Source organism: Thalassolituus pacificus, from assembly GCF_025318105.1.
In the GTDB taxonomy this organism is placed as follows: domain Bacteria; phylum Pseudomonadota; class Gammaproteobacteria; order Pseudomonadales; family Oceanobacteraceae; genus Venatoribacter; species Venatoribacter pacificus.
Genome location: NZ_JAOANI010000012.1, coordinates 1 through 230686 on the forward strand (window position 1 = coordinate 1; position 230686 = coordinate 230686).

The 230686-nt window shown below is 52.7% G+C and carries 199 protein-coding genes, 1 tRNA gene, 1 other RNA gene, 1 pseudogene and 1 riboswitch (1 of these 203 cut by a window edge); of the genes and pseudogenes, 92 read left to right on the forward strand and 110 right to left on the reverse strand.

The genetic code is table 11. The features are described from left to right. Positions 1-136: 136 nt before the first annotated feature. Both NYR02_RS03045 and NYR02_RS03050 read left to right on the forward strand, forming a co-directional pair. A complete protein-coding gene (locus tag NYR02_RS03045) occupies positions 137-925 on the forward strand; it encodes a HEPN domain-containing protein (RefSeq protein ID WP_260974924.1) in 789 nt (262 codons plus the stop codon). A 72-nt stretch (positions 926-997) separates the two neighbouring features. Then, positions 998-1504 (forward strand): hypothetical protein, encoded by a 507-nt coding sequence (locus NYR02_RS03050; protein ID WP_260974925.1) that lies wholly within the window; start codon positions 998-1000, stop codon positions 1502-1504. Between the two features lie 161 nt (positions 1505-1665). On the opposite strand, the gene NYR02_RS03055 is transcribed toward NYR02_RS03050, so the two are convergent. The 5 genes from NYR02_RS03055 to NYR02_RS03075 all read right to left on the reverse strand — a co-directional run bounded on the left by NYR02_RS03055 (position 1666) and on the right by NYR02_RS03075 (position 8420). Continuing rightward, positions 1666-3807: a 3-hydroxyacyl-CoA dehydrogenase NAD-binding domain-containing protein gene (locus NYR02_RS03055; protein ID WP_260974926.1), complete on the reverse strand. Its 2142-nt coding sequence runs from the start codon at positions 3805-3807 to the stop codon at positions 1666-1668. A gap of 165 nt (positions 3808-3972) precedes the next feature. Then, positions 3973-5178 (reverse strand): acetyl-CoA C-acetyltransferase, encoded by a 1206-nt coding sequence (locus NYR02_RS03060; protein ID WP_260974927.1) that lies wholly within the window; start codon positions 5176-5178, stop codon positions 3973-3975. A gap of 80 nt (positions 5179-5258) precedes the next feature. After that, positions 5259-6395, reverse strand: coding sequence for an acyl-CoA dehydrogenase family protein (locus NYR02_RS03065; protein WP_260974928.1), 1137 nt, complete (start codon positions 6393-6395; stop codon positions 5259-5261). Continuing rightward, complete coding sequence (locus NYR02_RS03070; protein WP_260974929.1) at positions 6392-7672, reverse strand: CaiB/BaiF CoA transferase family protein; 1281 nt, start codon at positions 7670-7672, stop codon at positions 6392-6394. Before NYR02_RS03070 ends, NYR02_RS03065 begins: the two co-directional genes overlap by 4 nt. Positions 7673-7919: 247 nt before the next feature. After that, positions 7920-8420, reverse strand: coding sequence for a MerR family transcriptional regulator (locus tag NYR02_RS03075; protein WP_260974930.1), 501 nt, complete (start codon positions 8418-8420; stop codon positions 7920-7922). Positions 8421-8722: 302 nt separating this feature from the next. Here NYR02_RS03075 and NYR02_RS03080 point away from each other — a divergent pair, with 302 nt between their 5' ends. Next, complete coding sequence (locus tag NYR02_RS03080) at positions 8723-9481, forward strand: SDR family oxidoreductase (RefSeq protein ID WP_260974931.1); 759 nt, start codon at positions 8723-8725, stop codon at positions 9479-9481. A gap of 208 nt (positions 9482-9689) precedes the next feature. Beyond that, positions 9690-10526 (forward strand): hypothetical protein, encoded by an 837-nt coding sequence (locus tag NYR02_RS03085; RefSeq protein WP_260974932.1) that lies wholly within the window; start codon positions 9690-9692, stop codon positions 10524-10526. A 38-nt stretch (positions 10527-10564) separates the two neighbouring features. Here NYR02_RS03085 and NYR02_RS03090 read toward each other — a convergent pair whose 3' ends face one another. Further along, complete coding sequence (locus NYR02_RS03090; RefSeq protein WP_260974933.1) at positions 10565-11203, reverse strand: hypothetical protein; 639 nt, start codon at positions 11201-11203, stop codon at positions 10565-10567. Between the two features lie 135 nt (positions 11204-11338). On the opposite strand from NYR02_RS03090, the gene NYR02_RS03095 reads away from it, so the two are divergent. The 3 genes from NYR02_RS03095 to NYR02_RS03105 all read left to right on the forward strand — a co-directional run bounded on the left by NYR02_RS03095 (position 11339) and on the right by NYR02_RS03105 (position 14180). After that, positions 11339-11647: an MGMT family protein gene (locus NYR02_RS03095; protein WP_260974934.1), complete on the forward strand. Its 309-nt coding sequence runs from the start codon at positions 11339-11341 to the stop codon at positions 11645-11647. 355 nt (positions 11648-12002) lie between these two features. Continuing rightward, positions 12003-13490, forward strand: a complete 1488-nt coding sequence (locus NYR02_RS03100) for a flavin-containing monooxygenase (RefSeq protein WP_260974935.1) — start codon at positions 12003-12005, stop codon at positions 13488-13490. Between the two features lie 210 nt (positions 13491-13700). Next, positions 13701-14180, forward strand: a complete 480-nt coding sequence (locus NYR02_RS03105) for a hypothetical protein (protein WP_260974936.1) — start codon at positions 13701-13703, stop codon at positions 14178-14180. A gap of 102 nt (positions 14181-14282) precedes the next feature. Here NYR02_RS03105 and NYR02_RS03110 read toward each other — a convergent pair whose 3' ends face one another. Genes NYR02_RS03110 through NYR02_RS03120 form a run of 3 tightly spaced genes read right to left on the reverse strand, consistent with a single transcriptional unit; the run spans position 14283 to position 19202 of the window. Beyond that, positions 14283-16709, reverse strand: coding sequence for a phosphoketolase family protein (locus NYR02_RS03110; RefSeq protein ID WP_260974937.1), 2427 nt, complete (start codon positions 16707-16709; stop codon positions 14283-14285). Next, entirely contained in the window at positions 16706-17656 is a 951-nt protein-coding gene (locus NYR02_RS03115; RefSeq protein WP_260974938.1) for a ribose-phosphate pyrophosphokinase, read from the reverse strand. The genes NYR02_RS03110 and NYR02_RS03115 overlap by 4 nt, the downstream gene beginning before the upstream one ends. A gap of 28 nt (positions 17657-17684) precedes the next feature. Next, complete coding sequence (locus tag NYR02_RS03120; protein WP_260974939.1) at positions 17685-19202, reverse strand: thymidine phosphorylase family protein; 1518 nt, start codon at positions 19200-19202, stop codon at positions 17685-17687. 226 nt (positions 19203-19428) lie between these two features. Between NYR02_RS03120 and NYR02_RS03125 the strand changes: the two genes are divergently transcribed. Then, positions 19429-20799: an MBL fold metallo-hydrolase gene (locus tag NYR02_RS03125; protein WP_260974940.1), complete on the forward strand. Its 1371-nt coding sequence runs from the start codon at positions 19429-19431 to the stop codon at positions 20797-20799. A gap of 115 nt (positions 20800-20914) precedes the next feature. After that, the gene (locus NYR02_RS03130; protein ID WP_260974941.1) at positions 20915-21757 is read left to right on the forward strand and encodes a PhzF family phenazine biosynthesis protein; all 843 of its coding nucleotides are present in this window, start codon (positions 20915-20917) and stop codon (positions 21755-21757) included. A gap of 516 nt (positions 21758-22273) precedes the next feature. On the opposite strand, the gene NYR02_RS03135 is transcribed toward NYR02_RS03130, so the two are convergent. The 3 genes from NYR02_RS03135 to NYR02_RS03145 form a co-directional block, all read right to left on the reverse strand. Beyond that, positions 22274-23065: a hypothetical protein gene (locus NYR02_RS03135; RefSeq protein WP_260974942.1), complete on the reverse strand. Its 792-nt coding sequence runs from the start codon at positions 23063-23065 to the stop codon at positions 22274-22276. Between the two features lie 20 nt (positions 23066-23085). Beyond that, positions 23086-24960, reverse strand: a complete 1875-nt coding sequence (locus NYR02_RS03140; protein ID WP_260974943.1) for an acetate--CoA ligase family protein — start codon at positions 24958-24960, stop codon at positions 23086-23088. A gap of 214 nt (positions 24961-25174) precedes the next feature. Continuing rightward, positions 25175-26380, reverse strand: coding sequence for a hypothetical protein (locus tag NYR02_RS03145; protein ID WP_260974944.1), 1206 nt, complete (start codon positions 26378-26380; stop codon positions 25175-25177). 1754 nt (positions 26381-28134) lie between these two features. Between NYR02_RS03145 and NYR02_RS03150 the strand changes: the two genes are divergently transcribed. Then, positions 28135-28875 carry a substrate-binding periplasmic protein gene (locus tag NYR02_RS03150; protein ID WP_260974945.1) on the forward strand — a complete coding sequence of 247 codons (741 nt, stop codon included), beginning with the start codon at positions 28135-28137 and terminating at the stop codon, positions 28873-28875. Between the two features lie 375 nt (positions 28876-29250). Here the strand turns inward: NYR02_RS03150 and pnp are convergent, their stop codons facing one another. From pnp to rlmE, 14 genes are all read right to left on the reverse strand, one after another. Beyond that, a complete protein-coding gene (gene pnp, locus NYR02_RS03155; RefSeq protein WP_260974946.1) occupies positions 29251-31359 on the reverse strand; it encodes a polyribonucleotide nucleotidyltransferase in 2109 nt (702 codons plus the stop codon). 265 nt (positions 31360-31624) lie between these two features. Beyond that, positions 31625-31894 carry a 30S ribosomal protein S15 gene (rpsO, locus tag NYR02_RS03160; protein ID WP_260974947.1) on the reverse strand — a complete coding sequence of 90 codons (270 nt, stop codon included), beginning with the start codon at positions 31892-31894 and terminating at the stop codon, positions 31625-31627. A gap of 128 nt (positions 31895-32022) precedes the next feature. Continuing rightward, on the reverse strand, positions 32023-32967 hold the full coding sequence (gene truB / locus NYR02_RS03165) for a tRNA pseudouridine(55) synthase TruB (RefSeq protein WP_260974948.1): 945 nt from the start codon (positions 32965-32967) through the stop codon (positions 32023-32025). A 3-nt stretch (positions 32968-32970) separates the two neighbouring features. Beyond that, positions 32971-33384 carry a 30S ribosome-binding factor RbfA gene (rbfA, locus tag NYR02_RS03170; RefSeq protein ID WP_260974949.1) on the reverse strand — a complete coding sequence of 138 codons (414 nt, stop codon included), beginning with the start codon at positions 33382-33384 and terminating at the stop codon, positions 32971-32973. Between the two features lie 133 nt (positions 33385-33517). Then, positions 33518-36028 carry a translation initiation factor IF-2 gene (gene infB, locus NYR02_RS03175; protein ID WP_260974950.1) on the reverse strand — a complete coding sequence of 837 codons (2511 nt, stop codon included), beginning with the start codon at positions 36026-36028 and terminating at the stop codon, positions 33518-33520. 25 nt (positions 36029-36053) lie between these two features. Then, complete coding sequence (gene nusA, locus NYR02_RS03180; RefSeq protein WP_260974951.1) at positions 36054-37550, reverse strand: transcription termination factor NusA; 1497 nt, start codon at positions 37548-37550, stop codon at positions 36054-36056. Positions 37551-37572: 22 nt separating this feature from the next. Then, positions 37573-38031: a ribosome maturation factor RimP gene (gene rimP / locus NYR02_RS03185; RefSeq protein ID WP_260974952.1), complete on the reverse strand. Its 459-nt coding sequence runs from the start codon at positions 38029-38031 to the stop codon at positions 37573-37575. 258 nt (positions 38032-38289) lie between these two features. After that, positions 38290-38375, reverse strand: a tRNA-Leu gene (locus tag NYR02_RS03190). Positions 38376-38392: 17 nt separating this feature from the next. Continuing rightward, on the reverse strand, positions 38393-38782 hold the full coding sequence (gene secG / locus NYR02_RS03195) for a preprotein translocase subunit SecG (protein WP_260974953.1): 390 nt from the start codon (positions 38780-38782) through the stop codon (positions 38393-38395). An 8-nt stretch (positions 38783-38790) separates the two neighbouring features. Next, entirely contained in the window at positions 38791-39531 is a 741-nt protein-coding gene (tpiA, locus tag NYR02_RS03200) for a triose-phosphate isomerase (protein WP_260974954.1), read from the reverse strand. Between the two features lie 89 nt (positions 39532-39620). Beyond that, entirely contained in the window at positions 39621-40955 is a 1335-nt protein-coding gene (gene glmM, locus NYR02_RS03205; RefSeq protein WP_260974955.1) for a phosphoglucosamine mutase, read from the reverse strand. Continuing rightward, the gene (gene folP / locus NYR02_RS03210; RefSeq protein ID WP_260974956.1) at positions 40948-41790 is read right to left on the reverse strand and encodes a dihydropteroate synthase; all 843 of its coding nucleotides are present in this window, start codon (positions 41788-41790) and stop codon (positions 40948-40950) included. Before folP ends, glmM begins: the two co-directional genes overlap by 8 nt. A gap of 83 nt (positions 41791-41873) precedes the next feature. Continuing rightward, positions 41874-43796, reverse strand: a complete 1923-nt coding sequence (gene ftsH, locus NYR02_RS03215) for an ATP-dependent zinc metalloprotease FtsH (RefSeq protein ID WP_260974957.1) — start codon at positions 43794-43796, stop codon at positions 41874-41876. 81 nt (positions 43797-43877) lie between these two features. Beyond that, positions 43878-44498 (reverse strand): 23S rRNA (uridine(2552)-2'-O)-methyltransferase RlmE, encoded by a 621-nt coding sequence (rlmE, locus tag NYR02_RS03220; protein WP_260974958.1) that lies wholly within the window; start codon positions 44496-44498, stop codon positions 43878-43880. A 139-nt stretch (positions 44499-44637) separates the two neighbouring features. Here rlmE and NYR02_RS03225 point away from each other — a divergent pair, with 139 nt between their 5' ends. Continuing rightward, positions 44638-44940: a YhbY family RNA-binding protein gene (locus NYR02_RS03225; protein ID WP_260974959.1), complete on the forward strand. Its 303-nt coding sequence runs from the start codon at positions 44638-44640 to the stop codon at positions 44938-44940. Between the two features lie 10 nt (positions 44941-44950). Here the strand turns inward: NYR02_RS03225 and NYR02_RS03230 are convergent, their stop codons facing one another. Continuing rightward, a complete protein-coding gene (locus tag NYR02_RS03230) occupies positions 44951-45337 on the reverse strand; it encodes a hypothetical protein (RefSeq protein WP_260974960.1) in 387 nt (128 codons plus the stop codon). Positions 45338-45498: 161 nt separating this feature from the next. Between NYR02_RS03230 and NYR02_RS03235 the strand changes: the two genes are divergently transcribed. From NYR02_RS03235 to NYR02_RS03245, 3 genes are all read left to right on the forward strand, one after another. Continuing rightward, positions 45499-46617 carry a beta-ketoacyl-ACP synthase III gene (locus tag NYR02_RS03235; RefSeq protein ID WP_260974961.1) on the forward strand — a complete coding sequence of 373 codons (1119 nt, stop codon included), beginning with the start codon at positions 45499-45501 and terminating at the stop codon, positions 46615-46617. A 152-nt stretch (positions 46618-46769) separates the two neighbouring features. After that, entirely contained in the window at positions 46770-47285 is a 516-nt protein-coding gene (gene fabA, locus NYR02_RS03240; protein WP_260974962.1) for a 3-hydroxyacyl-[acyl-carrier-protein] dehydratase FabA, read from the forward strand. 121 nt (positions 47286-47406) lie between these two features. Continuing rightward, positions 47407-47928 (forward strand): acyl-CoA thioesterase, encoded by a 522-nt coding sequence (locus tag NYR02_RS03245; RefSeq protein ID WP_260974963.1) that lies wholly within the window; start codon positions 47407-47409, stop codon positions 47926-47928. Between the two features lie 76 nt (positions 47929-48004). On the opposite strand, the gene greA is transcribed toward NYR02_RS03245, so the two are convergent. The 3 genes from greA to carA are packed head-to-tail and all read right to left on the reverse strand — an operon-like array spanning position 48005 to position 52897. Continuing rightward, complete coding sequence (gene greA, locus NYR02_RS03250) at positions 48005-48481, reverse strand: transcription elongation factor GreA (RefSeq protein WP_260974964.1); 477 nt, start codon at positions 48479-48481, stop codon at positions 48005-48007. A gap of 35 nt (positions 48482-48516) precedes the next feature. Then, positions 48517-51732, reverse strand: coding sequence for a carbamoyl-phosphate synthase large subunit (gene carB / locus NYR02_RS03255; RefSeq protein ID WP_260974965.1), 3216 nt, complete (start codon positions 51730-51732; stop codon positions 48517-48519). Positions 51733-51748: 16 nt separating this feature from the next. After that, positions 51749-52897, reverse strand: a complete 1149-nt coding sequence (gene carA / locus NYR02_RS03260; RefSeq protein ID WP_260974966.1) for a glutamine-hydrolyzing carbamoyl-phosphate synthase small subunit — start codon at positions 52895-52897, stop codon at positions 51749-51751. 700 nt (positions 52898-53597) lie between these two features. Between carA and NYR02_RS03265 the strand changes: the two genes are divergently transcribed. Further along, complete coding sequence (locus NYR02_RS03265) at positions 53598-54206, forward strand: TetR/AcrR family transcriptional regulator (RefSeq protein WP_260974967.1); 609 nt, start codon at positions 53598-53600, stop codon at positions 54204-54206. A 67-nt stretch (positions 54207-54273) separates the two neighbouring features. Here NYR02_RS03265 and dapB read toward each other — a convergent pair whose 3' ends face one another. The 4 genes from dapB to grpE all read right to left on the reverse strand — a co-directional run bounded on the left by dapB (position 54274) and on the right by grpE (position 59077). Beyond that, entirely contained in the window at positions 54274-55077 is an 804-nt protein-coding gene (gene dapB, locus NYR02_RS03270) for a 4-hydroxy-tetrahydrodipicolinate reductase (RefSeq protein WP_260974968.1), read from the reverse strand. A 105-nt stretch (positions 55078-55182) separates the two neighbouring features. Then, positions 55183-56301 (reverse strand): molecular chaperone DnaJ, encoded by a 1119-nt coding sequence (gene dnaJ, locus NYR02_RS03275; RefSeq protein WP_260974969.1) that lies wholly within the window; start codon positions 56299-56301, stop codon positions 55183-55185. Between the two features lie 167 nt (positions 56302-56468). After that, the gene (dnaK, locus tag NYR02_RS03280; protein WP_260974970.1) at positions 56469-58376 is read right to left on the reverse strand and encodes a molecular chaperone DnaK; all 1908 of its coding nucleotides are present in this window, start codon (positions 58374-58376) and stop codon (positions 56469-56471) included. 116 nt (positions 58377-58492) lie between these two features. Further along, positions 58493-59077 carry a nucleotide exchange factor GrpE gene (gene grpE, locus NYR02_RS03285; protein ID WP_260974971.1) on the reverse strand — a complete coding sequence of 195 codons (585 nt, stop codon included), beginning with the start codon at positions 59075-59077 and terminating at the stop codon, positions 58493-58495. 149 nt (positions 59078-59226) lie between these two features. Between grpE and recN the strand changes: the two genes are divergently transcribed. Next, a complete protein-coding gene (gene recN, locus NYR02_RS03290) occupies positions 59227-60900 on the forward strand; it encodes a DNA repair protein RecN (protein WP_260974972.1) in 1674 nt (557 codons plus the stop codon). Positions 60901-60999: 99 nt separating this feature from the next. Here the strand turns inward: recN and fur are convergent, their stop codons facing one another. Beyond that, on the reverse strand, positions 61000-61407 hold the full coding sequence (gene fur, locus NYR02_RS03295; RefSeq protein WP_145466140.1) for a ferric iron uptake transcriptional regulator: 408 nt from the start codon (positions 61405-61407) through the stop codon (positions 61000-61002). A 193-nt stretch (positions 61408-61600) separates the two neighbouring features. On the opposite strand from fur, the gene NYR02_RS03300 reads away from it, so the two are divergent. Then, on the forward strand, positions 61601-61918 hold the full coding sequence (locus NYR02_RS03300) for an outer membrane protein assembly factor BamE (protein WP_260975244.1): 318 nt from the start codon (positions 61601-61603) through the stop codon (positions 61916-61918). A gap of 85 nt (positions 61919-62003) precedes the next feature. On the opposite strand, the gene NYR02_RS03305 is transcribed toward NYR02_RS03300, so the two are convergent. Genes NYR02_RS03305 through NYR02_RS03315 form a run of 3 tightly spaced genes read right to left on the reverse strand, consistent with a single transcriptional unit; the run spans position 62004 to position 64252 of the window. Then, positions 62004-62297 carry an RnfH family protein gene (locus NYR02_RS03305; RefSeq protein WP_260974973.1) on the reverse strand — a complete coding sequence of 98 codons (294 nt, stop codon included), beginning with the start codon at positions 62295-62297 and terminating at the stop codon, positions 62004-62006. Continuing rightward, positions 62290-62721 (reverse strand): type II toxin-antitoxin system RatA family toxin, encoded by a 432-nt coding sequence (locus tag NYR02_RS03310; protein WP_260974974.1) that lies wholly within the window; start codon positions 62719-62721, stop codon positions 62290-62292. The genes NYR02_RS03305 and NYR02_RS03310 overlap by 8 nt, the downstream gene beginning before the upstream one ends. A 22-nt stretch (positions 62722-62743) precedes the next feature. After that, on the reverse strand, positions 62744-64252 hold the full coding sequence (locus NYR02_RS03315) for a sodium-dependent transporter (RefSeq protein ID WP_260974975.1): 1509 nt from the start codon (positions 64250-64252) through the stop codon (positions 62744-62746). 118 nt (positions 64253-64370) lie between these two features. On the opposite strand from NYR02_RS03315, the gene smpB reads away from it, so the two are divergent. The 13 genes from smpB to NYR02_RS03380 all read left to right on the forward strand — a co-directional run bounded on the left by smpB (position 64371) and on the right by NYR02_RS03380 (position 77525). Further along, on the forward strand, positions 64371-64853 hold the full coding sequence (gene smpB / locus NYR02_RS03320) for an SsrA-binding protein SmpB (protein ID WP_145466151.1): 483 nt from the start codon (positions 64371-64373) through the stop codon (positions 64851-64853). Between the two features lie 122 nt (positions 64854-64975). Further along, positions 64976-65331: a transfer-messenger RNA gene (gene ssrA, locus NYR02_RS03325) on the forward strand. Positions 65332-65791: 460 nt separating this feature from the next. Next, the gene (locus NYR02_RS03330) at positions 65792-67294 is read left to right on the forward strand and encodes an AAA family ATPase (protein ID WP_260974976.1); all 1503 of its coding nucleotides are present in this window, start codon (positions 65792-65794) and stop codon (positions 67292-67294) included. Further along, a complete protein-coding gene (locus NYR02_RS03335) occupies positions 67291-68268 on the forward strand; it encodes a hypothetical protein (protein ID WP_260974977.1) in 978 nt (325 codons plus the stop codon). The genes NYR02_RS03330 and NYR02_RS03335 overlap by 4 nt, the downstream gene beginning before the upstream one ends. Before the next feature lie 155 nt (positions 68269-68423). After that, entirely contained in the window at positions 68424-70079 is a 1656-nt protein-coding gene (locus NYR02_RS03340) for a hypothetical protein (protein WP_260974978.1), read from the forward strand. A gap of 31 nt (positions 70080-70110) precedes the next feature. After that, on the forward strand, positions 70111-70695 hold the full coding sequence (locus NYR02_RS03345) for a hypothetical protein (protein WP_260974979.1): 585 nt from the start codon (positions 70111-70113) through the stop codon (positions 70693-70695). Continuing rightward, the gene (locus NYR02_RS03350; protein ID WP_260974980.1) at positions 70692-72038 is read left to right on the forward strand and encodes a phenylacetate--CoA ligase family protein; all 1347 of its coding nucleotides are present in this window, start codon (positions 70692-70694) and stop codon (positions 72036-72038) included. Before NYR02_RS03345 ends, NYR02_RS03350 begins: the two co-directional genes overlap by 4 nt. Next, complete coding sequence (gene pnuC / locus NYR02_RS03355) at positions 72035-72625, forward strand: nicotinamide riboside transporter PnuC (protein ID WP_260974981.1); 591 nt, start codon at positions 72035-72037, stop codon at positions 72623-72625. Before NYR02_RS03350 ends, pnuC begins: the two co-directional genes overlap by 4 nt. Then, positions 72612-73730 carry an AAA family ATPase gene (locus NYR02_RS03360; protein ID WP_260974982.1) on the forward strand — a complete coding sequence of 373 codons (1119 nt, stop codon included), beginning with the start codon at positions 72612-72614 and terminating at the stop codon, positions 73728-73730. Before pnuC ends, NYR02_RS03360 begins: the two co-directional genes overlap by 14 nt. Before the next feature lie 502 nt (positions 73731-74232). Next, the gene (locus NYR02_RS03365; RefSeq protein WP_260974983.1) at positions 74233-74595 is read left to right on the forward strand and encodes a hypothetical protein; all 363 of its coding nucleotides are present in this window, start codon (positions 74233-74235) and stop codon (positions 74593-74595) included. 284 nt (positions 74596-74879) lie between these two features. Then, complete coding sequence (locus tag NYR02_RS03370) at positions 74880-76166, forward strand: methyl-accepting chemotaxis protein (RefSeq protein ID WP_260974984.1); 1287 nt, start codon at positions 74880-74882, stop codon at positions 76164-76166. A gap of 296 nt (positions 76167-76462) precedes the next feature. After that, positions 76463-77062, forward strand: coding sequence for an adenylate/guanylate cyclase domain-containing protein (locus NYR02_RS03375; RefSeq protein WP_260974985.1), 600 nt, complete (start codon positions 76463-76465; stop codon positions 77060-77062). Between the two features lie 121 nt (positions 77063-77183). Next, complete coding sequence (locus tag NYR02_RS03380; RefSeq protein WP_420864294.1) at positions 77184-77525, forward strand: methyl-accepting chemotaxis protein; 342 nt, start codon at positions 77184-77186, stop codon at positions 77523-77525. Between the two features lie 27 nt (positions 77526-77552). Here NYR02_RS03380 and NYR02_RS03385 read toward each other — a convergent pair whose 3' ends face one another. The 7 genes from NYR02_RS03385 to earP all read right to left on the reverse strand — a co-directional run bounded on the left by NYR02_RS03385 (position 77553) and on the right by earP (position 89199). Next, entirely contained in the window at positions 77553-78431 is an 879-nt protein-coding gene (locus NYR02_RS03385) for a transglutaminase family protein (protein ID WP_260974986.1), read from the reverse strand. Beyond that, positions 78431-80977: a circularly permuted type 2 ATP-grasp protein gene (locus NYR02_RS03390; RefSeq protein ID WP_260974987.1), complete on the reverse strand. Its 2547-nt coding sequence runs from the start codon at positions 80975-80977 to the stop codon at positions 78431-78433. The genes NYR02_RS03385 and NYR02_RS03390 overlap by 1 nt, the downstream gene beginning before the upstream one ends. A 57-nt stretch (positions 80978-81034) precedes the next feature. After that, positions 81035-84424 (reverse strand): transglutaminase family protein, encoded by a 3390-nt coding sequence (locus tag NYR02_RS03395; RefSeq protein ID WP_260974988.1) that lies wholly within the window; start codon positions 84422-84424, stop codon positions 81035-81037. Between the two features lie 55 nt (positions 84425-84479). Beyond that, a complete protein-coding gene (locus tag NYR02_RS03400) occupies positions 84480-85415 on the reverse strand; it encodes an alpha-E domain-containing protein (protein ID WP_260974989.1) in 936 nt (311 codons plus the stop codon). Then, the gene (locus tag NYR02_RS03405) at positions 85415-86929 is read right to left on the reverse strand and encodes a circularly permuted type 2 ATP-grasp protein (protein ID WP_260974990.1); all 1515 of its coding nucleotides are present in this window, start codon (positions 86927-86929) and stop codon (positions 85415-85417) included. Before NYR02_RS03405 ends, NYR02_RS03400 begins: the two co-directional genes overlap by 1 nt. 455 nt (positions 86930-87384) lie before the next feature. Further along, entirely contained in the window at positions 87385-87951 is a 567-nt protein-coding gene (gene efp / locus NYR02_RS03410) for an elongation factor P (RefSeq protein ID WP_260974991.1), read from the reverse strand. Between the two features lie 39 nt (positions 87952-87990). Beyond that, positions 87991-89199, reverse strand: a complete 1209-nt coding sequence (gene earP / locus NYR02_RS03415) for an elongation factor P maturation arginine rhamnosyltransferase EarP (RefSeq protein WP_260974992.1) — start codon at positions 89197-89199, stop codon at positions 87991-87993. A 218-nt stretch (positions 89200-89417) separates the two neighbouring features. Here earP and NYR02_RS03420 point away from each other — a divergent pair, with 218 nt between their 5' ends. Continuing rightward, positions 89418-90197: a substrate-binding periplasmic protein gene (locus NYR02_RS03420; protein ID WP_260974993.1), complete on the forward strand. Its 780-nt coding sequence runs from the start codon at positions 89418-89420 to the stop codon at positions 90195-90197. On the opposite strand, the gene NYR02_RS03425 is transcribed toward NYR02_RS03420, so the two are convergent. After that, positions 90182-90637, reverse strand: a complete 456-nt coding sequence (locus tag NYR02_RS03425; protein WP_260974994.1) for a hypothetical protein — start codon at positions 90635-90637, stop codon at positions 90182-90184. The genes NYR02_RS03420 and NYR02_RS03425 overlap by 16 nt on opposite strands. A 202-nt stretch (positions 90638-90839) precedes the next feature. Between NYR02_RS03425 and NYR02_RS03430 the strand changes: the two genes are divergently transcribed. The 6 genes from NYR02_RS03430 (at position 90840) to NYR02_RS03455 (ending at position 97170) form a co-directional block, all read left to right on the forward strand. After that, on the forward strand, positions 90840-92402 hold the full coding sequence (locus NYR02_RS03430; RefSeq protein ID WP_260974995.1) for a cryptochrome/photolyase family protein: 1563 nt from the start codon (positions 90840-90842) through the stop codon (positions 92400-92402). 2 nt (positions 92403-92404) lie between these two features. Beyond that, positions 92405-92605: a DUF2256 domain-containing protein gene (locus tag NYR02_RS03435; protein WP_260974996.1), complete on the forward strand. Its 201-nt coding sequence runs from the start codon at positions 92405-92407 to the stop codon at positions 92603-92605. Then, complete coding sequence (locus NYR02_RS03440; protein ID WP_260974997.1) at positions 92605-94008, forward strand: DASH family cryptochrome; 1404 nt, start codon at positions 92605-92607, stop codon at positions 94006-94008. The genes NYR02_RS03435 and NYR02_RS03440 overlap by 1 nt, the downstream gene beginning before the upstream one ends. A 10-nt stretch (positions 94009-94018) precedes the next feature. Then, positions 94019-95605 (forward strand): cryptochrome/deoxyribodipyrimidine photo-lyase family protein, encoded by a 1587-nt coding sequence (locus NYR02_RS03445; RefSeq protein ID WP_260974998.1) that lies wholly within the window; start codon positions 94019-94021, stop codon positions 95603-95605. Between the two features lie 109 nt (positions 95606-95714). Beyond that, on the forward strand, positions 95715-96644 hold the full coding sequence (locus tag NYR02_RS03450; RefSeq protein ID WP_260974999.1) for a ZIP family metal transporter: 930 nt from the start codon (positions 95715-95717) through the stop codon (positions 96642-96644). A gap of 49 nt (positions 96645-96693) precedes the next feature. Next, positions 96694-97170, forward strand: coding sequence for a Dps family protein (locus NYR02_RS03455; RefSeq protein WP_260975000.1), 477 nt, complete (start codon positions 96694-96696; stop codon positions 97168-97170). Positions 97171-97197: 27 nt separating this feature from the next. Here NYR02_RS03455 and NYR02_RS03460 read toward each other — a convergent pair whose 3' ends face one another. From NYR02_RS03460 to cbiB, 5 genes are all read right to left on the reverse strand, one after another. Further along, positions 97198-97434, reverse strand: a complete 237-nt coding sequence (locus NYR02_RS03460; protein ID WP_338055915.1) for a thioredoxin family protein — start codon at positions 97432-97434, stop codon at positions 97198-97200. Between the two features lie 29 nt (positions 97435-97463). Continuing rightward, positions 97464-98453: a permease gene (locus NYR02_RS03465; protein WP_260975001.1), complete on the reverse strand. Its 990-nt coding sequence runs from the start codon at positions 98451-98453 to the stop codon at positions 97464-97466. Between the two features lie 158 nt (positions 98454-98611). After that, positions 98612-99562, reverse strand: coding sequence for a cobalamin-binding protein (locus NYR02_RS03470; RefSeq protein ID WP_260975002.1), 951 nt, complete (start codon positions 99560-99562; stop codon positions 98612-98614). After that, the gene (locus NYR02_RS03475; RefSeq protein WP_260975003.1) at positions 99559-100608 is read right to left on the reverse strand and encodes an aminotransferase class I/II-fold pyridoxal phosphate-dependent enzyme; all 1050 of its coding nucleotides are present in this window, start codon (positions 100606-100608) and stop codon (positions 99559-99561) included. Before NYR02_RS03475 ends, NYR02_RS03470 begins: the two co-directional genes overlap by 4 nt. A 1-nt stretch (position 100609) precedes the next feature. Beyond that, entirely contained in the window at positions 100610-101671 is a 1062-nt protein-coding gene (cbiB, locus tag NYR02_RS03480; RefSeq protein WP_260975004.1) for an adenosylcobinamide-phosphate synthase CbiB, read from the reverse strand. Positions 101672-101680: 9 nt separating this feature from the next. Here cbiB and NYR02_RS03485 point away from each other — a divergent pair, with 9 nt between their 5' ends. The 3 genes from NYR02_RS03485 (at position 101681) to NYR02_RS03495 (ending at position 104520) form a co-directional block, all read left to right on the forward strand. Further along, positions 101681-103180, forward strand: coding sequence for a cobyric acid synthase (locus NYR02_RS03485; RefSeq protein WP_260975005.1), 1500 nt, complete (start codon positions 101681-101683; stop codon positions 103178-103180). A 111-nt stretch (positions 103181-103291) separates the two neighbouring features. Then, the gene (locus NYR02_RS03490; protein ID WP_260975006.1) at positions 103292-103690 is read left to right on the forward strand and encodes a globin; all 399 of its coding nucleotides are present in this window, start codon (positions 103292-103294) and stop codon (positions 103688-103690) included. A 197-nt stretch (positions 103691-103887) separates the two neighbouring features. Then, complete coding sequence (locus tag NYR02_RS03495; protein WP_260975007.1) at positions 103888-104520, forward strand: LysE family translocator; 633 nt, start codon at positions 103888-103890, stop codon at positions 104518-104520. A 14-nt stretch (positions 104521-104534) separates the two neighbouring features. Here NYR02_RS03495 and NYR02_RS03500 read toward each other — a convergent pair whose 3' ends face one another. The 6 genes from NYR02_RS03500 to cobU form a co-directional block, all read right to left on the reverse strand. Beyond that, on the reverse strand, positions 104535-104825 hold the full coding sequence (locus NYR02_RS03500; RefSeq protein ID WP_260975008.1) for a hypothetical protein: 291 nt from the start codon (positions 104823-104825) through the stop codon (positions 104535-104537). Then, positions 104825-105160, reverse strand: a complete 336-nt coding sequence (locus NYR02_RS03505; RefSeq protein ID WP_260975009.1) for a hypothetical protein — start codon at positions 105158-105160, stop codon at positions 104825-104827. Before NYR02_RS03505 ends, NYR02_RS03500 begins: the two co-directional genes overlap by 1 nt. A gap of 69 nt (positions 105161-105229) precedes the next feature. Beyond that, positions 105230-106015 carry an adenosylcobinamide-GDP ribazoletransferase gene (gene cobS / locus NYR02_RS03510; protein WP_260975010.1) on the reverse strand — a complete coding sequence of 262 codons (786 nt, stop codon included), beginning with the start codon at positions 106013-106015 and terminating at the stop codon, positions 105230-105232. After that, on the reverse strand, positions 106012-106656 hold the full coding sequence (locus NYR02_RS03515; protein ID WP_260975011.1) for a histidine phosphatase family protein: 645 nt from the start codon (positions 106654-106656) through the stop codon (positions 106012-106014). Before NYR02_RS03515 ends, cobS begins: the two co-directional genes overlap by 4 nt. Positions 106657-106672: 16 nt before the next feature. Continuing rightward, the gene (gene cobT / locus NYR02_RS03520; RefSeq protein WP_260975012.1) at positions 106673-107728 is read right to left on the reverse strand and encodes a nicotinate-nucleotide--dimethylbenzimidazole phosphoribosyltransferase; all 1056 of its coding nucleotides are present in this window, start codon (positions 107726-107728) and stop codon (positions 106673-106675) included. Positions 107729-107779: 51 nt separating this feature from the next. After that, complete coding sequence (gene cobU, locus NYR02_RS03525) at positions 107780-108316, reverse strand: bifunctional adenosylcobinamide kinase/adenosylcobinamide-phosphate guanylyltransferase (RefSeq protein WP_260975013.1); 537 nt, start codon at positions 108314-108316, stop codon at positions 107780-107782. Between the two features lie 58 nt (positions 108317-108374). Here cobU and NYR02_RS03530 point away from each other — a divergent pair, with 58 nt between their 5' ends. The 4 genes from NYR02_RS03530 (at position 108375) to NYR02_RS03545 (ending at position 110807) form a co-directional block, all read left to right on the forward strand. Then, on the forward strand, positions 108375-108725 hold the full coding sequence (locus tag NYR02_RS03530; RefSeq protein ID WP_260975014.1) for a PilZ domain-containing protein: 351 nt from the start codon (positions 108375-108377) through the stop codon (positions 108723-108725). A gap of 121 nt (positions 108726-108846) precedes the next feature. After that, complete coding sequence (locus NYR02_RS03535; RefSeq protein WP_260975015.1) at positions 108847-109764, forward strand: ROK family protein; 918 nt, start codon at positions 108847-108849, stop codon at positions 109762-109764. Continuing rightward, positions 109758-110120: a MerR family transcriptional regulator gene (locus NYR02_RS03540; protein WP_260975016.1), complete on the forward strand. Its 363-nt coding sequence runs from the start codon at positions 109758-109760 to the stop codon at positions 110118-110120. Before NYR02_RS03535 ends, NYR02_RS03540 begins: the two co-directional genes overlap by 7 nt. A gap of 93 nt (positions 110121-110213) precedes the next feature. Beyond that, positions 110214-110807, forward strand: a complete 594-nt coding sequence (locus NYR02_RS03545) for an NAD(P)H-dependent oxidoreductase (protein WP_260975017.1) — start codon at positions 110214-110216, stop codon at positions 110805-110807. Positions 110808-110945: 138 nt separating this feature from the next. On the opposite strand, the gene NYR02_RS03550 is transcribed toward NYR02_RS03545, so the two are convergent. Further along, positions 110946-112376: an AmpG family muropeptide MFS transporter gene (locus NYR02_RS03550; RefSeq protein ID WP_260975018.1), complete on the reverse strand. Its 1431-nt coding sequence runs from the start codon at positions 112374-112376 to the stop codon at positions 110946-110948. Further along, positions 112376-112861, reverse strand: coding sequence for a YajQ family cyclic di-GMP-binding protein (locus tag NYR02_RS03555; RefSeq protein ID WP_260975019.1), 486 nt, complete (start codon positions 112859-112861; stop codon positions 112376-112378). Before NYR02_RS03555 ends, NYR02_RS03550 begins: the two co-directional genes overlap by 1 nt. 187 nt (positions 112862-113048) lie before the next feature. Between NYR02_RS03555 and NYR02_RS03560 the strand changes: the two genes are divergently transcribed. The 6 genes from NYR02_RS03560 (at position 113049) to NYR02_RS03585 (ending at position 121370) form a co-directional block, all read left to right on the forward strand. Next, positions 113049-114134: a hypothetical protein gene (locus NYR02_RS03560; RefSeq protein ID WP_260975020.1), complete on the forward strand. Its 1086-nt coding sequence runs from the start codon at positions 113049-113051 to the stop codon at positions 114132-114134. 54 nt (positions 114135-114188) lie between these two features. After that, the gene (locus tag NYR02_RS03565) at positions 114189-115166 is read left to right on the forward strand and encodes a ketopantoate reductase family protein (RefSeq protein ID WP_260975021.1); all 978 of its coding nucleotides are present in this window, start codon (positions 114189-114191) and stop codon (positions 115164-115166) included. A gap of 60 nt (positions 115167-115226) precedes the next feature. Further along, on the forward strand, positions 115227-117167 hold the full coding sequence (locus tag NYR02_RS03570; protein ID WP_260975022.1) for a two-component system sensor histidine kinase NtrB: 1941 nt from the start codon (positions 115227-115229) through the stop codon (positions 117165-117167). Positions 117168-117303: 136 nt separating this feature from the next. Next, a riboswitch (cobalamin riboswitch) is annotated at positions 117304-117527 on the forward strand. A gap of 103 nt (positions 117528-117630) precedes the next feature. Then, on the forward strand, positions 117631-119595 hold the full coding sequence (locus NYR02_RS03575) for a TonB-dependent receptor plug domain-containing protein (RefSeq protein ID WP_260975023.1): 1965 nt from the start codon (positions 117631-117633) through the stop codon (positions 119593-119595). A 12-nt stretch (positions 119596-119607) separates the two neighbouring features. Further along, entirely contained in the window at positions 119608-120789 is a 1182-nt protein-coding gene (locus tag NYR02_RS03580) for an NHL repeat-containing protein (protein ID WP_260975024.1), read from the forward strand. Between the two features lie 11 nt (positions 120790-120800). Next, on the forward strand, positions 120801-121370 hold the full coding sequence (locus NYR02_RS03585) for a cob(I)yrinic acid a,c-diamide adenosyltransferase (protein ID WP_260975025.1): 570 nt from the start codon (positions 120801-120803) through the stop codon (positions 121368-121370). 63 nt (positions 121371-121433) lie between these two features. On the opposite strand, the gene NYR02_RS03590 is transcribed toward NYR02_RS03585, so the two are convergent. The 3 genes from NYR02_RS03590 to aceE all read right to left on the reverse strand — a co-directional run bounded on the left by NYR02_RS03590 (position 121434) and on the right by aceE (position 127946). After that, a complete protein-coding gene (locus NYR02_RS03590) occupies positions 121434-123449 on the reverse strand; it encodes a methyl-accepting chemotaxis protein (RefSeq protein WP_260975026.1) in 2016 nt (671 codons plus the stop codon). A gap of 134 nt (positions 123450-123583) precedes the next feature. Then, on the reverse strand, positions 123584-125224 hold the full coding sequence (aceF, locus tag NYR02_RS03595) for a dihydrolipoyllysine-residue acetyltransferase (RefSeq protein WP_260975027.1): 1641 nt from the start codon (positions 125222-125224) through the stop codon (positions 123584-123586). Positions 125225-125234: 10 nt separating this feature from the next. Further along, a complete protein-coding gene (aceE, locus tag NYR02_RS03600) occupies positions 125235-127946 on the reverse strand; it encodes a pyruvate dehydrogenase (acetyl-transferring), homodimeric type (RefSeq protein WP_260975028.1) in 2712 nt (903 codons plus the stop codon). 105 nt (positions 127947-128051) lie between these two features. Between aceE and cobO the strand changes: the two genes are divergently transcribed. Beyond that, positions 128052-128666, forward strand: a complete 615-nt coding sequence (gene cobO, locus NYR02_RS03605; RefSeq protein WP_260975029.1) for a cob(I)yrinic acid a,c-diamide adenosyltransferase — start codon at positions 128052-128054, stop codon at positions 128664-128666. Positions 128667-128674: 8 nt separating this feature from the next. On the opposite strand, the gene NYR02_RS03610 is transcribed toward cobO, so the two are convergent. Beyond that, positions 128675-129346: a pirin family protein gene (locus tag NYR02_RS03610; RefSeq protein ID WP_260975030.1), complete on the reverse strand. Its 672-nt coding sequence runs from the start codon at positions 129344-129346 to the stop codon at positions 128675-128677. A 280-nt stretch (positions 129347-129626) separates the two neighbouring features. Here NYR02_RS03610 and NYR02_RS03615 point away from each other — a divergent pair, with 280 nt between their 5' ends. Together NYR02_RS03615 and NYR02_RS03620 are read left to right on the forward strand one after the other, a co-directional pair. Then, complete coding sequence (locus NYR02_RS03615; protein WP_260975031.1) at positions 129627-131219, forward strand: alkaline phosphatase D family protein; 1593 nt, start codon at positions 129627-129629, stop codon at positions 131217-131219. Positions 131220-131472: 253 nt separating this feature from the next. After that, positions 131473-134403 (forward strand): M66 family metalloprotease, encoded by a 2931-nt coding sequence (locus NYR02_RS03620; RefSeq protein WP_260975032.1) that lies wholly within the window; start codon positions 131473-131475, stop codon positions 134401-134403. Between the two features lie 91 nt (positions 134404-134494). Here the strand turns inward: NYR02_RS03620 and modC are convergent, their stop codons facing one another. The 7 genes from modC to NYR02_RS03655 all read right to left on the reverse strand — a co-directional run bounded on the left by modC (position 134495) and on the right by NYR02_RS03655 (position 142242). Beyond that, positions 134495-135592, reverse strand: coding sequence for a molybdenum ABC transporter ATP-binding protein (modC, locus tag NYR02_RS03625; RefSeq protein WP_260975033.1), 1098 nt, complete (start codon positions 135590-135592; stop codon positions 134495-134497). After that, a complete protein-coding gene (gene modB / locus NYR02_RS03630; protein WP_260975246.1) occupies positions 135589-136281 on the reverse strand; it encodes a molybdate ABC transporter permease subunit in 693 nt (230 codons plus the stop codon). Before modB ends, modC begins: the two co-directional genes overlap by 4 nt. 2 nt (positions 136282-136283) lie before the next feature. Next, positions 136284-137063, reverse strand: a complete 780-nt coding sequence (modA, locus tag NYR02_RS03635) for a molybdate ABC transporter substrate-binding protein (protein ID WP_260975034.1) — start codon at positions 137061-137063, stop codon at positions 136284-136286. A gap of 25 nt (positions 137064-137088) precedes the next feature. Beyond that, positions 137089-138615 (reverse strand): FMN-binding glutamate synthase family protein, encoded by a 1527-nt coding sequence (locus NYR02_RS03640; protein WP_260975035.1) that lies wholly within the window; start codon positions 138613-138615, stop codon positions 137089-137091. A gap of 275 nt (positions 138616-138890) precedes the next feature. Next, positions 138891-139220: a hypothetical protein gene (locus NYR02_RS03645; RefSeq protein ID WP_260975036.1), complete on the reverse strand. Its 330-nt coding sequence runs from the start codon at positions 139218-139220 to the stop codon at positions 138891-138893. Positions 139221-139502: 282 nt separating this feature from the next. After that, entirely contained in the window at positions 139503-140438 is a 936-nt protein-coding gene (locus NYR02_RS03650) for a TIGR01777 family oxidoreductase (protein WP_260975037.1), read from the reverse strand. A gap of 34 nt (positions 140439-140472) precedes the next feature. After that, on the reverse strand, positions 140473-142242 hold the full coding sequence (locus NYR02_RS03655; RefSeq protein ID WP_260975038.1) for an acyl-CoA dehydrogenase C-terminal domain-containing protein: 1770 nt from the start codon (positions 142240-142242) through the stop codon (positions 140473-140475). A gap of 166 nt (positions 142243-142408) precedes the next feature. On the opposite strand from NYR02_RS03655, the gene NYR02_RS03660 reads away from it, so the two are divergent. The 14 genes from NYR02_RS03660 (at position 142409) to NYR02_RS03725 (ending at position 156994) form a co-directional block, all read left to right on the forward strand. Next, entirely contained in the window at positions 142409-143419 is a 1011-nt protein-coding gene (locus NYR02_RS03660) for an NAD(P)/FAD-dependent oxidoreductase (protein ID WP_260975039.1), read from the forward strand. Continuing rightward, positions 143416-143808, forward strand: coding sequence for a sirohydrochlorin chelatase (locus NYR02_RS03665; protein WP_260975040.1), 393 nt, complete (start codon positions 143416-143418; stop codon positions 143806-143808). Before NYR02_RS03660 ends, NYR02_RS03665 begins: the two co-directional genes overlap by 4 nt. Positions 143809-144352: 544 nt before the next feature. Continuing rightward, the gene (locus NYR02_RS03670; protein ID WP_260975041.1) at positions 144353-145357 is read left to right on the forward strand and encodes a YbgA family protein; all 1005 of its coding nucleotides are present in this window, start codon (positions 144353-144355) and stop codon (positions 145355-145357) included. Further along, the gene (locus tag NYR02_RS03675) at positions 145354-146259 is read left to right on the forward strand and encodes a MerR family transcriptional regulator (RefSeq protein WP_260975042.1); all 906 of its coding nucleotides are present in this window, start codon (positions 145354-145356) and stop codon (positions 146257-146259) included. Before NYR02_RS03670 ends, NYR02_RS03675 begins: the two co-directional genes overlap by 4 nt. Continuing rightward, entirely contained in the window at positions 146256-147710 is a 1455-nt protein-coding gene (gene phrB, locus NYR02_RS03680) for a deoxyribodipyrimidine photo-lyase (RefSeq protein WP_260975043.1), read from the forward strand. Before NYR02_RS03675 ends, phrB begins: the two co-directional genes overlap by 4 nt. Then, entirely contained in the window at positions 147700-148689 is a 990-nt protein-coding gene (locus tag NYR02_RS03685; protein ID WP_260975044.1) for an acyl-CoA desaturase, read from the forward strand. Before phrB ends, NYR02_RS03685 begins: the two co-directional genes overlap by 11 nt. Beyond that, positions 148686-149138: a nuclear transport factor 2 family protein gene (locus NYR02_RS03690; protein ID WP_260975045.1), complete on the forward strand. Its 453-nt coding sequence runs from the start codon at positions 148686-148688 to the stop codon at positions 149136-149138. Before NYR02_RS03685 ends, NYR02_RS03690 begins: the two co-directional genes overlap by 4 nt. Continuing rightward, positions 149135-149953 carry an SDR family NAD(P)-dependent oxidoreductase gene (locus NYR02_RS03695; protein WP_260975046.1) on the forward strand — a complete coding sequence of 273 codons (819 nt, stop codon included), beginning with the start codon at positions 149135-149137 and terminating at the stop codon, positions 149951-149953. Before NYR02_RS03690 ends, NYR02_RS03695 begins: the two co-directional genes overlap by 4 nt. Beyond that, complete coding sequence (locus NYR02_RS03700; protein ID WP_260975047.1) at positions 149950-151209, forward strand: NAD(P)/FAD-dependent oxidoreductase; 1260 nt, start codon at positions 149950-149952, stop codon at positions 151207-151209. Before NYR02_RS03695 ends, NYR02_RS03700 begins: the two co-directional genes overlap by 4 nt. Continuing rightward, entirely contained in the window at positions 151206-152159 is a 954-nt protein-coding gene (locus NYR02_RS03705; protein ID WP_260975048.1) for a DUF1365 domain-containing protein, read from the forward strand. The genes NYR02_RS03700 and NYR02_RS03705 overlap by 4 nt, the downstream gene beginning before the upstream one ends. Further along, a complete protein-coding gene (locus NYR02_RS03710) occupies positions 152156-153418 on the forward strand; it encodes an SAM-dependent methyltransferase (RefSeq protein WP_260975049.1) in 1263 nt (420 codons plus the stop codon). The genes NYR02_RS03705 and NYR02_RS03710 overlap by 4 nt, the downstream gene beginning before the upstream one ends. 10 nt (positions 153419-153428) lie before the next feature. After that, positions 153429-153938 carry a DUF2878 domain-containing protein gene (locus NYR02_RS03715; protein WP_260975050.1) on the forward strand — a complete coding sequence of 170 codons (510 nt, stop codon included), beginning with the start codon at positions 153429-153431 and terminating at the stop codon, positions 153936-153938. A 3-nt stretch (positions 153939-153941) separates the two neighbouring features. Then, positions 153942-154775 carry a hypothetical protein gene (locus NYR02_RS03720; protein WP_260975051.1) on the forward strand — a complete coding sequence of 278 codons (834 nt, stop codon included), beginning with the start codon at positions 153942-153944 and terminating at the stop codon, positions 154773-154775. A 140-nt stretch (positions 154776-154915) separates the two neighbouring features. After that, positions 154916-156994, forward strand: a complete 2079-nt coding sequence (locus NYR02_RS03725; RefSeq protein ID WP_260975052.1) for a TonB-dependent receptor plug domain-containing protein — start codon at positions 154916-154918, stop codon at positions 156992-156994. Between the two features lie 25 nt (positions 156995-157019). Here the strand turns inward: NYR02_RS03725 and NYR02_RS03730 are convergent, their stop codons facing one another. Next, on the reverse strand, positions 157020-157646 hold the full coding sequence (locus NYR02_RS03730) for a GNAT family N-acetyltransferase (protein ID WP_260975053.1): 627 nt from the start codon (positions 157644-157646) through the stop codon (positions 157020-157022). A 194-nt stretch (positions 157647-157840) separates the two neighbouring features. Here NYR02_RS03730 and NYR02_RS03735 point away from each other — a divergent pair, with 194 nt between their 5' ends. Beyond that, on the forward strand, positions 157841-158830 hold the full coding sequence (locus NYR02_RS03735; RefSeq protein WP_260975054.1) for a LysR family transcriptional regulator: 990 nt from the start codon (positions 157841-157843) through the stop codon (positions 158828-158830). A 43-nt stretch (positions 158831-158873) separates the two neighbouring features. Then, positions 158874-159731, forward strand: a complete 858-nt coding sequence (locus tag NYR02_RS03740; protein WP_260975055.1) for a class I SAM-dependent methyltransferase — start codon at positions 158874-158876, stop codon at positions 159729-159731. Positions 159732-159743: 12 nt separating this feature from the next. On the opposite strand, the gene NYR02_RS03745 is transcribed toward NYR02_RS03740, so the two are convergent. From NYR02_RS03745 to NYR02_RS03795, 10 genes are all read right to left on the reverse strand, one after another. Next, a complete protein-coding gene (locus tag NYR02_RS03745; protein ID WP_260975056.1) occupies positions 159744-160919 on the reverse strand; it encodes a PleD family two-component system response regulator in 1176 nt (391 codons plus the stop codon). Between the two features lie 144 nt (positions 160920-161063). Then, positions 161064-163691: a LuxR C-terminal-related transcriptional regulator gene (locus NYR02_RS03755; protein WP_270049489.1), complete on the reverse strand. Its 2628-nt coding sequence runs from the start codon at positions 163689-163691 to the stop codon at positions 161064-161066. A gap of 193 nt (positions 163692-163884) precedes the next feature. Then, positions 163885-164613: a PepSY domain-containing protein gene (locus tag NYR02_RS03760; protein WP_260975057.1), complete on the reverse strand. Its 729-nt coding sequence runs from the start codon at positions 164611-164613 to the stop codon at positions 163885-163887. Further along, complete coding sequence (locus tag NYR02_RS03765; RefSeq protein ID WP_260975058.1) at positions 164597-165127, reverse strand: FMN-binding protein; 531 nt, start codon at positions 165125-165127, stop codon at positions 164597-164599. The genes NYR02_RS03760 and NYR02_RS03765 overlap by 17 nt, the downstream gene beginning before the upstream one ends. A 1-nt stretch (position 165128) precedes the next feature. Further along, positions 165129-166241 (reverse strand): porin family protein, encoded by a 1113-nt coding sequence (locus NYR02_RS03770; protein WP_260975059.1) that lies wholly within the window; start codon positions 166239-166241, stop codon positions 165129-165131. A 235-nt stretch (positions 166242-166476) separates the two neighbouring features. Continuing rightward, positions 166477-166797 carry a Grx4 family monothiol glutaredoxin gene (grxD, locus tag NYR02_RS03775; protein WP_260975060.1) on the reverse strand — a complete coding sequence of 107 codons (321 nt, stop codon included), beginning with the start codon at positions 166795-166797 and terminating at the stop codon, positions 166477-166479. 84 nt (positions 166798-166881) lie between these two features. Beyond that, on the reverse strand, positions 166882-168435 hold the full coding sequence (locus NYR02_RS03780; protein WP_260975061.1) for a methyl-accepting chemotaxis protein: 1554 nt from the start codon (positions 168433-168435) through the stop codon (positions 166882-166884). A 131-nt stretch (positions 168436-168566) separates the two neighbouring features. Then, positions 168567-172208 carry a hydantoinase B/oxoprolinase family protein gene (locus tag NYR02_RS03785; RefSeq protein WP_260975062.1) on the reverse strand — a complete coding sequence of 1214 codons (3642 nt, stop codon included), beginning with the start codon at positions 172206-172208 and terminating at the stop codon, positions 168567-168569. Positions 172209-172260: 52 nt separating this feature from the next. Beyond that, the gene (locus tag NYR02_RS03790; RefSeq protein WP_260975063.1) at positions 172261-173790 is read right to left on the reverse strand and encodes a phospholipase D family protein; all 1530 of its coding nucleotides are present in this window, start codon (positions 173788-173790) and stop codon (positions 172261-172263) included. 73 nt (positions 173791-173863) lie between these two features. Beyond that, positions 173864-174496: a c-type cytochrome gene (locus tag NYR02_RS03795; RefSeq protein ID WP_260975064.1), complete on the reverse strand. Its 633-nt coding sequence runs from the start codon at positions 174494-174496 to the stop codon at positions 173864-173866. A 339-nt stretch (positions 174497-174835) separates the two neighbouring features. Here NYR02_RS03795 and leuS point away from each other — a divergent pair, with 339 nt between their 5' ends. From leuS to NYR02_RS03815, 4 genes are all read left to right on the forward strand, one after another. Then, complete coding sequence (leuS, locus tag NYR02_RS03800) at positions 174836-177493, forward strand: leucine--tRNA ligase (RefSeq protein ID WP_260975247.1); 2658 nt, start codon at positions 174836-174838, stop codon at positions 177491-177493. A gap of 81 nt (positions 177494-177574) precedes the next feature. Next, positions 177575-178090, forward strand: a complete 516-nt coding sequence (locus tag NYR02_RS03805) for an LPS-assembly lipoprotein LptE (RefSeq protein WP_260975065.1) — start codon at positions 177575-177577, stop codon at positions 178088-178090. After that, complete coding sequence (gene holA / locus NYR02_RS03810) at positions 178087-179091, forward strand: DNA polymerase III subunit delta (protein ID WP_260975066.1); 1005 nt, start codon at positions 178087-178089, stop codon at positions 179089-179091. The genes NYR02_RS03805 and holA overlap by 4 nt, the downstream gene beginning before the upstream one ends. Before the next feature lie 198 nt (positions 179092-179289). Beyond that, entirely contained in the window at positions 179290-179883 is a 594-nt protein-coding gene (locus NYR02_RS03815) for a hypothetical protein (RefSeq protein WP_260975067.1), read from the forward strand. A gap of 91 nt (positions 179884-179974) precedes the next feature. On the opposite strand, the gene NYR02_RS03820 is transcribed toward NYR02_RS03815, so the two are convergent. Next, positions 179975-180802: a sugar nucleotide-binding protein gene (locus NYR02_RS03820; protein ID WP_260975068.1), complete on the reverse strand. Its 828-nt coding sequence runs from the start codon at positions 180800-180802 to the stop codon at positions 179975-179977. Positions 180803-180943: 141 nt separating this feature from the next. On the opposite strand from NYR02_RS03820, the gene NYR02_RS03825 reads away from it, so the two are divergent. The 4 genes from NYR02_RS03825 (at position 180944) to NYR02_RS03840 (ending at position 185980) form a co-directional block, all read left to right on the forward strand. Continuing rightward, a complete protein-coding gene (locus NYR02_RS03825) occupies positions 180944-182776 on the forward strand; it encodes a sensor domain-containing diguanylate cyclase (protein ID WP_260975069.1) in 1833 nt (610 codons plus the stop codon). A gap of 204 nt (positions 182777-182980) precedes the next feature. Further along, positions 182981-184351 carry an OmpP1/FadL family transporter gene (locus NYR02_RS03830; RefSeq protein ID WP_260975070.1) on the forward strand — a complete coding sequence of 457 codons (1371 nt, stop codon included), beginning with the start codon at positions 182981-182983 and terminating at the stop codon, positions 184349-184351. Between the two features lie 136 nt (positions 184352-184487). Continuing rightward, on the forward strand, positions 184488-185357 hold the full coding sequence (locus NYR02_RS03835; RefSeq protein ID WP_260975071.1) for a helix-turn-helix transcriptional regulator: 870 nt from the start codon (positions 184488-184490) through the stop codon (positions 185355-185357). A gap of 80 nt (positions 185358-185437) precedes the next feature. Continuing rightward, complete coding sequence (locus NYR02_RS03840) at positions 185438-185980, forward strand: YbhB/YbcL family Raf kinase inhibitor-like protein (RefSeq protein ID WP_260975072.1); 543 nt, start codon at positions 185438-185440, stop codon at positions 185978-185980. Positions 185981-186064: 84 nt separating this feature from the next. Here the strand turns inward: NYR02_RS03840 and NYR02_RS03845 are convergent, their stop codons facing one another. Continuing rightward, complete coding sequence (locus tag NYR02_RS03845; protein WP_260975073.1) at positions 186065-186436, reverse strand: hypothetical protein; 372 nt, start codon at positions 186434-186436, stop codon at positions 186065-186067. Between the two features lie 193 nt (positions 186437-186629). On the opposite strand from NYR02_RS03845, the gene NYR02_RS03850 reads away from it, so the two are divergent. Beyond that, entirely contained in the window at positions 186630-187373 is a 744-nt protein-coding gene (locus NYR02_RS03850) for a glutathione peroxidase (RefSeq protein WP_260975074.1), read from the forward strand. 267 nt (positions 187374-187640) lie between these two features. Next, positions 187641-189263 carry a methyl-accepting chemotaxis protein gene (locus tag NYR02_RS03855; RefSeq protein WP_260975075.1) on the forward strand — a complete coding sequence of 541 codons (1623 nt, stop codon included), beginning with the start codon at positions 187641-187643 and terminating at the stop codon, positions 189261-189263. A gap of 11 nt (positions 189264-189274) precedes the next feature. Here the strand turns inward: NYR02_RS03855 and NYR02_RS03860 are convergent, their stop codons facing one another. The 6 genes from NYR02_RS03860 to mpl all read right to left on the reverse strand — a co-directional run bounded on the left by NYR02_RS03860 (position 189275) and on the right by mpl (position 196531). Beyond that, positions 189275-189523, reverse strand: coding sequence for a DUF2175 domain-containing protein (locus NYR02_RS03860; protein WP_260975076.1), 249 nt, complete (start codon positions 189521-189523; stop codon positions 189275-189277). 319 nt (positions 189524-189842) lie between these two features. Next, entirely contained in the window at positions 189843-191270 is a 1428-nt protein-coding gene (locus NYR02_RS03865) for a YfaP family protein (RefSeq protein WP_260975077.1), read from the reverse strand. A 148-nt stretch (positions 191271-191418) separates the two neighbouring features. Continuing rightward, entirely contained in the window at positions 191419-193947 is a 2529-nt protein-coding gene (locus tag NYR02_RS03870) for a thrombospondin type 3 repeat-containing protein (protein WP_260975078.1), read from the reverse strand. 26 nt (positions 193948-193973) lie between these two features. After that, positions 193974-194408 (reverse strand): PA3694 family proteiin, encoded by a 435-nt coding sequence (locus tag NYR02_RS03875; RefSeq protein WP_260975079.1) that lies wholly within the window; start codon positions 194406-194408, stop codon positions 193974-193976. Between the two features lie 90 nt (positions 194409-194498). Continuing rightward, positions 194499-195116: a flavin prenyltransferase UbiX gene (locus tag NYR02_RS03880; RefSeq protein ID WP_260975080.1), complete on the reverse strand. Its 618-nt coding sequence runs from the start codon at positions 195114-195116 to the stop codon at positions 194499-194501. Beyond that, positions 195113-196531 carry a UDP-N-acetylmuramate:L-alanyl-gamma-D-glutamyl-meso-diaminopimelate ligase gene (gene mpl, locus NYR02_RS03885; protein WP_260975081.1) on the reverse strand — a complete coding sequence of 473 codons (1419 nt, stop codon included), beginning with the start codon at positions 196529-196531 and terminating at the stop codon, positions 195113-195115. The genes NYR02_RS03880 and mpl overlap by 4 nt, the downstream gene beginning before the upstream one ends. Before the next feature lie 226 nt (positions 196532-196757). On the opposite strand from mpl, the gene NYR02_RS03890 reads away from it, so the two are divergent. Continuing rightward, on the forward strand, positions 196758-197726 hold the full coding sequence (locus NYR02_RS03890) for a class 1 fructose-bisphosphatase (RefSeq protein ID WP_260975082.1): 969 nt from the start codon (positions 196758-196760) through the stop codon (positions 197724-197726). Positions 197727-197847: 121 nt separating this feature from the next. Here the strand turns inward: NYR02_RS03890 and NYR02_RS03895 are convergent, their stop codons facing one another. The 3 genes from NYR02_RS03895 to NYR02_RS03905 all read right to left on the reverse strand — a co-directional run bounded on the left by NYR02_RS03895 (position 197848) and on the right by NYR02_RS03905 (position 202879). Next, the gene (locus NYR02_RS03895; protein ID WP_260975083.1) at positions 197848-199731 is read right to left on the reverse strand and encodes a response regulator; all 1884 of its coding nucleotides are present in this window, start codon (positions 199729-199731) and stop codon (positions 197848-197850) included. Further along, entirely contained in the window at positions 199731-200576 is an 846-nt protein-coding gene (locus NYR02_RS03900; protein ID WP_260975084.1) for a hypothetical protein, read from the reverse strand. The genes NYR02_RS03895 and NYR02_RS03900 overlap by 1 nt, the downstream gene beginning before the upstream one ends. A 65-nt stretch (positions 200577-200641) precedes the next feature. Then, the gene (locus NYR02_RS03905) at positions 200642-202879 is read right to left on the reverse strand and encodes a TonB-dependent receptor plug domain-containing protein (RefSeq protein ID WP_260975085.1); all 2238 of its coding nucleotides are present in this window, start codon (positions 202877-202879) and stop codon (positions 200642-200644) included. Positions 202880-203188: 309 nt separating this feature from the next. On the opposite strand from NYR02_RS03905, the gene ppa reads away from it, so the two are divergent. After that, entirely contained in the window at positions 203189-203725 is a 537-nt protein-coding gene (gene ppa, locus NYR02_RS03910; RefSeq protein WP_260975086.1) for an inorganic diphosphatase, read from the forward strand. A 92-nt stretch (positions 203726-203817) separates the two neighbouring features. Here ppa and NYR02_RS03915 read toward each other — a convergent pair whose 3' ends face one another. Beyond that, positions 203818-204294 (reverse strand): PAS domain-containing protein, encoded by a 477-nt coding sequence (locus NYR02_RS03915; protein ID WP_260975087.1) that lies wholly within the window; start codon positions 204292-204294, stop codon positions 203818-203820. A 218-nt stretch (positions 204295-204512) separates the two neighbouring features. Here NYR02_RS03915 and NYR02_RS03920 point away from each other — a divergent pair, with 218 nt between their 5' ends. The 4 genes from NYR02_RS03920 (at position 204513) to NYR02_RS03935 (ending at position 208898) form a co-directional block, all read left to right on the forward strand. Next, the gene (locus NYR02_RS03920; RefSeq protein ID WP_260975088.1) at positions 204513-205442 is read left to right on the forward strand and encodes a MerR family transcriptional regulator; all 930 of its coding nucleotides are present in this window, start codon (positions 204513-204515) and stop codon (positions 205440-205442) included. After that, positions 205439-206440, forward strand: a complete 1002-nt coding sequence (locus NYR02_RS03925) for a class I SAM-dependent methyltransferase (RefSeq protein WP_260975089.1) — start codon at positions 205439-205441, stop codon at positions 206438-206440. Before NYR02_RS03920 ends, NYR02_RS03925 begins: the two co-directional genes overlap by 4 nt. A 17-nt stretch (positions 206441-206457) precedes the next feature. Further along, positions 206458-208554, forward strand: coding sequence for a TonB-dependent receptor plug domain-containing protein (locus NYR02_RS03930; protein WP_260975090.1), 2097 nt, complete (start codon positions 206458-206460; stop codon positions 208552-208554). A 209-nt stretch (positions 208555-208763) separates the two neighbouring features. Beyond that, the gene (locus tag NYR02_RS03935; protein ID WP_260975091.1) at positions 208764-208898 is read left to right on the forward strand and encodes a hypothetical protein; all 135 of its coding nucleotides are present in this window, start codon (positions 208764-208766) and stop codon (positions 208896-208898) included. Between the two features lie 31 nt (positions 208899-208929). Here NYR02_RS03935 and NYR02_RS03940 read toward each other — a convergent pair whose 3' ends face one another. The 3 genes from NYR02_RS03940 to NYR02_RS03950 are packed head-to-tail and all read right to left on the reverse strand — an operon-like array spanning position 208930 to position 211374. Beyond that, the gene (locus tag NYR02_RS03940) at positions 208930-210096 is read right to left on the reverse strand and encodes an MFS transporter (protein WP_260975092.1); all 1167 of its coding nucleotides are present in this window, start codon (positions 210094-210096) and stop codon (positions 208930-208932) included. Positions 210097-210121: 25 nt separating this feature from the next. Further along, the gene (gene speD / locus NYR02_RS03945; protein ID WP_260975093.1) at positions 210122-210913 is read right to left on the reverse strand and encodes an adenosylmethionine decarboxylase; all 792 of its coding nucleotides are present in this window, start codon (positions 210911-210913) and stop codon (positions 210122-210124) included. A 38-nt stretch (positions 210914-210951) separates the two neighbouring features. Further along, positions 210952-211374, reverse strand: coding sequence for an OsmC family protein (locus NYR02_RS03950; RefSeq protein WP_260975094.1), 423 nt, complete (start codon positions 211372-211374; stop codon positions 210952-210954). A gap of 182 nt (positions 211375-211556) precedes the next feature. Between NYR02_RS03950 and crp the strand changes: the two genes are divergently transcribed. Both crp and NYR02_RS03960 read left to right on the forward strand, forming a co-directional pair. Then, on the forward strand, positions 211557-212195 hold the full coding sequence (gene crp, locus NYR02_RS03955; protein WP_260975095.1) for a cAMP-activated global transcriptional regulator CRP: 639 nt from the start codon (positions 211557-211559) through the stop codon (positions 212193-212195). A 94-nt stretch (positions 212196-212289) separates the two neighbouring features. Then, on the forward strand, positions 212290-213837 hold the full coding sequence (locus tag NYR02_RS03960) for a DUF3369 domain-containing protein (protein ID WP_260975096.1): 1548 nt from the start codon (positions 212290-212292) through the stop codon (positions 213835-213837). A 57-nt stretch (positions 213838-213894) separates the two neighbouring features. On the opposite strand, the gene trpC is transcribed toward NYR02_RS03960, so the two are convergent. The 6 genes from trpC to NYR02_RS03990 form a co-directional block, all read right to left on the reverse strand. Next, entirely contained in the window at positions 213895-214695 is an 801-nt protein-coding gene (trpC, locus tag NYR02_RS03965) for an indole-3-glycerol phosphate synthase TrpC (protein WP_260975097.1), read from the reverse strand. Then, on the reverse strand, positions 214692-215744 hold the full coding sequence (trpD, locus tag NYR02_RS03970; protein WP_260975098.1) for an anthranilate phosphoribosyltransferase: 1053 nt from the start codon (positions 215742-215744) through the stop codon (positions 214692-214694). Before trpD ends, trpC begins: the two co-directional genes overlap by 4 nt. Before the next feature lie 33 nt (positions 215745-215777). Beyond that, positions 215778-216365, reverse strand: coding sequence for an anthranilate synthase component II (locus NYR02_RS03975; RefSeq protein WP_260975099.1), 588 nt, complete (start codon positions 216363-216365; stop codon positions 215778-215780). A gap of 50 nt (positions 216366-216415) precedes the next feature. Beyond that, entirely contained in the window at positions 216416-217900 is a 1485-nt protein-coding gene (gene trpE / locus NYR02_RS03980) for an anthranilate synthase component I (RefSeq protein WP_260975100.1), read from the reverse strand. Positions 217901-218125: 225 nt separating this feature from the next. Then, a complete protein-coding gene (locus NYR02_RS03985) occupies positions 218126-218797 on the reverse strand; it encodes an HAD family hydrolase (protein ID WP_260975101.1) in 672 nt (223 codons plus the stop codon). Positions 218798-218839: 42 nt separating this feature from the next. Then, positions 218840-219364 carry an opioid growth factor receptor-related protein gene (locus NYR02_RS03990; RefSeq protein ID WP_260975102.1) on the reverse strand — a complete coding sequence of 175 codons (525 nt, stop codon included), beginning with the start codon at positions 219362-219364 and terminating at the stop codon, positions 218840-218842. 208 nt (positions 219365-219572) lie between these two features. Between NYR02_RS03990 and NYR02_RS03995 the strand changes: the two genes are divergently transcribed. Next, a complete protein-coding gene (locus tag NYR02_RS03995) occupies positions 219573-219932 on the forward strand; it encodes an HPF/RaiA family ribosome-associated protein (RefSeq protein WP_260975103.1) in 360 nt (119 codons plus the stop codon). 63 nt (positions 219933-219995) lie between these two features. Here NYR02_RS03995 and NYR02_RS04000 read toward each other — a convergent pair whose 3' ends face one another. The 7 genes from NYR02_RS04000 to bioB form a co-directional block, all read right to left on the reverse strand. Continuing rightward, entirely contained in the window at positions 219996-220583 is a 588-nt protein-coding gene (locus tag NYR02_RS04000) for a TetR/AcrR family transcriptional regulator (protein ID WP_260975104.1), read from the reverse strand. A 107-nt stretch (positions 220584-220690) separates the two neighbouring features. After that, positions 220691-221284: a TetR/AcrR family transcriptional regulator gene (locus NYR02_RS04005; RefSeq protein ID WP_260975105.1), complete on the reverse strand. Its 594-nt coding sequence runs from the start codon at positions 221282-221284 to the stop codon at positions 220691-220693. 94 nt (positions 221285-221378) lie between these two features. Continuing rightward, positions 221379-223175 carry an acyl-CoA dehydrogenase C-terminal domain-containing protein gene (locus NYR02_RS04010; protein WP_260975106.1) on the reverse strand — a complete coding sequence of 599 codons (1797 nt, stop codon included), beginning with the start codon at positions 223173-223175 and terminating at the stop codon, positions 221379-221381. 173 nt (positions 223176-223348) lie between these two features. Then, on the reverse strand, positions 223349-225154 hold the full coding sequence (locus NYR02_RS04015; protein ID WP_260975107.1) for an acyl-CoA dehydrogenase C-terminal domain-containing protein: 1806 nt from the start codon (positions 225152-225154) through the stop codon (positions 223349-223351). Between the two features lie 228 nt (positions 225155-225382). Continuing rightward, on the reverse strand, positions 225383-226312 hold the full coding sequence (locus NYR02_RS04020; protein ID WP_260975108.1) for a putative metalloprotease CJM1_0395 family protein: 930 nt from the start codon (positions 226310-226312) through the stop codon (positions 225383-225385). 17 nt (positions 226313-226329) lie between these two features. Then, on the reverse strand, positions 226330-226581 hold the full coding sequence (locus NYR02_RS04025; protein ID WP_260975109.1) for a hypothetical protein: 252 nt from the start codon (positions 226579-226581) through the stop codon (positions 226330-226332). A gap of 102 nt (positions 226582-226683) precedes the next feature. Next, entirely contained in the window at positions 226684-227742 is a 1059-nt protein-coding gene (gene bioB, locus NYR02_RS04030; RefSeq protein WP_420864292.1) for a biotin synthase BioB, read from the reverse strand. 61 nt (positions 227743-227803) lie between these two features. Here bioB and NYR02_RS19580 point away from each other — a divergent pair. The 4 genes and pseudogenes from NYR02_RS19580 to NYR02_RS04045 all read left to right on the forward strand — a co-directional run. Then, positions 227804-228004, forward strand: a pseudogene (locus NYR02_RS19580) (double zinc ribbon domain-containing protein); the annotation flags it as partial. Positions 228005-228139: 135 nt separating this feature from the next. After that, complete coding sequence (locus NYR02_RS04035; protein WP_260975110.1) at positions 228140-228544, forward strand: ComF family protein; 405 nt, start codon at positions 228140-228142, stop codon at positions 228542-228544. 60 nt (positions 228545-228604) lie between these two features. Next, the gene (locus NYR02_RS04040) at positions 228605-229591 is read left to right on the forward strand and encodes a serine/threonine protein kinase (protein ID WP_260975111.1); all 987 of its coding nucleotides are present in this window, start codon (positions 228605-228607) and stop codon (positions 229589-229591) included. 41 nt (positions 229592-229632) lie between these two features. After that, entirely contained in the window at positions 229633-230136 is a 504-nt protein-coding gene (locus tag NYR02_RS04045; RefSeq protein WP_260975112.1) for a porin family protein, read from the forward strand. A gap of 110 nt (positions 230137-230246) precedes the next feature. Here NYR02_RS04045 and NYR02_RS04050 read toward each other — a convergent pair whose 3' ends face one another. Beyond that, on the reverse strand, positions 230247-230686 hold the 3' portion of the coding sequence (locus NYR02_RS04050) for a DUF1329 domain-containing protein (RefSeq protein WP_260975113.1). The gene runs 922 nt beyond the window's last position; 440 of the gene's 1362 nt are visible here — the last part of the coding sequence; the start codon falls outside the window, past its right edge; the stop codon is at positions 230247-230249.

Sequence of the window (230686 nt, forward strand, 5' to 3'; positions counted from 1 at the left end):
CAAGTCTTTCTTGGCTGAGTATATTTTGGCATTGGACACCTCGTCAGTTTGACTTTGGTGTCCGTTAAAGCGGGGGAAGATCACTGCGCCGCTTAACTTAGCGTTAGCTTTGCAGAGATAAATACAAAGGAATTCTATGCGCTTTAGTACTAATGCCTACAATGTATGGAAAGTTGAATCTCAAGCTATATTCGATTTCAGTGTTCTCGTAAGTTACTCAGTTCCATCTCTTAAGATGCAGATTTCACTGCTAGAGAAAGGAAAGATACAATCTCTGCCTAGGCCTGATTATTATAGGAGTACGAAAGAAGGGTACTACTCAAGCGACAATTTAAGGGAAGGTTTAAAAAGAAGAGCTTCAACTTACAAGCAGCAAACCTCGTCATATATGCTCCTTTCGCTTTTTAGTCACTTTGAAGCTTTTGTGGTGGATGTAATCCGAGAGTTGTTTGAATTCCATGGTGGAGTTGATAAATTCATTACAAATTATAATAAAAGTGTAAAGAAAAGCTTTGAAGTTGGCAATCAGAACAGCAATTCCAAAAGAAAGCTTACCGGAAACAGAAAACCTCAAAGAAGGCCTCAATACCATGAGATTTCAAGGAATCTTTCCGATTCAGGGTATATGTTCCCTAATGAGTTGCTTTCTGGTTATGGGATTAAGATGTTAAATAAGAAGCTTGGCGACCTAAAGTCAAAAGAAATACCCGAGATCCTAATGGATTGCTTTCATATTGATTTCTCTGATGATGAAGTGCGTGAATTTCATAATCTGCGAGACTTAAGAAATAGCATTGCACACGGAAGGCCACCCTCTCTAAACATTAAATCTGTAACAGAGAAGAATCAGGCCTTGATAGGTATGGCCAAAAAAATCGACGCGCACCTGTCTGAAAATTTTTTTATTTTCAATGAATTCAGGTAAAAAGCTAACAAATCAAAGCATTCGGATGCAAAAAAAACTGCGCCAGTGTTTGAGGCGTTAAACGAGAAGAATATGGCAATATTAATTGATCACACGAAACGAAATCATGCTGCAATCAAAATTCTTATTGAGGAAAAGCACCATGAATCTGCACTTATATTGATCTACGCATGGATCGATCGGATGGCATGGCTTTCAGTTAGCGACGAGGCCAGCGGAGCGGACTTCAAGGCGTGGGTCAATACTTATCTGCTCCCGAATAGCAGCTTAGGTTGCTCTGCTGATGATTTGTGGGCTGCAAGATGTGCGGTGTTGCATACATCAACATCCTACGCTCGGGATACTAAAAGTGGTAAAGCCAAACGTATACAGTATGTGTGTAACGATGCTATATCTGTATCAAACATCCCCTCAGATACAATATTTATTTATATGATCAAATTGTATCAAGACGCCATTGGTGCAGTTGATAAATTTGATCATTATTTGGAAAGTAATGACCGGCAGAGACAGATAGCTGAGAAAAAGCTTTCAATGTTTTTCCAGCTTCAAGAATTAAGCAATGAGCAAACTGTTTAACGAAGCAGTCATGCGCGAACTCCGTTCCGCTGGCCTTTATTTTTGGTGAAAAACAGAAATAAAGGCCAGCAACACTCCGTCGCCATACTGCGACGTTACCCAAAAATAAGCCTGCCGGTCTCCCGGCAGGCTTTTTTATTTCACGCTTCTTTCAAACCACCTCAGGCGTAGAAGGATTTTCCTTCAGCCGCCATTTCCCGCAGCATTCCCGGAATTTTGTAGCGGTCGCCAACATTGGCGGCCAGCTGGTCGGCATTGGCGATAAAGGTATCGATGCCTTCCATGGTTTCTACAAAGGAGATTACGCCGCCGGTCTGTGGCGCAAAGCCCCAGCCGAAAATGGAGCCGATATCGACTTCATGGGCGCGGGTAATCACACCTTCGGCCACACAGTGCAGGGTTTCTACCGCCTGTGCGTACAGCAGACGCTGTTTTACGTATTCCACCGATGGCTGTTCTGCCGCCAGCGGGAAGCGTTCTGCCAGTCCGCTCCACAGGGATTTTTTACCTTGTGGGTCGGCCGGATAATCGTAGAAACCAACACCGGCTTTTTTACCAATGCGTTTGGCTTCGTGCACCATGTACTGCACCACTTCGTCAGCCGGGTGCGATACATAGGCGTCGCCCAGGTCTTTCTGGGTCTGGCGGCCAATGCGGTCCATCAGCTCCAGCGTAACTTCGTCGCTCAGCGCCAGCGGGCCAACCGGCATACCGGCCAGTTTGCCTACGTTTTCGATCAGCGCCGGTGATACACCTTCTTTCAGCAGGGCCATACCTTCGAGCACGTAGGTTTTAAATACACGCGAGGTGTAGAAACCACGGCTGTCGTTAACGGTAATCGGGGTTTTCTTCAGTTGCTGTACATAATCCAGCGCCCAGGCCAGGGTATGTTGCGAGGTTTTTTCGCCCATAATAATTTCCACCAGCGGCATTTTGTCGACCGGTGAGAAAAAGTGCAGACCAATAAACTGCTCAGGGCGTTTGCTGGCTTCGGCCAGGCCGGTAATCGGCAGGGTCGAGGTGTTGGAAGCAAAGATAGCATCATCACCCAGCACCGCTTCGGCTTTAGCAGTAACGTCGGCCTTAATAGTGCGGTCTTCGAATACCGCTTCGATCACCAGATCACAACCTTTCAGGTCGTTATAGTCGGTGGTGGCGAGAATACGTGCCAGTGTGGCATCGGCTTTTTCCTGCGCCATTTTGCCGCGTGATACACGCTTTTTCAGCAGGCCTTCAGAATAGCTTTTGCCTTTATCGGCGGATTCCTGCGCGGTATCCAGCAGCACCACTTCCATACCGCTCATGGCGGAGGAATAGGCAATACCGGCACCCATCATACCGGCACCTAAAATACCGACTTTCTTGAACTGTTTTTTCTCCACTCCTTTGGGGCGGTTTTTCAGTTTGTTGGCATCCTGCAGCGCGACAAAGAAAGTGCGGATCATGGCTTTTGCCTGATCAGACAGCAGCAGCTCGGTAAAGTAACGCGCTTCAACATCCAGTGCCTGATCAATCGGCAGCTGACAGCCTTCAAACAAGGCCTGCAGAATACGCTGTGGTGCGAGGTAATTACCCATGGTTTTCTTGCGCAGCATGGCTTCTGCGCCCATAAATACCTGCGCTACTTTGGCTGACTGTACTTCGCCACCTGGTAATTTAAATTTCTTCTCATCCCACGGCTGTACGCAGGCTTTCGGATTATCCAGCAGCCATTGTTTGGCCGCTGCAATCAGCTCATCTGCGGCAACCACCTCGTTAATCAGACCGGCAGCTTTGGCTTCTTTGGCTTTGGCCTGGGTCGCCTGCAGCAACCACGGCATCGCCGCCTGAATACCCAGCATACGCGCCAGACGCTGAGTACCACCGCCACCCGGCAGCAGACCCAGATTGACTTCCGGAAAACCAAACACGGCTTTCGGATTGTCGGCGGCAATACGGTGATGACAGGCCAGCGCGATTTCCATACCGCCACCCAATGCGGTGCCGTTTAATGCAGCAACAATCGGCTTACCGCCCTGCTCCATACGGCGCATAATCTGATGCAGGCTGCGCACAAAACCGATAATGGTTTCGGCATTTTGCGGCATGGTCTGAATTTCTTTTAAATTCGCGCCAACAACAAAATCGGATTTACCTGAGGTTAATACAATACCTTTTACCGCATCGTTGGCCAGTAAGGCTTCGAGTGCTTCGTTCAGTGCAATTACTGCACTCTGTGCCAGTGAGTTTACCGGCCCGTTCTGATCGTCCCAGGTTAAAACCGCAATACCCTGAGCGTCGATTTCATGCGTAAATGTAGTCATAACATATCCTTTAATCTGTCAAAGCCTGCGCTGCTGAAAACGCTAAAAGCGTTACCGAGGCAGCCTATGCAAGGCAAAACGTGTTTGAGGAAGCGGAGTTTACTGACGGCTAAATGAGCATTCCGAAACACGTTTTAACGCCGCAGATGCAACGCAGGTAGCTTTTTAAACCCGTTCGATAATGGTGGCAGTCCCCATACCACCACCAACGCACAGGTTGATTAATGCGGTGTTCAGGTCGCGACGCTCCAGTTCATCCAGCACAGTGCCGAGAATCATGGCACCGGTTGCCCCCAGCGGATGGCCCATGGCAATGGCACCGCCGTTTACGTTGATTTTGCTGTGGTCGATATTCATATCTTTCATAAACAGCAAAACCACCGAGGCAAAGGCTTCGTTCAGTTCCCACAGGTCGATATCGCTGGCCTGCATCATGCCGTTTTTCAGCGCTTTACGTGCAGACGGCGCCGGGCCGGTAAGCATGATGGTTGGTTCAGAACCAATAGACGCTGCCGAGCGGATACGGGCACGTGGTTTTAATCCCAGCGCCTGACCCATTTCTTTGGTACCGATTAATACCGCCGAAGCACCGTCAACAATACCGGAGGAGTTACCGGCGTGGTGTACGTGGTTAATGCTTTCAACCTGTGGATAAACCTGCTGGGCAATGGCGTTAAACCCCAGACCGCCGTGCATTTCGAACGATGGCTTCAGGCCCGCCAGCGATTCAACCGTCGCTTCCGGGCGCATATGTTCGTCACGGTCGAGCAGGGTTAAACCGAGCTGATCTTTCACCGGAATAATGGAATTTTTAAAGTAGCCATTATCCCAGGCGTGTTTGGCACGACGCTGTGATTCCACCGCATAGGCGTCCACATCGGCACGGGAAAAACCATTCAGGGTGGCAATTAAATCAGCGGAAATACCCTGAGGTACAAACGACAATTTATTGGTTACTGCAGGGTCGGTGTAATAAGCGCCACCACCGGCACCCATCGGAATACGTGACATGCATTCCACACCACCACCGATGGTCATCTGCGCTTCACCGGCTTTTACTTTGGCGGCAGCCATATTCACCGCTTCAAGGCCTGAAGCACAGAAACGGCTGACCACAGTACCGGCACAGGTTTGTGCATAGTCGGCCATTAGTACCGCGGTGCGGGCGATATCGGCGCCCTGCTCCATTACCGGTTCCACACACCCCAGTACCACGTCGTCGATCTGAGAAGTATCCAGATCATGGCGTTCCTGCAGGCCACGCAATAAACCCGACATCAGGCTGACCGGCGTTACGGTGTGCAGGCCGCCGTCTTTTTTACCACGACCGCGCGGCGTACGTACCGCGTCAAAAATATAGGCATCAGTCATTTTACATTCCTTAATTTTTACGCCGGGGATCTGCCTGCGTTACATTACTCAGCAGCAGGTGACCCCTTACGTTTTTATATTCAGATGGTACGCGAAATAATTTCTTTCATAATTTCAGAAGTACCGGCGTAAATACGCTGTACGCGCGAATCGGCGTAAGCACGGGCAACCGGGTATTCCCACATGTAGCCGTAACCGCCGTGCAGCTGCACACATTCGTCGATGATGCGGCACTGTGCTTCGGTAGCCCAGAGTTTGACCGAGGCCGCAGCGTCGATGCTCAGTTTGCCTTCGCAATGCAGTTCCAGACAGCGGTCAACGTAGCACTGGGTAACTTCCAGTTCGGTGCGGATTTCGGCCAGTTTAAAGCGGGTATTCTGGAAAGCGGCAACCGGCTTACCAAAGGCTTTACGCTCTTTCACGTAGGTAACGGTGGCGTCGTAACAGGCACGTGCAACTGCAGCACCAATAATGGCCACACTCAGACGTTCCTGCGCCAGTTCCTGCATCAGATAAATAAAGCCGGCATTTTTCTGGCCCATCAGGTTTTCTTTCGGGATGCGCACGTTGTCGAAAAACAGCTCAGAAGTATCCTGCGCTTTCATACCGACTTTTTTCAGGTTCTGACCACGGCTGAAACCGGCACGGTCAGCTTCTACCAGAAACAGGCTCACACCTTTGGCACCGGCGCTGGTATCGGTTTTGGCAACCACAATATAAAGGTCGGCCATCTGACCGTTGGTGATAAAAGTTTTGGAACCGTTAATCACATAATGGTCGCCGTCTTCGATGGCGGTGGTGCGTACACCGGCCAAGTCGGAACCGGTACCTGGTTCAGTCATGGCGATGGCGGTAATCACTTCACCGGTACACATTTTTGGCAGCCATTTTTGTTTCTGCTCTTCGGTGCCGTAATGCAGGATATAAGGAGCAACGATATCGGAATGCAGGGAGAAACCCGGGCCTGAAGCAAACACATAACCCTGCTCTTCAATGGCGATAGCGGAATAACGGAAATCCACGCCGGAGCCACCGTATTCCACCGGGATATGGGTGCACAAAATGCCTGCTTCACCGGCTTTCAGCCAGGCTTCACGGGAAATATGACCCTGTGCTTCCCACTCTTCCCAGTGTGGCTGAATTTCGCGCTGCATAAATTTGCGCACGCTGTCGCGGAACATGTTGTGCTCTTCGGTAAATACACTGCGTGGGATCATACCGTGGTCTCCTTGGTGCTTGGTGTCGATGATTTTTTATTACTGTTATCGGTGGATGTGGCCATTTCATGTCCGGCCTGACGGATTACTCCGCGGCTCAGCAGTTGCTGAATATCGGCCTCGGCCAATGCCAGTTCCTGCAGAACGCTGAGTGTGTGTTCACCCTGCTCCGGGCCGGGTTTATCGGTGATGTGTTTTTGTTCGCCAAACTGAATGGCCGGTGCCGGGCAACGGATTTTCTGCCCCTGGGCGGTGGTTAATACCTGTACCATTTCCCGCGCCAGTAATTGCGGATGTTCGAACGCCTGCTGCGGGCTTAAAATCGGCGTGACGCAGCAATCGGTATCGGCAAAGACTTCGCGCCAGTGGCTTTGTGGCTGAGAGGCAAATACCGCTGCCACTTCGCTGCGCAGCTGATCGGCTTTGGCGCCCATATCCCAGTAACGGTTTTGCCATTCAGGATGACCCAGAACGTCACAAACCTGATTCCAGAATTTCTGCTCCAGCGAACCCACCGCCATATACAGATCGTCGGCGGTTTTATAAATGCCATAACAGGGGCGCGCACCGGTCAGCATGTCCTGTCCGCGCGGCAATGATTTACCCATTAAATTCATGGTCGCCAGCGGAATCACATTGTGCGCAAAGGTGCAGTCGGTCATCGACACATCGAGATAACAGCCTTCGCCCGCGCCGCCATTTAATTGCGAATTCAGACGGCCAACCACGCCGCCTAAAATAGCCATGGCGGCACTGAGTGAGCCACCGGCCAGATCGGCAATCTGGAAATTACTTAAGGTCGGTGCGCCACCGGCTTCACCGACCTGATCGAGCACGCCAGCGGTGGCACAGTAATTCATATCGTGGCCGGCTTTGTCGGCCCAGGGGCCGGTCTGGCCGAAACCGGAAATGGAACAGGCCACCAGCCGCGGGTTAACCGCTTTCAGTTGTTCGTAAGCCAGACCGAGTTTTTTCATGACGCCGGGGCGGAAACTTTCCAGCAGGATGTCGGCCTTTGCCACCAGCTTCATCAGCAGTTCGTGGCCTTCGGCAGTAGAGAGGTCGAGGCTGATGGATTCTTTGCCACGGTTAAGAATATGAAACGCCGGGCTGACAAAGCCTTTTGGCATACCCAGTGAGCGGGTGTAATCGCCGGCGCCGGTGTCTTCCACTTTAATAACGCGCGCGCCCATATCGTGCAGATGCATAGAGCACATGGGTCCTGGTAATAAACGCGACAGATCCAGCACCAGCATGCCGGACAGGGGTAAAGTCATGTTGCGCCCTCATTATTGTTATATACAGGCTGCTTTGTCCGCGTGATGTGCGGATCTGAGCGTTTATTAACCGCCTGCCATGGTGACTTTGCAAGGCATTCCGGGCGGGCCATAACGATGCCAGTTCGCCCGAGTTACCTTAACGTAACTCAGACTACCGGGGGGAGCCGTGGGGGGTCAATGTGCAAATCGCTCAAGCGGATTGACAGATTTGCACTTATGAGAGGAAAAATCGTGACGAAAAAGATCAGCCTGGCTGGTCGTCTGACACTGGCTGGTCGTCTGACACTGGCTGGTCGTCTGACACTGGCTGGTCGTCTGGCAATGGCAGGCGTTGCAGAAACTGCTGATACGCCTCTTCCGGCGCAATATCGAGCTGGCTGAGATCGGCACCGGCGGCCTGCTCGACCTTCTGCAGCTCGGCGATGATGGCATCCAGGTCGCGGCGCTGGGCTTCCAGCTCCAGCAGGCGGGTACGACACTGATGCATTAAGCCCAGCAGACGTTCCGGGTTGGAGCGGTCGGCGTCATACAGATCGAGGTAGGATTTGGTGTCTTCCAGCGAGAAGCCCACACGCTTGGAGCGCAGCACAATTTTCAGCCGCGCGCGCTGGCGGTGATCGTAGATCATGGTGCGCCCGACGCGGCGCGAGGTAATCAACCCCTTGCTCTCATACAGACGGATGGCACGGGGGGTAATGCCGAACTCAGCGGCCAGATCGGCAACGGTGTAATTGTTATCGCTCATGTGCATCGGCAACAGTGAAAACGCGCAGTCTACCACTGCCTGAACGGATTCCCAGCATCAGCCCCGGAATCAAGCCCGCCATCACCCCCACTATCAACCCCACCATCAGCGGATAACACGGCCTCATGCTATCGGCGTATAATCGGGCGGATTTTTATGTTTCGCCAGAGTAAATAGGTCAATACAGGACAAAAACTGCCTATAATCTGACCGTCTGTTTACCCTCTGTCCCGGCTGCAGTTCTGGTTTCAGCAAGGCCGCGGCGAACAAACAACCCCTTTTCAATAATTCAGGAGTTCTGTATGGATCTGCAAAACAAAGTGGTCGCCATTACCGGCGCGGGCCAGGGTCTGGGTCGTGCGATGGCGGTTTATCTGGCAGCAAAAGGGGCACGGATTGCCATTATCGACCTCGATCAGGGTCACATGGATGAAACAAAACGCCAGGTCGAAGCGGCCGGCAGCAACGGCAACACTTACCTGTGTAACGTTGCCAACGAAGAACAGGTTGAAAGCACCTTCGCCGCCATTGCTGCGGATATGGGCGGTCTGCACGGTCTGGTGAATAACGCCGGTATTCTGCGTGACGGCCTGATGGTGAAAGTGAAAGACGGTGAAGTCAGCAAGATGAGCCTGGCGCAGTGGCAGAGCGTGATCGACGTGAACCTGACCGGCGTGTTCCTGTGCGGACGCGAAGCTGCAGTACAGATGATTAACGGCGGCGAAGGCGGCTGCATCATCAATATCTCCAGTATTTCCCGCGCCGGTAATATGGGCCAGAGCAACTACTCTGCTGCCAAAGCCGGTGTTGCCAGTCTGGCGGTTGTCTGGGCGAAAGAACTGGCGCGTTACGGCATCCGCGCCAATGCCATTGCACCGGGCTTTATCGCCACCGAAATGACCGCTGGCATGAAACCGGAAGCACTGGAAAAAATGACGGCAGGCATTCCGGCCAAGCGTATGGGTCAGCCGGATGAAATTGCCTCGGCTGTCGCTTTCCTGCTGGAAAACGATTATATGTCGGGCCGTGTTGTTGAAGTAGACGGTGGTCTGCGTCTGTAAGCCGCCGATCTCGGATACTCCGGGAATATTTGCGGAAAATAAAAACGGCAGCTCTGGCTGCCGTTTTTTATGGCGGCTGTGTGTCATAAAAAAGAAATATTTCAATTGGTTTTTTAACAACAACGTATTGTTGCAATAAAGGCTCTGGTTATCGGTAGCGGAGTATTTATTCTGAATCATCTTATTTTATGGATGATGCGGATTATTTATGTGGATATTAACCCGGAACACCACGGCGTTTATGATTCTGGCAGCCAGCCTTTTATTCACCGCCTGTGCCACCAACACCACGCCCTACTCTTATGTGTCGCTGGAAGATGAATATCGCAGCGATGCTTTTTTCACCTCGACCTTCGATAATAAAAGAGTACTGATTGCCGGTTATCACAAAGGCGACGATGCGGAAGAGGCTGAATTAATCCGTTTAATTTCCACCTCGCTGGCCGATCAGCTTAAACGCAGCCGCAATGTGGCCAATGCCACGTCTTTTATTCTCACTAAACCAGCAGCTGCAGCTGATACCACTGCAGAATCAGACAGCGAACAACAGGAAGTGCTGAGCGCCGATATGGAGATTAAAACTGCGGAGATGCCTGAACGTTCTGCCGTTGTTAATAATCTGCTGATCAATCAGCAACAGCAGTTTGATTATCTGATCGACTTCCGCATTCTTGACTGGCAACGCATGACACGCGCCGAACGCACCAGCAGCCGCTGTCAGCATGCCGGAACCAATCTGCAACTGAACATGGTGCTGTGGGATATGTCACAACGGACGATGTTGTGGAGCAGCACCCCGGTTGGAAAAATCGGTGTGCATAAATGCGTTGAAGAGCAGGACTCCAACAGTACCCATGAATACCAGTCGGATAATCCCGTCGGTATGATTGCCGAAGGGTTAATGTATATCCTGATTGATTCCACCACCGACGCCATTGCCACCGGCATCAGTTATAACAGTATGTCAGCGGTAAGAGCGCCGCAGATGCGCGAGCTGGTAGAGCAGCTGACCGGCATGATTGCCTTACAAATGAACCGCTACTGAGGCTGCGCAGCGAATTCCACGACGGCACAGAGCAGGCATCAGCCTGCGCCCATGGCCTGTACCGCCAGATACTGCTGATTCCCGTGCTGGGCAATGGCTTCTCCATCACCCTGCACCTTCCCGCCTTTCCAGCTCAGATTACTTTCCTCGGCCGTTACCGCTTTGGTGGCATTTACCAGCCATTGATTGGCCGTATCTTCGGGCATACCGGCTGCCAGTTTCTGCAGCCACTGATCATGCAGGGCACCAATCTTCTCAAAGGTCTGCGCCATCTGCGCCCGCACTAATCCCTGCTGTAATTCCCGGTCGGTAAACAAAGCTTCGATACGGTCTTTCTGCGGATGATCATTGGCGACCGTGACACTGCCATCGCTTTCTATCTGCAATTCAATTTCCTGGCTGGTGTCGATACCGGCCTCTGCCAGCGCCTGATTAAATTGTTTTTCAAAGCTGCGGATATCACCCGCCCCCGGCAGTTTCAGCAATCCGCTATCCAGGCTCTGTAAAGTGGCTGTCAGTTGCTCATCTCGGACTTCGGCCTGCTGCTGTATTTCGGCGGAGGGTGTATAGCCATCAGCCGGTAAAGCCTTGCCGCTGGCGGCAACGGCTGTTGTCTGTGGCTGCTGACTCAGTAACGGGCTGACGCTGCCGGACTGGGGATGAATGCGCATATCCATGGGTTCTGCTCCTTCAGAGTGGCTCTGTAACTGTTCTTGCTGAGCGCTTTGGTTATGAGCAGATGTATCAGCAAAAAGCTTTCCACTTTTCCGGTTCTGTTCCCACGCATAAAGCGAGACTGTTATTATCTGCCCATGCAATCGGATTCCTACGAACGACTCTACACCGCCCTCGCCGCGATACCCGCCGGTCGGGTGGTTACTTATGGTCAGCTTGCTGCTCTGGCCGGACGTCCGGGCGGCGCGCGCTGGGCCGGGCGGGTTCTGTCGCAATTACCCAAAGATACGCAACTGCCCTGGTTCCGGGTGATTAACGCTCAGGGACGGCTCAGCTTTCCTGTGGGCAGTGCCGCCGCACTGCGCCAGCAAGGACTGCTGGTACGTGAGGGGATCGAATTCAGTGACAGCGGACGCATCAATCTGAAACGCTTTGGCTTGAACTAACCCCCCTCATTTGGCATTAACGGCTTTCACAGTGCGCATGGCAGGAATCAACCTGCCCCTCTCTGCCAGCCCTCAGCCCACCTCATCTGAGACAGACTCAAGCCCATGCTGGCAGGCTTTACGCCCTGATAACCCGGTTCTTTTTCTGCGGTGATCTGACGCCCTGACGCCCGCATTTCCGATCAGGCCATAGATAGTCCACGGTGCCTCAGGCAAGTACTGCGGTTACTCCCACAGAAAGTAGCGCCGTAAAACATGACAGGGGATCACCTGTTTTTTTACACGCTGATAAGGGAAAGTGATCATCAGAACACCGAATAACAATAACGATCACCTCTGAAAAGCGGAAATCACCATGGCTACTGAATATTTTGATGTATTGATTATTGGCGCGGGCCTGTCCGGCATCGGCGCTGCCTGTCACCTGAAAAAAGAATGTCCGGGCAAATCCTTTGCGATCCTTGAAGGCCGCGACGCCAGCGGTGGTACCTGGGATCTGTTCCGCTACCCTGGCATTCGTTCCGACTCTGATATGTTTACCCTGGGTTATGAATTCAAACCCTGGACGAATAAAAAAGGCATCGCCGACGGTGCGGATATCCGTAATTACATCCGTGAAGCATCGCGCGAAAATAACGTTGATCCACACATCCGTTATGGCCACAAAGTCAAAGCCGCACGCTGGAGCAGCGATAACGCAACCTGGACTCTGGACGTAGAACTGGCCGATGGCAGCAAGAAAGAATATTGCTGTAATTTTCTGCTGAGCTGTACCGGTTATTACAGCTATGAAGAAGGTTTCACGCCAGAATTCGAAGGCCGTGATGATTTTAAAGGCCAGGTTATTCACCCGCAGCAATGGCCGGAAGATCTTGATTATGTCGGCAAGCGCGTGGTTGTTATCGGCAGTGGTGCCACCGCCGTCACGCTGATTCCGTCAATGACGGATAAAGCCGCACACGTCACCATGCTGCAGCGTTCACCGTCTTATGTATTAAGCGTGCCACAGCAGGATGCAATGGTTGCCCTGCTGCGCAAAATACTGCCGCAAAAACTGGCTTACCGTATTATTCGCGGCCGTAACGTTTCCATTACGCTGGGCCTGTACCGCTTCTGTAAACGTTTTCCGAATGCTGCACGCAAACTGCTGCAGTGGACCGTGAAAAAGCAGTTACCCGCCGATTTCGATATGAAGCACTTCACACCGAAATACGCGCCCTGGGATGAGCGTCTGTGTGCTGTGCCGGAAGGTGATATGTTTAAAGTCATCAAACAGGGCAAAGCCTCTGTGGTGACGGATCATATCGATCGTTTTATCGACAACGGTATTCAACTCAAATCCGGCCAAAAACTGGAAGCCGATATTATTATTACGGCCACCGGTCTGAAAGTGCAGATGCTGGGCAATATGCAGGTCACTATTGATGGCGAACCGCTGAAGCCAAGCACAAAAATGAGCTACCGTGGTGTGATGTTTGAAGACCTGCCAAATATGGGCATGGTATTCGGCTACACCAACGCATCCTGGACGTTAAAAGCCGATCTGATTTCCAGCTATGTTTGCCGTCTGCTCAAGCATATGGACGAAAAAGGCGTGCGTCAGGTAACCCCGCGTAACCACAACGCCAGCATTAAACGCCTGCCATTTATTAATATGCAGTCTGGTTATATTTCACGAGTTAAAGATCAGATTCCACAACAAGGCGACGAGCGCCCATGGAAGCTGTATCAGAACTACTTCCTGGATATGACACTGCTGAAAATGGCCAGTATGGATGACCCGTCACTGGAGTATGCCAATCCGGTGATCCGTGAAAATACCGCCGCCAGCGGCGCTGTTTAAATACGGGTTTAAAGAACGACACTCACCCCGTCTCCGGTTATATTAAGGAGATCGTTTGCGCCGCTTTTGCGGCGCTTTTTTTTTGTTCGTATTTCCTGAAACTGAGTACCGGCACACGACGTGAAGAATTATTCAGAAGTGCTCTTGCCGCACGTAGCGGATGAGTGCACAGTAGTGGCCATCTGCGATGGTTTACAAGGATATCACGGTATGATGTTACGGCCCTTTTCACTTGCGGTAAGCGCTGGTTTACTGGCGTTATCCATCAGCGGCTGTAGCACAACCGTCGACAAAGAAGAGCCGCGTTTTATCTGGGATTTACCTGTGGCCGAGTTTTCCCGCTACAGCGATTATCACTATCTTTTTGAATTACCCGTTGGCAAAGCTGCCGCTCTGGACGCTTTCGTTAGTTTCTGTACGGATGATGAAGGGCGATTGATGATCGGTGGAATGTCGGTGATCGGCGAAGGCAGCATGGCGATACGTCGTGCTGACGAACACAGCGTTGACATTGCCTCCCCGGATACAAAGGAGTTAATGGAAATGCTGGTGCTGACCAATGCCCACCTCAGTTGCGACTGGCAAATAGCACCGGGAAATAAAACGATCCCTCGCGAGCCATTGTATTATGTGCGCCATATTAACGGTAAACGCAGTGTGCGTGAGCTGGGGGATTTTGACACAAAATAGCGCGCTAAAAGCAGCAAAATAAAAAGAGTCGCCGACCCTTTCGACGACCCTTTTTATGTCTCACTTTATTTCCCGTTCAACTGCCCGGCGTAACAACGCTTATTACGGATACGGGTGTTTTATCACGTCGTAAGGATTGCCTTCTCCACGAATGGCCGCCCATTCCTCGGCGCTTAACCATTCCAGCGGATCACGCTGACTGAGTCCGGCTAACGCGGCCAGTGCGTCGGCCCAGGTACAGCGGTTGGCAAATAACAAACCTTCAGTTTCCAGCGTGCCGCCCTGGTTAATGTATCCCAAAGCAATGGTCCGTTGTGGGCCAAGATCAAGCAGACGACAATGCCCAAGAATGACTTCCGGACGGGTGTGCAGCATAAAGACCCGCTGCTGAACCCGGGCAGGAAATAAGGCATCCAGCACCTGAGGATCGGCCTGAATACCCTGTTCGTATTGATCCCGAGGAATACGGAAGCGGCCAGGCTCAAGCAGGTAAATAACCGAGTGTGCCACGTCTTTTTCTTTTAACCGGTCAGAGGCTTTTAACGCCTGCTGCAATTGGAATGCACCACAAGCCACCAGCTGTAATTCCGCCGCGCAATTACCGCGTACACAAACGGCACCATCCTGAATTAATGCCGCAGCTTGCTTGCCATCAAATACAGCCGGCATGGATGACTTGGGTACCACCAGATTCCAGATTGTACCCAGATCGCCATAGCAGGCTTTAATACAGGCCATGGCAGAATTGCCATCTGCCGGAAAAACGACCCGCGCCATATCGGACATCTCACCCAGCAGACTTTCAGCCAGACTCGGGTCCTGATGGCTCTGTTCGTTTTTACCGTTCTCCCACACATGCGAGGTGGAAATAATCGGTACACCTAACCAGGATGCCGGTTCATCGGCTTCTTTCTGATGACGGGAAAAAATAATACTCTGCCGTAAAGCACCCAGCATTTTGGTGGCAAAGGCTTCGTACGATACCACCAGATTCAGGCCGGACTGGTTGGCCAGGCAGGCACTGACAACCGCTTCTTCGTTCAATGCGGTAATCACGCAACCATCCACGGCTTCGGCAGCACCGGCTTCAGGATCAGTGACCCGATGTTTTAATAAATCCAGTGTCTGGTTCATGCGGTTAGAGCGTAATTCATCCGGGTTACCCACCCGTACGCGCAGGTGTGGGTTAACCTCGACCAGATCGACAAAGTAATTATCAATCGCTGCCATCGGTGCCAGCGGTTCTTTTAACCAGTGCGGATCATGACGGTTAATCGTGACGGCAACCTGCGGCATTGGGGCTCTTGGCTGAGCTAATTCCGCCACGGCCGCCCGCCAGTGTTTTTCTTCCTGCCATAACGCTTTGGCACCCCGATGGAAAAAGTTAAGCGCTTCGTTATCACGACGGGGATTGCTGCCCAGAGGCAAGCCGTGTGCGGCATTGGTGCCAGCACCCGGGAAACCATAACCCTTAATACTCTCGGCAATGCAATACGGCAGAGGCAGCGGATAAGCCGCTCCTCCGCTGGCAACGGTAACCGCCGCGTGGCTGAGATGTTGTTCCATAAAATAAATGGCGCAGACAAAGGCGGCCGGATCATGTCCATCAATAACGAAGGGCGCAAATCCCTGATTGCTCAGGTGCTCGACAAACCATTCGCTGCCGCCCTGCTGCGCCACCGTTGTACGCTGATCAATACGGCGGCCATTAGCGATCATAATGGGGCTGACCAGACCACTGTCTTCCGCACGCCACCAACGCGCTGCCCAATCGCTGCCACGCTGCTCTTCAAAAGCACCATCACTTAAAAAGGCGACCAAACGTTCGTCCGGCAATGGCTGATGCACATATTGCAGACCGGCAAAACCTAAATAACCACCTTCCATTCTGGCACCGGCGGTATTTACATTAACGTGGCTCCCCAAAGGCGACAGCGGTTTGCCATCAGGGCGTACTCGGTAATTATAAAAATCTTTAACGAAACTGCTTAAGCCGGTATCAGTCAGCGGGTAGCGTTTTTTTCGCTCCGGCAACGCATTGCCTGACAACAGCTGCACCGCATCAATAGCGGCAACACAGTGGCCCTGCCCCATCAGCCAGTCACGGTGTTGCCCGGTTAAGCTGTTAACCGCTAATAACGCGCTGTAAGCCGGAACCATATTCAGCGAGCCGCCGGTATGGCCTTGCGGATCGCGCTTGAAATCGTCGGGCGTTAAATCACGGCCGTCGAGAAAAACATGTTTGGCGTAGGTCATATGCACAACCAGCCACATTGCCTGATTGGCCAGCTGATCAAGAGCAATCAGCTTACGGTAACATTCGCTTTTATCCTTAATCAGTCCTGCTTCCAGCAGGCTGGTTGCCAATTCAAACACCTGCAGTTGGGTTGCAGCGGTGTGTTTAATAACACCACAGCCTTGTGCCCAGGCGGCGAAATCGACATCGTATTCGCGGTGGTTGCGTGCTTCCGCTTCTATTTCCTGAGCTTTATATTCTTCACTCAGTTTTTTGTACAGATTCAGACTCATAACGTGTCTCCTGAAGAAGCAGATTGCGCGTGAAGCATTGCCTGGATGGCAGGTACCAGTAACGGACTGATATCAATGCCGTTGGTGGCGTGGGGAATACAGTTGCAGGTGACAATACCGGCGATCGGGCCGGCACGCATTTCTTCATCGGCGGAAGGAACACCCGGCCCGCCTTCGGCAAAGACGGCATGTACACCAATACACAGGGGTTTATTTAATCCCTGAGCCACCAGCTCATCCGCCGTGCGTAACATCGTACGACCGGTGGAAATAATATCGTCCACCAGTACCGGCTGATGATCGGCATAGATCTGCACATCAGGAATATGAATAGCGACATCGCGATCACCACTGCGGGTTTTACGCAGCACCAGATAATCGCAACCGGCTATCTGGGCGACATCTTTAGCCCACTGTTCGCTCTCTTCATCCGGGCCAATCACCAGCGGGTTACTTACTTGCTGTTTAAGGTAATGGCCAATAATGTCTGTGGCGTGCAGCGCCTGCGCCGGGATCGAATAAATCTCGCTCAGGCTGTGGTAACGGTGCAGATGCGGATCAATGGTAATTAAATAATCAAAACTCTGATTAATCAGTTCAGCAAAGTATTTTGACGTTAAACACTCACCCGGCTGGAAACGGATATCCTGGCGCATGTAAGCAAGATAAGGTGCCACCAGACCGATACGGCGCGCACCGAATTCGCGCAGATGCCGCGCCATAAACCACAACGCCAGTGTTTTATCACTGGGTTGATGCAGATGGCACAGAACAATAACCTCATCGCCGTCGATGATTTTCGGTAAATTAAAATACAGTTCACCATCAGGAAAATGCCGGCTTTCCAGTGCCAGAATCTGAACATCGGTGCCTTCTGCGCTGAGTTTTAACGCCAGCGTTGCTGCCAACTCGTCATGCCCGTCAAGGCAGAGGAGATGTGTTGTCATAATATTTCTGCCTGTTAATTTATTATTGTTAAACCATTTGCTCTTCGATGCGGATCACATCGGTATGACCATCAAGAAAATCCAGCGCATAAGCCAGCTCACCCGGTGCTTCAGCATGCAGGGTAAATAAAGGAGCCCCGGCTTCAACTTCGTCGCCCAGCGTAACGTGCAACTCAATACCCGCGGCTTTGGCATTCGGTGCGCCGGCCAGTGATGCTAAGCGGGCAATAAAGCGATTATTAAAATAGGCAACCACGCCACTGTGCTGCGCATGAATACAGTGAGTAAATTCAGCCACCGGTGGTTCCATAAAACCACCCTGAGCCAGGCAGATGGCTTTGAATTTATCCATCGCACGACCATCCAGCAGCGTCCGCTGTGCTAACGCGTAACCCTGGCCAACGGCGGCTTTTTCGCCCATTTCTAACATGATGCCGGCCAGCTGCAGCGACTTCTCGCGCAGGTCTTGCGGCGCGTGGCCATCGTTACGTAATACCTGAAGAATATCGCGGGCTTCGAGTGCCGGGCCGATACCACGGCCGATGGGCTGATTGCCATCCGTAATGATGGTGCGTACATCCAGCCCCAGCGCTGCGCCGGTTTTTTCCAGCAATTGCTTTAAGGTTTGTGCCATGGATTGCGAACGCACCTTGGCGGTCGGGCCAACCGGAATATCAATCAGAACCTGTTTTGATCCCGCCGCCACCTTTTTGGAAATAACTGAGGCAACCAGCTGACCTTCGCTGTCAAGATCCAGAGCCCGCTCGACGCGAATGACGATATCGTCCGTCGGACTAAGGCTGACCGAGCCGCCCCATGCCAGACAACCGCCTTCCTGCTCAACCACGTCACGCATGTGCTCAAAGGTCATGGTGACGGTGGTCATGCTTTCCATGGTGTCAGCAGTGCCGGCCGGAGAGGTAATGGCGCGACTGGAGGTTTTCGGCATCAGCAAACCGTTAGCGGCAACAATGGCAACCACAATGGGTGTGGTGCGATTGCCGGGCAGGCCACCCACGCAGTGCTTATCCAGCACTTTGTCCGATGACCAGTCAAAACGCTGGCCGCTACTGACCATCGCGCGGGTAATGGCAATGGTTTCGTCCAGATCAAGACGATCACCAGCGCAGGCAGTTACAAATGCAGAAAGCTGAATATCGCTGTAATGACCGGCTTTAATATCTTCGATAATGGCCTTGGCCGATTCATCATTGAAGCGCTGACCATACAGCTTGCCACGCACGAAAGACATCGACTCCACCGGGCGGGCATGGTGAAAACGCGCCTGTTCGCCATCGGCCGGGCAACCCAGCCTGTGCCAGGCCGCTTCGGATAAACCGGCTTCTTCATGGGAGAGCAGCTCACTGCAGACCAGAACCAGTGTGGCGATAACGCTCTGATCAGCACAATGCACTTCTACCCGGCTATGCGCATAAAATCCCTCAGAGATTGCCACCTGACAATCCTGACGCATATAAACCACCGGCTCCTGATGCGTGTTAATTCCGAGCCGGCGCAGATGTAAGAAATCGAGCTGAGTATCCATAAATACACCTTATTTTTCAGCATCTAGTGTAGGCCTGCACAATCATGGCGGCCTTGCGGTAAATCAACGATTGCTCTGACAGCGTTTCCCATGCTCCGTTGTATCTGCCAGAATGATTTTTCATTTCACTCATGGTCAAGGAAACGCTGAGAAATCCGTGGGTTAGAAACAGTCTTTGTAATAATGACCCCGGGAAGATGGCTCAGTGTTCCACAAGGAATACCCTATGCAGAGTCCGTTTCAGGTTCAGTTTATCGGTGCAACCGGCACCGTCACCGGTTCTAAATATCTGATTAAGTACGACCGCTATAAAATTCTGATCGACTGTGGTTTATTTCAGGGCATCAAAAACGTCCGTCGCCGCAACTGGAATGAACTGCCATTTCCTGCCGACCAGGTTGATGCTGTGCTGCTGACCCACGCACACATTGACCACTCCGGATTTTTACCGGCCTTAATGAAACGTGGTTTCCATGGCCCGGTTTATTCATCCGAAGCGACCCACGCATTATGCAAAGTATTATTACCGGATGCGGGGTTTCTGCAGGAAGAAGATGCGCGTTACGCCAATAAAAAGAAATTTTCGAAACATGATCCGGCTGAACCGCTTTACACCGAAGAAGATGCACGCAAAGTTCTGAAGCAATTTAAAGATGTTCCGCAGGGAGAAACCCTGACCCTTCCAGGTGGCATGACCGCGCAATTTATTCCTGCCGGACACATTCTGGGAGCAACGTCCATTCGCCTGGAATTTCAGGGTAAAAGCATTACGTTTACCGGTGATGTTGGTCGCAGCAATGATGCCATTATGTATCCGCCACAACCTTTGCCAGCAACCGATTATCTGGTGGTCGAATCCACCTACGGTGACCGCCGTCATGAAGAAGTGGATGCCGAAGAAGCCATTGCCGATGTGATTAACCGCACCTATAAACGCGGCGGCATTGTGCTGATGCCAGCCTTTGCCGTAGGACGCGCGCAGCTGGTATTACATTATTTACAGCGCCTGCGTGACCAGCAGCGCATTCCCTCATTACCGGTGTATCTGAATAGTCCGATGGCCATTCGTGCAACCTCTATTTTCTTCAGTCACCATGATCTGCACAAACTGACAGAAGATGACTGTCAGCGCATGGACGATATGACGATTTATGTGAAAACCACCGAAGAATCTATTGCTCTGGTGGAAAAGAAAACACCGGCCATTATTATTTCCGCCAGCGGCATGGCCAGCGGCGGACGCGTATTGCATCACCTGAAGGCACTGATTTCCGATCCGCGCAACAGCATTTTATTCCTTGGGTATCAGGCCGGAGGAACCCGCGGCGACAGCCTGCTTAAAGGAGCTGACCATATCAAAATTCATGGACAGTATTGTCAGGTTCAGGCTGAAATCGCTAATCTTCAGGCCTTATCCAGCCATGGAGATTATGTGGAAATATCGGACTGGCTGAAGAAAATGCCCGGCAAGCCACGCAAAGTCTTTATTACCCACGGTGAAACCTGCGCCGCCGATGCTATGCGCCGGCATTTAAAAGACGAGTTTAGCTGGGATGTGGAAGTGCCTGAATATCTGGATATTGCCTTGCTGGATTAACCCCTGATAAAGCAGCCGGGCAAGCCGGCTGCTTGTTTAGAACACTGTGTCTCTCCCATATCGCTGACACGCCTGTTACTATCGGCACTACACACATCGCCGCCGGTAAGCCTCCATGCGTTATTCTGTATATAAAATCGATGCCTTTATCCGCCAATCTGTTAACGGTTTCAGTGGTAATCCTGCCGCTATTGTTCCGCTGCAGGAATGGTTAAGTGAAGATCAGATGCAGGCTATCGCGGCCGAAAACAACCTGTCTGAAACCGCCTTCTTCGTTAAAAACAGCGACGGTATTTACCATATCCGCTGGTTTACCCCAACCACTGAGGTAGACCTCTGCGGCCATGCCACATTAGCAGCGGCCTGGGTGATCCGTAACGAACTGCTGGATATGCGCGAAATTATTCCGTTCTCGACTCAGGAAGCCGGCAACCTGATGGTGCGTGCACTGCGTAATAACGATGGCGGCAGTGGCTTATTGCAGCTGGACTTTCCAGCTCGCCCCGGTGAAATGCTTGATGACACGGCGCTGCAACAACAGCTGGAACAAGCCCTTGGCCAAAAAGTGGTCGCCATCTGTAATGCCCGCGATATGCTGGTCGAGCTGGAAAACGAGCAGGCTCTGCATGATTGCCAACCCAATCTGGCACTGCTCAGTGAGCTGGATACTTTCGCCGTCATGGTAACCGCCCGCAGTGACAGCGAAGGCTATGATTTTGTCAGCCGCTTTTTCGCTCCGCGCCAGGGCCTGGATGAAGACCCTGTTACCGGCTCGTCATTCTGCACACTGACACCTTACTGGAGCAAAAAACTGGGTAAAACCCAACTCAACGGCTGGCAGTGTTCTGCCCGTGGCGGCGATGCCATGCTGCAACTGGAACATGACCGGGTATTGATTGCCGGACGTTGCTTTGCCTATATGAAAGGTGAATTTGCCCTTCCCGAAGCCATGGCCTGATCACAGATTCTGCTCCGGCGCTTCTGGCCGGAGCACGGTTTTATGACGGTAATTAAAGGCATAATTCCGGCATATTTTTGTCACTTCAAGCGCCGCATTTATTGTCCCGGATAAGTGACAGGATATTCCGGTCATCTGCCGCAGCCCGTCCCTGACGCAACGCCATTCTGCCGCTATAGTGAGCCTTACGTGCTTAATGTCAGTGAGATATACCCAGCATGAACATTCCACCTTCAGTCGGCTTAACTGGCTATAACAGCGGCGCTGTCAGTCCGCAGAGGGTGTCTGCCCCGGCTTCTGCTGCGTCGTCTATACCGAGCGACCGGCGAAGCCTTGCTCCTAACCCGCTGTCAGCTCCTGCTATAACCTCCGATTCATCCTCTGAATTCATTCCAGCCAACGTTTACAACGAAGATCGCAGTGCTGGCAATGAAGATCTCCGTCTCTATGGCAACTCGGCACAGGAAAGCGACGACGTAAGAAAAGGCCGCTTTGTTGATGTTCAGGTTTAAAGGATCAGAATGAGAACTGCCAAAGCAGCATAAAACGCGAATTCACGACCCGACTGCGAGGCTGGATAAACTCCAGAGTCCCGGCATTTCCCTTATCGGATTCTGCCGCACGTTCTTTTGAATAACGCCACGACAACAGAATATCTCCCACGCTTGTTGTAAACAGCGGCAGGCTCAAATCGGTATAAAAGCTGTGCCCGTCAGCCAGCTCCGCATTTCCCTTACGGCCACCATAAGGGCGAAAATTAACCTCAATATTGCCATCCATGCGCCGTGTGTAGCCAAACTCAAACCTGATCAAATGCCCTGACAACTCTCCCTGCCAGGCTGTGGCTGCCTGCAAAATGCGCCAGCGATAATATTCATCCAGTTCACCGGTGATGCCGTTGGGGCGAATACCACGCTGCCAATCCGCTACGCCATAATTCAGCAGCAGAGACCAGGAGCCAGCTCCCGGTTGCCAGCGTATTCCTGAAAGAAGTGTTCTGAAATGTTCATCCGTGGTTGTATCAGAAGGCGTCCCCGACTGACTCTGACCAGTATAAGCAACTGCACCGCTGGAGCGTTCGAATGTCAGTATCCAGTCAATATTGTTGTAAAGATCAGATGCTGCACCTAAATAAAGCGTATTCAACCAGCCATCTTCACGGTTAAATTTGCTGCCATCGCGCAGAAACTCTTTATACGACATATCGGTTTTTCCGATGCCCGCCTGAAGCTGCGTATCAGCACTGACATGTGCAGCCAGCGCATATAAATTAAAAAATGCAGTCACGAACAACAAAAACTTTTTCATTTTAAATCATGATTCCTGAATCAGAGAGCCTGCAGCCCCTGGCAAGACTCAAGCAGATGAATAACCGCATCGGCCTCTAATGTATCCGTGCCGGACAACATGACGCCTGCCGCTGTATTTTGCAGATCCGCTGTTCCATTAACGGTCAGAATACAGCCATCACAGGCCGGCACGATCATATTCAGTAAATCCTGATGAAGTGCGAAACCGGAACAGTCTGCAACCAATATGTCATAACGCTGAAAAGGCAATCCCTGCTCTAACACCGAAGCATCGGTTAAAGCGACCACCGCAGCACTGACGGAAGGATCCATAACCAGCAACTTACCGGCAGCAAATACATCTTTAGCCAGCGCTTCGGCTTTTGTGCCATTAATAGTTATTTCCTGCCCATCATAAACACCGCTGTCATAACCCGCTGCAGATAGCGCAGTGCCAATCTCACGTGAATATTCGACACAGCGCGCTCCTGCCACCAGGATTACCGGAATACGACCATTGCCTTTAAGCAGGTGCTGAAGAATTTCGCCGTACAAATGTCCGGCGGTATAGCTACCGATGGTCGGTTGCGCATTTACTTCACAAATCGCGGCGCCACTCTGACGCCAGGATTGGCGAATATCCGGAATTAATAAATCAACACCCGCAAGATCAAGACGTAAGACATTGGCCGCCCGCTCAGCCAGGCGGCGGTTATCAGGATGAACCTGATCCGTTACAGCAACAGGAACTCCGCCCCGGGTGATGTTACTGATACGACGTAAGCTAACAAACTGAGCGGCAGGCAAAATCGACTCTGGCGTCAGGTTTTCTTGCGCCAGCAAGGTCAAAGCTTCTTCATCAAGATGCAATTGTTTAAGCGCTGAATAACGACTATCGTTGCGATCCGGCTCAAGATTAAGCTGCTCAATTAATTGTTTAACTGTGCTGACACCATCACCCGTTACACCTCCGGGGACGCGCTCTACCGCCCAGATAACACGTCCATCCAAAACGGTAATGCGGTAATCTTTACCGTAAAAGTGTTTTTCAACCATCACATTTTTGGATAAAGAAAATGCTATGCGACACGCACTATCGAGCTGTTCAGGCGTTCTCAGATCTGCGGCAACACCTTCACCGCGATCACGGTCGGTTGGTTTTACCACAACGGGATATCCTATTTTTTCTGCTGCGGCCAGAGCAGACGAAATATCCTGTACAACTTTATGCGCCTGAACAGGTAACCCATACAAGCGTAAAATTTCCGAAGCCACCGGTTTACTGCGCGCTTGCTGGCAACCAATACTCGGGGTTCTATCGGTGAATGAACTTTCCAATAGGCGGCTGAGAATCCCCTGACCATACAACGTTGCATTGCCAGGTAACCGCTGAAGCGGAATGCCAGCCTGGTAGGCCGCCTCCATAAAACCACGAACATTACCCGTAGCAGGCCTGAAACGCTGCAAAGCCTTGACGATAGAGTTCAGTTCAGCAGCCGGATGTCTGCTCAAATCCCCTTGCATAGCGACATTCAATATCTGCAGTACACACTGAAAAAGATTGGCGAGTAAAACAAATGTACCGCGATGCAGTGGTATAAAAAGCCTTACCTCACCTGAAGGTAATATTTGCCGTATGCCTGACTCACATAAGGGAAAGCCCAACGACTGTTGTAACTTACACATAATCTGCAACAGCAGATCAACACTACCCTCCCACCCGTCATGGCCCATTACCAATTCAGTAGCAATATCCGCATGCTGATGAAACCAGGAAGAAATTTCATGCTGCTGACTTTGATTTAGCACGGCCATACGAATACTTACACGCATCGTCATATGACGACTGCCGAAGGCATAGCCCGTCATCAATGATACCGGCGAGGTGGTTTCCCAATAGGAAGTAATGTTCATAGCTTGCTCGCGGCCTTCCAGAAAATCGAAAACATGTAAATCTCTGTGTTGATTAGCGCCGACCATCGATTTTATCGATCATAAACAGCAAGGGTTTAGTAGGACATCAATAAGTACCCCTATACGCACAGGGAATGGTATTTACTGGACATTATTTATTACACCAACCAATAAAAAAGCGCAGCCAGGCTGCGCTTTTTCCGATCACATAAAATTACTGCAGCATCAGATCACTGTTACCGCTGTAACTAACAACAGGCTCAGCATCGCAGCCGGAGTAAGTGATAGAAATTTCTCCGTTATTGACACTCAGACTGCCACTTTCAAACCCTGCATAGTTGTCACACAGAGTAGGGGATGACGAACCAGAACGTACAACAACCGAACCGAAAGTTGGCAGGTACACCGTCAGATAGACACCGCCATAGGGGCTGGCATAGCCTTCCAGTTTATAGTTGGTGCCGCCCACATTGATCACTTCAGATTCAGTACAGGTTGTATCTGTCGGGTCTTCAGGATCAACGTCGCAACTTTCAGTGTAGGTATGTTTACCCGATAAACCATTGCCTGAAATCTGTAAAACCCGAGCAGAATCGTATACAAATGTGTCAGGATTATAGACATCATCATCCAGCTCTTCATCGTAGCTGTAGTCTGCATGATTACGCCCCTTCATCGCACTCTTAACGACTACCTGATCGTCGCCGAGGGTTACCCGCAATGTCGCTGATCCCGTTTCAGTTCCGTCTACCGAGCGGGTATCATTAACATAATCGTATTGTTCGGAATATGCATAATTCATCGTCATATTGCCGTTCAGCACAATCTCAGTGACGTCATCATCCAGATAGGCGCAGTAATCCTTAAACGTTACACTGATGTCTTCGCCAGAATCTTCACCCACCGAATCAACAGGAGAAGCCTCATCATCATCTTCGGAAGCAGTGCTCTTAATCGTGAACGTAGTTTCAAAACTGGCAGAACCTCCACACTCACCTTCAGCAGTATTACTGGAAGTATAGCTTCGCCCGTTACTTGAGGTAACAAGCACACCAGCCGGCGCAGAAGCGGCCGCAGTCTTAGACAGTGAAGAAGCCTCGGCAAGTACTGAAGCCTGTACATTACTTACAGCTTTAGAAAGCATGCGAGGTCCAGGGATCATTGGACCACCCGGGCCACCAAACCCAATACTTTGAAGGCTATTGCCCGCCACCATGGCCAGAGTCACGGCATGCACTTTCTGAGCAATATCGTTGTAATTGTCTGTGCTGACCGTTGCTTCTGCATCTGAACCGGTATAAGTCAACGGATCAAGAGAAAGGTTATCCGATGAGGACGAACTGTCGCCACCGCAGGCAGCCAATGCAAGAGAAGCACTGGCAACGGCCAGCCACGACGTTTTTTGTTTCAAACTAATCATTATTAACTCCATAACGTGATTTAAACTGACGGACATGCTATGCCTGCCAAATGTTGAATCCTTTCGCACCGGTACTACTCGATCCAGAAGCGACAATCATCATGCTTATTGTCAGAAAATGGTTATAACGCTTATAAACTTTCGGACACATTTATATACCGATTGTAATACAAAGGTTACAGCAATGTAACAGTGTAAATATCCACTGCGACCATAAAGAACAATATGTATTGATTGCGCATAAAAAAGAGCTAAACAGGCCACTCGATACCCCCATAGTCAGCTTAATACGACCTTTAGGATCAATATCGAATAAGAATACGAATGAGAATACATTAGCGGCCTGACCTTTATTCAGGAAGTCAGCAACGTCTTTCTATACGCTTTTAACGGATCAGGAGAGACGCAGCTGACCATCCTTATCAGGAAAAACGGTAATAAGCGCTGAAAAACCAAAGATCCGGAGCAGCTCCGAATAAGTAAGCGCCCCTTTCGGCTGACTGAAAACGTTCAGATCCAGGCACCACTTTGAAGGCATTGCGGGTTACGTCAAAACGTAGCAACGCTGAGCTGGATTTTTCAGCAAGTCCCGCAGGGTGTGGGCTGAAGGACGTTTTGACAGCATTGCCGATTTATTAAAAGGCTCGCCCTTCACTGCAATCGATCCCTGTCAAAAGCTCAGTAACACTCAGGCGAAGCTTTGCAAAATGATTCAGAGGTGCGCTAGCGCACTTTACCGGTTCAATCAGTCCCCACTCCGATATCTGCGGTGATGGCTTCGATCATCTGAGGAGCTGTATCAGAGGCTTCTTAGTCGTCAACGTTATTGAATTACGGAAACAAAATGCAACCAATATTATTTCTGGAATATATTTTATTATCGACTCCATTCATCACCTATTATTAATAGAATCATTAATAATGAATAACTGAGCTTCAGAAATAAACCAATACACAAGCGGCCGTTTATCCTCCCAGAAGATGGAGCGCGACTGTATTTAAAGATAATACAAACAAACAGGATATCTATGTGTCGTCAGTGTCTTATTCCTATATGGAAATATCCGAAACTATTGGAATATCAGGAAGGTGATTAAAAAACACTGCAATAGCGAGCAATTGATCACCTGCAATCAGAATCATATTAACAGAATAGTTATTAACAGTTGTTTGACGACGTCAAAGAAACATTCATGTCTGATACCACCCGGAGCTTTTTCCCAACACGTTTATGTATACCAATTGAATAACAGATCACGAAATTTAGTCATTATCCAATCATAACTACAGTGCATAACGGTTCTCTCAACAATATTGATGCATGGAGATATCTGCCGATCCAGCAGCGTAATATCCGCCAACCAGACAAATAACTAACCGGATAAATATCGTCTGCAGATGAGACCGGTGTCTTAAATTGTCCGGAATAAGCTATTGTTCCTGCTGGTGTTTTACTCCAGAATCCGCCGCCGGAATGAGGCATGCCTCGCAGCAATGCCCATGCTTTAATTTTCATAATGGCAGTCAGTCTGATCTATCCAAATCAACTATTGGCACAGAACAATCTCTCTGTCTTGTTCTGATAATACTTTGCGTCGCAATGACCCGCTAAAAGTAAGGTTATCAGCAGGCATTTTTGAATATTCGACAGGCCGTTTTATTTTTCATTGTCTATGATTGCTATGCAGCGTGTCTTAAGGCAGAAGATTCGTTTAGCTGTCATAACAGACAATCCGCACTAAGGAGTACTTTCCATGCCCATGTACCGAATTGCGTTTCTGATCATGCTGTTTTCGGCATCAACACAAGCAAGCGATAAGCTTTATCTCTACACAGAACAATTCCCGCCTTACAACATGACCGACAACGGCCAGCCTTTTGCACACAAAGCTGACGAAATCACCGGGCTGTGTACTGACATGGTCAAGGCCATCATCAAGCGCATTCCTTATGATGTAAAAATGAAACTGCGTAACTGGAACTATGGTCTGGATCGCGCAAAGCAAAAAGCGGATCACGGAATCTTCTGCACCGCACGTAATGAAGAGCGGGAAAGCTGGTTTCAATGGGTTGGACCACTGACAGAAATTCGCTGGACACTGTTTGCCAAAGCGGGCAGCGACATACGTTTAACCACGCTTGAAGACGCCAGAAAATATCGCATCGGTGGTTATAAAGGCGACGTGATGACGCAGTACCTGATTGATCAGGGCTTTAACGTCTCTGTTGTAGACTCCGATGCGATGAATCCGCTACGCCTTCATCATGGTCAGATAGACCTGTGGATTGCTGATTACCTCAGCGGCCCCTATGTCGCATCCGATGCCGCTGATCTGTCTGACATGGAAGCAGCACTGATATTCCGCTCGACACCACTGTATCTGGCGCTGAATAAAGATATGGACGGTAAGATTGTAAAATCCATCATGCAGGCACATGACACGCTGAAGAAGGAAAATGTTTTCAGTGATATTGAACGTGTTTATGGTAACTGATCATACAAGGGTTAATGCTGCGGATAGCAGACTGTAGTTACTAGGGCCTGTCGACACTAAGTAAATCCGGCCTGCTGAGAGCCAGTTTTTCTCAGAACAAGGAGAGAGGAGTGATATTAGCGGGCTAAATGAATGACGAACGACGACGTTAATGGGGAAAACTGGCCTCAGCCCGAAGGGTTATGGCTAAAAATCCCTCATCCAGCGTTGCTGTTCACTCGCTTAACCCGTTAGGCCACACTCTCAGCGCCTTGTTTGAGATATTTTTAGCCAATAACAGGCCTGTTTAATTAGTGTCGACAGGCCCTAATAGAATACCCCCATAAAAAAACCGCCGCGGTTTTCACCGCGGCGGTTTTTTTAACTCAGAAAGAATTAAGCAGGCTGCTCAATACCTTTCATGGTCAGTTTGATACGACCTTTAGGATCGACATCGGCAACGTGTACGTTAACGATCTGACCTTCGGTCAGGAAATCAGCAACGTTTTCTACACGGTCTTCGCTGATCTGAGAGATGTGCAGCAAACCATCTTTACCAGGCAGAACGGTGATGAACGCACCGAAGTCAACGATCTTGCTCACTTTACCGGTGTAGGTAGTACCCACTTCGATATCAGCAGTGATGGCTTCAATCATCTGACGGGCAGCATCAGACGCTTCTTTGCCAGCAGCAAAGATTTTGATCTCGCCGTTGTCATTGATGTCGATAGAGGCACCGGTTTTCTCGGTGATATCACGGATAGTCGCGCCACCTTTACCAATCACGTCACGGATCTTGTCAGACGGGATCTTCATGGTCGACATGGTCGGAGCATTTTCCGCCAGTTCTTTGCGTGGCTCAGCAATCACGGTGTTCATCTGCTCAAGGATGGTAAAGCGTGCAGCTTTGGCCTTTTCCAGAGCGATTTCCATGATCTCTTCAGTGATACCTTCGATCTTGATATCCATCTGCAGTGCCGTGATACCTTCGTCAGTACCGGCCACTTTAAAATCCATATCGCCAAGGTGATCTTCATCACCCAGGATATCGGTCAGAACGGCAAACTTGTCGCCTTCTTTGATCAGACCCATGGCGATACCGGCAACCGGTGCCTTGATCGGTACACCCGCGTCCATCAGAGACAGAGACGCGCCACACACAGAAGCCATGGAGGAAGAACCATTAGATTCGGTGATTTCCGATACCACACGGATGGTGTACGGGAATTCGTCATGGTTTGGCATCATCGCCTGAATACCACGACGGGCTAAACGACCGTGACCGATTTCGCGACGGCCAGGAGCGCCCAGACGACCAGCTTCACCCACAGAGTATGGAGGGAAGTTGTATTGGAACAGGAACGGATCGTCTTTGGCACCGTGCAGGAAGTCGATCATCTGTGCATCGCGGGTTGAACCCAGCGTAGTCACAACGATGGCCTGAGTTTCACCACGGGTAAAGATGGCAGAACCGTGAGTGGTTTTCAGCACACCGGTTTCGATGGTCAGTGGACGTACGGTGTCGTTATCACGACCGTCGATACGTGGCTGGCCATCAATCACGCGGTTACGAACCACTTCATACTTCAGCTCACCAACCATGTCGGCGATTTCGTCAGCGGAGAAACCTTCTTCGCCTTCAGCAGCCGCCAGTTTTTCAACGGCAGCTTTTTTCACTTCGTCCAGACGGGCATAACGGGCCATTTTGTCGGAGATGGTGTAAGCCTCACCGATGCCAGCGGCCGCTTCGGCTTTAACCGCTTCGTACAGTGCGGTGTTTTTGGCTTCAGCCGTCCAATCCCACTTCTGTACACCCAGCTCTTCAACCCATTCGTTGATGGCAGTGATCGCAGACTGGAAACCGGTGTGGGCGAACAGGACTGCACCCAGCATTTCGTCTTCGGTCAGTTCCTGAGCTTCAGATTCAACCATCAGCACGGCGTCTTTAGTACCGGCAACCACCATGTCCAGCAGAGAATCTTGCATCTGGGTCTGGGTTGGGTTCAGCATGTAACCGTCTTCTTCGGTGAAGCCAACGCGGGCACCACCGATAGGACCGTTGAAAGGCACACCTGAAATGGCCAGCGCAGCAGAGGTCGCGATCATGGCGCAGATATCCGGATCGACTTCTTTTTCAGAAGACATTACGGTCAGGATAACCTGAACTTCGTTCATGAAGCCTTCGGCAAACAATGGACGAATCGGACGGTCAATCAGACGGGAAGTCAGGGTTTCTTTTTCGGAAGGACGGCTTTCGCGCTTCAGGAAGCCACCAGGGATACGGCCAGCGGCGTACATTTTTTCCTGATAGTGAACAGACAGCGGGAAGAAATCCTGGCCTGGCTTAGTGCTTTTAGCGGCAACGACAGTCGCCAGCACCTGGGTTTTTCCCAGAGTGGCCAGTACTGCACCATCCGCCTGACGGGCTACGCGCCCGGTTTCCAGGGTGAGGGTATCGTTACCGAATTGAAAGCTTTTGGTCTTAGCAACAGGTTTTGTGCTCATGTATACGTATTTCCTTAAATTTACCGATAAACCTGCTGACTGCCGGTACTTCTAAGCATTAGCTCTGGCATGGCGGTGTTCTGCCGGGGCAGAAGTGGTCCGCATGCAAAGCCAATATTTAGAAGCACCACCACATTCCTATGAATCGTGGGGTTGGCACCACAGCTTGGCAGGTAGTTGTTATTCCACAGAAGCAGAACAGGATAGCCTGACTGGCCAGATACAACAAAAGCCCCGGAGGGCTTTTGCTGCAAGCTTTGAGATCTTAGCGACGCAGACCCAGACGACCGATCAGCGCGGTGTAACGGGAAGCATCTTTACGCTTCAGGTAATCCAGCAGCTTACGACGCTGGTTAACCATGCGGATCAGACCACGACGTGAGTGGTGATCTTTACCGTGTTCTTTGAAGTGGCTCTGCAGACCAACGATGTTGTGGGTCAGCAATGCAACCTGAACTTCAGGAGAACCGGTATCGCCTTCAGCAGTTTGATACTCTTTTACAATCTCAGCTTTATTAGCAGCAGTTAATGCCATCTTTACTTACTCCATGAATGTGCGCGGACATCACAAGATGTTCCGGGATTATGTAATCATCGTCACCGTGCACATTAACAGTGAGATGCGTGCCGCCTTGTGGCGACAGTCAAACCAGATTTGACCGGTTAAGACAGTGTGACCTGCAACAAACGCTGCGGTTTCACTTTGCCGTTTTCAATGCGGCCAATGCCAAGCAATTGCCGGACGTCTGATTCAACGGCCCACAATTGTACAGAAGGACAGGCAGGCAGGCCAGTGCTGACTGGCTGACCGTGCAGGATTTTATCCGCTTCAGCCAGCGTCAGTGCGACTTCCGGCCAGTCCGGCAGAGCCGTTTCGGTTGGCAGCAGCAACGCGTCGAGAGCATCATGCCCCTGCTCTGCCGCTTCCTGCACCTGTTCCAGCGTCACCATCTGGGCTGCATGGTAAGGCCCGCACAAAGTACGGTGCAACTTACTGACGTAAGCGCCACAACCAACCGCCTGGCCAATGTCTTCGACCAGCGTGCGGATGTAGGTGCCCTTCGAGCAACGCACGGACAAATCCAGCTCCGTGGCGCGTTGCTCAAGCAGCAGCAGTTCATGAATGGTGATGATGCGGCGCTTTTTCTCCGCCACCGCCCGGATCTCTTCCTCGCTCATGCCCTGACGCGCCAGCTCATAGAGCGGCTTACCATCCAGCTTGAGTGCCGAAAACATCGGCGGCACCTGCTCAACCTCACCACGGAAGCGCGCAAGAATGGCTTCAACCTCAGCGGCCGTAAGCGGCGGCACGTCAGCCGTGGCAATCACATCACCTTCGCCATCACCGCTGGAGCGGATTTCGCCGAGCAGTGCGGTGGTGTCGTAACCTTTGTCGGATTCGAGCAACAGTTGCGAGAACTTAGTCGCCTCCCCCAGACAGATCGGCAATACGCCGGTGGCCAGAGGGTCCAAAGCACCGGTATGACCGGCTTTTTGCGCCCCGAACAGGAATTTCACCCGTTGCAGCACCTGATTGGACGACAGCCCTAACGGCTTGTTAATAACCAGTATGCCGCTGACTGCACGGCCTTTTTTTCCACGCGCCATGAATCAGTTCCGGTCGCTGGATGGGTCTTCATCATCCTGATGATGAGCTTCATCTTCTGCCAGCGCTTTTTTGATCAGACCGGTCAGATGATGACCGCGATCCATGCTCTCATCGTAATGAAAACGCAGATGCGGAGTGATGCGGGTGCGCATGATACGCGCCAGCTCGTTACGCAGATAACCGGCGGCATCGTTGAGGATGGCTGAGGTCTGCTTACGGATCTCGACATCGGTTTCGCCTTTGGCACCCATCACGGTGAAGTAGATATCGGCATAGCCCAGGTCTTTGGCAACTTTTACGTAATTCAGTGTGACCATACCCAGGCGTGGGTCTTTCATTTCAAACTGAATCATATGAGCCAGGTCGCGCTGAATCTGTTCACCCAGGCGCGAGGTACGGCTGTAATCTTTTGGCATTTTTAAATCCTCTGTTACCCAATGGCCGGCATGTGTTCAGCCTGATCATTGGTCTGTCAGAGACAGCAAAGCCCGACATGGAGCCGGGCTTTGCTGTCAGGGCCCGAAGGCCCGTTACAGGTGTTGATGCAGATCAGAGTGTACGGGCAATTTCACGTACATCGAACACTTCGATCTGGTCGCCCGGACGGACGTCCTGATAGTTCTTAACACCGATACCACATTCCATACCCTGACGAACGTCGGCAACGTCATCTTTGAAGCGGCGCAGAGATTCCAGCTCGCCTTCATAGACCACAACGTTGTCGCGCAGTACGCGGATTTTCTTGTGACGGTAGATAACACCATCAATCACCATACAGCCGGCAATCTGACCGAATTTCGGTGAGTTGAAGACATCACGAACTTCGGCAATACCGGTGATTTCTTCACGCAGTTCCGGCGCCAGCAGACCAGCCATGGCCTGTTTAACGTCGTCCAGCAAATCGTAGATCACGCTGTAGTAGCGCATATCCACACCGTTGTTTTCGACCACTTTCTTCGCCGCGTTATCCGCACGAACGTTGAAGCCGAACATCACAGCACCAGAAGCGACGGCCAGCGTTGCGTCGGTTTCAGTGATACCACCAACACCGGAAGACACAACGTTAACGCGTACTTCGTCGGTCGCCAGTTTCTGCAGGGAAGCAACAATGGCTTCCAGCGAACCACGAACGTCGGTTTTTACAACCACGTTGAGGTTAGCAACCTGACCTTCACCCATACCACTGAACAGGGCATCGAGTTTGGCCGCTTGCTGACGCTGCTGTACCACTTCCTTCATTTTGTTTTCGCGGAATTCAGCCACTTCACGGGCTTTCTTCTCGCTTTCAACAACCATGAAGTTGTCACCGGCTTCCGGCGTTCCGTTCAGGCCGAGAATCTCAACTGGAATGGATGGGCCTGCACCATTAACTTGCTGACCATTTTCATCCAGCAGAGCACGGGCACGACCGTAGCAGGTACCCGCCAGAACGATGTCGCCTTTTTTCAGCGTACCGTTCTGTACCAGCAGAGTGGCAACCGGACCACGTCCTTTATCCAGACGCGATTCAACCACAACACCCTGACCAGGACCGCTGAAATGAGCTTTAAGCTCCAGAATTTCGGCCTGCAGAAGAACCGCTTCAAGCAGTTCATCAATACCCTGACCTGTGTGCGCAGACACCGGGATAAACGGTACAGTACCGCCCCAATCTTCCGGCAATACGTCACGGGCAGACAGTTCGCTTTTAACCCGTTCCGGGTCTGCGGACTCTTTATCCATTTTGTTGATGGCAACCACGATTGGCACGCCTGCCGCTTTCGCGTGCTGAACGGCTTCTTCGGTTTGCGGCATCACACCATCGTCAGCAGCCACCACCAGGATCACCACGTCAGTGGATTGAGCACCACGGGCACGCATCGAGGTAAACGCGGCGTGTCCCGGAGTATCCAGGAAGGACACCATGCCATGATCGGTTTCTACGTGGTACGCACCGATGTGCTGGGTAATACCACCAGCTTCACCGGATACCACGCGGGTACGACGGATATAGTCGAGCAGCGAGGTTTTACCATGGTCAACGTGACCCATTACGGTAACCACCGGTGCACGTGGTTGCTCATCACCCTCGTAAGAAACGGATTCGGTAACGGCTACTTCCAGCGCGTTATCGGCAATCAGCTTGGTCACTTTGTGACCCATTTCTTCAACCACCAGAGTGGCTGTATCCTGATCCAGAATCTGGTTGATGGTCGCCATCACACCCATTTTCATCAGGGTTTTAATCACTTCACCAGCTTTTACGGCCATTTTCGATGCCAGATCGGCAACGGTAATGGCTTCCGGCAGTTCAACTTCATGAACCACGGGCGCTGTAGGACGGGTAAAGGCGTGTTCATTGGCAGACTGCTGACGGCCACGGCCACCTTTCGTCTTGCCTTTGCCACCACGACGGGAACGGTTGCGATCATCGTCACCACCATCGGTAAAGCGGCTGTTCTCACGCTGATCAACGCGTTTCTTGTCGACTGTTTTGTTCGACTTTTTGCGATTTTCTTCCTGACGCGCCTGAGCGGCTTCAGCTTCTGCACGTTTCTGCGCAGCGTCTTCTTCCACCGTGGCCGGCTTGGCTTTGGCGGCCGGTTTGGCGCTGGTCGCTGCCGGTTTTTCGGCGGCTGGTGCTTCTGCTTCTGCTTTTACTTCAGCAACGGCTTCTGCCGGTGCTTCTGCGACGGCCGGTGCTGCTGCAGCTTCAGCAGCTACCTGAGCGGCGGCTTCTGCACGAGCAGCTTCTTCTTTGGCTTTTTCAGCTTCCAGATCCAGCTCTTCGCGTTTTACATACGTGCGTTTTTTACGAACTTCAATGGCGACGGCTTTTTTGCCACCCTGACCCGTTTTCAGGGTCGTGGTCACTTTACGCTTAAGCGTAATTTTGTTCGGCGTAGCCGCTGCTTCACCATGGCTTTTCTTCAGAAAAAGCAGCAAAGACTGTTTCTGATCATCAGAAACAGACTGACTGGCTGCGGTTTGTGGCAACCCCGCTTCTTTCATTTGGGACAATAAGCGATCAACGCTTGTCCCTACCACGTCGGCGAGTTCTTTAACTGTTACATCTGCCATACGTTTCTCCTATGCCGAGCAGTGGTTAGTCGTTGCCCTCAAACCAGGGCTTGCGGGCGGTCATAATCAATTCCGCCGCTTTTTCTTCAGTCATCTGTTCAATGTCCAACAGGTCATCGATGGATTGCTCGGCCAGATCTTCCATCGTACAAATGCCTTTACTTGCCAGAACCAGTGCCAGGTGTTTCTCCATGCCTTCCATGTTCAGCAGATCATCTGCCGGCTGAGAATTTTCCAGTTTTTCTTCGGAAGCAATGGCCTGGGTCAGCAGTACGTCTTTTGCGCGGTTGCGCAGTTCGGTAACCACATCTTCATCCAGACCGTCGATGCTGAGCATCTCTTCCATTGGCACGTAAGCCACTTCTTCCAGCGTGGTGAAACCTTCTTCAACCAGCAGGGTGGCAAAGTCTTCGTCCAGATCGAGGGATTTCATAAATCCTTCGATAAAGCCGGAGGCTTCTTCATTTTGTTTCTCGGATGCTTCTTCTTCCGTCATCACGTTGATTTCCCAGCCGGTAAGCTCGGAAGCCAAACGTACGTTCTGACCGCCACGACCAATCGCCTGGGCCAGATTGTCGGAAGCAACAGCAACATCCATCGTGTTGGTTTCTTCATCCATAATGATCGACGCAACATCGGCCGGAGCCATGGCGTTAATCACCAGCTGTGCCGGATTGTCATCCCACAGCACGATGTCGATACGCTCGTTACCACCCAATTCGTTGGTCACTGCCTGAACACGCGCGCCGCGCATACCCACACAAGCACCCACCGGGTCGATGCGTTTATCGTTGGTTTTTACCGCAATTTTTGCACGGGAACCCGGGTCACGGGCCGCGCCTTTAATTTCGATAACTTCTTCGGCGATTTCCGGTACTTCGATACGGAACAGCTCGATCAGCATTTCCGGAATGGTGCGGCTCAGCATCAGCTGCGGACCACGGTTTTCCGGACGTACTGCGTGCAGAATGGCACGCACACGATCACCCATACGCATAATTTCGCGACCAATCAGCTGATCTTTCGGCAGCAGACCTTCGGCGTTATTACCCAGATCGACGATAACGTTATCGCGTGTCACTTTTTTAACAGTACCGTTAATCAATTCACCAACGCGATCCTGGTACTGATCAACAATCTGTGCACGCTCTGCTTCACGGACTTTCTGTACGATAATCTGCTTCGCAGCCTGAGCGGCGATACGGCCGAAGTCAGGGTTGTCGATTTCGATTTCGTAGGTATCGCCAGGTTGCAGATTGGTATCAATTTCATGAGCTTCCTGCAGGGTCAGCTCATCGCCAAGCCCCGGAACCACATCATTGCTGACAACCAGCCAACTGCGAAAGCTCTGGTAGTCACCGGTTTTACGGTCAATATCCACACGGATAGTGGCTTCTTCATCTTCGTAGCGCTTCTTGGCGGCCGCTGCAAGGGCTGACTCAATTGCTTCAAAAATAATTTCTTTTGAAACGCCCTTTTCGTTGGATACCGCTTCCGCGACCAGGAGAATTTCTTTGCTCATCTTCTAGCCTCGCTCTGCAACCTTAGTCCTTGAATTGTGGTACTACATTGGCATGGTCAATCAGCTCAATCGGCAGTAAATATTCGTGCTCATCAACAACGAGAACGACATCTTCCTGCTCAACACCAATTAACTGGCCTTTGTATTTTCGACGCCCTTCAAAGGGCATACGCAGACGCACATCAATAATGTGGCCAGCATATTGTTGAAATTGTTCGAGTGTGAATAGCGGACGATCCATCCCCGGGGATGAAACTTCCAGCGTGTAATCCTGCGCAATCGGATCTTCTACATCGAGAACCGCACCCAGCTGTCGGCTGACGGCTGCACAATGATCGACAAGAATGCCATCTTCATGGTCGATGAAAACACGCAACAGGGAATGACGCCCCTGAGGAATAAACTCCAGGCCCCAATAGGTAAATCCCATGGATTCAACTATCGGCGCTAACAGCTCTGCTAATTGCGTATCTTTTGCCAAAAACTACCCCCACCACAAACAAAAACTGGGCAACGTTGTGCCCAGTCCGCTACTGCTTTATGCAGACCGAAACCCGCTTTTATCAAGCGGATTCCTGTGAGATTCATACACGACACAGCCGCGTTGAATCGCTCCTGAAAAGCAACTACTAAAAAGCCCCTGACTCGAGGGGCTTTTTAGTAGTGCTCTCTAAAAGCACGCGCATTATAGGCGCTTTAAACAGAAAAAGCGAACCATGTTCGCTTTCCCGGAATAAATTGGTGCGGATGGCGAGACTCGAACTCGCACGAGCTAGGCTCACCACCCCCTCAAGATGGCGTGTCTACCAATTCCACCACATCCGCACTAAAACTGATTAACCTTAGTTGCCAGTGGTTTCCACGGCAGGCTCATCAGAGGTTGATGCATCCAGTTCGGGTGCATCAGAGGAAGGCGCGTATTCTTCCACAAGTGGGGTATCTTTCTCAAGCTTTTCAATCACTTCCTGACTAGGAATTCCTAAATCAGTGTAACCCTGTGCTTTTTGCTTGGCATAAATACCCAGACCAAGACTGGTTACGAAGAATAACGTCGCCAGAATAGCCGTTGTGCGGCTGAGAAAATTACCTGAACCACTGCTGCCGAAGACAGTCTGGGAGGCACCGCTACCAAATGATGCGCCTGCGTCGGCACCTTTACCCTGCTGCAGCATCACAAAACCAATGATGCCAAGAGCCAGCACGATATGAACGATCAGAATAATGGATTCCATAATTTACCTTATGCCCGACAAATACCCAGAAATTCAGCGGCGTCGAGCGATGCACCGCCGACCAGACCACCATCAATATCAGGCTGCGAAAAAAGCTCCGCAGCATTGGCAGCTTTTACACTGCCACCATACAAAATTCGTGTCGCCTGCGCGACGTCCGCACCCAATATCTGCAACTGGGCGCGAATAAAAGCATGCATTGCCTGCGCTTGCTCAGGCGTAGCGGTTTCTCCGGTACCAATAGCCCACACCGGCTCGTAAGCCAGAATAATGTGTTGCCACTGCTGTGCATTCAGCTGTTCAAGCAACAGCTTTAATTGCTGAGCAACGACCACTTCTTCCTGGCCGGCCTGACGCTCGGCGAGTGTTTCACCGATACAGACAACCGCAGTAACTTTGCTGGCCAACAGTTGCCGGGTTTTTGCCAGCACTGTTTCATCGGTTTCACCATAAAAGGTGCGACGTTCTGAATGACCAACCAACGCCATCGCACAGCCGACATCAGCCAGCATTGGTGCAGCGACTTCACCGGTAAATGCTCCGGATTCTTCTGTAGCACAATTCTGCGCACCAAGCGCAACAGCACTGCCAGACAGCAACTGAGCCGCCTGAGTCAGATAAGGAAACGGCGGAAATACCGCAACATCACACTGGTCAATCTGAGCGGCACGGAGTTCCGACAGCAGACTCTGGGTCATCGCCACAGAGGCATTCATCTTCCAGTTTCCGGCAACCAACAAACGACGCATGACGTCTCCCTAAATTCAAAGAGCGCAGATACTATCTAAGAAGCCCCGGCGAGACAAGCAACAGCGCGTCTGCAGAGGCATTCTGCGGCCTAAGCCAGCGCCCGTTCGACCACCGCGGCCAACTCTTCAGCCAGCGTCTGCACCTGTGCAGCATCCTCGCCTTCGACCATCACCCGCACGACAGGCTCTGTACCGGACGGACGCAGCAATACGCGACCACGACCGGCAAGCTTTTCTTCGGTCGCGGCAATCGCCTGAACAATTTCCGGCAGACTCATCACATCGGCCTGACGGCTGCGTTGCACATTAATCATAACCTGCGGCATTTTACTCATACGCTTCTGCCAGTCATGCAATGATGTTTCACTGTCTTTCAGCGCTTGCAATACCTGCAGGGCGGCAACAATGCCATCGCCGGTGGTATTAGCATCCAGACACAAAAGATGTCCGGAGGATTCGCCGCCAAAGCGCCAGCCATGTTCATTAAGCAGTTGCATCACATAGCGATCACCGACCTTGGCACGCAGAAAATCAATGCCCAGATCCTTCAGTCCTAATTCCAGGCCCAGATTGCTCATTAATGTGCCAACCACTCCGCCATTTAAGCGGCCCTGTTTTTTTGCATGGGTAGCAATAATAAACAGCAGCTGATCACCATCAACCAACTCGCCACGATGATCGACCATCATCAACCGGTCGCCGTCGCCATCAAAAGCAATGCCCAGATCGGCATGCTCCTGCAGCACCCGCGCCTGCAAAGCCGCCGGCTCAGTAGAGCCCACGCCTTCATTAATATTCAGACCGTCCGGTTTAGCACCAATGGTAATAACCGTGGCCCCCAGCTCAGAAAAAACCGCCGGGGCAATCTGGTACGTCGCGCCATGGGCACAATCCAGCACAATGGTCAGCCCGCGCAGATTCAGCGAACTGGCCGTGCCTTTGCAAAACTCAATATATCGTCCGCCAGCATCATTAATACGGGCAGCTTTCCCCAGCTGCGCAGATTCAACGCAACTCATGGGTTTATCCAGCCAGGACTCAATGGCTAACTCAGTTTCATCCGGCAATTTTTCACCATTGCCGGAAAAGAATTTAATGCCGTTATCGTAATACGGATTATGTGAGGCACTGATGACGATGCCAGCCTGCGCGCGGAAGGTGCGGGTCAAATAAGCAATGCCCGGTGTAGGAATAGGCCCTAACAAACCAATATCAACACCTGCCGAAGACAAACCGGCCTCCAGTGCGGACTCAAACATATAGCCGGAAATACGCGTATCTTTGCCGATTAAAATCCGGCTCTTTCCCTGTTGAGCGAACACTTTGCCGGCGGCCCAGCCCAATTTCATAACAAATTCCGGGGTAATAGGGTATGCACCCACCCGACCACGAACACCATCGGTGCCAAAATATTTTCTAGACATGCCCTTCCCTCTGAGTGGCAATTACGACACGCAATGCTTCTGTTGTTTGTTTTACGTCGTGTACGCGGATGATTTTCGCACCTTTTAATGCACAGATCACGGCACCGCTCACACTTCCTGCGATTCGCTCGGCGGCATTGCTGTTGCCCGCGGCTTCACCAATCATGCGTTTGCGCGACAAGCCCGTCAGCAGCGGCAGATTCAATTCATGCAGACGCTCCAGATGGTTAAGCAAACGGTAGTTATGTTCGAAGGTTTTACCGAAGCCGAATCCAGGATCGAGCAACAATCGCTCACGCCGTATTCCGGCTTCCTCACACGCCGCAACGCGTGCAGCCAGATACGCCAAAACAGCATCTTCAACCGGCATATCGTAATGCGGAGCAGCCTGCATAACCTGTGGCTCGCCATTCATATGCATCAGGCAGACCGGCAAATCAGAAGCCGCCGCCGCCGCCAACGCCCCCGACCTTGTCAGCGCACGTACATCGTTAATCAGATGCGCACCAGCCTGAGCACTGGCACGAATAACGGCGGCACTGCTGGTATCAACCGAAATAGCCACATCCAACCGCCGGGCAATGGCCTCGACGACAGGAATCACCCGTGCCAATTCCTCGTCCTCACCAACCGTCGCCGCACCGGGACGAGTCGACTCACCACCAACGTCGATTAAATCCGCCCCGTCGTGCAGCATCTGCTCAGCATGACGCAGCGCAGAATCCAGCGCGGTAAAATGACCACCATCAGAAAATGAATCGGGAGTGACATTAAGAATCCCCATTACCCGGGGAACAGAGAGATCGAGCTGACGATTACCACACTGAAATTTCACGCGAAATCCTGAGTACAACGATTAGATATTCGACCCAATAAAAAGGCGGCTAATGCCGCCTTTTAACTATCCAGCAGAGCGAATCAGTTCTGTTCGCCGGCCGGATCACCTACCGCATCATCATCGGCATCACTGGCCATATCACGGCTTTCTTCTGCCGGAGCGGCCGGACCAGAGCCGTTATCGCCCCAGGATTTAGGCGGACGCGGTTTTTTACCGGCCATGATGTCGTCAATCTGATCCGCATCAATGGTTTCATATTCCATCAGCGCATCTTTCATCAGTTCAAGCTTATCGCGGTTTTCTTCCAGAATTTTGCTGGCACGCTGATAACAGACGTCCAACAGATTTCTGACTTCCGCATCAATGACCCGTGCCGTTTCATCCGATAAATGAGACATCTGACCACCGCCAGACGACCCCAGATAACCGTTTTGTTCTTCCTCAGTGTAAAGCTGCGCGCCTAATTTCTCGGACAAGCCCCACTTGGTGACATAGTTTCGTGCGTATTTGGTTGCACGCTCAATATCGTTTGAGGCACCGGTGGTGACACCGTCTTTACCCAGCGTCATCTCTTCAGCAATACGGCCGCCGTACAGCGAGCAGATATTACTTTCGATACCACGTTTACTGATGGAATGGCGATCTTCTTCCGGCAGGAACATCGTCACACCCAACGCACGACCGCGGGGAATAATCGATACTTTGTATACCGGGTCATGCTCCGGAACCATACGACCAACAATCGCGTGACCGGCTTCGTGATAAGCCGTATTGGTCTTTTCTTTTTCCGACATCACCATGGTCTTACGCTCGGCGCCCATCAGGATTTTATCCTTGGCTTTCTCGAACTCTTCCATGGTAACCAGATTACGGTTTGAGCGAGCAGCAAAGAGTGCTGCTTCGTTCACCAGATTCGCCAGATCGGCACCGGAGAATCCTGGCGTACCACGGGCAATAATAGAGGCATTCACATCATCAGCCAGCGGCACTTTGCGCATGTGGACATTCAGAATCTGCTCACGGCCACGGATATCCGGCAGACCCACAACCACCTGACGGTCGAAACGGCCCGGACGCAACAGCGCCGGATCCAGTACATCCGGACGGTTGGTGGCAGCAATAACAATGATGCCATCGTTAACTTCAAAGCCGTCCATCTCAACCAGCAGCTGGTTCAGAGTCTGTTCGCGCTCATCGTTACCACCACCAATACCGACACCACGGGAACGGCCGACGGCATCAATCTCATCAATGAAGATGATACAAGGTGCCTGCTTCTTGGCCTGCTCAAACATATCGCGCACACGGGAGGCACCAACACCAACAAACATTTCAACGAAATCGGAACCGGAAATCGAGAAAAACGGTACACGCGCTTCACCGGCAATGGCTTTTGCCAGCAGCGTTTTACCGGTACCCGGCTGACCAACCATCAGCACACCGCGCGGAATTTTACCGCCAAGGCGCTGGTATTTGCCCGGATCACGCAGGAATTCGACTAACTCTTTAACGTCTTCTTTGGCTTCATCACAGCCGGCAACATCTTCAAAGGTGGTTTTGATCTGATCTTCGCTGAGCAGTTTGGCTTTGCTTTTACCAAACGCCATCGGACCGCCTTTGCCGCCACCACCGCCCTGCATCTGACGCATAAACAGCATAAACACGGCAATAATGATCAGAATAGGCAGTGATGCCAGCAACAATTGAGTGAAGAACCCCTGTTTTTCAGGCTTTTCGCCTAACACCTGAACATGATTGTTCAGCAGGGTGTCCATCAGTTTGTCATCGTAAACCGGCAGAATGGTCTCAAAGGCTTCGCCACCGCTGTTAACACCAGAGATGGTCTGGCCAGAAATGGTGACTTTTTCCACCTGACCGCTTTCCACGGCAGTAATGAACTCAGAGTAGGAATACTCCTTACCCTTGCCCACATTCTGGAAATTGTTGAACACCATCATCAGAACGGCTGCAATCACCGCCCATAATATGAAATTCTTCGCCATACCCGGCACCACCTCATTGGCTGCGGAGTCGGGCCATATCCCGACGTCCCTTCTTTAACTGTCTAGCTTAGCAAGCATTGGCTAAGCGCGGAAACCTTTCCCAACAACGTAAACCTCGCGCGAACGCGGACGAGACGCCTTAGGCTTACGAATCAAAACTTTTGTAAAGGATTGTCTGACGTCCTTTACGTATTCATCAAAACCATCGCCCTGGAACACTTTCGCCACAAACTGACCATTCGGACGCAGCACCTGACGCGCCATATCCAGCGCTAACTCTACTAGATACATAGAACCAGGCTGATCAATTGAGGGTACTCCACTCATATTGGGGGCCATATCGGAGATTACAAGGTCTACCGGACGACCATCGACAATCGCCATTAATTCATTAAAAACCGACTCTTCGGTGAAATCGCCCTGAATAAACTCAACATCAGCAATGGGGTCCATCGGCAGAATATCGGAGGCAATCACCACCCCCTTGCCATTCAGCTTACGACCAACCACCTGTGACCAGCCACCCGGGGCCGAACCAAGATCGATGATGGTCATACCGGGCTTTATGAGCTGGTCTTTCTCATCGAGTTCAATCAGTTTGTAGCTGGCACGCGTGCGATAGCCATCCTGCTGTGCTTTTTGCACATAAATGTCGTCAACATGCTCTTTCAGCCAATCGGCACTGGTTTTTGAACGCGCCATGCAGGTACTTGCTCCAAGGTCAGGTATACTAAGGGCTGTTTAATTCGTGGAAACGACCCCAGCGGTCTTCACCGCATATAAAGCGCTAAGTTTACCACCGAACCACATTACTACCGAACTACAGAGCTCCCGAATCTATATGGCATTATCAAACGAACAGAAAAAGGCCTATCGTGCCATCGGCCACACGCTGAATCCGATTGTCACCGTCGCCGCCAATGGCCTGACCGAAGGGGTCATTGAGGAACTGAACCGCGCACTGAACGATCACGAGCTGATCAAAATCAAAGTGTCTGTTGGTGACCGTGATGTTAAAAAAGAAGTACTGGCAGAGATTCTGCGCATTACCGGGGCAGAAATGCCACAGCAAATCGGCAACACCGCATTGCTGATGCGCCGCAATCCAAAAGCCAATCCTAAGCTGTCCAACCTGAAGCGCTGAAGCACTCAGGTTATCTGACCGCCGGAGCATGATCCCGGCGGATCACCGACACCGGCGCAATCAACAACCAGGCCAACCCCAGAACCGAGATGGCATGCATCAGCATCATCTGCAGCTTCCACCACGGCATAAATGCGAAATACACCAGTGACAGAAACGTCATAATCAACACCAACTGCACGGGCAATTGCCGCCAGCTGAGCGCATGAAACAGCCTGCTCATCAGCAGAATCACACACCCCGCCACGCCACCAAGCCCAACCATCACATGCATAACGTCCATACCATGCTGCGGAAAGAACCCGCGGTGTTCCAGCAGTGGCCGGACTACATACGCACACGCCCATAACCCGCCCAGCCAGAACGTACGGAATAAAATCAGATAATGCCGGATCATGGCGATGACTCCGTCCGGATACTCCGGATCAGTACAGAAAAAGATAAATCCGTGGCCTGACTGGCCAGATCAGCCTGACGTTAACAAGCTTACACCAAAGGGGAGTTGGAAGACCGGACTGTTCCGGTGATAATAGCGAAAAAAGTAAGGTTTCAATGCTCATGTCCGATATCGTAATTTCCGGCTCCGGCCTGTTCATCCCGCCTTTTACCATCACCAATGATGAACTGGTAGAAGCCTACAATGCCTATGCAAATCGTTTTAACGAAGAGCATGCCGACGCCATCGCCGCGGGCGAAACCGAAGCTCTGCCATTATCCAGCAGTGAATTTATTGAAAAAGCCTCCGGCATCAAAGCACGTTATGCCATGTACAAAGATGGCATCGTGAATCCGGACATCATGCATCCCGTATTCCCGATGACACAGGAAGGTGCCACCCCGGAAATGGTCACCATGGGGGTTGCTGCCGCTCGTGAAGCCATGCAACAGGCCGGCAAAACCGCTGACGATATTGATATGGTCATTGTTTCAAGCACCTTCCGCCAGCGTGACTACCCGGGCATGTCTGTTGAAATTCAACGTGAACTGGGCATTAAAGGTTTCGCCTACGACATGGGCATTGCCTGCTCATCCGCGACCTTCGGTCTGATCAATGCCTACACCGCACTGAAAGCTGGAACCGCTAAGTGTGTGTTATTTGTGAATCCTGAATTCACCACACCCGGGCTGGACTTCAAAGATCGCGACAGCCATTTTATTTTTGGTGATGTTGCAACCGCAGCAATTCTGGAGCCTGCAGAAACGGCAACGTCAGAGCATATTTTCCGCATCCTGAGTACCAAACAATTTACCCAGTATTCAGACAATATTCGCTGCGATGCATCTTACGCCGATTACTGCTTTGAAAATGTGCCCGCCAACCGCTATGCCTTCAAACAACAGGGCCGGAAAGTATTTAAAGAACTGCTGCCACTGGTTACTAACTTCATTGAGAATCTGCTGAGCGAAAATCAGCTGGAAGCATCTTCACTGAAACGCATGTGGCTGCATCAGGCCAACGTTAATATGAACTTATTTGCCGTTAAAAAACTCCTCGGCCGGCTGCCGGAAGGGAATGAAGCGCCTGTGGTTCTGGATGAGTTTGCCAATACCGCTTCTTCTGGTTCAGTTATCGCCTTCCACCGCCATAAAGATGATTTCATCTCCGGCGATAAAGGCCTGATCTGTTCTTTTGGTGCTGGCTATTCCATTGGCAGTCTTTTAGTCGAAAAAGTCTGATAACAGCCCCCATTTTCCGGCGTAATCCGCGCCGGAAAATGCCATCTATTAATTCCTTTTTTTCAAAAAACCTTCATTAGCTATCATGCTGTAAATATGTCAGTGTACGGGCATACTTATAACGACTGCAAAAGACCAAAAGAGGAATCTGCATGACTCACCAACACTCCTTTAACCGTGAAGAACTGCTGGCCTGTGGCCGCGGCGAACTGTTTGGTGAAGGAAATGCCCGCCTGCCACTTCCCAACATGCTGATGATGGATCGCATTGTGCACATCAGCAGTGAAGGCGGCGCTTACGGTAAAGGCGAAATTATTGCCGAACTGGATATTGATCCGTCTCTGTGGTTTTTTGACTGCCACTTTGAAACGGACCCGGTCATGCCTGGTTGTCTGGGTCTGGATGCCATGTGGCAGCTGGTTGGTTTCTTTCTCGGCTGGCGTGGCAACCCCGGTCGCGGTCGCGCCCTCGGTTCCGGCGAGGTGAAATTCCGTGGCCAGGTGCTGCCAACCGCCAAAACAGTTACCTACCGCATTGATATCAAACGCGTTATGGAACAGAAACTGGTCATGGGCATTGCTGATGCCAGAATGGAAGTGGATGGCCGCGAAATTTATACCGCCAAAGATCTGCGTGTGGGGTTGTTTACCTCCACTGAAAACTTCTGAACGCCACCGCTTGCTGTTCAGGTTCTGTCATTATTGACAGGGCCTGACCTTCTCAACATTCCCACGTTATCTCCTGACTGATTTCCGTTAAACTGGCGGCATCATTCTGTGAGGTATCCCTGTGGGACAGATCATACAAACCGAGATGACGGTACTCGTCACTCCGGACATGGCCAACTTCTCCGGCAACATGCATGGCGGCGAATTACTCAAGCTGCTGGACAAAGTCGCTTATACCTGTGCGATGCGTTACAGCGGACATTACGCCGTCACCCTCTCGGTCGATAATGTTTTATTTAAAGAGCCCATTTTAATCGGAGAACTGATCACCTGCCTGGCGACCATTAATTACACCGGCCGCACCTCGATGGAAATTGGCATCAAAGTCGTTGCTGAAGATATCAAGCTGCGTACTGTTCGCCACACGCATACCTGCTTCTTTACCATGGTCGCCATGGGAGACGACAACAAACCCACCCCTGTTCCAGAATTGGAATTAAAAAATGAAGTACAGATCCGGCGCTGGAACAAAGCGCTGAAACGTCGCCAGGCGCAGAAAAAACTGCAGGCCATGATGCGTGCAATTGAGCGTGACGATGGCTCAGATGATTTTGACGATTTACCGCTGATTCCGTGCCCCTGAGCCATCCTCCCGGTTAACAGGTATAAAAAAACCGCGCAATGCGCGGTTTTTTTTATGTCGGCAACAAGAGCAGAAATCAGACGTGTTTTACTTCGTCAATTTCATACTCAACGGTGCCGCTGGGAATCTTAACGGTAACCGCATCGCCTTCTTCCTTGCCAATCAGCGCACGCGCAATCGGTGAGGAAATAGAAATACGGTTAGCTTTAATATCCGCTTCGTCTTCACCGACAATGCGGTATTCCACTTCAGCATCAGTATCCACATTGATGATGCGCACCGTAGTGCCAAACAAAACCTTACCGGTGTGCGGAATGGTTTTGATATCAATCACCTGAGCATTGGACAACTTACCTTCGATGTCCTGAATACGACCTTCAATAAAACCCTGCTGTTCACGGGCGGCATGATACTCAGCGTTCTCTTTCAGGTCGCCGTGCTCACGCGCCTCAGCAATCGACGCAATAACACGCGGCCGATCAACTGTTTTCAGACGCTGAAGCTCTCCTCGCAGAGCCGCTTCACCCTCAACAGTCATTGGATACTTTTGCATACTGTTATGACTCCCTAACTATTTGAATGCGACCATTAAATGGTCGCATGCAGATCCTGCAGTCGGCGAACTTCTTTCAGGCCTTCGGAGCGCAGCGCTTCAACCACCGCTTCTGCGCCCGCCAGGGTTGTTGTGTAATACACTTTATGCTGCAGCGCGCTGCGACGGATGTCAGCAGAGTCTGCAATGGCTTGCGGGCCATCGGTGGTATTCACAATCAAAGAAATTTCGTCGTTTTTAATCATATCCACAATGTGTGGACGACCTTCGGTCACTTTGCTGACGCGATCAACAGCCACACCAGCGGCCTGCAGCACTTTACAGGTACCTTCCGTCGATACCAGTTTAAAGCCACGCTCGATCAGACCTTCAGCAACAGCAACCACACCGGACTTATCGGCATCTCGCACAGAAACAAAAGCCACACCGCTGTCCGGCAATTTAGCACCGGCACCCAGCTGCGCTTTAAAGAACGCTTCGCCAAAGGTTTTACCGGCACCCATCACTTCACCGGTGGATTTCATTTCCGGCCCAAGAATCGGGTCAACACCCTGGAACTTGTTGAACGGGAACACCGCTTCTTTTACGGAGAAGTACGGTGGAATGATTTCTTTGGTAAAGCCCAGTTCAGCCAGTTTCTTACCGGTCATAACCTTGACAGCAACCGCGGCCAACGAGGTGCCGATGCATTTGGACACGAAAGGTACCGTACGGGAAGCACGCGGATTCACTTCGATCACATAGATCTCGCCGTCCTGCCACGCCAGCTGCGTATTCATCAGGCCAACCACGCCCAACTCCATCGCCATCGCCGCGACCTGCTTACGCATTTCATCCTGCACCTCTGCCGGCAGGCTGTATGGTGGCAGAGAACACGCGGAGTCACCGGAGTGAATACCCGCCTGCTCGATATGCTGCATGATACCGCCGATAACAACCTGCTCACCGTCGCAAATGGCGTCGATATCCACTTCAACCGCACGATCGAGGAAGTAGTCCAGCAATACCGGAGAATCGTTGGATACTTTTACCGCTTCAGTCATGTAACGACGCAGCGAGGCTTCGTTATTCACAATTTCCATCGCCCGGCCACCCAGAACATAAGATGGGCGAACCACCAGCGGGTAACCGATTTCTGCAGCTTTAATCACTGCTTCTTCAGCAGAAGTAACAGTAGCGTTAACCGGCTGCTTCAGACCCAGACGCTGAATCATCTGCTGGAAACGCTCACGGTCTTCGGCACGGTCGATCGCTTCCGGAGAAGTACCGATGATCGGCACACCCGCGGCTTCCAGCTCGTCGGCCAGTTTTAGCGGCGTCTGGCCACCGTACTGTACGATCACGCCTTTTGGCTTTTCACGGTCGACGATTTCCAGCACGTCTTCCAGAGTAACAGGCTCGAAATACAGACGGTCAGAGGTGTCGTAGTCGGTAGAAACCGTCTCCGGGTTACAGTTCACCATAATGGCTTCGTAACCTTCTTCTTTTGCCGCCAGCGCTGCGTGCACACAGCAATAATCGAATTCAATACCCTGACCAATACGGTTAGGACCACCACCCAGTACGATGATTTTTTCGCGGTCGGATGGATTCGATTCGCACTCTTCTTCATAGGTCGAGTACATATACGCCGTGTCAGTGGCGAATTCCGCCGCACAGGTATCCACGCGTTTATAAACCGGGCGAATACCCAGTTTCTGACGCTGCTTGCGGAAGGTTTTTTCGGTCACACCCAGCAGTGTTGACAGACGAGCGTCGGAGAAACCTTTGCGTTTCAGACGGTAAATACGATCGGCATCCATCGAGGTCAGGCTGCTCTGAGCAACCGCGCCTTCTTCTTTGATCAGATCTTCAATCTGTACGAGGAACCATGGATCGATACCGGAATACTGATAAATTTCATCAACGCTCATACCGGCACGGAAGGCATCGCCCACATACCAGATACGGTCCGCGCCCGGCACCCGCAGTTCAGAGATAATTTTATCTTTGCTGCCCGCATCGTTCAGATCCACCTTCGGATCAAAACCGGTAGAGCCCACTTCCAGACCGCGCAGCGCTTTCTGCATGGATTCCTGCTGGGTACGGCCAATCGCCATCACTTCGCCCACTGACTTCATTTGCGTGGTCAGACGACCATCCGCCTGCGGGAATTTTTCGAAAGTGAAGCGTGGAATTTTGGTCACCACGTAGTCAATCGATGGCTCAAACGATGCCGGGGTGCGACCACCGGTAATATCGTTCTGCAGTTCGTCCAGGGTGTAACCCACCGCCAGCTTGGCCGCCACTTTAGCAATCGGGAAACCGGTTGCCTTGGAAGCCAGCGCCGAAGAACGGGATACACGCGGGTTCATCTCGATCACGACCATACGGCCGGTTTTCGGATCCATACCGAACTGAACGTTGGAACCGCCGGTTTCAACACCGATTTCACGCAGCACCGCCAACGAGGCGTCACGCATGATTTGATATTCTTTATCACTGAGGGTCTGTGCCGGAGCAACGGTGATGGAGTCACCGGTGTGCACACCCATGGCGTCGAAGTTTTCGATAGAACAGATAATGATGCAGTTGTCGTTTTTATCACGCACAACTTCCATCTCATATTCTTTCCAGCCGATCAGGGATTCGTCGATCAGCAGCTCGTTGGTTGGCGACAGGTCCAGACCACGGGTACAGATTTCTTCGAATTCTTCTTTGTTGTAAGCAATACCGCCACCGGTGCCGCCCATGGTAAAGGACGGACGGATGATGCACGGGAAGCCCAGAGTCTTCTGTACTTCGCGGGCTTCTTCCATGCTGTGCGCAATACCGGCGCGCGGACACTCGAGGCCGATCTTTTTCATCGCCTTATCAAAGCGGTTACGGTCTTCGGCTTTGTCGATGGTGTCAGCGTTGGCACCAATCATTTCCACGCCGAATTTTTCCAGTACACCAGCCGCTTCCAGACCCAGAGCACAGTTCAGTGCGGTCTGGCCACCCATGGTTGGCAGCAGTGCATCCGGACGCTCTTTCTCGATGATTTTGGCAACCGCTTCAACGGTAATCGGTTCGATATAGGTTGCATCCGCCATCGACGGATCGGTCATGATGGTCGCCGGGTTAGAGTTCACCAGAATTACACGGTAGCCCTCTTCACGCAGAGCCTTACAGGCCTGAGCGCCGGAGTAGTCAAATTCACAGGCCTGGCCGATAACGATAGGGCCGGCGCCAATGATCAAAATACTTTTTATGTCAGTACGTTTTGGCATAACTCAGTCTGTCCTGTTATTGGGCGGCCTTGGCAGCAACAATCAAATCAATAAAGTGGTCGAACAGTGGCGCAACATCGCGCGGGCCAGGGCTGGCTTCCGGGTGACCCTGGAAGCTGAAAGCAGGCTTATCGGTGCGGGCAATGCCCTGCAGGGTGCCATCGAACAATGACTTATGCGTCACCTTCATATTGGCTGGCAGCGTGCTTTCTTCTACCGCAAAGCCATGGTTCTGACTGGTAATCATCACCCTGCCGGTTTCGATATCCTGTACCGGATGGTTGCCACCGTGGTGGCCATGACCCATCTTCATGGTTTTAGCACCCGAAGCCAGGGCCAGCAGCTGATGACCCAGACAGATACCGAACACCGGAATATTGGTCTCCAGAATGTCCTGAATCGCTTTGATGGCGTAATCACAAGGCTCCGGGTCACCAGGGCCGTTGGACAAGAAGATACCGTCCGGATTCAGCGCCAGAACTTCGGCTGCCGGAGTCTGCGCCGGAACAACGGTCAGCTCACAGCCACGCTCTGCCAGTAAGCGCAGAATATTGCGTTTAACGCCGAAGTCGTACGCCACGACTTTGAATTTTGGTTCGGTCAGTTCGCCATAACCTTTACCCAGCGTCCAATCTGTCTGAGTCCAGCGGTAAGCTTCCTTAACGGTTACTTCTTTCGCCAGATCCATGCCTTTCAGGCCAGGGAATGCTTTGGCTTCGGCCAGCGCTTTTGCCACGCTCTCTTCAGAATGCGCATCCGCAGCCGCCAGAATGCAGCCATTGAGGGAGCCTTTTTCACGCAGAATACGGGTCAGGCGGCGGGTATCGATATCGGCAATGCCCAGCACATTGCGCTCTTGCAGGTAAACATCCAGTGCCTGTTCACTGCGGAAGTTGGATGCGATCAGCGGCAGGTCGCGGATCACCAGACCTTTGGCATAAATACCATTGGATTCTTCATCTTCACTGTTGGTACCGTAGTTACCAATATGTGGATAGGTCAGAGTAACGATCTGGTTGGCGTAGGAAGGGTCGGTCAGAATCTCCTGATAACCGGTCATGGAGGTGTTGAAAACAACTTCTCCCACTGACAGGCCTTCGGCACCGATGCTGGTACCTTTGAAGATACTGCCGTCCTCAAGAGCTAGAATGGCTGGCGTAGACAAGGCTAAATCCCCGAACAAAGAATAAACTTGCAGACTACCGCACCGGGCCGGAGGAGGTCAGAACCAGAATCTGCAGTCGTAAAAAAGCGGAATGGCGACAAATTGACTCCATCCCGCTTATGACTCGCTATGGACTGATAGCGGATTCCGGCGACAAAAAACGATCACCGCAGTGCGTGTATAAACTAACCCTAAATGATACTGAAAACAGGGGCTTGTGTCCATTAAAGCTGGCGGATTGTGCATCAGTAGCGCACCAACAAGCAGCACCTAAGGCCGCACTTTGTTTTCAGCGCATCAAGAACCTGCTCCCCGATATCCTTTCCCCGTAATCAAACGTCCTTCCGTAACGCAGCTCGGCTTGTTATCACTCAAGCGCCGCATCTGAAATATCCTTCCGATAAGCATCGCAGCTTTACCGGAACCACTCCGGAACAGTATCAATACAACACCGAAAATTAATGATAAAACCAATACTAAATGGCCAGATACATAAGTTTACATTTTGTAACATACAAATATACACTTAATATAACTTCACACAGATCCAAATGAGTCATTTCATAGTTGTATATTGAGAGGGAAAACTACTGTCTGACTCATTAACAGTTAAAGATATTTTTAAACATTTAAATATCTGACTAATAAGTCAGAAAATAAGGACAACAACAATTAAAACCATAATGAAGAGGTCTGCCCCATGCCTGTAGCCGTAGATGGTCGTCGTCGTCTGCAACCGGAAGAGCGTAAGCGCTTATTATTAACCAATGCTGTTGAAGTATTTGCCCGCCGGGGAATCGGCCGTGGCGGTCATACAGAAATTGCCGAAATCGGTGGTGTCTCTGTAGCAACGGTATTTAATTATTTTAAAACCCGCGAAGCGCTGGTCGAAGCCGTTCTGGAAGAAGTAGAAAGCTTTCTGCTGAATCTGGCCGAGGCCGTGTATGCCGAAGAGGACAACCCACTCGAAGCTATCCGTCTGCACGTCAAAGCATTTCTCAACGCCTGTGAAGAAAATCCGGACTACATCAAAGTCTGGCTTGAGTGGAGTGCATCGGTACGGGAAGAAATCTGGCCACAGTATCTGGAATTCCAGAACAAGCTGCTGGATCTGATTGCCAAACAAATCGACAAAGGCATCAAGAAAGGCATTCTGGAACAGGGTCTGGCACCCAAAGAACGTGCTCGCTGGGCACTGGGCAATGCGCAGATGCTGGTATCCATGGTGTTCGATCCGAATGGCAAACCACGCGGTATGGAAAAAATGGTCGAACGTGGCTTCGATCACATGCTTGGCGTAAAAGCCTGAGCATCTGAGTCAAAACTCAGACAATAAAAAGCCGCTCACTGAGCGGCTTTTTATTCAATGCCGGGCGTCAGAAGCCCAACACATCCTGCATATCATAAAGGCCATTTGGCTGAGTGCTCACCCATTTAGCGGCGCGTACTGCGCCTTTGGCAAAGGTCATACGGCTTTGTGCTTTGTGCGTTACTTCCACACGCTCACCTTCGGTGGCAAACATCACGGTATGATCGCCAACCACGTCCCCCCCACGAATGGTTTCAAAACCAATCTGTTTCTGTGGACGCGCGCCGGTATAGCCTTCTCGACCATAAACCGCGACTTCTTTTAAATCCCAACCGAGGGTTTCTGCAACGACTTCACCCATACGTAATGCGGTTCCGGATGGTGCATCGACTTTGTGACGGTGATGCATTTCCACCACTTCGATATCGCTGTCTTCACCCATAACGGAGGCGGCCATACGCAGCAGGTTCAGACACAAATTCACACCGACCGAATAATTCGGCGCGAACACAATGCCCATATCAGCGGCTGCCACTTTCATTTCCGCTTTTTGTTCGTCACTCAGGCCCGTGGTGCCAATCACAATGCCCTTCCCGGCCTTACGGCACAGTTCGATATTGGCCATCGTGGCTTCTGGCGCTGTAAAGTCGATCAGCACATCAAACTGATCCAGCACGGCTTCAACAGAAGTTGCCGCAACAACATTAAGCGTAACGCCCAAACCAGCAATGGCACCGGCATCAACGCCCGCCAGCGGATCATCGGCCAGAACGATGGCTGCTCCAAGTTCTGCGTCGTCAGCATTACGGACTGCTTCGATCAGCACCCGTCCCATACGTCCGGCAGCACCGGTAATTGCAATGCGTGTCATGTAAAAATACCCAGACAGAATTTCAGAATGGCGCTAAGGATATAGCGATTCGGCAGGAGATGCGAGGCGCAGCCCTAAGGCTGCGCCTGCAGGGTTTAAAGCCGCTCAGATTTCTTCAAAGAACTTCTTCACGCCTTCAAACCAGCTTTTCTTCTGTGGCGAGTGTTTCTCACCGGTCAGAGAAGCCTGGAACTTCATCAGCAGATCTTTCTGCTCAGCGTTGAGGCTGACCGGTGTCTCGACCTGCACACGGCACAACAGATCACCAGCCGGGCCACCGCGGACCGGCAGCACACCCTTTCCACGCAGACGGAACTGCTTACCACTTTGGGTTTCTGCCGGAATTTTCAGCTTCACCCGCCCATCCAGTGTCGGCACTTCCAGCTCTGCACCCAGCGCCGCATCGACGATGCTGATCGGTACTTCGCAATACAGGTTGCGACCATCACGATGGAACAACTTATGCTCCAGCACACTGACCTGTACATACAGATCACCGGCAGGGCCGCCCATGGCTCCCGCTTCACCTTCACCGGACAAACGGATACGGTCGCCGGTATCCACACCGGCCGGAATTTTAACCGACAGCGTTTTGGTTTCTTCTTTAACGCCACGTCCATGACAACTGGTGCATGGATCTTCGATCAGCGTGCCCTGACCACGACAGCTCGGACAGGTTTGCTGCACCGAGAAAAACCCTTGCTGCATACGCACCTGACCAGCACCATGACAGGTGTTACAGGTCTTAGGCGTTGTTCCTGGTTTGGCACCACTGCCATCACAGGTAGTACAGGCGGTCAGCGTTGGAATGCGGATTTTTTTCTCCACGCCCCGTACCGCCTCTTCCAGCGTCAGCTCCATGGTGTAACGCAGGTCGGAACCACGCTGCGGTCCTCCGCGCGAGCCACGACCACCACCACCAAAAATATCGCCAAATACATCACCGAAAATATCGCTGAAGTTAGCACCGCCACCGCCAAAGCCGCCACCGGCCTGACCATCCACACCGGCATGACCGTACTGATCATAAGCCTGACGCTTCTGCTCATCGCCCAGCACTTCGTAAGCTTCGGTTGCCTCTTTAAACTTGGCATCGGCATCTTTATCGTCCGGATTACGGTCCGGGTGATATTTCATCGCCAGCTTACGATACGCTTTTTTCAGTGTTGGCCCATCGACGTCCTTACTGACACCAAGAACCTCGTAATAATCTCGTTTAGACATACTTCACCTGTTTTTTGGTCTGCCACCCGGAAGCTGCTCCACTCTGGCGACAGGAACAAACCCAGCACGCATTTCTGCGCTTCTGACGTGTTGTGATAACAAAGCAAAACGCGACAGCTTCCGAAAGAAAACTGCCGCGTTCGCTTAACGACTGATGCAGCCGTTAATTACTTGTCTTTAACTTCTTCGAACTCGGCGTCAACAACGTCATCATCCTGATTACCGGACTGACCTTCTGCACCACCCTGCTGAGGCTGAGCCTGCTCGGCGTACAGACGCTGTGCCAGTGAGCTGGACGCTTCAGTCAGAGCCTGAGTTTTGGCTTCGATGTCTTCTTTATCGGTGCCTTTAATAACCGCTTCCAGATCAGCGATGGCTTTTTCGATGGCGGTTTTCTCGTCATCGGTTACCTTGTCCTTCGCGTCTTCCAGAGTCTTCCTGGTCGCATGAATCAGGCCATCGGCGGTGTTACGCGCTTGCACCAGTTCTTCAAACTGACGGTCAGCATCCGCATTCGCTTCAGCATCGGCTACCATTTTTTCAATCTCATCATCGCTCAGACCTGAAGAAGCCTTAATGACGATGGACTGCTCTTTACCGGTTGCCTTGTCTTTCGCGCTTACGTTCAGAATACCGTTAGCATCGATGTCAAAGGTCACTTCAATCTGTGGCATACCGCGCTGTGCTGGCGGAATATCGGCCAGATCAAAACGACCCAGTGATTTATTCTGCGCAGCCTGCTTACGCTCACCCTGAACCACGTGAATGGTTACTGCCGTCTGGTTGTCATCAGCGGTTGAGAACACCTGAGATTTCTTGGTTGGAATCGTGGTGTTTTTCTCAATAACCGCCGTCGCAACGCCACCCATGGTTTCGATACCCAGAGTCAGCGGAGTTACGTCCAGCAGCAGTACGTCTTTTACATCACCGGACAGTACAGCACCCTGAATAGCAGCACCAACGGCTACAGCTTCATCCGGGTTCACGTCTTTGCGTGGCTCTTTACCGAAGAAGTCTGCAACGCTTTTCTGTACCAGTGGCATACGGGTCTGACCGCCAACCAGAATTACTTCATCGATCTCACCAGAGCTCAGGCCAGCGTCTTTCAGTGCGATGCGGCAAGGCTCCAGCGAGCGGGTAACCAGCTCTTCGACCAGAGACTCCAGCTTGGCGCGGGTGACTTTCACATTTAAGTGCTTAGGACCCGTCGCATCGGCCGTGATGTACGGCAGATTAACATCAGTCTGTTGCGCAGAAGACAGTTCAACTTTGGCTTTCTCTGCCGCTTCTTTCAGACGCTGCAGGGCCAGTGGGTCGTTGTGCAGATCGATGCCGCTTTCTTTCTTGAACTCAGCTGCTAAATATTCGATCAGACGCAGGTCAAAGTCTTCACCGCCAAGGAATGTATCACCGTTGGTTGCCAGTACTTCGAACTGTTTTTCGCCATCGACGTCAGCCACTTCGATAATGGAAATATCGAAGGTACCACCCCCGAGATCGTATACCGCGATGGTGCGATCGCCGCCTTCTTTATCCATACCATAAGCCAGTGCCGCAGCGGTTGGCTCGTTGATGATACGTTTAACTTCCAGGCCCGCGATTTTACCGGCGTCTTTGGTTGCCTGACGCTGGGAATCGTTAAAGTAAGCCGGTACGGTAATAACCGCTTCAGTTACTTTCTCGCCCAGATAATCTTCTGCGGTTTTCTTCATTTTCTTCAGAATTTCAGCAGAGATTTGTGGTGGCGCGTACCTCTCGCCTTTGACTTCCACCCACGCATCGCCGTTATCCGCTTCCATGATTTTGTAAGGAACCATGGAAATATCTTTCTGCACCACAGCGTCTTTGAAACGGCGGCCGATCAGACGCTTAACCGCAAACAACGTGTTGTTTGGGTTGGTAACGGCCTGACGTTTGGCAGACTGGCCAACCAGTACTTCGCCGTCAGCATAAGCAACGACAGAAGGTGTGGTGCGGTCGCCTTCAGAGTTTTCAATCACTTTGGTTTTGTCGCCATCCAGGATTGCCACACAAGAGTTGGTGGTGCCCAGGTCGATACCAATAATCTTACCCATTTTCAAATTCTCCATTCATGGCAGCTTACGCTGCGTGAACTATTAACCGTTGTATTTGTGTTGCTTTCTATATGAGTCCGGGAAACAGGCTTTCAAGGCCTCCGGTAACAATTAAATCAGGCGTTTTCGTCGATTTGTGGTGCGCCTTTACTCACCACGACCATTGCCGGACGTAGCAGACGTCCCTGCAAGGTGTAACCCTTCTGCATCACGGCAATCACGGTATTGGGTGCAGCATCCGGATTTTCAACCATTGCCATTGCCTGGTGAAATTCAGGGTTAAACGCAGAACCGACCGGATCAACGCTTTCTACTTTGAATTTTTCCAAACCCGCGACCAGACCACTCAGTGTCATTTCCACACCTTCGCGCAGTGCCCGGGTTGATTCATCATCCGCAACGGCGGCCGCCAGAGCACGCTCCAGGTTATCAACCGTTGCCAGCATTTCGTTGGCAAATTTCTCAACCCCGAATTTGTGGGCTTTTTCCACATCCAGCTCAGCACGGCGACGGACATTCTGCATTTCTGCCTGAACACGCAGCACCTGTTCTTTCAGGTTTACCACTTCCTGCTCTGCGGCCACCAGTGCGGCAGTCTGATCATCAGCAGAATCTGTTGCCGTGGCATCCGCTGCATCCACCAGGGTTTCAGTATCCAGTTGCTCCTGGAGTTCTTCTTGAACTTTCTGCTCTTCCGACATGTATCTTTCCTCGGTCACTATTTTCGAAACTGTCCGCTATATGGGGGACGAATGGATGAGATTCAAGGGCTGAGCAACAACATTCTCTTGACAGAATCAGATACTGTATATAAAAACACTGTATATCCATTCAGATACGGAGCATCCCTATGCTGGCTCATCTGTCCATTCATCAGTTTGCGTTAGTCGACCAACTGGAACTCGAACTGCAACCCGGCATGTCGGTTATTACCGGTGAAACCGGCGCTGGCAAATCCATTTTGTTGGATGCCCTGGGGCTTGCTCTGGGCGAACGGGCCGATGCCGGCTGCGTCCGCAACGGTGCCGAAAAGGCGGAGGTGTCGGCCTCGTTTACACTGAATGAACAGGCCCGGCTGTGGCTGCAGCAACGCGATATTCCGACCGATGACGACCTGATTATTCTGCGCCGCATTATTTCCGCCGAGGGACGCTCACGCGGCTATATCAATGGCCGCCCAGCCTCCGCTAACGATCTTAAAGACATCGGCCAGTGCCTGATTGAGATTCACTCCCAACATGCGCATCAGCGTCTGCTGCAAAAAGACACCCCGCGTCAGCTACTCGATGCCTTTGGCGGCCTGCAGCTGCAGACAACCGAAGTTTCTCTGGTGTGGTCCGAATGGCAACAACATGCCAAACGCCTGGCCATGCTGCAGGAAGAAAGCGCCGAAGTCACCGCACAACGCCAACTGCTGACCTATCAGGTCGAAGAGCTGCGCCAGCTGGCACCGGGCGAAACCGAACTCGAAGAGCTGGAAACCGAACACAAGCGTTTGGCCAATGCCGAGAATATGTTGCTTAACGGCCAATACGCGATGGCCGCCTGCTACGGTGACGACAATGGCGAACTGGCGGCAACCCAACTGGCCTATCAGGCCATTACCCGGCTCGACAACATTGATGACCAGCACCCACTGCTGAACGAAGCCCGCGAACTGCTAAAACAAGCACAAATCCAGCTGGAAGAAGCCGGGCGTTCATTGCAGCATTATCTGGAGCTGGTCGATATCAATCCGCATCGGCTACAGCAGGTTGAAAGCCGCCTCAGCGATATTTACAGCATGGCGCGTAAACATCAGATTCAGCCGCAACAATTACATGCTTACTGGCAGGAACAGGAAGAAGCACTCGCCGGACTGAACCTCAGCGACGACGATCTGGCCGAACTCGAACAACAGGTGCAGGCACTGCAAGCCGAATACAGTACGCTGGCACAACAGTTAAGTAACGCACGCCAGACGGCAGCCGCGTGCATGGACAGCGAAGTCGAAGCTCATTTTGAAGCTTTAGCCCTGGGCCGCGCCCGCTTTATTACGCAGGTTGAAAGCGGCACTGCCGAACATGGCAATAAGCATGGTATTGATCAGATTGCGTTTTTTGTTCAGACCAACCCCGGCATGCCTGGTGGCCCGCTGGCCAAAGTCGCTTCCGGAGGCGAGCTGGCGCGCATCAGTCTGGCGATTCAGGTAGTTACCGCAGCGGTGAGCGAAACGCCAAGCCTGATTTTCGATGAAGTTGATGTGGGCATTGGCGGCGGTACGGCTGAACGAGTCGGCCGCCTGTTACGCACCCTCGGCAAAGACAGCCAGGTGCTCTGTGTAACGCACCAGCCACAGGTTGCTGCACAAGCACACCAGCACTATCAGGTCAGTAAAATCAGTGGTGACAGCGCAACCCACACCCAGCTTCGTGAACTGAGTGAGAAACAGCGCTCAGAGGAAATTGCGCGCATGCTGGGCGGTGTCGATATCACCAAACAGACCCTGGCGCATGCGCAGGAAATGTTGGCGCTGGTCAGGTAGACCGGTGCCAGCACGGCGATACTGACACACAGAAGCGCTAACCGACACGCATAAAAAAAGCAGCCAGTGGCTGCTTTTTTTATGCACAACAATACAGGCTTATTTCTTTTTGCGAACGTACAGCACCAGGCTGTGCTCAACCAGATCAAAGCCGTGCTCTTCAGCAATTTCATGCTGCAGACGTTCAATCTGCGCATTGGTAAATTCGATCACCGTACCATCATCAACATTCACCATATGGTCATGGTGTTCACCACGCGCCAGTTCAAACACAGAATGACCACCATCAAAGTTATGACGGGTCACCAGACCTGCGCTTTCAAACTGAGTTAAAACCCGGTAAACCGTTGCTAAGCCAACGTCTTCACCCGCTTCAATCAGGGATTTATAAACATCTTCGGCACTCATATGAGCGTCGATATTGGTTTCCAGAATGCTCAGGATTTTCACTCGTGGCAAAGTGACTTTAAGGCCTGCTTTACGCAACTCCACGTTCTGATCGGACATTGCTTTCCTCGAATATTTCACAGCAACTTGAATTATCGGGTATTATCGCGGGTCTAAGTCACAACGCAACAACAATGCAACTACAACGCACTAAGAGACAACACCTATTATTATGCGAATCTCAATTCTGACCCTTTTACTCGGTTTTGCAACCCTTTCCGGCTGTGTCTTCCCAGGGGTCTACAAATTGAACGTGCAGCAAGGCAACATCGTCACCGCCGACATGCTGGAACAGCTTAAACCCGGCATGAATGCCCGTCAGGTGGCGTATGTGATGGGTAATCCTGTGGTACGCAATCCATTCGAGCAACAGCGTTGGGACTACCTTTACACTCTGGAACAGCGCGACAAAGTGATTAAAAACTATACCATCAGTGTCTACTTTGATGCCCAGGGTAACTACACCCACTATACCGGCACCCTGCCCGATCAGGGATTTAAAGAAGAAGATCAACTGAAAACGCTGCCAAAAGAAGAAACGTCAGTGAATACCGTACCGACAGACATCTGAGAGCCGCCATTTCAGCCATAAAAAAGCCAGGCAGTGCCTGGCTTTTTTATACTATGTGTCTTGTGCTCACTGACGTGTATCACACTTACTTCTGCGCTTTGGCCGCCCGGTTAGCGCGAGCCTGCTTAGGATCAATAAGCAACGGTCGATAAATCTCAATACGCTCACCTTCACGCACCACATCACTTTCCGGTGCCCGTGAAGCTTTACCAAAAATCCCGAATTTAGCCTCTGCCAGCACCAGCTCCGGAAACTCAGCTTCGATACCCGACTGGCGCACAGCATCAAGCATACTGGTGCCCTCCTCTACCTCAACACTGAGGATTTTTTGCTTGTGCGGCAAAGCATAAGCCACTTCAACGCGAATCATGTCAGCCATAAATTTCTTTTGCTCGCTTAACAAAGGCATCCACCATCATATTGGCGACCTGTTTAAAAACCGCTCCCAGTGCCACTCCGGCCAGCTTATTGCCCACACTGAAATCCATATCCAATGAAACCTTACAGGCTTCGTCCGACAGCGGCTGAAAGTGCCAAACACCATGAAAGTGCGAGAAAGGCCCATCAACCAAACGCATTTCCATACGCAGCGGACGCTGTAACGTGTTACGGGTGCTGAAGCTTTGGTTCACCCCGGCCTTGGCAATGGTCAGCCGGGCTTCGATAAAATCGTCGCCCTCGGCCAGCACTTCGGTCGCCTGACAGCCATTAAGAAACTCAGGGTAACGACGCACATCATTGACCAGATCAAACATCTGCTCAGCGCTATACATTACCAACGCACTACGCGTAATACTGGTCATTCGCGCCAACTGCTCCGAAGCCTCAGGCGAGGCCTTCTATAAAGATAAAGAAAATAGCGACCGGTGAAATGTAACGCACCATAAACCGCCAGAGATTAAACAGTACCGGGCTTTTAACACGCGCTTCAGCAGCGACCGATTCCCGTGTCATAAACCAGCCAACAAAGATCGCAATCAGCAATCCGCCAAGCGGCATCATCAGATTGGTGGTCAGAAAATCAAGCACATTAAAGAAGGTTTTACCTTCGGTCTTAACAACGAAACCCTCGGCCGCTGCAGCTTTCAGCTCGTTAACATCGGCGTACCAATGAAACTTTGTACTCACAACCTCCGCTTCTGTCGCGGCTTCCTCCTCTGCCACGAGTTCAGCATTCACGGCATGACTGACGGTTTCAGTCACAAAAATTTGCTTGCCGCTCCAATCACTGAACGACATCACCGTTCCTAATCCGAGCAACCAGGCAAAACCACAGACAATGATGGTTGACCGCAGGCGACCCCAGCCACGTTCAACCGCCCATGCAACGGCAGGTTCCGCAATTGAAATGGCCGAGCTCCAGGCCGCAATAAGTACCAACAGGAAAAACAGCGTACCAATCATTGCTCCGCCCGGCATATTACCAAAGGCGATAGGCAGGGTCTGAAACAGCAAACCAGGACCGGAATCCGGTTCCAGCCCATAAGAAAATACAATAGGGAAGATGACCAGGCCGGCCGTCAGAGCAACCAGCGTATCAAGAACACCAACCGCTAATATGGTTTTGCCCAGCGACGCATTGGCAGGCATGTAAGCGCCGTACGCCATGATGGCGCCCATACCCAGACTCAGGGTAAAAAAGGAATGTCCCAAAGCAGAGACCAGTGCATCGGATGTAAGCGCCGCTGTCTGAAAATTAAACAAAAAACTCCACCCCTGCGAAAAACCAGGAGTTGTCATGCTGTAACCCAGCAACAGTACAAGCATCACGAATAAAAGCGGCATAAGAATACGGACAGAATTCTCAAGGCCATGTTTAACCCCACGGGCAATCACGGCACCTGTCATCAAAATAAAGATTGTATGCAGGCCGGTAAGCATCCAGGGATCGCCCAGCAACTGGCCAAAAACATCACCGGTAACTGCTGCCGTAGCGCTGGAAAATTCACCGCTGGCCATTTTCCCCACATACGCCAGAGTCCACCCGGCAATCACACTGTAAAAAGACAGAATAAAGAAACCCGCGACGGCACCCATCCAGCCGATGCCGCGAAAGGCATGTGGAGCATTCTCTTTATTGGTCATTTCCCGCATCGTATTAATCGGACTCATACGACCTTTGCGACCCAGCAATACCTCGGCCATCATTACCGGTATACCGACACTCAGAATACAAAGGAGGTACATCAATACAAAGGCACCACCACCATTCTCGCCTGCCATATAAGGAAACTTCCAGATATTCCCCAGGCCTACAGCTGATCCGGTTGCGGCAAGAATAAATGTCCAGCGATTACCCCAAATCCCGTGCATTCCGCGTTTGTCTGCGCTCATCGTTCTTTTTACCCAATCCTCATTTCGGCGTATTGTCCGGGATTTGCTCGTTCGCCTCAACCCAAAGCCACACGACAGCTACTGCCTTTTCTACACTTCGTCAGTTATACTCGCGATCATGAGCACCAAGAAAAAACCCAAAACGAATGGCGGCACGATCGCCCTCAACAAAAAAGCCCGTCACGATTACTTCCTGGAAGACAAACTGGAAGTCGGACTGGTGCTGACCGGTTGGGAAGTAAAAGCACTGCGCGAAGGCAAATGTCAGCTGGTTGATTCCTATATCGTCATGCACAAAGGCGAAGCCTGGTTGAGCGGCGCATTGATCACTCCGCTGAAACAAGCCTCAACGCATATCGTTACCGAGCCACGGCGCGAACGTAAGCTGCTGATGCATCGTCGTGAAATCGACCGTCTGAACCAGAAAATTCAGGCCAAAGGCTACACCTGCGTCTGCACTGCGATTTACTGGAAAGGCCCCAACGTCAAAGCAGAAATTGCTCTGGCCAAAGGTAAGCAAAGCCACGATAAGCGCGATGCATCCAAAGACCGCGACTGGGCCAAACAAAAAGAACGGATCATGAAGCACACCACCCGCTGACAGCCGTCAGGAAACTGTGGTAAGCTCACCTATCTTGTTTGCGGACAGACAGGGGTTGAAAAACACCGGTTTGTCCTCATATAAGACACTAAGACCTGAGCACGTTGTCAGGCGACGAATTCGGGGATGATTAGGATTCGACGTTGATTACAAAGCTATGGGTGCATGCCGAGAGTGTATAGCGATCTCGTAAATAAACGTTATACATAGTTATAGTCGCAAACGACGAAACTTACGCACTAGCGGCTTAAGCCCGCTTACCTCCGAACTCGGGTTCCTATAGCCGGGGGACGAGGGCGACGTCTTATAGGATCGCTTGGAGGCTTCGCTCGTAGCCAAAGAGTTAAACTTAATCGAGCTCGTTCTGAACGGCCTGCCCCTCGGCCCGTGACGAACTAAATCAATAGAGACGGCTAAGCATGTAGATCCTCTAGTGGAGGATTGGCGGACGCGGGTTCAAATCCCGCCATCTCCACCATATAAATAGAGAAGGCCCGACGCGAAAGCGCCGGGCCTTTTTTACTTGCTGAAGCGGGGATTCTGCACCTGCCATAGTTGGATTCCATAAAAGGCAGGACAGCCGTTTTGCACTGCGAAGCAGCCCGAAGGGCGAGGTAAATTGATGTACCGAGTGCAATCCCCCATCGAACTCGCATCAGGGGCTTTTTATTTCCTTGATAACATTTATGAAATCTAGCAAATGAATAGAACCTGACGAGTCAAACTTGATGATAATTTTTAATTTAAATATCTTGATGCAGCCCCAATAACTATCCTGCCCAATTGCGAATCTAAACGAGCTGACGCATCATCCTTGTTTAAAAGAAAATGCGAATACAGTACCGCAATAGGGATAGTTGATGCCTTTCAAAATTTTCCAACGAGTTTCCGCTGCCCCCACCAATCCGCAACGAGTCACCCGACCGAAGCAGTTTGATGTGGCGGATCTCTATCAGGGCCCTTTGCAATCCGAGTTTGATCCGGCACCAGCTGCCATCGCTTTGGATGAGAAGCTGCGTCAGGCGTATTTCTGGATTGTGAACAGTGCGATCATCAGTCCGCACTACGACATTGAATATAACCTCACTCCACCACAGAGTTTCATTGTCGGTGACAGCAAAAGACGCCTGACACTGCCGTCAGCACAGAGCTATTCAAGTTACGTGTTACTCCCTCTGCTTACCTTCGCTACCCGGCGTAAGTGTTTGTTTGTCGGCGGTCCAGGGCGCGGTAAAACCGCCAGTGCCATTCTCATGGGCGTACTCGCCGGCTACCCGGTAAAAGAAGTACGCAGGGCCATGCAGCACGGCCATCCACAAATGACGATCGCGGATCTGCTGGGAAATCCTCTACCCGCGGATCTCGTCGGTGCCCAGCGTATGGAAGACATCCGTATCGCCTGGCGTAACTGGCTGGGCATGCGGGTCAAGATCATCGACGAATATAACCGCATCCCAACCCGCACTCAGAGCGCGCTGCTAACGGTCATGGGCGACAATTACGCCGAAGTGCTGAACCATGTTTTCGAATGCCCGGATTCCGCCTGGTATCTAACCGCAAATGACGATCAGGGTGGCGGCACCTATCAGGTAATTGAGGCACTGCGCGATCGTATTGATGTGATAGTACAGGCACTGGCGTTCAATCCACGCTTTCTTGGCGAACTACTGGTGCGAATAGAAGAAGGATTGCGACCAGAAGAAGTGGTTCCGAAAGACATTGTGTTCACTGAAGCCGAAATTGATCAGATGAACGCGGATATTCTTAAGATCGAACTGCCGCCACCACTGCGCCGCCGCCTGGAATTTTTCACCAGTCAGTTTGAATTGTCAGAAGCCGCCGGTGCTCAGTTCGAGTACATGACCAAAGACACTGCCCGATTAGCGGCCATCGATTGGACACAACTGGTCGCGGCCGATAACGGGCGTGACCGTCTCAAAGACCTCGGCTGCCAGACCCTGAATGGTCTGTCGGTGCGTAATCTGATGACGCTTATTATTTACGCTAAGTCGCTGGCCTATTTCCGCGGCAACACCTCTGTCGAACTCGAAGATCTGCGTCAGATTCTGCCGTTCGTTTTGAACGACAAACTGACGCCCGACCTGGATGCACCGTTTTTCGCGTTACCTCAAAATGCCGCCTTCCGTTCAGACAGCATAAGCTGGCTACGCCATCTGTTTGATCTCTCCAATGCAGAATTTGAACGTCTGGGCCTGGATCACGATGATCCGGTGCAACAACTTGATCTTGAGTTTTCTGCTGGGTTAGATGGGCTCACTGAAAGTGAAGTCCGGACAAGAATAGGCAGAATCGAGCGACTGGTCGGAGAATGGTGTAAAGGCCGGAAGCTCTATGGCCATATCTACGATGACTTACTCAAACTGAAATATCTGCACCAGCGTTACACCAATTATCTGCATTGGCTGCAGTTACAACGATGAGTATTTCTACCGAATTTGCTGAACTGCTGCGTGCTGGCAGGCCGCAGTTTAATGCCCGGGTCGCCGAAGCCCACCACCGCTACCGCGGTTTTAATACCGATGAATTCACCCTGTTTCTGCAGGAGTGCGTCGATCCGATGATCGTCAATATAGACGCGGCAAACCGCGGTGCTTTTGCCAGCTCGGCGTTCGACATTGCGCTGGATCTCGTGGGCCGCGAACTGACAGGCGCTCACCCACGGGGGAAGTTACTTACAGCGTTATGGCAAGACACCCTACCAACCCTGACATCGGCTATGGCTGACCGCCCTTCGTTGTTGATCAGCGCCCTGTGCAATGCACTGCTCAATCTCGAAGCTCTGCCCGCTGCCCGTCCCAATCAATGGCTGGAACTACTCAGAAAATACGGCGGTAGCCTCACAGCTCCCGATGATCTGCTGCAACTAGGAGTGCTCGCGGCATGGCGCGCAGGTGCCGCACACTTCCGCTTGCCCGCATTACAAGCGGCAGCACGTCTTCCACATATCGGTTGCACACTGCTCGATTTAACGCCAGAGAGTGATATGCAGGAACAACTGCGCCTGGCTGAACAGAATCCCTGGCTGATAGCACGCTCAGACAAGGCTCTTGAGGTAGGTGCGTTCACCGGACTTGGAGGACAGTTTGCAGAGCCACCCGAAGTACGTGCAACCCACGATGGCTTCATCGTCAAAAGCAGCGACCGTTGTTTCCAGCTTATCGCCGATGGCTTTGGTGCTGTGCTGCTGCCAGCGACTCAGGCTGAATTTGACAGCGCCGGACATGCGGCAAGGGAAGGCAGACCACCCAAGCTAAGTGCCAATACTCTGATCTATGCGAATTCTTCCGTTGTCATTCCTCTGCCTGCCGATGGGTTACAACTGACCTGGAATGCATACACTGCGGCACTGACTTCGCCCTACAGTTTTTCCATCAGTATCGTGCCCTTATTATGACTGGATCTGCAGAGCCTCTTTCACTGCTGGAGCGTTGGCAGTCCGCCTGGCCCCAGGCTCTGGCTGTCTGGAGTCAATTCACGCGCTTGTCTGATCCGAATCTATGTCAGTCGTCCGTAACTGCAGCCAAAGAAGGACTTACCAGCAGTTTCGCTATGATCCGTTTGGCCGACCAGAGTGTGGTTGTCGATCTTGAAGGCATAGAAAGGCTGAAGCTGCAGGATTTTGCAGTCGAAGTTCTTGCCCACGAAATCGGCCACCATGTATTAGCTCCGGCCAACGCCAGTGATCACTATCGACTGCTGGCACGAATCCGCCAGGGCCTGCCAACACTTGAGCAACACGCGCCAATGGTGGCGAACCTCTATACCGACCTACTGATCAACGATCGCCTGCAACGACAAAGCGGGCTGCGTATGCACGCCATCTATCAACGTCTGGTCGACTATGACGATCCTATCCGGAAGCCAGGTGTATGGGCCCTCTACCTGCGGATTTACGAAATTTTATGGCAACTTGATCGCGGTGCGCTCGGCGTAATGGTTGAAGACAGTCTGTTCAATACTCATGCGTGGCTGGGAGCGCGTCTTGTGCGGGTGTACGCCAATGACTGGTTGACCGGTGGAGCGCGATTTGCCGCGTTACTGCTGCCCTATCTACATGCGGCAGAGCAGGAAAAAGAAGCGCAGGAAAAAGCTCTTCAACAACTCATGGATACTCAATCAGCAGGTCAGGACTGCGAACCCACAGGTCTGATTGATTTTGACGATGATGAAAAGGTGCCGCAGTTGCACCCGTCGGAAGATCCTCTGATCACAGACATTGACCCCGATGAAGAAGAAGCATCAGACACTCCACGGGATGAACAGATAATTCCCGGCCGGGGACAACGTCGGGAACCGTTCGAATATGGCGAAATTCTGCGTGCAGCAGGCCTGAAGCTCAGCGACCATGAACTGGCTGTCCGCTACTACCGTGAAGCCGCTTTACCCTATCTGATCCCATTTCCTAAACGTGCCGCACCACAGACTCTGGAGCCACAGATGGAAGGACTCGATGTATGGGAGATGGGTGACGCTCTGGACGAAATCGACTGGCTACAGAGCCTCAGCTATTCACCACAGCCAGTGCCAGGAATTACCACATTGAAACACCGGCATGGCATGGTGGCGGGTGCAGAACCTGCGACACGTCCAGTGGATCTGGATATCTATGTCGACAGCTCAGGCTCTATGCCAAACCCGCAGCAACGTATTTCTTATATGGCTCTCGCGGGAGCAGTTATCTGCCTGTCGGCTCTACGCAGCGGAGCGCGCGTGCAAGCCACGTTATGGAGCGGCAAACACCAGTGTATCTCCACCCCAGGATTCGTTCGTGACGAAGACAGCATTCTGAGTATATTAACCGGCCATTTCGGAGGGGCCACAGCGTTTCCGATTCACAAACTGCGCGACACCTTTGCCCAGCGTGATCTACAGGATCGCGACTGTCATATCCTGCACATATCCGATGACGGTATCACCACCATGTTTGATCAGGATGAGCGGGGCAACAGTGGTTGGGATATCGCGGCAATGGCTCTGGAAAAGGGCCGTGCCGGCGGCACCATGGCTCTGAACCTGTATCGCGAATGGACAACACAGAACGCCACCTACGCAAACGACCTGCGCAAGGCACAGGATCAGCAAGGTTGGGAGGTTTATGCAGTGACAGATCTTGCTCAATTGCTCGAATTTGCCCGTGAATTCTCCCACCGGCACTATGGCCAGCGCTCAGGTACTCTCCCATCAGCCAAATTTAACGCGGAATAATCCCGGTGAACTCAATGACAAGGATTTCAGCGTGAATAACATTGGACCAAATCTGCAACACCTGTTGCGGCGGATATCTGCCACACCAGCGGATTTTCTGGATGATCCGAAAATGCATGGCCGTGGCGAGCTAGCAGTTGCCGCGCTGGTGCACGATACACTCCGCCAGACCGGCCATCAGGCCACTGCTGAACAACTGCAACGATTCACTGGCAGTCATGCAGAAAAGGATCACAACCGACTGAGGTTGGTAGCATTGGCCATCTGGGTACTGAACGATGACTGGTTTAAGAGCACATTACATGATGCCGATGCACTGCTGTCCCTGCTCGACCTGGCGATGCAGCAACTGGCCGATGTCAGTACGGCGACTAAATACATTAATGACAGTGAACGCCGTGAAGAATTTGCGCGTTTCCTTCTGGCGCGCCTCGACTACCGCCCTGCGGGCGAAAGTATTACACAAGCGACAGATCGTCTCAGTGCCCTGAGCACGACTGAGCGCAATCGTCTGCTACAGGAAAGCCGCGAAGCAGAAGCCCGCGCGCGGGCTATCCGTGAAGCTCTCGCAAAGCAGGCGGCCGCAGAATCTGCCGACAAGTGGACACGGGAATGAATCCGTATTTCGACCCGGAACGTTATCCTACTCTGAGCGAAGACGGTGCCCGTATGCTCAAATTTCTTCGCGAACATCCACAGGCACCAATCTACCGCAACAGTAGTGGCAATAAGCTTACCTCCGAGGATCTGAACCTGCTGGCTGACTATGAGCGAAAACTGAATAACAGCAGAGTCGACTGGAATGACCGTCAACTTCCACATTGGCTGAATACATTTGTCGATAACGTGTATCGCGACGTCCCATTTTACCGGTCGCAGGGACAAGTGCCCCAATTTAGCGGCATAACTCCAGTGACCCGAGCGGATTTCAGTCGCGATATTACCGCCTTCGTGCCTGACAGCGTCCCACTCGATCGCATGATCAATTTCCAGACCACAGGCACCAGTGGCAATCCATTATTGTTACCATCACATCCCCGTATCGCTGCGACATATCTGTGTTTTCATCGCCGGGCACTGCGCCGGTTTGGCATCGAACTGAGCCACGGCCCTGATAACGTTGGGGTTGTGCTGGTCGGATATCAGCGTCGTTGCTTCACCTATATTTCGGTCACACCGCAACTGGGCGAATCCGGCCTGGCAAAAATCAACCTGCACACTGACGACTGGGGAAAGCCCAGTGACCGTGAAGCCTATCTCGATGCGCTGAATGCGGAGATTTACACGGGTGATCCGTTGTCTCTGAGCGCACTGAAAAATCTGCCGCTAAGCACCCGCCCCAAAGCACTCATATCTGTTGGCATGATGTTATCGGATGGACTGAGAACAGAACTTGAATCCCACTTTAACGCTCCCGTGCTCGACATTTATTCGTTAAATGAATCAGGGCCTGTAGCGGTTTTCGATCAAGCTCTTGGCGGACACCTGCTATTACAGCCCGAACTCTATGTAGAAATTCTGGATACCGAAGGTAAACCCGTCTCCCCGGGTCAACGCGGCGAAATTACACTAACCGGTGGATTTAACTTCTGCCTGCCACTTCTGCGTTATCGTACTGGCGATTTCGCCTCACTCGCCTATTCGCCAGAAGGCCCTTTGCTTAAAGGTCTGAGCGGACGTAGTCCGGTACGCTTCCGTACGCAAGGCGGTGATTGGGTCAACAATATCGACATCACTCACGCATTAAAATCACTGCCATTGGCTCAGTTCGGTTTGCATCAGAACGCGGACGGCTCACTCTGCTTATCACTCGCACCGGTGTCTATGCATTATGCGCCTGCCTGCCTCAGCGCATTAGCATCTGTTTTCGGCAATCAGCTCATAAACGTAAAGTCCATTGAGAAAGAAGATAAAATCATGCAGTACACAAGCAATCTGAAAGGAGGGACACTGCAATGAGCGCGCTGGAAATCGCCTCTAATCTGATAACTACCATGTCTATTCTGCTGGCTGGGCGCAACAGCGTACACACCTGGTGGACCGGCATTCTTGGTTGTGTCTTGTTCGGGTTGCTGTTCTTTCAGGCTCAGCTTTATGCCGATGTAACGCTGCAGATATTTTTTGTTGTCACCAGTGCTTATGGCTGGATGCATTGGCGACGCGGAAATAATGGTCAGGCAAAGCCGATCACCCGTGCAGGTCTGCGCCATGTTGCACTAATTGCACCGCTCGGTCTGCTTGTTGCCTCGCTATACGCACTGATGCTCCACCGTTTCACCGACGCCTACGCACCACTTCTGGATTCACTTGTCCTGACATTCAGCGTTATTGCGCAATGCTTACTGATGCAGCGCCGCCTCGAAGCATGGTGGTTCTGGCTTCTTGTCAACACCATTGCAGTGCCCCTTTTCGCTAGCCGCGAGCTGTATCTCACGTCTTTCCTGTACGCTTGCTATTGGGTGAATGCCATCGTCGCATTCTTCTACTGGCGTTCACAGCTCACAAAAGACATAGACGCAACAGCATCAGCCAATGTCCCAGCTTAACCAGCAACGCTTTATCAACGGTCTGGTGGTCGGAAAATTCAGTCCTTTGCATTTAGGTCACGAATTTCTGATCACTCAGGCTCAGGCAGAATGTGAAAATCTTTATCTGATTTCGTACAGTGAACCCGAGCTGCCGGGATGCAATCGCTCCCGTCGCGAATCCTGGCTGCGCCAACGCTTCCCGAAACTGCCAATATTGGTTCTGGATCAAAGCGAATTAAAACGCGCTGCTACGAGCCAGGGCATAGACAACCCGCCGGATATCCCTGACAACGATGCCCCTGACAACGACCACCGCTACTTCTGTGGCTGGCTATGTCAGCACTTGTTTAATACTCACATAGACGCAGTATTCACCAGTGAAGATTACGGAGATGGATTTGCAGCCGAACTCACGAAGTACTTTCGCCAAACAGACCCTCAAGCTCCAGAAACGGTACACCGAAGTGTCGATCGCTATCGACAGAAGATTCCCGTATCCGGAACACAGCTACGCGCTGGCCCGCACAGTTTGAGGCACTTTATGGCACCTGAAGTCTACGCCGATTTTGTAGAACGAATTCTTCTGCTTGGTGGCGAGTCCACGGGTAAGACGACGTTGGCAGAAGCACTGGCTTCTGAGTTAGAGACACAATGGGCACCAGAATATGGTCGGGAGCGCTGGGATGAGCGCAACGGCAAACTTATATTCGAAGATATGCTCCATATCGGACAAACTCAGGTCGCTCGTGAACAGGCTCTCGCACAAAAATCCAATAAATGGCTCGTATGCGATACCAGCCCACTCACCACAGCTCTCTATTCCCAGGTTTTGTTTGACCACGTAGATCCAGCGTTAGAAGTGCTAGCCACCCGACACTATGACCACGTATTTCTGTGTGCCGCAGATTTTGACTTTGTTCAGGATGGTACGCGGCAAGATCCGGCGTTCCGCCAACGTCAACAGGAGTGGTACGAGAAAGAGCTTAACCGGCGTGACATTGCTTACAAGGTTGTGAAAGGTAATGTTTCAGATCGTGTAGAGTATATATCTAACCAATTAGGGTTTAAGGCACCTCTGAATAATTCTGCACAGCTTCGCGTGAGTGCTGCAGAGTGCTTTTGACAAGGCGTCGGTTGCAGTGAATGGCGAGTCCTTTATAAAATCGACAACACCGTCAAAACGCTCTGCAGCCCACGCCCTTAGGGGCTTGCTGAAAAAAATCCAGCTCGGTGTTGTCACGTTTTGACGTAACCCATGATGCCTTCAATATAGTGCCTTCAACATAGCGTCTTGATCTGAACTTTTTCAGTAAGCCGAAGCGGGCACTGAATTATTCAGAGGTGCCTTAACAAATAGCATCGATTTTTACAGAAATTACGATTTCCGAAGTTATATATTCCAATTACGACCTAAAATAAAGTCGATGAAAGCGCGCAAGATCATACACCAACGCCATCAACTTTTTAGGGGTGAAACTAGTGTAATGGTCAACTGTTTCCGGCCCCACTCAGGACCAAAGCTGCCAATGTGGCAAGCCTGCAGCACGGTTTATCCGTAAGCCGGGCATCTACGGAAGTTGCTACTAGAATTATCAGTTTTACTACCTACCCAACGGACAGCTGGTATGAGCGTCCAACGAAAACTGATCATTGTTTCTGCCCTTCCGGCCCAGCTGACGCTGTTTGTGATCATCACGAAAGCGGTCATCGACATGTTTGCCCAACGCGATAACCTGATCGACAGCCTCAGCTGCCAGATCGTCGCTATGCCAGCGGTACCGGATGAATACGCTTTGCGCACGCTCATCAGCCGCGAATTTGAGACATTTTTTTATGAAAAAGCCGAAATCGCGATTCCGGTTCTGGTTTTCGTTGCACTGACCAGCGTTAAACGCATTACCCCCGGTCTGAATAATCTGGCTGAAGGTGTTACCCGCATCGCCGATCCCGCTACCCCGCTCTCCATCGCCTGCAGGCACGGGATATAAACGAACTCAGCGCGCTGGGAAATGGCCTGAACCATTTTATGGATCGCATTGAAGCCACGTAGCGGGCGTAGTCGAGCTGGCGAGACAACAGCGAAGGTACGACGCTGGTCCGAAGGACATCAGTCAATCCCGCCATCTCCACCATACAAATAGAGAAGCCTCAACCGCAGTTTGGTTGGGGCTTTTTTATTTCTCAGAGTACGCACAGCAACAGGCTAAAAACGCATATCTGACGTCGTTGTCTACACTTAAGGCATCTTCACTCAGAATGGATGCCACCCCTAATGACCGTGCAACGTAAGCTGGTAATTGCTGCAGCTCTGCCTGCCATACTCACCATCATTCTGGTGATGGGCAAAGCCATTGCCGATATGCAGGTTCAACGCGACTACCTTATCGATCAGGTCAGCCGTTATCTGGCCAACAAGGATACAGTCCCTTCAGAGCAGGAACTGCAACGTTTTATGGCCAGCCAGTGGCAGGAAATTTTCAGCCAACAAGCCAGTGTCGCTATTCCCGTTCTGACCGCAGTGTCCATTGTGCTGATTATCTTATCGCTGCTCACCGTGCGCCGGATCACCAATGGTTTTACGCATCTGACCTCATCGGTCGAGACTCTGTCACGGCCAGAAACCCCGTTATCCTATCGCGTGCCGTTGCAAAATATGAATGAACTGCGACCTCTGGCTGAACGCCTTAACCGATTTATGCAGCGCGTTGATGATATGGTCGGAGGTATGGCCGACGCATCGGCAGCACTGAACCAAAGTTCATCTGTACTGAATAATAACTCCGCTGAAAATACCCGCCATGCGCAAAGTATGTCGCGTATTATGGACGGCGTATCCAGTGCCATGAGCGAATTAATTTCTGCATCAGCCGAAATTACCCGTAATGTTCATCAGGCCCACTCTCAGGTATCTGAGGTCAACAGTACCGGCCGCGCACTCAGCAACGATATTAAGGCACTGAATAATCAGTTTGGAGAACTGGGTAATATTATTAACAGCAGCTCTTCCGATGTCGCCGAGCTGAGCAATCAGGTCGATGGTATCTACGGCATCCTGCAAACAATCCGCGGCATTGCCGAGCAAACCAATCTGCTGGCACTGAATGCAGCCATTGAAGCGGCACGTGCCGGTGAACAAGGCCGGGGCTTTGCGGTCGTGGCCGACGAGGTACGTAATCTGGCCAGCAAAACCCAGAGCAGCACCGGTGAAATTCAGGGTCTGATTGAAAACCTGAAACAAAGTGCCAATCGCTCCATTGATGCCATGACCAACAGCACCGAGGCCAGCGCTTCGATGGCGGCTTCTTTTGCTAAAGCCAACGATCAGATTCTGGGATTATTCGGCAGCCTGAACACCGTTAACGACCTTAACTCTGAAATTGCTGCCGCCAGTGAAGAGCAAAGCACCGTTATCAGTGGTATTAACCAACACCTGCAGGAAGCCAAAGAAATTGCGGTCTATACCCGCGAGGCCGCCCAATCTACCGGCAGCAAATCGTCGGAACTGGCCGGTATTGCCAACAAATTAAAAACCATGATTCAGGGCTTTCGCCTGAGCTAAATATCAGGCCACTGCAATACGCAGGTGATGCGCATTGCAGTGGCGTTAATGTTTCCCGAAATCAGGCTATATAGCGCCCCCCCTAGGATCACCCACAGGATCACCGGCCTTAACAACCTTTCCACTGAACCTGAATATCTATCTTTATTCACCTTCTGCCTGCACCATAAAAACCTTGACCAGAGCTGTATGAAATCCGGACAATTTCGCTCAGGGACAGAATTATTTTTATGTAATACCATCATGCATCACTATCAGAACGACAGCATGAACGATAAAACATCAGGAAAGGTATTATGCGGGTTAATGATCATTCACTGCTGGCAGAGTTACTGCAGCAGCATCACTTAAATCATAACTGTCCGGATTCAGCGCAGGCAGTGTGGCAAAACTATGGAACAACAGCAGCGGTACTGATTACCGATATGAGCCGCTTCTCGGCCATTACCAAGGAAAAGGGCATTGTCTATTACCTGGCATTAATTCAGCGTATGCAGGGCATCGTTGAAGCCGTCACCCAAAAATTTAACGGTACCCTGATCAAATACGTGGCCGACGATGCTTTTGTATTATTTGCCGACAGTGCTTCTGCACTGAATGCATTACGCGAAATACGTGAGCTATTACATCAGGATAACCAGCAATTCCCCCATCATCACAATATCGAAATTGCCGCAGGTATCGCCTTTGGTGAATTACTTAATTTTCACGATCGTGAAATCTTCGGCGACCCGGTTAATGAAGCCAGTAAACTGGGTGAAGATACCGCAGCCGCCTGGGAAATCCTGCTGACGGAATCTGCTTATCTGAATCTGCCGGCCGAGATGCGCGAATATGACAAAGTCTGTGACCATAACTTCGGTGATCTGAGTATCCGCACCTATTATCTGAAGTGAAGTTCCGGAACAGGATAAAAGCAGATCAGTTTTTTGCACGGCCTTTGAACTCACCGGTACGGGTGTCGATTTCTACGGCATCCTGCAAACAATCCGCGGCATTGCAGAACAAACCAATTTACTGGCGCTTAATGCGGTCATTGAAGCGGCACGTGCCGGTGAACAAGGCCGTGGTTTTACTGTGTTTGCTGATGAAGTACGTAATCTGGCCAGCAAAACCCAGAGCAGTACCGGAGAAATTCAGGGGCTGATTGAAAACCTGAAACAAAGTGCCAATCGCTCTATTGATGCCATGACTAACAGCACCGAGACCAGCGCTTCGATGGCGGCTTCTTTTGCTAAAGCCAACGATCAGATTCTGGGGTTATTCAGCAGTCTGAACAGCGTCAACGATCTGAACTCAGACATTGCAGCCGCCAGCGAAGAGCGGAGTACGGTCATCAGCGGCTTTCGCCTGAACTGACCGGCATAAAAGGTAATGCGCGCAGGGTTATAGCCTGCGCACATCCACCGATACACTGAGCGTCGGATTTTCCCCACCGCCAAAAATAACGCCGCATAAGGGCGTCACATCAAAATAATCCCGTCCCCAGGCGGTAATAATGTGCTGTTCACCAGCCATGCAATTATTGGTCGGATCAAATTCGAACCACCCTTCTCCCGGAGCAAATACGGAAATCCAGGCATGGCTGGCATCGGCACCAAGCATTTTTTCCTGTCCGGGGGGCGGCAACGTTTCGAGATAACCGGATACGTATTTGGCAGCAAATCCGAGTGCACGCAAACACCCAATCTGCAAATGGGCAAAGTCCTGGCATACGCCCTGTTTGTTCTGCATCACCTCATCAATAGGCGTTGCGATGGTTGTCGCCTGCGGGCTGTAAGTAAATTCGCTGTAGATTTTCTGCGTTAACGCCATAACCGCCGACAGTAATGATTTTTCCGGCTGAAAAATACCAGCCGCATAGTCACGCAACGCATCATTGGCACGAATCATTGGCGAATCCAGCATAAACTCACGCGCCATTAAAACGGCTTCATCCTGATTATTCTGCATCTGCTGCAGCGCCGCGCCGCAGGTTATGCCCAGATCCAGATTCATCACCGTATCCTGCACATTGGTTTGCACATCGGTGGTGGCAATAATACGCAGGATTTTATGCGGCTGTTGAATCTCAAAATGCTGCGCCCAGTTGCCGTAATAGTCTTCACGGCGCACGCTGAACGAAGCCGCTGGCTGAACGTCCAGCTGAGTATTAATACATTGCTGCCGCCGTGTATTACGTGGCATTAAATGCGCCAGGTTATAACAATGAGAAACCCGGCTTTGATACTGATACTCGGTAATATGACACACGCGGTAACGCATCAGAGACTCTCCCGGTTGCTGTGCACCAGCTGCTGGGAAGCTTCACGGTGATCAAAATATTTATCGGTTATCTGCTCGCTGATCTCAGCCAGTAACTCCCGGCAGCGGCTCATTGTTTCCAGTAAATGCGGACGAAGACCGGCATCGGTCTGAACCAGATTTTTCAGCGATGCCAATTTTATCAGCACTTCGGTTTCGAGCAGAGTTCGCTCTTCCCGGCTGAGTTCGTGCAAGCCGACGGCCGCTTTCGGTAAAGCACGTAAATGCTCCCCCAATTGCCCCAGCTGATAAATTAATGAGCGCGGATTACTACTGTCCAGCAATACCAGATCAAGACTGGTATCAAGTACCATCCGGCCACGATAACGGCGACGGTAACTGATCAGACTTTCCAGCGATAATAATAACGCCTCCGCCAGTTTATTCTGATCCTGCGATGAAAATTCCGGAACCAGTAAATAATTCACCGCCAGACTGATCTGTTGTGCACGCTCCAGTCGCCGTCCCATTTCCATAAAACGCCAGCCAAATCCACGGCTCATACTTTCCTGCGTCAGCCCGGCAAAGGCCATTAATGCAGTGACCAAAGGATCAAGCGCTTCTTCCGGTGCCGAGCCCAGACTGGCGTTCAAATTACCGGGCAATACCTGCAATGCATCGCGGATATCGTTAATCACGCGGAATGTGTCGGACGACAACAGTTCTTTGGTTTCGTCGGCGCAATACAGCATCGCATTCAGGCTGGTAGCAATGCTGTTGGTCAGGCTGCCGTCAGACACCAGCTGCTGCAGACGCTGTTCCGCGGCAACGAAGCGATTATCGCTGGCTTCGTCGGCAGGCGGTATAGCAGCCACCGCCAGCAAGGCCTGTAGTAAGGGTTGCTTAACCGCGTCACTGATAGGCTCTTCGCCATTAAGCAGCATAAAGGTTGTGCGTAACATGCGCAGGGTGGTTTCTGCACGCTCGGCATAACGTCCCATCCAGAACAGGTTTTCCACCACCCGGCTGGGCAGGCTGATCAGATCGGCTTCACGCACCACCACGCTGTCATCCTGCGCACTATCTGCCGGAACACGTTCAGGTTCGGAAGCCACAACCCAGGTATCTTTACTGCGGGCACCGGCCTGATTGGCAATAACAAAACTGTTTTCACTGTTGCCAACCCGGGTCAGACCACCGGGCATCAGGGTGTAGGAAGAATCGCTGGCGACGGCAAAAGAACGCAGAATGGCCGGACGCGGAACCAGTGCATTGCCATTTTCAAACGTGGGAATATGTCCTGCAACGACCATAGGCTGAGCAACATATTGCAGCGGCTCGGCTTTAATTTTTGCCAGTAATTGTTGTTGCTCATCCGCGCTTAAACCGGCGACCTGAACACTGCGACTATCGATGTTGCGGTAGACGGGTTTAATGACCAGGTCGGAGAAATTTTTCTGCACAAAATCGAGATCATTTTGATCACCGCACCAATAGGTTGGCACCGATGGTAAACGCAATTCCCGCCCCAGAAGGGCTTTGGCTATCTCCGGCAAATAGCGTAAAAACACCGGATTTTCCAGTACCCCGGAACCTAACGGATTAGCCACCACCAGATTGCCGGCCCGCACAACTTCGAGTAAACCGGCCACTCCCAGACGCGAGTCAGAGCGTAATTCCACCGGATCACAAAACCAGTCATCCACCCGGCGTAATAAAACATCCACCCGGCTGAGACCATCAAGGGATTTCATCCACAGAAATCCGTTACGCACCACCAGATCGTCACTTTGCACCAACGGAAAACCGAGGTAGTTCGCCATATACGCATGCTCGAAATACGTTTCGTTGTGCGCGCCCGGCGTTAATACCGCGACTCTGGGTTGATGAATATTAGGAGACAGGCTGATCAGCTTCGCCCGCAGTCGCTGAAAAAATGCCGCCAGCCGATGCACATGGCTGTCGCGAAACAAGCTGGGAAATACCCGCGACATAACGGTGCGGTTTTCCAGTGCATAACCGGCTCCGCTGGGTGACTGAGTACGGTCACCCAGCACCCACATACGGCCGTCAGCACCGCGCATTAAATCCACGGCATGAATAATCAGGTCATGATCGCCGGGTAACTGAATACCATGGCAGGCACGCAGAAATCCGCGATGGCAAAATAAAGCCTCTGGCGGAATCACGCCCGTTTTAATTAAACGACGCTGACCATAAATATCGCGCAACAACAGATTGAATAATTCCGCCCGCTCCAGCAGACCGGCTTCAACATCGGCCCAGTCATCGCTGCTGATAATATTCGGGACAAGATCAAGTCCCCAGGTATGCGCAGGCGAGCTGGTATCACCGTATATGTTATAGGTTGCCCCATCATCCCGCAGGATACGCAGTGCTTTTTGCTGACGCTCGGCAAAGGCTTCCGCGCCCAGTTCATCCAGACTGCCCAGCAGGTAATGCCAGTGCGGTTTGATCTGACCTTCGGCATCGAAAGCATCATCCACCAACCCACTGACGGGCTGGTAGATCATCGCAGGGTTGTTGTTGGCTGGGGAAACACTCATAAAACCGCAATATCCATTGTTGTGTACCTGCCGCTCAGGTTGAACCTGATGTTCATCTTAACCCATCCGGCGCAGATCAAGGGTATTCGGATAATCGGCCGGCGCTTCTTCCGGCGGCGGACTCATGGGTTTCGGATCATGGTGCGGGAAGAACTGACGTAAAGCATCAATATCCGGTCGGGGTGAATACACACCCTGAGTATGGCCCAGCTCGCTGAACCGATTCACCCGGCGAGACTCCGCCTCAAAAGCATTGACCGGAAAGCTGTCATAGCTGCGGCCACCGGGATGGCTGACATGATAAGTACAACCGCCAATCGAGCGGCCATTCCAGGTATCAATCAGATCAAATACCAGCGGCGCATGAATATCGACCGTTGGATGCAACGCCGAAGGCGGAGCCCAGGCTTTGTAGCGCACGCCAGCCACAGATTCACCTTTGCGCCCGGTTTCACTTAGCGGAACGCGGCGGCCGTTACAGGCCAGCACATAGCGCTCAGCCGTCATACCCGTCACTTTAACCTGCAGGCGCTCAACCGATGAATCCACATAACGGGCAGTGCCAAAGCTACTGACCTCTTCGCCCAATACGTTCCAGGGTTCAATCGCCCAGCGCAATTCAATGCTGATGTCGTCCAGCTGTACCCGGCCATAATGTGGAAAGCGGAACTCTTCAAATGGACGCAGCCATTCAGCGCGGAAATCAATACCATGCGCCTGCAGGTCTGCCGCCACATCGCAGACATCGCGCCAGACAAAATGCGGCAGCATAAATTTATCGTGTAATTGTGTACCCCAGCGTACCAAAGGTTTTTTATAAGGCTGGCGCCAGAAACGAGCGACCAGCGCCCGGATTAATAATGCCTGCACCAGCGCCATACGCGAATGCGGTGGCATTTCAAAGCCACGGAATTCGAGTAAGCCTAAACGACCACTGCTGCTGCCGGGGGCAAATAATTTATCGATACAGAATTCAGCACGATGGGTATTACCGGTTACGTCGATCAATAAATTACGCAATATACGATCAACCAACCAGGGTTGTGGCACTTCTCCATCGGGTATCTGCTGGAAAGCGATTTCCAGTTCATACAGTGATTCATCCCGTGCTTCATCCACCCGCGGCGCCTGACTGGTCGGGCCAACAAAAGCACCGGAGAATAAATAAGACAACGATGGATGATGCTGCCAGAACGTAACAAAGCTGCGCAGCAAATCCGGCCGGCGCAATAACGGACTGTCCGCCGCCGAGTGACTGCCCAGCGTAATATGATTACCGCCACCGGTACCGGTATGACGGCCATCCAGCATAAATTTCTCGGCACCCAAACGTGACTCACGGGCAGCCTGATAAAGCTCGGTCATATTACTGACCAGATCACGCCAGTGGCTGGCCGGGTGAATATTCACTTCAATCACACCCGGATCGGGTGTTACCAACAATTTCTGCAGCCGAGGATCACGCGGAGGCTCATAACCTTCGATCATTAACGGTAATTTTAATTGCGCCGCACAGGCCTCCAGCTGCGCCAATAACTGAACGTAATGCTCCAGATAACTTAACGGCGGCATAAACACATGTAATTTTCCGTCCCGCGCTTCGATCGCCAGGGCCGTACGCACAACATCTTCAGCATCATTCGCAGTCGCGTCTTCTGTTGTTTCCTCTGCCTCTTTTTTAACACCTTGTGGCGCTTGTTTTTGCACGTCGGCGGACTGCACAGCCGATAACGGAGCAAACGCCGCCTGAGCCAGCTGCTCATGAGGAGGCAACGGCGGGTGCTCACGGAAAGGGTCCGCTTCAATTGATGGCGGTAACTCTTTCACCCAGGGCAGACTGTCCAGCGGTAAACGCAGACCGATGGGGGAATCGCCGGGAATTAATACCAAACGGCCACGACGGAACTCCCACAAACTGGATTGCCAGCAATTGCTGCTCATTTTCCAGCTTAACGGCAAAATAAATCCGGTTGGCGTATCCAACCCCTGATCCAGTACACGCGCCAGACGCCGGCGCGTCAGACTGTCTTTACTGCCGGCAATCTGTGCATCCAGGTTGGCCGGTAAATTTTGCTCCTGTAATAAATAATGCAGGCCATCTTCATAGGCCGGCTGTACATAACCGGCATCCAACCCCAGACGGGTACAGAGCAGGCGGGAAAATGCCTCAGCCTGAGCAAGCTCGTGTCCATAATCCTGATCCACCCGAGCCAACAGACCCGGATTACGCCATAACGGTTCGCCATCGGTACGCCAGAACAATCCCAGCGCCCAGCGCGGAACTTCTTCACCCGGATACCATTTTCCCTGACCGTAATGCAGCAAACCGCGTGGCGCAAAATGATTACGTAAACGCAGCAATAAACTCTTTGCCAGAGCCAATTTTTCTTTGCCCAGCGCAGCGGTATTCCATTGCGCCGATTCCATATCATCAACCGATACAAACGTCGGCTCGCCACCCATGGTCAGACGCACATCGTCGTGTTCCAGCATGGCATCAACCGCATCTCCAAGGGCTATAACATCCGCCCATTGATCATCGCTGTACGGCTTGGTGACTCTGGGATCTTCCAGAATCCGTTCGACAGTATTGCTGAAATCAAAGCTGACTTTGCATTTATCTGTTGCCCCCTGAATCGGCGCGGCAGATACCGGATCGGGTGTGCATGCCAGAGGAATATGCCCTTCCCCGGCAAACAATCCGGAGGTTGGATCAAGACCCACCCAACCAGCACCGGGAATAAATACCTCACACCAGGCGTGCAGATCGGTAAAATCTTTTTCCGGCCCGGAAGGGCCATCCAGCGCTTTTTCATCGGCGGTTAACTGCACCAGATAACCGGAGGCAAAACGCGCAGCCAGACCACTGTGCCGCAGTAATTGCACCAATAACCAGGCGCTGTCGCGGCAGGAACCTTTGGCCAGTTTCAGTGTTTCTTCCGGTGTCTGCACGCCGGGTTCCAGCCGGACGCAATATTCAACCAATGCCTGTACCTGCTGATTCACTGCCACCAGAAAATCAATCGTGCGTTGTTTTTGTCGCGGGACCTTAGCCAATTGCTTAGCAAATCGCCGGCCTTCTGTACTGATTTTAAGATAAGGCGTTAATTCTTTTTTCAGTTGTTTATCGTATTTGAATGGAAAGTTCTCAGCATACTCTTCCAGAAAAAAATCAAAGGGATTAATAACCGTCATATCGGCAATAACTTCCACCTCAACCGATAATTCACGGGTTTTCTCCGGAAATACGATACGTGCCAGAAAATTACCGTAGGCATCCTGCTGCCAGTTAATAAAGTGCTCTGCCGGAGTCACTTTCAGACTGTAGCTGTGAATAGGAGTACGGCTGTGAGGTGCCGGACGAAGACGGATCACATGAGGCGAAAGATTAACCGCGCGATCAAAGTGGTAATACGTGTTGTGCTGTAGTGCAACCCGGATGGTCATAGTGTCTCCGACACAAATTTACTGAGGCCTGTTTGTACAATCTGGCTGGCAACGATTACTGATCGGATAAAAACCAGGTTTTTCCAATCAGAGTATGCGCTTCGGCCATGGTCAGTTGCAGGGTATTGAGCATATCGCGGAAGACTTCGCCTAATTCTTCCGGTTCAGCACAAGCAGGAATCTCTTCCTGTAACTGGCGTAAAAAAGTAACCACCGCTTTGGATTTTGGCAGACCGCTGGCAACATCGGTCATTTGCGTGACGCAATACAGCAGCGAACGGGGAAAATCCTCATCAGCCAATAAATAGCGCACCACCAGATCGCCTTTCACCGACGATCGTGTTGTCCGTCGGTATGGCTGATCGGCATTTAATGAACGCAATACATTGCCCCAGATAATCTGCCGGCTGTTGACCGCGAAGTCATCGTCCTCAACCTGCAGAATCGCCGCGACGCCGGCATCCAGATTGCGGGTGGTCATATCCGCACGCTCCAGATTCTGACCCAGCTGCACCATATCCCAGGCTTCGTCACGTGGCATATTGACATACCAGAGACCGACCACCTGCTGACAGGCTTTAATGATATTATCGAGAAACTCATGGCGATTACTGCGGTTAATTCCCTGAGTCAGGTTTTCCTGCACATAGAGTGTTAACTCATTCACCATTTCCCAGGTTTCCGGTGGAATCACATCGCGGGTGGTACGGATATTTTCCCGTACTGCCTGCAATGAACTGATAACAGAGGAATAATTGCTTTCGTCGCCCAGTAGAAACTTCACCACATTACGTTCATCACGCACGGAGTAACGTTCGTTAAAATCCTGCTCCAGACTGTTAATCACAATCAGGTTATACCAGCCCAGGTTAACCTGACGTGGCAAGTCGAATAACAATTTGTCATAAATACTGAGCAGGCGCGCCGTACTCTCCACGCGTTCCAGATAACGCGCCGCCCAATAAATCCGTTCTGCAACTTTTGATAACATTATTCACCTGCCTTACTTGTCTTATCACTGCTGCCTTGCGACTGGCTCTGGCTTTGCTTCTGCGTTAGGTTATCGACAATCCAGGTATCCTTGCTGCCGCCGCCCTGCGAAGAGTTAACCACCAGCGAGCCTTTTTTCATGGCAACACGGGTCAGGCCGCCGGTCGTTACATAAGTATCCCGGCCTTGCAGAATAAACGGACGTAAATCCAGGTGACGTGGTTCAAGTTTGTTTTTACTGATCAGCGCCGGTGCCGTAGAAAGTGCCAGCGTTGGCTGAGCAATATAATTACGCGGGTTAGCTTTAATTAATTCGGCAAAGGTTTCACGTTCTTTTTTGGTCGAGTGCGGACCAATCAGCATACCGTAGCCACCAGATTCGTTGGCCGGTTTCACCACCAGTTTATCGAGGTTGGCCAATACATATTCACGTTGTTTATCGTCGTAACACAAAAAGGTTTCAACGTTCGGAATCAGGGGCTCTTCACCCAGATAATATTTAATAATCTGGGGAACAAAGGCGTACACCACTTTATCATCGGCAACACCGGCACCCGGAGCATTCGCCAGAGCCACATTACCCGCACGCCAGGCACGCATTAAGCCCGCCACACCTAATACAGATTCCGAGTCAAAAACTTCCGGATCAAGAAACAGATCGTCGATACGGCGATAAATCACATCAACCCGTTCCAGACCAGCAATGGTTTTCATATACACGCAGTCGTCATCACCAACGACAAGATCACTGCCTTCGATTAATTCTGCCCCCATACGCTGGGCAAGGAAGGCATGTTCAAAATACGCCGAGTTATAAATACCCGGTGTCATTACCACAATCACCGGTTTACTCACACGACGCGGCGACAGCGAACTCAGGGTTTCGAATAAATGTTCCGGATAATCACCCACCGGAGCGATATTCACCTTCTCGAATACTTCCGGAATAACCCGTTTCATAATCGAGCGGTTTTCCAGCATATAAGACACACCGGACGGTACGCGCAGGTTATCTTCCAGTACATAAAACTGGCCGTCTTTATCGCGCACCAGATCCGTGCCGCAGACATGAGCCCAAACGCCAAAACGCGGTCTGACGCCTTCGCATTCTTTACGGTAATTTTTGGATTGCTTGAGGACAAACTCCGGGATGATGCCGTCGCGGATAATTTTCTGATCGTGATACAGATCGTCAATAAACATATTCAGCGCCGTCAGCCGCTGCTTCAGGCCCGCTGCTGTTTTATCCCACTGACTGCGGGAAATAACCCGCGGTACAATATCAAAAGGCCAGGCACGGTCGATATTGCCACCTTCGGTGTATACCGTGAACGACACCCCCATTTCTTTGATGGTGGCATCGGCAGCAATTTTGCGCGAAATAATGTCGTCTTCCGACAGCGAACTCAGATAGTTAACAAGACGTTTGGCGGGCTGGCGGGGGTTGCCGGCACTGCTGAACAGTTCGTCATAAAACTCACCCTCTGGGGTGTATTCCTTCCACTCGATCGACATATCACTCCTTGCCGTCTGCTGTCAGACGCAATGTTTCTGTTCCGCCAGTCCCATCTCGTCCTGCCGCATCGTTCTGCTGCAGTGTCCTGTTGTTGCGTACTGTTGTAGCTCCCAGTAGTCGCGCCCTGTTGTAGCGCAGCTGGATTTCAACGGCGTTACCGAACGCACCAAAAAGGCTCACAGCGAACAAAGTTGCCATTGAGTCGGGACGGTTAGTCAGACCTCTTTCAAGATCAGTGCCAGTATTTGAGTGTGCTGCCTGACCGCTGAAGACAAAACATCTGTCGATACTTCTGCAACTAAAAGCTGAGTTTTTGCAGGTTTAAGAAAAGCCGAACATGGCTTCGAAAAGACGATGTAGCCAGAAGATGAATCAAAAGAAGGGGCTGAAAGAGATATGACAGGTATAAAAAAAGCTGCCGGAGCAGCTTTTTTATGTGGCGGGAAAAAGCAGATCAGCTTTTTGCGCGGCCTTTGAACTCACCGGTACGGGTGTCGATTTCTACCGCATCACCGATTTCAACAAATGCAGCAACCTGCAGTTCATAACCGTTTTCCAGAGTGGCCATTTTCATCACTTTACCAGAGGTATCACCACGAACCGCAGGCTCGGTGTAAGACACAGTACGGACGATGGTGGTTGGCAGTTCGATGCTGATCGCTTTGCCTTCGTAGAAAACCGCTTCACACACGTCGGTCATGCCGTCGGTCATAAAGTTCAGGGTATCGCCCAGGTTTTCTTTTTCCACTTCGATCTGGTTGTACTCTTCGTCCATAAACACGTACAGCGGGTCTGCGAAGTAAGAGTAGGTTACCTGACTGCGTTCCAGAATGATCGGTTCGAGTTTGTCGTCAGCCTTGAAAACCGGCTCCTGCGACGCACCGGTCAGCAGGTTCTTCAGTTTCATCTTTACAACAGCGGCGTTACGGCCGGATTTGTTGAATTCAGCTTTCAGGACAACCCATGCCTGACCATTCAGGCTCAGTACCTGACCGGCACGAAATTCGTTAGCAGTTTTCATAGAGAATTACCGGATATCAGTCGTTAAAAATGCGCTGCACTATACCCGATCCGTGGCGTAATGCACGAGATTTGATGCGAGGTCCCCAAGCGCCAACAGCTGCTGCTGCCAGGCCTGTGAATGGGCCTGCCAGAGCGGTAATTGTTGCAGCACCTCACACCAGTCTGCATGGGTGTCGGAGCCATTAAACGGTACCGCCAAAGGGGCCTGATTCCAGTACCTGAATGCCGTCATCAGCAGCGACGATAATGAGGGTTTATCACCACTCTCAAAGCGCTTCGTGCCGTGCAGATAATGCTGCAGAAAAGCGTCCAGCTTAAGCAGATGTGCATCATCTTCCTGACGGTAAATATGCCACAGCATCGGTTTGCCCAACATCTGCGCACGCACGAACGATTCTTCTCCGCGCACAAAATTCAGGTCGCACATCGCCAGCAACTGGTCATAACGTTGCTGCGACATAAACGGCATCACAGAAATATTTAATGATGCGCGGCGATAGGTATTACCTGCCGCCGTCACTTCGCCTAGCCAGGCATCCAGACCGGCCGATATACGCCCCGCCGGAACCAACAGATGCACGCTCTGCGGGTGCGCGGCCAACGCATCCAGCAACCCTTCCAGTGCCGGGTTTTCATAGGCAAACAGGCTGATCTGCAACGCGCATCCGGCCAGAGTTTCCGCCAGACCAAATTCGGCCAGAAACGCCTGCCGTGCCAGCGGCTGCGCCATGTGTTGCGGCAACAACGCCAACTCCGGTTCATACAACAGGCCACCGGTACCGGCGACAAAACCGGGAAAGAAAAAGGTCTTGCTCATGTTGTGCACCGGCGATTGGCTGAGATGAAAGCCAGGCACCCAATCTTCGGCACTCAGATACTCCAGATTAATCCAGCACGCGGCCTGACGGCGCTGCGCCATGGCGGCGATATAACGGTCGGGTAACTCACAGGCAAAGGCCTCAATCACCACATCACCGGTCTGCTGCGGACTGAGCGGCGCAAAGTCCTCTGTCCAGTGACGGATAATAATGCCCTGCTGTTGTTGCTCGGCCTGGTTGATATCCAGCGCCGGACACAAGGCGCAAAAACTGACCAGATCATCCACCCACAGCGTTACCTGCTGACCATGCTGCTGACGTAATTGCCGGGCAAGACGCCAGCACACACCGATATCGCCGAAGTTATCGATCACCCGGCAGAACAAATGCCAGTGGCGGACGGGCGGCAAATCAGGCATGACGGTCATGGGCAGCATCCATAGGCAAGGGCATATAGTGATGGGGGATACACAGGGTGTGTGCATGAAAGCTGAAAAAGGGCGTCATGATAAGAGCAGATGAGTTGTGAATGAAGTCGGCCACGATGCCGGTAACGGCTCAATTTGACAAAAATTCATACCTGGGACTGATCTCAGTGACATTTCTCTGCTAGTCTGTGGAAACATTGGCTAACAAACAACCAATCATGGGTACAGTATCGCGTCTTTTCTGGCTGATAACCGCATTCATGCTCTTGTCAGCGCCAGCATCAGCGGAGCCTGCTTCCGGCAACCAATCTGCTGCCTTAACCAACGGCCAGTTTGCACCTGACACCCTGGTGATCGGCGTGGAAACGACCGACTATGCACCCTACTACCATATACAAAATGACCGCTACAGTGGTCTGGCACGGGATATCCTCGATAGCTTTCTGACCGATGCCCACCTGATGGCCGATTATTATCCGCTGCCGGTGCCACGCTTGTTTATGTTATTTACCCAACAACAGCTCGACTTTAAATTCCCCGATAATCCTCAGTGGTCAGAAAACCTCAAAGCCGGACTCACCATCCACTACAGCCAGCCGGTGGTGCAGGTGACCGAAGCGGTGATGATACTCAAAGATCATCAGGGGCCGGTGCGTAATATCGGCACCATTCTGGGCTTCACCACCCCCGGTATTAATGCAGAAATTAAACGGGGAGAGCTGTCCCTGACTCAGGTAAATGGCATGGAGCAGATGCTGAAAATGCTGGAAAACCAGCGCATTGACGGTATCTATTTCAATACCCGTGTGGCGCAGGAAGCGGCCACTGAACGCGCAGAACCTTTAACTCTGATCACGCTGAACAGCATTGCCCCCTACCGTTATGCTTATTATTTATCGAGCATCAAACACCCACAATTGATCGAGCGCTTTGACCGTTTTATGCAGGAAAACCCGGAGGTCATCCGGGCGATACGCCAAAGCTACAGCGTTCCCTGAACGTCGTCAGCGCGCAATAACGGGTCCAGTGCTGTGGCCAGTTCAAAACCTTCCTCTTTAAGCCAGCGCAAGGCAGCATCAGTGTCGGCAAAAGCGCGGCGATGAAAGTCCTGCTCCGACTCCGTTACCATGTCTTCGAGCTGTAACTTCTTCAATAATGATGGCGTGTAAACATGGGCGGCGCGGCGCAAACCATGCTCAATGCACCAATGCACCAAAACCTCAATAATCGGTCCCATTTCCGGCACACCCAACTGCCATTCATCCAGCAGAACCATGTGCCCCCAGGGAGAGGATGACAGCTCCGCGGCATGCTCACGCAAGGCCTTGTCAAAAGCCCGCGCTGCTTCTTCATTCCAGCTGCCGGATAAACGGGCGACCAGAATATTACCATTGGTGGTTATAACAAACTCGCCATGCTGGATCCGCGTGTTAAGCATAGAAATTCCCAGAACCTGTGGTCACGAATAGGCGTACTGCCTGCCCTGTATAATTAACCCGGCGGCATAACCGGTCAAGCTGCTGCGCGGAATACGGCAGGAAAATCAGCGCGACACGGTTGTCCGCAGGGCATCACGTGTCTGGCAAAAGCAACGATAAAGCTATACATTAGTTATACATCAAGCTTCCTATGTATAACTAATGCCAAAACTGGGTCTTATTCTCGCCGATCAACTTACCCCCTCGCTGGCCAGCCTGCGCGCGCTGAACCCGCAACAGGACATACTGCTGCTGGCGGAAGTGGCGGAAGAAACCACCTACGTTGCCCACCATGTGCAGAAAATTGCCCTGCTGTTTTCGGCGATGCGTCACTTTGCTGAAGAACTAAGGCGTGCTGGCTGGACCGTGATATACCGCCCGCTGGATGCACCGGATAATGACCACAGTCTGCTGAATGTGGTGCAGCGCACCGTCACTGCGCAAGGCTGTAGCGAGCTGGTGCTGACCCAGTGTGGCGAATACCGCCTGCAGCACGCCATGAACAACGAATGGTCAGCGCAGCTTGGCGTGCCGCTACAGGTTTTCGAAGACGACCGCTTTATCTGCCTAACCGCCGACTTTTCCCGCTGGGCCAACGGCCGCAAACAGTTGCGCATGGAATACTTCTACCGCGATATGCGGCGCAAAACTGGTCTGCTGATGGACGGCGACCAACCCGTTGGCGGGCAATGGAATTTCGATGCCGACAACCGCGCCGCCTACAAAGGCGAAGTGCCGGTGCCGGACGCCCTGAACTTCAGCCGCGATGCTATCGATAACGACGTACTTGAGCTGGTGAGCAACCGCTTCGCTCAACCGCACAATCAGCATCCCGGCCAGCTACACCCCTTCCGCTGGGCGACCACACGTGAGCAGGCGCTCACGGCGCTGGAGCATTTTATTCAACATCGCCTGCCGCATTTTGGCCGCTATCAGGATGCCATGGTCAGCCGTGAGGCACTTGGCGAGCGTGCCGACACTCTGTTTCACAGCCTGCTGTCGCCCTATATCAATTGCGGCCTGCTGACACCACTGGAAGTGTGCAAAGCCGCTGAAGCGGCGTATTTCCACGGCCAGGTGCCACTGGCCGCCGCCGAAGGATTTATCCGCCAGATCATCGGCTGGCGCGAATATGTGCGCGGCATTTACTGGGCCTATATGCCGCAATACGCCAGCCGTAACAGCCAGCACAATGACCGTGCCCTGCCGCACTATTACTGGAGTGGCAACACCCAAATGCACTGCATGAGTGAGTGCTTCCGTACCACCTTTGATAACGCCTACGCGCACCATATTCAGCGTTTAATGGTGACGGGCAATTTCGCCCTGCTGGCCGGAATCCGCCCGCAGGAGATTTGCGACTGGTATCTGGCGGTCTACGCCGACGCCTACGACTGGGTAGAGCTGCCCAATACGCTGGGCATGATGATGCACGCCGACGGCGGCCTTTTGGGCAGCAAACCTTACTGCGCTTCCGGCAGTTATATTGCTCGCCAGTCTGACTATTGCGGCCATTGCCGCTACAACGTCAAAACCAGCGACCAGCCGGACAGCTGCCCGTTCAACAGCCTGTACTGGCACTTTTTAATCCGCCACCGCGACAGCTTCGCACGTAATCCGCGCATGGCCATGATGTATCGCAGTTATGAGCGCATGGCAGAAACCAAACAGCAGGCCATTCTGGCCCGGGCAGAGCACTGCCTGATCAATCTGGAGGCGTTGTAACCATGAGCGTCGCGGATGGCTTCCGTAACCCACACAACCTGCCGGTAAAAACCTGTCTTCAATGCCACCGTCCCTTTTGCTGGCGGCGCAAATGGGCGCGCAGCTGGGACGAGGTAAAGTACTGCAGCAAAGGTTGCAAACACAGGGCACAAAAAACACCGGCCAATATATGCGCCGCCGGTTCGGTGGAGGATGAATTCTGATGACTTCACCACCAGCGTCACAGAATCTGATCAATCTGGTATGGCTGCGCAATGATCTGCGCCTGCATGACCAGCCCATATTCAACACACTGGCAGCGCAGTCCAACGGCCCCGGTCTGGCCGTCGCTTTTATTCTGCCAGCGTATTGGCAACAGCCTGACAGACAGGGTCAGACCCGACTGGGGCTGGCGAAAACCCGTTTTCTGCGCGCCTGCCTGATTGATCTGCAGCGCAGCCTGTATGACCAGAATATCCGCCTGAATCTGCTCTACGGCGAGCCGGTTGAGTTACTGCGCCGCTGGTACGCCCAGCAACCCTTTCATCTGCACACCGCCTGTGCACAGGCACCGGAAGAGGCTGCCTGGCTGGAGCAAATCGCGACATTTGCGCCACTCAGTACTTACACCACCCACACCTTGTTCAGCGCCGGGCAACTGGCGCCGCTGCTTAACGACGCAGACTGGCCAGCCAGTTACAGCGCCTTCAGCCGCTGGCTGGATAAGTACCAGCGGCTTGCGGACATCGCCACGCCATTGCCCCCCTCGCTGTTGCGCGCCGATCCGTATGAGGCGCCATTCCGCGCCGCCGTACAGTGGCCCGATCATCAGCTGCATCAAATGCCGCCCTGGTGCGGACGGGTGCCGGTGAATACATTTCACGGTGGGGAAGACGCCGGGGTACGCCACCTCAGCCGTTACTTATGGCGTGACAACGCTATCCGCCATTACAAAGACAGCCGTAATCAGCTCGGCGGTCCGGGCTTTGCCAGCCAGCTCAGTCCCTGGCTGGCCTGGGGCGCACTGTCGGTGCGTAAGGTATGGGCCGAGATTGTGCGCTGGGAAACGAACAACCAAGACCATGAACACAGCGGCTGGCTGAAGAAAGAACTGTTGTGGCGCGAGTATTTTCACTGGACGCTGCGCATCAAAGGGTCTGCGCTGTTCCAGAATCCTGCCCCCGCAGCGTTTGATCAGCAACGCTGGCAGGCCTGGTGTGAAGCCCGCACCGGCTACCCGGTGATTGATGCCGGTCTGCGCGAACTGATTCACACCGGCTACAGCGCCAACCGCATGCGTCAATGGCTGGCGAGCTTCTTTATTCACCAACTGGGGCTCGACTGGCGACTCGGTGCGCGCTTTTTTGAGCAACATCTGATCGATGCCGATGTTGCCAGCAACTGGGGCAACTGGGCTTACATCGCCGGTTGCGGTCAGGACCCGCGCGGCGGTCGCTGTTTTAACCTCAACAAACAGCTGGAACTGTACGACCCGCACCTCACGCATCTGCAGCAATGGTTGCCGGAACTGAGCAGCGTAACCCTGAGCCAGGTGCAACAGCATCAGAGCGCTGGCCCGACACTGTCTTTGTGGCCGGCCCCCCTATCCCTGCCAGCAGCAACCTGAGGCGCTACTGATGCTGCATCTGGTCTGGTTAAAACGTGATCTGCGCCTGCACGATCATGCCGCGCTGGCGGCCGCCATCAGCGCTGTACGCCAGCAGGGTGGACGCCTTGCTTTGCTGTACGCCATCGAACCCGGCGTCTGGAGCCAGCCTGACAGCAGCCTGCGCCAGTGGCAGTTTGTGCGCGAAGCACTGTTCGATCTGCAGCAGCAGTTAACGCAGGATGCAGCGTTATGGTGTTTACGCGGCAATATGCCCGATGTGCTGCAGAGGCTGTGGCAACAGCAGCAGGCAAAAGGGCAATCCTTCTCTCTCTACAGCCATGAAGAAACCGGCAACCTGTTCAGTTATCGTCGCGATCAGGCCGTCAGGCAGTGGTGCCGGAAACACCAAATAACCTGGCATGAGTACGCCCAGAATGGCGTACGCCGTGCCAGCCGCAGCCGTCCCCACAGTCGCGATGACTGGGCTGCCCACTGGGCCGCGTTTATGGAACAGGCGCAACACGCCATGCCGTTGCTCAGCGAGTGTCCGTGGCTGCCCTGCCCGCTGCCGGATGCATTGCCGGTAACAGCACTGCCCACCAACCTCGGTTACGATCAGACCCCCTGCCCCGGTCGCCAACCCGGTGGGCGCAGTGCCGCACTGGCCCTGCTCAGCAGTTTTCTGCACAGCCGCGGGCGTTTTTACCGTGGCTCATTAGGCTCACCGCTGACGGCCGAACACCATGCTTCACGCTTAAGTCCTTATCTGGCCTGGGGCTGCCTGAGTGTGCGTGAAGTGCTGCAGGCGGTGCGCGCCGCCCAACAACAGGCACCGGATACACGCTGGCGCAACAGTCTGGCGGCATTCGAATCACGCTTATGGTGGCACTGCCATTTTATTCAGAAGCTGGAAGACGAACCGCTGCAGGAACAACAACCGCTGCATCCGGCCTGGGCCGGAGTGCGGCAGTTTAACTCGGCGTGGTACGCGGCCTGGGCTAACGGCCAGACGGGCTGGCCACTGGCCGATGCCTGCATGAAGTACTTACAGCACCATGGCTGGCTCAACTTCCGCATGCGCGCGATGCTTATGTCACTGGCCAGCTACCCGCTGTGGCTGCCCTGGCAACAACCTGCGCTGCATCTGGCGCGCTGGTTTACCGACTATGAACCCGGCATTCATTACCCGCAGGTGCAGATGCAATCAGGCACCACCGGCATTAACCCGCCACGTATGTACAACCCCACCCTGCAGGCACAGAAACAAGACCCGCAGGGCGTCTTTATCCGCCGCTGGCTGCCGCAACTGGCACAGGTGCCGGACAGCTGGATTCATCAGCCCTGGAGCATGAGTCAGCGCTTACAGGCACAGTGTGGGGTGACGATTGGCCGTGACTATCCTGCACCACTTGTCCATTTTGAACAGGCTACACGCCAGGCCCGCGAGCACATCCGTCAACTGCGCCAGCAACCGGCGTATCGCCATACCGCCATGGATATTGGTCAGCAGCACGGTTCACGTAAACGCCGTCAGAGCCGTGCGGTAAAAAGCGGTGATAGCAAAAGCGGCAGCAGCAAAATCAAAGCCAGCCCGGATCAGCTCGACCTGTTCTGAATCATAGTTAAAAACTTAATAAGGGATCGTTTTAATAAAATAGATTCTATTATCAGTACCACTACAATAAAGCCATCAACACAACAGATTCCGGCTCAGTGAGGTTTTCATGGACATCGGCCAACGCCCCAACCATCAATGGATGGCGATCTTTCGCCAGCATGTCATCGAACACCCGTACATTGCCGCTGCGCTGGCTACGGCCCTGACACTGGTCATCGTGTTGCTGGTGCAGAGTCTGATCCACGTACTGACCACCGACAGCAACCTGTTTACCCGTTATGCCTTGCTGGGCGGCAGTGCCGGTTTTATCGCCACGGCGCTGGGCGCTTTACCTGCCTTAATGCTGAAAAGAATCCCGCAGGCGGCGGAAGATGCGATGCTCGGCTTTGCCGCCGGTATGATGCTCGCAGCCTCGGCATTTTCGCTGCTGTTACCCGGTATTGAAGCCGGTACGGAGTTATTGCAAAGCGCTACACAGGGCGGGCTGATCGTGGTGTTCGGTATGTTTATGGGTGTGGCGCTGATGCTCGGGCTGGATGAATTTACCCCGCATGAACATGACAAAACCGGCCCCTGCGGTCCGGGCCACGAGCGCTGCGGTAAAGCCTGGTTATTCGTGTTCGCCATTGCCCTGCACAATCTGCCGGAAGGTATGGCGGTGGGGGTCAGCTTTGCCCAGGGCGATTTAACCGTGGGTCTGCCATTGGCGACGGCCATTGCCCTGCAGGATATTCCCGAAGGTCTGGCAGTTGCGCTCACGCTGCGCGCCGCCGGTTTCAGCCCGTTGTTTGCGGTATTGGTTGCCGCCGGCAGCGGTTTGCTGGAACCGGTCGGAGCATTATTGGGTGTAAGCCTGGGGGGCGGATTATTACTCGCCTATCCGATCGGACTTGGACTGGCCGCTGGTGCTATGTTGTTTGTGGTGTCCCATGAAGTGATTCCGGAAACCCACCGCAATGGCCACCAGACCATCGCCACACTGGGGTTAATGGTCGGTTTTGCCTTAATGATGATTCTGGATACCACGCTCGGTTAAGAGCGAGCCCAAAAGACTACTTTTATCAAAGCAACCGCAGGAGCAGCTTATGACGACTGTAAACATTGGCATCAGTGCCGAACACCGTGAAGCCATCAGCCAGGGACTCGGCCGCTTACTGGCCGATACCTACACGCTGTACTTAACCACCCATAATTTTCACTGGAACATTACCGGGCCGATGTTCAACAGCCTGCACGCGATGTTTATGACCCAGTACACCGAACTGTGGAACGCCGTCGATCCGATTGCCGAACGCATCCGTTCGCTTGGCCATGTAGCACCGGGTTCCTACGCACAGTTTGCCAAGCTGGCATCATTACCGGATGCACCACAAGTGCCGCCAAAAGCCACCGAGATGATCCGCATTCTGGCCGATGGTCATGAAGCCACCGCCCGTACCGCACGAAGTCTGTTCAAACTGGTGGAAGAAGCATCCGATGAACCAACCGCTGATTTATTAACCCAGCGGCTGGCCATTCACGAGCAGACCGCCTGGATGCTGCGCGCACTGCTGGAGGAATAATCACTCAGGCCCATAAGGCTGGCTGTTTTATTGCAGCCAGCCTTCAATATCTTCACGGTGTGGAATCGAGCCGCTGTGTACCAACTGCTCGTCCACCACCACCGCCGGTGTACGCATCACGCCATAACTCATCATGGCTTCCGGGCTGGTTTCTTTAATTAATTCTATTTCGATCTTTTTTTCTGCGGCAATGGCGCTGATCGACTGCGCGACTTTTTCGCATTTACTGCATCCTGAACCCAGTACTTTAACGATTTTCATCATGACTCCTTACCGCCATAATAACGGCTGTTTTACAGATACGGAGTGAGTGCATTTAACACCCAACCCACCAGCGTAAATGCCACCAACAGCATGAAAAAAATCAGCGCCAGCAGACGGATTTTCATGACCTGTTTCAACAGAATAAATTCGGGAAAACTGGCGGCAACCGTACTCATACAAAATGCCAGCGTTGTGCCCACCGGCAGACCTTTGGTAATCAGGCTCTCCATCACCGGGATCACCCCGGTGGCATTGGAATACAGCGGAATGCCCGCCAGAACCGCAGCCGGCACCGACCACCACTCGCCCTGCCCCAGTGTGTCAGACACCCACTGATCCGGCACAAAACCGTGCAGCCCGGCACCCAGACCGACACCTAAAATAACCCACTTCCACACGCGGGAAAAAATATCGGTCATTTCTTCTTTGGCAAATTCATGACGCTCTTTCAGAGTCATACTGCCGGTGCTTGCGGTTCCGGTATGACCGGCCTGTTGCGCCTGATTGTAAGCACGGGCGGCAAAAGGCTGCAGCCAGCGTTCGGCTTTTAACAGATGCAATACCAGACCACCGGCGATGCCGACAGCCATGCCGGTAACGATGTACAGCAGCGTGAATTTCCAGCCGAGCAGGCTCATCAGCAGCAGTACGGCCACTTCATTAATCAGCGGTGACGTCAGCAGAAACGCCATGGTAATACCCACCGGAATACCGGCAGAAGTAAAGCCGAGAAAAACAGGAATGCTGGAGCAGGAGCAAAACGGCGTAATGGCACCAAAGGCCGAGCCCAGCAATAAGCCCAGCCCGGTATGTTTGCGCGCCAGATAATCGCGCACCCGCTCAACGTTCAGCGAGGCTCTGAGCAGCGCGATGATATAAATCATCAGCAGTAACAGGGCAAAAATTTTACTGACGTCTTCAACAAAGAAGTGCAGCGCATCGCCCCACTTACTCTGGGCGGACAAGCCCGCCAAATCGAATACCAACCAGTCAGCCAGGCGGGTGAAGATTTCCAACATATCAGTCTCCGCTTATCGTCAGCTGAGCTGTGCCCGACAGAGCACCACATCAGTAACGCTGGCCGCAGTGTAGCGGAAAAGCGCTGCCGGCCACTTGATCTGCGGCATCAGGATCAGACAGCAGCGCGAAACAGGCTGACTATGTATGCCCCGGGGCCTTAGTCTTCCGGCGATTGCTGTTTTTGCCGGGTCTTTTCCATGGCTTCACACAGCTGACGGGTACCCAGCAAAAAACGCGGCGTCGGCCGGTGCAATAAATCCGGATGAATATGATAAAGACTATTGGTTTTAACCGCCGTCAGGTGCTGGTACTGCCCCCAGGCGTCTAACCAGTCAGGGCGGCTTTCGCCCATACCACTGGCCACAATCACATCCGGGTTCATTTCCAGCACCGACTCGATACTGACCTGCGGTGCTTTAATCTCCAGATCAGCGTACACGTTACGACCACCGCAGAGTTCGATGGCACGGGAAATAAAGGTATCGCCATTCTGGGTTAATAATGGCTGATGCCAGACCTGATAAAAAACCGTTAATGGTTTTTTATCAGAATATTCCGCCCGTAACTGCGCCACCTGACGGCGGAAATCGGCCGCTACTTTTTCTCCTTTCGCTTTATGGCCAGACGCTGTGGCAAAGTTTTCCAGATTACGGGCAATGGTTTCGTAGGTATTCGGATCGCTGACAAAAATTTCATAACCCAGTTGTTTCAGGCGCGATAAATCACGGGTCGGGTTACCTTCCGGCCAGGCGATAATTAAATCAGGTTTCAGGGCCACAATGGCTTCAATATTCAAAGCCGAATAACCGCCAACCCGGGGAATACTTTTTGCGGCTTCCGGATAATCGGAATACTGCACGGCTCCAACAATGGCATCGCCACCGCCCACCGCAAACAACAGCTCGGTGCTGTGCGGAATCAGGCTGACAATACGCTGTGCCGGTTGTGAAAAATGATGCACCGTACCGGCATCGTCGGTCAGACTGAATCCGTTGCTGTCTGTATCGGACTGGCTTTCCGGATTTTTTTCTGCCGCAGCAAACAGCACAGAGCTGCAGAAAGACAGCACGATCAATGCAGCTGGTATCCGTAATGCATTTAATATCATAAAAGGAATTCTCTCAGTTCATTCAGCGCTTGCTGTAGCTGCTGTTGTTTACAGGCATCGTCGCCCACCAATCCCAGGCGGATTAACTGCTGCTGTTTAAAGCAACGGCTCCATATATAGCGTTCGGCTAAAAAAGTCTGCACTCGTTCGGCATTGGGAAATTTCAGGGTAAAAAATAAATTACTTTTCCCGGCCAGAAAAAAACCATTCAGCCACTGTGCCATTAATGCATGATTGTCTTTCAGACGTGACCGCTGCTGTGCAATCCATGACTCATCACTCAGCGCCTGCTGTGCCAGCCACAGACTGTGCCCGGCCACCGGCCAGGGGCCGAGTCTGTTGGCCAGATTCTGCAGCACATCGGCCGTGGCAAATACCACACCAATACGCAGCCCCGCCAGACCAAAAAATTTTCCCAGCGAGCGTAATACCAGCATATTATCTGCCAGTGTCTGAGTTAACAGGCTGTCGTCTGGCGTACAATCCATAAAGGCTTCATCGCACAGCAACCAAGCCTGACGCTGTTTTAACTGTTCAGCCCAGCCGTGCAATTCAGCCGCACTGAAACGTTCACCGCCGGGATTCCCCGGATTAACCAGCACCAGCATATCGGGCAATTCATGGTTATTATTGGCAACAGCATTGAATGCCTGGCGAATATCGTCTGCGGTTTTTTCATACACAGAATGCCCGGCTTTTTTCCAGCATGATGCATGTTCGCCATAGGTACCGGCCAGACTCCACACCTTGCCACGACTGAAACAGCCAGGTAATTCCGCAATGGCGCGCTGACTGCCGGGAACCAGCAACCCCTCATGGCCATAATAAGTCCGGATTGCACGGTTTAATTCAGGCTGAATGCCGGGCAACTCATGAATAAAAGACACTGGGCAGGATAGCTCCTTCCCCTGTTCAGACCACCAGCAGTAAGGGCTGACCGCACTGGATAAATCCAGCCACTGCTGTGGCTCACCGCCAAATTGTTTGATCGCGCGCTGCAGATCGGCACCATGAATAACGGTTTCGGCTACGTCAATTAATTGCATATCAGCCGCCGAAAACCAGCTGAATAATGGCGTTCAGCAGCAGAGTGACAAACAGCCAGAACAGGAAAAACAGAGACAGACTGCGCTTAACCAGTTTCACCGCCGGTACAATATGCTGTGGCGTTGCAGCGATACCACAACCCATCGGCGGCTTATTCTTCCACTCGCCGTGATAACAGGCTCGTTCGCTTAAGCGGATATTTAATGCACCGGCACCGGCGGTCATTACCGCACCGCCATTCGGGCTGGCACAGTGTTTTGCCTGTGTACGCCAGCAGCGCCAGGCATCTTTTCTGTTCGGCCCGGCGAGAATAAAACACAAGGCGGTAATACGGGCTGGCCAGTAAGCCAGTACATCATCCAGCCGTGCAGCCGCACGGCCAAAATAATTAAAGCGCGGATTACGGTAGCCCCACATCGCATCCAGCGTATTCACCCAACGATGCAGCAGAACCGGTAATGCACCACCCAGCGCAAACCAGAATAATGAGGCGAATAAGGCATCGGATGAATTTTCCAGCAGGCTTTCAATATCGGCCTGAGCAATTTCGTCGGCCGATAACTGCACGGTATCACGACTGACAATCCAGCCCAGTTTTTCCCGGGCAGAGGCAATATTGTTCTGTTCCAGCGCACTGGCCACGGCCAATACGTGTTGCTGCAGACTTTGCCAGCCGATACAGCTGTACAACACCAGCACCTGTACGATTACCCACAGCAGCAAGGATTGCTGCGCCAGCCAGATAAATAACACTGCCAGTGGCAGCAGTGGCGACAAAACAATAATGAGTGCCAGCAGTCCGCGTAAAGCGGTGACAGGTTCAGCCATTTTTTCAGGAATATTAAAACGCCGCTCCAGCCAGACCGCCCAGCGGCCGAACGCGACCAGCGGATGAAAACGCGACGGTTCGCCGAAAAGACGATCACACGCCAATGCCAGCAGCATAAGCCCGCCCATAAAGAACAACAGCAACAACGGGGGAAGATGGCTAACGCCGGCGGGAAAAAATCCACTGAACAGGGGAATCATGTCATACAATGGCCGGTAAATTTCAGACGCCAAGTGTACCAGATGTCCGACTTCTCCGCTGTTATGCCAATGCTGCCCACACACCAGACCCTGATGGTGCAGGGCACCACGTCCGATGCCGGCAAGAGCACACTGGTCTGCGCACTGGGGCGCATTCTGGCCGATGCACATATCCGCACCGCACCGTTTAAACCGCAGAATATGGCACTCAACAGTGCGGTGACAGCCGATGGTGGAGAAATTGGCCGGGCACAGGCATTGCAGGCACAGGCCTGTCGTCTGGCACCCACCACCGATATGAACCCGGTATTGCTTAAGCCCAACAGTGACACCGGCGCTCAGGTAATTATTCAGGGCAAAGCGGTCGGTAATCTGCCGGCGCAGGATTATCACGCCTATAAAAAAACCGCCATGAATGCGGTACTGGATTCTTATCAGCGTCTGCAGCAAAGCTATCCCTGGGTGTTGGTCGAAGGTGCTGGCAGTCCGGCAGAAATTAATCTGCGCGCCAATGATATTGCCAATATGGGCTTTGCTGAAGCCGTCGATTGCCCGGTCATTCTGATTGCCGATATTGATCGCGGCGGTGTCTTTGCGCATTTACTGGGAACGTTAGCCTGCCTCAGTGACAGTGAGCGCGCACGGGTGGTTGGCTTTGTCATTAACCGTTTCCGCGGTGATATTGCCCTGCTGCAGGATGGCCTCGACTGGCTGGAAGAAAAAACCGGAAAACCGGTGCTTGGGGTTCTGCCTTACCTGCACGGTTTATATCTGGACGCCGAAGATGCCGTCAGCCAGCAGCAGGTTGAGCAGGATAAAGACAAGGTCATTAATGTGGTGGTGCCGGTGTATCCACGCACCAGTAACCACACCGACTTTGACGCATTGCGCGTACATCCGCAGGTCAATTTAATTCTGGTCGGCCCGGAACAAACACCACCGCCAGCCGATTTTGTGATTCTGCCCGGCTCTAAAAATACCCGCGCCGATCTTAACTGGCTGCAAACACAACCCGGTAACTGGCCGCAGTATCTGCAGCGACATCTGCGTTATGGCGGAAAACTGCTGGGAATCTGTGGTGGCCTGCAAATGCTGGGAGAAAGCATCAGCGATCCGCATGGCCTTGAAGGGCCAGCCGGCAGCAGCGTGGGGTTGGGGTATCTGCCATTAATCAGCGAATTAAAAGCCGATAAAACGTTACGCCTCGCCAGTGGCGAACTACGCTTGCCGGATCAGCCGGTTGTGGTGGCTCAGGGTTATGAAATTCATGCCGGAATTTCACTCAGCAACGACGACATTCAGGATATCGGCTGCGGCTGGCTCAGTAACGATGGTCAGATAATGGCCACTTACTGGCATGGTATTTTTGATACGCCGCAAGCCCTGCAGCAGATTTTGCACTGGGCGGGATTGTCTGACAGTAAGACCGTTGACTTTAACAGCATCCGTGAACAGCAAATCGATCGTCTGGCCCTCAGCGTAAAACAAAATATTAACTGGCAAAAACTCAATAGCGCCTTGCAGCAATTTCGGCCGCTGTAACACAGTGTCACAACATTACGACGAAAGCCCTTTTGCAATTTGCGACAAAAATCCGTACCCTGCGCCGCCTTTTCTCTCTCCATAACAGCGCTATCAACAAGGTACAGAATCATGGGCGATGCCGATAAGGTTTTTCAAAGCTATGGCCGCAGCTGTAACAACCCTGTTTTTTACGAAGATTTCTACAACGCATTCATGAACAAATCTGCAGATATCCGGGCCATGTTCGTTAACACCAATATGGACTCGCAACGCGGTTTGTTACGCGGTGGCATTATGTGGCTGGTAATGCACGCCCGTGGCATGTCAGACAGTAAAATCCGCGCGCTGGGTGAAAGCCACAGCCGTAAGAATATGAACATCAATCCGGCGCATTACAGCCTGTGGATGGATGCACTGATGGAAACGCTGAGCAAACACGATCCGTTGTTTGATGCCGAGCTGGAACGTATCTGGCGCGTTACGCTGCGTCCGGCGATTGAAATGATTCAGAGCATGTACGACCAGTAGAAGCTGCGATCCGACAAAAAAGACCGGAACCGCAGCGCAGTTAACTGGTGTTTTAATCGACAGCCCGGCATCTGCCAGCCCCATAAACCCTGGCGCTAACAGAAAGCGGGCCCGTTCTGGCCTGCCGGGCCCATGTTTACTTTTCAATATCCGAGCTTCTGCTGATCACCAGGCAAAACGTTTCTCACTGAGGAATTATGGATTTATTACAGGGCTTATTGCTGATTACTTCCATCCATCTGCTGGCGGCCGCCTCTCCCGGCCCCGACTTTATTTTTGTCAGCCAACAAACCTTACGCCACGGGCGCAAAGCCGGACTGCTCAGTAGCTTAGGTATTTCGCTCGGGCTGTCGGTACATATAGCGTATTCAGCCGTTGGCCTGGCTGCGCTGATGGCTAACTCGGCATTCGCGTTATTGATACTGAAAATCGCCGGTGGCTGTTATCTGATATATCTGGGTATTCAGGGGCTGAAAAGTAAAGCCGGCAGCATGGACAATGCTCCCACAGAAGCAATAACGGCAAAACCAAAAACGGCCGCACGCAGCATTGGTGCCGGTTTTTTATGCAATGCGTTAAACCCTAAAGCACCGGTGTATTTTGTTTCATTATTTACGCTGGTTTTATCGTCCGATATGCCGCTGTATCAATTAGCGATTTACGGTGTGTGGATCATGCTGATTCAGATGGCATGGTTTTCTGCGGTGGTCATGATGCTGTCCCGTCCGGCGGTGTCAGTGCGCTTTAAACGCTTCGGTCATTGGATTGACCGTATTTTAGGCGGAGCCATGATTGCTCTGGGCGTGAAATTACTGGCCAGTCGCCAGTAATTTCATCTTCGGCATCAATCGAACTGCTGTGTGAACTCTGCCTGCTCAGCAGGCAGCGAATGGTCAGGTTGGCGCGGAATGTACTTTGAAGAACCCACCGGCTCACCCACTTCGCGGATAATTTCCTGCATTGAAGACCGCTCTTCCAACTCGTAATAATTACCGAAAGCAGAAGAATCCACTTCGGCAGTGGTGGTATCCGGATAGCTGCTTCCATTAGCAGATACATTCTGTTCGCCAGCAATTACAACCGCAGAAAAAATCAGTCCACACACACCCGGCAGTAATATATTGTTGCGCAGCATTACTTCACCCTCCATATATAATCAAAGCCGCATTTGAGCAGAACATCTTTCTGAATCACTTCTGTCGCATCGGTACGCACCGCTTTCATGGTGTAGCTTTTTCCGCATTCAATATCGCTGACGGTATAACTCTGACCGGTAGAAATAAATTTACCTTCAATCTGATTGGGGCCATAGCCGCTGCCGTCAGAAAGATAAAAATCTTTCAGGCTGGTAAAGGCTTCATTGTATATCGTCACCGATGAGGTCGTACCAACGGGTTGATCGGCATCGTCGACTTCCGGGCCACAGCCCAGTAAAAAAAGGGTTAACAAGGGAATTAATACGTTACGCACAAGGGTATTCCGGATCATTTTTATATTGATGGGCAGAATAACATTGCACTGCATCAGCGGAAAACAACATTACAAAGCAATGGCCGCCAGCAGCAGAGCTTCCTGAATTTCGATGGTGGCACCCAGCGTATCACCGGTACAGCCGCCCAGGCGTTTTATCATCGCCGCACGGGCCATCATCAGAATGGTCAGCCACAGAGCCAGAATAAACAGCGCCTGCGTCTGTAAAAACACACCGGCCAGCAATGCCAGAAGCGTTCCGGTAATGCCGACCACTAACGGCGTTGCCCCCGCCACCAGCGCACTGGCTAAGCCTTTTTTACGAACATAAGGTGTGGTTGCCAGCAAACCCGGAACAGAACCTCGGGCGAGCATTGGCACCAGCATAAAACCGGCCAGTAACAACCAGATATTCCATGAACCATTAACGCCAGACGCTTTATCCAGCAACGCATAAATGGCGGCAAATTTAACCAGCAAAACCACCACCACCACGGTAACGCCCATCGGCCCGCTTTGCGGGTCTTTCATAATCGCCAGCGTGCGTTCTTTATTGCCCAGTCCGCCCACCCAGGCATCGGCACTGTCGGCCAGACCATCCAGATGCAAAGCACCACTAAACGCCACCCAGATGGATAACAATAAAGCGGCTAACAGCAGCAGCGAAACCTGCGGATTATAAAAAAAGCCGGCGGCGGTAAAAGCCAGCAAACTGAGGCCAAGCAAGCAACCGATCAGCGGATAAAACACCAGCGAGCGGGCCGCGACCGCATCGTCCACACGTTTTAAATACGGCGTTGGCAGACGCGTCAGAAAAGCCATGGCATACCAGAATGCCCACCAGTGCAGATTCACAGCGCCTCCTCATCGTCCGGGCGCAGGACCGAGCCGTCCATACCCTCCAGACTGACCCAAACCTGTGCCTTGCCTTCGTACTCGCTGTGATCAATGCGAAAGCGCAGTAAACCGGCATACGGAATGGCCAGCCGGTTCATGGCTTCCGGCGCAAGACTCAACAGGTGTTGCGCCAATACACGCATCACGCCACCATGGCTGACCAGCAGCAGATGTTCACCACGGTGAACGTCGAGTAATTCCTGCCAGGCAGCCACCACCCGTTGCTGCAACTGCGGTACCGGCTCGCCATTCGGCGCGCAGAAATTCAGCGGATCCGCCCACAAACGGCGCGAGTCATCGGCATATTCAGCCATCACCTCGCTGACCTCGCGGTTTTCCCAGTCGCCGTAATCAATCTCCGCCCAGCGCTCATCGGACAACAGCGGCAGCTGACGGGCGCTGGCCAGTTGTTCCGCCGCACTATGGCAGCGGCTTAGCGGCGAGCTGACAATCCACGTCCAGCGGCTGTCAAAGCGGCGCACCCGTTCGGCAAACTGCCAGCGGCCAAGCTCAGTCAGGGCATGGTCGGTACGACCACGAAAGACGTTGCCACCTTCCGGTTCGCCGTGACGGATAAGATCGATACGGGTGGTGCTCATCAGCGGCTTCCTTATTTCAGTTACCGGACTGTACTGCGGCTTCAGCAAAGGTCGCCATCTGGTTATGCAGCGCCAGCGCCTGCTGTACCAGACCCACCGCCACCGCCGCACCGGAACCTTCGCCCAGACGCATCCCCAGCTGCACCAGCGGCTTGCCATCCAGCGCGGTCAGTAAGGCGCGGTGACCTGGTTCGGCAGAACTGTGACCAAACAGCATCCAGTCACGGGTGCCGGCATTCAGCTGCACCGCCAGCAAGGCTGCAGAGCTGGCAATAAAACCATCCACCAGCACCGGAATACCGAGCTGCGCAGCACGCAGATAAGCGCCGGCCATGGCGGCAATTTCCAGTCCGCCCAACTGCTCCAGCGCGGCCAGTGGCGAATCCGCCAGCGTCCGGGCACGCTCACAGCTTTGCGCCAGAATCTGTTGTTTATGACTGAGGGCTTCGCCCTGTACACCGGTGCCCGGGCCAACCAGAGCATTCACATCCTGCTTTAATAACAAGGCGCTCAGGCAGCTGGCCGCCGAGGTGTTACCAATACCCATCTCACCGGCAATAAACAGGTCACAGCCTTCACCATGCAGACGGTCGATCTGCTCGGCGCCAATCTGCAGAGCCTGCAGCGCCTGAGTGTTGCTCATCGCGGCCTGCTGTGAAAAATCGTTGGTACCGGACATCACCGCGCGCTGAATCACGCCGCTGAGCTGGTCGGCCGGGAACGCCGTGCCACAGTTCACCACCGACAGCCCCATAGTATGGAAACGTGCCAGCACCGAAATCGCAGCACCGCCGGCAACAAAGTTTTTCAGCATCTCAACCGTCACCGCCTGCGGAAACGCCGATACACCTTGCGCCACCACACCATGATCACCGGCAAACACCACGCACTGGGGGTTATTAATCTGCGGTTTAACCTGCCCCTGCCAGGCAGCAAAAGCCACGGCAATGTCTTCCAGCTGGCCCAGAGAACCCGGTGGTTTGGTTAATTGTGACTGACGCTCCAGCGCCTGTTGTTGGGTTTCAGCAGAAAGAGGAGCGGTGGCCTGTTGCCACCAGAATTCAACGGTCATAACACCTGTCTTAATTTATTGATAAAACATTCATTGTAAAAGGCGTGCACCTTAACCGCGCTTAACCGCCATGGGAATACCCGCAACCACCAGCGTCACATCATGCGCCAGCCGGGCAATGTCCTGATGCAGCCGTCCGGCCTCATCAACAAAGCGCCGGCTCAGCTCGCCCATCGGCACAATGCCATAGCCCACTTCGTTGGACACCAGCAGCAGCGGCTGCTGTAACTGTTGCAGCTCATCCATTAACGCTGCTTTCTGCCGTTCCCAGTAATCGTTCTGATCACTGAGCAGGCAGTTGGTCAGCCACAGGGTCAGGCAGTCAACCAGAATCACCGCCGCCGGATGCTCTGTCCGCACACGCTGTAGCGCGACTGCCAGCTGCAAAGGCTCTTCCAGCGTCAGCCAGTGCGCCGGGCGCTGCTCACGATGATGGATAATGCGTTGCTGCATTTCGCCGTCCAGCGCCTGTGCGGTGGCAATATACACCACCTCCGCAGCCTCACCGGCCAGCTGCTCTGCCTGAGCCTCGCCGTAACGGCTTTTGCCCGAACGTGCACCGCCCAGAATCAGTTCAAGCCTGTTCATGTTGTTTAGTAACCTTGGGTCTACACTAGAAAAATGGAAACTTACCAGAGAAAGATCAATGAGTACGAACTCTGACCACGAACAACGCATGCACCCACGCTGGATTCTGAAAAGCAACGTCAGTGTATTCGAACGGCAAAGTAAGGAATACCTTGGCCTGCTGGTCGACTGCTCGGAACAGGGCGTGATGATTTCCACCTACGATCAACTGCAACCCGGCACCACATTGCAGATTGATCTGGTCGACATTGCCCCGCACGCCAACAGCCGCCGTACCGGCCAATGCCGTGCTGAAGTCGTCTGGTGTGACAAAATCACCCCCAGCCTCTACGGCAGCGGTTGCCGCATCAGCCAACAGGACGACACCTTTGACGTCATGCTGAAAGGCTACAGCCACGCGCACGAGTAATTCTCCTTTAAGGGCCTGTTCATACTCATTAAACAGGCCCTGATTCTTCCTTCAACAATCTGTTGGCGAGCGCCTACAGGCTGTTACACTGCCGCCAGTTTCTTTCTGACGAGCCTTCACCATGCTGCAATTCGGCATCGACCTGGGTGGTACCAAAACCGAAATCATCGTCCTCGACCCAAAGGGCAACACCTTGCTGCGCGAGCGTACGACCACTCCCACACACTCTTATGACGCCATTGTCGCCAATATCACGGCCATGGTGGAAAGTGCCGCCAGTCGTCTCAGCTGCAATGACTTTTCCCTGGGTATTGGTATTCCCGGTGCGGTCAGCCCCGCCAGCGGACTGATCAAAAACGCCAACACCACCTGCCTGATCGGCCGCGATTTACAGGGCGATCTGCAAAAGCAACTGCACCCTCTGCTGCAACGCCCGCTGGTACTGGCCAACGACGCCGACTGTTTTGCCCTGTCCGAAGCCAGCGACGGCAGCGGCGCCGGTTTTGCCTCAGTGTTTGCGGTGATTATCGGCACCGGTTGCGGCGGCGGCTGGGTGATCAACGGCCGTCTGCTCAGTGGCCCCAATGCCATCGCCGGTGAATGGGGGCACAACCCGTTGCTGTGGCGTGAAGCCTCCGACACTGAAATCGACTGTTACTGCGGCCAGAAAGGCTGCCTCGAAACCCTGTTATCCGGCCCCGGACTGCGCCAGCAGGCGGCACAGGAAACCGGCCTCAGCCTCAGCGCGCAGGAGTGGAACACGCTGGCCGAACAACAGGACCCACAGGCGCAGACGGTGCTTGCGCGCTACTACCGGCGTCTGGCCAAAGCCCTGGCCGGTGTCATCAACCTGATCGATCCGCACGTGATTGTACTGGGCGGTGGTGTCTCCAACCTGCCCGGCATTTATCAGGAAGTCCCTAAACTCTGGGCTGAATACGTGTTCTCCGATTCCGTCAGCACACCGCTGAAACAGGCGCTGCATGGTGATTCCAGCGGTGTACGCGGTGCCGCCTGGCTGGGAGCGGCGGCATGCTGATCGGCGCGGTATCAAAACAGACCGGGCTGAGCCAGAAAGCCATCCGCCTGTACGAACAGCAGGGCCTGATCCGACCGCAGCGGATCGGCCGTTACCGCCACTTTTCGGCGGCCGATATCGATCTGTTGCTGCTGATCCGTGAAGCCCGTGCTCTGGGTATTCCGCTGCAACGGCTGAAAGCCGCCATCCGTTATCAGAATCAACAGCCTGACTGGAGCACGCTGCGCACGTTTTTGCTGCAGTTCCGTGGTGAAGTCGAAGCCGAAGTGATGCGCCAGCAACAACGCCTGCAGCAGCTCGACCATTGCCTGAGCAGCATCAGCGATTGTCCGCTGCTGCCAGCAGAAAAAATATGATGCTGTCCTTTAATCCTGCCCGGTCTTGACTCTGCCCTTAGGGGCAGACCCGATACTTGAAAACCCAATCATACCTACCGGAGTTTTCTGCTTATGCCCAAACACATTCTGATCCTCAACGGCCACCCAGACCGTAACCGTCTGTGCGGGGCGCTGGCTGACGCTTACCAGAACGCGGCGGCCAAGGGGGATAAGGGGGCTGAAATTCAGCGCTTTGATCTGGCCGACATGCAGTTTAATGCCAACCTCAGCCAGGGTTATGCCGAACAAGCTCCGCTGGAAGCGGACCTGCTCAGTTTTCAGCAGGCATTACGTGATTGCGATCATCTGTTGCTGGTCGCTCCCGTCTGGTGGGGCAGTGTTCCGGCACGTCTGAAAGGCCTGTTTGACCGCAGCCTGCTGCCCGGTTTTGCCTTCCGTTATGAGGCCGGGCAAACCCTGCAGGAAAAGCTGCTGCGCGGTAAAAGTGCCGAAGTGTTTCTGACGCTCGATACCCCGCCCTGGTATTTCCGCTGGTTTCAGAAAGCTCCGGCGGTGTATCAGCTGAACCATGCCACCCTGGGTTTCTGTGGTTTCAAACCGGTTACCACCACGCTGTTCGGGCCGGTGATCAAATCCAGCGCAAAACAACGTCAGCAATGGCTCGAACAGGCTGCCGAAAAAGGCCGCCGTATTCTGCGTCAATAAACGCTCCGTGTTTTAGGCACCGCTGAATTATTCAGAGGTGCCTTCAATCTGCCAAAATTGCGGCGAATATTTAAAGAGGGCCGTATCACCACAGCCTGATTCTGCAGCCGTGGTTGATAACAAAGAAAGCGCCGAGGGCTAACGCATTTCGGAGGTGCTGCCCGCAGGCTCCTGCGCAGATAATGGTTCTGACAATTCGGCTTCACGACGCTGATGTTGCATCAGCACCAGTACCAGAATAATGGCGGGCAACCCCAGTCCGGCCGCGACCATAAAAAATTCCATATAGCCGGCAACATCCACCACCCAGCCGGAGAAGCCGGAAATGAATTTCCCCGGTAACGTCATCAGCGAACTGAACAGCGCGTATTGTGTAGCGGTGTAGTTTTTATTAGCCAGGCTCGACAAGTAGGCAATAAAGGCGGTACCGGCAATCCCCCCGCTGAGGTTATCAGCGCTGATAACCACCGCCAGCGCTGTCAGCGGTGGCGTACCAAGGTTACCGATCAGCGCCAGCAGCGCGAACAGCAGGTTGGTCACGGCGACCATCACCGCGCCCAGCAGCAAGGGCCGCATAATGCCGTATTTCACCACCAGAACCCCGCACAGTGCAGAGCCCAAAATGGTCATAAAGAAGCCAAACACTTTGGCCACACTGGCGATCTCCGCTTTGCTGTAACCGAGATCGAGATAGAAAGGATTGGCCATGATACCCATGGTGATATCACTGAGGCGGAATAAAGCGATAAAAGCCAGAATCAGCAATGCAAACTGGCCATTACGCTGGAAGAATTCAAGCACCGGACAGATAACGGCCCCTAATAGCCAACGCTGCCAGCGCGGACGCTGTTGCAGGTGCATTGGCCGCCCCATGATTTCATCGACCAGCAAAATCTCATTGCGGCCACGCTCGTCTGCCGTTTGATGAGGCGGTTCATCGGCCCAGAAAATGGCCAGCATGCCCACGACCATCAGCAGGGCCATGGTCAGGTAAGCGATGTGCCAATTGGCAAATTCAGCGATATACAGAGCACCCGCGCCGGTCACCAGCAAGGCCAGCCGATAACCAAAAATATAGGCCGCCGACATGGCTCCTTGTTGCTCATCGTCCGCCGACTCAATCCGTAACGCATCCAGCGCGACATCTTGTGTTGCCGCCGAAAAAGCCACCAGCAGTGCCGCCAGGGCAATCATCCATAACGAATCTTGCGGATGGGCAAAACTCATCAGCAGCAGGCCACCGGCAATGCCGCACTGACCCAGAAAAATCCAGCTGCGACGCTGACCAAAGCGACTCAGCACCGGCAACCGCAGGCGATCGACCACCGGCGCCCAGAACACTTTGACCGAGTAGGTAATACCGACCCAGGCAAAAAAACCGATGGTGGTTCGTTCTATCCCCTCATCCCGCAGCCAGGCTGTCAGCGTGCTAAACACCAGCAGGTAAGGCAATCCGGCACTGAAGCCCAACAGGGTGATCACCAATACCGGCTTCTGCCGATAAATTTCCCAGGCTTCTTTGAGCCAGCGCTTTACCTCCGGCGGGATGCGGAAATAAGGGATGATCATCAGTCTTTAAAGTTCTTGAACGCCAGTGGCATATCAATGCTTTCTTCGCTGCGGAACATGGCCATCACGGCCTGCAGATCGTCACGGGCTTTACCCTGTACGCGCACGGTTTCACCCTGCACAGACGCCTGCACTTTGATCTTGCTGTCTTTGACCATTTTGACCATTCTACGGGCCAGATCACTGTCGATGCCCTGGCGCATGGTCGCTTTTACTTTGACCTGCTTACCCGCACCTTCCAGTTTGCCAAACTCCAGACAGCTCACCTTAATGCCACGTTTGGTCATGGCACCGGTAAGCATGGATTTCATCTGGTCGATCTGAAATTCATGGTCAGCGGTCATGGTCACGATCAGATCTTTCAGCTCGTAACTGGCGGTCACACCACGGAAATCGAAACGCGTGCTCAGTTCACGATTGGCCTGATCGACCGCGTTCTGGGCTTCGTGCTTGTCGACTTCAGATACGACGTCAAATGAAGGCATAAAAATTCTCCTTATCAGGGCCTGAAGGCGGCCGGTAAAAATCTGGGAGCCAGCGGGATAGCAGCCAGCTCCACGAAAGAGCGGCATTGTATACCGTCCACGGCCGATAAAGCCAAAGTCTCAGCAGAGCGGTACTGACGGCGTGGCCTCACTGGCGACTATACAAAAGTCAGCTAAAATTTTTGCTATGCAAACCAAAATGACCCTGCACGGCGCCGGAGTGTATTACTTCGCAGTGACCGGAGCGAAAGACCAGCCCATTTTCAACTCGGTATTTGAGTATGAATATGGCCTCAATATTCTGTCCAAAGTGGCCGGAACCCGCCTGCTCGCTTATGTTCTGGACGATCAGCACATGCAATTTGTGCTGCGCTGCCAGCGTGACTGGACCGAGGTGATGGACGATATCCAGGCCGCCTTCGACAGCATGCATGAGCGCTGCTGGCACAAACGCCGTCAGGTTTTATCCGATCAGGGCGTGGTGTTACTGGTCGATGAACGTGCCAGTCTGGTTGATCTGGTGTTGCAGCTGCATCACTGGCCGGTGCAATGCGCTCTGGTCGCCGATGCCAGCCTGTGGCCATGGAGCAGCGACCGCTATTACCGTGAGCCTCATCCTCCTGCCTGGCTCGATACCGAATCCATGCTGAACCTGCTGGTCAATGGCCGCCGTAACCGCGCCCAGCATTACATCGATGTCATGAAAGCGCCGTTCAAGCCCAAACTTGATCTGATTCACGGCAGTCATCCGCTTTATCAGGCGCTGGCACGCGATCAGTGGGTCGATCAGCATCTGAAAAAAGAGGCATTAATTCAGTCAGCCTATTCACGCAACGACATTCAGCGCATGTTCGACGATGCCTGCCAACTGGTTGCCCGACAGTTTAATCTGAGCACCGCCGAGCTGTGCGACAAACATAACCGCCGCCGCTTTCATCACCTTATGCCATTGGTTATCTGGCTGCTGCGTGAACGCGGTGTCCATCTGGAAGCCATGACCAAACTGGTGGATGAAGATGAAGTGCGCCTGCAGCTGTGGCTGCGTAATCTGCCGGCCGATCACACCCGCAACATCCGCGACAAGTTGGCCCAACAGTGGTCCCCTTCAGCACCCGTGCTCGCAACCATGGCCAGCATACGTACTGACAATCCGACCGCCGAGCATGCCGAACCGGCTGACAACCGAATTGCTGCCGACACTGAGCACAGCAGCATAAGCCCTGACAGCCCGGCCACAGCAGAAACCGCAGACGACAGCGTCATACCCCATTAACGTCATCCGCGGGCCGTGGCTGCTTTCCGCGCCCGGCCTGCTTATAATCGTGCGATGACGACTTCATCCTCTTCCGTTTATCACGTTTCACCGTCTTCGCAGCGATCACCACAAGCGCCGCTGAGTATTGGCCTGCTGGGCATGGGGGCGGTTGGTACGCTGATGGCCAGCCACTGGCGGCAACACAAGGTGTTTGCTCTGCCCCGCGATCATAAATCTGTGCTTACCCTCAATCTGTTCACCCCCGCAGCGCAAACGGCAGAGCAGCAAACAGCAGAGCATCAGCAATGGCAACTCCCCTGCTGGCAGGGCGAACCCCTCGACTGGCTGGTGCTGACCACCAAAGCCGGCGATACACTGACGGCTTTAAAACCCTGGCTCAACCATCTGCCACGGGTCAACAATCTGCTGTTATTACAAAACGGAATGGGGCAACAGCAGCAATGCGCTGACTGGCTGGCACAACACCGGCTGCATACAAAGCTCTGGGCCGGAATTTCCACCGCTGGTGCTTACCGGCGTGCCGCCAATAACCCTCAAGGCAGCGAGGTGGTGTTTGCCGGTGCCGGACAGACCATCGCCGGGCGCTGGGCGCAGGAAAACCCTGCCGATAATGACAACACAGACACAACACCACTGCCTCCGGGGATAGAGTCCGTCCGTGATATTCCCGCCAGAATGCGCGAAAAACTCGCCGTAAATGCTGTGATCAATCCGCTGACCGCCGTACTGCGTTGCCATAACGGCGAGCTGGTCAGCAACCCGCTTTATCTGCCACAGTTACAGGCACTGGCGGCAGAAGTAGCCGATCTGTACCAACAATTGCACTGGCCACTGTCTCAGGATCTGAGCGAGCGCGTACAGCAGGTGGCGCAGGCCACGGCCGCAAACCGCTCCTCCACACTGCAGGATATTCTTGCGGCCAGACCCACCGAGCTGGTGTTTATTTGTGGATACCTGCAACAGCAGGCACAGAGCCTGGGTCTGACACTGCCGCTGACCGCCCGGTTAATGCGGCAGCTATCCGACTGACAGAAACAAAATGAGGACTGGCAGGATGCAGCAGGACACGCACAGGAGACTTCAGTCACCATGTTATTAGCGCGGCAGAAAACCATGCTGGCCACAGTGACGGTCTGTGCGCTGATTATTATCCTCACCACACTGGCGTATATTGCCGCCGCCGATCGCGTCGGGCGCGAGCAATTAGCACCGGAAATCAGTGACGCTTTTGCCGATATTCTGCAGATTCAGCTGACCCACAACATTACCGACCTGCCAACACTGCAATCCATGCTGGAGCGTTTTACCCGTCATTTTCAGATCCGCGAAGCGGCGCTCTACAATAGCCATGGTGAACGCATCAGCCACAGTTACCGGCGCGCGCCTCAACTTTCAGCCAGTCTTGACGACAGCCTGCTGGTCAGCAAACTGCATCAATACCGGCTCAGCAGTCCGCGTGGTGAACTGCAACTACTGGTGATCAGTGATCGCTCCCTGCCCGGCTTTTTTATTCTTGATACCCTGACCACCACGTTGTTTGTGGTCAGCATTTCTGCCCTGCTGATTTTTGCGTTGTACGCCCTGACCCGACGCTGGCAAAAGCGCCCTTACCTGCAATTACTGAGCAGCGTGCGTCGCGCCACGCGTGATGGTGAAAAAGAAGAAGCCATTACGATCCGCAGCGATGATCCGGATATTCAGCCGCTGACCAATGCACTGAATGATTTACTGTGGCAGTACGATCAACGCACCCGGAATTTACGTAATGCCCATCAACAGGCAGAAAGCGCACGCCTGCGAGCGACCCGGCTGTCCACCGAAACACGCCAGATTAACGAAAACCTGGCGCAGGAAATTTCCGTGCGGCGCGGCATCGAAACCCAGCTGAAAAATACCCAGACGCTGCTCGACGGTATTATTAATGCGATGCCATCGGCATTATTCACTCTGGATGCCCAACTGCGTATTGTGCAATGCAATCAGCAGGCCGGAGACTGGCTGGGTAAACAGCGCCAGCAATTAACCGGCCGCCACTTGCTGCAGCTGATTCCGGAACTCTCCCCCCACGCCGATCTGCTGAATGCTGCCGAACAGAATTCGGCCACTCATAAACTGGAAAGACTGGCGATTAACAGTTTTATTCAGCCGCTGATGACCGACACCATGATTTATCCGTTGCCGGAACAGCAACAGGCAAAGCTGGTACTGCGTATTGATGACGTATCACAGCGCCTGCAGCTCGAAGAAATTATGGTACACAGCGAGAAGATGATGACGGTCGCCGGACTGGCAACCGGTATTGCCCATGAAATTAACAACCCGCTGGGAGCGATTTTACAGAACCTGCAAAATATTCGCCGCCGTCTGCAGCCGGGCCTGCCGGCCAACGAACGTATTGCAGCAGAAACCGGTCTGCCGCTGGAAAATCTGGATCTTTATTTGCAGCAACGCCATATCCTGCAGTTTATGGATAATATTCAACAGGCGGGAGAACGCGCCGCCAATATTATTGCCAACATGCTGCAATTTTCCCGCAGCGATCAACAACAAAAACAACACATCGACCTGAACGCCCTGATCAATAACACCTTGACCATCGCCCGCGGGGATTTTGGTTTACGCCATATTCAGCTGAAATTTTCCGCCAGCACATCCCCCGCCTGGGTCGAGTGTCTGCCTGGCGAGATCGAACAGGTGCTGCTGAACCTGTTGAAAAATGCCGTGCAGGCGCTGAGCGATTACCCGTCGGAAGATACGCACTGGCAACCGATGATTCACCTCAGCATCGAACATCGCGACCAACAGCAGGTGATTGTGCTGGAAGACAATGGGCCAGGCATTCCCGCAGCCGTTGCCGCACATATTTTCGAACCGTTTTACACCACCAAAGACGTGGGAGAAGGCACCGGGCTGGGCTTATTCGTTTCTTATTTCATCATTACCAGCCACCACCATGGACAGCTGCGCTATCGCCCTGCCAGCCAGCAAGGCGGAGCCTGTTTTGAGATTGCTCTGCCAGCGGGTGATTGAACCCAGGCATAATCACTTTGACTCAGAACACCAATACCCATACAAACACCAACACCAGATGAATTATTTTCAAGCCAACCATGTGGATAATTCACTGCCTTTTGTACCCTCGCTATTGACCCATCGCACAGGGCTCTATACCCTTCGCGCTTTCAGGTGCCCTCAGCATTTTTACTGACGAGGGTTAAACGGGAAGTCTGGTGTCGCGTGTTCCTACCGCCAATCCAGCGCTGCCCCCGCAACGGTGATCAACCATACTGATAACAAATGCCACTGTGCTGTGCATGGGAAGGTGTTATCAGCGAGCTGCTCTCAGCTCAGGTTGTAAGCCCGGATACCGGCCTGAATAACGATACTGACGTTGCGGTGGGCGACGGAGACCGATCGCAATAACTGCTGCATCATTGCAGCGCACTTTGCTTTTTGCGCCTCCGCCACTGCAACCGCTTTTTTGGGTTTGCGGGTGAGCACTCTGAATACTGTTTTTTTGCAACGCTGTGGTTTTTGTTCTCTCTTCACGCTGGCTTGTTTAACCGGTGAAGCATCATTGCATGCGGAAGAAGCTCAGCTGGGGACAATAGAGACGCACGCGTCTTCACCGCAAACGTTAAATCGACCCGGATATCAGTTTTTTTCGCGGACAGATATTGAACGTCGCTTTGCCAATCTTAGTGAATTCCTCAGTCAAGTAAATGGGATACAGGTACAACAGTTAAGTGGACTGGGTAATCCGGCACTTATCTCCATCCGTGGTGCAACAGCGCAACAAACAAAAGTGTTAATTAATGGCATCGAGAGTACTGATGCACAAAATGGTGGTTATGATCTAAACCAGTTACCGATCAGCCAGATTGAAAGCATTGAAATTTCTCAGGATGGTAGCAGTAATGGCTACGCTGATCGTGCGATTGGCGGCACTATCAATATTATTACCCGTAAGACAAAGAGCAATTCTCAGCTCGGTATTCAGGCAGGTTCTTATGGAACCTACCGGGCATCGTTAAGCCAACAAGCTGCCAGAAATATCAATATTCAACTGGAACACGAACAGAGTAACAACAACTATCTGTATCCGGTCGCAAGCCCAGCGTTCGATAGTCAAAACCGCAATAACAAAGAGGCACTGAATAATGCCGGTTTTTCGCGTCAATCAGTACAGGTTAATAGTGGCTCTGAGGAGTTAACGGCACGTCTGCGTCTATCTCAACAAAAAAAGAACATTCCTGATTATTACCGTAATCATCCTGACAATAATGCATATCTGAGTGAACGTAATGCTGTTCTGGAATTAAATGGTGAACAGAGCCTTTCCAGCATGCAACAACAATGGCGGATAGGACACTCTCAACGTTTTGAAAACTTTCGCAATACACTGGGCCTGATAGGACTTAGCCAAAATGATAACCGCTATCGATATGAAAAAAATTATCTGTCCGCTTCAAATATAAAGACCTGGGCACAATGGCAACACCGCGTTGACCTGAACTTCAGTGAAGAAACCTATCGCAGTGACTACCGTTTGGACAACGACAGTAAGCGCTGTCTAACGCCTCAAGGCAATTGTGATGCTTTTTCATTTCAGCGAAGTACAAATATCGGATCGCAACTTAACTGGAATAGCAAGAGTCAGCAACAACAGGCATATATCGATATATACAGACAGAATACCAGCGACATCAGTCGTCAACGTTATGCTATCGCAGATGGAAGCACTCAGAGTGATGCGTTTATCGGTGCTGCTATCGGCTATCTCTGGTATTCAGATCACAGTGACTGGAGTTTAACCTGGAAGCGTGCGGCACGAATTCCAACCTTGTATGAGCGCTATGGCAATCATGGTCTTTTTTTAAGTAACCCTGATCTGCAACAGGAGATAAGCAATACGCTTACTCTGAATAATTTATGGCGCATTACTGAAAAAACGCAGATATCCGCTTCAGTATTTTATCGCGACCTTGATAATGCCATTGTACCTGTCTATGACGCACGCGGTATTGGCCGCTACGAAAACACCAGTCAGGCAACCCTGACCGGAGTTGAATGGAATGCAGCCTATTGTGCCGATTATTGGTTCGGCACATTGTCAGGCAGTCATTATGACAGCCTGACAACCAGTGAGATAAGATCGTTTGATGAGAAGAAATTGCCTGGCACTTACCACACCAGCCTGAAAGCCAGTACTGGATTCAACATTTCAAAACATCACATCGAATCCAGCGTTGAATACAGTGACGATTTATACATAGACAGAAGCAATCTGATTGAGGGCGAAGCACGCGCGCTGATCAATCTATCATACCGCTACCAGGCAACAGATCACGAAGCAGGTCTTCGCATGATCAATATCAGCAATAACCGTTTTCTTGATTTTACCAACCGCCCGACGACTGGTCGGGAATGGTTGATCTTTCTTAACACCCGTTTTTAAAAAGGAAAAGAGATGAAAAATTACTCATTCATTCTTCTGGCCAGCGCATTATTAGCAGGATGCTTTGGCGACGATGATAAAAAATCAACACCACTGACTGAAGGCTCCTATGCCGTACAAACCGTAGCAGCTGATTACACAAGTAGCTCCGTCGTTACCGGAAACATTCTGGGTGAGCGATCTGTTTCACAAACCATTCTGGTAAAAGACAAGTCGGATTTCACCGTGAATACATACGGAAAATACCTCTACCATATCGGTCGGTACAACACAGACAGTATCGCTCGCTATGATTCTACCAATAGCCTGAACGTAGCCCAATGGGAGTACAGTACTAATGATAATGGTGCGGAGAAATCTAACCCATATAAAATCGTTCATGTCTCCGATGATAAGGCTTACGTAATCCGTTACGGCGCCAAGACGGTATGGCAAATAAATCCTCAAGCAGAAACTTCCGACCAGTTGGTTGTCGACACCATTGACCTTTCAGCCTACAACTATCCTGATTCAGACTTTCCCCGTATGAGTGAAGCCGCGTTCTATAACGACAAACTGTTTGTAGTTATGCAGCGTCTTGATGCTGCCTATAAACCACAAACAGCTTATGTTGCCGTGATAGATACTGCTGATAACACAGAAATTGACACCGATCCAAACACGAGCGGATTAAAAGGTATTCCACTATCTGTCACTAACCCGATTTCAGCAGAAGCTGACAATGGATATCTCTACATTGCAGGTCGCGGCAACTTCGGTTCTGACACTGGTGGTCTGGAAAAAATAGATATGACAACATTTGCTTCCAGCAATATTATTAACAACACTACGTTTACATCTCTGAATAATACTGAAACTAACACTTACTTCCATATCACTGATGTTGCACTGGCCAGCGATCAACACGGTTATGTCACGGTAAATATTGAAAAAAACTACGATACACTATCGTCAAAAGTGTATGAATTTAATCCAACCAGTAAGACAATAGGTCAGTCGCTCAATATGACTTCATTGAATGAAGTCATCATTTCAGATATTGCAATCGATACTAACCAACGCCTTTGGGTAGGAGTTTCCAATAAAACAAACCCTGGTATCGTCGTAATAGACACCGACACCAACACTCAAAGTGGTAATCGTATTGAACTGCAAATGCCACCTAAATCTATTAATTTCCTGAGTATCAACTGAACGGAGATCATATGGGCAACCGCTTATCAAAAATCGTAACCAAAACAGGTGACGGTGGTGAAACCGGTCTGGGTGATGGTTCACGCGTCAGCAAAAGCAGCGAACGTATCCACGCTATTGGTGATGTGGATGAGCTGAATTCCTGGATGGGATTACTGCGCGCCGAATTGAGCGCTAATGATGACCTGCAACCGCTGTTGCATCAGATTCAGCATGATTTATTCGATCTCGGTGGTGAACTGTCTGTACCAGGGTTTTATGCTCTGAGCGAAGAACTGCTGCAGGATATTGAAGATAATCTGGAAGCCCTTAACGATACCCTGCCACCGTTAAAAGATTTTATCTTACCGGGTGGTAATCGTTGTGCAGCCTGCGCGCACATGGCGCGTACCGTTTGTCGCCGAGCTGAGCGTTCTTTGGTCGAAATGGCGCGCAGTGAAACAATAAGCACACTGGCGCTGCGTTATCTCAACCGTTTATCAGACCTGCTGTTTATTCTCGCCCGGGTTCTCGCCCGACGTGACAATGGCCAGGAGGTTATCTGGCAAAGTCGGCATAAACGCGATAATAATGCGCAATAATTGAGCGTTAAAACCAAAAAAATGCCCACATCGGTGGGCATTTTTTTACTGGCAGATCCGGAATCAGACTTTAAACTGCTCTACCCGTTGAGCCAATGAATCGGTAATGGCCTGAGTCTGCCGCACCGCCTGCACCGTGCCTTCGGCATTACTGGAGGTTTGCTGGCCACTGTCGCGAATGGCTTCAAGGTTGTTTTCCAGATCAGTGGCACTGCGTTTCTGCTCGTTCGCCGTCACTACAATATCGGTCGTTTTCTTCTGAATATCGCCCATACTGATCTGAATTTCATTCAGCGTCGTACCGACCTGCTCAGAATGAGAAACGGTGCTTTCCACCATTTTCCGGTTCACTTCCATCGTATCAACAGCGCTAATGATGTTTTTCTGTACTTCGCTGATCAGCCCTTCAATTTCCTGCGCTGACCCCTGAGTACGGCTGGCAAGAGTACGAACCTCATCGGCAACCACAGCAAAACCGCGCCCTTGTTCACCGGCCCGGGCTGCTTCAATGGCTGCATTCAGGGCCAGCAGGTTAGTTTGCTCGGCAATCCCTTTGATGGTGGCCAGGATACTGCTGATACTGGACGAATTTTCAGCCAAACGATTAACCGCCTGCATTGAATTCGCCATTTCATCCGATAAGCTGCGCACCTGATCCATCACCTGAGTCACGACTTTTCCGGCTTCATCCGATTTTTTATGACCACTGTGCGCCGCCTCTTCTGCTTCTTCCGCCAGTTGCGTCACGGTAACCGCACGATCGGCCATGTCGCTGATAATTTGTGAAACCTGATTGGTTTGTTCCAATTGTATCTGCACGGCCTGACGGCTGCGGTTGGCAATACTTTCCACTTCATTCACATTGGCGCTCACCGAACCAGCACTGTCTTTGACCGCGGTCAGGGTATTACGGATGTTACCGATCATTTCATTAAAGGCATCGCGTAATTGTCCCATTTCATCACGGCCATTAAATTTTATTTCATGGGTCAGATCACCATTAGCAATATCCCGCGCGGTTCCGGAAAAGCGTTTAATGGTGTAGCGAATAGACATAAAAAAGGCGAGATACAAATAGACAATGATCGTCAGTGCCGATAGCAGAACCAGAGCAAGAACACCGATGCGTTTTTGTTGGTCATCAAGACGAGACTGCAACTTACGGTTAATTAACGGAAAGGCTTTGCTTTCAAGATCTTTGATAACTTGCCACTGAGTCTGGTAAAACTGATCAAAATCCTGCCAGCTGGATTCGATGGTTGCGGCAGCAATAATATCTTCGTCTATTTTCATACGAATATTTTCTACAGCTTTAACACCCGCCTGAGCAGATGTTAATAAATCGGCATCACCAATCGCTTCTGCGCTGCTGACCATGAGTTGCATATTCGGCTGTGCCGCCAACAGCTGATCATAAACAACGTTCATCAGATCGTAGGTTGCTGACTGCAGATACTGTTCTACGAAGGCGTATATTCCCGACGCATGGCCCATACCAATAACACCATTGGTTTCGGGCAGTGTCATAACAATACCGACCAGACGCTGAATATCACCATCTGAATCCAGTGAAATACCGGAAGACTGGGTATACTGACGAATGACCAGATACAGCTCATCGATAACAATCTGATAATATTTGTACTGATCGCGGAACGTTGGCTGACGATGTTCACCGCTCATTTTCAGACGATGAGCATATTTTTCTTCCCAGCCTTTCAATAAGGAAATCAGCTCCTCATCTTCTGTAGTCTGCAGCAACGTTTGAATCTGCTGAGGAATTTCGTTCATACGCTGTTCTGCACGTGCGCGGAGTTCATCATTATTCTGATGCGGCACCACGGCAGCCAGGTCACGGAATGCTTCAAGCTCATGGGCAAAATTAAATAATTGCTGAGTGCTCTGAAGCCCACTTAGCTCCAGCTCTGTTTTTTTCATGGACTCAAACGCCGCAAGAAACACCTGTCCACTCAGCACCACAAGAGGCACCATAAACAAAAAACTGATCAGGCCGAATTTGGCAGCATAATTCAGCTGCCCCATAAATTTGATTGCCGGCCACATTAGTGCTTTCAGCATAGACTCCTCACACCCTTACTTATGCTTGTTATCTGGAAAACTGCCGGCGTCAGAATCATCGGTCACCGGCAACTCTCTGGGTACTATTTATTGCTTATGCAGCATTGGCTGAACGTCTGGCCGCAAGAGCACCACTACATCAGAACATCGCGTAAATCCTGCAGGTACATAACCAGCCTCTGGCCAAAACGTGCTGCTTCCGCACCGTCTACGACCCGGTGATCATAGGACAGCGACAGCGGCAACATAAGACGCGGCACAAAAGCCGAACCATCCCATACCGGTTGCATCGACGCTTTCGATAAACCAAGAATGGCGACTTCCGGCGGATTCACAATGGGGGTAAACGCTGTACCACCAATACCTCCGAGACTGGACAGACTGAAACAGCCGCCCTGCATGTCAGTTAATGGTAGCTTACCCAGTCGGGCCAATTCGGCCTTATCGGTAAGCTCTTGTGTAATTTGTGTAACCGACTTCTGATTAACATCACGAATAACCGGCACCAGTAGTCCTTTCGGCGTATCAACCGCCACTCCGATATGAACATACTGTTTCAGAATCAGTTTCTCGCCATCGGCACTGAGCGAAGCGTTAAACACAGGGAAATCTTCCAGTGTTTTGGCAATCGCCTTAAGCACAAAAGGTACAATGGAAAATTTTATTCCCTGGCGGGCATAGCGATCATTTTGTTGCTTACGATAATTTTCCAGGTCAGTAATATCGACCTGATCAAATTGCGTGACTTGTGGCACATTCAGCCAGGCCGTTGTCATCGCCCGTGCTGTCGCACGCTTAATATTATTCAGTGGGCTTTCACTGACCGGCCCGAATTTAGCGAAATCGACGACCGGAACGGTAGGAATTCCAGCTCCCGTTTGCACCGTTGAAGACGCTGCACTTAATCGCTGTTTTACATAATGCTGGATATCATCTTTAGTAATCCGGTGCTTAGGGCCATTACCTTTAACTAACGCCAGCTCCACACCAAATTCGCGCGCCAGCTTGCGTACCGCCGGACCGGCATGAACTTCAGCAGCGGAAGAGCGCACATCAGCAGCAGGAATCGTTGCTGTAGCGGCAGTTGCTGCGACTGTTGTTTGTACTGCTTTTTCTGTTGGCGCCACCTCAGGCGCTGCAGATTCAACGGCGTTGTTTTCCGCAGATACAGCATTACCAGCAGCCGGCTGTAATTTAAGCATCACATCACCGGCACTGACTTTATCACCGGTTTTAACGGCGACACTGATTACGGTACCAGCCTGACCGGCTGGAATCTCCATCGACGCTTTATCTGATTCCAGCACCAGCACCGTTTGTTCGGCATCAATCTCATCACCGGCACTGACCTGCACTTCAATCACTTCCACCTGCTCAGATCCGCCCAGATCAGGAACAACAATATCTACGGCTTCTGTTTTTTCGGAAGCTGGAGTAGCTTTTTCCACTGATTTCTCTGCGTTCTTTTCTGTATCAGCAGCCATCGCTTGCTCAGTGTCTACCGTATCTTCAGACTCAGAAGCAGACGGTGATGAATCGGCTGTATCGCTATCCAGTTCACCGAATACATCACCGCTGCTGACTTTATCGCCCACTTTAACGCTCAGGCTTTTAATCACACCGGCAGTTTCTGCCGGAATCTCCATCGTCGCTTTATCGGTTTCCAGCACAATCAATGCTTGTTCCGCTTCCACGCTATCACCGGCGCTTACCAAAATTTCGATAATTTCAACCTGACTGGGACCGCCGAGATCCGGAATTTTTAAAGTCGTCATGCATCCATCCTCAGCTGTACAGTGGGTCAGGTTTAGCAGCATCAATATTCAGCTCGCTGCGCCACTGCTCAAGATCAGCGGCTTTTAACGCGCCACTTTTTACCAGCTCGGTACCGGCCGCCCAGGCCACATGCTGCCAGTCGACTTCAAAGAAGCGGCGTAAATTTTCACGCGAATCACTGCGGCCAAAACCATCAGTACCCAGTGTTTTATAACGACGTCCATCGGGAATAAATGCCCGGATTTGTTCGGCATAGGTTTTCATATGATCGGTCGTTGCAACGATGGGGCCCTCACTGTCCGCCAGTTGACGGGTTACCCAGGGCTGGGGCATCTGTTCGCCTGCCGTTAATAAATCGGTACGATCACACGCCAGACCATCACGACGTAGCTCATTAAAAGAAGTCACACTCCAGACATCGGCGGCGATGCCTTTTTCTTCCAACCACCTGGCTGCCTGTTCAACCTGGCGTAAAATAGAGCCGCTGCCCAGTAGCTGAATACGCGCCGGCTTCTTATTTTTCGCACCTTTAATTGCCGATGTTTTCAGGCGATACAGCCCGCGTTTAATCCCCTCTTCCACACCTTCCGGCATCGGCGGATGAACGTAGTTTTCATTCAGGCTGGTGATGTAATAGAAGACTTTTTCTTTCTTCTCATACATGCGCTTCAGACCATCCTGAATAATCACTGCAAGCTCATAAGCGTACGTCGGATCGTAGCTGACACAGTTGGGAATAGTGGACGCCAGAATATGACTGTGACCATCCTGATGCTGCAAGCCTTCGCCATTCAGGGTTGTCCGCCCCGAAGTTGCACCAAGCAAAAATCCCTGACACTGCATATCGCCAGCCGCCCAGGCCAGATCACCAATGCGCTGGAAGCCAAACATGGAGTAATAAATATAAAACGGAATCATCGCCAGACCGTTGGTACTGTACGAACTGCCCGCTGACATCCAGGCGGCAAAAGCACCAGCTTCGTTAATACCTTCTTCCAGAATGCGGCCTTTTTTATCCTCGCGGTAATACATCACCTGACCCTGATCAACCGGCTCGTATAACTGACCTTCGGATGAATAAATACCTAACTGACGGAATAAACCTTCCATACCAAAGGTGCGCGCTTCATCCGGCACGATTGGTACTACGCGGTCACCCATGATCTTATCTTTCACCAGTTGCGACATAATGCGCACAAACGCCATGGTGGTGGATATTTCACGCTCACCGCTGCCTTCGGTCTGAGCTTTAAAAAACGCCAGATCCGGAGCGGTTAATGCCGTCCAGTTTTCTGTGCGCAGTGGTAAATAGCCGCCGAGTTTTTCGCGCTGCTTGCGCATGTATGTCAGCTCCGGGCTATCCGCCGGTGGCCGGTAAAAGGGCATATGCGGCAGGTCTTCATCACGTACCGGAATATCAAAACGGTCGCGGAACGCTTTAATGCTTTCGATATCGAGTTTTTTAACCGAATGCGCCTGATTCTGCCCTTCAGCTTCGGCACCCATGCCATAGCCTTTAATGGTATGAGCCAGAATAACCGTTGGCTGTCCTTTATGATTTACCGCCGCGTGATAGGCGGCATAGACTTTATAAGGATCATGGCCGCCACGGTTAAGACGGAAAATATCTTCATCAGATAAATCTTTAATTAATTCCGTCAGCTCCGGGTATTTATCAAAGAAATGTTCTCGGGTGTATTTTCCGCCTTTGGCTTTGTAATTCTGATATTCACCATCAACGGTTTCGTCCATACGCTTCTGCAGCATGCCTTTACGGTCTTTGGCTAATAACGGGTCCCAGTGACGTCCCCACACCACTTTAATCACATTCCAGCCAGAACCACGAAACTGGCTTTCCAGCTCCTGAATAATTTTACCATTACCCCGCACCGGGCCATCCAGGCGCTGCAGATTGCAGTTAACCACAAAGATTAAATTCTCTAATTTTTCCCGTCCGGCCAGACCAATAGCACCCAGGGTTTCCGGCTCATCACATTCGCCATCCCCCAAAAAGGCCCATACTTTGCGGCCTTTGCGTGGCAACAGGCCCCGAGCTGACATATAGCGCATAAAATGCGCCTGATAGATCGCCTGTAAGGGTCCAAGCCCCATCGATACCGTCGGAAATTGCCAGTAATCCGGCATTAATTTCGGGTGTGGATAAGACGATAATCCCGGCGCTAAGGCTTCACGGCGGAAACGTTCCAGATCCGATTCCTGAAAACGACCTTCCAGATAAGAACGGGCATAAATACCCGGCGCCACATGGCCCTGATAATAAATCAGATCGCCCAGTGGTGATTCATCACTATTGGCATTAGGCGCGCGGAAAAAATGGTTAAAAGCCACATCATAAAGTGTGGCACTGGAGGCGAAGCTGGAAATATGGCCACCTAAATCGCCAGCGCCTTCTTTGTTGGCGCGCAGCACCATCGCCAGCGCATTCCAGCGCACCAATGAACGGATGCGGCGTTCCATAAACAGGTCACCGGGCATCGGTGCTTCATTTTCCGGAGCAATGGTATTGCGGTAAGGCGTATTCAGCGCATAAGGCAGCGGCATGCCATCACGGGTGGCACGTTCGGCGATACGTTCGATCAGAAAATGGGCGCGTTCGACCCCTTCGGCGCGGATCACAGAGTGAATGGCATCGACCCACTCTTTGGTTTCCTGCGGATCAGGATCGACCGTAACATCCTGATTTAACTTGCGTTCATCCATTGTGCATTCCCGGTTCAGGCGATGGTTGTAATCCAGTATAGTTAAGGACTCAGTGAACACCCGTTAGCCAGCGGAAATCCCACCTTTCAGGAATCACAAAAAAGTATGAGTAACAGCGAGCAAACAGCTAATACCGATCGCCACCAGCAGAAAATGCAGAAGCATAAAGAGAAGGTCGATGCCGCCATCGCCCGTGCTCAGGAAGAACGTGGCGTTATCATCGTGCTCACCGGAAATGGTAAAGGGAAAAGCAGCTCCGGCTTCGGCACCGTTATCCGCACGCTGGGCCATGGCTATAAGGCTGGGCTGGTGCAGTTTATTAAAGGCACCTGGGACTGCGGCGAAGCCAAAATTCTCGCCACCCTGCCGGGTCTTACCCATGAAGTGATGGGCTCAGGTTTTACCTGGGAAACACAGAATAAAGAGCAGGATCAGCGTGCCTTTGATGCGGTCTGGCCAAAAGCCAAAGCCATGCTCAGCAATCCAGAGCTGCGCACCGTGATGCTGGATGAAATCACCTATATGCTGGCGTACGATCTGCTGGATTTTGATGAATTAAAAACGGCGCTGGAAAACCGCCCGCCCGAGCAGAATGTGATTCTGACCGGCCGTGGTGCACCAACGGCACTGCGCGATCTGGCCGATACCGTCACCGAGATGAAAATGGAGAAACACGCCTTTAAAGCCGGAGTGAAAGCTCAGGCCGGTATTGAATGGTAAGTGCGCACTCAGGCCTCGCGGATCATCACCAGCGCAAAACCGCTTTCTGCCGTCAGGCTCAGTGACTGTCCGCTGAGCCTGAACAAATCCCCGCGCTGTAAACGCTGCCCATTGGCACTGATGGCCGTGCCACGGAATACATAACCCAGCGCATCATCTTCAAGCGTCCACTCATCGCCTGCCGCCAGTTGCAACACATCCACCCGGGTTGAAGCTGCAAACATTTCGCCACCGTATACACAGGTCAGGCCAGACTTGAGCTCAATAACCTGATAACACGCCTCGCCCTCATGGCTTTGTGGCAGAAGCCAGATCTGCACCATAGCCGGATAATCCGCGCCCGGATTCTGCTCGTTATGACGAAAGCCTTTGGCGCCACTGCGCTGTAACTGCACCTGGCCGGCCTGTAAAACTTCACCATCGCCGATACTGCCCTGATGATGCAGCTCACCACGGGTCATCACACTGACGATATCAATCTGCTCATGGCTGTGCAGTCCGGTCGAACCTCCGGGTAAAAACCAGGCATTGGCTAAATAAACACAGGCGCCGAAGCCGGGCCAGCATTCTTCGCGCACATAATGACCAAACTGGCGCGGGTCCATTACCAGCACCCGTTCGCGGATGCCGCCAAAACCGGAAATCTCAATCTGCTCTTCTGTCAGCAGCTCTGATGCCACGCTCTTTTCTCCGTTCTGCCCCATGACATTGCAGCGCTGCGTTGCACCACTAGATTGCACCGCTATGTTGCACCATCAGGAACTGTTTACACCCCTTACGCCAGCCATGCGAACAATCGGGCCAAGGTGGTAGAACGTAAGTACCAAAGTTTCAAAAAACTGTCACGGCGCTGACACAGAGCCTGCCTAGACTCGCGCATTCTTTCATCAATGCAGTACGCAGCACACTCACCCGTCGCGTGGATTGTATGCCGATCCACCTATAAAAAAGGAGTCCGACATGGATATCAGCCGCCGTAAATTTCTATCCCGCACCGGCGCCGGCGTTGCCGGTATGGGAGCCCTGAGTCAGTCCGGTCTGAGCATGGCGATGAGCAGCCCGACGCCAATTGAAGCCAATGATCCCGGCCATTTTAACTACGGCGTTGCCAGTGGCGACCCACGCGCCGACCGTGTCATTCTCTGGACTCACTTTCTGCCAGAAGTGAATATGCCGCTGACCGTCAGCTGGAAGGTCGCGCTGGATGAAAATATGACTCAGGTGGTACGCAGCGGCGACTTCCGCACCGACGCCAGCCGCGACTTCACTGTTAAAGTCGATGCCGACGGCCTGCAGCCCGGCACCACCTATTTCTACCAGTTCAGTGCCCTGGGCAAAGATTCCGAAATCGGCCGCACCCGCACCGCCCCCGAAGGCGATATCGACAGCGCCCGTTTTGCCGTGGTGTCCTGCTCCAGCTACCCGCACGGTTACTTTAATGTGTACCGCGCGCTGGCCAACCGCGACGATCTGGATGCCGTCATTCACCTCGGCGACTATATCTACGAATACGGCCAGGACGAATACGGCGAACTGCTGCTGCGCGAAAAACGTGCGCTGGCTCCGGCTCATGAAATTGTCAGCCTGTCCGATTACCGCCGCCGCCACGCCATGTACAAACTGGACGAAGATTTAAAAGCCGCCCACCAGCGTCATCCGTTTATCACCGTCTGGGATGACCACGAATTTGCCAATGACTCCAACGCCTACGGCGCCGAAAACCATAACGACGGCGAAGGTGACTGGAACGAGCGTAAAGCCGCCGCCAAGCAAGCCTATTTTGAGTGGATGCCGATTCGCGAAAACAGCAACGGCGGCATCAGCCGCAACCTGCGCTACGGCGATCTGCTTGATTTACTGATGCTCGATACCCGCATCGAAGGCCGTGACGAAGCACCAGAAGGCAGCGATAAACAACGCGAAGCCAAAGACGAAAACCGCACCCTCCTTGGTTTTGAGCAGGAAGCCTGGCTGCATCAGCAGTTACAGAGCAGCAGCGCACGCTGGAAGATTGTCGGTCAGCAGGTGATGATGGCGCAGCGTTACTTTATTAACCTGCCGGATCACTTTGGCGGCGGCGCGTCTCTCTGGCTCGACAGCTGGGACGGCTACAGCGCCACCCGCGACCGTCTGCTGGCGCTGCTGCGCAACGAGCAGATTGATAACGTGGTGATTCTCACCGGCGATGTGCACAGCTCCTTTGCCGCCGACCTGAGCGATAACCCTTACGACCGCAATAACTACAACCGTCACAACGGTGACGGTTCGCTGGCGGTGGAATTTGTCTGCCCATCAGTCACCTCTCCGGGCTTCCCGCCGGTGATTGCCGAAGCCGGCGCACAGACCATTATGGATGCCAGCCCGCACATTAAATTTGCCGAACTGCGCCAGCATGGGTTTATCCTGCTGAGCGCCAGCCGCGAGCAGGTACAGGCCGACTGGTACTACGTGCCGCAAATTCTGAAACGTTCCGCCAGCAGCTACCATGCGCGCAGCTACCGCACCATGAACGGTGATAACCGTCTGCAACGCGTGGCTGAACCACTGGCCTGAGAGAATAAAACTTTCCAGAACAAGGGCTTACAGATTCAGACCGGATAGAATCTGGCCATATAAAACGCCGCTGCGGTTTCCCGTCGCGGCGTTTTTTATGGCTAAAAAGTGTGACCAGCGTCACAAACAGAAGTCAAACGTTCAGACTAAGTAAAAAGTACTGCTTTTTTATGTGCGTTTATTCCGTACAGGAATAAAGAAAACGCGTAAAACTGCTCTCAATACCAAAAACAAAATGAGAAGAGAGCACACTATGGTCATTACCCGGCCAATCCCGGTTCTTGCTTTAGCTTTACTCCTGACCGCGTGCGGCGGCGGCGGTGGCGAAGACAACAACGTCTTTAACGGCCAGTCTCCTGACAATCCAGCGCCGGAAAATCCGGCACCCGATAACACAGCCACACTCGCGGCAATGAATGCTCAACTGAACAGCCTGGCCAGCTCTCTGCCAGCAGCCTTCACCCGTCTGCCCTATAAAAGCCAGGCCATCAGCAACAACCTGACCGACACGCCACAGTACAGTGCCGATGCCTTGCCGGCATGGGCCAGCATCGACAGCAACAGCGGTGTAATAAGCGGCACACCCGATGCAGACGATGCCAGTGCGGCGGTGAATGTTACCCTAAGCCTGGCACTCGCTGACCTCAGTGTCAGTCAGCCAGTAACGCTGGTCGTTCATCATGGTGCTGAATACAAAACAGCCGCCAGCGTTGATTTTTACGCCGAACAGTTTGGTGGTGGAGAACGCCTCCTGCGCAACGACCTGAGCGGCAATCTGCAGGGCGAAGTGCAGTTTGTGCAGTCGCACAGCGTGCGTCCGGCCAACAACTTTGTACGTGACAGCGGCGATGAAACCAACAGCGTCTATAGTCCGCGCCTGGTAGCCCAGCGGGATGCCCTGCTGTTATTCATTCCGACTAATATGAATGATGCCGACATCATCACCGTCGATGCGGAAATCAGCTTTAACGGCGAAGTGCAGCAGCGCCTGTCACTGAACCACCCCAACAACCTTCCCGCCGCAGATTATAACGGCAGCAGTGAGGTCACCTTTTCCCGCCGCGCCTGGAATGCGCTGCTGCCATGGCAGCAGGTGCGCAATGGCTTGTCTGTGCGTTTTATCATCAATGCCGGTGCCACCACCGAACAGGATGGCCTGCTGGCCGCCAATGCCATTGATATCGGCGAAGCCAGCCAGATAGTCTTCCAGAGTCTGCGTCTTGGCATGCTCACCCACGCCGATAAAACCAATGGCCATTTCACCCTGAACAATCCGGTACTGGCAGCCACCGATTACTTCCAGACTCTGCCGGTCTCACGTCTGGTTATGGGTTCTTACGCTGACATGCAGCTGGAAAAAGTGATTATCGGCAGTGGCGTTATCTATGACGAGGTCAGCGCCACCAACGGTGATATCTACAGTGGTGATATGCGCGGTGACGTGGCCAAGGCCCAGGTAAGCACCGGGATCAACCTGGCCAACTACGGCATCGCCAGCAACAACATGAACCAGAGCTACCCGCATCTGTTCAAGCAGATCACCAACCACCATGCCTGGGGCAACTATCAGAATGGCCGCCAGCAACACGGCCTGAGCGGTGGTAACGGCATTGGCACTCTGGTCGACAGCCGTGGCAACGAAGCCAGCCACGAATGGGGACACGCGTATGGTCTGGGACATTATCCGGGCAGCAATCTGACTGAAGACAGCCGCTTTCAGCGTCACCATGCCGACAGTGGCTGGGGCTATATCGCCTATCGTAACCGTCTGCGTGACAGCCTGAACGACAATAGCGAAACCGCCGAGGAGCAGGCGCACAGTTTCCATCTGAACGGCCATATTCCTTACGGCAACGATGCAATGTCCGGTGGCAGCCCGAACTCGCAGTTCTCGGCTTACACCCACTACACCGCGTATTCTGCGCGCATTATTCAGAACGATCTGGCGTGCTTCCCGGTGCCTGATGCCAGCTTTGCCAGCGGCTATAAAAAATGGGACACCAGCCTTGGCGCCTATGCCGAATACAACTTCCCTGAAGCTGAACAGCGCCTGGCACCCAAGCAGGTCGGCGTCGCCGTAGCGACGATTCTTGGTGGTTACGATCCGCAAGGTGACAGTGCTCTGATTTACCCGGTATTCCACGGTAACTATGGGAATGTATTTGAGCTGCCGTCACCCGATCTGAACGATGCCAGCGACCAGTGCTGGGTCAGCGTCAGCAACGCTGCCGGTGCTGAGCGCAAGATCGCTCTTGCCGCCAACCGTTATGCCAGCAATCGTATTAACCAGCTGCATTTCAACCTGGCAGCGGAGTTCCGCCCGACGCTGGCTGTTCTCACCTGTCGCCGCGCTGGTGTTGACAGTGAGCTGACCCGCACCACCTTCGACGGTCAGATCCCGGAATTACCACCATTGGCGATTGTCGGTCAGGAACAAGGTTTCAGTGCACTGCAAACGGTTGAAATGGCGACCCTCAGTACCTTGTTGGCTAACCAACAAGACGCCGTACTGCCGATTCTGAACAGCCAGCAGCTGGCAATGCTCGACAGCTACTCCGATGCCCAATTGCGCACTGATCTGAGCGCTGCTGCGCTGCCTGTATATGAACGATTACGTTCAACCCGCCATCATATTGCCCAGCTGGAGCTGACGCTGAATAAACTCAGCCGCGATCAGATCAGTGTGGCGCAGCAAACCGATATTCTGCGCCAGTTACTGAATGACACCGGCCTGCTGGCCAGTGATAGCAGCCTGCCAACAACCGGCAACGTGATTCAGGGGCCAAAATTCTTCAGCAGCGCCGGTATGGAAGCCGATGGCTACGTCAGCGCCGTTGATACCTCTGCAGAAGCCAGCACCTGGCTGATCAGCGCTCTGGGACGGATTCATCCGGCGGAAAAACCCTGGCTATGCCTGACACCAGCCAGTGGTCGTCTGACGCTGAGTCACTGCAGTAACGGCCAGAGCAATCAGTCGTGGCTGCGTACCGAACAAAACACTCTGAAAAATCAGGGTAACGGTCAGTGCGTGGATTTCGCCCACCATAATGGCACGCTGATTACTTATGGCTGCCACAACGGCTGGAACCAGCAGTGGAGCGCGCCGCTTGCCAGCGACAACGTGCTGCTGGCATTGCTGAACGGCAGCACGCTGCAACGCCTGTATGAGCTGCTTGGGGAATAATCCCCGCGCTGCCATACACGCTCAATAAAAAACGCCGCTGCGGGCAACCGCAGCGGCGTTTTTGGTTTCTGCTGTTTTTTGAGCAATACGGCTAACCGGCCAGCGCCACCGATTTCACCTGCGCCCAAACCGGCATTCCCGGCTTAAGTCCAAGCTGAGTCACCGAGCGTTGCGTCAGGCGTGCGCGCAATAAACCACCACTGCGTAAACGCAGGTTAAGTAGCACCGATGTACCGTCAGCACTGAGACAGTCAATCTGCACCGGCAGAATATTCAGAATACTGCTGTCGTCCGCACGGCTGAGGCTGATACTCACATCCCGCGCCAGTACCCGCGCCCGCAGATGATCACCGATGGCGGCCTGAGGCGCACTCAGCAGCAGTTCGGTGCCGGGTCCGCTGTTATCCGCCGCAGTGGTCGCCGGATCAAGCACCAGCCGCGCTAACTGGCCGTTATCTTCCTGCGCCGCGATCCTGCCTTTGAGCACCACGCCGGTTTCATCGCCCAGATTCAGCGTCGCTAACACTTCGGCCAGCCCGCCCTGAGCGCGCATCTCTCCGCGCTCCAGCAACAATAACTGATCGGCCAGCTGCACCACTTCTTCCAGCGCATGACTGACGTACAACATCGGCCCCTGATACACCTGATGCAGACGGCGCAGATAGGGCAACACCTCCTGCTTACGCGCGGTATCGAGTGCTGACAGCGGCTCATCGAGCAGCAACAAACGTGGATTAATCAGCAGTGCCCGTGCCAGCGCCACCCGCTGCTGCTCGCCGCCAGACAAGCGCAGCACCGGGCGGCGCAGCAGCGGCAATAAATCGAGCAGCTCCAGCACCTGCTGAGCCTGCTCATGGGCCAACGGGGTTAAACCGCGCTGGTGCGCGCGTTTAACGCCGTAATCGAGGTTGCCCTGTACATTAAGATGTTTCAGCAGACCGGCATCCTGAAATACCAGCGCCAGCGGGCGCTGATGCGCCGGCAAAGAGCGCTGCCGACTGCTCCAGACCTGCTCACCCAGCCGGACCTCACCACCCGCTTCCAATCCGGCGATACAGCGCAATAACGTGGTTTTGCCGCAGCCTGACGGGCCAAATACCGCCGTCACACCCTGTCCGGCAAGTGTCGTATCCAGCCGTAAACGGAAGTCGCCACGGTGGCAGTCGATGTTCAGATGCAGATCGGTCATGGGCGGCTCAGGGAAAAATTCAGGCGGCTGTTACGGTTGAGGCTGTACATCAGCAATAACACCACAAAAGAGAACACCAGCATCAACAGCGACAACGCATGCGCCTGAGTGTAATTAAGGGCTTCAACATGATCGTAAATCTGCACCGATATCACCCGTGTTTCTGCGGGGATATTACCGCCAATCATCAACACCACACCAAACTCACCCACGGTATGGGCAAAGCCCAATACGGCAGCGGTTAACAGACCGGGTTTGGCCTGCGGCAACACCACCGTGAAAAAACGGTCAAGCGGGCCAGCGCCTAAAGTGGCCGCGACTTCCAGCGGGCGCTCACCCATGGCCTCCATCGCGTTCTGAATGGGCTGTACGACAAAAGGCAGTGAATACAGCAGCGAGGCCAGCACCAAACCACTGAAGCTGAACGGCAGCAGACCAACCCCCAGCGCCTGAGTCAGTTGGCCCAGCGGACCGTTGGGCCCCAGAGCCAATAACAGATAAAAACCGAGCACCGTGGGCGGCAGCACCAACGGCATCGCCACCAACGCCGATACCGGTCCACGCCAGACCGAACGCGTGCGCGCCAGCCACCACGCGAGTGGTGTGCCCAACAACAGCAACAGAAGAGTGACCAGCGTTGCCAGCTTAAGAGTAAGAACAATGGCAGCCCAGTCGGCCGCAGTGAGCAAATTCACGGTGCCGTATCCTGTGCATAGCCAAAACCGGCGATTAAGGCTTTAACTCCGGGTTGCTGCAGATACTGCAACAAAGCGCTGGCCGCCGGATTGTCGGAGCCTTTTTTCAGCAACACCGCATCCTGACGAATCGGCGCATACAACGCAGCCGGAATCAGCCAGGCGCTGCCGGAAGTCAGCACGCCATCCTGCATAATCTGCGACAGCGCCACAAAACCCAGCCCGGCATTGCCGGTGGCTACAAATTGCCAGGTCTGACTGATATTTTCGCCCATTACCTGTTTATTCCGGGTGGCCGTACTTAATTGCAGCGCCTCAAGCACTTCTGTGGCCGCCTGACCGTAAGGTGCAAGACGCGGGTTCGCCAGTGCGAGCTTGCTGAAGGAACCGGCTTTTAACTGTGCCTGCACATCGTCTCCGGCCGTTGCCGACCACAGCGCCAGACGTCCCTGCGCATAGGTAAAACGGCTGCCAGCGACGGCAAAGCCATTTCCTTCCAGACGCCGGGGTTTAGCCTGATCCGCAGAGAGAAACACATCAAACGGCGCACCGTTCTCTATCTGCGCCAAAAACTTCCCCGATGAGCCAAACGCCAGTAACACCTTATGGCCGCTGTCTTTTTCAAAATCAGCAGCAATTTTCTGCATCGGCCGGGAAAAATTGGAGGCCACAGCCACCATAACGTCCGCAGCCTGAACCGCAGAACTGAACAGGGTGGCGGACAATAAGCCGAGCAAGACCGGAACAACCGTCAACCTGGTTGAAAGCAAGCGCATAATTCTGATGCCTTTAAGCAAAGTCTTATTCATCAAATACCAATTCGGTGCCGGGATGAAACTGATCGCTGCCGTATAATTCCGACAGGTATTTTGCTTCACCATTCGGCTGCACCATACGCGCGTGATGACGGGTTAATTTGCGCGGCTCATCGACGCCACAGGAGTGGGCAATAATACCGACTTCCTGATTCAGAATTTCCACAAAGTGCGCAACACGCGCGGCTTTATCCGTTGGTACCAGTCCGCGCTGCAAGCGTGGATTATGCGTGGTGATCCCGGTCGGACAGGTATTTTTATTGCACTGCAGCGCCTGAATACAACCCAGAGCAAACATAAACCCGCGCGCACTGGTAACAAAATCAGCCCCCACGCACAGTGCCCAGGCCACCCGGTCAGGGGTAATCAATTTACCCGACGCCACCACGCGGATACGCGGCCGCAGGTGATATTCATCCAGCACATCCACCAGCATCGGCAATGCCTGTGCCAGCGGCAGGCCCATATAATCCATTAACGATTGCGGTGCCGCACCGGTGCCACCTTCGGCACCGTCCAGCGTAATAAAATCCGGCGCCGATTCGGTTCCACGAACATGAATAGCGCGGCATAAATCACGAATCCAGCCAATGTCGCCCAGCACCGCTTTAAAGCCCACGGGCTTACCGGTAATCGCTCTGACCTGAGCAATCATATCCAGCAGATCATCCACCGAGCGGACTTCCGGATGACCATTGGGAGAAATGGAATCTTCACCGGCCGGAATGTGGCGGATAGCCGCAATCTCGGCGGTAACTTTTTCGCCCGGTAAAATACCGCCCTTACCCGGTTTTGCCCCCTGACTGAGTTTAATTTCAAACATCCGCACTTGTTCGTGAGCGGCAATGGCATGCAGTTTCTCTTCGTCCAGCTCACCGAATTCATTACGCACGCCGTATTTTGCCGTGCCGATCTGGAAGACGATGTCAGCCCCGCCTTCCAGATGATACGGCGATAAACCACCCTCGCCGGTATTCATCCAACAACCGGCCAACTTAGCACCTTTCGACAAGGCCAAAACCGCCGGGCGCGAAATGGCACCAAAACTCATACCGGAAATATTGATCAGCGATGAGGTGGTATAAGGCGTACGGCAATGCTCACCCAGAGTAATCGGGCCGGTATCGGCAAAATTCTGCTTCAGTGCCGGAAAAGCACTGTTCACAAACAAAACAGTGCCGGGCACATCCAGTCGGCGGGTCGATCCAAAGGCAATGGTGGTGTTTTCTTTTTTAGCGGCGCGATAAACCCAGGCACGCTCGGCGCGATTAAACGGTAATTCTTCGCGATCCTGTGCAAAAAAATACTGGCGAAAAAATTCCCCAAGATGCTCAAAGAAGTAACGGAAACGGCCAATCACCGGAAAGTTACGGCGAACGGTATGGCGGGTCTGGGTAATATCCACGATGTAGGCCACCAATATCCAGCCAACCACGACCAGTGCCACCAGCCCCAACAGGCCGACTAAAACAATCACACCATAAGCAGCAATCAAAAATACTTCATCAGACATCAGACATCTCCGGCGATTGAGCTGAGCCAGCTCAGAAACAGCCCACAGCTTAGAGGCTGGAGGTTTAGCTGTCATTACTGACAAACAAAACGCTGTGATGCACAGAAGGATCAGAATTGACGGCACAAAACGGCCAGGCAAAAAAAAGAGCAGCCAGGCTGCTCGGAGAACGAAGTTTGATCGGGTGCTGTGATCAATGAGGTTCAGGGTGCTTCAGTAAATTGTGCCAGGATGTTTCTGCCCGCCTCCTGGCTGACGGTATCCGTACCGCAGGCTTACGCCGTCGGTGTAATATTCTTAACGTTTTTGGCCGTGAAATAAGAGAAACCACCTTCCATATCCCCCACTTCTACCCGGTTAGGGGAAAGCGGTGAACTTTTGATTGCGGCGATATACAGGCCGTGGCAGGCAATCAGGTTCTTATCGACATCGTTAAAATGAGGCTGAGAAAAAGCAAAGGTTTTACGTTCACAGCCACGTTCCAGTGTGAGAATAAGTTGGGCATCGGTCAGCTCGTTAGCCCGTGAATAGTTCACGTAGGTTACACGATACGCCTGATCGAATTCGTACAAATATTGATCGAGTGTTTGGCGGCTGATACTCATGAATAAATTAAACCTATATCGGTGACTGGCGAGTTACCTTTAGGTTTAGTCGCCGCAAGATGTCACCGCAATGCGGAATAACACAAATCTACAGATATTTTGTAAGTGTCATTTTTCAGTTAAAAAACGACGTTGTTTACCTGCAGATGGAAAGAATTGATAGGAAAGTCAGGCGTCAAACTTTTGCTGTGTTACAGGATACAAACAGAATATTACAAAGGAGGAAATCCGGCGCTGTTCTGCCGGATTCCGGCACGCGCAGATAACTGCGCATGTTGTTACTTACCAGTGCTGCACAATGTCTTTCAGCGCGGTATCAATGTCTGCAAAGTCATAGTTGAAATTCAGTGTCTGCAGCCGCTGCGGCCGGACATCCTGGCCTTTCAGTAACAGATCACTCATTTCACCAAACAGCAGTTTTGCGATAAATACCGGCATCGGAAACAGTGCAGGGCGTTGCAGCTGTCGCGCCAGGCTCTGAGTAAAGTCGTGATTGGTCACAGGATGTGGTGCCGTCATATTGATGACACCGTTTACGGTCTTATCAGCGCTGTTGCTGTTACTGTGGCTGAGTAAAAAATCGACCGCACGACAGTAGTCCTGCAAGTGAATCCACGACAGATTCTGCTGCCCATCACCGATCACGCCCCCCAGACCAAGACTGAACGGCAGCCAAAGACGTTTCAGCATGCCACCATGCACTCCCAACACAACGCCGGTGCGCAGAATCAGAAAACGCTCGGTTAACGGCTGCAGAGGTTCTGCCGCCGCTTCCCAATCGGCACAAAGCTGCGCCGCGAAGTCTTTCCCCTGCGCATCCAGTTCGCCGTGTGGCGTGTCATCGGCACCAGAATATCCGCCGTAATAACCAATGGCTGAACCACTGAGCACCACGCGGAAACGCTGGCCACTGCGGCTGGCCCAGGCTGCCAGATCGCGGGTCAGGGCAATACGGCTGTCCTGCAGCGCCTGCTTGCGCGCACGCGTCCAGCGCTTATCGGCAATGCCCTCACCGGCCAGATTGATTAACACATCAAACTGACCGCTGAGCTGCTCAAACCCCGATACCGCCTTCACTACGCCGCCCCAGCGCCGCTGCACCCAGGCCGGGCGGCGGCTGAGCACGGTAACAGCAGCGCCTTGTGCCAGCCAGCGGTTGATCAGGGCCTGACCTATAAAGCCGGAACCGCCGGTAATCAGAATGCGTTGTTCTGTCATCGTTTTCTCCTTACCGGTGGTTCGCCTGAGCGACTCAGAACTGGCCGACGGCCATCTCCATCAGGCTGTCTTTACCGGCTTCAATTTCTGTCAGCAGAGCTTCGGTTTGTGGCAGCAGTTTGTCCATATAGAAACGCGCACTATGAACTTTCGCCTGATAGAAGTCGGTTTCACTCGATCCGGCATCCAGCTGCTGCTGTGCGGTCAACGCCATACGGCTCCAGAAATAACCCACCGCCGTCAGCGCAAACAAGCGCAGGTACGGCGTGGCCGCAGAACCTGCCTGCTCACGGTCACTCATACCATTCTGCATCAGCCACATGGTGGCTTTCTGCAACCGGGCAATGGCGGCTTTCAGCTGTGGCAGGTTCGGAGCCTGCGGGTTGTCGTTGATGAAACCGTCAAGCATGGCGAAGAAACGCTTCAGCGCCCGACCGCCGTTCATGCCGATTTTACGGCCCACCAGATCCAGCGCCTGAATGCCGTTGGTACCTTCGTAGATACGGGTAATACGGGCATCACGCACCAGCTGCTCGAGTGGCCAATCCTGGGTAAAGCCTGAGCCACCCATTAACTGCAGACCATCATTGGCACAGAAAAATCCTTCATCGGTGAGGAAGGCTTTTACCACCGGTGTCAGCAACTGCACCATATCATCGGCATGTTCACGTTCGGCCGGATCTTCTGCGGTGTGTGCGATATCCAGATTCAACGCAGTGAAGTACGCCAGTGCACGGCTGCCTTCAATGGTGGCTTTCTGACGCAGCAGCATACGGCGTACATCCGGGTGCACGATGATCGGATCTGCAGGCTTGTCGGGTGCCTGTGGGCCCGCCAGCGAGCGACTCTGCAGACGGTCTTTGGCAAAGCCTAAAGAAACCTGATAAGCCGCTTCAGCAACCCCCAGCCCCTGCAGACCGACCATCAGACGCGCACTGTTCATCATCACGAACATCGCCTGCAGACCTTTGTGCGGCTCGCCAATCAGCCAGCCTTTGGCTTCTTCAAAGTTCATCACACAGGTTGCAGAACCCTTGATACCCATTTTGTGTTCCAGGCCGCCACAAAACGCCGGGTTACGGCTGCCATCTTCCAGTACCTTAGGCACCAGAAACAGTGAGATACCTTTGGAACCGCCCGGTGCATCCGGCAGTTTGGCCAGCACCAGGTGGATGATGTTATCCACCAGATCATGCTCACCGCCGGTAATCCAGATTTTGGTACCGGAAATAGCGTAAGAACCATCGGCCTGCGGTTCCGCTTTAGTACGGATCAGACCCAGGTCGGTACCACAATGCGGTTCGGTCAGACACATGGTGCCGGTCCACTCACCGCTGATCAGACGTGGCAGGAAGTAGTCTTTCTGCTCGTTGGTGCCGTAACCAATCAGCGCATTAACAGCACCGTGGGTCAGGCCCGGATACATACCCAGCGACAGGTTGGCTGAACACATCATCTCTTCAGCCAGCGTATTCAGCGTATGTGGCATACCCTGACCGCCATATTCCACCGGCGCAGACAACGCGGTCCAGCCCGCTTCAGCAAACTGCTTGTAGGCTTCTTTAAAACCATCGGGCGTGGTGACGTTTTTGCTTTCCGGGTCGTAATGACAACCCTGGCGATCACCGTTGGTGTTGGTTGGCGCAATAACATTCTGTGCCAGCTTCGCGCCCTCGGTCAGCATGGCGTCCATGATGTCGCGGGTGGCGTCTTCATAGCCTGGCAATGCCGGTAAAATTTCGTCACCTTTCAACAGTTCATATAACACAAATTGCATGTCACGCAGGGGAGCCTGATAACTCATGGGGTATCCTCATTGTTCAACGGGCCGATAACGGCAGTTAATTTTGATAAAGCCGCGCAAGGCATCAAAAATCGATGCAAAGCATTTTCAAAGCTATGCAATAGTTATACATCACAAGGAAAAGCGCTACAATGGGAAACTTGTACAAAGGCGATAAGGATTTTATATGGCCCACATAGCAATCATTGGCGCCGGCATGGCTGGCCTGAGCGCTCTGCAATATCTTGCGGAACAAGGCCATGAGGTCACGGTGTTCGATAAAAGCCGTGGCTCAGGCGGGCGCATGGCCAGTAAAAAGGTTGATGACGCCAGCTGGGATATGGGCGCGCAGTTTATCCGTGCTCACAGTGCCGCCTTTACCGCGCAACTGCAGCAGTGGCAACAATACGGCTGGGTTGACGAATGGAACATTACCCCCTGGACTGCCGATGCCAATGGCCTGCATCCTTCGCCGGATAATGTGCAACGTTATGTCGGCATGCCACGTATGACCGGCCTCAGCCGCTCATTGCTGGAACCTGCGGCGGCTTTTGTCGCCAGCACCCGCATTATCAGCGCCAGCCGCGAGGCAAGCGCACGTGAATGGTCACTGAGCAGCGATGATGGTAAGACATTCGGCCCATTCGACGGCCTGCTGATCAACACCCCGCCGCAGCAGGCCATACCGCTCCTGAGTGCCGCGCCACAACTGGCGGCTCAATGCGAAGAAGTGGATATGTTGCCCTGCTGGACACTGCTGCTGACACTGCCGGAAGCGATGAGCAGTGCTGCGGATGCCGTTTTTGTTAAACAAGGTCCGCTGAGCTGGATTGCGCGTAACAACAGCAAACCCGGTCGGGATAAAAAAGAGGCCTGGGTGATTCAGGCCAGTCATGAATGGAGCCGCCAGCAGGTCGATGCTCCGCGTGAGCAGGTGCAACAGGAACTGCTGAGCGCTTTCTTTGCGGCACTGCAACAACCACAGCAACAACCCGACACCCTGTGGCTGCACCGCTGGTTGTACGCAATACCGGCCAATAGCCTTACACTGGGCGCTTTGAGTGACATCAGCCAGCATCTGGTTGTCTGTGGCGACTGGTGCCACAGCCCCAGCCTTGAAGGTGCCTGGCTGAGCGGCCAACAGGCTGCACGTACGTTACTGACCACACTCCCGAATATGGCAGAAGAACCACTATGACCTTAAAAAACGCTTCGATTTTGCTCGCCCATGGCAGCAGCGATCCGCACTGGCTGGCGCCATTCGATCAGTTATTGCAGCGCATTCGCGACAGCCTGACCAACCCGCAGGCGCGGGTAGAGCTGGCTTACATGGAACTGGCAGAGCCGTCACTGCAAAGCCAGGTACAGCGCCTGGCCGCTGACGGCTATCGCCAGATTGATGTACTGCCTCTGTTCTTTGCCGCTGGCCGCCATTTGCGTAAAGACGTACCGGCAATGCTTGAAGAACTGCAGCAACAGTTGCAACAGCAGGGCATCGAAGTAAGTATCCACTTACACACTCCCATCGGCCTGGAGCCTGAAGTCGCCAATGCGATCAGTCAGGTGGTTGTGCGACAACTGCAGTAACCCTGCATCATCAGCAGGATCGGATAACACCGCTGCCTGCTGATGCTGCTGATACCGCGGAATACTCTGCCTCAGCGTACTCCGGCGAACGCCTCCGCAATTGGCTCAGCGATTCGTTGTACGACCTGCTATCCCGTCTTCTCGCTCCTTTCTGTATACCTCCCCGCTCCTGTTAATCGTCCCTGCTCAACGAGCCTGTTCATTGCCACTATTTTTTGACCCTGCCTTGCCCCTATCCATAACCCCGATAAAACGGCTTATCCGCAGCACAGCCACTTGCCCCGCAACATCCGCGGCCACCTTTCAGCGCTGCTTCCGGCGCCCGACGGTAGCCCCGGTTTTGCACTATGGTGTTTTATTCACTGGCGAATAATGCATCTGCAGTCCGGGATCATGCCCACCGGCTTATCACCGGTGGCGTAAAGATTTCTTTAAAATCAGAACCTTATACAAAACCAAGAAATATTGTACAAAGATGATTGACTTGTAGAACTTGTTAGCGCCAGAATAAACTTATACAACAAACGATGCATAGGTTATACATATGGCTCAGCAGCATCCCTTAAAGACCACACGCAACACCACTGGCCTTAACCGTATTCCGGTTGGCATCAGTGCCTGCCTGATGGGTCAAGCGGTACGTTTTAACGGTTCACACAAGCGCTCGCGCTTCTGCACCGACACGCTGAGTCAGTATTTCGACTTTGTATCCATTTGTCCGGAAGTGGCCATTGGTATGGGCACGCCACGCGAGCCTATCCGCCTGGTCAGCCAGAATTCCGCCGATGAAAACGTGCGCGCGCTGGGAGTGGTCGACAGCAGCATCGATGTTACCGATGCGCTGGCAGAATACGGTGCCCGCCAGGCACAACAGCAACAGCACTTGTGCGGCTACATTTTCATGCAAAAGAGTCCCAGCTGCGGCGTATTTGGCGTCAAACGCTATCTGGCCAACGGTCATCCTGAAGGCAGCACCCGCGGCATTTACGCCGACGCGTTCTGCAAAGCCCAGCCGCTGTTACCGGTTGAGGAAGCCGGGCGGCTGAACGATGCCGCTCTGCGTGAAAACTTTATGACCCGTGTCTTTGCCTATCATGACTGGCAACAATTTCAGGCCGCTGGCATCGACCGTAAAGGGCTGATTAATTTCCACTCGCGCTACAAATATCTGGTGATGGCGCACAGCTCGCTGCATTACAAAAGTATGGGGCGTCTGCTGGCCAACCTGCGGGACGGTAACCTCGACACCCTGGCCAACAATTATTTTGTCCAGCTGATGACCGCCCTTGCCAAGCCTGCCAGCCGTAAAATGCACACCAATACCCTGATGCACCTGCAAGGCTATTTAAAACAGCTCATTTCCGCCGGCGATAAAGCCGAGCTGAGCGAAATCATTGACCAGTACCGTCTGGGGATTGTGCCTCTTGTCGTGCCTCTGACCTTGTTAAAACATCATCTGAATCATCATGGCGATGTTAATCAGTACGCCTGTCAGCAGGTCTATCTTAATCCGCATCCCTATGAACTGGGATTACGGAACACCTTATGAACCGGCTTGACGACAGCGGAACTTACCCTATCCGCGAGTTTGCGCGCATCACCGGAGTTAACCCGGTGACTCTGCGTGCCTGGGAAAGACGCTACGGTATAATCCAACCGGAGCGTACCGAGAAAGGCCACCGCTTTTATACCGAAGAGCATATTCAGCATGTGCGTCACATCCTTTACTGGCTGGATCAGGGCTACCCTATCCGTCAGGTAAAGCTGCTGCTGAAAGACGGGCCGGAAAGTGCCGAAAACAACAGTGATGACTGGCTTGAACAACAGCAACAGGTCATTCGTGCAGCCCAGCGCCTGAATACTCAGCATCTGGATGAACTCTGGAACGCCGGTTTTTCCAGCTATCCGCTGGCGGTTTATTATGAGCGCTGCCTGTTACCGGTGCTTAATTTTCTGCGCAGCAGCAGTACTCCCCCCATTGTTATTCACGCGCTGGAACATCTGCTGAAGCGTAAATTCGGCGCCATGCTGCTGCAACAGCAGCGACATAACAAAGGGCCGGTATTATTACTGGTCACCAATCATGAGCACGCCGAAATTGACGCACTGGCCTGTGCCTGCGCCCTCGGTGCCGCCGAATTCCGCGTTGAATATTTTGGCCCAAACTCAACCCCGGCCGATCTGCAACTGACACTGGCAATGATTCCTGCCGCCAATGTGTGGGTCCATTTCCATCCGCTGAATCCGGCACAGCAACAACAATGGCAGGAATATTTTGAACAATGTCGCCTGCCCCATTTTATTTCCGGTGCGGTGCCCGTTACCGATACATCTGACGCAACATTAATTGCCCTGCCGGATCAGTTATCCAAACAAGTGCGTACCTTTATTACCGGCATCGCAGAACAGAATGCCGTCACGCCTAATCCGCACACCGGAGGTTTCCATTGACTCAGTTAGTCTGGTTCCGCAGCGATTTACGCAGCCGTGATAATCCGGCGCTGTGGCATGCCTGTAAAAATTCGCAGGACAGCGTTATCGGCGTGGTATTTGTTACCCGCCAGCAATGGCAACAGCACGGGCTGGGCGAGCGGAAAATGCAATTGCTCGAAAACGCGATGCAGGCATTAAAAACGGAACTTAAGCAGCTGCACATCCCCCTGCTTATTATTCCGGCAGACACCTTTGCTGACTGCAACCAGACCCTGCAGCGCATTATTATTCAACTGAATATCCGCTCGGTTGCTTTTAATATCGAATACGAAGTGAATGAGCGCCGGCGCGATATTGAATTCAGCCGCTGGTGCCGCGAGCAGCAGATATCGGTTTATAAATTTCACGATCAATGCATGGTGCCTCCGGGTGAAGTGCGCACCAAACAGGATTTACCCTTCAAGGTATTTACCCCCTTTAAACGTGCCTGGATACAACAGGCCGATGGACGCATTGGCGCACCACTGCCTCAGCCGCAGCCACGCGACCCGGCTATTCAGAACGCATTAGCCGGGCTTGCCGGTCTGCAGGGAAATATTCCCGCCACAAACACTGTGGCCGACGAACTCTGGCCTGCCAGCGAAGACGAAGCGCACCAGCGCCTTAATCAGTTTGCTGAGGAGCGTGGCCGCGCCTATAAAGAATTACGCGATCTGCCCGCCGAAGATGCGACCAGCCGTCTGTCTGTTTATTTATCTCTGGGAATGATTTCACCGCGTCAATGCCTGCATGTGGCTCTCAGCCATAACAAAGGGCAATTAACCGGTAATACCCCCGGATTCGATACCTGGATCAGCGAATTAATCTGGCGGGAATTCTATCGCCATCTGCTGGTCGCGTTTCCACAACTGTGCAAACACAAAGCCTTTAAACCCGATACCGAGCAGGTTCCATGGCGCAACAGCGAGTCTGATTTTAAAGCCTGGTGCGAAGGTCGTACCGGTTATCCGATTGTCGATGCTGCGCAAAAACAACTCGTGGCAGAAGGTTGGATGCACAACCGTCTGCGCATGATCAGTGCCATGTTTTTAACCAAACATCTGCTGATTGACTGGCGTAAAGGCGAAGCTTTTTTTAACCACTGGCTGCTGGATGCCGATCTCGCTTCCAATAATGGTGGCTGGCAGTGGAGCGCATCAACCGGTGCCGACGGCGTGCCTTATTTCCGGATTTTTAATCCAACCACACAATCACAACGTTTTGATGCCGACGGTGAATTTATTGCCCGCTACCTTCCACAGCTGGCTGAATTACCCGCGGCTGCCCGCCACCAGCCTGACAATTTACAGCGTCAGCGCTGCGGTTATGAAACACCGATAGTGGAACATAAATTCGCCCGCCAGCGGGCACTGGATGCTTTTAAACAGACGTTAACCACGGCCAACGCCGGAGAGAACAATGACGAATAAGGACGCATCATCCTCAGGGCTTACGCCCACCAGGCGGTTGCTACGCAATATACTGCGCTGGATTGATTCCGACATCGGCAGTCATGAAGACATGAGCAGTACAGAATTTAACTGGCTGAGAGTGATGCCATTTATTGTGCTGCATCTTCTTTGTTTGCTGGCTTTTTTTCTGCCTGTCAGCGCCACCGCGGTAGCTTTCTGCTTTGGCCTGTACTGGCTGCGGTTATTTGCTATTACCGCGTTCTATCATCGTTATTTTTCCCACCGCGCTTACAAAACCAATCGTTTCTGGCAATTTATTTTTGCCCTGTTGGGAAATATGGCAGCGCAACGCGGACCGCTGTGGTGGGCCGCTCATCACCGTGCTCATCACCAGCACGCCGATACCGACGAGGATCTGCACTCACCGGTAAAACGTGGTTTTTGGTGGAGTCATGCTGGCTGGTTTACCTGCGATGCATCATTTCGTACCCAGCATCAGCGCATTAAAGATTTCACCCGCTTCCCGGAATTACGCTGGCTTGATCGTTACGACAGCTTTGCACCGTTATTACTTATTGTTCTTCTTTATATTGGTGGTGAATGGCTGGAGGCTTCGGCACCGCAGTTAAATACCAATGGTTTGCAGTTAGTTGTCTGGGGCTTCTTTATTTCTACGGTATTGCTGTTTCATTCGACCGTTACGATCAATTCTCTGGGGCATATCTGGGGCAAAAAACGTTTCCCGACCAAAGACGAAAGCCGCAACAACGCCTTTCTGGCGCTGCTGACGTTGGGTGAAGGCTGGCATAACAACCATCACCGCTGGGCAGTTTCTGCCCGCCAGGGGTTTTATTGGTGGGAGCTGGATATCACCTATTTGATTCTTAAGGCCATGAGTTGGGTTGGTATCGTACGCGAACTTAATCCTGTGCCTCGTCATGTACTGGCAGAAGGACGCCAGTTAACCCTGAAACAGCCTGTGGAGAAATCGTCGTGAATACACTTCTCGCCGTTGCTGACAGCAGCAAAGCAGAACGCTTTCAGGCGCTTTATCACGGTCTTAACCGCGATACCGTTTCACGCAACCTGTTAAGTACCTGCTATGCCGATAATATCGTGTTCTGTGATCCTTTCCATGAGGTTAAAGGCATCAGTGCACTGACCGACTATTTTATCGGCATGTACAGCAACGTTAACCATATCGATTTTATTTTCACCAGCAACTGGCATCAGGACGAGCGCAGCATGTTGCGCTGGACCATGAATTTCCGCCACCCGCGCCTGCGTAACGGTGAGTTAATCAGCATTGAAGGTTGCAGTGAACTGCGCTGGGAAAAAGATCGCATTGTTTACCATCGCGACTTTTTCGACGCCGGCGCCATGCTGTACGAACACCTGCCGGTCTTTGGCTGGGCTATCCGTAAGCTGAAGGAGCGTATGCAATGACCTCTTCCTGGCCAAACAGTGACAAGTCACTGCCATTTTCACAACAGGTTATCTGGCTGACCGGTGCCTCCAGCGGCATTGGCGAAGCGCTGGTGCATGCATTACAGGCTGAATGCCGCCATCTGATTATCAGTGCCCGTAATGCCGAGGCACTGCAGCAACTAGCGGAAAACTACAACAATGTCAGTATCCAGGTTGCGGATATTACCAATGCGTCACAGATGCTGGCGGCGGCAGCGGCCATTAAAGCGCAATTCGGTCATATTGATACATTAATAGCCAATGCCGGAACCTGTGAATATGTCGATGTTGATCACTTTGATTCGGCATTAATCCGGCGTGTTCATGAAACCAACTTTTTCGGTCTGATTAATACCGTTGAAGCAGCCCTGCCACTGTTGCAGGAAAGTAAGCGTGGCTACATTGCTGGCATGAGCAGCAGTGTGACCTGGCTGGCAATGCCGCGTGCCCAGGCCTACGGCGCCAGCAAAGCCGCTGTTCGCCATTTTCTCGAATGCATGCAAGCAGACCTGAAACACAAAGGCATTGATGTCGGCATTATATCTCCGGGCTTTGTTCAGACGCCGCTGACCGACCGTAATGATTTCCCTATGCCGGGAAAAATCGATGCCGGGAAAGCCGCAGACATTATTGTTCACGGTCTGAAAAAACGGCAGCTGGAAATTCGTTTCCCTTTCCTGTTCACCCTGATACTGCGGGTAATTGGCGCACTACCCGCCAGCCTGCGTTTGAAAATCACCAGTGCCATGGCACGTAATAACCAACAGCCGGAAACCGGAGACCGTCACTCATGAAAGAACGTATTGCAATTATTGGTTCTGGAATTTCCGGTCTGACCTCGGCCTGGCTGTTGCGTGAAAAGTACGACGTTCACCTTTATGAAGCTGGCGATTACCTGGGTGGTCACACTCAGACCAATGATATTGACGTTGACGGTAAAACGTATCCGGTGAACAGCGGCTTTATTGTTTTTAACGACTGGACTTACCCGAATTTTATTCGACTGATGGATCGGTTGGGAGTTGCTGCAGAAGATTCCGACATGAGCTTCAGCGTTAAATGTGAGCTATCAGGCATAGAATATAATGGCCATACGCTGGATTCCCTGTTTGCCCAACGAAAAAATATCTTTAATTTCCGCTTTCTGTGGATGATCCGTGACATTCTGAAATTTAATAAAGAAACCCGAGCTGAACTGGAATCCGGAACGGTCAGCAACAGCGAAACTCTGGGCAGTTACCTGGAGCGTAAGGGGTACAGCGACTATTTTCGCCGCTATTACATTATCCCGATGGGCGCTGCGATCTGGTCGGCCAGCGAAGCCATGATGATGGATTTTCCGTTGTACTTTTTCCTGCGATTTTTTAATAACCACGGCATGCTCAGTGTGGATGAGCGCCCGCAATGGCGTGTTATCAGTAATGGCTCCCGCAGTTATGTCAGACGAATTGAGCAGGATCTCAACGCAGATCAGATTTATCTGAACACTGAAGTTACCCGTGTGGAACGCGACAGTCTCGGTGTCATGCTGTATTCAGCGCGTGGTGCCGAACGCTTCTCCCAGGTTATCTTTGCCTGCCACAGTGATCAGGCGCTGAAAATGCTGGCACAGCCTACTCAGACCGAGCAGGACATCCTTGGCGCTATACCTTATAAGATGAATGATGTTGTCCTGCATACCGACAGCAGCATTTTGCCGCGCAGTAAAAAAGCCTGGGCCGCCTGGAACTACCACATCGGCCAAAAAAATCAGGACACCGTCGCGGTTACCTATTACATGAACCGTCTGCAGAATTTTGATGATGCGCCGGTGGATTTCTGCGTAACCCTGAACAAAACGCAGGATATAGATCCGACAAAAATCCTGCGCTCATTCCGTTACGCTCATCCGGTGTTTACGCTGGAAGGTATGGCTGCACAAAAACGTCATGCTGAGATCAGCGGTAATAACCGCAGCCATTTCTGTGGTGCTTACTGGTTTAACGGTTTTCATGAAGACGGTGTTAAAAGTGCTCTGCGCGTAACCGAGTCTCTGGGAGTGTCTCTATGATATTCAGCCGCGGTGACTCTGCGATACAGACCGGAAAATCGCTGGATATGATCCGCCACAGCGCGGTTTATACCGGCTGGGTTCGTCATCGCCGTTTCACCCGGGCAGACAATAAGCTGCGCTATAACGTCTGCATGGTCATGCTGGACCTGGATGAAGTTGATCAGGTGATGGCACTGCACCCATTATGGAAGTGTGGCCACAAAGGACTGGCGTTGATTCGTTTTTGCCGTGATGACTATTTTGCAGCGGAACAAAAAATCTGTGATCAGGCTTCCGATCTGAAACGCTTGCTGGTGAATACTTTTTATCAGGAGCTGGGAGAGCGTGTTGAGCGCGTTTCTTTACTGACCAACCTGCGCAGCTTTGGCTACCTGATTAATCCGGTCAGTTTTTATTTTGGCTACCGTGCTGATGGCAGCCTTGCAGGTATTCTGGCCGAAATAACCAATACCCCCTGGGATGAGCGATTTCATTACACACTGGCGACAGCTGACAACGCCTCATCAGAAAAACAGCAGGGCATTGCGCCATCCCGCCAGTTGGTCAGCGCTTCTTTTAAAGGCTTTCACGGCTACGAATATCGCTTTAATAAGAACTTCCATGTATCGCCGTTTAATCCCATGTCGATGGAATACCGCTGGGTCATTCAGCAACCGGGAGAAGAACTGCTGATTCATATGGATACGTTTAACCTTGAGAATCAGGGTCATAAAGATTTTGATGCCACCATGAAGCTGGAAAGGCATGAATTTTCCCGCTCCATGATGAGCAAAGTACTGTGGCGCTTTCCGTTTATGACACTGAAAGTTATGGCCGGAATTTACTGGAATGCTCTTAAACTCTGGCTCCGCCGTTCTCCGTTTTACGACCACCCGGGAACGTCATCTCCCGATCATTCAATACATTCCAAGTCTGAGGCCAGCTCTGGCCAGGAGCAACCACGATGAAAAGCCTGACCATGAATCCGGAAAACATGCACTGGCTGGATCGCCTGTGCCGTAATGCGCTGTTCCGCACCCTGGAAAATCTGCATACCGGTTGTATCCGTCTGCACGAAGGCAGCCAACAGCATATTTTTGGTAATGCCAACGATCCGGAATACGATGTTTCATTGCAGATACACGATGCCGAGGCTTATCGAAATATCGCCCTGAATGGCAGCGTGGGTGCCGGTGAATCGTATATGACCGGCGACTGGAGCAGCGATAACCTGCCCCTGCTGATCCGCGTTCTGGCACGCAATAAAGATGTGGTCGACAACATCGACGGTGGTCTGGCCAATATCGGTAAAGTCTTGCTCAAAGGGTTTCATTACCTTAACCGCAATACCGAAAAAGGCTCACGCCGCAATATCGCAGCCCATTACGATTTGGGTAACGATATGTTCGAGCTGTTTCTTGATCCGACCATGATGTATTCCAGCGGAATATTTCCTGCAGAAACATCCAGCATGGAAGAAGCCTCTGTTTATAAACTGGATCGTATCTGCCAGAAGCTGCAACTCACAGCGGAAGATCATCTGGTGGAAATTGGTACCGGCTGGGGCAGCATGGCCATTCATGCCGCCAAACACTACGGTTGTAAAGTCACGACCACCACCATTTCTGAAGAGCAGTTTGCCTGGGCCGAACGTCGTGTCCGCGAAGAAGGCCTGGAAGATAAAATCACCCTGCTGAAAAAAGATTACCGCGCACTGGAAGGTCAGTTTGACAAATTAGTGTCGATTGAAATGATCGAGGCGGTAGGTCATCAGTTTCTGAATACCTATATCGAAACCTGTAGCCGCCTGCTGAAAGATGACGGTATCGCCCTGATTCAGGCCATTACAATCGACGACCAGCGCTATGAACAGGCAAAAAATGAAGTCGATTTTATTAAGCGTTATATATTCCCAGGCAGCTTCATTCCCTGCGTTACCGCCATCAGCCAGGCGGTCAGTCGCGCCAGTGATATGAAAATGATTCATATGGAAGATATTACGCCACACTATGCCCGCACACTGGACGCCTGGCGTCAGCGATTTCTCAGCAATAAAGAGCAGATTAAAGCGCTGGGTTATGATGATACTTTTATCCGTTTATGGGATTTTTATTTCGCTTACTGCGAAGGTGGCTTTGCGGAACGGGTGATTGGTGATGTGCAGTTAATTTTTGCCAAACCATTAAATCGTCGCCCTCCTTTATTAGGGGCTGTTAACGCTGAGTGAGCACCGTGATATGAATGTCTTGCTGAATACGTATGCCTCCGCTAAAAAAATTGCATTGCTGCTGAATATCATTGGTTTCCAGCTTTGCTGGGCGGCCTGTGTGATTGGCGGTACGCAATGGGCAGCCGTCTGCGTACCGTTGTTTTTATGTTGGCACTGGACGCAACGTAAGCCCAGAGAGTTATGGTTGATTGCTTTAATAACCCTTGGCGGGAGCTTGTTTGACAGTTTATTGCTGAACCTGAATTTAATGGCTTTTCCTGACCATGACGGAGCCCTTATTCCGTTATGGCTGATGCTGTTATGGAGTGCCTTTGCCGCGACGTTGCGCCACTCCATGGAGTGGTTACTGCAAAAACCGTTATTGGCCGCCCTGCTCGGTGGGATTGCCGCTCCCTGGAGTTATTATGCTGGTTCGCTGTTTGATGTGATTGAGCTTACGGCGCCGGTGCTGGTACTGATCGCCGTAGCCTGGGCGTTATTATTAGCAGCATTAAGTCTCTATTGGCGGGAGAAATAAATCATGTTTACTCCGTTGTTTAAGCATTGCGCGGCAATCCTGTATGGGCTGGCAGTATTCTTACCACTAGCCGGTAATACACATGCCGACAATACCGATAATTCCGACAATACAGATACCATCTTTTACCATGGTGAAGCCTACGCTCTGGATGATCCCACAACCCTGATCTACCGCGAAGAGCATCAACTGCAGTTACGCAATGGCTTGCCTTATCAGCGTGAAGTGAATTACTTCGATGCAGAAGGTAAAAAGATTGCACAAAAAGAGAATCGTTATTTTAACAATGCTGCCGCTCCGGATTTCCGTTTGCGCGATCTGCGTAATAACTACCGCGAGCAGGCACTCTATAACGACGATGGCAGCCTGACATTAAGCCTGCAGGAAAGTGGTGGGCAGGAGTGGCAAAAAAGCCGCATAAAAAACCTGCCCGACAACCTGATTATTGATGCCGGATTCGATGAATTTGTTCGACGCCACTGGCAAGCGTTACTGGCCGGTGATCAGGTCAACTTCAGTTTTGCTTCCGCCGCCCGCCAGGAGCTGGTCACTTTCCGGCTGCAAAAGACATCCGCCAATGAACAGCAGTTAGTACTCAGCATGCGTCTTCAATCACGTCTGTTATCCTGGTTGCTGGACCCGATTGAGCTGACTTACGAGCGTCCAACCCAGCGACTGCTGCGTTACCGGGGACTGAGCAATATTCTTGATGAGCAGGGTAACAGTTACAAAGCCGATATCCGCTATCAGTATCCTGCGGCGATGCCGGTCAATGCCAGCTCCGGCGATACCAGCTCCGACGATACCCATTCCGGCAGCGCAGCCAATGACCAATAACATCTGATAACAGCTAATGCTGCGGTAGCCAGGCAGGCGACAGCAATGTGTGACAATGGTTCACTTTGCATTCATATTCAGCTGTTAACATAAGCAATATTGTGAATACGTCTGTGATCAGGCAACAGGGAATCCGTACGATGAAATCACTGCTCAAACTACGTCGCCATTCTGCTAAAGCCAGCCGCCCGCACCTGCTGCCGCTGATGATTCCGGCATTACTGCTGGCACCTGTCGCGGCGGCTGAAGAAAACGATAGTGTTAAACTGGATACCGTTCAGATCAGCGGCCAGGAAGAAAAACTGACGGAAATCTCCACCGAAAAACTGCTGAAAATTCCGGGTTCCGGTAATGACCCGTTACGGGCGATTGAAAGCCTGCCCGGCGTAACCTTTGCCGGTGGCCGGACATCGGCTCCGGCGGTACGTGGTTCGTCACCCGATGATAACGCCTACATTATCGACTTTATCCCGGTTGGTTATATTTTTCATACCGACTCATCGAGTATTTTAAGCGATAACGTTGTTGAAGATTTCACCCTTGAAACGGCGGCGTTTCCGGCTCAATACAACAATGCCACCGGCGCGGTGATTGATGCAACGTCGCGTTCACCTTATTACGATCGCAGCCAGTTTATTATTGATGCCAGCCTGCTGAAGGCCGGTATCTTTATCGAACAACCTATCAGTGAAAACCAAAGTTTTTACGTTGCCGCCCGCCAGAGTTTATTCCAGTACTACATCGAAAACTTCCTCGATGACGAAGACTTTGAATTCACCACCGTTCCCGAATACTACGATTATCAGGGTAAATACGAATACCGCATCAGCGCCACTGAAACACTGTCATTCCAGGCCATAGGCTCACGCGATAAAGCCGGATTACTGTTCGCAGAAGACTCTGATTTTGTATTGCAGGACCCGGGATTATCCGGCGGCCTGGATTTTGAAGCCTTTTTTAACAGCCAGGGGCTGGTCTGGGAAAAACTGTATAACAGTGGCATGACCCATAAAATCGGCCTGTCGCAAATGGAACAGAAGTTTAGCTTTAACGTCGGCAGAGATAACAGAATCGATGTAAAAGTAAACGACTACAATTTGCGCAGCCAGTTCAGCTACCCGCTGAATTACCAGCATGAGTTACGCTGGGGACTGGAGTTCACCGAAAGCCAGATCAGCTATAAAGGCCGCTTCGAAGCCCCGCCCTGTGATGAATTCACCCCGGACTGCCGCATTGTCGATGGCACGGAAGTTTTGGAAGGTGACGGTAAACCCACTATTTACCATTATGATGCGCACCTGGCTGATGCCTGGGATATCACCCCGGACTGGACACTGACGCCGGGTATTGCACTGTCTTATGACGATTACACTGAGCAATATTTCACTGAGCCACGCCTGCAAAGCCGTTGGCAGTTCAGCACGGACTGGTGGTTTACCAGTGCCTATGGTCAACATCATATTTTACCGGATAACCTCGGCGAATATGTCGTGCCCTTTGGTAACCGCGACCTGAAACAACCCACTGCCACGCATTATGAGTTAGGGCTGGAAAACCAGCTGGATAACGACATGCTGTGGAAGGTCGAGGTTTATTATAAAGATCTGGAAAATATCATCGTCTCCCGCCCGGGGCAGGAAAATTACGCCAGTCTGACTGATGCTGAATACAATGATCTGCCGCTTTATACCAACGATGCCGATGGCAAGGCCTGGGGGATGGAATTCTTCCTGAATAAAAACCTGACCGAACGTTGGTATGGCTGGGTGTCGGTCGCATATTCCCGTACCTTCCGTACCAATAATTTAACCGATGATGACTTCAGCTATAACTACGACCAGCCGGTTATTATTAATAGCGTGGCGAATTACCAGCTGAATAAAGATTGGCAAATTGGTTTTAAATGGCGCTACCAGAGCGGCCAGCTGATTACTCCATTGGAAGACGCGATTCAGGATGCCGACGATCCAGCGTTGTATAACCCGATTTATGGCAGTGTCAATTCCGAGCGCTTACCGGCCTATCACAAACTGGACGTCCGGGCGGACCGTACGTATCGCTTCAGCGGCTGGGAAATGGATTTCTATGCAGAAATTCTTAACCTTTACGGACGTGATAACGTCACCGGCTACGAATACAAAGGCGCGGATTATAGCGAAAAAGAAGAAGTCACCGATTTGCCCACCATTATTTCTTTTGGTATCAAAGCCAAACTCTGATCAGTGAACGAATACGCAATGCCCATCAGACGATGGGCATTTCCATATATTCATGACTGCCGACACCGCCAAAGGCCGAGCTAAAGCCACCATGGCGGATCATCCCCGGCTTAAATCCCAAACGCAGATACAAGGCCCGCGCCCGTGGATTATTATCCGCCACATCCAGCGCAACATGCGTCTGGCGTGATGCTTTAGCCCGCAGCATCAGCTGCTGCACCAATTGCTCACCAATCCCACGACCTCGCAACTCCGGCTTAACCCCCAACTGATAAATCAGCCCGCGGTTTGCCTGTGGTGGCCGGATAACCTGCTCGGTACGCAAGCCGCGGAATATCACCCCGGGAACTTGCCGCGGCGCATAAAAACTGCCGATATCACGCAACGCCGCCAGCATAAAGCCTGCACTCTCCGGCTGAGTACGCAATGCTCCTACCGCCACAACATCACCATCCACTAAGGCTGCCAGATGCTGCTGAAAACCAAATTCAGAACGACCGTTAATAAAGGCATGACGGAGAAAATCCTGCGCTTCCCGTTCATGGCGGCTGCAGAACACGTAGTTGAAAGCTCCGGGACCGGAGCTGTAAATCAGGGGAACCGCCGCACTGACATCAGCAGCCACACAGGGGCGAAAACTCAGGTTCTGCATATTGCAGCCTCGCTCTTTATTATTTTGGAACTAAAGTACATTTTTTAATCATACACGTCCAGACTGGGACGATGATGCTAAAGACAGCCATTTTTTTAGCCAATCACGTTTTTTTTATAGCTATTGTTCCAAAATCACCTTTAAAATTCGGCAATAGCCCCTATATTGAATCCATTCGCAAGAGGAACTGTCCCATGTTGATTGGTAAGCGTGAAGAATTTGATCTGAACGAGATGGCTATCTTCGTTCATGTTGTAGAAGCCGGCAGCTTTACCGGTGCCGCTAAAAACCTTGGACTGCCCAAGTCCACGGTCAGCCGTAAGATCACCCAGCTGGAAGAACGTCTCGGCGTACGCCTGATTCAGCGCACCACCCGCAGCCTGCGTCTGACCGATACCGGCAACGCTTATTACAACCACTGCGCGCGTATTCTCAGCGAAATTGAAGAAGCCAATATCGCCGTTACCCAGATGCAAAGCACCCCAACCGGGACACTGCGCATCACCGCTCCGGTATTGTTTGGTTCTACCGTTCTGTCGAGCCTGGTGGCTGAATTTATGGAACAGCATCCACAGGTGATGGTTGATCTGGTGCTGTCTGATCAGCGTCTCGATCTGGTACAGGAAGGCATCGACGTGGCATTCCGTATCGGTCAGCTGGAAGATTCTTCACTGATCGGCCGTTACCTCGGCGATGTGCGCGCTATTTTATGCGCCAGCCCGGAATACCTCGAACGCCACAGCATGCCAAGCCATCCTGAGCAATTACACGAACACCGCCTGCTGACCGGTTCACAGTGGCTGCAGTGGCCAATGAGCGGGCCACAGGAAGAACAATACACCGTGCAGGTTAAGCCACGACTGCAGGTTAATGATTTTGCCAGCCTGTATGCACTGACCCTGTCCGGCGCCGGCATTTCACCAGTTCCCATGCTGATTGCCGCTCCGGCGATCCGTGCCGGTAATCTGGTACCGGTGCTGTGTGACTGGCCGTTTGAAGCCAGCCCGATTCATGCGCTGTACCCGAGCAACCGCCATCTGTCGGCCAAAGTCCGCAGCTTCGTCGATTTCGTCATCGACAGCATCCGCCCTAATCCACCCTGGGAAGTCGAGTTGCTGGAAAGCGCTTGTCCAAACGGAGATACAGGCAAATCAGACGACGTGCAGAAACCAGCCGTGCACTGAGCACGGCCTAACCAGATCCGACACAGCCTTACAGGGATGTTTTATGGCGGCTATAAATGCAATTTATTCCACCCTGCTGCTCACACTCGGTGCAGCATTGACGGCTTCGATCAGCAGTTGCAGCAGTCCGGCCAACAACCTTAATGCCACGTCCCAAAGCGGTGATAATACTGCAATAGTGATCGATAACAGTGTCCGCCCGGCAGCAGACAGCGCGCGTGACCGTTATCGCCATCCGGTAGAAACGCTGGCCTTTTTTCAGCTCGAACCACAGCACACCGTGGTTGAGATCTGGCCGGGAGGCGGCTGGTACAGCCGCATTCTTGCGCCTTATTTACAGGCTGACGGACGCTATATTGCAGCGCACTGGGCAGCGGATTCCCCGGTCGCATTTTTCCGTAACAGCCGCGCCGCGTTCGATCAGGAATTTACACAACCAGAGCAGCCATACGGGCCGGTTCGCGTGCTGATTCTCGAACCCCCACGCCAAAACCAATTAACCGCGGATATACAGGCCGACCGCATTCTCACGTTCCGCAATGTGCATAACTGGATGCGTAACCATCAGGAGCAGGCCATTTTTGACAGTATGTTTGCCGCACTCAGGGCGGGAGGTATTCTGGGAGTGGTCGAGCATCGGGCGCCGCCGGGGTTCAGTCGGGACGACATGGTTAAATCAGGGTACGTCAGCGAATCTTACGTGCAACAGCTGGCGGAAAACGCCGGTTTTGTTCTGGAAGCCCGCAGCGAAGTGAATGCCAACACCGCCGACAGCAAAGATTATCCTGATGGTGTCTGGACGTTACCGCCGTCGTTACGTCTGGGAGAAACCAACAAAGCCAGATACCTGACCATTGGTGAAAGCGACCGCATGACTCTGCGTTTCCGCAAGCCGCTGTGATTCTGCCTGTTATCAGGCATCGCCGGTTTTCGGCATCATATCCAGCAGAGCCTGCACCTGTTGCGGATCAACATGCTCACCGGAGAAGACCTGATTAATTTTTTGCAGCAATTCACCCAGGCCTTCATCGACCCGCATACCTTCATTAAAAACCCGGCTGGTTTCAGTAATGCCGGTTTCCATAATCTTCTGCATTGTCGCTTCCTGGCGCTCGTCCATCCCCAGAAACTGCAGGCTTTGTTCAACGCCGTCGGCCATGTTCTCAACCACGTCGGCAATATCGCGCATAACATGCTGATACGATGCATCGACGGTCGACATTATGTGGCTCATCTGACTGCTCAGGCGCTTAACCAAGCGGCTTTCCAGCGCCAGCGACTGCAGGTTATCCAACGCCTGAATGCGTGCATCGCAGCCCTGTAATAAAGAAAAAACGTTGTCTTTAATGGCACCGTATTTCTTTTCGTCATCCACCGGCATATTTTTCACCAGTAATGAAACCCCGCCGTAATTCATAATCGAACGACGGCCAAAATCGACGTAGCGACCTTTGTCTTTACACTCGCTCATCAGTACGGATTCCATATCCTTAGCCATACCGTTGGCTTCCATATTTTTTACGCCATAGCGGCTGCGCATCTGCAGGCTGCAGTTAATTGCGTAACTCTGCAAAGCCTGAAACAGACGCATGCCCAGCTCATCAATATTGTTACAGCGGTTAACGTCGAGTAAAAACTGAATATTAACGCCCAGATCGGACGTATCAGACATGGCAATAAAGGCCATTTCGTTGGCTTGTTTCAGCTGCATTTTCAGCTGATCGTTGGCAATTTTGTTGAACAGAACGCGGTCCAGCCGGGCTTTCAGCTCAAACATCATTGACGGTGACAGGTAATCGTCGCAACCGGCATCATAAGCATCCAGCTTATGCTGCAGAGTTTCCTGATTCCCCAGTACCACAACCGGCAATTCACTGTTGTCTTTAAGCTCACGGCAGACTTCAATCACCGCTTCCGCCGCGATACTGCTGCCATCGATCAGAATGAGTTTAAGGTCGTGCTCACGGGCCAGCTGTTGCGTCTCAGGGACATCAGCCGCGTGCAGCAGGTGGTATTTTTCATCCAGTTGATCGCCCAGTTTTCCGTCTGGCTCTTTACTGAGTACAACCGCTGTATATCGCGTTGTCATAGTCGATCCATCAAATTGCAGTCCTCCTCAATGTTTAGTTGAGGAAGACCCATCCTGCCAGCCGGATTGACTGATATATGGCTGGCTAATACCGCTTTTCATACCACTGACGGAGGCGGCACAAGCCTTATGACAGGCAATCGCTCAGATAAGCTGCAGCTCTTTGGCGCGATGAATCGCCTGAGTACGGCTTTTGGCAGCCAGTTTGACATTAATCTTGCGGGCATGGGTTTTGACGGTGTGCAGGGAGATAAACAACTGATCCGCAATTTCCTGATTGGACAATCCCTTGGCGATTTTACGCAGCACTTCAAGTTCGCGCTCACTGAGATTAACCGCCAGTTCCGGCGTCTCGTTTTCCGCCCGTGGTGGCAGTGAATCGCTGAGATTCGGCACCCAGGACAGTAAATCCAGCCCAATGCCTTCGCGCTGCAGCACCCGTGCTGACTGAGTGAAAATCTGCTGGCTTTCCAGTTGCTGGTTTTGCGCACGCAACGCCGCGCCGCGCAATAGTTGCAGCAACATCATACTCAGGTTGTGATTGCGTTGACGCAGCCAGCTGTCAATTTCATTCAGACACTCCGCCGGCTTCCCGGCCAGCAGGTATAAACGTGCCTGAGTCGCCACTGCCAGACCCGGCAGCATCGGGAACAGCTCTGGCCTTGGCAGCTGTGCACAGCTCTGGCCCTGCAGCAATTTATCGATGCAGCTTTGCGCGCGGCTGAGTTTCCCCTGTGAGATCCAGACATTGGCTTTCACCATCAGCAGCCACTGGTAACTGTCCACTTCCACCTGCCAGCGCTGCATTAAGCGCTCAGCACTGTCGAGCGCATTCAGCGCCGCCGGGTATTCGCCCGTAGCGGTAAGACGCATGGCCATAATGGCGTAGCCATAACACACCGAGACATCGTGTACCTGAGTACTGGCGGCAATGCCTTGTTGCAGAGTTTCTTCCAGCATCGCGTCGTCACCGCCGCCAAGCCAGCGCAGTACCGCACGATAGAGCAACAAGCGACCGCGAGGTAATAGCTCACCGTGTTCGCCATAGCCGCTCAGCAGAGCCAGGCCACGCTCAACAATTTCGCGGCTGTGGGCAATATGGCCGCGATTCAGTTCAATGCGGGCATAGTCAAACAGCGCCAGAGCTTCCATCGCCGGGGCATTATTCTGCCGCGCCAGATCCTGTGCCAGACGGTTCCAGATACGCGCGCCATCGGCGTCATGTTGCGCCAGACGCAACTGCGCCAGTGTCGAACTCATCAGAATACGCAGGGTAAAACGTGTCGGTGGTAAATGTTCCAAAGCCTGTTTGCACAAAGGCTCGGCCTGACTGAGCTGGCCTTTCAGCCGCGCCAGATAACCCTGCAACGCGGCCTCTTCAAAGCCGGACAGGCACTGACGCTGCAACAAACGACCGATCATATCTTCGGCTTTTTCGCGCTGATGGGTCAGCAACCACGACCAGGCGGCAATGGCCATCAGCCGCGGTGAGGCATACAAAAGCTCGTCGCCCAATAATTCAAACCAGGACAGCAGCCCGGCAATATCGAGGTTGGCAAGAATGGTTTCCGCTTCGTGTTCCACCCAACCCTGTACTTCTTCGCTCAGCCCCGCTGCGCGGGCGTGATGCAATGCTGCCACCGGCTGCTGTTGCTGGCTGAGCCAGTTATAAGCCAGACGGTGCAGGCGGCGGCACTCTTGCTGCGGCAGCTGTTGCGCCAGCAGATCAGCCATCACCGGGTGCATACGGAACCAGCCGGCGCGATGCAGTTGCGGTTCAATAAACAGATTCAGACGTAATGCCTGCTGCAACGGCTGGTGATAATCCGCCGAGCCGGTGCAGTGCTGCAGCAGTTCTTCATTAAAGCTGCCAAGCACCGCCGCTTGCTGCACAAACTGCTGCACTTCTGCGGGTAAACGATGCAGGGTTTCGCCCAACAGATAATCGCTCAATTCCTGTTGTGCCAATTGCACCGCTGGCTCCAGCGGGCGTCCCGCCGCGCGATAACACGCCAGCCAGATGGCCAGCCCGGCCGGCCAGCCGGCCAGTCGCTGAATCAGTTGTTGTATCTGTTGCGGGCTGATGTCGACGCTGTGCAGTAACAGCAGCTGTTGGGTTTCGTCATCAGTGAACGCCAGCTCGCTGACGCCCAGCCAGCCCAAAGCGGTATTCAGGCGTAAACGCCCAAGATGATTAGGAATATAACGCGATGCCAGGACCATGCTGACACCGGCAGGCAGCTGCTCAACGATCAGATTCAGTACCTGCCAGCTGTCACTGTCCTGCAGGCTGTGTACATCGTCAAAACAGAGCAGTAATGGCCGTTCAAAGCTGGCCAGTTCCTGCAGCCACAGCAGCAGCACCTGCTCGACATCCACCCGCCCGCGACGTTTGGTCTCATGCCAATGCGCCAGCGCATCGGTAGCCACGCCAGGCAGCTGGCGTTCCGCCGCTTCGAGAAAATGGCGCAGGAAAAAGGCGTCGGGGGTATCGCGGCTGTCGAGGGTCAGCCAGATCACAGAAGTGCCGTTGCGTTCGGCCTGCCGTGCAGCATCCGCCAGCAATACCGTTTTCCCGTAACCCGCCGGGGCGTTGACCCAGACCACGCGCGTCTGCTCCAGCGCATTAAGCAGCAGGGCTGCGCGGTCGAGTGCATGTACCGGTGCATCTGGACGACGGCATTTAAGCGTCACCCAGGCGGCTACGGCTTTCTGATCGAGAGATTCCAGCCAGGGCGACTGAGAGGCATCGGGTTTTGCTGTAAACACCATGAAACTGTCTGACTCGGCTAACGGATCAAAAACCACCGTCGCAGACTGACAGCAACGACATTCCGGTGGTTGAGTTATTCTGCATATTACACGAAGTGGCGCATCGGTACTCATTACAGGTCAGACCATGACCTTTCTTTACGGGTAATACTGGCAGGGTGTTTTACCGGGCGGAGAAGACCGCCAGCCACATTCAGAAACCCCGTTTGCGGCTGAACCAGATCCAGGCACCGGATAATGCCAGAAACAGCAGAATCAGCGCGGCCACATCCACCAGCCAGACACCCCAGGTTCCGAACCAGCGACCGGAATGCAGGTCCAGCAACACCCGCTGCCAGCTGATGGATTCATTACGGGCCGAAGCCAGTTGTGGCGGTAAAACCTGCAGAGGTTCCGCGCTTGCAGCAGGTGCTGCAGCCGCCGTCAGCTGATAGCTGAGCAGATCCAGCGCAAACCAGTCCTGACCAATCTGTAGTTGATAAGCATCGCCCTGCCAGACCACCGCCGTTACCGGTTCTTCACTGAACAGCGAAGGTTCCAGCACTTCCAGCAGTTGATTATTGCTATCCAGTAACAGCCACTGGCTGCTGCAATCGACAAACTGCGAATCACGGCCACGGGCATAGCCCTGCAACTGGCGGCAGTCTGTCAATATCTGCTGATCGAGCTGCAACTGGCCATCACGGCTCCATAGCCAATGCTCCCCCAGAGCCACTCCCAGCGGACGACTGAGCGCTTGCTGGTAAGGCGTGAGGATCAGGGAATTCTGCGGATAAAGACGATCAAGGCCGGTGGCGGCAATATGGTTCAGCAGCAGGCCGGTGAGGGTTACCAGAATAACAATCAGCGCCGCCAACAGACCCGCGCGGCGGTGCCATTTATGCAGCCAGAAACGGAGTTGGCGTCTAGTGGAGGTTTTCATCCGGTGTGGCTGCCCAGCGGTCGAGAAGGAGCGCGAGTTTAGCAACTTTCTCCATACTGCGCACCGAGTAGGTGGCACCGGAAATGCCGTCAATATTGCCACTCAGCTCGCCATTTCCGGTCAATTTCAGCTGAGCAAACTGGGCGGTAAACGCCGGCAGACGGATTTCATCGCCGCGGATCTCGCGAAACACCATCACCTCGATGCGTTCAAGCACGCCGTTATGGGTCAGTACCGCAAAGGTGATGGGTTTTTCTTTGCCGATTTCACTCAGCACCCACAGGTTTTTCCCGTTGTGCGCCCAGTACTTCACCCGCGCCTGACGCAGATCGTAACGGATATGCTCACGGGCCAGATCTTTCTGCTCGGTGCTTAACCATAATGTGCGCGCTTCCTGCCCGGCCGGAAACCAGTCGTTCAGCAGCTGCGGCAACGTCAGGTAGGTGCCTTTGCCCAGCGCAACAGCGCTGGACAGCAGCAATATCAGAGGCAGTACAACGCGCAATAACCGCATATCAGAAGCTGTAACCTACACCCAGGTTGTAACCGGTTTCATCCAGATCACCGGCTTCTTTCTGGCGGTAGTAATCGGCTTTGAATACCACGGTTTCAGCCAGCCAGTAGTTCACACCCACATCGTGACGTTCGAACCTGGAGTCTGTGCGGTCACCAGCCTTGGTATCCCAGCCGCTGTTACGGTAGAACACACCGACATCGTTCATGCGGTAAGACGGCTCAACATAAAAACCGGTCTGCTTGGAGGCACCCGAAGTGGCGGTGTTGATATCTTTATCCAGATCCCATTGCGCATAGAGTGCACGCAGTTCAAAACCGTTGTTCTGATAGATCGCATGGGTTTCGATCAGGCGCGCGCCGATTTCTTTTGGACCATTGCCCTGCAGCAGGTCGTCCTGATATTGCAGGGTTGCAGCCAGTTCCAGACCCGGTACCGCGGTGTATTTAACGCGTGCGGTATAGGCGGCTTTGTTAGCCGGTGCTTCGGCAACTTTCTGACGGCCGTCACGCAGCTTGCCATCCAGGCTTTCCAGGCCAGAGTGCATGGCCACATCGTAGCTCAGACCATCGGCGATTTTGCCGCTCAGAGCAGCACCGCCTTCCCACCAAGTAGTCGGGATGATTTTGTTTTCAACGCTGTTACGCTCAACGCCGTAGAAGGTATCCGGCTCATGGGTTTCGTTGAGGATACCGACAGGAATCAGGAACAGACCGGCTTTGGCGCGGGTATTGGCGTTCAGATCATGTTCGATGTAAGCCTGTTCCAGCTCAACTTCACCCGGCTTGCCGTCGCCAGCCAGGCTGTGCTCCAGCTCAAACTCAGAGAAGAAGCGGGTATGCTCGTTAAACTCTTTGCTGAAGAACAGCACAAAGCGGTGGTAATCAATTTCGTTGTCAGTGCCATTCACCAGATTCAGGTGCATTTCACCGTAACCACCGATATGAACGCCATTACCCTGAGACGCAGCACCCTGCTGTTCAACGGTGTCGGCCAGGCTGTTCAGCTGAGATTTCAGCGCTTCAATTTCGGCTTTCAGTTGAGCGTTATCGTCGGCCAGAGCCAGATTGGAAGAGGTAATAGCAGCAGCCAGCAGCAAAGCACGGGTTTTCATAGCGTTAAATCCTTTGGGATAAATGGCAATAAAATCGGCGAGCAAGATAACACAAACAGGAATCACTACAATATTTAAACGCTAACTATTGCTATTTATAGATATAACAAAAATTGTCCTATCCACAACGGAATACCTCTTGCGGAAATAACCATTGATATCTTTATTTCCTGTAGAGCGGGCATAAAAAAACCAGCCCGAAGGCTGGTTTTCTGAGGCCGACATGCTGAAGCACTTACGCCTGTGGCGCGGCTTCTTCCAGCAAAGGCTTAAGTTCGCCCTTGGTGTGCATCTCGGTCACGATATCGCAACCGCCAACCAGCTCACCTTTTACCCACAGCTGTGGGAATGTAGGCCAGTTTGCATAGACCGGTAAGTTGGTACGGATTTCCGGATTGGACAGAATATCAACGTACGCAAACTTCTGGCCGCACTCCATAACCGCCTGCACGGTGCGGGCAGAGAAGCCGCACATTGGCTGGTTCGGTGAGCCTTTCATGTACAGCAGGATGTCGTTGGTTTCGATCTGGTCTTTGATGACCTGCATAATATCCATAGGTCTTCTCTCTCAAGCGTTGGATGACAATTGCCGCGATTCTAACACAAAGCGGCAAAAGCCTGACAGCGCCACTGGGATATGTCAGCGGAAGCGCACGATGAGCTCGTGCAAATCCTGCGCAATCTGCTGAATTTCTTCCATGCTGCCGGCTGAGCGCTGTCCCGACTGCATACTCTGCTGTGACAGCTCATTGATGCTCGTTACCTGATGGCTGATCTCATTGGCAACCTGCACCTGCTCTTCCACCGCGGCCGCCATCTGAATCGACATATCGGCAATATTGCCAACCGAGGCTGCGATGTCAGCCAGTGATTCTTCCGCCTCGCGCATACGCTGTAATCCCTGTTCGGCAGCGGCAGTACCACGTTCTGCCACCGCCACGGACTGCCCGGTACGGCTGACCAGATCATTCACAACGGAATGAATGTCCGCCGTCGACTCACGGGTACGCATCGCCAGATTACGCACTTCATCAGCAACCACCGCAAAACCCCGGCCCTGATCTCCGGCTCTGGCGGCTTCAATCGCCGCATTCAGCGCCAATAAGTTGGTCTGCTCAGCAATCTGCTCAATAACCTGGGCTGAATTGGCGATCTTCTGGGTTTGCTGGGAAACATCGTTCACCGCCTGACGGATGTCATCGACGGTTTGCTTCAGACCTTCAATAGACTGCCTTGTTTGCAGCACCACCTGCCGCCCTTCTTCTGCTTGCTTGCGCGCGCTGTCGGCATGCTGTGCGGTATTCTGAATGTTGCCTGAAACCTCATGCACGGTGGCCGACATTTCCTGTACTGCCGTGGCGGTACTGGCGGTTTCATCCTGCTGAACTTTGAGATTGCGGCAGGTGTCCTGCATTTCTTCCAGGCCCAGCGCAGCACGCTGACTGGCTTTCTCGGCGGAATCTTCAAGACGGGTAAGCACGGTATCCAGATGACGCTGCTGACTGAGGATGGCTACTTTGATTCTGCCCACCGGCAAATGATCATCGGTGAAGACCTGAGCGGCGAGGCTGTCACTGAAAGCGTTGTCCATGCTGGACATAATCATATTCAGTGTATTCCGGCGTGTAGCCAGAGAACGCCATGCATTCATAATCCCTCCGCCCAGCAACACGCACCAGCCAGCCAGTGGTGAGCCATTAAAGAATAAGATGGCGGAAAGCAAAGCCGCAGCAAGCATAATATAAATCTGCAGCGGCAAGGCGGAGATAAAAGCCGTGCGCGATTTACCCTCGCGCAACTTACGGTACAGAGCATCAGCACGATTAACATCGCTGCGCGCCGGACATACCCGCACCGATTCATAGCCAATGGTTTTTCCGTTCTCCATTAATGGTGTGACATAGGCATTAACCCAATAAAAGTCCCCATTTTTACAACGGTTTTTAACCATTCCCATCCATGGCCGTCCTGCCTTGAGGTGCTTCCACATATTCTGATATGCAGCCTCCGGCATGTCCGGATGACGGACGATATTGTGTGGCTGGCCAATTAACTCCTCCCGGCTGAAGCCACTGACATCAACAAACGCCTGATTACAATGGCGGATAATTCCTTGCATATCCGTAGAAGAGATTAATTTTTGCTCAGCCGCAAAAGTAACTTCGTGGTTCGTTACTGGCTGGTTATTTCTCATGGTGCATGCCTTTAGTAAATTCTGTCATAAGACTAGCTCAATCTTATGCTTTTTCGTGCTGCGACCATGGTTATCTTTCCGGCGCTCCTGCCAAAGATCTGACTGATGTAATGATTCAGAGGTGCCTTAACTTATACATCACGACCAAAACCCCCGCCGCCCGGCGTATGGATGCAAAACAGGTCACCGGCTTCCAGCTCAACGCAGGCACAGCCGGATAAGCGCTGCATCCGCCCCTGATGGCGCAGTACGAAATTGACCCCGGTTTTACCATCATGACCGCCGTGTAACCCATGCGGAGCAACCTGACGGTGGCCACTGATGATATTGGCGCGCATCGGCTGCAGAAAACGGATATGCCGCTCTACGCCATTACCGCCAGCATACTGCCCGCCGCCACCGGATTGTGGCCGCACGTGAAACCAATCAAGCACCACCGGAAAACGCTGTTCAAGAATCTCGGGGTCGGTTAAACGTGAGTTGGTCATATGGCTGTGTACCGCACTCGCGCCATTTCCCTGCGCACTGGCACCGATACCGCCACACAGGGTTTCGTAATATTGCAGCTGCTGATTACCGAAGGTGAAATTGTTATTAGTCCCCTGACAACCGGCCATTAAGCCCAGCGCGCCCATCACCACATCCACCAGATACTGAGCGGTTTCGACATTCCCCGACACCACCGCCGCCGGATAGTGCGGCGCAATAATGGAAGCCTGTGGCACCTTAACCGTTAGCGCGCGGAAAAAGCCGGCATTCAACGGCATAGGTTTGGCGACCAGCGCGCGGAAGCTGTACAGCACCGCTGCCATCACCACCGAGGTCGGCGCATTAAAATTACCGGGATGTTGTTTCTGTTCTGCCCGGTATTGCGTACCGGAAAAATCGACCGTGGCATGACGCTGCTCGCGGTCAACCTCAATGCGCACTTTAAAGCAGGTACCATCATCCATTTGCGCGCTGAATTCACCGGACGGTAAATCCGCCAGACACTCACGCAACGTCTGCTCGGCGTTATCCATCACATGCTGCATATAAGCCGTCACCTGTGGCAAACCATAAACCGCACATAAGCGCTGTAATTCCGCTGCACCTTTTTCGCAGGCGGCCAGCTGAGCCATTAAATCGGCAATATTCTGATCCGGATTACGCGCCGGATATGTGGCCGCCGCCAGAACCTTACGGATTTCCTGCTCTTTAAGCTGGCCATCGCGCATTAAAATCAGGTTATCGAGCAGTACACCCTCTTCGTCAATATGCATACTTTCCGCCGGCATCGAGCCCGGTGTAATACCGCCGATATCGGCATGATGACCGCGCGCGGCGACATAAAAATCGGCTTTATTACCCGCCGTAAATGGCCGGATAAAAACCGGTTTAACCACAGTAACATCGGGTAAATGCGTGCCGCCGTTATAAGGGGTATTTAATACAAAAGCATCGTCAGGGCGCATATCCGCATGCCCCTGAATCACCACTTTAATGCTTTCGCTCATTGAACCTAAATGCACCGGAATATGCGGTGCATTGGCGACCAGCTCACCATGGCCATCAAACAGCGCACAGGAAAAATCCAGCCGCTCTTTAATGTTCACACTGCTGGCGGTTTTCTCCAGCACAAAGCCCATCTGTTCGGCAACCGACATAAACAGATTATTGAATATTTCCAGCGTGACCGGATCGCGCTGGGCCAGACCACTGGCAGCCGCCGGAAGTTCTTCACGCTGATCAGTCAGCAATAAAGCGCCACTGGTTAATACCTCAAGCTGCCAGCCGGGTTCCACCACAATGGTGCTGTTGGCATCGGTTAATAACAGCGGGCCAGTAGCTGCAAAACCCGCCGCCAGTTGCGCACGAGCCAGCACCGGAACACTGTGCCATTGCCCGCCCAGATATAATGGTGAATTTTCCTGTGTGGTATTTTCCTGTGCAGATTTTTCGCCGCTGGCAAAAGGAATCGCCGGAGTGCTGTTTCCGGCGGCTACCAGCTCCAGCTGTACGGCATCCAAGCGCAGGGATTTATGAGCACTGATAAAACCAAATAACTGCTGGTGCTGCTGTTCAAATTCAGCACGCATCGCAGCCGCGTCGGCAAAGCTGACCAACAACTGGGTGTCGGAACCCTCATAACGCAGATAGGCACGGCGCAGTACCTGCACGGGGTTTTCTTTGTCCGGGGTGAAATCAGACTGCTGCATTAACGCAGCGAATTTTTCTGTGGCGACCGTCAGCGCCGCAGCAGCGGTTAATGGAATTTCTACCGCGTCTTCGCCCAGCCAGCGCTGTTCAGCCAGACCGATACCAAAGGCCGATAGCACCCCGGCCAGCGGATGCAGATACACCTGTTTAATATTCAGCTCGGCCGCCACCAGACAGGCGTGCTGGGCGCCGGCACCTCCAAACGCGTTGAGCACATAATCGCGGATATCATAACCGCGCTGCACCGATATTTTTTTCACCGCCGCCGCCATATTATTCACCGCAATACGCAGAAAACCGGCGGCAATTTCTTCCGGCGAATATTCCTGGCCGCTGTCGTTGCGGATCTGTATTGCAAGCTCGCTGAATTTCTGCCGCACAATACCGGCATCCAGTGGCTGATTCTGTTCAGGGCCAAATACATAAGGGAAATGCTGCGGCTGTAATTTACCCAGCAACACATTGCAGTCGGTGACGGTTAACGGGCCGCCATTACGGTAACAGGCAGGGCCGGGATAACTGCCGGCGGATTCCGGCCCGACCTGAAAGCGGCCAGCGGAAAAATGCACCAGCGAACCGCCACCGGCGGCCACGGTGTGAATATTCATCATCGGTACACGTAATTTTACGCCGTTAACCTCGGTCAGGGTTTCACGCTCCAGATCATTATTCAGTGTGCCGTTAAAATGGCTGACATCGGTCGAGGTTCCGCCCATATCAAACCCGACAATGCGCTTAAAACCATCGGCCTGGGCGGTGCGAACCATACCGACCACACCGCCGGCCGGGCCGGATAAAATCGCATCTTTACCCTGAAAATTCTGCGCCGCACATAAACCACCATTGGATTGCATAAACTGCAGGGATGTTGGTGGTAAAGCCTGCTCCACCTGATGGACATAACGGCGCAATACCGGCGACAAATACGCATCGGCCACTGTGGTATCACCACGCGGCACCAGTTTAATTAACGGACTGACGCGGTGACTTAACGAAATCTGTTTAAAGCCAAGCTGGCGGGCAATATCACCGATACGGATTTCATGCTGCGGATATTTATAGGCGTGCATCAGCACCACGGCGATGCTGTCGTACCCCAGTGAGCGCGCTTCAATTAACTGCACCAGCAGGGTTTCTTCATCCAGCGGATAATCTACCGTGCCGTCGGCCAGCACACGTTCCGGTACTTCGTACACGCGTTCGTATAACGGTTCTGGCTGAGCAATATGAATGGCAAAAATGTCCGGGCGGGTCTGATAACCGATGCGCAGCTGATCGCGCAGACCTTTACTGATACACAGTAAAGTGCGCGCACCTTTACGTTCCAGCAGCGCATTGGTGGCGACCGTCGTGCCCATTTTTACACTGGCGATGGCGCTGTCGTAGTGCGGGTAACGGGCCTGCAGCTGACGGATGCCTTCAACCGCCGCATCGGCATAATGCTGCGGATTTTCCGACAGTAATTTATGGGTAATTAATTCACCGGCCGGTGTCAGGGCGACGATATCGGTAAAGGTACCGCCACGGTCGACCCAGAATTGCCAACGGGAAATTTCAGCAGATGCAGTGGACATGATTCAGGCCCGCAGAAAAAAATCCGAGTTTACCCGCTTCAGTCGCGCAACGTTACAGTTCTGACTCAATCGGCAGAATGCCCAGCACCCAGGATTGCAGACGCCGCCACAGACTGGCGTGCGGCTCATGATGATAAATCTGCGGCGTACCGTCAGTACGTTGTTCCTGCCAGCGTAATTCATCGCCCTGCAGCAACAGCCGGTAACTCTCCTGCGCCAGATTGGCCTGCAGATTAAGACTGGCTTCGCGTCCCAGTTGCGGCTGCTCAAACAACACGCCCATTTCGGTATTTTCCCGCAGCGAGCGCGGATCGAGATTCATCGAGCCGACATAAAAATAGCGCTGATCAATCACCAGTACTTTGGCATGCAGGCTGGCAGACGACGAACCCGTCCAGCGCCGGTGCTCCCCCGCAGCCTGACTGTCCGGACGCAACTCATACAACTCAACGCCGGCACGCAGTAACGCCGCACGGTAATGTTTATAGGCCGAATGCACTGCCGCCACATCGGTGCTGGCCAGAGAGTTGGTCAGCACCTGCACATGAATACCGCGCGCCACCAGCGCCGCCAGAAACTCAACCCCTTCATCGCCCGGCACAAAATAAGGGGATACCAGCAAGACCTCCTGCTGCGCATTTTCCAGCAAGGTGATCAGATTACCGAATAAAGGCGACTGATAATGACGACTGCGGATTTTATCCGGTGCATCGGCGACCACGTAGGCTTTTCCCCAGAACAGCCGCTGCTCATAGTGTTCAGCCAGATTCAGAGCCCGGGCCTGCAACGCCTGCACATAAGGATGCTGCCGATTGCTCTGCAACCAGTGCTGCAACTGCAGACGCAGTGTGTTTAATGCCGTTTCATCCTGTGCTTCGCCGTCGTTTATCACGTACTCAACCGGCACGGCCAGGCCGCTGTTCCAGTAGCGGTCAAACTCCGTTGAAGCATCATCCACCACCGGCCCCAGTGTCAGCACATCCAGGTCACCGAACACCACCGCATTGCGCGCCGCATCAAAATATTCGTCACCGATATTACGGCCACCGGCAATGGCCAGTGTGTTATCGGCAATCATGGCTTTATTGTGCATGCGCCGGGTAGATACCCCGTAGCGGGTAAGAAATTGCATATCGCGTGGGTAATCACGCAGGAATGGGTTAAAGAGGCGGATATCAATATTCGGATGACGGTTCAGCAGGCGCAGTTCGTTATCTGCGCCACGGGTTGCCATATCGTCCAGCAACAGACGTACGCGCACACCGCGATCAGCGGCCTGCAGCAATGCCCAGGTAAAGACTTTGCCGGTCAGATCGTTGTGATACAGATAATATTGCAGATCAAGGCGTTCAGAAGTACCGGCCACCAGCAACAAACGTGCGAGGAAGGCATCGGTGCCCGAGCCCAGCAACACCAGTCCGGCTTGGCCGGGGTGTTGTTTCAGCAGTGGCTCAGCCCATAAAGCCAGTGGACTGGCCGCTGAGGCCTGAGGGTGTAACTCAGGCTCAGGATGCGAATACTGCGGCAACCCGGCACAACCACAGAGCAGCAGTGCCAGCAATAAAACGCCGCGTGACGACATATCATTTTGTCGCCATGCGTGTTCGCGACATCTGAGCAATATTTGCGGATGCCCGTATTGTCGCCATGCGAGCTTATGGCATATGCGCAATATAAGAGGCCACATCACGCAGCTGCTGCTCATCCATATTCTGCACCACGCCGATCATTGGCGAATTTTTACGATCCGGATCGTTGTGCATAAAACGCATCAGCGTTTTGGTCAGATACTCGTACGGCTGACCGGCAATACGCGGGTACTGGCTGCTGCCGTGACCGGCATTCCCATGGCAGACAAAGCAGGTGGTTTTATAAATCTGTTCGCCTTTACTGCTCGCGGCTACTGGCTGCTCACGCACGACGACCGGTTTTTGCGAAAAGTAGAGCGCAATATTAATGCGGTCTTCTTTGGTCAAAGCGGTGGCGAGTTTGCTCATCACATAATCTTTGCGCACGCCGTTGGCAAAATGCTCAAACTGAGTAAACAGATAAGCGGCATTCTGGCTGGCCAGATTAGGGATGTAATCGCGCTTGCTGTTGCCATCGTCACCGTGACAGCGGAAACACAATTGCGCCCGCTCGACGCCATCTTCGATAGCGGCCTGCAACAGCGGCGTATTTTTTTCGATGATGGCCATTTCCTGCAGCATGGATTCCACACTTTCGGCCTGCACCTGGCTGCCCAGTAAGAGAAGCAATCCTGCCAACGTACTGCTTAATCTGTTCATAGCGTTACTTTTCTGTTCTGTTGCCGTTATGGAGTGACTCAAAGCGACTGCCAACTGCACAACAGTGACAAGACACTCAGAATACCCTGATTAACTTATTATTAGGGAGTGAAACATACGCGCCTGCTCTCGTCAGGCCAATAGCTAATCGCCTTTCTTATTAGCCTTTTCTAATTAAAGGCTGACCTGTATCAAGCGCGAACAGCGAACGGCGGCCGCTGTTGCATAAATCCGGCGGCCGCACCGCAACCGCCATGGATTAGGGGCTGTGCCCTGCACCCGCATTCAGGTACACTTCCAGCCTTTCTAACTGCGCTCAGATTCAGACATTACGCCATGATGCAAGAGACCTATCAGCCCCATATTATCGAACCTTCCGTACAGACTCACTGGGAAGAAAATCAGGTATTCAAAGCCGTCGTCGACAGCAATAAAGAGAAATTTTATTGCCTGTCCATGTTCCCCTACCCCAGCGGCCGACTACATATGGGGCACGTGCGCAACTACACCATCGGTGACGTCGTATCACGTTATCAGCGTATGCAGGGCAAAAACGTAATGCAGCCAATGGGCTGGGACGCGTTCGGTCTGCCGGCCGAAAATGCCGCCATCAAACATCAGGTGGCACCGGGCAAATGGACCAAAGAAAACATCGCCTACATGAAAGGCCAGCTCAAATCGCTGGGCTTCGGTTACGACTGGAACCGTGAACTGGCGACCTGTGATCCGGAATACTACCGCTGGGAACAGTGGTTCTTCACCAAGCTGATCGACAAAGGCCTGGCCTACAAAAAAGTATCCGCGGTTAACTGGTGTCCGAATGACCAGACTGTTCTGGCTAACGAGCAGGTCATCGACGGCTGCTGCTGGCGCTGTGACTCGGTGGTTGAGCGCAAAGAAATCCCACAGTGGTTTATCCGTATCACCGATTACGCCGAAGAATTGCTGAATGACCTTGACCAGCTCGACGGCTGGCCGGATCAGGTAAAAGCCATGCAGCGCAACTGGATTGGTAAATCCCGTGGTGTGCAGATGCGCTTTGGCCTGAAAGACCGCGCCGATAACCTCGAAATTTACACCACCCGTCCGGATACCCTGATGGGCGTGAGCTATCTTGCCGTTGCCGCCGGTCACCCACTGGCGAAAGAAGCTGCAGCCAACAATCCGGCGCTGGCCGCCTTCCTCGAAGAGTGCTCGAAATCCGGCACCGCTGAAGCCGACCTGGCCACCGCCGAGAAAAAAGGCATGGCCACCGGCTTTACCGCCATCCACCCGCTGTCTGGCAAAGAAGTGCCGGTGTGGGTTGCCAACTTCGTACTGATGGAATTCGGTACCGGCGCAGTCATGGCCGTTCCGGCCCACGATCGTCGTGATTGGGACTTTGCCCAAAAATACGGCATCGAAATTAAGCAAGTACTTCAGTGGGATGCCGAAAAGGATACAAAGATAATTTCGGCGAAACCTGGCCATGAAGTTGAATATGAGAAGGCTGTTGAAATGACAACCTTCGATCCAACAACGTGGAAAGAATGGTACGACCTTAAAACAGGCGTTACCCTCATTAACTCCGGTGAATTTGACGGCCTGAGCTTTGAAGCCGCCTTCGATGCCATTGCCGCCAAACTGGCAGCGGAAGGCAAAGGCGAGATCAAAGTGAACTACCGCCTGCGCGACTGGGGCGTCAGCCGCCAGCGTTACTGGGGCACGCCGATTCCGGTCATCCGCACCCAGGACGGCGAAGCCATTGCTGCGCCGGAAAGTCTGCAGCCGGTGATTCTGCCAACCGACGTTGTGATGGATGGTGTGAATTCACCGATCAAAAACAACCCGGAATTCGAAAACATCGAATACAACGGCCAGCCGGCGTTCCGCGAAACCGATACCTTCGACACCTTTATGGAATCGTCCTGGTATTACGCGCGCTACTGCTCGCCCAACGACGACACGCAAATGCTGAACCCGGAAGAAGCCAACTACTGGCTGCCGGTCGACCAGTACATCGGCGGGATCGAACACGCCATTCTGCACCTGCTGTATGCGCGTTTTTTCCACAAGCTGCTGCGTGATGCCGGCCTGGTGAACAGCGATGAGCCGTTTAAAAACCTGCTGTGTCAGGGCATGGTGCTGGCGGATGCCTTCTGTTACACCACTGAAAACGGTGCCAAAGAGTGGGTTAACCCGACCGAAGTCAGCGTTGAGCGCGACGACAAAGGCCGCCTGACCGCTGCCAAACGCAAGAGCGACGGCAAAGAACTGCAATACTCCGGCATGAGCAAAATGTCGAAGTCGAAAAACAACGGTGTCGATCCGCAGGAAGCCATTGAGCTGTACGGCGCCGATACCGTGCGTCTGTACACCATGTTTGCAGCGCCCCCGGAACAAACGCTGGAATGGTCCGACTCCGGCGTTCAGGGTGCCCAGCGCTTCCTGCAACGCGTCTGGCGTTTAAGCTACGAACTGCTGCAACAGGCCGATCGTGGTGATGCGGCGAACCTGTCCAAAGATGAAAAAGACGCCCGCCGTAAAGTGCACGAAACCATCCAGAAGGTCAGCGATGACATCGGTCGCCGCTACAACTTCAATACCGGTATCGCCGCCATTATGGAGTTGATGAACACGCTGCAGAAGCTGGATCTGAGCGCCACGGGCAGCCGAGCAGTGGTTGCCGAAGGTATCGATGCCATCGTCCGTATGCTGTCACCGATTGCGCCGCACATCAGTCAGGCGCTGTGGGCAGCCTTTGGCAACGACGGACTGGTGATTGATGCACTCTGGCCACAGGTCGACGAAAGCGCTCTGGTGCGTGACTCCATCGAACTGGTGGTACAGGTAAACGGTAAGCTGCGCGCCAAACTCGAAGTACCGGCATCGGCTGGTAAAGACGAGCTGGAAGCGCTGGCCATGGCTGACGACGCGGTACAAAAGCAGATCGACGGCAAAACCGTGCGTAAAGTGGTGGTCGTGCCGGGTAAGCTGGTTAATATCGTCGCTAACTGATCCGGAGCTGCGGACGCCGGACGACTCACGTCCGGCGTCCGACAGCGGGCGTCTTAGCAAAGAATCGACAGAGAATTCCGTATGCGTCATGCACTTGTTGTCTGCTCCCTTATTCTGCTCACAGCCTGCGGCTGGCATCTGCGTGGTGTTACGCCGCTGCCGCCGGAGTACCGGGTGATGTATCTGCAGAGTCAGGCCAGCAACAGCTTTAACCAACAGTTAAAGCTGCAACTGGAGTTCAACGATGTGGTGCTGACGGCCAGTGCCGAAGACGCTCCGGCGATTCTGCGCATCGAGCCGGTCGATATCGAACGGCGTACGCTGTCGGTCAGCAGCAGTGGTCAGGTGGGCGAGTTCGAACTGAACGGTCGCCTGACTGCACATATCCTGCATATCGGCCGCGATACCGATGTTGAAATTGAACTGAAAGCACGCCGCACCCTGACCAATGATGTAAACAACGTGGTCGGCACCGCCAGCGCTGAAACTCAGCAGCGGGCGGAGCTGGAACGCGAACTGGTTAATAAGCTGCTGCGCCGCCTGCAGAGTCTGAGCAAGACCCGCAACAGCGACAACGCCACGGACAGTCCATCGTGAAGATCCGCCAGGACCAGCTCAGCGGTCTGTTGGCTAAAGGACTGGCACCCTGCTATCTGGTGTCCGGTGACGATCCGCTGTTAGTGATGGAAGCCTGCGATGAGATTCGTGCTGCCGCGCGCCAGGCCGGCGTCGATGATCGCGAACTGTTTCATGCTGAAGGCGGCTTCGACTGGCGCCACCTGCTGGAAGAAGCCAATGCCATGTCATTGTTTTCCAGCCGCCGGATTCTGGAAGTCCGTATCAGCAATGGCAAACCGTCCGATAAAGGCGCTGCCATTCAGCAAATCCTGAATAATCCCAACCCCGATAACCTGTTGCTGATTATTTGTCCGCGCCTCGACAGCACCATTCAGCGCAGCGCCTGGTTTAAAGCCGTGGATAAAGCCGGTGTCTTCCTGCCCATTTGGCCCATCGAGCGTTCACAGTATCCGGGCTGGCTGAAACGTCGCCTGCAGATTGCGGGCTTACAGATCGAACCACCGGCACTGGCGGCTCTCGCCCATCAGACCGAAGGCAACCTGCTGGCCGCCGTACAGGAAGTCGAAAAACTGCGTTTGCTTGGCAGCACCACCATCAACGAAGAAATGATTAACGAAGCCATTGGCGACAGCTCGCGCTTCGACGCCTTTGGTCTGGCCGATACCTGCCTGCTCGGCAATCTGGCCGAGGCCAGCCGTATCCTCTCGCATTTAAAAGGTGAAGGCGTCGACGCCTTAATGATTCTCGGCGCTCTGACACGCAAGATACGTCAGCTGATTGCCATGCAGGATCTCGGCGGCCAACAATTGAGCGAAGCCTTTAAGGCACAGAATATCTGGCCAAAACAACAGCCCCCTTATAAAAAAGCCCTGCAGAATCTGCGGGCTCCCCAACTGCATGCTGCTCTGCGCAAAGCGGAGAAAATCGACGCTGCCATTAAAGGCAGTGGCGAAGACCCGTGGCTTCTGTTAAGTGAGTTAACGGTACTGTTAACAGGTGTAAGGCTGACGACTGGTTAACAGTTTCAGCACTACGGGTGTCACAGAAATGATGGTATTTAACTGAGATACTGCTGAGGTAATGGCGGCAATTGCCATATATTGATGACAATTTTTGTCACATTATGCCTTTTAACGTTAAACACCGTGGTGAAAACGTTAAAATATAATAATATGACCTGATGCTAAGCTGAGTATGTACCTAAGAGGATGTTCGCAATGAGCGCCGTAAACAAACAACAAAATTCAGATTTGGTCTGGGACCTGGAGAAAATCCACCAGCACCAGCGCGCCATGAATTTCGTTAAACAGTTTGAGAACCGTTTCTGCGTGTTTTCCGGCTCCGTGCGTCAGCTGTACACCAACTACAGTATCTTCTTTCCGGAAGAAGCCAACCGGCAGATGGTGATTCTGCCCGACCCCTATGCTTTCCACGATACCTTCAGCCATCTGAGCCCGGACGCCGTACAATCAACTGGTCTGCATGTGATTCCCGGCAATCTGATCGGCAAAACCGGGTTGTACCTGGTCATTTCACACAAAGATAAAAACGTACGCTCGGTGCCTATTCCATTCCAGGAAGGTATCCGCCAGATTCTGCGTCGCTCCAATACCGAAGATCCATTTCTGCCGGTACTGATGAAAGGCGACCTGCGTGAATTCAACGACCAGCTGCCTTGTCTGCACCTGCATCGTTTACGTCTGAAAGAACTGACGTCATTGTCCGGGCTGGAGCGCGAAGGTATTCGCACCATCATCACCGACAAACTGATGAAGTTGTATCAGGAATCCTCAGCGCTGAACCTGGCCTGATGTTACAGGCCGGTTCTGCTTTTGCCCGGCATTCATCCTCAGTTTTCTGCGCGCCACGCCCCTCAGCACGCCATTCGCTTTCAGCACGCCACTAGCCTTCAGCACGATAGTAACGACGAATCAAACGACTCAATCCTTTGCGCCAGGCTTTGGGCTTGATACCAAAGGTATGAAACAGCAGCGTATTATCAGCAACCGGCGCCCAGACGGCCGGCATCAGACCACCTTCCTGCGATTTAAGCTCCACACCACTGAGATTTTCATACTGCCCGGCTTCGGCCAGCAAGGCTTCGGCAAATGCGTATGAGGAAATCGGCTCGACGCCGCAGAAGTGGTAGGTTCCCCATAAATGATCACTGCAGGCCGCCTGCTTGAGCATCGCCAGAATGACCTCTGCAATATCATCCGCCGGAGTCGGACTGAATTTGCGCTGCATATCAAGACTCAGAGTATGCTCATCGCGGATAGCGGTCAGCAGACGATTGGCAAAGTCATCGGCCATTAACGAAAACCCCTGACCAATGCGCAGAATAATGTGGCGGCGGTTGTTACGGGTTAACGCTTCCAGCGCCAGTAAATCAAGCGCCAGCGGATGCTCTGCGTAGTTTTCGTCGGTTTCCTGATACACCGCATCCGGACGGGCACGGAAGATTGCCATCGACGACAGTAGCAGCACAGGAACATCCTGCTCTTCGGCCTGTTCCAGCCAGAAGGGAATATGCGCGTAGTCATCCGGATGAAACAGCGACGGCACCAGCACGAAGAACGGTTTACTCGCAGCCGCCAATGCCAGACGCTCGCGACTTTCCAGGCCGATGCCTTTATACATCAGGTCCTGAGACGCCAGACTGCGGGTAAGAAAATGTCCCACCGGGCGGTTCGCGCCGATGATAAAGCTGTGAAAACTGCTGATTGCCAAAATCCGGTGTCTCCTGTGCGGTAGGCCAAGCGTCAGGCTGCTGTGCATAACAGCGAGCATAATACCCTGCCCGAAGGTCAATCACGACGTGCATTTGTGCAGTCCGTCTATACTCAGGGCATATTGTCGTCTGTAGTGCTTATGTCTTTATATTATCGCTTGTTCATACTCGCACTGTTCCTGCTCGGTGGTGCCTTTGCGACGGCACGCTACAGCAGCAACGAACCCGCAAGCTCTGCGGCTCTGATGGCCCAGTATTATCATGCGCCGGAGTTTATCGGCCTGGCGCAGCTTGAAGCACTTGCAGACGACCAATGGCAGAATATTCCGGCCGCCAGTATCAATCTCGGTTTCAGCACTGAGCATATCTGGATTCGTATGCCTCTGGCCCAGCTGCCCTTTGATTATCAGCAGCAACCCTGGATTCTGGAACTGGGATACCCTCTGCTCGACCATATCGAACTCTATATTATGCACGGTGATGTTGTGCTGCTGCATACCGATGCCGGTAATGACCTGCCTTTTACCGCCAGGCCCTTACCCGTACCGGAATTTGCTTTCCCGATCCCACCTCTGAGTCAGGCCGACTGGCTGTACCTTTACGTAAATTCCGAGTCATCTGTACAGATTCCTGTACGGGTTTTTCCGGAACAGGATTACTGGCAGCAACGGGTGGCAGGCGTTACCTTCGATGCCGCCTTCCATGCAATTTTGTTCAGTATGCTGGCCTACAACCTGCTGATTTTTTTGCTGAGCCGTGATGTGATTTTTTTATTGTATTCACTCAGCATCGGCGCCTTTTCGATGATGATGGCCGGGCTGCATGGCTGGACCTATGCGTTACTGTGGTCAGAGTCTCCTCACCTGAACGATCTGGCCATTTTGCTCAGCCTGGCCCTGTCTGAGATCTTTCTTGCCCTGTTCGGCTTGTCATTCCTGCGTCTGCGCAGACTGCATCCACGCGCTTTTATGCTGTACAGCAGCTACGTTGTGACCGCCAGTGCCTTTGCTCTGCTGGCTTTTTATCTTCCGTATCACACGATGATCCGTTTGCTCACAGGCCAGGCAGTGCTGATGAGTCTGTCGGCACTGGTATTGGGCCTGACCCTGTGGTGGCAAACCCGTTCACGGGATGTGTTTCTGTTTTTTCTTGCCGCCTTTTCACTGCTGATTGGTCTCTTCCTGTATGCCATGCAGAAGTTTGGCGTGATTCCGGTCAACATTATTACTGAACATGCCGCCGAGCTGGGCAGTATCATATTGGTTGTGCTGCTGGCGCTGAGCATGGCCGAACGCCATAACCGCGAACGCCAGGCCCGACTGGCGGCGCAGGATGTGATCATCAATATGCAGCGTGAAGCCAACGCGGTGCTGGATCAGAAAGTCCGCGAGCGCACAGAAGATCTGGAGCTGCTTAACCAGCGCTTACAGGAAGAATCCACCACCGATGCCCTGACCCGGGTACGTAACCGGCGGTATTTTGATCAACGCTTTTACACCCTGTATCAGGATGCCTTCAGACAACAAACGCCACTGGCGTTACTGCTGATTGATATTGACCACTTCAAGCAATTTAACGATTCCTATGGCCATCAGCTTGGCGATAGCGTGCTACAAAAAGTTGCACAGACCATGCAGCAGGCCGTAAAACGCCCACAAGACAGTGTGTATCGCTATGGTGGAGAAGAATTTGCGATTTTATTGCCCAATACCGATGCAAGCGGAGCCATGCAGGTTGCCGAACAAGTACGTACACGCATTGATCGCCTGCGCATAAATCATGAGGACGAGCTGCTCAGCGTAACTGCCAGCATCGGCCTCTGTGCGGACATTCCTCAGAGACGGGAACAACAAGACCTTCTCTGCCAACAGGCCGATAAGGCGCTGTATCAGGCGAAAGAACAGGGTCGTAACCGCAGCTGCGCATTGCCACTGCAACAGCCTGATACCGATGGTCAGCAGCAGATCGTCTGATCTGCACTGTTCGACAGCCGCCTGTAACCCGATCGGCAACGGCGATCCGCTTTTTTATTCCCCTTCAAACGCTCGCATTGGCAGGCTTTGCCTGGCGACAGCCAATATCTGCGTAATTTCAGTTTGGCAATCACGCTGCATTTATGTACCTTAGTGCCGATATTGCATTACTAATAAGAAGACCAATATTGGATGGAGACGAACATGAAACGCCAACCCCTTGCTAAAACCATCGCGGCCACCTGTGCCGGACTGGGCGCTTTACTGGCCATTAACCCGGCTTTTGCTCAGGGCTACTATGTCGACGAACAGTCTGCCTTGCGCTTAGGGGATGCCTTCTCCGGTGGTGCTGCGTCGGCCAGCGACGCCTCTGCCGCTTACTACAGCCCGGCGGCGATGCTGCTGGTGCGTGATGAACTGGCCATCAACGTGGCCGCTATTTCTGTTCGTTCTGAATTAAAAGGCAGCGCTGAAACCGGTGATGGCAGTGTCCCTGTTAGCGGCGACGATGCCGAAGCCGATAACCTCGATTTTCTGCCGACGCTGTATTTTGTCCGCAACCTGAGCGAAGGCTTCTCAGCCGGTGCTTTTATTAACGCTCCGTACGCCACCGGAACCGACTTTGGTGATGATTCCATCGCCCGTTACCAGACCACCGAAAGCGAGATCACCGGTATCGATGCCGGTCTGTCCCTGGCATTTCGTGTGCACGAAAAAGTCAGCATTGGCGGCAGTATTATTGCGCAGTATATGAATGCGAAAACCGCGGTGGCCATTAATACCGCAGCACTCTGTTTGGGTGAACTGGATGCCGCCACCTGTGGAAGCCTTGGCATTGATCCGGCGAACCTGGGCAGCACAACCTACGATGGCACCTTTGTGATGGAAGGTCACAACACCGCCTTTGGCTTTAACCTTGGCGCCCTGGTCGAGTTCACTCCGCACAGCCGCCTGGGCCTGAACTACCGCACACGTATTGCCCACGAACTGACCGGCAGCGCGACCGTCGAATTCCCAGCCGCCGCCGAAACGTTCACCAACCTGGCCGGTCTTGAAAGCACCAAAGCCGATGGTCGCGTACAGTTTGTAACCCCGGAAACGGCCAATATCAGTTACTTCCACCAGCTCGGTAATCTGTCGCTGCAGGCGGATGCATCCTGGACCAAATGGTCACGCTTCGACAAGCTGCAGGTAGAAAGCAGAAACAGTACCGTCGCGGCTCTTGCCTCTGCGCCTCAGGTTTACGACTGGAACGAGTCACAGCGTTTTGCGCTGGGTGCCAACTATCAGCTGAATCCGCAACTGACCCTGCGCGGCGGTTTTGCTCTCGATATGACCCCCATCGACAAAGACAAAACGAAAATCGATTTTGCCTTTGACGATTACAAAGCCATTTCTCTGGGTATGAGCTACGTTCTGACCGAAGCCATGACGCTGGATGTGGGCTACCAGCACACCATGACGCAGAAACGCGATATTGATCAGAATGATCTGGCAACGGCCGGTGCGCGTCTGCATGGTGAAGTGACAACCGAAGTAAACTCCTTCGCTGCCGGTCTGCGCTGGGCGCTGTAACCGTCAAACAAAGACAAAATGAAGTATCAGAACGGGCGCCAGGCGCCCGTTTTTTTATTCTGCCGCCACGCCCCCGCTTGGGCTGAACAGCAACCTTGGTTATGCTGAAAACTCATCCGCCGAACGCGAATATCCCATGTCACTTATTGCCCACTTACGCAGTCTGTCGCTGCAACCGGTTGAAAGCACGAATGGCCTTATCCTGCCCTTTCGCACCCGTCTGCCGCAAAGCCTGCGCCGTGTCCCCTTTACCGACCCGTGTCTGATGCTGATCCTGCAGGGCGAAAAACAATTACACCCCGCCGCTCATCCGCCACAACAGTTACCCGCCGGACGCATGCTGCTGATTCCCGCAGGCTGCGAACTCACCTTTACCAATCAACCCGATGAACATTGCCAGTATCTGGCCTGGGTGATCAGTTTACCGGCCGACGATTTGCTGCCACTGGGGCGGGGACCGGTGAGTCGCGAACTGCAAAATTTTCACTCAGATCCACTGCTGCTGACCCTGATGCAGCAGTGGCTGCAGTTACAGCCACAACTGTCTGACCCACAACAGCTGCTGCAGGCCCGGCGCCGTGAGATCACTCAGCGTCTGATCGAACTGGGTTACAGCGCCGAATTGCGCAGCGGCCTGCAACAGCAATTAAGCCGCCGTGTGCAAACCGTTGTCAGCGAAGACCTCAGCCACGACTGGCAGATTGCCGAGGTCTGCCAACGCTTAGCCGTGAGCGAATCCACTCTGCGGCGCAAGCTGTCTGACGAACAACGCAGTTTTCGCGACCTGCTCAGCCAACTGCGGCTGACGCAGGGACTGAATCTGCTGCAAACCACCAGCCTCAGTGTGCAGCAAGTTGCCGATGCCTGTGGTTACCGTTCTGCCTCGCGCTTCAGTGAACGTTTCCGTGAACGTTTCGGTACCAGTCCGGGAGAATTACGCCAGAGCCAGGACCCAGAAACGTTGATCCGGCAAACGACGGTTTCAGGCTTAACCTTGACCGTTTAAGGCGTACTCCAGACGCTGTCGTAACGTAAGCTTTAAGGCACTCAAGCAACCGCTTAACCGTGAGTCAAAAGGAGAATACGATGAAATCCATGTTAATACTGCTGTCCGCTGCGGCCCTCTGGAGCCAGGCCGCACTGGCTGATTTCCGCCTGCAAAGCACCGATATCCGCGCTGGCAAGAGCATGTCCAAAGCTCAGGAGTTCAACGGTTTTGGTTGTGAGGGAGAAAACCTGTCACCACAGCTGAGCTGGACAGGCGCACCAGAGGGCACCAAAAGCTTTGCGATTACCGCCTATGATCCGGACGCACCGACCGGCAGTGGTTGGTGGCACTGGCTGGCCTTTAATATTCCGGCGGATGTCACCAGTCTGAAAACCGGTGCCAGCGGCCAGGCTATGCCAGATGGCAGCGTCGAAAGCCGCACCGATTACGGCGTGCCAGGCTTTGGTGGCGCCTGCCCGCCCAAAGGCGATAAGGCTCACCGCTATCAGTTCACCGTGTTTGCCTTAAATACAGAGAAACTGGATCTGGCACCAGACAGCTCCGGCGCGTTGGTGGGGTACTATCTGAATGGCCATGCTCTGGCAAAAACCACGCTGGAAGCGTTGTACCAGCGTCCGTAATGACGGATAACCTGCCGCTACCCGGCGGCAGGTTCTTAGGGCCTGTTCACTCTCATTAAACAGGCCCTGACACAAGCGCGTTATTCAGTGCGCCAGTGACAAACGCGCTATTTCATTACGGTTACGCAGCGCATCCTCTTTGCTGCCGAACAACTGCACGTCGTTCAGCGTAATCAGCAGCACAAAACCGCCCGCCAGCCCGACATAACCGGCGCGGTGTTCCAGTACCAAGCGGTCGTTCTCTGCCGGTAAGGTGTGCGGCAGAGTCACGCTGGCAATCAAACCGTTACCTAACGCATCCCCCACCGCGTCGAACGAACGATACAAGGCTAACGCATCCGCGCTGATGGCCAGCACCGTACCATTCTGTAAGGCAGCCAGATCGACATTGATGCCTGAAGGTAACTGGCGCTGCTCCAAACGGACAATCAGATCCGAGGTATTTTCAATCAACATCACACTCTCCGGCAGCTCGCATCTAAAAGGGGGGCAATTATACACATTACGGCCACGGGCCGATGACAAGCATTAGCGGTCAATAATCTGCCCCAGATCAGCAGAGGTCTGCGCCATCTGGGCGAGACCGGGAAAAGCCGCAAGACATACGCCATACTCAATCCTTTCTGCCCACTTAACCAAGGAAGTACTTATGACAGAATTAACCAGTAAAGAAGGTCAGCGCGTTCCCTCCGTCAGTTGGCCCATGCGGGTTGGTGAAGGCTGGGTAAATCTCAGCAGCGACGAAGTATTCAACGGCCGTACCGTCGTTTTATTCTCATTACCCGGCGCCTTTACCCCCACCTGCTCCAGTACGCACCTGCCACGCTACAACGAACTGGCTGGCGTATTTAAAGCCAACGGCGTTGACGAGATTGTCTGCGTCAGTGTGAACGACACCTTTGTTATGAATGCCTGGGCCAGTGATCAGGAAGCCGCCAACATCCGTATGATTGCCGATGGGAATGGCGAATTTACCGAAGGCATGGGCATGCTGGTCGATAAGAGCAATCTGGGCTTTGGCAAACGCAGCTGGCGCTACAGCATGCTGGTAAAAGACGGCGTGGTAGAAAAAATGTTTATCGAGCCCAACAAGCCAGGCGACCCGTTTGAAGTGTCGGATGCCGATACCATGATTCGCTATATCAACGCCGCGGCACGCCTGCCGGAATCCATTGCGCTGTTCACCAAACCTGGCTGTCCTTTCTGTGCCAAAGCGAAAAAATCGTTAGCCGCCAAAGGTCTGAACTATGAAGAAGTCCTGGTCGGACGCGATGCCACCATCACCACCCTGCGCGCGATGAGTGGCCGGGAAACCGTTCCTCAGGTATTTATCGGCGGCCGTTTAATCGGTGGCAGCGACGAACTGGAGCAGTATCTGGCCAGCGCTGAATAACGCCGATTGGCGGCAACCACACACATAGTTTCAACCGCTTATCACCCGATTAAGCCCGTGCTGAACCTGCAGATATTGGCACAGGCTTAATCCCCTTTTCTGCGATTTCACGCAATTTCAGTATCAGCTCAACACCTTGACCTGAACAATCAGGCAACTATTAAAAAGTAATCTATTATTAGATTCTCACCTTCTACTGTTCAGCCAATCTATTAATTCCAACAGCCACGGCATGAACGGCTTACCTGTCAGAAAATGGAGAACACAATGTTAAGAAATATGCGCGTCGCCCAGCGTGCGATGCTTTTTTTTGGTCTGCTCGGACTGATTACGTTAATGCTCGGGCTATTTTCTGTTCAGCAGCTCAGCCGACTGAATAACAGCGTTAATATGCTCGGTAAAGAGTCCTTACCTAAGGTCGAAGGCATTGGTGAAATGCGTCGCGACTTCCTTTATACCCGTCTCTATGCGGTTAACCTGGTTAACAGCAAAACCAAAGAACAAAGTAAACAATTCAGCCAGCGTCTGGCAGAAGTCACAGCCAGCTATAAAGCCGCCGAAGCGGATATGAAAAATCGCGTCAATACGCCGGAATCGAAGCAAAAATTACAGGCCATCGTCAGCGATAAAAACGAGTACGACCTGCGTGTGCAACAACTGCTGGGTATGATGGCCGACGCAGATCCGGAAGCCATCCGCAAATTCCGCGTACAGCATATTGATGCTCTGAGTATTGGTATTACCGATGGGTTGAATGATCTGGCCCATTATGAAGGCGAAGTCGCTGCCAAGGCTGCCGAAACGGCCGCCGCTTCCTACAGCACCTCCAGCATGGCTATCTACATCGCCATTGCCGCCGCCCTGCTCGCTGTGGTTATTCTCGCCAGCCTGTTCAGCAACAGTATTGTCGCACCGCTGGATAAAGCCGTCAGGGCCGCACAACGCATCGCCAGTGGCGACCTGAGCCAGAGCATCAGCGATCATGGTCGCGATGAAGCCGCCGATATGATGGCCGCCATGCACCAGATGCAGGATCAGTTACGCAGCACGCTGAATCATATTGCCGATTCGTCGCAGCAGTTATCCACGACCTCAGAAGAACTCAGTGTGGTCACTAACGAGTCCAGTGAAATTGTCCACCAACAAAGCGCACAACTGGAGCAGGCGGCGACGGCCGTTAATGAACTGACCGTGGCTGTGGATGAAGTTGCCAACAGTGCCAGCACGACCTCGTCCAATTCCGAACAGGTCAATGACAAAGCCCGTCAGGGGCAGAATACTTTAAATGAAACCATCCGCACCATTGATCAGCTCGCCGGAGAAATCGGCAATACCGCCGACGGTATTTCTGCACTGGCAGGCAATGTAAAAGACATTGGCCAGGTCATTGATGTGATTCGCTCCATTGCTGAACAGACCAACTTGCTGGCACTGAATGCCGCCATTGAAGCGGCGCGTGCCGGTGAGTCCGGTCGTGGTTTTGCCGTAGTTGCAGACGAGGTACGGGCACTGGCACACCGCACCCAGGAATCCACCAAAGAAATCGAACGCATGATTCAGACGGTACAAACAGCAACCGACGCCGCCGTGGTCAATACGGAAAACAGCAATCGCTGGGCCATGAGCACCCTGAAAATGGCCAACGAAGCAGGGACATCATTAGGAGAAATCACCGGTTTGATCAGTCAGATCAATGAGCAGAACCTCAACATTGCCAGCGCGGCAGAAGAACAGGCGATGGTTGCCCGTGAGGTTGATAAGAATCTGGTCGCTATCCGCGATCTGTCCTTCCAGACATCGGCCGGGGCCAATCAGACCAACGCGTCAAGCCAGGAACTGGCGCGGCTGGCAGAGCAGCTTAATGCATTGCTGTTAAAATTCAGGCTGTAAGCCAAGCCGGTTTAAAACAGCTCAATATCATCGCCGCCAGGTTCATTCCGGCGGCGGCGATCGTTTTCTTCCGCCAGCACCAGATCCTTAAGATCGCGTAACTCGTCATCGTTCAGCTCAGTAATATCCAGCTTCTGAAACGTTCGCTTCAGGACATTAAAGGCCTGAAAACAAAGCTGATGAGCGGGTCCTTTCAGCGGCACGGTGAGCCCACCCAAACCAAACACCGGCTTACTGCAAAATACACAATTGAGCGACATAACAATTTCCTTTGACGATGCGCTCTATTCTAATAAAAGTTGTACAACAAGCACCTGCATGTACAATTTTTAACGATTCAATATTATGACTTAAATGTCATTCATTAATTTTTTCCGTTTTGTATAAGAAATAACAACGAATGCTATCTGCAAGAGCAGACTGTCTATGTCATCGTCACAGAGCATGCTCTTGTCAATTTTGTCTGATCAGCAGGCTACGCTGAATGTAATCACCAATAGGTGGCTTAAATAATCAAAAAAAACGGCTGCCAAAGGCAGCCGTCTCATTCAGGACTCACAAACAGCAGAGCCTAGTTTATTAAAGTAACTCTTCGCCTTGCGAAATGCTGCAGCCCTCAATGGCGCTGTCACTGACTTGCATTAACGTACGGTAGGCATAGGTATAATTATTTTCACCAGAGATGAAAGCGTCGCTGACCTGTAAGCCACCATCGACACGGAAACCGGTAGGTAAGAAGCCCATTTCAACTTTTCCGTAAGACTCACAATTCGCAGTACCTTCAGTTTCACCGTCATCGATGCCGTAAAACAGCAAGCCATCATCTTCGATCTTGAAATAACCCCGCATAGAAGACTCTGCAGGAAGCTGCCATACCCCCCGATATTGCGATAACGGAATCTTAGGCGTCAGCTGACTGTTGAGCGTACCATCAACGGTGAATGTATAAACAACATCAGTGCCAGCATCATCACTCAGGTCACCGCTGTTATCTGCTCCCGCGATAAAAGTACCTTTACGGATAACAGGCTCATTATCACCAATCGTTATTGTTACCGTGTAGTTAGTTTCAGGTTCGCCGCTGAAATAGTTCACTGCAACCTGATATTCGCCCGCTGGCATCTGATAATTAAACGTAATGTTTTCCGGACCATAAGCTTCGGTATTATCACGATCCAGCCAGCCCAAAGATGTTTCTGATATAGAGTTAAAATAAGAAACTACATAATCTGCATCTTCATCATATTCATAAGCTGCCTGAGTTTCAAAACCTGGCTCCAATACATACAGGTCAATATCCGTTTCTGTATCCCAGGTCAGTGAAATCTGAACCGTACTGGTTGCAACGGCTTCAACAGCCAAAGCCAATTCCTGCACCATCGACATATCAAACCCGTCGGCAGCCAGAATTTGTGCAAATGTCAGCTCAGCGATATTAGCAACACTCTCATTCACCAGCAGGGGCAGAATTCTCAGAGTCAGATTTTCCAGACTCTGATCCAAAACAAAACTTCCATTACCCCAGCCGGAAATGGTCAGTGTGGTTTCTCCACTGCGCGGAGCTTCAGCAAGTGCCGGAGAATACGCCTGAGAAATCCGCTTTACAGATTTGCTCTTCGTTGCAGAAACAGACTGCTTTTTAGCGGGCTCAGCATAAGCCGCCTGTACATTTGCCGCTAACGCTGAAGGCTGTGCTGCGCGGATAAACTGTTGTGTACCATCCGGAAACTCAATCAGATACCCGGCAACATTTTTTCCCGCCACTGACGGAGTAGACAGATTCAGTGAAAAAGATGAGTTCGCCGATACAACCACCCGCTCACTATTCGACAGACTTATCGGAGTCAGATTTTCCGGGATGGTGGTTTGTACAGGAACAGCACCCTGAATCTGAACCGCTTGTGAAAGGTTGCCCTCACTAACCGCAACCGGATCTGGCTTACGATCCGAAGAGGATGAGCCTCCGCCACTACCACCGCAGGCAACCAATGAGGCAGCAACAGCCAACGTCAGAAGATGTTTCTGATAGTACATAGATACGTCCTTGTGTTTGAGAATAAATCAGCAGCCAGATGTTAAGGAATATGTGCAAAAAAACAACTGGTTCTTCCCATTCTTTGACACAGCCCAATGATCGGGTGCTGACTGCTTATATTTACGGCATCGGCATATCAAGCCGGGTAATATTGCCTGCTTTATCTTCCGCCAGCAGCTGCCAGCGTACGCTGTTTGCTTTCAGCGCACAGGGCACCCGGAAGTGGCCGGTGTAAATAATTTCACCTTCGCAGATATCTCCGGCCGGGCTTTGCAACCAGATACGCGCCAGTCCCATGCCATCGTCATAGGCCATGCCCTGCACCAGCGTTGGCTCCGTCGCAGACCAGCGCACATAGTCGAGCACCGGTGGCTCATGGTCAGGGAAGCTGGTCGCAGACCATTCGTCCGTACCTTCCTGTTGCTCAACGCTGTTGGTATAACCATCGCCGTCGCGGTCCGGGTCACGGTTATCGCCGATACCATCACCGTCCAGATCCGCCCACTCGCTGGGGTCATCCGGGAAGACATCCGCATCGTTAGGATGACCATCGCCATCCCGGTCGTCGTCCAGCGCATCGGGGATGCCATCACGATCAAGATCGGCCGGCGTGCTTTGCGCATCGCGCGGGTCGGTATTCATCGCCACTTCGTAATCATTACTGATGCCGTCGCCGTCAATATCATCATCGCTGTTATCGCCGATGCCATCACCGTCAAGGTCGGCCCATTCGCTGACATCGCGCGGGAAAGCATCGTCGGCGTTAGCCACATCATCGCCATCGATATCCGTATCGAGCACATCAGGAATCCCATCATCGTCGAGATCGGCTGGTGTGCTTTGCGCATCCCGCGGGTCGAAGTTTAACTGTACTTCCCAGTCGTTGCGGATGCCGTCGCCGTCGATATCGCTGTCGCTGTTATCGCCCGTGCCATCGCCGTCGAGGTCGGCCCATTCTCGCGGATTACGCGGAAAAGCATCGGCCTCATTCAGGTGGCTATCTCCGTCGATATCATCATCGATAACATCCGGCAGACGGTCACCATCAAGATCAGCAGGCACCGAGGCGGCATCCGCCGGATCGGTACCGGCCAACAGTTCATGATCGTTGCGGATACCATCGCCGTCGCGGTCCGGATCGCTGTTATCGCCAATGCCATCTCCGTCAAGATCAAACCATTCGGACGGATCTGCGGGAAAGATATCCATCGCATTGCCGATGGTGTCGCCATCAAGGTCGCTATCGAGGGTGTCAGGAACACCATCACCATCGAGGTCGAATGGCACGCTCGCCGCATCCATCGGGTTAAAGCCCAGCGTGCGTTCGTATTCGTTATCGATGCCATCGTTATCCTGATCGGTATCGCTGTTATCGCCGATACCATCGCCGTCAAAGTCGGCCCACTCTGAACGGTCGAGAGGGAAAGCATCCAGCTCATTGGCAATGGCATCGCCATCGATATCAGGATCAATCACATCGGCAATACCGTCCTGATCCAGATCCGCCGGTTTATTCAGCGGGTCGAGGTCGTCGCTGCCGGCCTGTTGTTCAATATCATTACTGAAACCATCGTTGTCGCGGTCGGGGTCGGCGTTATCACCGATGCCATCACCATCCGTATCACGCCACTCCTGCGGGTCATCCGGAAATGCATCAAAGCGGTTTTCGGTACCGTCGCCGTCGCGGTCGGTATCAAAGGTGTCGGGCATAGAGTCGTTGTCAGCGTCGGCCGGTTTGCTCGAAGCATCCAGCGGGTCGGTGCCCAGATGCATTTCGAATACATTGGGAATGCCATCGCCATCCGCATCGACATCCTGATTATCCGGCACACCGTCGCCGTCAGTGTCGGCCGATTCACGCGCATCCTGCGGATACTGATCGCGCGCGTTGGCCACGCCATCGCCGTCCATATCGTCGTCGAGAACATCCGGAATACCGTCACGGTCGAGATCTGGCGGTACCGAGTTACGATCACGCGGATCGGTACCGGCCTGTAATTCCAGCTCGTTGCTGACACCGTCGTTATCCAGATCGGGGTCGGCGTTGTCGCCAATACCATCGCCATCCAGATCAGCCCATTCTTTGGCATTCAGCGGGAAAGCATCGTCGGCATTGTCTACACCGTCGTTATCCATATCGGTGTCGAGCAGGTCTGGCCAGCCATCACCATCGCGGTCAACCGGTGTCGAGCGGCTGTCACGCGGATCGTAATTCAGCTGCACTTCGAGGTCGTTGCGGATACCGTCGTTGTCTATATCGCGGTCAGCATTATCTCCGACACCGTCACGGTCAGTATCCAGCCACTCACTGCCATCCTGCGGGAAATCATCTTTGCGGTTAACCACCCCATCGTTATCCCAGTCGTCATCAATAGCATCGGGAATACCATCATCATCGACATCGGTCTGGTCGGCCACATCCGGATTACTGCCGGCAGCCTGTTCGAGGAAGTTGGATACGCCGTCGCCATCGCGGTCAGTATCGAGTTGATCGGCAATGCCGTCGTTATCAATATCATTCAGTGCCGCAAGGCTGGAGCTGCTGCCTAACGCGGCGCTGAATAAAAACGAGGCGCAGAGCAAATGACGCGCGCTGGCCTGCATAAAAGAACAGGCCCGCACAAAAGAAGGTGAGAAAAGAGAATGCATAATTTATCTGCTGAGTATTATTTTTATTATTTAGCCGTGCTGCCTGTCTCTGCCGGGGCTGCTTCACCACCGCTGACGGCTGTGTTATCGCTGTCCGCATTATGGTCAGAAGAGTCACGGTCGGGCTGGGCATTCATACTGTGACGGCAATGAATACCACGGTTTTTTTCATCCACCAGAATACCGGCAACTTCTTTGCCATTATCCGGGCGCAGTAACAGATAGCCACCGACACAGAAGGCGGTTTTACCGGAATCTTTCTGGGATATTTTCAGGTCGTTTTCCGGCGTAATGGCTAGCAGGCGAAACTCATCAACCACCGCACTGTCCTGTTCGGACGGGTGAGTGATATAGCCGTAATATTCCAGCGCCAGCACAGCGATAATAATACCGGCGATAAAACCCACACCAATCCACTTCGGGTAATCCACATCCTGTGCCGCTGGTTGTTGCTCGTTCATACGTACTTCCCCAATTACTGATAATTAACTCTTGTGATATGTGTCGCGGCGGCAGACGCACAGCGCGCACAGATATATCCAATCATGCCACTACTGCGGCACGTTATCCTTGCCCCAGGCCGGCATCAGCTGTTGTTCGATGCCTAACTGATTAAGAATACGCGCGACAATAAAATCGATTAAATCCTGAATGCTCTGCGGCTCATGATAAAAGCCCGGACTGGCCGGCAGAATGACGGCCCCCATGCGGGTAAGAGTCAGCATATTCTGCAAATGAATTTCTGAATACGGCGTTTCACGCGGTACCAGAACCAGCTTGCGCCGTTCTTTTAACGCCACATCCGCCGCCCGTTCGATCAGATTATTACTGGCTCCGGTGGCGATGGCCGACAGCGTTCCGGTAGAACACGGGCAAATAACCAATGGTCCTGGCTGACCGGAACCCGAGGCCCAGGGAGCCATCCAGTCTTCGCGGCCAAACACCCGTAATCGTTGCCCGTCTACCTGAAAATACTGTTGTAAAAACGTTGCCTGAGCGGCCGGATTACCTGGCAGGGCCAGTGGTGTTTCGGTGGCAAATACCAGCTGCGCGGCCTTCGACACAATAACATCCACCTGCTCGCCCGCAGCCAGCAAAACTTCAATTAAACGCAAGGCATACAGACTGCCGGACGCACCGGTAATGGCGACACAAATACGCGAACTCATACCCTTGCTCCCCGCTGCTGCAAAGCTGCCAGTAATTTACGTGGCATGCCGGCGAAGCTGCCGTTCGACATCACCACAATGCGGTCTCCGGCGCGGGCTTCTGCCAAGACGGCATCAATTAAGGTCTGATGATCAATAAAACTCTGTCCGGCAATGCGGCTGGCAGAGGCAACATCGGCCAGTGACCAGTCGATATTGTCGGGCTGAAACCAGAACGCCAGATCGGCCGCATCGACGGAAGCCGCCAGCTCAGATTTATGCACCCCCAGCTTCATGGTGTTGGAGCGGGGTTCCAGCACAGCCAGAATCCGGCCCTGCGGATTTTCCTGCTGCAGACGCGCGCGGGCACCTTCCAGCGTGGTGGCAATGGCGGTTGGGTGATGGGCAAAGTCATCGTAAATTTTGATGCCGTTATCGTCGCCCACCAGCTCCATACGGCGTTTAACCGACGCAAACTCGCTCAAAGCCGCCGCGGCGATTTCTGGCGTTACGCCCATATGGCGGGCGGCCAGCATGGCAGCAATGGCGTTGCTGACGTTGTGCAGACCAGTCAGATTCCAACGCACCTGGGCAGACTGGTCGCCGGCTCCGCTCACCCCGGCCTCGCTCACCCCGGCAACGTTACGCAGACTGAACACCGAGGCATCCGCCGCATCCAGACGCCATTGCCAGTCGGCGTCGTCCTGCTCACTGAAACGCACCACCGGCGTCCAGCAGCCCTGTGCCAGAACGCGTTCGAGCGCTTCCTCGCCTGCGGGCAGAACAATCTGGCCATTGGCCGGAACGGTACGCACCAGATGATGGAACTGACGTTCTATCGCTGCCAAATCGGGGAAAATATCGGCGTGGTCAAATTCAAGGTTGTTCATAATCAGCGTACGCGGCTGGTAATGAACAAATTTGGAGCGCTTATCAAAAAACGCGGTGTCGTATTCGTCGGCTTCAATAACAAAAAAGGGGGATTCACCCAGGCGCGCTGACACGGAGAAATTCTGCGGTACACCGCCAATCAGAAACCCCGGCTTCATACCGGCGTATTCGAGAATCCAGGCCAGCATACTGCTGGTTGTGGTTTTGCCGTGGGTGCCGGATACCGCCGCGACCCAGCGGCCACGCAGCACATACTGCCCCAGCCATTGCGGGCCGGACATATACGCCAGACCACGATTAAGTACATGCTCCACCGATGGGTTACCGCGCGACATGGCATTGCCAATAATCACCAGATCGGTATCGGCGGGAATATTGGCCGGATCAAAGCCTTCACAGAGCACAATGCCAGCGGCTTCGAGCTGATCACTCATCGGCGGATAAACGCCGGCATCACTGCCGGAAACCTCATGTCCGAGCTGTTTGGCCAGTTGTGCCAGAGAGCCCATAAAGGTGCCGCAAATACCGAGAATGTGCAGACGCATGCTTTCTACCGCTTTTGGATGAATAACCGCGCTAGTGTACTGATAACGCTCTCCGTACCCAAGCACCAAGGCCTGTTCTGCGCTAAAGCATCCGGCAACGGCGATGATTTACGTACGATTCCTCCCACTCCGGCCGGCTTTTCCTGACAGCAGCGCTGAAATCCGGTGGTAATTAAGGTAGTATGCGCCGCAATTTGAACAGATTCCGACCTTTGGGGAAGACAAGATGCAGCGCTTACGGACTTTTTTAGACCACCACTGCGATGATCAGGCACTGGTGGCCGTCATCGACGGATTGATGGTGGCCTGTAAAGATATTGCCTACCGTTTACACATGGGCTCTCTGGCCGGCGTACTGGGCAGTGCCGAGCAGGAAAATGTTCAGGGTGAGTGCCAGAAAAAGCTCGACGTTATCTCCAACGATCTGATCAAGTACTGCCTGAAGGGCATGCCGGAAGTCAAAGGCATGGCCAGTGAAGAAGAAGCGGATCCGGTGGCCTGCAACCCGGATGGTGAATTCCTGGTGTTGTTCGACCCTCTCGATGGTTCATCCAATATTGATGTTAACGTGACCGTCGGCACCATTTTCTCGGTGCTGAAAGCGTCCGCCAACGACGACGCTACCCATGAGTCCACCTACCTGCAAAGCGGCAAGCAACAGGTTGCCGCCGGTTATGTACTGTATGGCCCATCAACACTGCTGGTACTGACCACCGGTAACGGCACCCACACCTTTACCCTGGATCCACGTGTTGGCGAATTTTTCCTGCAACGCGAACATGTAAAGGTTCCGGCCACCACCAAAGAATTCGCCATCAATATGTCGAACCAGCGTTTCTGGCTGCCGCAAATGCAGAACTATGTTGCAGATCTGCTGGCGGGTGAGGAAGGTCCGCTGGGCAAGCGTTATAACATGCGCTGGATTGCTTCAATGGTGGCCGAAATTCATCGCATCCTGACCCGTGGTGGCATCTTTATGTACCCTTACGACAGCCGCGAGCCACAGAAGCCTGGCAAACTGCGCCTGATGTATGAAGGCAATCCGATGAGCATGCTGATCGAACAGGCCGGCGGTAAGGCTTCCACGGCTTTTGAAGACATTGTCGCCGTTGAACCGACCAGTATTCACCAGCGTGTATCCGTCGTTATGGGATCGGCCGACGAAGTGGAAACCGTTATCCGCTACCACGCCTGAACCTGATGGGCTTGACGTGCGAGAGCACGGCCCGCAGCGTGACCGCCACAAATGGCGGACCTAAAAAAACCCGCTGCTGCGGGTTTTTTTAGGTCTGTTTTCTGCCGGCTGCTGGCTGCATTCAGAGTTCCGTACTTTCCTGCAACAGCCACTTGGTCACCATCGCTTTAACCATCGCGACATTTAGCGGTTTGGCCATATAGTCATCCATGCCGGCGTCGCGGCATCTATCCTGAATCTGATCGGTGGTGTTGGCGGTACAGGCCACAATCGGTGTGGTCAGTCCGGCATCGCGTAAACGCCGGGTGGTTTCAAAGCCGTCCAGTCCCGGCATCTGACAATCCATCAGAATCAGATCAAACTGCTGAGACTTAACCCGCTCCAGTGACTCTTCTCCTGAACTGACAGTATTAACCTGCATCTGCGGACATACTTTCAGCAGCATTTTTTCGGCCACTTTAGAGTTCACCGGATTATCCTCGACAATCAGGGTACGCAATCCCTGTGCAGCCACGGCATGCGGACTGTGTTCACTCACTGGCGTACGCCCAAGCGGAAACTCAACCAACACTTTGGTGCCGCCATTGATACCATCAAAAATTTCAATCTGGCCGCCCAGGATGCGGCTGATGTGATGACTGATGGTTAAACCCAGACCGATTCCGGCATGGCGGCGGTTGAACGACGAATTAACCTGGGCGAACGCTTCCAGTACCTGTTGCTTTTGATTTTCAGGAATGCCGATACCGGTATCGGTGACACTGATGGTCAGCCAGTCATGCTCGTCGTGTTTGATTAACTGCAGCTGGACCACGACCATGCCACTATCTGTAAACTTAATGGCGTTATCGACTAAATGGCGGACGACCTGACGCACCAGCGATGGATCAAAACGAATGGCATCACGCTGCAATGCAGCATCGTAATCGACTACCAGCGACAGTTCTTTTTCCAGCGCACGCAAAGAAAAATCCTGAATCAGGTTATGCAGAACATCCGGTAATTTCTGTTCTTTAAACACCACCGGCAATTTATTCTTCTCGGTATCAACCACCACCAGAACGTCTTCCAGCAACTGCGTAAGATGAGTCAGTGACTGGTCAGCGGTGCGTTTATAATCGTTAAACTCTTCCCGGCTGATATCCTGCTCAAGCAATTGCAGCATGCCGATAGCACCATTTAATGGTGTACGTAATTCATGACTCATCATCGCCAGAAATTCACTTTTAGCCCGGCTCGCCTGCTGGGTTTTCTGCTGTTCAGTCATTAATTGCAGGGTGTAACGTTGCTGATCTTTTTCTGCCTGATGCAGGGACTGCGCCAGCTGATTGGCATTCACCTGAAGATGACCAATTTCAGCACCATCATCGACGTTAATACGATCATTGGTATTACCATTCGCCAGACGGGCAATAAACAGCGCAAGCTTTTCCAGCGAAGGAATAATCGACAGCGAAGCCGCATGGCCAATAAAAAAAGCCAGCAACACCACACCCAAGCCCGCCAGCAATGACTGTTGCAGAGTAGCTATTTCCCGATCACGGGTAAATGTATCGGCCATTCCCAGACGAATGTAACCCAGTATTGTGGACTCGGTTGCGCCATCACCAAATTCAGAGAATTCATCCAAACTCTGAACCTGGCGAATAATGTCATAACGCAGATAACGGATATCTTCAGCCGGAACGTCAGTAAAACGTGCGGTTTTTTCATCCAATACGATGCGCCCGGCAGCATCGTGAATTTGTATAGCAACAATTGCCGGCTGAGATAATGCCGAGTGAACCAGAGGAGACAGCAATTCGTAATTGCCGGAAATAATCGGGTATTCGGCAGATACTCCGATATTTTCCAGCACAATACGGGCAATGCTCTGATTTTCCTGACGGATATCAGACCAGCGATTGACCATATGGTAAGTCGTCAGCAACAGCACAACGATTAAAGCCGGCACAGTACCGACCAGCAGAATCCTCCGCCGGATCGACCACTGCCGCAGGCTCATCAGTGTTCCCTCTCGCCTTTTGCCAACTGCGCCGCCAGGGCGTCTGCGTCAGGCAGTAATAAATTGAGAGAGCGACCAACCTGCTGGTTATAGCGGACTTTGAAATAAGGATTGTAATCCGCATCCGGCCATACCTGTTCTTTCAGGCCTGTCAGCAGAATTTCACTGAGGCGATGAGCAACATCATCGATGTCGCTGTACGTCGTCGCTAACGCACCGGCTTTAATATAAGCACTTGATGGACCAATTAACGGTTTGTTCTGCCGATAAGCGGTGATGAGAATGTTTTTGATATTGGTCGAACTGTATAGTTCGGTATCGTACGTACCAACTAGTGCGTGGCTGTTTTTTAACAGATCCAGCAACGCTCGATTGAGGTTATCGTATTGATCGACAAAATAAGGCGTCACCAGAGACTGCTGCAGCGGCATTGCCGACAAACCGCTATTTTTCCATTGCGATTTATCCTGTACCAGCACACCCAATGGACGATCATGGCCAAGAATACTTTTCGCCATCGCCACCTGACGCTTAAGCGGAGGCTCAAGATAGAGTGCTGACGCCAGTTGCTGCCGATAAGCCGCCACCGCATCGCGACTGACAAACACAGCAACAGCGGCCGGAGAATCGTTAAAAGACCAGGCTTCCAATGCCTGAGGGCCAACCAGTACAACGGCACTATAAGATTGCCAGCCGGCCGCCGGTGGCTCATTCAGCAACCGCAGTTCGGATCCGACATTAAGAAGAGAGGTTGTTTTCTCGACCAGCTGTTCAACAGATGGGAGTTTTTCATGGGCGACAAACGCGACACGCACATCTTCTGCATGCGCAGAAAATGCCAGCATACATGTCAGTAAACATGTACCAAGCCAGCGATAAACGTGATGTGCATCCTTGCAACAAAAATCCATTAAAAATCGAGCCCTACCTGAAAGTAATACAAGTCACGGGTTGAATAGCGCTGATCGGCATAAGCCAGGGAATCATCATCGATCAGGTGCTGTAAAAAGAAACCTGCCCATGGATTGTAATGACCCAGAGACCAGGTTTTCCTGGTATTAATCTCGTAACGACGATAACGGTTGGTGTCGTTATAAGCATCCAGCCAGAAGTGCGAGGCGGTCAGACTCCAGCTGTCGCCCTGATGGTGCCAGCTGACGACCAGATTATCTTTTGCGGTCTGTCGTAATTCAACCACCGACAGAGAACGACGTTGTTTTTCCGTCAATTCAGAAGTATCCCCAAGGGTTACGTCCGCATCAATATAAGCGGCTGTCAACCAAAACCAGTTATGGCTGTCAGCCTGCCATTGTAACTGCATTTCTGCGCCATTGATATTCATCTTAGTATCAGATTCAACCGACAAAGAATTCAGGGCGATATGATCAGAAATTAATTGTGTCAGCTTGTCCTGATAGACTTTTACGTCCAACTCCAGATTCAGGTCAGAGAATTTCCCATAATAACCAAGCTCTGTACTGGTAATTTTTTCATGCTTAAGATCACGTGAATCAGCCGTCTGATTAACATAAATCCGACCATCATCAAGGTTCAGATAATTATCGCTGAGGTTACTCACACGAATGGAATATTCAGGTTCCTGTTCGAGCAGATCCGGAGAACGCACCGCTTCGGAATATACCAGACGGATACTGTGCTGCGGTGCGAGTAGCCAGTTAAGCGCAACCCGTGGTGAGAAAGCGTTATCGTTGGTGTCTTCAACTTCATACATACCACCGGCATTCAATAACAGATAAGACGTCATCCGCCATTCTGCATTGGCAAATAAGCGATACGTGTCGTTATGAACCTGACCATTAAAGTACGTTTGTGAATCCACCTGGTCACGACGGAAACTGACTCCGGAAACAGTGCGCAATGTGTCGCTCCACTGCATCGTATCCTGCCATTCAATATCGTAACGATCCTCACGTAAATCGCGCTCGGTATCGCCGCAAACCATGTCGGTGAGTTGAGAGAAATCGGTTCCGTTAAAACCACGGGTATAGATATTGCGGGCGCTGTCTAACTGCTCCTGAGTAATCTCCAACGCCAATCCCTGATTCGCCAGAAGTAATGCTTCAACCTGATCAGGCGTTACCAGACCAGCAGCGATTCCACCGACCAGGTTATCACCATCCGTTGTACCAATAAGACTGGTGATCCCCAGAACCGAATTGCTCCACTGCGGATTATCCTGATACAAACTGAATAATTCCGGATCCAGCGAAATGGTCGGCAAGCAGGCAGAGCTGCGCTGTTTACGACTGTCGGTCTGCCAGTAAGCCTGCAAGTGCGAACTGTGGGCGGTACTGAATTCCTTACGCACCCGGGTCCACAGATACCCTTGTCTGGTCTCCTGATCCGGAGCATCCAGTTCATAAGACTCACGGCGGATATCCGTGTTTCCCTGCTTCAGCGATGCCTGCAGACTAAGCTGCGTGCTGCTGTCGACCGGACGATTAAAATAGGCACTAACAAATCCATGGCGGCGACTGTCACGATACTCATCATCGCCACCGGTCGCATTGCGCCCGTCAAAGCCATCATCAGCCCGGATCTGCGCGGTAACACGATAACTGTTCTGATGACGCTCACCGGAATAGCTGACGAAGCCATCGTCCACGCCGTTATTGCCACTACGGTAACGTACGCGGGTACCCAGAGTATCGCCCGGATGCTTGGTGACGATGTTGATCACACCGAGAAAAGAATTTGCGCCATAAGTAGCCGCGTTTGGGCCACGGGTAACTTCGATCCGCAGAATATCTTCCATCGCCACCGGAATATCATCCCAGACCACCGAAGCAATGCCCGCTTTAAACACCGAGCGTCCATCCACCAGCACCTGTAAACGACGCATAATATTAGGATTGGAAGCGTGATAGGCAATTGAGGCATTATTTTCGTCGTCGCCATGACCCATACTCATGCCCGGCACAAAGCGCATCAACTCAGGCAGGGTACGTACCCCCCAGGCGGCAATCTGTGCGGCTTCAATCACGGTCACGCTGGCCGGAACCTCGGCACGGGGCTGCTTCAGGCGGGATGCTGTCAGCACCACCGGAATGTCGTCATCCAGGACGAAGGGTGCATCCAGCTCAAAATCGTCATATTCGTCCGCCAGCAACGCCTCAGATGCGATCAAAGCGCCACATATGCTGAATATGGTTAATGTTTTTGACATGGTTGTTTTGGTCATTCTACACACCAGAACCCCGGTATTAGTCGGAAATAGCACTCAGTTTTACGTCCTGCCTGCTCAATACCCGGTGTCCATTCGGGCTATACGGAACCGCGTTAACGGGTACTGACGCATGCAGAGACTTTATTGGAGTCTAGGCGCCAGTGTGCCATCGGTAAACGTTGAGGCGCTTTATACTTATGGCAGACTGACAGAGCAAGGCCCAGTCGATATAATCCGCGCATTCTGTTCATTAACCCTTAGGAAACCCCTATGAGCTACAACTCCATTCCGGCCGGTAAAGACCTGCCTAACGATTTCTACGTTGTCATCGAAATTCCGGCCAACCATGCGCCAATCAAATACGAAATCGATAAAGATATGGACTGCCTGCTGGTTGACCGTTTCATGGCAACGCCCATGTTTTACCCAGCCAACTACGGCTACATCCCGCACACACTGGCAGACGACGGCGATGCGCTGGACGTACTGGTTATTACCCCCTACCCGGTTCAGCCAGGTTCCGTTATCCGTGCCCGCGCAGTCGGTGTTCTGAACATGGAAGACGAAGCCGGTGGCGATGCCAAGCTGGTTGCTGTGCCACATGAAAAACTGACCCAGATGTATAACAACGTGAACGACATCGACGATGTTCCACAACTGCTGCGCGACCAGATCGCCCATTTCTTTGAAAACTACAAAGATCTGGAAAAAGGCAAGTGGGTTAAAGTTCAGGGCTGGGGCAATGCAGAAGAAGCCCGTGGCATGATCGTTAAAGCCGCTGAAGCTGAAGCTGCGAAAAAAGGCTGATTACCGCCTGCGGACACATCAGCACAATAAAAAGGGAGCCTCGGCTCCCTTTTTATTGTCTCTCGAGTACCTCTGAATAATTCAGAGGAGCCCTAGTTCTGCCCTGCCTGCTGCGCGGCCTGTAAATCAGCCAGAGCGCGCTCAGCTTTAAGAGCACGTTCTTCAAACTCCACCTGAGCGGTCACATCCTTCTGGATGCCGATGTAATAAGTCAGCTGGTCATCGTCATTATAAATCGGCGAAATACTCAGCTCATTCCAGAACAGACTGCCATCTTTACGGTAGTTGCGCAGGACAACTCTGGAACTCTTGCCATCAACAATCGCGCTGCGGATGGCTGTTAATCCATCCTGATCGCGGTCACCGGCCTGCAAAAAACGGCAATCCTGGTACAGAATCTCGTCAGCACGATACCCCGTAAGACGTTCAAACGCCTTATTCACGTAGATCAGAATGTTGTCATCGCCTTCCTGCTCTGCGATCACGATGCCGTCATTGGATGCATCAACGGCCTTCTTTAACAATTCCAGACTGATCGGGCCCTGCTCATCGTTCAGGTCATTGACCATGGTCGCCTCCACTATTTAGTCCGCTCAAGGTAATTTCCATGGTGTTCGCGGTCAAGTATGTCACTCATACCAGCGCTGTTTTTTTACTTTGTGTATAAGTACTTATAGAATCTGGGAAATTTCTGAATAACCTTGTACAGCAATGCCCCGGTACACAATCCGGTACAGAAATAACCCCGGCAGTAGCAACAACAAGAGCCAGCGGAGAACCACCGGCGATGTCAAACCCCGCAAGCGATCCACACATGGCTTATTTCCCGATCCGGGTAGTATCCAGTGAGACCGGCGTAAACGCCATCACCCTGCGTGCCTGGGAAAGACGTTATGGCCTGATTACGCCTAAACGCACCGCCAAAGGACACAGGCTCTATACCGAACAGGATATCCGCCTGATCCGCCAGGTTGTCACCTTACTCAATCGCGGCATACCGATATCCCAGGCACAGGCCATGATCAGCAATGGCGAAGAATTACCCGACGCGCCGGTCAACACCCCGGCCAAGCCTTCCCAATGGCAACATTACCGTGAGCGTCTGCATAAGGCCGTACAGGATTTTGACGAGCAACAGGTCGCTGAATTGTTTCACGAAGTCGGCCAGTTTTTTCCGGTTGATGTCGCCATGCGCTTTCTGTTTATTCCGCTCTATCATCATCTGCGCGATAACGTCAGCCAGACCCTGGGCATGGCGCGCCTGCGTTTTTATGCCGCGATACTGCAATCCCGTCTGGCAACGCGTCTGACGGAACAATACAGCGATGAGCAGAACAGCGAAGAACAACCCCAGGTATTAATCGCCAACTGCACCTGGGAAGACGACATTCAGCAATTGCAGTTAGCCATTTTACTGAAGCAACTGGGCCTGCGCCCGCTGTGGTTCAGTGGCATGCTGACCCCGAATCAACTCGCAGAGCTGCTGCAGGCCAAGCGCTGGCAAGCGGCTTTGTTCCATATTGGTACCGACCAGAACGACATGCAGCTTGGTCAGCTGCAGCGTCTGGCCCGCGAAGGCGGTTTACCTGTTTTTGTCACCGGTTATAACAGCAACAGCCAGAGCAACTTGCTGGCACATGGTCTGATTACCCTCGGCGATGATACCCACCAGGCGGCCCTGACCATCCGCGACCTGCTGATGAGCCTGCCTGAATGAGCACCGCTGTTTACGAATTACTGTTACGCCACCCTGACCTGATCACTGCCAATACCCTGATTGTCGGAGCCGAATCGGATCTGCCCGCCACCTGGCAGGCGCTGCTGAAAAACAGCGGCGCCCAGCTTCTGACCTGGGACTGGCTTACCGCGCAGGCCCATCGCCCGCTGGCTGAGCCACAGGTACGCTTCGCCATTCCGCAGAGCGGTGACTTCAGTGGCAAGCAGGTGATTTTGCTGTGGCCAAAAGCCAAGCAACAGGCGCAGGCCCTTATTCAGCTGATGGCAACACAAGTCAGCGAATGCTGGATTGTGGGAGCGAATGACGCCGGCGGCAAAAGCATCGGCAAAGCCTGTGCGGCACTGAGCGACAGCGCCGAAAAAACCGACTCTGCGCGCCACTGCACTCTGTGGCAACTGCAACTGAAAACAGTTACTGAATTTAACTGGCTGAAACTCGCCCAGTCGTTTAACTGCCAGCAGCATGCCTTCATGACCCTGCCGGGAGTTTTCAACCACGGTAAACTCGACACCGGTACCGCACTGCTGCTGGAACATGTTCCGGCACCGGCGCACGGCAAACTGCTGGATCTGGGCTGCGGCTCGGGAGTGATTGGCCTGAGTATGAAAGCCGCCGAACCGGCGCTGGATATCACCCTCGCCGATATTGATGCCTTTGCCATCCGCAGCAGCCAGCTGAACAGCGCCCGCCTGAATCTGCCGGCCACCATCCTGGCCAGCGACGGTTTGAGTAATCTAGAAGGCAAGTTTGACTACCTGTTCAGTAACCCGCCCTTTCATCTTGGCAAAGGTACCGACTACGAATTTGCCCGCCGCTTGTTCAGTGAAGCGCGCCAGCATCTGACCCGCGACGGCCAGATGTGGATTGTTGCCAACCGCCATCTGCCCTATGAAGACTGGGCCGCTGAGCAGTTCCGCCAGGTCGAAATCATGGTGCAGGACAAAGGCTTTAAGCTGCTCTGCGTGCAGAACGGCTGACCTTATCTGGGAGAGGTATGATGCAGGGAGCCAGCGTTGTCGGTCGGCACTTAAAGCCGTTATTGCTGGTTGCTGCCCTGCTGGTCGCGCACAGTGCCCAGTCGCTGCCACAACCGCTCAATACCGTCGCCTACCCACAGGAAGTGTATCTGGCGGAAGACTTCCGCTATTACGCGCCTCAGACCCTGTTCGACCTGCTACAGCGCCTGCCGGGAGTCAGCCTCGGCTGGCAAGCGGACGGCGAGCTGGAAATTCAGCTGCATGGCTTAGCGTCACAGTATCTGACACTGCTGATCAATGGCCATCCCTTGCTGGGCGGTGCCGGTAACAGCAGCCTGAATACCCGCCAGATTCCTGCCAGCCTGGTCCATCATATTGAAATTGACCGTAACTCACGCGCCGATTTAGATGCCGGTGGTGGTGGGGCAGGAACCATCAATGTGGTGCTGAACAACCCTGATGGAGGCAATCAATTACAGATCAGTACCGGCGGTGAAGCACTGAATGCGCAGCTGGCCGGTTCCATTCAGCTACTGAGCGGTGAATCGCCATTGCGTCTCAGCGCTGAACGCCGCGTAGCCCGTCAGAACAGCGAAGGCTTCAGCCGCACCCCCGCCGGCAATGGTGACTGGCGCCAACAGACCCGCGATCTCAGTCGCAGTCTGCTGCTCAGCTTCGACACCCTGCTCAACGACCGCCACCCATTGCACCTGTACGCCCTGTACCTGCAAGCCGACAACGACGACCGCCTGCAGGGCGTACATCCGCTGAACAGTCCCAACACACTGCAAACACCGCAACTGACCGACAGCAACGTAGAGCGATACAGTGAGCGCATCATCCAGCGCCTGGGCGGAAACCTGCGTCTTAACTGGCAGCATCTGTCTCTGGATGCGTTTTTCGTCGCCGAACAGTTTGATCAGGACATCCGCCTGAGCCACGACAATCCTCTGTCAGTCGCTCAGACCAACCAGATCGACGACAGCCGCTATCAATTCGGCTGGCAGCTAAACGAGATGCTGAACGAACACCGCTGGAGCATTGGCCTCAGCATGCAACAGATGAAGCGCATCAATAACAGCCTGAGCAACGCCATTCTGACCAGTAATAACGATCGCAGCGGCCTGCCGTATAATTTTGACTACAAAGAAAACCGTCTCAGCGCCTTTGCCCTCGATCGCTGGCAACTGACGCCCAACACTCTGTTTGAAGCCGGTGTTCATATGAGCACCTACGAGCTCAGCCAGGACTCCTTCGTCGCCGATGGCAACTCCGGTATTTCCACCGACACCCACTGGCTGCCCAGCGTTCACCTGCTGCATCATCTCGACAGTAAACGCCGCCTGCGCCTGAGCATGAGCCAGAACACCCGCGAGCCTGAAATAACCGACCGTATTCCCCATGAGTTCCGCCAGGGCAACACGCTCTGGCGCGGCAATGGCGAGCTTGAAGCCGAACTGATCAGTAATATTGATATTGGCTACGAACATAACTTCCGCGCCAGCAGTGACAGCCGCGCCGACCGCCACAGCGGACTCTACCTGCGTGCGTTCCAGCGTATTATCAATCAGGCCATACTGCAGACCACGCGCCGTGAAACCGACAGCGATGGCATCACTGAACTGACCATACTGCGGCCCCAGAACAGCGCTGGCAGCGCCATATTGCGCGGAGCGGAGCTGGATATAGAAGTGCCTCTGAACGATCACCATCTGAGTCTGGAGCTGGGTGGCGGTGTTTATCGCTCCGACGTACAGGCCACCGCCGAACTGCCCTATCGCCACAGATTACCCAATCAACCGGATTACATGGCCCGTATCGGCGTGCAACAACGGATCAATGATACCTGGCGGCACGGCGTGTGCTGGCGGGTACAAGGCGGCAGTGAACAGATACTGCCCGCCCCCCTCAGCAGCGATGGCTACATCACCCAGGACACCAGTGATGCGCAGAACCTCGACCTGTACACCGAGTACCAATGGAATCGCCGCTGGCGGGGGCTCGCAACCCTTAACCTGACGCCCGGTGCCAGTCCGTTTATCCGCCAGGATGGCATCCGTCAGTATCAGAATCTGAAACCTCTGTGGTATCTCACCGTACAAGGACAATTCTGACGCTGACAAAGGTCTGGTTACAAAATAGTTTTCCGTTTAAAAACAGAATATTAGAGAAAAGATAAGCGCCAGAGCAGCCACGTGGCAAACATCCGGCGGCCGGTTGCCCGGCGACGCAGCTAGGCTTGGTTCGTCGACTCTTTACAGGCCTGATTCACAGGCCTCGCCCACGAGCCCAATCAACGATCAATCTCTGTGAGGATACCGCCATGATGACCTACAGCCTGCTTGCCTGCTTATTACTCGGTGGTTGTTTGTTCGCTTGCCTGCAACGCGCAGGACGCACGTTGCTGCCGCAGGAAATCCCTCTGGATAAAACGCAAGATGATCAGCGCTTTCGCTGACAGACCGATGCAGTGAACCCAGATGAGCAACTCATGCGGACAAGGACGTTCGCGGCATGCGCAACAAAACAACCAGCAGCAGCAATAGCGCCGGAATTGTTGTCAGCAGCAGCCCCTGCCAGCCAATCAGCAGAACCACCGCACCGGAAGCCAGCGCACCTATCGCCTGCGCACCGAAAACCGCCAGATCATTAACGCCCTGCACCCGTGTTGCTTCCGCTGGACGGTAGCACTGACTGAGCAAGGATGTCCCCGCCACAAACAGCAGATTCCACCCCAACCCCAGTAACACCAATCCCAGCCAATAGTGCAATATGGTCTGATCAAACCAGGCAATGACCAGGCACGCAACCATCACCATCAGTCCGGTCATAATCATCCACCAGTGCCCGGCCCAGCGGATAAGATGACCCGAGATCAGCGACGGCAGAAACATGGCCGCGATATGGCTCTGAATCACCCATTTGGCATCGCTCAGGGCGTAGCCCATGCCTTCTGTCATGCTCAGCGGCGTTGCCGTCATAATGTAAGCCATCACCCCGTAAGCACAGGCCGCAGACAACATTGCCAGCCATAACACCGGCTGCTGCAGAAGTTCGTGCAAAGGGCGGGCCGCCGCCACTTGCTGACTGTCCGCTGCTTTCTGCTGCGGCATAAACCACCAGAGCACCACACCCGCCAGAACAAAGAACAGCGCCAGCCCGGTAAAGGACGCGGCAAATCCCCACTGCGGCCACCATGCCGCCAAACGGGTCAACTCAGGACCGAGAAACGCCGAAACAATGCCTGCCAGCAACAGACGCGCCGCGACCACGGGCGTCTGTACCGCCGGCACCGCCGCCATCGCGACAAAGCGGAACTGCTGCACAACCGCCCCGACAGCACCAAAACACAAAGCGCTGAAGGTAAAGGCCCAAAACGACTGCACATGCACAGACCAGGCGGCGGCAATGGCAGCACAGGAACCGAACAGCATGGCGTTTAAAAACAGAGGACGGCGGCCAAAACGGCCAGCCAGTTGTGAGGCGGGCAACACCGCCAGTGCGGTTCCCATAATCATGGCCGCGACCGGCAGCGTGGAAAGTCGCGGATCAGAATGCAGCTGACTGCCGATGATACCACCGGCAAAAACCATCAATGGTGCGGCACTCAGAGCCAGCGCCTGTGCCAGCATCAATCCCCAGATTAAAACCGGCACAGCAGTCTCCTTAGACTTGTTAAAATTATGGCATGTTGCGGGAGTAGAAAATCTCTAACATTTCTTTGCGCAGTTTGGCTTCTACTTCAGTACGTTCCGCAGCATCCATGGTTTTTACACCTTCACCGAACAGGTAATTATCCAGCTCAAAATCTTTCAGCAGCATTTTGGTGTGGAAGGTATTTTCCTGGTACACGTTCACGTCGATCATCTGATAGGCGTTACGGGTGTCTTCGGTCAGATACTTCTGGATGGAGTTGATGTTGTGATCGATATAATGTTTCACACCATCGACATCACGGGTAAAGCCGCGCACGCGGTAATCAACGGTAACAATATCAGAATCAAAGCTGTGAATCAGGTAATTCAGCGCTTTCAGCGGTGAAATCAAACCACAGGTAGAAACGTCGATATCGGCACGGAACGTCGAGATACCACCATGCGGATGACTCTCCGGGTAGGTGTGCACGGTCACGTGGCTTTTGTCGAGATGCGCAACCACGGTATCACGCAGCGGGCCGGGTTTTTCCTGCATCAGGTCTTCGCTGGGCGGCAATTCATGCTCGGCCACCAGAATAGTCACACTGGCGCCCTGCGGGTCGTAATCCTGACGCGCGATGTTAAGGATATTCGCGCCGATGATATCAACAACGTCTGTCAGAATTTTTGTCAGACGATCTGCACTGTACAACTCATCGATGTACTCAATATATTCCTGACGCTCTTTTTCTGTCTTGGTGTAACAGATATCGTAAATATTAAAGCTCAGGGATTTGGTCAGATTGTTGAAACCATGCAACCGCAATTTATTGTTCAATAGTTCATCCTCACACAACCGCGCGAACGGGTTTGGTTTTACTCAGATTCAATCACAGCGAAACTATGAGTGATTTCCACACCACCCTGCTCCAGCATAATGGAAGCCGAGCAATACTTTTCTGCCGACAGTTTCACTGCCCGCTCTACCGCCGACTCTTTCAGAGCCCGGCCGGTTACTTTGAAGTGCACATGAATTTTGGTGAACACACTGGGCACCGCGTCAGCACGTTCAGCTTCAATTTCAGCGACACAATCGCTGACCGCCAGACGCTGTTTCGTCAGAATGCTCATCACATCAAAGCTGGTACAGCCCCCCAGGCCCAGCAACAGCATTTCCATCGGACGAATGCCCATATTGCGGCCACCGTGGTCCGCCGGCCCGTCCATAACAACGGCATGGCCGCTGCCGGACTCGCCGATAAACATGGCATTATCAACCCACTTAACCGTTGCTTTCATTCTGGCCCCTGAGGTCTGACTGGAAAAAACGCGGAGGTTACCATACCCGGGGGCCGGGGATAAATCGTCAGAGATCAAAAAAGCCTGATAGACAGCCAAAGAGGCCGTCGTGGCATAACGGTTCACCTTCGCACGCTAATGAGTGATAATCAGTGGTCGATTACCGGATCGGATGCCTGAGCATGAGCCTTCCCCAAGCGCCATCGAAACACCAACACCTCCTGGACTTCCTGTCGCACTGCCACAAGAGGCGTTACCCTGCCCGCTCGACACTGATTTATGCGGGCGAAGAAAGCGATACGCTGTTCTACCTGATGAAAGGCTCCGTTACCGTCATTATTGAAGACAGTGACGGCCGCGAGATGATCATGGCGTATCTGAATGAAGGCGACTTTTTTGGTGAGATGGGGCTGTTTGATGATCAGCAGCCACCACGCACCGCCTGGGTAAAAGCCAAGACAGAATGCGAAGTGGCCGAGATCAGTTACGCCAAATCGCAGGAACTGGTCAAACAAGACCCTCAGCTGCTGTTTCATATTTTCCGCCAAATGGCCAATCGCTTGAGCCGCACAACCCGTAAAGCCGGCGACCTCGCCTTCCTGGATGTGACCGGTCGGGTAGCAGGAACGTTGCTCGATTTATGCAAACAACCGGACGCCATGACCCATCCCGATGGCATGCAGATTAAAATCACCCGCCAGGAGATCGGCCGCATTGTCGGCTGTTCTCGTGAAATGGTGGGCCGGGTTCTGAAAGATCTGGAAGAACAGGGTCTGGTTTCGGTGAAGGGTAAAACCATGGTGGTGTTCGGCACCCGCTGAACCCACCCGCCGGGCAAAGAAAAACTCATCCGCTACAGCGAATACTGCCGCCCTGTTCTAAACTCAGTAAATTACTCATTTTACGGAGCCGGTTATGGCCGATGATTCCTTTTTTGCCGACGATGACCTCTTCAGCGAGGACAGCGCCGTCAGCACTCCGGAACAGACCTGGCGCGTACTGGTAGCCGATGATGAACCCGACGTACACCGCATCACCCGCATGGTGCTTTCCGGGTTTCAGTTTGATGGCCGCCGGGTAGAATTACTCAGCGCCTACAGCGGCGAAGAAACCCGTCAGATCATGGCCGAACATGATGACATTGCCATGGTATTACTCGACGTGGTGATGGAAGAAGACCATGCCGGCCTCAATGTCGCACGTTATATCCGCGAAGAATTACGTAACCGCTATACCCGCATCGTGCTACGTACCGGCCAGCCTGGCCAGGCTCCCGAACACGAAGTGATCCGCACGTACGATATCAACGATTACAAAGACAAAACCGAGCTGACCACCACCAAGCTCAACACGCTGATGTATGCCACTCTGCGCAGTTACCGCGATATCTGCACGCTGAATGAGCACCGTCGTGGCCTTGAACGTGTGATTAAGGCATCCGCCCAGGTCTTCAGCACCGGCGCCATCAGTCAGTTTGCTTCTGCGGTTTTATCCCAGGTCACCAATCTGCTCGGGCTGGAACAAAGTGCCCTGTACTGTTCCAGCACCAATCAGCAGGATCAGCTGCTCGGCGTGCGTCGCTTCCGGGTACTCGCTGCCACCGGCGAAATGCAGGAACTGACCGATCTGGAGTCGTTCGAAAGCATCCCGGAGCATGTACGCGAAGGTTTTGAAAAAGCGATGAATCTCCGCGAAAGCCAGTATTACGAAAACTACTACATTGGCTACTTTGCTTCCGAACGCGGCAGCGAAAGCCTGCTTTATGTCACCTATCACCGCGAACCCTCCGCGCTTGATAAACAACTGCTGGAAATTTACGCCACCAACGTCGCCATCACCTATGAAAATCTGTTAATGCGCGACGAAATCATCGAAACCCAGCGTGAGCTGGTGTACATGCTGGGTGAAGCGGTAGAAAAACGCTCAAAAGAAACCGGTGCCCATGTTAAACGGGTTGCCCAGATTTCCCGCTTACTGGCCGTTGCTTATGGCTTACCGGAACAGGAAGCCGAGCTGATTAAAATGGCTGCCCCGCTGCATGACGTAGGCAAAATCGCCATTCCCGACAGCATTCTGAATAAACCGGGTAAACATGATGCCGCCGAATGGAGCACCATGCAGACACACGCCCAGATCGGTGCGGATATTCTCAGCAAATCTGATCGGCGCATTCTGCAACTGGCGGCGATTATTGCCAGCCAGCATCATGAACGCTGGGACGGAGCAGGTTATCCTCGCGGCCTGAAAGGTGAGCAAATTCATATTGCCGGACGCATTACCGCCTTGGCCGATGTTTTCGACGCGCTGGGCAGTAAGCGCTGCTATAAAGAGCCTTGGGCCGATAAAGATATTATCGATCTGATTAACAAAGAATCGGGCCATCAGTTTGATCCGAAACTGGTCGAACTGCTGATGCAGAATATTGATGCAATGCTCGATATTCGCCGACAGTTTCCAGACTGACAGCAAAAACAAAAAAGCCGGCAAGTGCCGGCTTTTTTGTATGCAAAAATAACAAACTCAGAAAAACAAAGCCTGCAAAGCATCGCCAGGATTGTCCGCCCGCATAAAGGCTTCGCCCACCAGAAACGCATTCACATTGCGCTCGCGCATCAGCGCAACGTCATCCGGGGTCAGAATACCGCTTTCGGTTACCAGTAATTTACCGGCCGGGATCTTGTCCAACAGTCCGAATGTCGTATCCAGTGTCAGCTCAAACGTGTGCAGGTTGCGGTTATTAATCCCCAGCAGCGGAGTCTGCATGGTTAACGCCGTCTGTAGCTCTTCTTCGTCATGTATTTCTACCAGCACGTCCATGCCCAGCTCATGGGCAATCCCTTCCAGATCCTGCAACTGCATTTTGCTCAGAGCCGATACGATCAACAGTACGCAATCGGCATTAATGCTGCGCGCTTCATAAATCTGATAAGGATCGACCAGAAAATCTTTACGGATTACCGGTAAAGAACAGGCGCTGCGCGCGGCTTTAAGAAAATCTTCATGCCCCTGAAAATAATCGCGATCCGTCAGCACCGATAAACAAGCAGCGCCAGCTTGCTCATAAGATTCAGCAATGGCTTCAGGAACAAAATGTTCACGCAGGACACCTTTTGAGGGAGAAGCTTTTTTAATTTCAGCAATGACCGCAGGCAATCCGGCATCGACCTTAGCCTGCATCGCGCGATAAAAACCACGCAATTCGGCCGCATCCATGTCCAGTGCACGGGCTTTCAGTTCATTCAGCGGCAGTGTTTTACTGCGATAGCTGACTTCCTCAGCCTTGGTGGCCAGAATGTTTTTCAAAATGGTTGGAGTATTCATGCGTTTTTCACTTCATCTTCGGCCAGGTATTTGGAGAAGCTGACCAGCTCGTTCATTTTTTCCAGTGCCAGACCGGTGTAAATGGCATCTTGCGCCATCGCTACACCGTCTTTCATGCTTTGCGAAAGACCCGCCACATAAATCGCTGCACCGGCGTTGAGTGCGAGAATATCTGCCGCCTTATTACCGGCTGCAGTTTCACGCTTACCGAGTGCATCCTTAATTAAAGCAAGACTGGCTGCCGGACTGTCGACATCCAGACCCGATAAAACCTGGGGCTCAACACCCAGATCCTGCGGACGAATAACGAATTCCCGCAACTCTCCATTTTTTAATTCACAGGCGTAGGTTTCCGTCGCCAGACTGATTTCATCCAGTCCATCTTTAGAATGTACGACCAGCACATGGCCGCCGTTCATACGCTGCAGAACTTCAGCCACCGGCCGGACCAGTGCTTTGGCAAAAACACCAATGACCTGATTGCTGACACCGGCAGGATTGGTCATTGGCCCAAGAATATTGAAAATAGTACGCATACCCAGCGACTTGCGCGGGCCAATCGCATGCTTCATCGCGCTGTGGTGAGAAGGTGCAAACATAAAGCCCACTCCCAGCTCATCAATACAACGGGCGACCTGCTCTGAGGTTAAATTCAGATTCACACCAGCCGCTTCCAGCAGATCGGCACTGCCGGATTTGGATGAAACACCGCGATTACCGTGTTTTGCCACGATTCCGCCCGCTGCCGCCACAATAAAAGACGAAGCGGTTGAAACATTAAACAAATTGGCACCATCGCCACCAGTGCCGACAATATCAACGGCATGGCGGGCATTAATTTTTACGCCGCTAGCCAGCTCGCGCATAACGGTTACGGCACCGACGATTTCGTCGATGCTTTCACTTTTCATGCGTAAGGCAACCAGAAAACCACCAATCTGCGCTTCATCGCATTGGCCGGTCATAATCTGGCGCATGACATCGGTCATTTCATCGGTGGTTAAATCCTGACGTTCAACAACGCGGGCCAGGGCAGTACGGATATCCATTATTCATCTCCAGTCAGTGGCGCTTGCCGTTCGTCAGTTCAGTGTTGTCTGCAAAAAGTTTTTCAACAGATCGTGTCCATGTTCGGTCAGAATGGATTCCGGATGAAACTGCACGCCTTCGATCGGTAATTCACGGTGACGCACACCCATAATTTCTTCCATGCTGCCGTCAGGATTTTCTGTCCAGGCGGTAATTTCCAGACATTCAGGCAGGTTCTGTTTATCAATCACCAGTGAGTGATAACGGGTAGCGTTGTAAGGATTTTTCAGACCACGGAAAACGCCGCTGTCAGCGTGATGAATCTGAGAAATTTTGCCATGCATGACCTGACCGGCGCGGATGATATTGCCGCCGAAAACCTGGCCAATACTCTGATGACCTAAACAAATTCCCAGAATCGGTAATTTACCGGCGAAGTAGCGGATAGCTTCCATAGAAATCCCGGCCTCATTTGGTGTACACGGACCAGGAGAAATTACCAGATGATCAGGCTTTAATGCTTCGATTTCTTCGATGGTAATTTCATCGTTGCGGAACACGCGCACATCGGCACCCAGTTCGGCAAAATACTGTACGACGTTGTAGGTAAACGAATCGTAATTATCAATCATGACTAACATTGCTGTGACTCCTGCGACGCGTTTTTTTACACGCCGTAATGATGCTGTGGTTACTGGTCCAGTCCGGCTTCCGCCATGGCAACGGCGCGGAACATTGCCCGGCCTTTATTCATGGTTTCTTTCCATTCCAGTCGCGGAACTGAATCCGCTACCACCCCGGCACCTGCCTGAATATTCAGCATGCCGTCTTTAATCACTGCGGTACGGATAGCAATCGCAGTATCCATATTACCGTTCCAGCTCAGGTAGCCTACGGCACCACCATAAACCCCGCGTTTGGTTGATTCGTATTCGTCGATAATTTCCATCGCGCGGATTTTCGGCGCACCACTTAACGTGCCGGCCGGATGTACCGCGCGTAATACATCCATAGCCGTAATGCCGTCTTTTACTTTGCCGGTTACATTCGAAACGATGTGCATAACATGCGAATAGCGCTCGACGACCATTTGATCGGTGACACTGACTTCACCGGTTTTGGCAACACGGCCGACATCATTGCGTCCCAGATCGATCAGCATTAAATGCTCGGCGATTTCTTTAGGGTCGGATAACAACTCGCGCTCCAGCGCCAGATCGTCTTCCACTGTTTCGCCACGCTGACGGGTACCGGCAATCGGACGCACCGTTACCTCGCCATCTTCCAGGCGGGCAAGAATTTCAGGAGAAGAACCAACCACATGAAAATCACCCAGATTCATGCAGTACATGTAAGGTGATGGGTTCAGCGTGCGTAACGCGCGGTAAATATTGACCGGATCGCCTTGGTAAGGCACCTGCATACGCTGGGAAATAACACATTGCATAATATCGCCGGCCAGAATGTACTCGCGGATATTTTCAACCGCATCCATAAATGCCTGCTCACCAAACAATGAGCGGAAATCATCTTCTTTAACGTGCGTTGAAGCCTGCAGCGGCCGACCAACCGGCCCGGAGTATGGCTGGCGCAGCTGCTGGCGTAATTCATCAAGGCGGGCCTCAGCTTTCGCCAGAGCATCATCAACCTCAGGATCGGCCATAACAATCAGATGCAATTTGCCGCTGAGGTTGTCAAAAACCACAACTTCTTCTGACACCATCAGCAGAATGTCCGGCGTATTCAGCTCATCGGGCGGGCAGGATTTGCGCAGGCGCGGTTCGATATAACGCACGGTGTCGTAGCCAAAATAACCAACCAGACCACCATCAAACTTAGGCAGGCCATCAATCTGAGGAACCCGGAAGCGCTGCTGAAACTCGCTGATAAAATCCAACGGGTCAACGACTTCATGTTCTTCGATCACCTCACCATTGCGCTGTAACACAACCTGCTGCCCACGCACGATCAGAACATCACGACAAGGCAGGCCGATCATGGAATAACGGCCCCACTTTTCACCGCCCTGTACAGATTCCAGCAGGTAGGTATAAGGCGCAGCAGCCAGTTTCAGGTAAGTACTCAGAGGTGTGTCGAGGTCAGCCAAAACCTGGCGTGATACCGGAATACGGTTAAAACCCTGCTCAGCCAGAGCAGCAAATTGGTGCGGAGTCATAAAGAACCTTCAAGATTAATAAGCGCAAAAATACATGGCCATGCGGCCGGAAAGGTTGGCAGCTGCGCTTAACACCATCGACAGGTCAGATGCTGACCCTGTTGCAGGGGGCGGTTATATTGAAAAAACACCGCTGGGCTCCGTTGAATAATCGGGTTATATGTAGGCAGAACTATAACGGCATGCAAGACGAGCAGCAAGAAGCAGATGTCTATCCCTGCCCGACTATTCCGCCCGCCAGTCCAGGCAGGGCCAGCCGTGCTGCTGCGCTGCAAGGCGTAACTGAGGATTAGGATTCAGCACCACTGGCTGTGCAACCATTTCCAGCAATGGCATATCGGAGTGACTGTCGGTATAAAACGCGGCATCACTGAAGCTCAGACCGCGTTCCGTGAGAAAACGCCGCGCCAGCTCGACTTTACCTGGGCCATAACACATCGGCCGCTCCAGCCCGGTAATCCGCTGACCATCGGTACTCAGACGATTACTGATAACATGAGCAAATCCCAGCGCCTGACCGTAGGCACGGGCAATCACATCGTCCGAACCGGTAATCATCACCAGTTGAGTACCACGCTGCTGATAAGCAAACAATAACGATGCCGCCTGCGGATAGATATGCAGTTGCCCGCGTTCATTAAAAAAACGCTCAACGCGGCTCTGATATTCCGCCAGACTCATACCACGGGTGCGGGTGCGATAGTAATTGGACAAACGCCAGTGAGTCACCCGGCCTTTTTTGTACGCACGATACAGAGACGCTAACGCCAGCATGGCCTCAACCACCGCCCAGCGCTCACGGCGAAAACGCCATTTAATCCACAGACTATTGGCGTCCTTATTGATCAGGGAATCATCCAGATCAAAAAATACAACAGGAACATCGTAGACCTGCATCGGTGCATCCGTTTCAGCGCTAAAAACAAGTTGCTCAGACTATCATAAGGGACTGTCCAGCCCCATAGCGGCTAATCGCCAATGGGTAACCGTAGCGGAAGAAATGGCTTCAGGATGAGCCACCGCCAGTTTCTGCAGTCCCTGCCAGAGCGCGGTAACGTGGGCATCCAAACCCAGTATTTTCAGGGACGCGAGCATGCGGCTGACGCGGCGATGGTTGTGATTATCCGGTGTCATCCAGTGGCAATTGTCCACATCGGCAGGAATCAGTAATTCAAATCCCTGCGGAGTTTCGCGCATAACGATCCCATAAAATTGCAGCATCCGTAATAACGATTGATGCAACCGGCTCTGTAATTCATGGGAAGAATGAAAAGCTGCAATGACATCAGCATTAATGACCGGCGCTTCGGGGTTGTATGGACTCGGATCGCGCAACGGAAACAACCACTGAATATAATCGTGACAGCTTTCCAGTTCATTATTTGAGAACGCCAGAATACCACTCAGCGTGCGGCCGCGATGGTCGGTTCCCTGACCTGAGTAGAACGCAATAATGGGGTGCATACACCTGCCTGTGACGAAAAACAATAGCGATACAATCCAGTATAGCTTCAAGTCAGGATCCGGAGTGATCCCAGCCTGAGGTTACGAAATTTGTGCGAAATTGTTTGACGTTACCTTTGGCTGATGTAGTCTGAGTTGACCATCCCGAAGGAACTTCCCGACGGAAAAGCGTCCGAAGTTCCTGAGTCAATCAACAAAAGGAGCGACTATGAAAGGTTTGGAAATCAGCTTCCGCGACATCGGTCATTCTGACGCTATCGAGCAGCACATCCGCGAAAAAGCCGGAAAATTAACCTCCACTTTTGACGATATTATTGGCATACGTGCGGTTGTGGCGATGCCTCACAATCACAGCAGCAAAGGTAAGCTTGCCCACGTGTCACTGGAGGTCGGCCTGCCTGGCCAGACCGTTGCCATCACCCGCGATCATCACGACAACCCCGAACATGAAGATATGTATCTTGCGGTCAGCGACGCATTTGAAAAAGCTCAGCGTAAAGTAAAGAAAATTCATGACAAACGGGTCGATAAAAACCGTCGTATAACCACCATGGCTCCGGCTGAATAAGTAAACCAACGCACATAAAAAAGAGCCCGCCGGGCTCTTTTTTTATGTCTGCAACTAACGTTTTTACAACTTACCGCTCAGCAATACCTGCAGCAATCCCGGCCGTACCAGATTGGCATACAACGCGCCGATTTCTTTGGCATCCACCGGAAAACCGTCTTTCACCCAGCGCACAATCACCATAAACGATGCGCCGGCTAAAAAGTCGATCACATAATTCATCAGACTGGTGTCTTTAATAGGCAAAGAATGGGCACCAATGTAACGCTCCATAATACGCGCCACATAGCGCTTAAATTCACTCAGCATTAAGGCTTCAATGTCAGCCTCAATCAACAAACGGGCAAAAGTGGCATTGTCAGACCACTGACGGAACATGATTTCAGCAATGATCGGATCAGCATTGGGAGACTGCGTCAGATACGCATCAATCTGCTCATAAAACTGCATAAACATACTCTCGATATAACCTTTGAGCAGGTCATCTTTCGAGCGGTAATGCAGATAGAACGTCGGACGCGCAACACCAGAGCGCTCGCAGATATGTGCGACGGAAATTTTGCCATAGGGTTCTTCCGCCATCAGTTCCAGCAAAGTGCCCATTAGCAAGCGCCGCGAGCGCTCAACACGTTTATCCAGTTCTTTACTCATGATGTGGTCGCCACAGGTAAGAGGATTACCCGAATTTGTTATTTTATTTGTATTTAAGCATACGCCGCTGAATCTTATAGACAATCGTCTATCTGTGCCAGAGTGTGTTACTGCGGACGTTGCAACATAACATCCAGAAAGCCTGGGCGGCTTAACTGGCTGAATAAACTGGCCAGTTTCTCCGCTGGATAGCGAAAATCGTTGCGCACCCAGCGATCAAGCATCATCCAGGATGCTCCGGCAAGGTAATCAATCATAAAACCCAACTGCTCGGCATCGCTGACCGGTATGCCATGCTGGCGCACATAGAGGCCTAACACACGGGCAATGTAGTTCTGGAAGCGTTTGATCAGCAACGACTCAAGTCCGGCACTGAACATCAACCGGCTGAAATCACGATGACGATTCCACTGTTCAAACAGACGTTGGCTGATATCGCTGTCCAGCTCCGGTGAGGCACCAACCATATCGGCAATATCGTCATAAAATTCTGCGAATACGCTGTCGACATAATCCAGCAATAAGTCTTCGCGACTGCGGTAATGCAGATAGAACGTCTGTCGCGCAAGACCGGCGCTGCGGGTGATCTGCTGTACGGTAATGGCGGCAAAAGGATGATCGGCCATCAGCGATAACAGCGCCTGCAACAACTGGGCACGGGTTGGAGAATCAGCAGCAACAGATGAGACAGATAGGGTCATAGGAGGCTCCGGGGCGATTCATGCTAACAGTGCCGGACTCAGACCGCAAAAACGAAAAAGCCGCCCGGAGGCGGCTTTTTGTGAACAGCAGAACTTACGCGGTTGCGAACAGCTCTTCGTCCAGTTCAAACAGGGGCTCAGAGCCGCCTTTAACCGCAGCGCTCAGACCAATGTAACGTGGCAGCAGACGCTTCATATAGAAACGTGAAGTGGCCAGCTTGGCTTTGTAGAAGCCGGACGCATCATCCGCTTTTGGCAGAGACACGGCAGACATTTTAGCCCACATATACGCCAGTGCGGTGTAACCGAACACGTGCAGGTATTCAACAGAAGCAGCACCGATTTCATTCGGGTTGTTTGCCGCAGCATCCATTACCCACTGAGTCAGGTCGTTGAGGTTTTCCAGAGCGGCTTTCAGCGGCTCAATGAACTCAGCCATCGCTTCGTTATCCGCCTGAGAGGCGATGAACTCATTGATGTCGGCTTCAAACAGCTTGTAGAACGCACCGTTATTCGCCGCCACTTTACGACCGATCAGATCCAGAGCCTGGATACCGTTGGTGCCTTCATAGATCTGAGTGATACGGATATCACGCACATACTGTTCCTGACCCCATTCACGGATAAAGCCGTGACCACCAAACACCTGCTGGCCGGCAATAGCCGTTTCCAGTGCGTTATCGGTCAGGAAGGCTTTGGCTACCGGCGTCAGCAGAGCCAGCATGGCATCGGCGTGCTGCTTGGTTTCGGCATCATCAGAGAACTTGGCGATGTCCAGCCACTTGGCCACGTAAGTGGAGAATGCGCGGCCACCTTCGTTAAAGGCGCGCATGGTCATCAGCATACGACGGACGTCAGGATGCACAATGATTGGGTCAGCGGCTTTGTCTTTGGCCACAGCACCGGTTGGCGCACGGCTCTGGATACGGTCACGGGCGTATTCAACAGCGCTCTGGTAAGAGGCTTCTGCCGCACCAATACCCTGAATACCCACACCCAGACGCTCGTAGTTCATCATGGTGAACATGCAGGCCAGACCTTTGTTTTCTTCGCCGACCAACCAACCTTTGGCACCGTCGAAGTTCATCACACAGGTCGCTGAACCTTTAATACCCATTTTGTGTTCGATAGAACCACAGGACAGGGTGTTACGCTCGCCCAGGGAGCCATCGTCATTGACCAGGAATTTAGGCACCAGGAACAGAGAAATACCTTTAGGGCCCGCCGGTGCATCCGGCAGCTTGGCCAGTACCAGGTGGATGATGTTTTCGGCCATATCATGCTCACCCCAGGTGATGAAGATCTTGGTACCGGAAACAGCATAAGAGCCATCAGCCTGCGGCTCAGCTTTGGTGCGGATAATGCCAAGGTCAGTACCGGCATGAGGCTCGGTCAGATCCATAGCGCCGGCCCAAACGCCGGAATACATGTTAGGCAGGTACTTTTCTTTCAGTTCCAGAGAACCGTGAGCGCTCAGAGACAGACAAGCACCCGCAGTCAGCATCGGTGCCAGACCGAACGCCATGTTGGCGCCCTGTACCATTTCTTCAATCTGACCCACCAGAGTCTTCGGCATACCCATACCGCCGAAATCCGGGTTGCCGCCCAGGCCATTCAGACCGGCTTCAACGTAGGTCTGGTAAGCTTCTTTAAAGCCCGGTGCCGCCGTAACTTCACCGTCTTTCCAGGTAGAACCGACTTCATCACCGTTACGGTTCAGCGGCGCCAAGACTTCGCTGGCGATCTTGCCGCATTCCTGCAGAATGGCATCAGCCGTTTCGATATCAACGGCGCCTTCCAGACCGGCCAGAGAAGTCCACAGTTTGTCTGCTTCAAAAACTTCATTCAGAACAAAACGCATGTCGCGCAATGGTGCTTTGTAATCAGCCATGTTTCACCTCAAGTTAGCTGTGGCTTACTGTTACCCACGCTTACAATCAGCCACCGGATAACAAAATGCCGCTATTGTACTTACTCTGACCCGCTTGCCCAGCCCAGAATACGAAAAAACCGCGCCGAAGCGCGGTTTTTACTGATGTACCTTTTACAAACAGGTACTCAGGATCAGAACGCGAAGTGTTCTTCAGCCAGATCCATCAGCGTATCAGCACCAGCCAGCATGGTCGCTGCGTGTGCTTTGGTACGTGGCAGAATACGGGCGAAGTAGAAACGCGCGGTGGTCAGCTTGGCTTTGTAGAAATCTTCTTCAGAAGTACCGTTCGCCAGAGCATCCTGAGCGATTTTCGCCATACGAGCCCACAGCAGACCCAGTACCGCGTAACCGGAGTACATCAGGTAATCTACAGACGCAGCACCGACTTCATCGCGGTTCTTCATCGCAGACATACCGATCTTCATAGTCAGATCGCCCCACTCCTTGTTGATTTCAGCCAGAGCTGCAACCATCGGAGCCAGTTCAGCGTTACCTTCTTCAGCCTGACAGAACTTGTGGATCTGCTTGGTGAAGGTACGCAGAGAAGCGCCCTGAGTCATCAGCACTTTACGACCCAGCAGGTCCAGAGCCTGAATACCGGTAGTACCTTCATAGATGGTAGAGATACGGGTATCACGAACGATCTGTTCCATGCCCCACTCAGCGATAAAGCCGTGACCACCGAATACCTGCATACCCAGGTTAGCCGCTTCAGAACCGGCTTCGGTCAGGAATGCTTTAGCGATCGGAGTCAGGAAGCCCAGCAGCTCATCAGCCGCTTTACGCGCTTCTTCGCTTTCGCCTTTCTTAACGATGTCGTTCTGCTGTGCAGTCAGGTAAACCAGTGCACGACCACCTTCAGAGAAGGCTTTCTGAGTCAGCAGCATGCGGCGAACGTCAGGGTGAACGATGATCGGGTCAGCGGCTTTTTCAGGTGCTTTAGGACCCGTCAGGGAACGCATCGCCAGACGGTCTTTGGCGTAAGCCAGAGCGCCCTGGAAAGAAGCTTCAGCAGCGGTAGAACCCTGCAGAGCCGTACCGATACGGGCCGTGTTCATGAAGGTGAACATGCAGTTCAGACCTTTGTTCTCAGGCCCGATCAGCCAGCCTTTGGCACCGTCGAAGTTCATCACACAGGTCGCGTTACCGTGGATACCCATTTTGTGTTCGATAGAACCACAGATCAGGCTGTTGCGCTCGCCCGGAGTACCGTCAGCATTTGGCAGGAACTTAGGAACGATGAACAGAGAGATACCTTTGGTACCTTCCGGAGCACCTGGCAGACGAGCCAGAACGATGTGGACAATGTTGCCCGCCATGTCGTGCTCACCGGCAGAGATAAAGATTTTGCTACCAGTGATGGCGTAAGAACCGTCAGCATTTGGCTCAGCTTTGGTTTTCAGGATACCCAGGTCAGAACCACAATGAGACTCAGTCAGACACATGGTGCCAGTCCACTCACCGGAAACCAGCTTGGTCAGGTAAGTTTCTTTCTGCTCAGAAGTACCGTGCAGTTCGATAGTGTTCATCGCACCATGAGACAGACCCGGGTACATACCCCATGACCAGTTAGAAGAACCAACCATCTCAGACATAACAATGCCCAGAGACTCTGGCAGGCCCTGGCCGCCGTGGTTTTCTTCATGAGCCAGGGAAGGCCAGCCGCCTTCAACGTACTTGGCATAGGCTTCTTTGAAGCCGGTCGGAGTAGTAACAGAACCGTCGTCATGACGGGTACAGCCTTCGAGGTCACCAACGCGGTTAAGCGGAGCCAGTTCCTGTTCGCAGAATTTAGCGCCTTCGCTGATGATGGCATCAACCATGTCAGGAGTAGCGACTTCAGCGTAAGCCGGCAGGCTGGCATAGTGGCTTGGCATATCCAACAGTTCGTCCATTACGAACTTAATTTCACGCAGGGGAGCCTTGTAATCTGGCATAGGAAAGACCTCGTAGCCTGTTATGTTCTTGCAGCAATGCTGCTGTTGAGTTAAGGGCAGTGAAACACCACCAATTCAAACAAGTGTTTGAAACATACGTTCGCCACCGATTAATGTCAACCCCGGGCACGATCTTCCCCCGGTAAAGACAGGTAAAGCTTAGCCACCCGGGCCATATTGGAGGCGAAAAAAAACCGGCATTTGCCGGTTCAGTCACGTTATTCACCCTCAAACCACATCGTTCAGCAGCTGACCTGCAGTAACCGGGGGAGGAATGCTGATTTGCAGCAGCACTTCGTTAATTTTACGCAGACGGGCGTTATGTTCAGCAAAGCGTTCAGCGGCAGAAATCTGCTCTTTATCTGCCAGTTTTTTATCCGCATCTTCCTGCTGTTTCTTCGCTTCATCCATGTCAGCCCGCACTTTCTCCCGCTGGCTTTGAATACGATCCAACTCTGCGCCGCGCATTTCACGCTGCTGCTCTGACAATTCAGTCAGCGCCTGTGCAGCCACCTGCCCGGCTTGTGCAGCCACCTGGCGATCCTGCGATGAGGGCTCTGCCGGTGCCAGAGCAGCGCGCTGCACCTGTTCCATTTTGCTGATCGTCGCCGCCGGATCATTAGCAACCTTACTGACATCAACCGGCACTTCGCCACCCACCGCGTAGCGAACACCATCCGGCCCCTGCTGATAGGTAAAGTTAGCACTGCCGGCATAACTGCCGCCGGTGCTGGCATGGGCCTGTTCATGCGCGCGCACCTCCTGATCCCGCTGTTTCAGCTCACGGATCTGCTGCAGCTCAGCATCGGCCAGGGCCTGATCCTGTTCGTTGCGCTGAGTTCTTCTGGCGATAATCTGCTCTTCGGCCGCCTGGTTCTGTTGTGCGTCTTCCGCCTGAGGCGCTACACGCTCAGCAGAGTCCTTTGCTGCTGACGTGCTGGCATCGGCGGTGCGACGCGGACGGGAGTATGTTTCAGCAGACGTTTGCGATTTGCGCATACCCGCATCGGTCGCAGCCGCACTGAGTGACACCTCCTCGACCGGAGCAAAAACCGTGGAGGACGCGTTCTCTCCTTCTTTTGCCAATATCTGCACAGCCGCACTTCCGCTGGGAAGCGTGCTGCTCAGAGTGGGCGAGGAAGCGGGAGAAACTTGCATGATTAGGCTCTCAGTTCTCAGGCCTGAGTATCAATCAGGGTGCCAAGCTGCTTATCGGCAGCTTCAAGTACCTTGCTGCCGGCAGCAACGGTTTCCTGACCCTGTTTCAGATCGGTCATCGCTGAGGCCAGGTTGCCAACGCCCTCAACCGGACGGCTGGTCGTTGCATCAACAACGTCCTGAGCGGCACGCTTAACCTGAGCATTTCCCTGATCGACGGCGTATGCACCAGAGGTGAACGCCGAGCCGGTAGTGGATCCAATATTCATAAGCACCTCGCAATGGTTTTAGGGCTATTGATCACAATTTAACCAATATCCATGAAATTTACCAGTACTACGGTGCCTGACGATTAGACGGATTGGTTATATTCAAGCCTGCGCAGCATTATAAAATAACGTTTGTTCAGTATCATTGCCGGCGGTCAGTAATGTTTCCAGCGTCGACGGGGCAGCCGTTACACGGTGATCACGGTTAATTCCAAGCTTGTGCAACAGAGCCTGATCTTTATTGGCCGCCGGATTAGGGGTCGTCAGTAAGCATTCACCGTAAAAGATTGAGTTTGCACCAGCAAAAAAGCACATGGCTTGCATCTCTTCGCTCATTTGTTCGCGTCCGGCGCTGAGGCGAACCCGTGACGCGGGCATCATTATACGGGCAGCCGCAATCACTCTGATGAAGTCGATTGGATCAAGATCCTGCTCAGCTTCCAACGGTGTTCCGGCGACTTTCACCAGTTGATTAACCGGTACGGAATCCGGGTGCTGCGGCAGATTAGCCAGCTGAACCAGCAAGCCGGCACGATCCTGCGGGCTTTCGCCCATTCCCAGAATCCCGCCCGAACAAACCTTCATACCGGCATTGCGTACATTAGCCAACGTTCCCAGGCGATCGGCATAGGTACGGGTGGTGATAATTTCGCCGTAATACTCCGGCGAGGTGTCCAGATTATGGTTGTAATAATCCAACCCGGCTTCGGCCAGTTGTTGCGATTGATCTTCGTCCAGCATGCCCAGTGTCATGCAGGTTTCCAGACCCAATGCTTTAACCCCTTTAACCATGGCGACAACGTAAGGCATGTCTTTGTTGCGCGGTGAACGCCAGGCAGCCCCCATGCAAAAGCGGTCTGAGCCGGCGGCTTTTGCGGCTTTGGCTTTTTCAATCACGGCCTGAACTTCCAGTAACTTTTCTTTTTCCAGCCCGGTGTCGTAGCGTGCACTCTGCGGGCAGTAGGCGCAGTCTTCCGGGCAGGCTCCGGTTTTTATCGACAACAGGGTACTGACCTGAACATCGTTAGGATTAAAGTAACGGCGATGCATGCTCTGCGCCCGGAACAAAAGATCGTTGAACGGCAGATTCAACAATGCCTGTGCTTCTTGCAGCGTCCAGTTATGGCGGATGTCCTGCCTATTTTCAGCCGACAGACTCATAGTGGTATCCCCTGATATTGGTAACATCGATGCGATTAGCGCGATGATAGAAGGCGTTACCATGTGGTCAACCATTGTCAGAAAAACAGTAAACTACTGGTTAAATTTAATCCGCAAATTAACACCGACAAGCGAATGCGAGCTTTGCCTGCAAGCGACCAGCAATGCATTTTTTCTGTGTCATAACTGTCTTAAAGAACTACCACGGGCCAGGCACTCCTGCTCTCAATGCTCAGAGCCGATAACCAGTGCCGGACGCTGCGGGCGCTGTCAGCAACATCCTCCGGCATTTGATTACAGCGATTGCCCTTTTCTTTACCAGCCGCCTCTGAGTCTGTGGATAAAAGCCTGCAAAGATCGGCGCCAACTATTGTGGCTGCCACGCCTGACCGGATTGATGCTGACTAACCCTGCGGCGGCGCTGGCTCAGGCCGATGCCATCACCTTCATTCCCAGCACGCGGCGCAAGCTGTTCAGCCGGGGATTCAATATCACCGAAATTATGGCCCGCAGGCTGGCGAAAACACTCGGAGTTCCGCTAATCGATAACGCTCTGTACAAAACATCGGGCCATGATCAACGTGGCCTGAGCGCCCGTCAGCGACAAAGAAATCTCAGCAACTCCTTACAACCCGGCCAATTGCAGCTAAAGGGCAAACATATCGTCATTATTGAAGATGTTATAACGACCGGGGCTACGGCCAATGCCGCAGCGCGGGTGCTCAAACAACAAGGTGCGGCAATTGTTGGCATCTGGGCGCTGGCCCGCACGCCACCGCCGGAGTGGGACAACAATCCATAAGCGCCATTGGTTGGCAACAGCGATACGGGCATAATGCCGCCACCTATCAGGAGAGCGGCCATGATATCCACACACCCTTACACCCAGCTGACCCCGGAACGCGTGATGGATGCCATCGAAGCGCAAGGGTTCGTCTGCGACGCGCGGATATTCCCCCTCAACAGCTATGAAAACCGGGTTTATCAGGTCGGCATTGAAGATCAGCAACCGCTGATCGCCAAATTTTATCGTCCCGGACGCTGGAGCCGTGAGGCGATCCAGGAAGAGCACGACTTTTTGCTTGAGCTGCAGAGCGAAGATCTGCCGGTCGTTGCACCGATCGCCGTTAATGGCCAGACGCTGTTTTTCAGCGACCCGTTCTTCTTTGCCCTGTTCCCGCGCCGCGGCGGTCAGGCACCGGAACTCAGCAGCGATGACGACCTTGAATTACTGGGTCGCTGGCTCGGCCGACTGCATCAGGTGGGAGCCAACTCGGCCTTTCGCCATCGGCCGCGCATACAGGGCGCGGCCGATATGGCGCTGGCCGGTGAGCAGGTGTTGCGCTCGGGCCTGATGCCGATTGATTACCACGCCAGCTATGAAAGTCTGGCCACCGCACTAACTGACTGGGCCGGTAAACTTTACCGACCGGATGACGTACACACCCTGCGCCTGCACGGCGATCTTCACCCCGGCAACCTGCTGCTGCGCGACGAAACACTGTACATGGTCGATTTCGACGATTGTGTCCAGGGCCCGGCCATGCAGGATATCTGGATGCTACTCAGCGGCCCTGAACAGGAACAACGCCAGCAATTACTGGTCATTAAAGAGGGCTATGAAATGTTCCGCCCGTTTCCGCAGCATGAACTGGCACTGATGGAAGTTCTGCGTAGCCTGCGGGTGATGAAATATGCCGCATGGCTTTGCTCTCGCTGGGATGACCCGGCATTTCCCGCCGCCTTTCCCTGGCTCGACAGCCATCGTTTTTGGTCTGAACACATTATCATGCTGCGTGAACAACTGGCTGCCTTGCAGGAAGGCCCACTAAGCATGCCGCAGTACTGAAACGGAACAGCAAGAATTCGACAACCAACAGGATCATTACAATGAAAAAACGCTTTCCTTTGTTACTTGCCTTCAGCGCACTGCCGATGGTGGCACAAGCCGACAACAGCGGTCAGGGATTCCAACCTGAGCGCTTACAGCTCGGTGGCAGCCTCTCACAAAACGTGATCGACAGTCCTTTTGGTGGCAGTAACGTTGATGCAACAGGTCTGAGTATTTTTGCCGGTTACGAGCTCGATAATGATATTGATCAGGTTAAAACAACCGTAGAAGTCGGCTACACCCAGACCGATGATTTCTTCAACGGTCCCGATAGTGATATTTCAGGATTCTGGTTCGCTGGCGTTGCCGAAAAGCAACTGCCGGAAATCAATCCCAATTTATTTGCCATTGCACGACTGGGACTCGATATCGGCGATGATGACGGCATTCTGCTGGGTGCCGGTGCCGGTTTTCACTTAACGCCGAAACTGGATGTGCGCGGCGAGTACATCAATAAAGACGCATCATCAGTGTATCAGGCGAGCTTTGTTCTGAATTTCTGATGGCCGGTAAGCGGATTCCTCAGCTAAAAGCACAAAAAACACACAATAAAAACGATACGCAATAAAAAAGGGGCCGAAGCCCCTTTTTTATTTATCTGATATTACTCAGATTAACGCTTACCTTCACGACGCAGAGCTGCCGGAGTGTAATCCTGCTGGCTACGCTCGAAACCGAACTCGTAAGAACCCTGTTCTTCGTTGTCCAGACCCAGCGCCAGGTAACGGCCGGAGTTCAGATCGTACAGTGTTTCAATGGCATACCAAGGCACCAGTGTATCGTAGTACATCAGGTTGTGTGCTTCAGCAACACGCCACAGTTCGCCACGACCATCGTAATGATCGATTTCAGTTGCTTGCCAGGTATCTTCATCAATGTAGAACACACGCTTGGCATAGATATGACGCTTACCTTCTTTCAGGGTCGCGGTCACTTTCCATACACGGTGCAACTCATAACGAGCCAGATCCTGATTGATATGGCCAGGCTTGACGATATCGGTGTACTTCAGATCCGCACTCTTCAGTTTGTAAGAGTTATATGGAATGTAAA

Excerpts from the sequence above, each read along its gene's own strand:
- smpB (WP_145466151.1), top strand. The coding sequence starts at position 64,371 with ATGAGCACCAAGAAAAAACCCAAAACGAATGGCGGCACGATCGCCCTC.
- NYR02_RS03140 (WP_260974943.1), bottom strand. The coding sequence starts at position 24,960 with ATGAACATTACTTCCTATTGGGAAACCACCTCGCCGGTATCATTGATG.
- NYR02_RS03735 (WP_260975054.1), top strand. The coding sequence starts at position 157,841 with ATGTTGATTGGTAAGCGTGAAGAATTTGATCTGAACGAGATGGCTATC.
- dnaK (WP_260974970.1), bottom strand. The coding sequence starts at position 58,376 with ATGGGTAAGATTATTGGTATCGACCTGGGCACCACCAACTCTTGTGTG.
- tpiA (WP_260974954.1), bottom strand. The coding sequence starts at position 39,531 with ATGCGTCGTTTGTTGGTTGCCGGAAACTGGAAGATGAATGCCTCTGTG.
- NYR02_RS03645 (WP_260975036.1), bottom strand. The coding sequence starts at position 139,220 with ATGAGTATCAGCCGCCAAACACTCGATCAATATTTGTACGAATTCGAT.
- leuS (WP_260975247.1), top strand. The coding sequence starts at position 174,836 with ATGCAAGAGACCTATCAGCCCCATATTATCGAACCTTCCGTACAGACT.
- NYR02_RS03860 (WP_260975076.1), bottom strand. The coding sequence starts at position 189,523 with ATGTCGCTCAATTGTGTATTTTGCAGTAAGCCGGTGTTTGGTTTGGGT.
- NYR02_RS03235 (WP_260974961.1), top strand. The coding sequence starts at position 45,499 with ATGTCCGATATCGTAATTTCCGGCTCCGGCCTGTTCATCCCGCCTTTT.
- pnp (WP_260974946.1), bottom strand. The coding sequence starts at position 31,359 with ATGAGCACAAAACCTGTTGCTAAGACCAAAAGCTTTCAATTCGGTAAC.
- NYR02_RS03535 (WP_260975015.1), top strand. The coding sequence starts at position 108,847 with ATGCTGCAATTCGGCATCGACCTGGGTGGTACCAAAACCGAAATCATC.
- aceF (WP_260975027.1), bottom strand. The coding sequence starts at position 125,224 with ATGACGACTTTAAAAATTCCGGATCTCGGCGGTCCCAGTCAGGTTGAA.
- NYR02_RS03660 (WP_260975039.1), top strand. The coding sequence starts at position 142,409 with ATGGCCCACATAGCAATCATTGGCGCCGGCATGGCTGGCCTGAGCGCT.
- NYR02_RS03950 (WP_260975094.1), bottom strand. The coding sequence starts at position 211,374 with ATGAAAGCAACGGTTAAGTGGGTTGATAATGCCATGTTTATCGGCGAG.
- NYR02_RS03145 (WP_260974944.1), bottom strand. The coding sequence starts at position 26,380 with ATGATTAGTTTGAAACAAAAAACGTCGTGGCTGGCCGTTGCCAGTGCT.
- NYR02_RS03790 (WP_260975063.1), bottom strand. The coding sequence starts at position 173,790 with ATGTCGTCACGCGGCGTTTTATTGCTGGCACTGCTGCTCTGTGGTTGT.
- NYR02_RS03350 (WP_260974980.1), top strand. The coding sequence starts at position 70,692 with ATGAATCCGTATTTCGACCCGGAACGTTATCCTACTCTGAGCGAAGAC.
- NYR02_RS03225 (WP_260974959.1), top strand. The coding sequence starts at position 44,638 with ATGGCATTATCAAACGAACAGAAAAAGGCCTATCGTGCCATCGGCCAC.
- NYR02_RS03695 (WP_260975046.1), top strand. The coding sequence starts at position 149,135 with ATGACCTCTTCCTGGCCAAACAGTGACAAGTCACTGCCATTTTCACAA.
- NYR02_RS03485 (WP_260975005.1), top strand. The coding sequence starts at position 101,681 with ATGTCCGACTTCTCCGCTGTTATGCCAATGCTGCCCACACACCAGACC.
- dnaJ (WP_260974969.1), bottom strand. The coding sequence starts at position 56,301 with ATGTCTAAACGAGATTATTACGAGGTTCTTGGTGTCAGTAAGGACGTC.
- NYR02_RS03450 (WP_260974999.1), top strand. The coding sequence starts at position 95,715 with ATGGACATCGGCCAACGCCCCAACCATCAATGGATGGCGATCTTTCGC.
- rpsO (WP_260974947.1), bottom strand. The coding sequence starts at position 31,894 with ATGGCATTAACTGCTGCTAATAAAGCTGAGATTGTAAAAGAGTATCAA.
- crp (WP_260975095.1), top strand. The coding sequence starts at position 211,557 with ATGAGCCTTCCCCAAGCGCCATCGAAACACCAACACCTCCTGGACTTC.
- efp (WP_260974991.1), bottom strand. The coding sequence starts at position 87,951 with ATGAAAACTGCTAACGAATTTCGTGCCGGTCAGGTACTGAGCCTGAAT.
- NYR02_RS03460 (WP_338055915.1), bottom strand. The coding sequence starts at position 97,434 with ATGATGAAAATCGTTAAAGTACTGGGTTCAGGATGCAGTAAATGCGAA.
- NYR02_RS03045 (WP_260974924.1), top strand. The coding sequence starts at position 137 with ATGCGCTTTAGTACTAATGCCTACAATGTATGGAAAGTTGAATCTCAA.
- NYR02_RS03390 (WP_260974987.1), bottom strand. The coding sequence starts at position 80,977 with ATGAGTGTTTCCCCAGCCAACAACAACCCTGCGATGATCTACCAGCCC.
- NYR02_RS03560 (WP_260975020.1), top strand. The coding sequence starts at position 113,049 with ATGCAAACCAAAATGACCCTGCACGGCGCCGGAGTGTATTACTTCGCA.
- NYR02_RS03650 (WP_260975037.1), bottom strand. The coding sequence starts at position 140,438 with ATGACAGAACAACGCATTCTGATTACCGGCGGTTCCGGCTTTATAGGT.
- NYR02_RS03090 (WP_260974933.1), bottom strand. The coding sequence starts at position 11,203 with ATGGATATGCGCATTCATCCCCAGTCCGGCAGCGTCAGCCCGTTACTG.
- trpE (WP_260975100.1), bottom strand. The coding sequence starts at position 217,900 with ATGACTCCGCACCAATTTGCTGCTCTGGCTGAGCAGGGTTTTAACCGT.
- NYR02_RS03845 (WP_260975073.1), bottom strand. The coding sequence starts at position 186,436 with ATGTTGATTGAAAATACCTCGGATCTGATTGTCCGTTTGGAGCAGCGC.
- NYR02_RS03895 (WP_260975083.1), bottom strand. The coding sequence starts at position 199,731 with ATGAGCCTGCGGCAGTGGTCGATCCGGCGGAGGATTCTGCTGGTCGGT.
- NYR02_RS03430 (WP_260974995.1), top strand. The coding sequence starts at position 90,840 with ATGCCAAAACTGGGTCTTATTCTCGCCGATCAACTTACCCCCTCGCTG.
- NYR02_RS03050 (WP_260974925.1), top strand. The coding sequence starts at position 998 with ATGGCAATATTAATTGATCACACGAAACGAAATCATGCTGCAATCAAA.
- NYR02_RS03655 (WP_260975038.1), bottom strand. The coding sequence starts at position 142,242 with ATGAGTTATCAGGCTCCCCTGCGTGACATGCAATTTGTGTTATATGAA.
- NYR02_RS03590 (WP_260975026.1), bottom strand. The coding sequence starts at position 123,449 with ATGCTGAAAGCACTAATGTGGCCGGCAATCAAATTTATGGGGCAGCTG.
- NYR02_RS03060 (WP_260974927.1), bottom strand. The coding sequence starts at position 5,178 with ATGACTGATGCCTATATTTTTGACGCGGTACGTACGCCGCGCGGTCGT.
- NYR02_RS03925 (WP_260975089.1), top strand. The coding sequence starts at position 205,439 with ATGAGCACCGCTGTTTACGAATTACTGTTACGCCACCCTGACCTGATC.
- NYR02_RS03570 (WP_260975022.1), top strand. The coding sequence starts at position 115,227 with ATGTTATTAGCGCGGCAGAAAACCATGCTGGCCACAGTGACGGTCTGT.
- NYR02_RS03900 (WP_260975084.1), bottom strand. The coding sequence starts at position 200,576 with ATGCTGGCATTTTCTGCGCATGCAGAAGATGTGCGTGTCGCGTTTGTC.
- NYR02_RS03960 (WP_260975096.1), top strand. The coding sequence starts at position 212,290 with ATGGCCGATGATTCCTTTTTTGCCGACGATGACCTCTTCAGCGAGGAC.
- NYR02_RS03715 (WP_260975050.1), top strand. The coding sequence starts at position 153,429 with ATGAATGTCTTGCTGAATACGTATGCCTCCGCTAAAAAAATTGCATTG.
- NYR02_RS03745 (WP_260975056.1), bottom strand. The coding sequence starts at position 160,919 with ATGACAACGCGATATACAGCGGTTGTACTCAGTAAAGAGCCAGACGGA.
- NYR02_RS03700 (WP_260975047.1), top strand. The coding sequence starts at position 149,950 with ATGAAAGAACGTATTGCAATTATTGGTTCTGGAATTTCCGGTCTGACC.
- NYR02_RS03720 (WP_260975051.1), top strand. The coding sequence starts at position 153,942 with ATGTTTACTCCGTTGTTTAAGCATTGCGCGGCAATCCTGTATGGGCTG.
- NYR02_RS03770 (WP_260975059.1), bottom strand. The coding sequence starts at position 166,241 with ATGAAAACCCGTGCTTTGCTGCTGGCTGCTGCTATTACCTCTTCCAAT.
- NYR02_RS03815 (WP_260975067.1), top strand. The coding sequence starts at position 179,290 with ATGAGCGCCGTAAACAAACAACAAAATTCAGATTTGGTCTGGGACCTG.
- NYR02_RS03760 (WP_260975057.1), bottom strand. The coding sequence starts at position 164,613 with ATGAAAACCTCCACTAGACGCCAACTCCGTTTCTGGCTGCATAAATGG.
- NYR02_RS03340 (WP_260974978.1), top strand. The coding sequence starts at position 68,424 with ATGATCCGTTTGGCCGACCAGAGTGTGGTTGTCGATCTTGAAGGCATA.
- NYR02_RS03395 (WP_260974988.1), bottom strand. The coding sequence starts at position 84,424 with ATGACCATCCGGGTTGCACTACAGCACAACACGTATTACCACTTTGAT.
- recN (WP_260974972.1), top strand. The coding sequence starts at position 59,227 with ATGCTGGCTCATCTGTCCATTCATCAGTTTGCGTTAGTCGACCAACTG.
- NYR02_RS03825 (WP_260975069.1), top strand. The coding sequence starts at position 180,944 with ATGTCTTTATATTATCGCTTGTTCATACTCGCACTGTTCCTGCTCGGT.
- NYR02_RS03515 (WP_260975011.1), bottom strand. The coding sequence starts at position 106,656 with ATGAGCACCACCCGTATCGATCTTATCCGTCACGGCGAACCGGAAGGT.
- NYR02_RS03365 (WP_260974983.1), top strand. The coding sequence starts at position 74,233 with ATGAGCGTCCAACGAAAACTGATCATTGTTTCTGCCCTTCCGGCCCAG.
- trpC (WP_260975097.1), bottom strand. The coding sequence starts at position 214,695 with ATGAATACTCCAACCATTTTGAAAAACATTCTGGCCACCAAGGCTGAG.
- NYR02_RS03620 (WP_260975032.1), top strand. The coding sequence starts at position 131,473 with ATGGTCATTACCCGGCCAATCCCGGTTCTTGCTTTAGCTTTACTCCTG.
- NYR02_RS03420 (WP_260974993.1), top strand. The coding sequence starts at position 89,418 with ATGGGTACAGTATCGCGTCTTTTCTGGCTGATAACCGCATTCATGCTC.
- NYR02_RS03095 (WP_260974934.1), top strand. The coding sequence starts at position 11,339 with ATGCAATCGGATTCCTACGAACGACTCTACACCGCCCTCGCCGCGATA.
- nusA (WP_260974951.1), bottom strand. The coding sequence starts at position 37,550 with ATGAGCAAAGAAATTCTCCTGGTCGCGGAAGCGGTATCCAACGAAAAG.
- NYR02_RS03915 (WP_260975087.1), bottom strand. The coding sequence starts at position 204,294 with ATGGTCAATGACCTGAACGATGAGCAGGGCCCGATCAGTCTGGAATTG.
- NYR02_RS03550 (WP_260975018.1), bottom strand. The coding sequence starts at position 112,376 with ATGATCATCCCTTATTTCCGCATCCCGCCGGAGGTAAAGCGCTGGCTC.
- NYR02_RS03085 (WP_260974932.1), top strand. The coding sequence starts at position 9,690 with ATGTGGATATTAACCCGGAACACCACGGCGTTTATGATTCTGGCAGCC.
- NYR02_RS03385 (WP_260974986.1), bottom strand. The coding sequence starts at position 78,431 with ATGCGTTACCGCGTGTGTCATATTACCGAGTATCAGTATCAAAGCCGG.
- NYR02_RS03985 (WP_260975101.1), bottom strand. The coding sequence starts at position 218,797 with ATGCAGGTCTACGATGTTCCTGTTGTATTTTTTGATCTGGATGATTCC.
- NYR02_RS03115 (WP_260974938.1), bottom strand. The coding sequence starts at position 17,656 with ATGACAACACATCTCCTCTGCCTTGACGGGCATGACGAGTTGGCAGCA.
- NYR02_RS03360 (WP_260974982.1), top strand. The coding sequence starts at position 72,612 with ATGTCCCAGCTTAACCAGCAACGCTTTATCAACGGTCTGGTGGTCGGA.
- NYR02_RS03230 (WP_260974960.1), bottom strand. The coding sequence starts at position 45,337 with ATGATCCGGCATTATCTGATTTTATTCCGTACGTTCTGGCTGGGCGGG.
- NYR02_RS03875 (WP_260975079.1), bottom strand. The coding sequence starts at position 194,408 with ATGAACGAGCAACAACCAGCGGCACAGGATGTGGATTACCCGAAGTGG.
- NYR02_RS03555 (WP_260975019.1), bottom strand. The coding sequence starts at position 112,861 with ATGCCTTCATTTGACGTCGTATCTGAAGTCGACAAGCACGAAGCCCAG.
- NYR02_RS03305 (WP_260974973.1), bottom strand. The coding sequence starts at position 62,297 with ATGGCTGACATGATTCGCGTTGAAGTGGCTTATGCTTTGCCGCACAAG.
- NYR02_RS03400 (WP_260974989.1), bottom strand. The coding sequence starts at position 85,415 with ATGTTATCAAAAGTTGCAGAACGGATTTATTGGGCGGCGCGTTATCTG.
- NYR02_RS04040 (WP_260975111.1), top strand. The coding sequence starts at position 228,605 with ATGATATCCACACACCCTTACACCCAGCTGACCCCGGAACGCGTGATG.
- NYR02_RS03685 (WP_260975044.1), top strand. The coding sequence starts at position 147,700 with ATGACGAATAAGGACGCATCATCCTCAGGGCTTACGCCCACCAGGCGG.
- NYR02_RS03100 (WP_260974935.1), top strand. The coding sequence starts at position 12,003 with ATGGCTACTGAATATTTTGATGTATTGATTATTGGCGCGGGCCTGTCC.
- NYR02_RS03730 (WP_260975053.1), bottom strand. The coding sequence starts at position 157,646 with ATGCAGAACCTGAGTTTTCGCCCCTGTGTGGCTGCTGATGTCAGTGCG.
- NYR02_RS03995 (WP_260975103.1), top strand. The coding sequence starts at position 219,573 with ATGAAAGGTTTGGAAATCAGCTTCCGCGACATCGGTCATTCTGACGCT.
- dapB (WP_260974968.1), bottom strand. The coding sequence starts at position 55,077 with ATGACACGCATTGCAATTACCGGTGCTGCCGGACGTATGGGACGGGTG.
- NYR02_RS03540 (WP_260975016.1), top strand. The coding sequence starts at position 109,758 with ATGCTGATCGGCGCGGTATCAAAACAGACCGGGCTGAGCCAGAAAGCC.
- NYR02_RS03475 (WP_260975003.1), bottom strand. The coding sequence starts at position 100,608 with ATGCAATTAATTGACGTAGCCGAAACCGTTATTCATGGTGCCGATCTG.
- NYR02_RS03445 (WP_260974998.1), top strand. The coding sequence starts at position 94,019 with ATGCTGCATCTGGTCTGGTTAAAACGTGATCTGCGCCTGCACGATCAT.
- rbfA (WP_260974949.1), bottom strand. The coding sequence starts at position 33,384 with ATGCCAAAAGATTACAGCCGTACCTCGCGCCTGGGTGAACAGATTCAG.
- NYR02_RS03075 (WP_260974930.1), bottom strand. The coding sequence starts at position 8,420 with ATGAGCGATAACAATTACACCGTTGCCGATCTGGCCGCTGAGTTCGGC.
- NYR02_RS03135 (WP_260974942.1), bottom strand. The coding sequence starts at position 23,065 with ATGAAAAAGTTTTTGTTGTTCGTGACTGCATTTTTTAATTTATATGCG.
- NYR02_RS03265 (WP_260974967.1), top strand. The coding sequence starts at position 53,598 with ATGCCTGTAGCCGTAGATGGTCGTCGTCGTCTGCAACCGGAAGAGCGT.
- NYR02_RS04035 (WP_260975110.1), top strand. The coding sequence starts at position 228,140 with ATGCTGACTAACCCTGCGGCGGCGCTGGCTCAGGCCGATGCCATCACC.
- NYR02_RS04020 (WP_260975108.1), bottom strand. The coding sequence starts at position 226,312 with ATGCAAGTTTCTCCCGCTTCCTCGCCCACTCTGAGCAGCACGCTTCCC.
- NYR02_RS03675 (WP_260975042.1), top strand. The coding sequence starts at position 145,354 with ATGAACCGGCTTGACGACAGCGGAACTTACCCTATCCGCGAGTTTGCG.
- NYR02_RS03490 (WP_260975006.1), top strand. The coding sequence starts at position 103,292 with ATGGGCGATGCCGATAAGGTTTTTCAAAGCTATGGCCGCAGCTGTAAC.
- NYR02_RS03665 (WP_260975040.1), top strand. The coding sequence starts at position 143,416 with ATGACCTTAAAAAACGCTTCGATTTTGCTCGCCCATGGCAGCAGCGAT.
- NYR02_RS03405 (WP_260974990.1), bottom strand. The coding sequence starts at position 86,929 with ATGTCGATCGAGTGGAAGGAATACACCCCAGAGGGTGAGTTTTATGAC.
- NYR02_RS04025 (WP_260975109.1), bottom strand. The coding sequence starts at position 226,581 with ATGAATATTGGATCCACTACCGGCTCGGCGTTCACCTCTGGTGCATAC.
- NYR02_RS03370 (WP_260974984.1), top strand. The coding sequence starts at position 74,880 with ATGACCGTGCAACGTAAGCTGGTAATTGCTGCAGCTCTGCCTGCCATA.
- NYR02_RS03585 (WP_260975025.1), top strand. The coding sequence starts at position 120,801 with ATGGGCAACCGCTTATCAAAAATCGTAACCAAAACAGGTGACGGTGGT.
- NYR02_RS03565 (WP_260975021.1), top strand. The coding sequence starts at position 114,189 with ATGACGACTTCATCCTCTTCCGTTTATCACGTTTCACCGTCTTCGCAG.
- aceE (WP_260975028.1), bottom strand. The coding sequence starts at position 127,946 with ATGGATGAACGCAAGTTAAATCAGGATGTTACGGTCGATCCTGATCCG.
- NYR02_RS03530 (WP_260975014.1), top strand. The coding sequence starts at position 108,375 with ATGAGTACGAACTCTGACCACGAACAACGCATGCACCCACGCTGGATT.
- NYR02_RS03065 (WP_260974928.1), bottom strand. The coding sequence starts at position 6,395 with ATGATCCCACGCAGTGTATTTACCGAAGAGCACAACATGTTCCGCGAC.
- NYR02_RS04015 (WP_260975107.1), bottom strand. The coding sequence starts at position 225,154 with ATGCCAGATTACAAGGCTCCCCTGCGTGAAATTAAGTTCGTAATGGAC.
- bioB (WP_420864292.1), bottom strand. The coding sequence starts at position 227,742 with ATGAGTCTGTCGGCTGAAAATAGGCAGGACATCCGCCATAACTGGACG.
- NYR02_RS03465 (WP_260975001.1), bottom strand. The coding sequence starts at position 98,453 with ATGTTGGAAATCTTCACCCGCCTGGCTGACTGGTTGGTATTCGATTTG.
- NYR02_RS03310 (WP_260974974.1), bottom strand. The coding sequence starts at position 62,721 with ATGACCAGTATTACGCGTAGTGCGTTGGTAATGTATAGCGCTGAGCAG.
- earP (WP_260974992.1), bottom strand. The coding sequence starts at position 89,199 with ATGACCGTCATGCCTGATTTGCCGCCCGTCCGCCACTGGCATTTGTTC.
- NYR02_RS03990 (WP_260975102.1), bottom strand. The coding sequence starts at position 219,364 with ATGCACCCCATTATTGCGTTCTACTCAGGTCAGGGAACCGACCATCGC.
- NYR02_RS03710 (WP_260975049.1), top strand. The coding sequence starts at position 152,156 with ATGAAAAGCCTGACCATGAATCCGGAAAACATGCACTGGCTGGATCGC.
- NYR02_RS03870 (WP_260975078.1), bottom strand. The coding sequence starts at position 193,947 with ATGCATTCTCTTTTCTCACCTTCTTTTGTGCGGGCCTGTTCTTTTATG.
- trpD (WP_260975098.1), bottom strand. The coding sequence starts at position 215,744 with ATGGATATCCGTACTGCCCTGGCCCGCGTTGTTGAACGTCAGGATTTA.
- NYR02_RS03740 (WP_260975055.1), top strand. The coding sequence starts at position 158,874 with ATGGCGGCTATAAATGCAATTTATTCCACCCTGCTGCTCACACTCGGT.
- modC (WP_260975033.1), bottom strand. The coding sequence starts at position 135,592 with ATGACCGATCTGCATCTGAACATCGACTGCCACCGTGGCGACTTCCGT.
- NYR02_RS03795 (WP_260975064.1), bottom strand. The coding sequence starts at position 174,496 with ATGAACAGATTAAGCAGTACGTTGGCAGGATTGCTTCTCTTACTGGGC.
- NYR02_RS03120 (WP_260974939.1), bottom strand. The coding sequence starts at position 19,202 with ATGGATACTCAGCTCGATTTCTTACATCTGCGCCGGCTCGGAATTAAC.
- cobU (WP_260975013.1), bottom strand. The coding sequence starts at position 108,316 with ATGAACAGGCTTGAACTGATTCTGGGCGGTGCACGTTCGGGCAAAAGC.
- NYR02_RS03930 (WP_260975090.1), top strand. The coding sequence starts at position 206,458 with ATGATGCAGGGAGCCAGCGTTGTCGGTCGGCACTTAAAGCCGTTATTG.
- NYR02_RS03670 (WP_260975041.1), top strand. The coding sequence starts at position 144,353 with ATGGCTCAGCAGCATCCCTTAAAGACCACACGCAACACCACTGGCCTT.
- NYR02_RS03835 (WP_260975071.1), top strand. The coding sequence starts at position 184,488 with ATGTCACTTATTGCCCACTTACGCAGTCTGTCGCTGCAACCGGTTGAA.
- NYR02_RS03440 (WP_260974997.1), top strand. The coding sequence starts at position 92,605 with ATGACTTCACCACCAGCGTCACAGAATCTGATCAATCTGGTATGGCTG.
- NYR02_RS03125 (WP_260974940.1), top strand. The coding sequence starts at position 19,429 with ATGCAGAGTCCGTTTCAGGTTCAGTTTATCGGTGCAACCGGCACCGTC.
- NYR02_RS04000 (WP_260975104.1), bottom strand. The coding sequence starts at position 220,583 with ATGAGTAAAGAACTGGATAAACGTGTTGAGCGCTCGCGGCGCTTGCTA.
- NYR02_RS03880 (WP_260975080.1), bottom strand. The coding sequence starts at position 195,116 with ATGAGTTCGCGTATTTGTGTCGCCATTACCGGTGCGTCCGGCAGTCTG.
- NYR02_RS03470 (WP_260975002.1), bottom strand. The coding sequence starts at position 99,562 with ATGATATTAAATGCATTACGGATACCAGCTGCATTGATCGTGCTGTCT.
- NYR02_RS03725 (WP_260975052.1), top strand. The coding sequence starts at position 154,916 with ATGAAATCACTGCTCAAACTACGTCGCCATTCTGCTAAAGCCAGCCGC.
- modA (WP_260975034.1), bottom strand. The coding sequence starts at position 137,063 with ATGCGCTTGCTTTCAACCAGGTTGACGGTTGTTCCGGTCTTGCTCGGC.
- pnuC (WP_260974981.1), top strand. The coding sequence starts at position 72,035 with ATGAGCGCGCTGGAAATCGCCTCTAATCTGATAACTACCATGTCTATT.
- NYR02_RS03055 (WP_260974926.1), bottom strand. The coding sequence starts at position 3,807 with ATGACTACATTTACGCATGAAATCGACGCTCAGGGTATTGCGGTTTTA.
- NYR02_RS03780 (WP_260975061.1), bottom strand. The coding sequence starts at position 168,435 with ATGAGAAATAACCAGCCAGTAACGAACCACGAAGTTACTTTTGCGGCT.
- NYR02_RS03080 (WP_260974931.1), top strand. The coding sequence starts at position 8,723 with ATGGATCTGCAAAACAAAGTGGTCGCCATTACCGGCGCGGGCCAGGGT.
- NYR02_RS03580 (WP_260975024.1), top strand. The coding sequence starts at position 119,608 with ATGAAAAATTACTCATTCATTCTTCTGGCCAGCGCATTATTAGCAGGA.
- NYR02_RS03105 (WP_260974936.1), top strand. The coding sequence starts at position 13,701 with ATGATGTTACGGCCCTTTTCACTTGCGGTAAGCGCTGGTTTACTGGCG.
- carB (WP_260974965.1), bottom strand. The coding sequence starts at position 51,732 with ATGCCAAAACGTACTGACATAAAAAGTATTTTGATCATTGGCGCCGGC.
- NYR02_RS03130 (WP_260974941.1), top strand. The coding sequence starts at position 20,915 with ATGCGTTATTCTGTATATAAAATCGATGCCTTTATCCGCCAATCTGTT.
- NYR02_RS03755 (WP_270049489.1), bottom strand. The coding sequence starts at position 163,691 with ATGGTGTTTACAGCAAAACCCGATGCCTCTCAGTCGCCCTGGCTGGAA.
- NYR02_RS03890 (WP_260975082.1), top strand. The coding sequence starts at position 196,758 with ATGCAGCGCTTACGGACTTTTTTAGACCACCACTGCGATGATCAGGCA.
- NYR02_RS03855 (WP_260975075.1), top strand. The coding sequence starts at position 187,641 with ATGTTAAGAAATATGCGCGTCGCCCAGCGTGCGATGCTTTTTTTTGGT.
- NYR02_RS03435 (WP_260974996.1), top strand. The coding sequence starts at position 92,405 with ATGAGCGTCGCGGATGGCTTCCGTAACCCACACAACCTGCCGGTAAAA.
- NYR02_RS03425 (WP_260974994.1), bottom strand. The coding sequence starts at position 90,637 with ATGCTTAACACGCGGATCCAGCATGGCGAGTTTGTTATAACCACCAAT.
- NYR02_RS03830 (WP_260975070.1), top strand. The coding sequence starts at position 182,981 with ATGAAACGCCAACCCCTTGCTAAAACCATCGCGGCCACCTGTGCCGGA.
- greA (WP_260974964.1), bottom strand. The coding sequence starts at position 48,481 with ATGCAAAAGTATCCAATGACTGTTGAGGGTGAAGCGGCTCTGCGAGGA.
- cobT (WP_260975012.1), bottom strand. The coding sequence starts at position 107,728 with ATGACCGTTGAATTCTGGTGGCAACAGGCCACCGCTCCTCTTTCTGCT.
- NYR02_RS03375 (WP_260974985.1), top strand. The coding sequence starts at position 76,463 with ATGCGGGTTAATGATCATTCACTGCTGGCAGAGTTACTGCAGCAGCAT.
- fabA (WP_260974962.1), top strand. The coding sequence starts at position 46,770 with ATGACTCACCAACACTCCTTTAACCGTGAAGAACTGCTGGCCTGTGGC.
- NYR02_RS03315 (WP_260974975.1), bottom strand. The coding sequence starts at position 64,252 with ATGAGCGCAGACAAACGCGGAATGCACGGGATTTGGGGTAATCGCTGG.
- fur (WP_145466140.1), bottom strand. The coding sequence starts at position 61,407 with ATGTCCGATCAGAACGTGGAGTTGCGTAAAGCAGGCCTTAAAGTCACT.
- NYR02_RS03785 (WP_260975062.1), bottom strand. The coding sequence starts at position 172,208 with ATGTCCACTGCATCTGCTGAAATTTCCCGTTGGCAATTCTGGGTCGAC.
- cobO (WP_260975029.1), top strand. The coding sequence starts at position 128,052 with ATGAGTAACAGCGAGCAAACAGCTAATACCGATCGCCACCAGCAGAAA.
- NYR02_RS03765 (WP_260975058.1), bottom strand. The coding sequence starts at position 165,127 with ATGCGGTTATTGCGCGTTGTACTGCCTCTGATATTGCTGCTGTCCAGC.
- infB (WP_260974950.1), bottom strand. The coding sequence starts at position 36,028 with ATGGCAGATGTAACAGTTAAAGAACTCGCCGACGTGGTAGGGACAAGC.
- truB (WP_260974948.1), bottom strand. The coding sequence starts at position 32,967 with ATGGCGCGTGGAAAAAAAGGCCGTGCAGTCAGCGGCATACTGGTTATT.
- grpE (WP_260974971.1), bottom strand. The coding sequence starts at position 59,077 with ATGTCGGAAGAGCAGAAAGTTCAAGAAGAACTCCAGGAGCAACTGGAT.
- NYR02_RS03495 (WP_260975007.1), top strand. The coding sequence starts at position 103,888 with ATGGATTTATTACAGGGCTTATTGCTGATTACTTCCATCCATCTGCTG.
- NYR02_RS04010 (WP_260975106.1), bottom strand. The coding sequence starts at position 223,175 with ATGGCTGATTACAAAGCACCATTGCGCGACATGCGTTTTGTTCTGAAT.
- ftsH (WP_260974957.1), bottom strand. The coding sequence starts at position 43,796 with ATGGCGAAGAATTTCATATTATGGGCGGTGATTGCAGCCGTTCTGATG.
- glmM (WP_260974955.1), bottom strand. The coding sequence starts at position 40,955 with ATGTCTAGAAAATATTTTGGCACCGATGGTGTTCGTGGTCGGGTGGGT.
- NYR02_RS03640 (WP_260975035.1), bottom strand. The coding sequence starts at position 138,615 with ATGTCTGATGAAGTATTTTTGATTGCTGCTTATGGTGTGATTGTTTTA.
- NYR02_RS03455 (WP_260975000.1), top strand. The coding sequence starts at position 96,694 with ATGACGACTGTAAACATTGGCATCAGTGCCGAACACCGTGAAGCCATC.
- NYR02_RS03070 (WP_260974929.1), bottom strand. The coding sequence starts at position 7,672 with ATGACTTTACCCCTGTCCGGCATGCTGGTGCTGGATCTGTCGCGTTTA.
- NYR02_RS03935 (WP_260975091.1), top strand. The coding sequence starts at position 208,764 with ATGATGACCTACAGCCTGCTTGCCTGCTTATTACTCGGTGGTTGTTTG.
- NYR02_RS03500 (WP_260975008.1), bottom strand. The coding sequence starts at position 104,825 with ATGCTGCGCAACAATATATTACTGCCGGGTGTGTGTGGACTGATTTTT.
- NYR02_RS04005 (WP_260975105.1), bottom strand. The coding sequence starts at position 221,284 with ATGACCCTATCTGTCTCATCTGTTGCTGCTGATTCTCCAACCCGTGCC.
- NYR02_RS03805 (WP_260975065.1), top strand. The coding sequence starts at position 177,575 with ATGCGTCATGCACTTGTTGTCTGCTCCCTTATTCTGCTCACAGCCTGC.
- NYR02_RS03615 (WP_260975031.1), top strand. The coding sequence starts at position 129,627 with ATGGATATCAGCCGCCGTAAATTTCTATCCCGCACCGGCGCCGGCGTT.
- NYR02_RS03705 (WP_260975048.1), top strand. The coding sequence starts at position 151,206 with ATGATATTCAGCCGCGGTGACTCTGCGATACAGACCGGAAAATCGCTG.
- rlmE (WP_260974958.1), bottom strand. The coding sequence starts at position 44,498 with ATGGCGCGTTCAAAAACCAGTGCCGATTGGCTGAAAGAGCATGTTGAC.
- NYR02_RS03150 (WP_260974945.1), top strand. The coding sequence starts at position 28,135 with ATGCCCATGTACCGAATTGCGTTTCTGATCATGCTGTTTTCGGCATCA.
- NYR02_RS04045 (WP_260975112.1), top strand. The coding sequence starts at position 229,633 with ATGAAAAAACGCTTTCCTTTGTTACTTGCCTTCAGCGCACTGCCGATG.
- ppa (WP_260975086.1), top strand. The coding sequence starts at position 203,189 with ATGAGCTACAACTCCATTCCGGCCGGTAAAGACCTGCCTAACGATTTC.
- NYR02_RS03840 (WP_260975072.1), top strand. The coding sequence starts at position 185,438 with ATGAAATCCATGTTAATACTGCTGTCCGCTGCGGCCCTCTGGAGCCAG.
- NYR02_RS03975 (WP_260975099.1), bottom strand. The coding sequence starts at position 216,365 with ATGTTAGTCATGATTGATAATTACGATTCGTTTACCTACAACGTCGTA.
- NYR02_RS03545 (WP_260975017.1), top strand. The coding sequence starts at position 110,214 with ATGCCCAAACACATTCTGATCCTCAACGGCCACCCAGACCGTAACCGT.
- NYR02_RS03110 (WP_260974937.1), bottom strand. The coding sequence starts at position 16,709 with ATGAGTCTGAATCTGTACAAAAAACTGAGTGAAGAATATAAAGCTCAG.
- grxD (WP_260975060.1), bottom strand. The coding sequence starts at position 166,797 with ATGGATATTATGCAGGTCATCAAAGACCAGATCGAAACCAACGACATC.
- mpl (WP_260975081.1), bottom strand. The coding sequence starts at position 196,531 with ATGCGTCTGCACATTCTCGGTATTTGCGGCACCTTTATGGGCTCTCTG.
- NYR02_RS03850 (WP_260975074.1), top strand. The coding sequence starts at position 186,630 with ATGACAGAATTAACCAGTAAAGAAGGTCAGCGCGTTCCCTCCGTCAGT.
- NYR02_RS03920 (WP_260975088.1), top strand. The coding sequence starts at position 204,513 with ATGTCAAACCCCGCAAGCGATCCACACATGGCTTATTTCCCGATCCGG.
- secG (WP_260974953.1), bottom strand. The coding sequence starts at position 38,782 with ATGGAATCCATTATTCTGATCGTTCATATCGTGCTGGCTCTTGGCATC.
- NYR02_RS03335 (WP_260974977.1), top strand. The coding sequence starts at position 67,291 with ATGAGTATTTCTACCGAATTTGCTGAACTGCTGCGTGCTGGCAGGCCG.